Annotated in this window: 212 protein-coding genes, 5 tRNA genes, 2 other RNA genes, 4 pseudogenes and 1 riboswitch (2 of these 224 only partly in view); of the genes and pseudogenes, 118 read left to right on the top strand and 105 right to left on the bottom strand. The window is 66.5% G+C overall.

The window, feature by feature from the left end; genetic code table 11:
- A protein-coding gene (locus tag DRW48_RS12795; RefSeq protein ID WP_241963271.1) for an invasion associated locus B family protein crosses the window boundary here: on the top strand, nt 1–564 show its 3' portion. It extends 336 nt beyond the left edge of the window; only the last 564 of its 900 coding nucleotides appear in the window; its start codon lies beyond the left edge, outside the window; its stop codon occupies nt 562–564.
- A gap of 64 nt (nt 565–628) precedes the next feature.
- Here DRW48_RS12795 and DRW48_RS12790 read toward each other — a convergent pair whose 3' ends face one another.
- The 6 genes and pseudogenes from DRW48_RS12790 to DRW48_RS12765 form a co-directional block, all read right to left on the bottom strand.
- Nucleotides 629–2,551, bottom strand: coding sequence for an ABC transporter ATP-binding protein (locus tag DRW48_RS12790; RefSeq protein WP_114076757.1), 1,923 nt, complete (start codon nt 2,549–2,551; stop codon nt 629–631).
- A gap of 127 nt (nt 2,552–2,678) precedes the next feature.
- On the bottom strand, nt 2,679–3,737 hold the full coding sequence (locus DRW48_RS12785; RefSeq protein ID WP_114076756.1) for an oligopeptide/dipeptide ABC transporter ATP-binding protein: 1,059 nt from the start codon (nt 3,735–3,737) through the stop codon (nt 2,679–2,681).
- Between the two features lie 232 nt (nt 3,738–3,969).
- Nucleotides 3,970–4,935: pseudogene (locus DRW48_RS12780) on the bottom strand (oligopeptide/dipeptide ABC transporter ATP-binding protein); the annotation flags it as partial.
- Nucleotide 4,936: 1 nt separating this feature from the next.
- The gene (locus DRW48_RS12775) at nt 4,937–5,860 is read right to left on the bottom strand and encodes an ABC transporter permease subunit (RefSeq protein WP_114077564.1); all 924 of its coding nucleotides are present in this window, start codon (nt 5,858–5,860) and stop codon (nt 4,937–4,939) included.
- 9 nt (nt 5,861–5,869) lie between these two features.
- Nucleotides 5,870–6,793, bottom strand: a complete 924-nt coding sequence (gene oppB / locus DRW48_RS12770) for an oligopeptide ABC transporter permease OppB (RefSeq protein WP_114076754.1) — start codon at nt 6,791–6,793, stop codon at nt 5,870–5,872.
- 127 nt (nt 6,794–6,920) lie between these two features.
- Complete coding sequence (locus tag DRW48_RS12765; RefSeq protein ID WP_114076753.1) at nt 6,921–8,525, bottom strand: peptide ABC transporter substrate-binding protein; 1,605 nt, start codon at nt 8,523–8,525, stop codon at nt 6,921–6,923.
- 347 nt (nt 8,526–8,872) lie between these two features.
- On the opposite strand from DRW48_RS12765, the pseudogene DRW48_RS12760 reads away from it, so the two are divergent.
- A pseudogene (locus tag DRW48_RS12760) lies at nt 8,873–9,463 on the top strand (TRAP transporter small permease subunit); the annotation flags it as partial.
- 128 nt (nt 9,464–9,591) lie between these two features.
- Nucleotides 9,592–11,505 carry a TRAP transporter large permease gene (locus tag DRW48_RS12755; RefSeq protein ID WP_114076751.1) on the top strand — a complete coding sequence of 638 codons (1,914 nt, stop codon included), beginning with the start codon at nt 9,592–9,594 and terminating at the stop codon, nt 11,503–11,505.
- A gap of 142 nt (nt 11,506–11,647) precedes the next feature.
- Here the strand turns inward: DRW48_RS12755 and DRW48_RS12750 are convergent, their stop codons facing one another.
- Nucleotides 11,648–12,772, bottom strand: a complete 1,125-nt coding sequence (locus DRW48_RS12750; protein WP_114076750.1) for a TRAP transporter substrate-binding protein — start codon at nt 12,770–12,772, stop codon at nt 11,648–11,650.
- A gap of 203 nt (nt 12,773–12,975) precedes the next feature.
- On the opposite strand from DRW48_RS12750, the gene DRW48_RS12745 reads away from it, so the two are divergent.
- The 8 genes from DRW48_RS12745 to cheB all read left to right on the top strand — a co-directional run bounded on the left by DRW48_RS12745 (nt 12,976) and on the right by cheB (nt 21,595).
- Entirely contained in the window at nt 12,976–13,848 is an 873-nt protein-coding gene (locus DRW48_RS12745; protein WP_422385733.1) for an ABC transporter permease, read from the top strand.
- Nucleotides 13,845–14,675, top strand: coding sequence for an ABC transporter permease (locus tag DRW48_RS12740; RefSeq protein WP_114076749.1), 831 nt, complete (start codon nt 13,845–13,847; stop codon nt 14,673–14,675). Before DRW48_RS12745 ends, DRW48_RS12740 begins: the two co-directional genes overlap by 4 nt.
- A gap of 71 nt (nt 14,676–14,746) precedes the next feature.
- Nucleotides 14,747–15,835, top strand: a complete 1,089-nt coding sequence (locus DRW48_RS12735) for an ABC transporter ATP-binding protein (RefSeq protein WP_114077562.1) — start codon at nt 14,747–14,749, stop codon at nt 15,833–15,835.
- A 129-nt stretch (nt 15,836–15,964) separates the two neighbouring features.
- The gene (locus DRW48_RS12730; protein WP_241963270.1) at nt 15,965–16,456 is read left to right on the top strand and encodes a pore-forming ESAT-6 family protein; all 492 of its coding nucleotides are present in this window, start codon (nt 15,965–15,967) and stop codon (nt 16,454–16,456) included.
- A gap of 180 nt (nt 16,457–16,636) precedes the next feature.
- Nucleotides 16,637–18,109, top strand: a complete 1,473-nt coding sequence (gene cysS / locus DRW48_RS12725; protein ID WP_114076748.1) for a cysteine--tRNA ligase — start codon at nt 16,637–16,639, stop codon at nt 18,107–18,109.
- On the top strand, nt 18,106–19,725 hold the full coding sequence (gene cimA, locus DRW48_RS12720; RefSeq protein ID WP_114076747.1) for a citramalate synthase: 1,620 nt from the start codon (nt 18,106–18,108) through the stop codon (nt 19,723–19,725). Before cysS ends, cimA begins: the two co-directional genes overlap by 4 nt.
- Nucleotides 19,722–20,438, top strand: coding sequence for a squalene/phytoene synthase family protein (locus DRW48_RS12715; RefSeq protein WP_114076746.1), 717 nt, complete (start codon nt 19,722–19,724; stop codon nt 20,436–20,438). Before cimA ends, DRW48_RS12715 begins: the two co-directional genes overlap by 4 nt.
- A gap of 56 nt (nt 20,439–20,494) precedes the next feature.
- The gene (gene cheB / locus DRW48_RS12710) at nt 20,495–21,595 is read left to right on the top strand and encodes a chemotaxis-specific protein-glutamate methyltransferase CheB (RefSeq protein ID WP_241963269.1); all 1,101 of its coding nucleotides are present in this window, start codon (nt 20,495–20,497) and stop codon (nt 21,593–21,595) included.
- Between the two features lie 22 nt (nt 21,596–21,617).
- Here cheB and DRW48_RS12705 read toward each other — a convergent pair whose 3' ends face one another.
- Nucleotides 21,618–22,394, bottom strand: coding sequence for a hydroxypyruvate isomerase family protein (locus DRW48_RS12705; protein WP_114076745.1), 777 nt, complete (start codon nt 22,392–22,394; stop codon nt 21,618–21,620).
- 6 nt (nt 22,395–22,400) lie between these two features.
- Nucleotides 22,401–22,958, bottom strand: coding sequence for a DUF1285 domain-containing protein (locus DRW48_RS12700; RefSeq protein WP_114076744.1), 558 nt, complete (start codon nt 22,956–22,958; stop codon nt 22,401–22,403).
- A 64-nt stretch (nt 22,959–23,022) separates the two neighbouring features.
- Here DRW48_RS12700 and DRW48_RS12695 point away from each other — a divergent pair, with 64 nt between their 5' ends.
- From DRW48_RS12695 to DRW48_RS12680, 5 genes are read left to right on the top strand one after another with little or no spacing between them, the layout of a single operon-like run.
- Nucleotides 23,023–24,027, top strand: a complete 1,005-nt coding sequence (locus DRW48_RS12695) for an AAA family ATPase (RefSeq protein ID WP_114076743.1) — start codon at nt 23,023–23,025, stop codon at nt 24,025–24,027.
- Nucleotides 24,024–24,866, top strand: coding sequence for a DUF58 domain-containing protein (locus DRW48_RS12690; RefSeq protein WP_114076742.1), 843 nt, complete (start codon nt 24,024–24,026; stop codon nt 24,864–24,866). The genes DRW48_RS12695 and DRW48_RS12690 overlap by 4 nt, the downstream gene beginning before the upstream one ends.
- Before the next feature lie 10 nt (nt 24,867–24,876).
- Nucleotides 24,877–26,838, top strand: coding sequence for a BatA domain-containing protein (locus DRW48_RS12685; RefSeq protein ID WP_338418420.1), 1,962 nt, complete (start codon nt 24,877–24,879; stop codon nt 26,836–26,838).
- Complete coding sequence (locus tag DRW48_RS16525) at nt 26,835–27,764, top strand: DUF4159 domain-containing protein (protein WP_338418419.1); 930 nt, start codon at nt 26,835–26,837, stop codon at nt 27,762–27,764. The genes DRW48_RS12685 and DRW48_RS16525 overlap by 4 nt, the downstream gene beginning before the upstream one ends.
- Nucleotides 27,761–29,896, top strand: a complete 2,136-nt coding sequence (locus tag DRW48_RS12680; RefSeq protein ID WP_114076741.1) for a glutamine amidotransferase — start codon at nt 27,761–27,763, stop codon at nt 29,894–29,896. Before DRW48_RS16525 ends, DRW48_RS12680 begins: the two co-directional genes overlap by 4 nt.
- Before the next feature lie 68 nt (nt 29,897–29,964).
- Here the strand turns inward: DRW48_RS12680 and DRW48_RS12675 are convergent, their stop codons facing one another.
- The 4 genes from DRW48_RS12675 to DRW48_RS12660 form a co-directional block, all read right to left on the bottom strand.
- Nucleotides 29,965–30,564, bottom strand: a complete 600-nt coding sequence (locus tag DRW48_RS12675; protein ID WP_114076740.1) for a DedA family protein — start codon at nt 30,562–30,564, stop codon at nt 29,965–29,967.
- 57 nt (nt 30,565–30,621) lie between these two features.
- Nucleotides 30,622–32,682, bottom strand: coding sequence for a capsular polysaccharide biosynthesis protein (locus DRW48_RS12670; protein ID WP_114076739.1), 2,061 nt, complete (start codon nt 32,680–32,682; stop codon nt 30,622–30,624).
- Between the two features lie 4 nt (nt 32,683–32,686).
- The gene (locus DRW48_RS12665; RefSeq protein WP_479684910.1) at nt 32,687–33,838 is read right to left on the bottom strand and encodes a polysaccharide biosynthesis/export family protein; all 1,152 of its coding nucleotides are present in this window, start codon (nt 33,836–33,838) and stop codon (nt 32,687–32,689) included.
- A 229-nt stretch (nt 33,839–34,067) separates the two neighbouring features.
- Nucleotides 34,068–35,360 (bottom strand): capsule biosynthesis protein, encoded by a 1,293-nt coding sequence (locus DRW48_RS12660; RefSeq protein WP_241963268.1) that lies wholly within the window; start codon nt 35,358–35,360, stop codon nt 34,068–34,070.
- A 441-nt stretch (nt 35,361–35,801) separates the two neighbouring features.
- Here DRW48_RS12660 and DRW48_RS12655 point away from each other — a divergent pair, with 441 nt between their 5' ends.
- From DRW48_RS12655 to DRW48_RS12635, 5 genes are all read left to right on the top strand, one after another.
- Nucleotides 35,802–36,503, top strand: a complete 702-nt coding sequence (locus DRW48_RS12655; protein WP_114076737.1) for a response regulator — start codon at nt 35,802–35,804, stop codon at nt 36,501–36,503.
- Complete coding sequence (locus tag DRW48_RS12650) at nt 36,500–37,732, top strand: FIST N-terminal domain-containing protein (RefSeq protein WP_114076736.1); 1,233 nt, start codon at nt 36,500–36,502, stop codon at nt 37,730–37,732. Before DRW48_RS12655 ends, DRW48_RS12650 begins: the two co-directional genes overlap by 4 nt.
- Nucleotides 37,733–37,757: 25 nt before the next feature.
- Nucleotides 37,758–39,143: a hybrid sensor histidine kinase/response regulator gene (locus DRW48_RS12645; protein ID WP_114076735.1), complete on the top strand. Its 1,386-nt coding sequence runs from the start codon at nt 37,758–37,760 to the stop codon at nt 39,141–39,143.
- 96 nt (nt 39,144–39,239) lie between these two features.
- Nucleotides 39,240–39,983: a hypothetical protein gene (locus DRW48_RS12640; RefSeq protein WP_162784762.1), complete on the top strand. Its 744-nt coding sequence runs from the start codon at nt 39,240–39,242 to the stop codon at nt 39,981–39,983.
- On the top strand, nt 39,980–40,330 hold the full coding sequence (locus tag DRW48_RS12635) for a hypothetical protein (RefSeq protein WP_114076733.1): 351 nt from the start codon (nt 39,980–39,982) through the stop codon (nt 40,328–40,330). The genes DRW48_RS12640 and DRW48_RS12635 overlap by 4 nt, the downstream gene beginning before the upstream one ends.
- Here DRW48_RS12635 and gph read toward each other — a convergent pair.
- The 10 genes from gph to DRW48_RS12585 all read right to left on the bottom strand — a co-directional run bounded on the left by gph (nt 40,327) and on the right by DRW48_RS12585 (nt 50,218).
- Nucleotides 40,327–40,971 (bottom strand): phosphoglycolate phosphatase, encoded by a 645-nt coding sequence (gene gph / locus DRW48_RS12630; RefSeq protein ID WP_114076732.1) that lies wholly within the window; start codon nt 40,969–40,971, stop codon nt 40,327–40,329. The genes DRW48_RS12635 and gph overlap by 4 nt on opposite strands.
- Complete coding sequence (locus DRW48_RS12625; protein ID WP_114076731.1) at nt 40,968–41,654, bottom strand: HAD-IA family hydrolase; 687 nt, start codon at nt 41,652–41,654, stop codon at nt 40,968–40,970. Before DRW48_RS12625 ends, gph begins: the two co-directional genes overlap by 4 nt.
- Nucleotides 41,647–42,345, bottom strand: coding sequence for a ribulose-phosphate 3-epimerase (gene rpe, locus DRW48_RS12620; RefSeq protein ID WP_114076730.1), 699 nt, complete (start codon nt 42,343–42,345; stop codon nt 41,647–41,649). The genes DRW48_RS12625 and rpe overlap by 8 nt, the downstream gene beginning before the upstream one ends.
- On the bottom strand, nt 42,342–43,268 hold the full coding sequence (gene cbbX, locus DRW48_RS12615) for a CbbX protein (RefSeq protein WP_114076729.1): 927 nt from the start codon (nt 43,266–43,268) through the stop codon (nt 42,342–42,344). Before cbbX ends, rpe begins: the two co-directional genes overlap by 4 nt.
- A 71-nt stretch (nt 43,269–43,339) precedes the next feature.
- On the bottom strand, nt 43,340–43,729 hold the full coding sequence (locus DRW48_RS12610; protein WP_114076728.1) for a ribulose bisphosphate carboxylase small subunit: 390 nt from the start codon (nt 43,727–43,729) through the stop codon (nt 43,340–43,342).
- A gap of 11 nt (nt 43,730–43,740) precedes the next feature.
- On the bottom strand, nt 43,741–45,210 hold the full coding sequence (locus DRW48_RS12605) for a form I ribulose bisphosphate carboxylase large subunit (RefSeq protein WP_114077558.1): 1,470 nt from the start codon (nt 45,208–45,210) through the stop codon (nt 43,741–43,743).
- 25 nt (nt 45,211–45,235) lie between these two features.
- Complete coding sequence (gene fba / locus DRW48_RS12600) at nt 45,236–46,312, bottom strand: class II fructose-bisphosphate aldolase (protein WP_114076727.1); 1,077 nt, start codon at nt 46,310–46,312, stop codon at nt 45,236–45,238.
- Between the two features lie 5 nt (nt 46,313–46,317).
- A complete protein-coding gene (gene tkt / locus DRW48_RS12595; RefSeq protein WP_241963267.1) occupies nt 46,318–48,324 on the bottom strand; it encodes a transketolase in 2,007 nt (668 codons plus the stop codon).
- 4 nt (nt 48,325–48,328) lie between these two features.
- A complete protein-coding gene (locus DRW48_RS12590) occupies nt 48,329–49,201 on the bottom strand; it encodes a phosphoribulokinase (protein ID WP_114076726.1) in 873 nt (290 codons plus the stop codon).
- A gap of 3 nt (nt 49,202–49,204) precedes the next feature.
- Nucleotides 49,205–50,218, bottom strand: coding sequence for a class 1 fructose-bisphosphatase (locus tag DRW48_RS12585; RefSeq protein ID WP_114076725.1), 1,014 nt, complete (start codon nt 50,216–50,218; stop codon nt 49,205–49,207).
- Between the two features lie 97 nt (nt 50,219–50,315).
- On the opposite strand from DRW48_RS12585, the gene DRW48_RS12580 reads away from it, so the two are divergent.
- The 3 genes from DRW48_RS12580 to proB all read left to right on the top strand — a co-directional run bounded on the left by DRW48_RS12580 (nt 50,316) and on the right by proB (nt 53,542).
- Complete coding sequence (locus DRW48_RS12580) at nt 50,316–51,251, top strand: LysR family transcriptional regulator (protein ID WP_241963266.1); 936 nt, start codon at nt 50,316–50,318, stop codon at nt 51,249–51,251.
- 129 nt (nt 51,252–51,380) lie between these two features.
- Entirely contained in the window at nt 51,381–52,415 is a 1,035-nt protein-coding gene (gene obgE, locus DRW48_RS12575) for a GTPase ObgE (RefSeq protein ID WP_114076723.1), read from the top strand.
- On the top strand, nt 52,403–53,542 hold the full coding sequence (gene proB / locus DRW48_RS12570) for a glutamate 5-kinase (RefSeq protein ID WP_114076722.1): 1,140 nt from the start codon (nt 52,403–52,405) through the stop codon (nt 53,540–53,542). The genes obgE and proB overlap by 13 nt, the downstream gene beginning before the upstream one ends.
- A 3-nt stretch (nt 53,543–53,545) precedes the next feature.
- Here proB and DRW48_RS12565 read toward each other — a convergent pair whose 3' ends face one another.
- The gene (locus tag DRW48_RS12565; RefSeq protein ID WP_199286103.1) at nt 53,546–53,926 is read right to left on the bottom strand and encodes a hypothetical protein; all 381 of its coding nucleotides are present in this window, start codon (nt 53,924–53,926) and stop codon (nt 53,546–53,548) included.
- Between the two features lie 172 nt (nt 53,927–54,098).
- Between DRW48_RS12565 and DRW48_RS12560 the strand changes: the two genes are divergently transcribed.
- Both DRW48_RS12560 and bfr read left to right on the top strand, forming a co-directional pair.
- Complete coding sequence (locus DRW48_RS12560; protein ID WP_114076721.1) at nt 54,099–54,362, top strand: (2Fe-2S)-binding protein; 264 nt, start codon at nt 54,099–54,101, stop codon at nt 54,360–54,362.
- 11 nt (nt 54,363–54,373) lie between these two features.
- Nucleotides 54,374–54,865 (top strand): bacterioferritin, encoded by a 492-nt coding sequence (gene bfr / locus DRW48_RS12555; RefSeq protein WP_114076720.1) that lies wholly within the window; start codon nt 54,374–54,376, stop codon nt 54,863–54,865.
- Nucleotides 54,866–54,920: 55 nt separating this feature from the next.
- On the opposite strand, the gene DRW48_RS12550 is transcribed toward bfr, so the two are convergent.
- The 4 genes from DRW48_RS12550 to DRW48_RS12535 form a co-directional block, all read right to left on the bottom strand.
- Entirely contained in the window at nt 54,921–55,241 is a 321-nt protein-coding gene (locus DRW48_RS12550) for a DUF1330 domain-containing protein (RefSeq protein WP_114076719.1), read from the bottom strand.
- Entirely contained in the window at nt 55,241–56,131 is an 891-nt protein-coding gene (locus tag DRW48_RS12545; protein ID WP_241963265.1) for a lysophospholipid acyltransferase family protein, read from the bottom strand. Before DRW48_RS12545 ends, DRW48_RS12550 begins: the two co-directional genes overlap by 1 nt.
- Nucleotides 56,132–56,188: 57 nt before the next feature.
- Nucleotides 56,189–58,762, bottom strand: coding sequence for an aminopeptidase N (gene pepN, locus DRW48_RS12540; RefSeq protein WP_114076717.1), 2,574 nt, complete (start codon nt 58,760–58,762; stop codon nt 56,189–56,191).
- Between the two features lie 327 nt (nt 58,763–59,089).
- Entirely contained in the window at nt 59,090–59,779 is a 690-nt protein-coding gene (locus DRW48_RS12535) for a hypothetical protein (RefSeq protein WP_162784760.1), read from the bottom strand.
- 214 nt (nt 59,780–59,993) lie between these two features.
- Here DRW48_RS12535 and DRW48_RS12530 point away from each other — a divergent pair, with 214 nt between their 5' ends.
- The 7 genes from DRW48_RS12530 to DRW48_RS12500 all read left to right on the top strand — a co-directional run bounded on the left by DRW48_RS12530 (nt 59,994) and on the right by DRW48_RS12500 (nt 68,312).
- Nucleotides 59,994–62,135, top strand: coding sequence for a malate synthase G (locus tag DRW48_RS12530; RefSeq protein WP_114077555.1), 2,142 nt, complete (start codon nt 59,994–59,996; stop codon nt 62,133–62,135).
- A complete protein-coding gene (locus tag DRW48_RS12525) occupies nt 62,132–62,575 on the top strand; it encodes a methyltransferase family protein (protein WP_114076715.1) in 444 nt (147 codons plus the stop codon). Before DRW48_RS12530 ends, DRW48_RS12525 begins: the two co-directional genes overlap by 4 nt.
- A gap of 18 nt (nt 62,576–62,593) precedes the next feature.
- Entirely contained in the window at nt 62,594–63,283 is a 690-nt protein-coding gene (locus DRW48_RS12520) for a D-lyxose/D-mannose family sugar isomerase (protein WP_114076714.1), read from the top strand.
- Between the two features lie 87 nt (nt 63,284–63,370).
- Nucleotides 63,371–64,945 carry a Re/Si-specific NAD(P)(+) transhydrogenase subunit alpha gene (locus tag DRW48_RS12515; RefSeq protein ID WP_114076713.1) on the top strand — a complete coding sequence of 525 codons (1,575 nt, stop codon included), beginning with the start codon at nt 63,371–63,373 and terminating at the stop codon, nt 64,943–64,945.
- 10 nt (nt 64,946–64,955) lie between these two features.
- The gene (locus DRW48_RS12510; RefSeq protein ID WP_241963264.1) at nt 64,956–66,443 is read left to right on the top strand and encodes an NAD(P)(+) transhydrogenase (Re/Si-specific) subunit beta; all 1,488 of its coding nucleotides are present in this window, start codon (nt 64,956–64,958) and stop codon (nt 66,441–66,443) included.
- 60 nt (nt 66,444–66,503) lie between these two features.
- Nucleotides 66,504–67,805, top strand: coding sequence for a DUF3422 family protein (locus DRW48_RS12505; protein WP_114076712.1), 1,302 nt, complete (start codon nt 66,504–66,506; stop codon nt 67,803–67,805).
- A gap of 153 nt (nt 67,806–67,958) precedes the next feature.
- The gene (locus DRW48_RS12500; protein ID WP_241963263.1) at nt 67,959–68,312 is read left to right on the top strand and encodes an arsenate reductase family protein; all 354 of its coding nucleotides are present in this window, start codon (nt 67,959–67,961) and stop codon (nt 68,310–68,312) included.
- A gap of 21 nt (nt 68,313–68,333) precedes the next feature.
- Here DRW48_RS12500 and DRW48_RS12495 read toward each other — a convergent pair whose 3' ends face one another.
- From DRW48_RS12495 to DRW48_RS12480, 4 genes are all read right to left on the bottom strand, one after another.
- Nucleotides 68,334–70,073 (bottom strand): SulP family inorganic anion transporter, encoded by a 1,740-nt coding sequence (locus DRW48_RS12495; protein ID WP_114076711.1) that lies wholly within the window; start codon nt 70,071–70,073, stop codon nt 68,334–68,336.
- Between the two features lie 94 nt (nt 70,074–70,167).
- Nucleotides 70,168–70,608, bottom strand: a complete 441-nt coding sequence (locus DRW48_RS12490; RefSeq protein ID WP_114076710.1) for a protein tyrosine phosphatase family protein — start codon at nt 70,606–70,608, stop codon at nt 70,168–70,170.
- Nucleotides 70,608–71,489 (bottom strand): MBL fold metallo-hydrolase, encoded by an 882-nt coding sequence (locus DRW48_RS12485; RefSeq protein WP_114076709.1) that lies wholly within the window; start codon nt 71,487–71,489, stop codon nt 70,608–70,610. Before DRW48_RS12485 ends, DRW48_RS12490 begins: the two co-directional genes overlap by 1 nt.
- A 53-nt stretch (nt 71,490–71,542) precedes the next feature.
- Complete coding sequence (locus DRW48_RS12480) at nt 71,543–72,100, bottom strand: thioredoxin family protein (RefSeq protein ID WP_114076708.1); 558 nt, start codon at nt 72,098–72,100, stop codon at nt 71,543–71,545.
- 217 nt (nt 72,101–72,317) lie between these two features.
- Between DRW48_RS12480 and DRW48_RS12475 the strand changes: the two genes are divergently transcribed.
- From DRW48_RS12475 to DRW48_RS12465, 3 genes are all read left to right on the top strand, one after another.
- Nucleotides 72,318–72,560, top strand: a complete 243-nt coding sequence (locus DRW48_RS12475; protein ID WP_114077552.1) for a BolA/IbaG family iron-sulfur metabolism protein — start codon at nt 72,318–72,320, stop codon at nt 72,558–72,560.
- A gap of 45 nt (nt 72,561–72,605) precedes the next feature.
- The gene (grxD, locus tag DRW48_RS12470; RefSeq protein ID WP_422385732.1) at nt 72,606–72,965 is read left to right on the top strand and encodes a Grx4 family monothiol glutaredoxin; all 360 of its coding nucleotides are present in this window, start codon (nt 72,606–72,608) and stop codon (nt 72,963–72,965) included.
- A 111-nt stretch (nt 72,966–73,076) separates the two neighbouring features.
- Nucleotides 73,077–73,460: a hypothetical protein gene (locus DRW48_RS12465; protein WP_114076706.1), complete on the top strand. Its 384-nt coding sequence runs from the start codon at nt 73,077–73,079 to the stop codon at nt 73,458–73,460.
- Between the two features lie 36 nt (nt 73,461–73,496).
- On the opposite strand, the gene DRW48_RS12460 is transcribed toward DRW48_RS12465, so the two are convergent.
- The 7 genes from DRW48_RS12460 to DRW48_RS12435 form a co-directional block, all read right to left on the bottom strand.
- Nucleotides 73,497–74,165, bottom strand: a complete 669-nt coding sequence (locus DRW48_RS12460; RefSeq protein ID WP_114076705.1) for a phage holin family protein — start codon at nt 74,163–74,165, stop codon at nt 73,497–73,499.
- Nucleotide 74,166: 1 nt separating this feature from the next.
- Nucleotides 74,167–74,592: an ElaB/YgaM/YqjD family protein gene (locus DRW48_RS12455; RefSeq protein ID WP_114076704.1), complete on the bottom strand. Its 426-nt coding sequence runs from the start codon at nt 74,590–74,592 to the stop codon at nt 74,167–74,169.
- Between the two features lie 135 nt (nt 74,593–74,727).
- Nucleotides 74,728–77,067, bottom strand: a complete 2,340-nt coding sequence (locus DRW48_RS12450) for a glycosyltransferase family 4 protein (protein WP_199286102.1) — start codon at nt 77,065–77,067, stop codon at nt 74,728–74,730.
- Complete coding sequence (locus DRW48_RS16140) at nt 77,060–78,169, bottom strand: zinc-dependent alcohol dehydrogenase (protein ID WP_199286101.1); 1,110 nt, start codon at nt 78,167–78,169, stop codon at nt 77,060–77,062. The genes DRW48_RS12450 and DRW48_RS16140 overlap by 8 nt, the downstream gene beginning before the upstream one ends.
- Before the next feature lies 1 nt (nt 78,170).
- Nucleotides 78,171–80,210 carry a glycosyltransferase gene (locus tag DRW48_RS16485; RefSeq protein ID WP_199286100.1) on the bottom strand — a complete coding sequence of 680 codons (2,040 nt, stop codon included), beginning with the start codon at nt 80,208–80,210 and terminating at the stop codon, nt 78,171–78,173.
- A gap of 61 nt (nt 80,211–80,271) precedes the next feature.
- Complete coding sequence (gene glf / locus DRW48_RS12440; protein WP_199286099.1) at nt 80,272–82,656, bottom strand: UDP-galactopyranose mutase; 2,385 nt, start codon at nt 82,654–82,656, stop codon at nt 80,272–80,274.
- Nucleotides 82,653–83,840 carry a glycosyltransferase family 4 protein gene (locus DRW48_RS12435; RefSeq protein WP_114076703.1) on the bottom strand — a complete coding sequence of 396 codons (1,188 nt, stop codon included), beginning with the start codon at nt 83,838–83,840 and terminating at the stop codon, nt 82,653–82,655. The genes glf and DRW48_RS12435 overlap by 4 nt, the downstream gene beginning before the upstream one ends.
- 717 nt (nt 83,841–84,557) lie before the next feature.
- Here DRW48_RS12435 and DRW48_RS12430 point away from each other — a divergent pair.
- From DRW48_RS12430 to DRW48_RS12385, 11 genes are all read left to right on the top strand, one after another.
- On the top strand, nt 84,558–85,790 hold the full coding sequence (locus DRW48_RS12430) for a tyrosine-type recombinase/integrase (protein ID WP_114076702.1): 1,233 nt from the start codon (nt 84,558–84,560) through the stop codon (nt 85,788–85,790).
- A gap of 90 nt (nt 85,791–85,880) precedes the next feature.
- Nucleotides 85,881–86,105: a helix-turn-helix transcriptional regulator gene (locus DRW48_RS16000; protein ID WP_162784759.1), complete on the top strand. Its 225-nt coding sequence runs from the start codon at nt 85,881–85,883 to the stop codon at nt 86,103–86,105.
- Nucleotides 86,102–86,518 (top strand): helix-turn-helix domain-containing protein, encoded by a 417-nt coding sequence (locus DRW48_RS16130; protein ID WP_199286098.1) that lies wholly within the window; start codon nt 86,102–86,104, stop codon nt 86,516–86,518. Before DRW48_RS16000 ends, DRW48_RS16130 begins: the two co-directional genes overlap by 4 nt.
- A 125-nt stretch (nt 86,519–86,643) precedes the next feature.
- On the top strand, nt 86,644–87,336 hold the full coding sequence (locus DRW48_RS12420; protein WP_114076701.1) for a hypothetical protein: 693 nt from the start codon (nt 86,644–86,646) through the stop codon (nt 87,334–87,336).
- Between the two features lie 802 nt (nt 87,337–88,138).
- Nucleotides 88,139–89,677: a terminase TerL endonuclease subunit gene (locus DRW48_RS12415; RefSeq protein WP_162784758.1), complete on the top strand. Its 1,539-nt coding sequence runs from the start codon at nt 88,139–88,141 to the stop codon at nt 89,675–89,677.
- Nucleotides 89,677–90,072, top strand: coding sequence for an HNH endonuclease (locus DRW48_RS12410; RefSeq protein ID WP_114076699.1), 396 nt, complete (start codon nt 89,677–89,679; stop codon nt 90,070–90,072). The genes DRW48_RS12415 and DRW48_RS12410 overlap by 1 nt, the downstream gene beginning before the upstream one ends.
- A gap of 12 nt (nt 90,073–90,084) precedes the next feature.
- On the top strand, nt 90,085–91,344 hold the full coding sequence (locus DRW48_RS12405; protein WP_114076698.1) for a phage major capsid family protein: 1,260 nt from the start codon (nt 90,085–90,087) through the stop codon (nt 91,342–91,344).
- 4 nt (nt 91,345–91,348) lie between these two features.
- Nucleotides 91,349–91,942 (top strand): HK97 family phage prohead protease, encoded by a 594-nt coding sequence (locus tag DRW48_RS12400; RefSeq protein WP_114076697.1) that lies wholly within the window; start codon nt 91,349–91,351, stop codon nt 91,940–91,942.
- Between the two features lie 4 nt (nt 91,943–91,946).
- The gene (locus tag DRW48_RS12395; RefSeq protein ID WP_114076696.1) at nt 91,947–92,513 is read left to right on the top strand and encodes a hypothetical protein; all 567 of its coding nucleotides are present in this window, start codon (nt 91,947–91,949) and stop codon (nt 92,511–92,513) included.
- On the top strand, nt 92,510–93,565 hold the full coding sequence (locus tag DRW48_RS12390) for a phage portal family protein (RefSeq protein WP_114076695.1): 1,056 nt from the start codon (nt 92,510–92,512) through the stop codon (nt 93,563–93,565). Before DRW48_RS12395 ends, DRW48_RS12390 begins: the two co-directional genes overlap by 4 nt.
- Nucleotides 93,565–94,074 carry a hypothetical protein gene (locus DRW48_RS12385; protein WP_162784757.1) on the top strand — a complete coding sequence of 170 codons (510 nt, stop codon included), beginning with the start codon at nt 93,565–93,567 and terminating at the stop codon, nt 94,072–94,074. The genes DRW48_RS12390 and DRW48_RS12385 overlap by 1 nt, the downstream gene beginning before the upstream one ends.
- 6 nt (nt 94,075–94,080) lie before the next feature.
- Here the strand turns inward: DRW48_RS12385 and DRW48_RS12380 are convergent.
- A tRNA-His gene (locus DRW48_RS12380) sits at nt 94,081–94,157 on the bottom strand.
- A 107-nt stretch (nt 94,158–94,264) separates the two neighbouring features.
- Here DRW48_RS12380 and DRW48_RS12375 point away from each other — a divergent pair.
- Nucleotides 94,265–94,486, top strand: a complete 222-nt coding sequence (locus DRW48_RS12375) for a DUF6324 family protein (RefSeq protein ID WP_114076693.1) — start codon at nt 94,265–94,267, stop codon at nt 94,484–94,486.
- A 14-nt stretch (nt 94,487–94,500) separates the two neighbouring features.
- On the opposite strand, the gene DRW48_RS12370 is transcribed toward DRW48_RS12375, so the two are convergent.
- A complete protein-coding gene (locus DRW48_RS12370; protein ID WP_114076692.1) occupies nt 94,501–94,980 on the bottom strand; it encodes an MmcB family DNA repair protein in 480 nt (159 codons plus the stop codon).
- Between the two features lie 106 nt (nt 94,981–95,086).
- Here DRW48_RS12370 and ssrS point away from each other — a divergent pair.
- Nucleotides 95,087–95,241, top strand: a non-coding RNA gene (gene ssrS / locus DRW48_RS12365) — 6S RNA.
- A gap of 4 nt (nt 95,242–95,245) precedes the next feature.
- On the opposite strand, the gene DRW48_RS12360 is transcribed toward ssrS, so the two are convergent.
- The 5 genes from DRW48_RS12360 to DRW48_RS12340 all read right to left on the bottom strand — a co-directional run bounded on the left by DRW48_RS12360 (nt 95,246) and on the right by DRW48_RS12340 (nt 99,115).
- Nucleotides 95,246–96,157: an AEC family transporter gene (locus DRW48_RS12360; protein ID WP_114076691.1), complete on the bottom strand. Its 912-nt coding sequence runs from the start codon at nt 96,155–96,157 to the stop codon at nt 95,246–95,248.
- Nucleotides 96,158–96,310: 153 nt separating this feature from the next.
- Nucleotides 96,311–96,808, bottom strand: coding sequence for a transcription antitermination factor NusB (nusB, locus tag DRW48_RS12355; protein ID WP_114076690.1), 498 nt, complete (start codon nt 96,806–96,808; stop codon nt 96,311–96,313).
- Nucleotides 96,805–97,362 carry a 6,7-dimethyl-8-ribityllumazine synthase gene (locus tag DRW48_RS12350; protein ID WP_114076689.1) on the bottom strand — a complete coding sequence of 186 codons (558 nt, stop codon included), beginning with the start codon at nt 97,360–97,362 and terminating at the stop codon, nt 96,805–96,807. Before DRW48_RS12350 ends, nusB begins: the two co-directional genes overlap by 4 nt.
- Nucleotides 97,363–97,368: 6 nt before the next feature.
- Nucleotides 97,369–98,496 carry a 3,4-dihydroxy-2-butanone-4-phosphate synthase gene (gene ribB / locus DRW48_RS12345; RefSeq protein WP_114076688.1) on the bottom strand — a complete coding sequence of 376 codons (1,128 nt, stop codon included), beginning with the start codon at nt 98,494–98,496 and terminating at the stop codon, nt 97,369–97,371.
- Nucleotides 98,489–99,115 carry a hypothetical protein gene (locus tag DRW48_RS12340; protein WP_241963262.1) on the bottom strand — a complete coding sequence of 209 codons (627 nt, stop codon included), beginning with the start codon at nt 99,113–99,115 and terminating at the stop codon, nt 98,489–98,491. Before DRW48_RS12340 ends, ribB begins: the two co-directional genes overlap by 8 nt.
- Nucleotides 99,116–99,195: 80 nt before the next feature.
- Between DRW48_RS12340 and DRW48_RS12335 the strand changes: the two genes are divergently transcribed.
- Nucleotides 99,196–99,615, top strand: a complete 420-nt coding sequence (locus DRW48_RS12335) for a DUF1489 family protein (protein WP_114076687.1) — start codon at nt 99,196–99,198, stop codon at nt 99,613–99,615.
- 110 nt (nt 99,616–99,725) lie between these two features.
- Nucleotides 99,726–99,799, top strand: a tRNA-Gly gene (locus DRW48_RS12330).
- 23 nt (nt 99,800–99,822) lie between these two features.
- Here DRW48_RS12330 and DRW48_RS12325 read toward each other — a convergent pair.
- Nucleotides 99,823–100,838 (bottom strand): annotated as a pseudogene (locus DRW48_RS12325) (NAD(P)H-dependent flavin oxidoreductase).
- 209 nt (nt 100,839–101,047) lie between these two features.
- Here DRW48_RS12325 and DRW48_RS12320 point away from each other — a divergent pair.
- From DRW48_RS12320 to DRW48_RS12310, 3 genes are read left to right on the top strand one after another with little or no spacing between them, the layout of a single operon-like run.
- A complete protein-coding gene (locus DRW48_RS12320) occupies nt 101,048–101,797 on the top strand; it encodes a sulfite exporter TauE/SafE family protein (RefSeq protein WP_114076686.1) in 750 nt (249 codons plus the stop codon).
- An 11-nt stretch (nt 101,798–101,808) separates the two neighbouring features.
- On the top strand, nt 101,809–102,156 hold the full coding sequence (locus tag DRW48_RS12315) for a RidA family protein (RefSeq protein WP_114077548.1): 348 nt from the start codon (nt 101,809–101,811) through the stop codon (nt 102,154–102,156).
- Complete coding sequence (locus tag DRW48_RS12310) at nt 102,156–102,665, top strand: GNAT family N-acetyltransferase (RefSeq protein WP_241963261.1); 510 nt, start codon at nt 102,156–102,158, stop codon at nt 102,663–102,665. Before DRW48_RS12315 ends, DRW48_RS12310 begins: the two co-directional genes overlap by 1 nt.
- Here DRW48_RS12310 and nrdF read toward each other — a convergent pair.
- The 4 genes from nrdF to nrdH are packed head-to-tail and all read right to left on the bottom strand — an operon-like array spanning nt 102,662 to nt 106,406.
- Entirely contained in the window at nt 102,662–103,639 is a 978-nt protein-coding gene (nrdF, locus tag DRW48_RS12305) for a class 1b ribonucleoside-diphosphate reductase subunit beta (protein WP_114076685.1), read from the bottom strand. The two genes, DRW48_RS12310 and nrdF, sit on opposite strands and share 4 nt — an antisense overlap.
- Nucleotides 103,640–103,647: 8 nt before the next feature.
- Nucleotides 103,648–105,774, bottom strand: a complete 2,127-nt coding sequence (nrdE, locus tag DRW48_RS12300; protein WP_114076684.1) for a class 1b ribonucleoside-diphosphate reductase subunit alpha — start codon at nt 105,772–105,774, stop codon at nt 103,648–103,650.
- Nucleotides 105,756–106,163 (bottom strand): class Ib ribonucleoside-diphosphate reductase assembly flavoprotein NrdI, encoded by a 408-nt coding sequence (gene nrdI, locus DRW48_RS12295; RefSeq protein WP_114076683.1) that lies wholly within the window; start codon nt 106,161–106,163, stop codon nt 105,756–105,758. The genes nrdE and nrdI overlap by 19 nt, the downstream gene beginning before the upstream one ends.
- A gap of 15 nt (nt 106,164–106,178) precedes the next feature.
- Nucleotides 106,179–106,406, bottom strand: coding sequence for a glutaredoxin-like protein NrdH (nrdH, locus tag DRW48_RS12290; RefSeq protein ID WP_114076682.1), 228 nt, complete (start codon nt 106,404–106,406; stop codon nt 106,179–106,181).
- 132 nt (nt 106,407–106,538) lie between these two features.
- Nucleotides 106,539–106,732: riboswitch (cobalamin riboswitch) on the bottom strand.
- A 119-nt stretch (nt 106,733–106,851) separates the two neighbouring features.
- Here nrdH and DRW48_RS12285 point away from each other — a divergent pair.
- From DRW48_RS12285 to DRW48_RS12260, 6 genes are all read left to right on the top strand, one after another.
- Nucleotides 106,852–107,130, top strand: a complete 279-nt coding sequence (locus DRW48_RS12285) for a putative quinol monooxygenase (protein ID WP_114076681.1) — start codon at nt 106,852–106,854, stop codon at nt 107,128–107,130.
- Between the two features lie 7 nt (nt 107,131–107,137).
- Nucleotides 107,138–107,494, top strand: a transfer-messenger RNA (tmRNA) gene (ssrA, locus tag DRW48_RS12280).
- Nucleotides 107,495–107,678: 184 nt separating this feature from the next.
- Nucleotides 107,679–108,158, top strand: a complete 480-nt coding sequence (locus DRW48_RS12275) for an SspB family protein (protein WP_114076680.1) — start codon at nt 107,679–107,681, stop codon at nt 108,156–108,158.
- Between the two features lie 84 nt (nt 108,159–108,242).
- Complete coding sequence (gene fumC, locus DRW48_RS12270; protein WP_114077546.1) at nt 108,243–109,637, top strand: class II fumarate hydratase; 1,395 nt, start codon at nt 108,243–108,245, stop codon at nt 109,635–109,637.
- A gap of 97 nt (nt 109,638–109,734) precedes the next feature.
- Nucleotides 109,735–109,929 (top strand): DUF4169 family protein, encoded by a 195-nt coding sequence (locus tag DRW48_RS12265; protein ID WP_114076679.1) that lies wholly within the window; start codon nt 109,735–109,737, stop codon nt 109,927–109,929.
- Complete coding sequence (locus DRW48_RS12260) at nt 109,922–110,230, top strand: ribbon-helix-helix domain-containing protein (protein ID WP_114076678.1); 309 nt, start codon at nt 109,922–109,924, stop codon at nt 110,228–110,230. The genes DRW48_RS12265 and DRW48_RS12260 overlap by 8 nt, the downstream gene beginning before the upstream one ends.
- Here the strand turns inward: DRW48_RS12260 and DRW48_RS12255 are convergent.
- The 3 genes from DRW48_RS12255 to DRW48_RS12245 all read right to left on the bottom strand — a co-directional run bounded on the left by DRW48_RS12255 (nt 110,218) and on the right by DRW48_RS12245 (nt 114,223).
- Nucleotides 110,218–110,292 (bottom strand) — tRNA-Val (locus DRW48_RS12255). The genes DRW48_RS12260 and DRW48_RS12255 overlap by 13 nt on opposite strands.
- A gap of 238 nt (nt 110,293–110,530) precedes the next feature.
- A complete protein-coding gene (gene lon, locus DRW48_RS12250) occupies nt 110,531–112,972 on the bottom strand; it encodes an endopeptidase La (protein WP_114076677.1) in 2,442 nt (813 codons plus the stop codon).
- 225 nt (nt 112,973–113,197) lie between these two features.
- Nucleotides 113,198–114,223: a 5'-methylthioadenosine/S-adenosylhomocysteine nucleosidase gene (locus tag DRW48_RS12245; RefSeq protein WP_241963260.1), complete on the bottom strand. Its 1,026-nt coding sequence runs from the start codon at nt 114,221–114,223 to the stop codon at nt 113,198–113,200.
- Between the two features lie 145 nt (nt 114,224–114,368).
- Here DRW48_RS12245 and DRW48_RS12240 point away from each other — a divergent pair.
- The 7 genes from DRW48_RS12240 to DRW48_RS12210 all read left to right on the top strand — a co-directional run bounded on the left by DRW48_RS12240 (nt 114,369) and on the right by DRW48_RS12210 (nt 120,390).
- A tRNA-Val gene (locus DRW48_RS12240) sits at nt 114,369–114,444 on the top strand.
- 121 nt (nt 114,445–114,565) lie between these two features.
- On the top strand, nt 114,566–117,352 hold the full coding sequence (locus tag DRW48_RS12235) for a monovalent cation/H+ antiporter subunit A (protein ID WP_162784756.1): 2,787 nt from the start codon (nt 114,566–114,568) through the stop codon (nt 117,350–117,352).
- A gap of 3 nt (nt 117,353–117,355) precedes the next feature.
- On the top strand, nt 117,356–117,730 hold the full coding sequence (locus DRW48_RS12230; protein ID WP_114076675.1) for a Na+/H+ antiporter subunit C: 375 nt from the start codon (nt 117,356–117,358) through the stop codon (nt 117,728–117,730).
- Nucleotides 117,730–119,193, top strand: coding sequence for a monovalent cation/H+ antiporter subunit D (locus DRW48_RS12225; RefSeq protein ID WP_114077544.1), 1,464 nt, complete (start codon nt 117,730–117,732; stop codon nt 119,191–119,193). Before DRW48_RS12230 ends, DRW48_RS12225 begins: the two co-directional genes overlap by 1 nt.
- Nucleotides 119,190–119,678, top strand: coding sequence for a Na+/H+ antiporter subunit E (locus DRW48_RS12220; protein ID WP_114076674.1), 489 nt, complete (start codon nt 119,190–119,192; stop codon nt 119,676–119,678). Before DRW48_RS12225 ends, DRW48_RS12220 begins: the two co-directional genes overlap by 4 nt.
- 8 nt (nt 119,679–119,686) lie before the next feature.
- Entirely contained in the window at nt 119,687–119,956 is a 270-nt protein-coding gene (locus DRW48_RS12215) for a K+/H+ antiporter subunit F (RefSeq protein ID WP_114077543.1), read from the top strand.
- Nucleotides 119,953–120,390, top strand: a complete 438-nt coding sequence (locus DRW48_RS12210) for a Na+/H+ antiporter subunit G (RefSeq protein WP_199286097.1) — start codon at nt 119,953–119,955, stop codon at nt 120,388–120,390. Before DRW48_RS12215 ends, DRW48_RS12210 begins: the two co-directional genes overlap by 4 nt.
- On the opposite strand, the gene DRW48_RS12205 is transcribed toward DRW48_RS12210, so the two are convergent.
- Entirely contained in the window at nt 120,387–121,112 is a 726-nt protein-coding gene (locus DRW48_RS12205) for a DUF72 domain-containing protein (RefSeq protein WP_114076673.1), read from the bottom strand. The genes DRW48_RS12210 and DRW48_RS12205 overlap by 4 nt on opposite strands.
- A gap of 140 nt (nt 121,113–121,252) precedes the next feature.
- Here DRW48_RS12205 and DRW48_RS12200 point away from each other — a divergent pair, with 140 nt between their 5' ends.
- Nucleotides 121,253–121,597, top strand: a complete 345-nt coding sequence (locus tag DRW48_RS12200; RefSeq protein ID WP_114076672.1) for a hypothetical protein — start codon at nt 121,253–121,255, stop codon at nt 121,595–121,597.
- Between the two features lie 34 nt (nt 121,598–121,631).
- On the opposite strand, the gene DRW48_RS12195 is transcribed toward DRW48_RS12200, so the two are convergent.
- The 5 genes from DRW48_RS12195 to DRW48_RS12175 form a co-directional block, all read right to left on the bottom strand.
- On the bottom strand, nt 121,632–122,888 hold the full coding sequence (locus DRW48_RS12195) for a glutamate-5-semialdehyde dehydrogenase (protein WP_114077541.1): 1,257 nt from the start codon (nt 122,886–122,888) through the stop codon (nt 121,632–121,634).
- A gap of 62 nt (nt 122,889–122,950) precedes the next feature.
- Nucleotides 122,951–124,159 (bottom strand): beta-ketoacyl-[acyl-carrier-protein] synthase family protein, encoded by a 1,209-nt coding sequence (locus tag DRW48_RS12190; protein ID WP_114077540.1) that lies wholly within the window; start codon nt 124,157–124,159, stop codon nt 122,951–122,953.
- Nucleotides 124,160–124,275: 116 nt separating this feature from the next.
- Nucleotides 124,276–124,539, bottom strand: coding sequence for an acyl carrier protein (locus DRW48_RS12185; protein ID WP_114076671.1), 264 nt, complete (start codon nt 124,537–124,539; stop codon nt 124,276–124,278).
- Entirely contained in the window at nt 124,536–125,654 is a 1,119-nt protein-coding gene (locus DRW48_RS12180; protein ID WP_114076670.1) for a UDP-3-O-(3-hydroxymyristoyl)glucosamine N-acyltransferase, read from the bottom strand. Before DRW48_RS12180 ends, DRW48_RS12185 begins: the two co-directional genes overlap by 4 nt.
- Before the next feature lie 94 nt (nt 125,655–125,748).
- The gene (locus DRW48_RS12175; RefSeq protein WP_162784755.1) at nt 125,749–127,371 is read right to left on the bottom strand and encodes a L,D-transpeptidase family protein; all 1,623 of its coding nucleotides are present in this window, start codon (nt 127,369–127,371) and stop codon (nt 125,749–125,751) included.
- Nucleotides 127,372–127,743: 372 nt separating this feature from the next.
- Between DRW48_RS12175 and mepK the strand changes: the two genes are divergently transcribed.
- The 6 genes from mepK to DRW48_RS12145 all read left to right on the top strand — a co-directional run bounded on the left by mepK (nt 127,744) and on the right by DRW48_RS12145 (nt 134,610).
- Nucleotides 127,744–128,304, top strand: a complete 561-nt coding sequence (gene mepK, locus DRW48_RS12170) for a peptidoglycan L,D-endopeptidase MepK (RefSeq protein WP_114076668.1) — start codon at nt 127,744–127,746, stop codon at nt 128,302–128,304.
- A 443-nt stretch (nt 128,305–128,747) separates the two neighbouring features.
- Nucleotides 128,748–130,103: an MATE family efflux transporter gene (locus tag DRW48_RS12165; protein WP_114076667.1), complete on the top strand. Its 1,356-nt coding sequence runs from the start codon at nt 128,748–128,750 to the stop codon at nt 130,101–130,103.
- A 59-nt stretch (nt 130,104–130,162) separates the two neighbouring features.
- On the top strand, nt 130,163–131,170 hold the full coding sequence (locus DRW48_RS12160) for a TRAP transporter substrate-binding protein (RefSeq protein WP_114076666.1): 1,008 nt from the start codon (nt 130,163–130,165) through the stop codon (nt 131,168–131,170).
- A 65-nt stretch (nt 131,171–131,235) separates the two neighbouring features.
- A complete protein-coding gene (locus DRW48_RS12155) occupies nt 131,236–131,934 on the top strand; it encodes a TRAP transporter small permease (protein WP_114076665.1) in 699 nt (232 codons plus the stop codon).
- Nucleotide 131,935: 1 nt separating this feature from the next.
- Nucleotides 131,936–133,258, top strand: coding sequence for a TRAP transporter large permease (locus DRW48_RS12150; protein ID WP_114076664.1), 1,323 nt, complete (start codon nt 131,936–131,938; stop codon nt 133,256–133,258).
- Nucleotides 133,259–133,413: 155 nt separating this feature from the next.
- Complete coding sequence (locus DRW48_RS12145; protein ID WP_114076663.1) at nt 133,414–134,610, top strand: multidrug effflux MFS transporter; 1,197 nt, start codon at nt 133,414–133,416, stop codon at nt 134,608–134,610.
- 21 nt (nt 134,611–134,631) lie between these two features.
- Here the strand turns inward: DRW48_RS12145 and DRW48_RS12140 are convergent, their stop codons facing one another.
- Complete coding sequence (locus DRW48_RS12140) at nt 134,632–136,590, bottom strand: potassium transporter Kup (protein ID WP_241963257.1); 1,959 nt, start codon at nt 136,588–136,590, stop codon at nt 134,632–134,634.
- Between the two features lie 254 nt (nt 136,591–136,844).
- Between DRW48_RS12140 and aptA the strand changes: the two genes are divergently transcribed.
- The 10 genes from aptA to DRW48_RS12090 all read left to right on the top strand — a co-directional run bounded on the left by aptA (nt 136,845) and on the right by DRW48_RS12090 (nt 145,989).
- A complete protein-coding gene (gene aptA / locus DRW48_RS12135; RefSeq protein ID WP_114076662.1) occupies nt 136,845–138,170 on the top strand; it encodes an omega-aminotransferase AptA in 1,326 nt (441 codons plus the stop codon).
- On the top strand, nt 138,167–138,451 hold the full coding sequence (locus tag DRW48_RS12130) for a cupin domain-containing protein (RefSeq protein ID WP_114076661.1): 285 nt from the start codon (nt 138,167–138,169) through the stop codon (nt 138,449–138,451). The genes aptA and DRW48_RS12130 overlap by 4 nt, the downstream gene beginning before the upstream one ends.
- Nucleotides 138,452–138,472: 21 nt before the next feature.
- The gene (locus DRW48_RS12125; protein WP_114076660.1) at nt 138,473–139,726 is read left to right on the top strand and encodes a Zn-dependent hydrolase; all 1,254 of its coding nucleotides are present in this window, start codon (nt 138,473–138,475) and stop codon (nt 139,724–139,726) included.
- Between the two features lie 82 nt (nt 139,727–139,808).
- On the top strand, nt 139,809–141,260 hold the full coding sequence (gene hydA, locus DRW48_RS12120) for a dihydropyrimidinase (RefSeq protein ID WP_114076659.1): 1,452 nt from the start codon (nt 139,809–139,811) through the stop codon (nt 141,258–141,260).
- 75 nt (nt 141,261–141,335) lie between these two features.
- Nucleotides 141,336–142,025, top strand: coding sequence for an SDR family oxidoreductase (locus tag DRW48_RS12115; RefSeq protein WP_114076658.1), 690 nt, complete (start codon nt 141,336–141,338; stop codon nt 142,023–142,025).
- Nucleotides 142,022–142,819, top strand: coding sequence for an ABC transporter ATP-binding protein (locus tag DRW48_RS12110; RefSeq protein ID WP_114076657.1), 798 nt, complete (start codon nt 142,022–142,024; stop codon nt 142,817–142,819). The genes DRW48_RS12115 and DRW48_RS12110 overlap by 4 nt, the downstream gene beginning before the upstream one ends.
- A complete protein-coding gene (locus DRW48_RS12105) occupies nt 142,812–143,276 on the top strand; it encodes a GNAT family N-acetyltransferase (RefSeq protein ID WP_114076656.1) in 465 nt (154 codons plus the stop codon). Before DRW48_RS12110 ends, DRW48_RS12105 begins: the two co-directional genes overlap by 8 nt.
- The gene (locus DRW48_RS12100) at nt 143,273–144,136 is read left to right on the top strand and encodes an ABC transporter permease (RefSeq protein ID WP_114076655.1); all 864 of its coding nucleotides are present in this window, start codon (nt 143,273–143,275) and stop codon (nt 144,134–144,136) included. Before DRW48_RS12105 ends, DRW48_RS12100 begins: the two co-directional genes overlap by 4 nt.
- 38 nt (nt 144,137–144,174) lie before the next feature.
- On the top strand, nt 144,175–144,972 hold the full coding sequence (locus DRW48_RS12095) for an ABC transporter permease (RefSeq protein WP_114077538.1): 798 nt from the start codon (nt 144,175–144,177) through the stop codon (nt 144,970–144,972).
- A gap of 33 nt (nt 144,973–145,005) precedes the next feature.
- Complete coding sequence (locus tag DRW48_RS12090) at nt 145,006–145,989, top strand: ABC transporter substrate-binding protein (RefSeq protein ID WP_114076654.1); 984 nt, start codon at nt 145,006–145,008, stop codon at nt 145,987–145,989.
- Nucleotides 145,990–146,062: 73 nt separating this feature from the next.
- Here the strand turns inward: DRW48_RS12090 and DRW48_RS12085 are convergent, their stop codons facing one another.
- The gene (locus tag DRW48_RS12085) at nt 146,063–147,664 is read right to left on the bottom strand and encodes a bifunctional metallophosphatase/5'-nucleotidase (protein ID WP_114076653.1); all 1,602 of its coding nucleotides are present in this window, start codon (nt 147,662–147,664) and stop codon (nt 146,063–146,065) included.
- A gap of 142 nt (nt 147,665–147,806) precedes the next feature.
- Between DRW48_RS12085 and DRW48_RS12080 the strand changes: the two genes are divergently transcribed.
- The 5 genes from DRW48_RS12080 (at nt 147,807) to DRW48_RS15995 (ending at nt 152,667) form a co-directional block, all read left to right on the top strand.
- Entirely contained in the window at nt 147,807–148,142 is a 336-nt protein-coding gene (locus DRW48_RS12080; RefSeq protein WP_114076652.1) for a DUF952 domain-containing protein, read from the top strand.
- Nucleotides 148,139–149,206: a quinone-dependent dihydroorotate dehydrogenase gene (locus DRW48_RS12075; protein WP_114076651.1), complete on the top strand. Its 1,068-nt coding sequence runs from the start codon at nt 148,139–148,141 to the stop codon at nt 149,204–149,206. The genes DRW48_RS12080 and DRW48_RS12075 overlap by 4 nt, the downstream gene beginning before the upstream one ends.
- Before the next feature lie 84 nt (nt 149,207–149,290).
- Entirely contained in the window at nt 149,291–149,950 is a 660-nt protein-coding gene (locus DRW48_RS12070; RefSeq protein WP_114076650.1) for a glutathione S-transferase family protein, read from the top strand.
- 190 nt (nt 149,951–150,140) lie between these two features.
- Nucleotides 150,141–152,099 (top strand): DNA topoisomerase IV subunit B, encoded by a 1,959-nt coding sequence (gene parE / locus DRW48_RS12065; RefSeq protein WP_114076649.1) that lies wholly within the window; start codon nt 150,141–150,143, stop codon nt 152,097–152,099.
- Between the two features lie 103 nt (nt 152,100–152,202).
- Complete coding sequence (locus DRW48_RS15995; RefSeq protein ID WP_162784754.1) at nt 152,203–152,667, top strand: hypothetical protein; 465 nt, start codon at nt 152,203–152,205, stop codon at nt 152,665–152,667.
- Between the two features lie 31 nt (nt 152,668–152,698).
- Here the strand turns inward: DRW48_RS15995 and DRW48_RS12060 are convergent, their stop codons facing one another.
- The 4 genes from DRW48_RS12060 to DRW48_RS12045 all read right to left on the bottom strand — a co-directional run bounded on the left by DRW48_RS12060 (nt 152,699) and on the right by DRW48_RS12045 (nt 155,777).
- The gene (locus DRW48_RS12060; protein WP_114076648.1) at nt 152,699–153,358 is read right to left on the bottom strand and encodes an ABC transporter ATP-binding protein; all 660 of its coding nucleotides are present in this window, start codon (nt 153,356–153,358) and stop codon (nt 152,699–152,701) included.
- Nucleotides 153,351–154,640 (bottom strand): lipoprotein-releasing ABC transporter permease subunit, encoded by a 1,290-nt coding sequence (locus DRW48_RS12055; protein WP_114076647.1) that lies wholly within the window; start codon nt 154,638–154,640, stop codon nt 153,351–153,353. Before DRW48_RS12055 ends, DRW48_RS12060 begins: the two co-directional genes overlap by 8 nt.
- 85 nt (nt 154,641–154,725) lie before the next feature.
- Complete coding sequence (locus tag DRW48_RS12050) at nt 154,726–155,532, bottom strand: alpha/beta fold hydrolase (RefSeq protein ID WP_114076646.1); 807 nt, start codon at nt 155,530–155,532, stop codon at nt 154,726–154,728.
- A gap of 2 nt (nt 155,533–155,534) precedes the next feature.
- Nucleotides 155,535–155,777, bottom strand: a complete 243-nt coding sequence (locus DRW48_RS12045) for a zinc-finger domain-containing protein (RefSeq protein WP_114076645.1) — start codon at nt 155,775–155,777, stop codon at nt 155,535–155,537.
- Between the two features lie 49 nt (nt 155,778–155,826).
- On the opposite strand from DRW48_RS12045, the gene DRW48_RS12040 reads away from it, so the two are divergent.
- Nucleotides 155,827–156,813, top strand: a complete 987-nt coding sequence (locus DRW48_RS12040) for an ABC transporter ATP-binding protein (protein ID WP_114076644.1) — start codon at nt 155,827–155,829, stop codon at nt 156,811–156,813.
- Nucleotides 156,814–156,946: 133 nt separating this feature from the next.
- Nucleotides 156,947–158,179 (top strand): MFS transporter, encoded by a 1,233-nt coding sequence (locus DRW48_RS12035; RefSeq protein WP_338418418.1) that lies wholly within the window; start codon nt 156,947–156,949, stop codon nt 158,177–158,179.
- Nucleotides 158,180–158,182: 3 nt separating this feature from the next.
- Here DRW48_RS12035 and DRW48_RS12030 read toward each other — a convergent pair whose 3' ends face one another.
- The 3 genes from DRW48_RS12030 to DRW48_RS12020 form a co-directional block, all read right to left on the bottom strand.
- A complete protein-coding gene (locus DRW48_RS12030; RefSeq protein ID WP_114076642.1) occupies nt 158,183–159,805 on the bottom strand; it encodes a peptidoglycan -binding protein in 1,623 nt (540 codons plus the stop codon).
- 1 nt (nt 159,806) lies between these two features.
- Nucleotides 159,807–161,351, bottom strand: a complete 1,545-nt coding sequence (locus DRW48_RS12025) for a hypothetical protein (protein WP_241963255.1) — start codon at nt 161,349–161,351, stop codon at nt 159,807–159,809.
- A gap of 103 nt (nt 161,352–161,454) precedes the next feature.
- Complete coding sequence (locus DRW48_RS12020; RefSeq protein ID WP_114076641.1) at nt 161,455–162,000, bottom strand: gamma-glutamylcyclotransferase; 546 nt, start codon at nt 161,998–162,000, stop codon at nt 161,455–161,457.
- 90 nt (nt 162,001–162,090) lie between these two features.
- On the opposite strand from DRW48_RS12020, the gene DRW48_RS12015 reads away from it, so the two are divergent.
- Nucleotides 162,091–163,266 carry a DUF2125 domain-containing protein gene (locus DRW48_RS12015; RefSeq protein ID WP_162784753.1) on the top strand — a complete coding sequence of 392 codons (1,176 nt, stop codon included), beginning with the start codon at nt 162,091–162,093 and terminating at the stop codon, nt 163,264–163,266.
- Between the two features lie 6 nt (nt 163,267–163,272).
- On the opposite strand, the gene DRW48_RS12010 is transcribed toward DRW48_RS12015, so the two are convergent.
- The 3 genes from DRW48_RS12010 to rpsD all read right to left on the bottom strand — a co-directional run bounded on the left by DRW48_RS12010 (nt 163,273) and on the right by rpsD (nt 166,038).
- Nucleotides 163,273–164,202, bottom strand: coding sequence for a prephenate/arogenate dehydrogenase family protein (locus DRW48_RS12010; protein WP_114076639.1), 930 nt, complete (start codon nt 164,200–164,202; stop codon nt 163,273–163,275).
- The gene (gene hisC, locus DRW48_RS12005) at nt 164,199–165,284 is read right to left on the bottom strand and encodes a histidinol-phosphate transaminase (protein WP_114077536.1); all 1,086 of its coding nucleotides are present in this window, start codon (nt 165,282–165,284) and stop codon (nt 164,199–164,201) included. Before hisC ends, DRW48_RS12010 begins: the two co-directional genes overlap by 4 nt.
- 133 nt (nt 165,285–165,417) lie before the next feature.
- Nucleotides 165,418–166,038 carry a 30S ribosomal protein S4 gene (gene rpsD, locus DRW48_RS12000; protein WP_114076638.1) on the bottom strand — a complete coding sequence of 207 codons (621 nt, stop codon included), beginning with the start codon at nt 166,036–166,038 and terminating at the stop codon, nt 165,418–165,420.
- A 217-nt stretch (nt 166,039–166,255) separates the two neighbouring features.
- Between rpsD and DRW48_RS11995 the strand changes: the two genes are divergently transcribed.
- Entirely contained in the window at nt 166,256–167,059 is an 804-nt protein-coding gene (locus tag DRW48_RS11995) for a glycosyl transferase (RefSeq protein WP_114077535.1), read from the top strand.
- 20 nt (nt 167,060–167,079) lie between these two features.
- On the opposite strand, the gene DRW48_RS11990 is transcribed toward DRW48_RS11995, so the two are convergent.
- The 7 genes from DRW48_RS11990 to pqqA form a co-directional block, all read right to left on the bottom strand.
- The gene (locus tag DRW48_RS11990) at nt 167,080–167,679 is read right to left on the bottom strand and encodes a riboflavin synthase (RefSeq protein ID WP_114076637.1); all 600 of its coding nucleotides are present in this window, start codon (nt 167,677–167,679) and stop codon (nt 167,080–167,082) included.
- Between the two features lie 76 nt (nt 167,680–167,755).
- Nucleotides 167,756–168,532 carry a quinoprotein dehydrogenase-associated SoxYZ-like carrier gene (locus tag DRW48_RS11985; RefSeq protein ID WP_114076636.1) on the bottom strand — a complete coding sequence of 259 codons (777 nt, stop codon included), beginning with the start codon at nt 168,530–168,532 and terminating at the stop codon, nt 167,756–167,758.
- Complete coding sequence (gene pqqE, locus DRW48_RS11980) at nt 168,532–169,683, bottom strand: pyrroloquinoline quinone biosynthesis protein PqqE (protein ID WP_114076635.1); 1,152 nt, start codon at nt 169,681–169,683, stop codon at nt 168,532–168,534. Before pqqE ends, DRW48_RS11985 begins: the two co-directional genes overlap by 1 nt.
- Nucleotides 169,674–169,988: a pyrroloquinoline quinone biosynthesis peptide chaperone PqqD gene (gene pqqD, locus DRW48_RS11975; RefSeq protein ID WP_114076634.1), complete on the bottom strand. Its 315-nt coding sequence runs from the start codon at nt 169,986–169,988 to the stop codon at nt 169,674–169,676. Before pqqD ends, pqqE begins: the two co-directional genes overlap by 10 nt.
- Nucleotides 169,985–170,731, bottom strand: a complete 747-nt coding sequence (gene pqqC, locus DRW48_RS11970; RefSeq protein ID WP_114076633.1) for a pyrroloquinoline-quinone synthase PqqC — start codon at nt 170,729–170,731, stop codon at nt 169,985–169,987. The genes pqqD and pqqC overlap by 4 nt, the downstream gene beginning before the upstream one ends.
- Nucleotides 170,725–171,615 carry a pyrroloquinoline quinone biosynthesis protein PqqB gene (pqqB, locus tag DRW48_RS11965; RefSeq protein ID WP_114076632.1) on the bottom strand — a complete coding sequence of 297 codons (891 nt, stop codon included), beginning with the start codon at nt 171,613–171,615 and terminating at the stop codon, nt 170,725–170,727. The genes pqqC and pqqB overlap by 7 nt, the downstream gene beginning before the upstream one ends.
- A 55-nt stretch (nt 171,616–171,670) precedes the next feature.
- Nucleotides 171,671–171,763: a pyrroloquinoline quinone precursor peptide PqqA gene (gene pqqA, locus DRW48_RS11960; RefSeq protein ID WP_114076631.1), complete on the bottom strand. Its 93-nt coding sequence runs from the start codon at nt 171,761–171,763 to the stop codon at nt 171,671–171,673.
- A gap of 136 nt (nt 171,764–171,899) precedes the next feature.
- Between pqqA and DRW48_RS11955 the strand changes: the two genes are divergently transcribed.
- Entirely contained in the window at nt 171,900–172,949 is a 1,050-nt protein-coding gene (locus DRW48_RS11955) for a quinoprotein relay system zinc metallohydrolase 2 (RefSeq protein ID WP_114076630.1), read from the top strand.
- Here DRW48_RS11955 and DRW48_RS11950 read toward each other — a convergent pair.
- The 14 genes and pseudogenes from DRW48_RS11950 to gfa form a co-directional block, all read right to left on the bottom strand.
- Nucleotides 172,927–173,757, bottom strand: coding sequence for a hypothetical protein (locus DRW48_RS11950; protein ID WP_199286096.1), 831 nt, complete (start codon nt 173,755–173,757; stop codon nt 172,927–172,929). The two genes, DRW48_RS11955 and DRW48_RS11950, sit on opposite strands and share 23 nt — an antisense overlap.
- Nucleotides 173,757–174,647, bottom strand: a complete 891-nt coding sequence (locus DRW48_RS11945; RefSeq protein WP_114076629.1) for an ABC transporter permease — start codon at nt 174,645–174,647, stop codon at nt 173,757–173,759. The genes DRW48_RS11950 and DRW48_RS11945 overlap by 1 nt, the downstream gene beginning before the upstream one ends.
- Entirely contained in the window at nt 174,644–175,393 is a 750-nt protein-coding gene (locus tag DRW48_RS11940) for an ATP-binding cassette domain-containing protein (RefSeq protein WP_114076628.1), read from the bottom strand. Before DRW48_RS11940 ends, DRW48_RS11945 begins: the two co-directional genes overlap by 4 nt.
- Nucleotides 175,390–175,962 carry a cupredoxin domain-containing protein gene (locus DRW48_RS11935; RefSeq protein ID WP_114076627.1) on the bottom strand — a complete coding sequence of 191 codons (573 nt, stop codon included), beginning with the start codon at nt 175,960–175,962 and terminating at the stop codon, nt 175,390–175,392. Before DRW48_RS11935 ends, DRW48_RS11940 begins: the two co-directional genes overlap by 4 nt.
- Before the next feature lie 8 nt (nt 175,963–175,970).
- Nucleotides 175,971–176,951 (bottom strand): YVTN family beta-propeller repeat protein, encoded by a 981-nt coding sequence (locus tag DRW48_RS11930; protein WP_114076626.1) that lies wholly within the window; start codon nt 176,949–176,951, stop codon nt 175,971–175,973.
- Between the two features lie 8 nt (nt 176,952–176,959).
- Nucleotides 176,960–178,066 (bottom strand): ABC transporter substrate-binding protein, encoded by a 1,107-nt coding sequence (locus DRW48_RS11925; RefSeq protein ID WP_422385731.1) that lies wholly within the window; start codon nt 178,064–178,066, stop codon nt 176,960–176,962.
- Nucleotides 178,067–178,383: 317 nt separating this feature from the next.
- The gene (locus DRW48_RS11920) at nt 178,384–178,920 is read right to left on the bottom strand and encodes a rhodanese-like domain-containing protein (RefSeq protein ID WP_114076625.1); all 537 of its coding nucleotides are present in this window, start codon (nt 178,918–178,920) and stop codon (nt 178,384–178,386) included.
- Nucleotides 178,917–179,711, bottom strand: a complete 795-nt coding sequence (locus DRW48_RS11915; RefSeq protein ID WP_114077533.1) for a substrate-binding domain-containing protein — start codon at nt 179,709–179,711, stop codon at nt 178,917–178,919. The genes DRW48_RS11920 and DRW48_RS11915 overlap by 4 nt, the downstream gene beginning before the upstream one ends.
- A 158-nt stretch (nt 179,712–179,869) precedes the next feature.
- Entirely contained in the window at nt 179,870–180,694 is an 825-nt protein-coding gene (locus DRW48_RS11910) for a c-type cytochrome, methanol metabolism-related (RefSeq protein ID WP_241963254.1), read from the bottom strand.
- A 571-nt stretch (nt 180,695–181,265) separates the two neighbouring features.
- Nucleotides 181,266–183,059 (bottom strand): annotated as a pseudogene (locus DRW48_RS11900) (methanol/ethanol family PQQ-dependent dehydrogenase); the annotation flags it as partial.
- Between the two features lie 288 nt (nt 183,060–183,347).
- On the bottom strand, nt 183,348–184,184 hold the full coding sequence (gene fghA / locus DRW48_RS11895; RefSeq protein ID WP_114076624.1) for an S-formylglutathione hydrolase: 837 nt from the start codon (nt 184,182–184,184) through the stop codon (nt 183,348–183,350).
- A 9-nt stretch (nt 184,185–184,193) separates the two neighbouring features.
- The gene (locus DRW48_RS11890) at nt 184,194–184,691 is read right to left on the bottom strand and encodes a GNAT family N-acetyltransferase (protein ID WP_114076623.1); all 498 of its coding nucleotides are present in this window, start codon (nt 184,689–184,691) and stop codon (nt 184,194–184,196) included.
- Nucleotides 184,691–185,818, bottom strand: a complete 1,128-nt coding sequence (locus tag DRW48_RS11885; RefSeq protein WP_114076622.1) for an S-(hydroxymethyl)glutathione dehydrogenase/class III alcohol dehydrogenase — start codon at nt 185,816–185,818, stop codon at nt 184,691–184,693. Before DRW48_RS11885 ends, DRW48_RS11890 begins: the two co-directional genes overlap by 1 nt.
- Before the next feature lie 165 nt (nt 185,819–185,983).
- Complete coding sequence (gene gfa, locus DRW48_RS11880) at nt 185,984–186,559, bottom strand: S-(hydroxymethyl)glutathione synthase (protein ID WP_114077531.1); 576 nt, start codon at nt 186,557–186,559, stop codon at nt 185,984–185,986.
- A gap of 222 nt (nt 186,560–186,781) precedes the next feature.
- On the opposite strand from gfa, the gene DRW48_RS11875 reads away from it, so the two are divergent.
- Nucleotides 186,782–187,324, top strand: a complete 543-nt coding sequence (locus DRW48_RS11875; protein WP_114076621.1) for a YciE/YciF ferroxidase family protein — start codon at nt 186,782–186,784, stop codon at nt 187,322–187,324.
- A gap of 36 nt (nt 187,325–187,360) precedes the next feature.
- Here DRW48_RS11875 and DRW48_RS11870 read toward each other — a convergent pair whose 3' ends face one another.
- A complete protein-coding gene (locus DRW48_RS11870; protein ID WP_114076620.1) occupies nt 187,361–188,308 on the bottom strand; it encodes a hypothetical protein in 948 nt (315 codons plus the stop codon).
- Nucleotides 188,309–188,562: 254 nt separating this feature from the next.
- On the opposite strand from DRW48_RS11870, the gene gyrA reads away from it, so the two are divergent.
- A complete protein-coding gene (gene gyrA / locus DRW48_RS11865; protein WP_114077530.1) occupies nt 188,563–191,241 on the top strand; it encodes a DNA gyrase subunit A in 2,679 nt (892 codons plus the stop codon).
- A 168-nt stretch (nt 191,242–191,409) separates the two neighbouring features.
- Here the strand turns inward: gyrA and DRW48_RS11860 are convergent, their stop codons facing one another.
- Nucleotides 191,410–193,956: a DUF3772 domain-containing protein gene (locus tag DRW48_RS11860; RefSeq protein WP_241963253.1), complete on the bottom strand. Its 2,547-nt coding sequence runs from the start codon at nt 193,954–193,956 to the stop codon at nt 191,410–191,412.
- A 3-nt stretch (nt 193,957–193,959) separates the two neighbouring features.
- Nucleotides 193,960–194,991 (bottom strand): cysteine synthase A, encoded by a 1,032-nt coding sequence (locus DRW48_RS11855; RefSeq protein ID WP_114076619.1) that lies wholly within the window; start codon nt 194,989–194,991, stop codon nt 193,960–193,962.
- A 220-nt stretch (nt 194,992–195,211) separates the two neighbouring features.
- On the opposite strand from DRW48_RS11855, the gene DRW48_RS11850 reads away from it, so the two are divergent.
- Nucleotides 195,212–195,301 (top strand) — tRNA-Ser (locus DRW48_RS11850).
- A gap of 286 nt (nt 195,302–195,587) precedes the next feature.
- Here DRW48_RS11850 and DRW48_RS11845 read toward each other — a convergent pair.
- The 5 genes from DRW48_RS11845 to DRW48_RS11825 form a co-directional block, all read right to left on the bottom strand.
- The gene (locus DRW48_RS11845) at nt 195,588–197,915 is read right to left on the bottom strand and encodes a DEAD/DEAH box helicase (RefSeq protein ID WP_114076618.1); all 2,328 of its coding nucleotides are present in this window, start codon (nt 197,913–197,915) and stop codon (nt 195,588–195,590) included.
- Complete coding sequence (locus DRW48_RS11840; RefSeq protein WP_114076617.1) at nt 197,915–199,903, bottom strand: site-specific DNA-methyltransferase; 1,989 nt, start codon at nt 199,901–199,903, stop codon at nt 197,915–197,917. Before DRW48_RS11840 ends, DRW48_RS11845 begins: the two co-directional genes overlap by 1 nt.
- A 131-nt stretch (nt 199,904–200,034) precedes the next feature.
- On the bottom strand, nt 200,035–200,457 hold the full coding sequence (locus tag DRW48_RS11835) for a hypothetical protein (protein ID WP_114076616.1): 423 nt from the start codon (nt 200,455–200,457) through the stop codon (nt 200,035–200,037).
- Nucleotides 200,454–201,779, bottom strand: a complete 1,326-nt coding sequence (locus tag DRW48_RS11830; protein WP_114076615.1) for a recombinase family protein — start codon at nt 201,777–201,779, stop codon at nt 200,454–200,456. Before DRW48_RS11830 ends, DRW48_RS11835 begins: the two co-directional genes overlap by 4 nt.
- Nucleotides 201,776–202,231 carry a DUF2924 domain-containing protein gene (locus tag DRW48_RS11825; RefSeq protein ID WP_114076614.1) on the bottom strand — a complete coding sequence of 152 codons (456 nt, stop codon included), beginning with the start codon at nt 202,229–202,231 and terminating at the stop codon, nt 201,776–201,778. The genes DRW48_RS11830 and DRW48_RS11825 overlap by 4 nt, the downstream gene beginning before the upstream one ends.
- 401 nt (nt 202,232–202,632) lie before the next feature.
- Here DRW48_RS11825 and DRW48_RS11815 point away from each other — a divergent pair, with 401 nt between their 5' ends.
- Both DRW48_RS11815 and DRW48_RS11810 read left to right on the top strand, forming a co-directional pair.
- Nucleotides 202,633–203,811 carry a hypothetical protein gene (locus DRW48_RS11815; protein WP_162784752.1) on the top strand — a complete coding sequence of 393 codons (1,179 nt, stop codon included), beginning with the start codon at nt 202,633–202,635 and terminating at the stop codon, nt 203,809–203,811.
- A complete protein-coding gene (locus tag DRW48_RS11810; protein ID WP_114076611.1) occupies nt 203,771–204,721 on the top strand; it encodes a helix-turn-helix domain-containing protein in 951 nt (316 codons plus the stop codon). The genes DRW48_RS11815 and DRW48_RS11810 overlap by 41 nt, the downstream gene beginning before the upstream one ends.
- Here DRW48_RS11810 and DRW48_RS11805 read toward each other — a convergent pair.
- Nucleotides 204,676–206,337 (bottom strand): PDDEXK family nuclease, encoded by a 1,662-nt coding sequence (locus DRW48_RS11805; protein ID WP_162784751.1) that lies wholly within the window; start codon nt 206,335–206,337, stop codon nt 204,676–204,678. The two genes, DRW48_RS11810 and DRW48_RS11805, sit on opposite strands and share 46 nt — an antisense overlap.
- Nucleotides 206,338–206,602: 265 nt before the next feature.
- Here DRW48_RS11805 and DRW48_RS11800 point away from each other — a divergent pair, with 265 nt between their 5' ends.
- The 16 genes from DRW48_RS11800 (at nt 206,603) to DRW48_RS11725 (ending at nt 219,563) form a co-directional block, all read left to right on the top strand.
- Nucleotides 206,603–207,196 carry a hypothetical protein gene (locus DRW48_RS11800; protein WP_114076609.1) on the top strand — a complete coding sequence of 198 codons (594 nt, stop codon included), beginning with the start codon at nt 206,603–206,605 and terminating at the stop codon, nt 207,194–207,196.
- Nucleotides 207,197–207,218: 22 nt separating this feature from the next.
- On the top strand, nt 207,219–207,572 hold the full coding sequence (locus DRW48_RS11795) for a hypothetical protein (protein ID WP_199286094.1): 354 nt from the start codon (nt 207,219–207,221) through the stop codon (nt 207,570–207,572).
- A complete protein-coding gene (locus tag DRW48_RS11790; protein ID WP_199286093.1) occupies nt 207,572–208,105 on the top strand; it encodes a hypothetical protein in 534 nt (177 codons plus the stop codon). The genes DRW48_RS11795 and DRW48_RS11790 overlap by 1 nt, the downstream gene beginning before the upstream one ends.
- Nucleotides 208,102–208,281: an AAA family ATPase gene (locus DRW48_RS11785; RefSeq protein ID WP_114076608.1), complete on the top strand. Its 180-nt coding sequence runs from the start codon at nt 208,102–208,104 to the stop codon at nt 208,279–208,281. Before DRW48_RS11790 ends, DRW48_RS11785 begins: the two co-directional genes overlap by 4 nt.
- Nucleotides 208,278–209,153, top strand: coding sequence for an ATP-binding protein (locus tag DRW48_RS11780; RefSeq protein ID WP_114076607.1), 876 nt, complete (start codon nt 208,278–208,280; stop codon nt 209,151–209,153). Before DRW48_RS11785 ends, DRW48_RS11780 begins: the two co-directional genes overlap by 4 nt.
- A 17-nt stretch (nt 209,154–209,170) precedes the next feature.
- Complete coding sequence (locus DRW48_RS11775; protein ID WP_114076606.1) at nt 209,171–209,800, top strand: hypothetical protein; 630 nt, start codon at nt 209,171–209,173, stop codon at nt 209,798–209,800.
- A 14-nt stretch (nt 209,801–209,814) separates the two neighbouring features.
- Nucleotides 209,815–211,500: a DEAD/DEAH box helicase gene (locus DRW48_RS11770; RefSeq protein ID WP_114076605.1), complete on the top strand. Its 1,686-nt coding sequence runs from the start codon at nt 209,815–209,817 to the stop codon at nt 211,498–211,500.
- A 224-nt stretch (nt 211,501–211,724) separates the two neighbouring features.
- Nucleotides 211,725–211,925, top strand: coding sequence for a DUF6511 domain-containing protein (locus DRW48_RS11765; protein WP_036706727.1), 201 nt, complete (start codon nt 211,725–211,727; stop codon nt 211,923–211,925).
- Nucleotides 211,925–212,692: a hypothetical protein gene (locus DRW48_RS11760; RefSeq protein ID WP_114076604.1), complete on the top strand. Its 768-nt coding sequence runs from the start codon at nt 211,925–211,927 to the stop codon at nt 212,690–212,692. The genes DRW48_RS11765 and DRW48_RS11760 overlap by 1 nt, the downstream gene beginning before the upstream one ends.
- Nucleotides 212,689–215,055 (top strand): AAA family ATPase, encoded by a 2,367-nt coding sequence (locus DRW48_RS11755; protein WP_114077526.1) that lies wholly within the window; start codon nt 212,689–212,691, stop codon nt 215,053–215,055. The genes DRW48_RS11760 and DRW48_RS11755 overlap by 4 nt, the downstream gene beginning before the upstream one ends.
- A 400-nt stretch (nt 215,056–215,455) precedes the next feature.
- Nucleotides 215,456–215,992, top strand: a complete 537-nt coding sequence (locus tag DRW48_RS11750; RefSeq protein WP_199286092.1) for a crossover junction endodeoxyribonuclease RuvC — start codon at nt 215,456–215,458, stop codon at nt 215,990–215,992.
- The gene (locus DRW48_RS11745; RefSeq protein WP_114076603.1) at nt 215,989–216,192 is read left to right on the top strand and encodes a hypothetical protein; all 204 of its coding nucleotides are present in this window, start codon (nt 215,989–215,991) and stop codon (nt 216,190–216,192) included. The genes DRW48_RS11750 and DRW48_RS11745 overlap by 4 nt, the downstream gene beginning before the upstream one ends.
- Nucleotides 216,185–216,631: a DUF6362 family protein gene (locus DRW48_RS11740; protein ID WP_114076602.1), complete on the top strand. Its 447-nt coding sequence runs from the start codon at nt 216,185–216,187 to the stop codon at nt 216,629–216,631. The genes DRW48_RS11745 and DRW48_RS11740 overlap by 8 nt, the downstream gene beginning before the upstream one ends.
- 417 nt (nt 216,632–217,048) lie before the next feature.
- Nucleotides 217,049–218,368, top strand: a complete 1,320-nt coding sequence (locus DRW48_RS11735; RefSeq protein WP_114076601.1) for a site-specific DNA-methyltransferase — start codon at nt 217,049–217,051, stop codon at nt 218,366–218,368.
- Nucleotides 218,368–219,357, top strand: a complete 990-nt coding sequence (locus tag DRW48_RS11730; protein WP_114076600.1) for a DNA cytosine methyltransferase — start codon at nt 218,368–218,370, stop codon at nt 219,355–219,357. Before DRW48_RS11735 ends, DRW48_RS11730 begins: the two co-directional genes overlap by 1 nt.
- Nucleotides 219,354–219,563 (top strand): DUF7220 family protein, encoded by a 210-nt coding sequence (locus DRW48_RS11725; protein ID WP_114076599.1) that lies wholly within the window; start codon nt 219,354–219,356, stop codon nt 219,561–219,563. The genes DRW48_RS11730 and DRW48_RS11725 overlap by 4 nt, the downstream gene beginning before the upstream one ends.
- Before the next feature lie 9 nt (nt 219,564–219,572).
- Here the strand turns inward: DRW48_RS11725 and DRW48_RS11720 are convergent, their stop codons facing one another.
- The 3 genes from DRW48_RS11720 to DRW48_RS11710 all read right to left on the bottom strand — a co-directional run bounded on the left by DRW48_RS11720 (nt 219,573) and on the right by DRW48_RS11710 (nt 220,773).
- Nucleotides 219,573–219,773, bottom strand: a complete 201-nt coding sequence (locus tag DRW48_RS11720) for a hypothetical protein (RefSeq protein WP_114076598.1) — start codon at nt 219,771–219,773, stop codon at nt 219,573–219,575.
- On the bottom strand, nt 219,773–220,363 hold the full coding sequence (locus DRW48_RS11715) for a DUF3489 domain-containing protein (RefSeq protein WP_114076597.1): 591 nt from the start codon (nt 220,361–220,363) through the stop codon (nt 219,773–219,775). Before DRW48_RS11715 ends, DRW48_RS11720 begins: the two co-directional genes overlap by 1 nt.
- Nucleotides 220,364–220,500: 137 nt before the next feature.
- The gene (locus tag DRW48_RS11710) at nt 220,501–220,773 is read right to left on the bottom strand and encodes a hypothetical protein (protein WP_114076596.1); all 273 of its coding nucleotides are present in this window, start codon (nt 220,771–220,773) and stop codon (nt 220,501–220,503) included.
- Nucleotides 220,774–220,884: 111 nt separating this feature from the next.
- Here DRW48_RS11710 and DRW48_RS11705 point away from each other — a divergent pair, with 111 nt between their 5' ends.
- The 3 genes in view from DRW48_RS11705 to DRW48_RS11695 are tightly spaced (at most 3 nt apart) and all read left to right on the top strand, a layout consistent with a single transcriptional unit that may run on beyond the window.
- A complete protein-coding gene (locus DRW48_RS11705; RefSeq protein ID WP_114076595.1) occupies nt 220,885–221,469 on the top strand; it encodes a hypothetical protein in 585 nt (194 codons plus the stop codon).
- On the top strand, nt 221,417–223,411 hold the full coding sequence (locus tag DRW48_RS11700; RefSeq protein WP_199286091.1) for a phage terminase large subunit family protein: 1,995 nt from the start codon (nt 221,417–221,419) through the stop codon (nt 223,409–223,411). Before DRW48_RS11705 ends, DRW48_RS11700 begins: the two co-directional genes overlap by 53 nt.
- 3 nt (nt 223,412–223,414) lie before the next feature.
- On the top strand, nt 223,415–223,533 hold the 5' portion of the coding sequence (locus DRW48_RS11695; RefSeq protein WP_114076593.1) for a phage head-tail joining protein. The gene runs 97 nt beyond the window's last position; only the first 119 of its 216 coding nucleotides appear in the window; its start codon is at nt 223,415–223,417; its stop codon lies off the right edge, out of view.

Below are 223,533 nucleotides of genomic sequence, written 5' to 3'. Positions count from 1 at the left end.
GCCCCGGGCGCCGCGCCCGCGCCCGGCGTTGCGGCGCCCGTCGGCGCGACCCCAGCGAACCCGGCCAAGTCCGCGGCCGATGTGCAGGTCGGCGGCTTCTACCTTGGCCAGAGCCAAGGGGATTGGCAGGTGCGCTGCCAGAAGACGGCCGACGGCAAGGACCCGTGCGAGCTCTACCAGTTGATGCACGATGCCGAGAACAACCCTGTCGCCGAGGTTTCGCTGGTTCCGCTGTCTGGCAAGGCTGCTGCCGGCGCGACGCTGGTCGCGCCGCTGGAGACGGACCTGCTGCCGGGTCTCGGCTTCCGTGTCGATGCCGGCCAGCAAAAGGCCTATCCCTTCAGCTTCTGCACGCAGATTGGTTGCTTCAGCCGCGTTGCCATGAGCCAGGGCGATATCGACGCGCTGCGCAAGGGCAGCAAGGTCACCGTGTCGCTACTGCCGTTTGGTGCACCGGCCGAGTCGAAGGTCGACCTGACCCTGTCGCTGAAGGGCTTTTCGGCGGCCTGGGATGCGGTCAAGGCGACCTCGCCGGCGCCGGCAGCCGAACCCGCCAAGCCCTGATTTCGCCACGCACAAGCGTCAAAGGGCGGCCCTCGGGCCGCCCTTCTCGCATTCGCGGCGCTGCCTAGCGGTAGCCGGCGGCCTGCAACTCATACAACTCGCGATAACGGCCGGGCTGGGCCAGAAGTTCCTCATGTGTACCCTCGGCCTCGACCCGGCCGTCCGCCAGAACCAGAATACGGTCGGCCATGCGCACGCTGCTGAAGCGGTGAGAGATCAGGATCGCGGTGCGCCCCTCGGACAATTCGTTGAAACGCTGGAACACCTCGAACTCGGACCGCGCGTCGAGGGCGGCGGTTGGCTCGTCCAGGATCAGCACTTGCGCGTCGCGCATGTAGGCGCGGGCAATGGCCAGCTTTTGCCATTCGCCCCCCGACAACTCGACGCCGCTGGCAAAGCGCTTGCCGATCATCTGGTCATAGCCGTTCGGAAGCCGCTCGATCACCCGGTCGGCGAGGGCGCGGCTGGCGGCGGCCTCGATCCGGGGCATCTGATCGCGCGCGGCGATGCGCCCGACGGCGATGTTGTCGGCGGCGGTCATGCTGTAACGGGCGAAGTCCTGGAAGATCACCCCGATCGAGGCACGCAGGCTGTCGAGGTCATACTCCCGCAGGTCTACCCCATCGAGCAGGATCTCGCCCTCGTCGGGATCGTAGAGACGCGCCAGCAGCTTGACCAGCGTGGTCTTGCCGGCCCCGTTCTCGCCCACCAGGGCCAGCGTCTCGCCAGCGCGCAGGGTGAAGTCGAGGTTGCGCACCGCCCAGCGGTCCGAGTTCGGATAGCGAAAGCCGACGTTGCGAAAGGTAAAGCCGGTCCGGATCGGCATCGGCACCTGACGGGCGTTCGGCGGGCTGACGATCTGCGGGCCGACTTTGAAAAAGGCGAACAGGTCGTCCAGATAAAGCGCCTGTGCGGCCGTCGAACTGAACGAGAGCAGCAGCCCTTCCAGCAGCGATCGCAGGCGCAGGAAACTGCCAGAAAGGAACGTCAGGTCGCCGAGGCTGAGGGTGCCGGTCAGCGTGCGGCCGATGATCCAGGCGTAGGCGGTGTAATAGCCGATGGTGCCGACCGCCGCGAAAACGGCGCCCCATGCCGCGCGCTGCCGGGCAATGGCGCGGTTCGCCGCATAAAAGCTGCGTGAAAGGGACAGGTAACGGTCGCGCAGGAACAGGTGCAGGTCAAAGATCTTGACCTCCTTCGCGGTATCGGCGCTTGCCGCCAGCTGGCGGACATAGTCGATCTCGCGCCGCTCGGGGGTGCGCCGGTAGTCGAGCGTATAGCTGCGGGCGTTGAAATGCGCCTCGCCCAGGAAGGCCGGGATCAGCGCGATGATCAGCAGCATCACCAGCCAAGGGTTATAGACCACGAGGCCGCCCGCGAAGCTGGCGACCGTGACCAGGTCCTGCAGCTGGCCCATCAATTGCCCCATCAGCGGCATCCGGCCCGAGGATTGCCGCCGCGCCCGGTCGAGCTTGTCCTGGAACTCGGCATCCTCGAAGTCCTTCAGATCGAGGCGCGCGGCGTGGTCCATCAGCCGGGTGGACATCGCGATGGTCAGCTTTTCGGCCAGCAGGCTGTCCGTCAGCGTCACCAGCCGCCCGAGCAGGTCTGAGGCGATGCCGAGCACAAACTCCAGCACGACATAGGCGGCGAGCGTGTTCAGCAGGCCCGCGTGCCACCATTCAACCAGGGTGGCGGGCGTCCCATCAGTGGCTGCCAGACGCACGACCTCGTCGATGATCAGCTTGCCCACCCAAAGGGCCGTGACCGGCAGCAGCGCCCGCACCAGGCGCAGCACCAGCGTGGCCAGCGTCAGACCGGGCGATGCGCGCCACACCATGGCCAGGAACGGGGGAATGTTGCGCATCGCCGCCCAGCGCGCGGCAAAAGTCCGGGGCGGCTGCGGATCGAACCGGGCGCGGAGTTTTTTCTCGGCCCCCGCTCCCGGCGCGGGGGTAGTCGTCACGGGGTCGGCAGGGGTGGTCATACGAAAGGCGCCTTTGAATCTGTCCGTCCAGAATAGGCAGGACGCCGGCGAGCGCGAGGCCGGATTATGATGTAGCGCCTGCGGGCTGCTGCGGCCGGTGGGCCAGCGTCACCTGCAACGCGGCCGGTCAGGCCGCGGTCGCGGCCCGCGCGGCCTCGGCCCGGGCTGCGGTCCGGGCGAGTGCGCCTTCGATCTCCGCCTCGGTCAGGGGGCCGGGAAAGTGGCAGGCGGTGCGGTGATCTGCGCCGGTCAGGGGCGGGACCGCCTCGGCGCACAGGGCCCGGGCGCGCGGGCAGCGGGTGCGGAACACGCAGCCCGAGGGTGGCGCCATGGGCGAGGGCAACTCGCCCTCCAGCGGGATCACGCGCTTTGCCCGCTCCAACAGTGGGTCGGGAATGGGCACGGCCGAAAGCAGCGCTTGGGTGTAGGGGTGCTGCGGTTCGGAGAATAGCTCGGTCGTGGGCGCAGTTTCCATCACCCGGCCGAGGTAGAGGACCATGACCCGATCGCTGATATGTTTCACCACCGACAGATCATGCGCGATGAAGATCAGCGCCATGCCGAACTGCGCCTGCAACTCGATCAGCAGGTTGATCACCTGCGCCTGGATCGAGACGTCGAGCGCGCTGACCGGCTCGTCGCAGATCACCAGCTTGGGGCGCACGATCAGCGCGCGGGCGATGCCGATGCGTTGGCACTGCCCTCCCGAAAACTCGTGCGGGTAGCGGTTGATCTGGTTCGGCAGCAGGCCAACGCGGTCCATCATGTCCTTGACCCGGACCTTGACCTCCTCGCGGGTCAGCTCCGGGTGATGGGTTGTCAGCGGCTCGGCGATGATCTGGCCCACGGTCATGCGCGGGTTCAGCGATGCCAGCGGGTCCTGAAACACCATCTGGATGTCACTGCGGTAGCGTTGGAATTCGGACGGCGGCAGGGCCAGCAGGTCCTTGCCATCAGTCCAGACCGCACGCCCAGTGGCCGGGACCAGCCCGACGAGGGCCCGGGCGAGGGTGGACTTGCCGCAGCCCGACTCGCCCACGATGCCCAGCGTTTCGCCGGGGGCGAGGGTAAAGTCGACACCGCTGACAGCCTGCAGGCCGAGCGGCTTGGTCCAGGGCAGATCACCCTCGCGGCGAATCCTGAAGGTGACGCGCAGATCGCGCGCATCGAGCAGCGGCTGGTTCATGCGCGGCCTCGCGGGCTCATGCGGGCAGGACGGCCCGCGTGGGGTATGGATTTCTGAAATGAGTTGGCGGGGATCACGGGCGCGGCCCTCCGCCTTCGGGCGTAACCCCGACAACGCCGCCTGCAGCGACAGCACCGTCGGGCAGGACCTCCGCCAGTTGCGCTGCGCCGAAGTCCGCGTCAGCTTCTGCGACCTCGGGCAGGTCGGCCAGTTGGCGCAGCGGGCCGTCCGTCACCTCGGGCGCCGGGGCGTGGCACGCGCGGGTGCGGCCTGGCGCCCAGTTCAGCAGCTCGGGCGGGGTGGTCGTGCACACCTCCATCCGCCAGCCGCAGCGCGGCGCATACGCGCAACCGGGCGGCGGACTGGTCATGTTGGGCGGGCTGCCGGGGATCGCCGCAAGGGCCTCGCCTTGCTGGTCGACCCGCGGGATCGCCGCCAGCAGCCCGCGCGTGTAGGGATGGGCGGGAGAGGCGAAGAGCTGATCCACGGGCGCGCCCTCGCGGATGCGGCCGCCATACATGACGACCACCCGCTCGCAACTGCCGGCGATGACGCCGAGGTCATGGGTGATCAGGATCATCGCCATGCCGAACTCGGCCCGCAAATCGTCCAGCAGACGCATGATCTGCGCCTGCACCGTCACGTCCAGGGCGGTGGTCGGCTCGTCCGCGATCAGCAGGCGCGGGCGGCACAGCAGCGCCATGGCGATCATCACCCGCTGGCGCATGCCGCCGGAAAACTCGTGCGGGTAAAGGTTGATGCGACCCTTGGCGTCGGGAATGCGCACCGCATCCAGCATGCGGGCGGATTCCTTGACCGCATCGCGATGGCTCTTGCCCTTGTGCAGGACCAGCACCTCGGCCATCTGGTCGGCGACCCGCATATAGGGGTTCAGCGAGGTCATCGGGTCCTGAAAGATCATCGCGATCTTTTCGGCCCGGATGCGGTTCAGCACCTTGGCTGGGGCGTTCAGGATCTCGGCCCCGTCAAAGCGGACGCTGCCCTCGGCCCGGCCATTGCGGGCCAGAAGGCCCATGATGGCAAAGGCGAATTGCGACTTGCCCGAGCCGCTTTCGCCGACGATGCCCAGTGTCTCGCCCGGGGCGAGGGAAAGGTCGATGCCGTTCACGGCCTTGACCTCGCCATCGTTGGTGGCAAAGCGGACGGTAAGATCGCGCGTTTCGAGCAAGGCTGCCATTTCAGCGCTCCTTCGGATCGAGGGCGTCGCGCAGGCCGTCGCCGACGAAAAAGAACGCGAAGAGCGTCACGACAAAGAACGCCAGCGGAAAGGCCAGCTGCCACAGCGTGCCGTAGTTCATCGTTCCGGCCCCTTCGGAGATGAGCGCGCCCCACGAAGTCAGCGGCTCCTGCACGCCGAGGCCGAGAAAGCTGATGAAGCTTTCGGTCAGGATCATCAGTGGCACCAGCAGCGTGGCATAGACCGCGACGATGCCCAACAGGTTCGGCACGATATGGCGGATGATGATGCGCCATGTCGGAACGCCCGTGGCGCGCGCAGCCTCGATGAACTCGCGGTGCTTCAGCGACAGGGTCTGGCCGCGCACGATGCGCGACATGTCCAGCCACGAGATCAGGCCGATACCCAGAAACAGCATCGACATGCTGCGCCCGAACATCACCAGCAGCAGGATCAGCACGAACATGTAGGGAATCGACATCAGGATATCGACCGCGCGCATCATGACCTGATCGGCCCGCCCGCCGACATAGCCCGCGACCGCGCCGTAAAGTGTGCCGACGACGACGGCGATGGCCGCGCCCACGAGGCCGACCATCAGGCTGATCTGGGTGCCCTGCACGGTCCGGGCAAATAGGTCACGGCCCAGATCGTCAGTGCCGAAGTAATGCCCGTTCTCGATCGACGGCATGCCCATAGTGGCGGCGCTGCCCATGACATTGAAGTCGATCTCTTCGTTCGACCATGCGGCGATCCAGTTGCCGAAAAGGGCAAAGAGCCCGATCAGCAGCAAGATCACCAGTCCGGCCACCGCCGCCCGGTTGCGCAGGAACCGCGCGCGAGCGTCGGCCCACGGGCTGCGGCCCTTGACCTCTTGCGCAGCCAGCCGCTGGCCGAGGCTTTCCATCCGGCCCTTGTCGATCATCACCATCGCTCAGTACCGGATCTTGGGGTCGATCCACGCGTAGAGGATATCGACCACGAGGTTGAAAAAGATGGTCAGCGCGCCGATCAGGATCGTCACGCCCATCATCATCGCATAGTCCCGGTTTAGCGCCGCATCGACGAACGAGCGCCCGATCCCGCCGGTCGAGAAATAGACGTCGACCACGACCGAGCCGGTGATCATGGTGACAAACACCGGGCCGAGGTAACTGATGACCGGCAGCAGCGCCGGTTTCAGTGCATGCCGCAGGATGACCAGACGCTCGGGCAGGCCCTTGGCGCGGGCGGTTCGGATGTGGTTGCTGCCCAGCACTTCGAGCATCGAGCTGCGGGTGATCCGCGCAATCGATGCCATGTAGCTGGTCGAGAGCGCGATCACCGGCATGATCCAGAACCGCGGCTGCGACATCGACCACCCGCCCCCCGGCAGCCAGCCGAGCCACAGCGTGAAGATCAGCACCAGGATCGGCGCCATGACAAAGTTCGGCAGTACCTGCGCGCCGATCGACACGCCGACCGCCATCGTGTCGATCCAGCTGTTGTGCCAGATGGCCGCCGTCACCCCGAGCGCCACGCCGATAATGACAGCCAGGAGAAAGCTGACGACGCCGTAGGTCAGCGTCACCGGAAAGCCCTTGGCGATCAGCTGGTTCACCGAGATGTCGGGATAGACGAAGCTTGGCCCGAAATCGAAATGAAGCAGCAGTCCCTTGAGATAGTTCCAGAGCTGTAACCAGGCCGGATCATCAAGGCCGTATTTGGCGTTGAGATTGGCGATGACCTGGGGCGGCAACTGCCGCTCGGCCGTGAACGGACCGCCGGGCGCGAGCTGCATCAGGATGAACGAAAAGACAATCAGCAGCAGCAGCGTGGGAATCGCCACTGCGAGCCGTCGCAGGATATATCCGAACATGAAGGGGTCCGATTGACTGGATTCGGGGGCCGCGACCGATCCGCGGGCATGCCCGCGCGCCGGTCAGGATCGCCTGCGGCCGATGGGGCGAGGGCGCCCCACCGGCCTGATCAGGGCCTTCCGCGCGTTATTGCGCCACGCGGTAGAAGTCCTTCGCGTACCAGTCGTTCATCAGGTTTTCGAGCGGGACGCCGCGCATGTCCGGCTTGATCATGTCCACCTTGGCGTAGTGGTAGACCGGCACGGTGGCCATGTCGCCGATCAGGATCTGCTCGGCTTTCTTGTAGTCCTCGGCCGGGTTGGCCGAGGTCTTGCTGTCGGCGAGCAGCTTGTCATACTCGGCGTTCGACCACTTGCCGTTATTGTAGCCCTCGGTGCGGAAGTAATCGAGGAAGGTCGAGGCTTCGTTGTAATCGTCGCACCACGCATAGCGGGCGGTCTCGAAGTCCTGGTTCTGCAGGCGGTCGGTGTGGACCTTCCACTCATAGTTCGCCAGCTGCGCGTCGACGCCGATGGCTTTCCAGAACTGCTGCACGGCAACCGCCAGCTTCTTGTGGTTGTCGTCGGTGTTGTACTGGATCGTCAGCTTCAGCGGCTTGCCGCCCGGGCCATAGCCGGCCTCGGCCAGCAGGGCCTTGGCCTTTTCCACGCGCTCGGCCTGGGTCCACTTGCTGAACTCGATGTCGGGCGCCTCAAAACCCTCGACCGCCCAGTGGGTCCACCAGTAGGCCGGCTTCTGGCCGCCTTGCAGCACCTTGTCCACGATGGTGTCGCGGTCCACGGCATAGCTGAGCGCCTGGCGCACGCGCAGGTCCTTCAGGGCCTCGGGGCCCTTGTCGCTGAGGTTGAAGAGGTAGGTGTAAGAGCAGCCGTAGGGGATCGAGATCGCCTCGTTCGGGAACTGCTCTTTCAGGCGCGGATATTGCCCGGCGGGGATCTGGACGCGGTCAAGCTCGCCTGCCTGATAGCGTGTCAGGGCGACGTTGTTGTCGTTGACGGTCAGGGCGGTCAGCTTGGTCAGGATGGTGTTGGCCGCATCCCAATACTGGTCGTTCTTCGACATGACGACCGATACGCCCAGGTCGTGGCTGTCCAGCTTGTAGGCGCCGTTGCCCACGAACTTGCCGGGTTGGGTCCAGTTGTCACCCTCGGCCTCGACCACCTTTTGCGGCACCGGGAAGGTCGAGGTATGGGCCAGCGTCTTGATGAAATAGGGGGTCGGGTTCGAAAGCTTGACCTCGAAGGTCTTGTCGTCGATCGCCTTGACGCCCAGCTGGTCCGGCGGCAGTTCGCCCTTGACCACCTTGGTCGCGTTTTCGATGTTCATCAGTTCCATGAACCATGCGTATTCGCTGGCCGTCTTGGGATCTGCCACGCGGCGCCAGCCGTAGACAAAGTCGCCGGCGGTGACGGGATCGCCGTTTGACCATTTCGCATCGCGCAGATGGAATGTGTAGGTCAGCTTGTCGGGGGATTCGTCGAAGCTTTCGGCGACGCCGGGGATCATGGCGCCCTTGTTGTCCTCGATCATCAGCCCTTCGAGCAGCTGGCGCAGGACGTCGCTACCTTCGACGTCGGTGTTCTTGGCCGGATCCATCGATTTGATCGCATCCAGCAGCCAGAACGTATACTCTTGTTTGTCGGCGAGTTTTTCGCCCTCGGCCGGCTTTGCCGCGAGTGCCGGGAATGCAAAAGCGCAGGTCAGCGCGGTGGTCAGAAGAAGTTTGGTCATCGTTAAGAACCCCCCTTATTATTGTGTGTGGCAAGCCCAGCGCACGCATGGCGCGAAGGGGCCTGCCGACTGCCGTGACCTTATCCGCACAAAGGAACAGGTAAAGCGCCAATCAGACCGATCCGTCGGGCGATCTGTATGCGGTTACGTCAGGCTCATGCGCGGACCTGTCGTTCCCGCGGCAAGCTTCTTGACCGAGTGGCGACTGCCAAGGTAGGCGCGGAGGGTTGGCTGCGCGCAGATCCTGCGGCACGGCGCGACGCCAGAGGAGAAGCCTGCCTAGGGCAGAGACGGGGCGTCAGACCCCATCCACCCAAGACCGGCAAAAGGCGACGGGGGGAACTTGGATGGGCGGCCTTCTTGGGCTTGCACGCGGCATTGACCGCATCAACACATTGATCGGACGCACGGTCGGCTGGGCGATCTTGGTGGCGGTTCTCGTCAGCGCCGCGAACGCCGTCGTGCGCAAAGTGTTCAACATCTCGTCGAACGCCTGGCTCGAGTTGCAGTGGTATCTGTATGGCGCCGCCTTCCTCGGCGCGGCCGCCTATACCCTGCTGGAAAACGAGCATATCCGCATCGACATCGTCTACGGCCGCTGGCGTCGCCGGACCCAGCACTGGATCGACCTGATCGGCCATGTGCTGTTCCTGATGCCGTTCACCATGATGATGATCTGGCTGCTCTACCCCTGGGCGCTGCGCTCGTTCCGCAATGGCGAGGTCAGCAACAACGCGGGCGGCCTGCCGCTGTGGCCGGCCAAGATGATGCTGCTGGCCGCGTTCATAATGCTTTTTGCGCAGGGCCTGTCGGAGATCATCAAGAAGATCGCCGTGATGCGTGGGATCATCCCCGATCCGACGCCCTTCGTCAGCCATCACGAGGCGGCCGAGCTGGAAGGCCAGGCCATCGCGCAGGAGATGGCGCAGCTGGTCGATCCCGACCATCCGGCGCTCGACCTCGCGATCGACAGCCCGCTCGATCACAACGATCCGCGGCCGGGCCACGGCTCGACCCGGCTGCCGGATGAGGCGCCGGGCAGCAACGAAGGCCGGGGGCCGCGCACATGATGGAATTCATCGCACAGAACATGGCGCCGATCATGTTCGCCTCGCTGGTCCTGTTCCTGCTGTTCGGCTATTCGGTCGCGTTCTCGCTGGCGGCAAACGGCCTTTTGTTCTTCATTATCGGGGTCGAGCTGGCGCCCCTCTCGAACGGCTCGATCTTCCTTGACTGGAATCTGCTCGGCACCATGCCGGACCGCCTGTGGGGGGTCCTCTCGAACGAGACATTACTTGCGATCCCATTCTTTACCTTCATGGGGGTCATCCTTGAAAAATCGGGGATGGCCGAGGATCTGCTGGACACCGTGGGCCAGTTGTTCGGCCCGGTCCGGGGTGGCCTCGCTTATGCGGTGATCATCGTCGGCGCGCTGCTGGCGGCGACCACGGGGGTTGTTGCGGCCTCGGTCATCGCTATGGGCCTGATCTCGCTGCCGATCATGCTGCGCTATGGTTATGACCGGCGCGTCGCCTCGGGCGTTATCGCCGCGTCGGGCACGCTGGCGCAGATCATCCCGCCCTCGCTGGTGCTGATCGTGTTGGCTGACCAGCTCGGCCGCTCGGTCGGGGACATGTACAAGGGCGCTATGATCCCCGGTCTGATCCTGACCGGATTCTACATGACCTATGTGTTTGTCACCACTCTGGTGCGGCCGAACTGGATGCCGGCCCTGCCGAAGGAGGCACGGACACTCGGCTCTGGCGTCGCCTCGCTGCTGGTGGCGCTGCTGGCCACCGTCGCCATCTTCTACGTCAGCTTCCGCTGGCTGGAGCCGGCGCATGGCAACAACGCCGACATCCTGGCCGCGGGCCTCGCCGTGATCATCATCTACGTGATCGCGCTGCTTGACCGGGGGCTGAAGATCAATCTGCTCTCGCGCCTCGCCAGCCAGGTCATCATCGTCCTGATCCCGCCGCTGGCACTGATCTTCCTGGTGCTGGGCACGATCTTCCTGGGGATCGCGACCCCGACCGAGGGGGGCGCCATGGGCGCTGTCGGCGCGCTGGTGCTGTCGGCGGTCAAGGGCCGACTCAACTTTGGCGTCGTCAGCCAGGCGATCCTCGCCACAACCCGGCTGTCATCCTTCGTGATGTTCATCCTGATCGGCGCCCGGATGTTCAGCCTGACCTTCTATGGCGTGAACGGGCACCTGTGGGTCGAGCATCTGCTGACCTCGCTGCCGGGGGGCGAATACGGCTTCCTGATCGCGGTGTCGGTGCTGGTGTTCCTGCTGGCCTTTTTCCTCGATTTCTTCGAGCTGGCCTTCATCATCGTGCCCCTGCTGGCCCCTGCCGCCGAAAAGCTGGGAATCGACCTGATCTGGTTCGGGGTGATCCTGGGGGTGAACATGCAGACCAGCTTCATGCACCCGCCGTTCGGTTTTTCGCTGTTCTACCTGCGATCCGTGGCGCCAAAGCAGCCTTATGTCGACCGCGTCACAGGGCTGAAGACGGCGCCCGTCACCACCGGGCAGATCTACTATGGTGCCATTCCCTTCGTGCTGATCCAGCTGGTCATGATCGGGGTGGTGATCCTCTTTCCGGGCCTTGTGATGCACTACAAGGGCGCGCCCGTGAACATGGAGAACGTCAAGATCGAAATCCCCGGCGGGGGTCTGAGCGGCGGCCTCGGCGGGCTTGGTGGCCTCAGCCTTGGCGGTCCAGGAGCGGCGCCGGGCGGTGCCCCGGCAGCGGGTGCGCCATCGGGCGGGTTGCAGGGGCTTGGCGGCTTGCCGAATTTCGGCGCGCCCGCAGCCGCGCCGTCGCAACCAGCGACCGGGCAGCCGGCGACTGCCCCAGCGCCTGCGCCCGCAGGCGGTTTGCAGGGGCTGAACAGTCCGCCGAACTTCGGCACGCCCGCGCCCGCGGCATCGACGGCGGCCCCGCCGGCGACACCGGCACCCGCAGCGGCACCGTGATCCGAAGGCCCCCCTTCGGACGCCGTGGATAGGAGTTGAGAAAGGCGCCGTCCCCTGGGGACGGCGCCTTTCACGTGGCAGGCAAAAGAGAACCGCCGCACCAGACGACTGACGCGGCGGCGATGCCTGAACGACGGCTGGCTTACAGCTTGCCGTTCTTTTGCATGATCATCATGAAGGTGTCGTACTGGTACTCGGCCGTCTGCAGGTACAGATACCAGTCATTCCGGAACAGCTTCATGGCGTCCACCTGTTCCTTGAACATGGCATTGGTGGCACCGATCTCGGCATAGACCTCGTCCGCGGCGGTGAAGGCTGCAGTAAGGATTTCCTCGCTGAAGGGACGCAGCTGCGCGCCGTTGGCGACCAGTTGCTTCAGCGCGGTCGGGTTCTTGTAGTCGTATTTCGCCAACATGTTCTGGTCGCTCGCCTGCGCGGCGGTGCGCATCAGCGATTTGTAGTTCTCCGGCAGCTCCTCGAACTTGGCCTTGTTGAAGAAGAAGCTGACGGTCGGCCCGCCCTCCCAGAAGCCGGGATAGTAGTAGTAGGGCGCGACCTTCACGAAGCCCAGCTTCTCGTCGTCATAGGGACCGACCCATTCCGCCGCGTCGATGGTGCCCTTTTCCAGCGCCGGGTAGATATCGCCGCCAGCGATCTGCTGCGGGACGACGCCCAGCTTCTCCATCACCTTGCCGGCAAGGCCCGAGATGCGCATCTTCAGGCCCTTGAGGTCCGCGACGGTGTTGACCTCCTTGCGGTACCAGCCACCCATCTGCACGCCGGTGTTGCCGCCGGGCATCGAGGTCAGAGAGTACTTTTCAAGGAACTTGTTGTAGAGGTCGAGGCCGCCGCCCTGATACATGTAGGCGGCCTTGCCGCGTGCGTTCAGCATGAACGGCAGGTCGGCACCGCCGGCAAAGCCCGGATCCTTGCCCCAGCTGTAATAGCCGACCGAATGCGCCATCTCGACCGTACCGTCCGAGGCCGCGTCGATGGCCTGCAGGCCGGGCACCACTTCGCCGGCGGCAAACACCTGGATGTTGAACTTGCCGTCCGTCGCCTCTTTCATCCGCTTCGAAAGGTCCTCGGCGCCGCCGTAGATGGTGTCGAGCGACTTGGGGAAGGACGAGGCGAGGCGCCAGTTGATCGTGGGCGATTCCTGAGCGATCGCCGGGGCGGCCAGGGTCGAGACGGCCGCAGCCGCTGCCCCGCCGACGGTCGCCCGGGTCAGGAAGGCGCGCCGGTCGAAGGTGGTTTTTTCGGTCATTGAATTCCTCCGCGTTGGATGGGTGGCAGTCGTTGCCGCCATTCCCCTGATTCAGTTTTAGCGGCCTTTGGGGTCTTGTCCATCGCGCGCGCAGCGTCCCCGGATGGGCGCGATGCGGCTGCGCGCGTGCGGGCTTCACTTGGCCGCGCGGCTGTGGAACAGATTGAAACAACAAAGACGTGCCGGCATGGCCAACGGGGGACATGATGCGACGAGCGGGGATTTCGTCCGAGGCGCGGCAGGGCCTGACCATGATCGCGCCACCTTTCGGCTACGCCCTGTTGCTGCTGGCGGCGCCGCTGGCCACCATCGTGGCCTACAGCTTTTTCAAGGACGGCTATCTGACCGTCATCCGCGAATTCACGCTGGAAAATTACAGGGCGGTCTGGGCCGATCCGATCTTTCATCGCATCATGGTGCGCTCGCTGGTGGTCTCGGCGCTGGTGACCCTGGTCACGGTGGTCCTAGCCTTTCCAGTCGCCTATTTCCTCAGCTTCGTCGTCAGCCCGCAGCGCAAGTCGCTGTGGCTGTTCCTGATCACCATCCCGTTCTGGACCAGCTACCTGGTCCGGGTCTTTCTGTGGAAGGTTATCATGGCGCCAAACGGGGTCATCAACTCGGCCTTTCTGGAAACCGGGCTGATCGACAGCCCGTTCCGCATGCTGAATACCGTCTCGGCCATCGTGGCGACGCTGGCCCATGCATATGCGCCCTTTGCCATCCTGCCGATCTTCGTCGCGCTGGAGAAGATTGATCGTAGCCTGCTAGAGGCGGGGCGCGATCTGGGCGAGACGCGGCTGATGACTTTCTGGCGGGTGACGCTGCCGCTGGCGATGCCGGGGGTGATCGCTGCAGTGCTGATCGTCTTTATCCCGACAATCGGTGATTACGTGACCCCGACGCTGATCGGCGGCGGCAAGATCCCGATGATCGCCAACATGATCCAGAGCCAGATGCTCGATCAGGACAACCGGCCCATGGGCTCGGCCCTCGCCGTAACTGCCATGCTGCTGGTCGCGATCTGCGCGCTGGTGTTCCTGCTGCTGAACCGGCGCTTCTTGCGGGTGCGGCAATGAACGGCCAGACGGAGGGCCGGGCGCAGGGCAGGGGCCTGCGCGCCTATGCGATCCTTTACCTGCTGTTCCTCTATGCCCCGATCGTGCTGCTGCCGATCTTTGCCTTCAACAGCGGCACCATCATCGCTTTTCCGCTGAAGGGCTTTACCACCGAATGGTTCGCGCAGATGGCGGGCAACGCCACGCTGCGGCGGGCACTCGGAAACTCGCTGACCATCGCTGTCAGCTCTGCCGTGTTCGCCACCTGCCTTGGCATCTTTGCCGCCCGCGCCAGCACCCGATTCCGCTTTCCCGGCAAGGGCGCGGCCATGGGCCTGATCATGTTGCCGCTAGTCCTGCCCGAGATCATCATTTCCGTCAGCCTTCTGGTGGTCCTGCTCGGCATGGGCATAAAGCTGTCCATCCTGACCGTGATCCTCGGCCACACGCTGATCTGCATGCCCTATGCGATCACCGTGCTGTCGACGGCCTTCAGCAGCCTCGATCCCGCGCTCGAGGAGGCGGCCTATGACCTTGGCGAGACGAAATGGGGCGCGTTCCGGCTGGTGATCCTGCCGCTGGTGATGCCGGGCATCATCTCGGCCCTGCTGATCAGCTTCACCATCTCGCTGGACGAATTCATCATCGCCTTTTTCCTCGCCGGGAACGAGCCGACGCTGCCGACCTATATCTTTAGCCAGCTGCGCTTTCCCAAGGCGATCCCGATGATCATGGCGCTCGGTACGGTGCTGGTCGCGCTGTCGATCGTGCTGCTGGCCATCGCCGAATATTTCCGCCGCCGCGGCATTGCCCGCGCCGGCCTGAAGGACACCGGAGGCTTTCTGTGAGCGATTCGACCCGCACCGCGTCCCGCCCCTCGCGCGGGGCGCGCCCGGCCGATGGTGGCCCCCGGCGCGACATGATCGCGTTTCAGGATGTCCATAAGCACTACGGCGATTACCACGCGTTGCGCGGCATCACCGCCACCATCCGCGAGGGCGAGTTCTTCAGCCTGCTCGGGCCCTCGGGATGCGGCAAGACCACCTTGCTGCGCACTATCGCCGGGTTCGAGGGGATCAGCAGCGGCGCGGTTCTGATCGACGGCAAGGACATGGCCGATGTGCCGGCCAACGTGCGCCCGACTAACATGGTTTTCCAGTCCTATGCCATCTTTCCGCATCTGACCGTCGCCCAGAACGTCGCATTCGGCCTGCGGCGCGACCCGCGCCCGGCCGCCGAAAAAGCCCGCGCGGTGGATGAGGCACTAGGGATGGTCGGTCTGTCCGGCTATGGCAACCGGGCCGCCCACGCCCTGTCGGGCGGCCAACGCCAGCGGGTGGCGCTGGCCCGCGCCCTGATCCTGAAACCCAAGGTGCTGCTGCTGGACGAGCCGCTGTCCGCGCTCGACCGCAAGATGCGCGAACAGATGCAGATCGAACTGATCAAGTTGCAGCGCCAGGTCGGCATTACCTTCGTGCTGGTGACCCATGACCAGGAGGAGGCTTTGGTCATGTCCGACCGCATCGCCGTCATGTTCGACGGCGAGATCGCCCAGCTGGACGAGCCCGAAAGCCTCTATGCGCGCCCGGTCGACCGGCGGGTCGCGGATTTCATCGGGGTGATGAACTTCCTGCCGGCTGACATCCGGTCCGAGGATGCCGAGGGCGTCACCGTCCGCGTGGCAGGACTTGGCGAGGTGACATTGCCGCCCAGCCAGATCAGCCGCGCCATGCCGGGCGACAGCGGCCCCAGCATCGGATTTCGCCCTGAAACCATGACCTTGCTCAGCGACGCGCAGGATGCGACTGGCAAGGTGGCCCCGGGCGTCATCGACGAGGTCGTCTACTATGGTGACATGACATATTTCGACGTCCGCCTCGATGGCATGGCCGCGGGGGCCGATCCGGTGCGGATATCGATGCGCAACGTCTTTGGCCGCGACGTCCCGCTGGTCGGCACGCGGACCCGCCTGGCTTGGTCGCCCGGCGGACTGGTGCTGTTCCGCTAGGACAAACCGGCGGAACGCTGCCGCTTTTCGGCTGCACCCGCTGCGCCGGGATGCGCCCCGGGGCAGGGCGTGACAGGGTTCGGCGACGTGGCCAGAGGGCCGCAGAAGAACCTGTCACAAGGATTTAAAATGACCATGATTTTTCGCGCCTCGGTGATTGCTGGCCTGGTTGCCGGCGGATTGGTCGGAACCGGTGCCATGGCGCAGGACGCCGCCCCGGCGACGCCGCCTGCCGCTGCGCCCACCACGACAGAGGCTCACGCAGCGCCGGCGGCCACCGCCGAGGCCCCCGCACCCTCCGCCATTCCGGGCAACATCGATCCGGCGGCGGCCTATGCCTCGGCCCGCAACCAGCTGGGCGTTCTGAACTACTGCAAGGACAAGGGTTGGATCGCCGGCGACGCGCTCGCTGTGCAGGAAAAGATGATCGGCATGATGCCCCCGGGCGACACCGCCGCCGGGGACGCTGCTGAGGCCAAGGGCAAGACCGGCACCGTCTCGGCCATGGGCACCGAGATGACCCTCGCCGATGGCGCGCAAAAGCAGAGCACTACCGAGGAGGCGCTCTGCAAGCAGATGGAAACCATGCTTAAGGAACTGGGCGCGCAGCTTCCCGGCTGATCGTCCCTTGGCGCGGTCCGGACGATGTGCCGGGCCGCGCCGCCGCTTGACAGCCGGGCCCCTTTGCGCCAAGCGGGCAGCATGAACGCGAACGCCGCCATCCGCTGCTGCATTACCGCCTGAAGCATTCGCGCGGGCCGTTCACTCATGACCGATGACGCCCGCAGTCCGGGGAGAGTCATGGTCGACATCAGCCTTACGAACAGCCGCAGCCACCGCAAGGAGCGGTTCGCGCCGATCGATCCTGCTCGGGTGCGGATGTATCTTTGTGGCCCGACGGTCTATGACCGCGCGCATCTCGGCAACGCCCGGCCGGTCGTGGTGTTCGACGTTCTCTACCGCCTCCTCCGCCATGTTTATGGCGAGGGTTCCGTGACTTATGTGCGGAACTTCACCGACGTCGACGACAAGATCAACGCCCGCGCGGCCGAGGCGGGCCGGTCGATCCACGACATCACCGACGAGACCATCGCCTGGTATCACGAGGATATGGACGCCCTCGGTAACCTGCGCCCGGACTTCGAGCCGCGCGCCACCGAATATATCGCCCAGATGATCGCCATGATCGAGACCCTGATCACCCGTGGCAACGCCTATGTCGCGAGCGGTCACGTCCTGTTCGACGTTCGCAGCTATCCCGCTTACGGGGCGCTGTCGGGGCGCTCAGTCGACGACATGATCGCCGGCGCCCGCGTCGAGGTCGCGCCTTTCAAGCGCGATCCCATGGATTTTGTACTATGGAAGCCTTCGGACGCGGAGACCCCGGGCTGGGAAAGTCCCTGGGGTCGCGGGCGCCCCGGCTGGCACATCGAGTGCTCGGCGATGTCCGAAGCGCTGCTGGGCCCCGATTTCGATATCCACGCAGGCGGATTGGACCTCCTGTTCCCGCACCACGAGAACGAGGTCGCGCAAAGCTGCTGCGCCAACCCGGATCATGGATTTGCCAATTTCTGGCTGCATAACGAGATGCTTCTGGTCGATGGCAAGAAGATGTCCAAGTCATTGGGCAATTTCTTCACGGTGCGCGATCTGCTGGATGCGGGGGTCCCGGGCGAGGTGATCCGCTACGTCATGCTGATGACCCATTACCGCAAGCCGATGGACTGGACAGCAGAGAAGGCAAGGGAGGCTCTGGATACACTGCGAAGTTGGGCACAGGTTAACAGTGTGTTCGACGCATCGGACGTCGACCCACGCGTTCTGGGTGCTGTGGCAGATGATCTCAATTCCCCGCTCGCCCTGCATTACTTGCACGATCTCTTCGTTCGAGACCATTACCGCGCTCTATCAGCGTCGGCGGCATTGATCGGGATTGACCTCAAATCAATCTCAAAAGCGTCATGGGCGAGTTACTTCGAGATTCAAGGCACCAACCCAGAAACAAAGCCTGTAGTGGGGGACTTCGTTCCTCTCGTTTCGATGGGAGGCTGGGGCGTTATTGATGATAAATATAGTTCTGTGGCTACCAGTGTTGCCACCGAGTGGCTGCGATTGCGGCATGAAAAGAGATATTCCGAAGCCGACGCCTTAAAGGCAAAAGCCGCTGAACTAGGATTGCAGCTGCGGGCGCGGAAATCAGCACTAGGTTCAGGCGCATTCGTACTATTGGGCGACGCTGGGCGAGTTGCCGAACTGGAGGGGTTGATCGCATGACCACCCGCATCACCCTTTATGACACCACACTGCGGGACGGCCAACAGACCCAAGGCGTCCAGTTCTCGGCTTCCGAGAAAATAGAGATTGCACAGATGCTTGACGCGCTTGGCCTCGATTATATCGAGGGAGGATGGCCGGGCGCCAATCCGACCGACAGCGAGTTCTTTGCCGCCGCGCCGCAGACCCGCGCCACCATGACCGCCTTCGGCATGACCAAACGCAGCGGTCGCTCGGCAGGGAACGACGATGTTCTCGCCGCGGTGCTGAATGCGGGCACGCGGGCGGTCTGCCTCGTCGGCAAGACCCACCCGTTTCAGGTTCGCGAAGCGCTTGGCGTCAGTCTTGATGAAAACCGCGAGAACATCGCCGCCTCGATCGCCCATGTCGTCGCTTCGGGCCGCGAGGCGCTGTTCGACGCCGAGCATTTCTTCGACGGCTATCGCGCCGACCCGCACTATGCGCTTTCCTGCCTGACAGCGGCGCTCGACGCCGGCGCGCGCTGGGTCGTGCTCTGCGACACCAACGGCGGCACCCTGCCGTCCGAGATCGGTCGCGTGACCGCCGCCGTGATCGGGGCCGGCGTTCCTGGCGAACGGCTCGGGATCCACTGCCACGACGACACCGGCACCGCGGTCGCGGGCAGCATTGCCGCGATCGAGGCGGGGGCCTGCCAGGTCCAGGGCACGCTGGGGGGTCTTGGCGAGCGATGCGGCAACGCATCCCTGACGACGATCATCGCAAATATCGCGCTGAAAGAGGATCTTGCGGAGCGCTTTTCAACTGGAATCGAACCTGATGCATTGGCGCGACTGACCCAAATCAGTCATCGCCTGGACGAGATCCTCAACCGGGCCCCGGCGCGCAGCGCGCCTTATGTCGGAACCTCGGCCTTCGCCCACAAGGCGGGGTTGCATGCTTCTGCCATCATGAAAAATCCGACCACTTACGAGCATGTTGACCCTGAAAGGGTCGGCAATGAGCGTATCATCCCGATGTCCAACCAGGCCGGCCAGTCAAACCTGCGCGCGCGTCTGGCAGAGGCCGGGCTGACCGTCGCCGCCGGCGATCCGGCATTGGCGAGGATCCTCGATCTGGTCAAGCTGCGCGAGGATCAGGGCTATGCCTATGACGGTGCCCAAGCCAGCTTCGAGTTGCTCGCCCGGGGTGAGCTTGGCCAGCTTCCGCGCCATTTCGAGGTGGAGCGCTACCGTGTTACGGTCGAGCGTCGGCGGAACGCCAAGGGCGAGCGGATATCGGTCTCCGAGGCGGTGGTGGTGGTTGTCATGGGCCAGCAACGCACACTCTCGGTCAGCGAAAGCTATGACGAGACCGGCGCCGACCGGGGACCGGTGAACGCGCTGTGGCGCGCGCTAGGCAAGGACCTCGGGCCTTATCAGACCACGATCGACGATATGAGCCTGGTCGATTTCCGGGTGCGTATCACGGGCAGCGGCGTTGATGCCGCCACCCGCGTGACCATCGATAGCGCGGACGGTAACGGCAACCGCTGGTCCACCGTGGGCGTCTCGCCCAACATCGTCGACGCCAGCTTCGAGGCCCTGGTCGAGGCGATCCGCTGGAAGCTGATCCGCGATGGCGTCGCCCCGGCATGAGCCTGCAAAGCTGCGTCGAGGTGCTGCAACTACGCGATCCCGACCGTCTATCCGCGCTGCTGACCGCGCCGTTGAAAGCGAGACCGCGCCTGCTGTCGCTCTACGCCGTCGCGGCCGAACTGGCCCGCGCGCCCGGCGCCTCGGCCGAGCCGGCGCTGGCGGAAATCCGGCTGCAGTGGTGGATCGACGCTTTGGAGACGCTGCCAACCTCCGCCGGGCTGCACCCCGTCCTGGCGGCTTTAGCCGAGGCCTGGGGTGCTGATGGTCCGGCGCTCGCCACCTTGGGCGAGGGGCAGCGCATCGCCTGCGAGGGACATGAATTTTCCGCTGCAGCTGAGGCCCTTGCATGGATTGATTCGACGGACGGTGCGCTCGCGGTCCTGGGCGCGGAACAGTTGGGACTGCCGCCAGACGCACAGGCTGTCGTGCGCGCTCAGGGGCGGGCATTGGGGGTCGCGCGTTATCTGCATCTCGGCGGCCCGCGGGGACTGCCCGAGGCAGGTCGGGCCGAGTTGCTGCATGCGGGCCGCAAGGCCGCCCGAACGGCCGCGGATGGGCCCCCGCTGCGGCAGTTAGCCCCCGTGCTGGCAGCCGGGCCGGATCTTCAAGGCAGACTGAAAGGCTCGCGGCGTTCGGCTCAGGAAATAGCACGGCGCTGGGCGGCCTTACGCGTCGCCTTTACCGGCCAGTGGAAGATTTCGCTGCGCCGTTAAACGAATTTTCATCCCTCTGCGCCATGGTCCCTGGAACCGGTCTCAGGGGGACGTGCATGAGTATGGGTGGTTCGGTCGATTTGGACAGGGTTGGCCGGATCCTTGTGGGCGATCCGGTTCGGGTGCTTGTGATCGACGATTCATCCAGCATGCGCCGGCTGATCCGGCACGTGCTGTCGTTGGATCGCCGCGTCGCCGTGATCGGCGAGGCTGCGGATGCCGCCGAGGCCCGCGAGATGATCCGGGCGCTTTCCCCGGACGTCCTCACGCTTGATGTCGAGATGCCTGGCCTGTCCGGGCTGGATCTGCTGGCCCGGCTCATGCAGTTGCGGCCGATGCCGGTGGTCATGGTCTCGTCGGAAACCCGGCGGGGCAGCGCGGCCGCTATCGAGGCGCTGGCACTCGGGGCGGTCGATTGTATCGGCAAACCGCTGGGCCTGTTCGACGCCGAGGCCTTCTCGGGGCTGGCGGATGTCCTGGTGGCTGCATCGACAGCGAATGTCAGTGGGGCACGCTCCACGCCCGTGCGCCGGGGCGGTGAGACATTGGGCGAGGCCTATCGCTGGAGCGGTCGCCTCGTGCTGATCGGCGCCTCGACAGGCGGGGTCGATGCGGTTGAGCGCGTACTCGGGACCTTCCCGGTTAACTGCCCGCCCACAGTCATCGTCCAGCACATGCCGCCCAGTTTCCTTGCCAGTTTCGCCGCCCGTCTCGATTCAAGGATTGCGCCGGCGGTGTCTTTGGCCGTGGACGGCGCCCCGCTGCGACAGGGGCACATCTATCTGGCGCCGGGGGGGCCGCATCACCTCACCATAGCCGGATCGCAGTCGCTGACTTGTCAATTGTTGGCGGAGAGTAAGCGCAACGGGCACAGGCCCTCGGTCGATCTGACGCTGGAAAGCGCTTTGCCGGTCGCCTCGAGTGTTGTCGCCGCGGTGCTGACCGGCATGGGCCGCGACGGGGCGGGGGGCCTGCGGGCGCTGCGCGAGGCCGGGGCGCGGACCCTCGCGCAAGACGAGGCGAGCTCGGTCGTCTGGGGCATGCCCCGCGCTGCATGGGAGGCAGGGGGGGCGGAGGAACTGGTGCCGCTCGATCGCATCGGCCCGCGGCTGCTGGACCTCTGCGCCCGCTCCAGTGCCGCCCTGCCGGCGGCATGACACTGCCTTCGGGCGCAGCGTCCTAGAGTCCGACTGCGCCTTTGATCCAGCGCAGCCCGGCTTCGGTCGTGGTGCGGGGCGAGTATTCCGCACTGACCCACCCGCGATAGCCCGAGGAATCGACCGCCTGGAAAAAGCCTGCAAAGTCGATATCGCCGCCGCGCGGCTCGTGGCGGCCGGGGCAGCCGGCAATCTGGACATGGCGCACCAGCGGGTGATGCTCGTTCCATAGCAGCTCGAGCGCGCCCTGGCTGGCGCCCGCGATCATGTGGGCATGATAGGCGTCGAACAGAAGGCCCAGGTTGCTCGCACCAACCTCACGCAGAATCTCGGATGCCTGATTATAGTCGTTCAGGAAATATCCCGGCAGATCGACAGAATTCGCGGGCTCGATCACGAGGCTCGCATGCGGCGCGCGGGCCGCAGCCCATCGCAGGTTGTCGATAAACGTCGCCTCGGCCTGAGGCCCTTCGGCCTTGCCGGCCATGATATGGATGTGGCGCACCCGCAGGGCCTGGGCGAACCGCAGCGCCCGGTCGAAGTCCCGGCGAAAGCGGTCCTCGCGCCCCGGCTCGGCGGCAAAGCCGCGCGGTCCCCCCGCCCAGTTCGGGGGCGGGGTGTTCAGCATCACGAACTCCAGCCCCTCGCGCAGCGCCGCCTGGCTCAACTCCGAGACGGTGAAGTCATAGGGAAAAAGGATCTCGACCCCGTCAAAGCCCGCCGCGCGGGCCGCCGCAAAACGCTGCGGCATGGGCAGTTCGGTAAAGAGGAACGTCAGGTTTGCAGCAAATCGCGCCATGATGCGTCAGGCGGCCCCCAGCACGAAATCCATCCCGCCCGAGCGCAGCACCACATCGCCTCCCTCGACCGAGGCCGCCTCGACCAGCCGATAATATGTCTTGCGATCGATCAGCGCATCAAGGCCACGGCGGACGTGGACATAGGGGCGGGGGGTGCCGTCGGGGCCAAAGGTCAAGCGGATTTCGTGTCCCGGTCCGGCAGTAACGGTTTCTCCGACATTCGTGGTAAAGGTCACGTTGCCGCGATCCAGCTCGGCATCGACGGCGACAAACGGCGCGTCGATCACACGCAGGCCAACCTTTTCCACGGGGGTAACCAGGAAATATCGGTCGCCCTCACGCTTCAGAACGGACGCAAACAGGCGCACCATCCCCTCGCGCGCAATCGGCGTTCCAAGGTAGAACCAGCTGCCGTCGGCGCGAATTTCCATATCCAGATCGCCACAGAACGGCGGATTCCAAAGATGCACGGGGGGCGGTCCGCGGCGGGCAGCCTGGCTGGCGGCGGCGGCTATTCCTGCTGCGTCCGGCGCGGTCGCGCCATTTCCCCCTGCCTGTGCCATTCGCTGTGGAAGCCTCGTGCCGTGCCATCTAAGCTGTGGCCTAATCCAAATCGGGGCGCTTGTCATGCCGGGCAATGAAAAGGTGGTTGATGCGGTCGAGAGCCTGGGCCGAAGCCTGGCCGAGGCGCGCCGCAGCATCGAGACGCGCTTTGTCGGCCAACATGCTGTGGTCGAGCAGGTACTGGCCGCGATCCTGTCCGGCGGGCATGCGCTGCTGGTCGGACAGCCGGGCCTTGGCAAGACCATGCTGGTCGACACGCTGGGCACCGTCCTCGGCCTTGGCACCGCGCGCGTGCAGTTCACGCCCGACCTGATGCCAGCCGACATCCTCGGCAGCGAGGTGCTGGACACCGACGCGGATGGACGCCGGGCGTTCCGCTTTATCGAGGGGCCGGTCTTTACCCAGCTGCTGATGGCGGACGAGATCAACCGCGCCAGCCCGCGCACCCAATCGGCGCTGCTGCAGGCCATGGCCGAGGGCGAGGTGACCATCGGTGGCGCGCATCGCCCGCTCGGTCGGCCGTTCCATGTTCTCGCGACCCAGAACCCGATTGAACAGGAGGGCACCTATCCGCTGCCCGAGGCGCAGCTGGACCGGTTCATCATGCAGATCGACGTCGACTATCCGGACCGAGAGACCGAGCGCGCAATCCTGCTGGCGACCACTGGGGTCGAGACCGCGCATGTCCGGCCGGTGTTCGATGCTGCGGGTCTGGTCGAGGCGCAGCAGTTGATCCGGCGCATGCCGGTGGGCGAGGGGGTGATGGCGTCGATCCTCGATCTGGTACGCGCCTGCCGCCCGGGTGCTCCCGAGGCGCCGGGCTGGATCAGCGACAGCCTCAGTTGGGGTCCGGGTCCCCGGGCGGCGCAGGCTCTGATGCTGGTGACGCGCGCACGCGCCGCGCTGCAGGGCCGGTTCGCGCCGACGCTGGACGATGTCGCGGCAATGGCCGCGCCGGTTCTGCGGCACCGCATGGCGCTGGGCTATGCTGCGCGCGCCCGCGGCGAGAGTGCCGAGGGTCTGATCGCCCGCGCGCTCCACCTCAGCCTCGCCGGCCGCGCCGCATGAGTGACCTGCGCGCCCGCGCCGAGGCCGAGGCCGAGGGCTGGCCGGCGCTGGTGCTGGCTGCCGAGCGACTGGCGGCGCAGGCTTTGTCGGGCGCGCACGGGTTGCGCCGCGTGGGCCCGGGCGAGGAGTTCTGGCAGTACCGCCCCGCGACCCAGGGCGACAGCGCCAGTGCCATCGACTGGCGCCGCAGCGCACGGGGCGACGCTGATTTCGTTCGTGACCGCGAGCGGCTCAGCCCGCAAGCGGCGGCGCTGTGGGTTGCGGGCGGCGCGGACATGGACTGGCGCGGCGGCCCGGATCGCCCGACCAAGGCCGACCGCGCGCGGTTGATCGCGCTGACGATGGCGGTTCTGCTGCTGCGCGGGGGCGAGCGGGTCGGTGTTCTCGGCGCGTCGTTGCGGCCGGGGCGCACGCAATTGCCGCATATTGCGCAAGCCTTGATGACCACGGAAGGCCCGGACCCGGACCCTGCCACGCTGCGCCCCGGCTTTCGCGCGCTGCTGATCGGCGACTGGCTGGGACCGCTGCAGTTCGCGACGGATTTCCTGGGGCACGCCGCCGCCTTGGGCGTCAAGGGCGCGATCCTGCAGGTACTGGACCCGGCCGAGGAGGCGTTTCCCTTTGACGGCGCGGTCCTGTTTCGTGACCCGTCAGGTTCTGCCGCCCATGACACGCGGGACGCCGGCGGGCTGCGCGGCGCCTATCTCGCGCGCCTCGCCGCCCGGCGGGCCGAACTTGCCCGCGCTGCTGACGCCGCCGGCTGGCGCTTTGGTACCCATTCGACCGATGTCGCGCCGTCCGAGGCGCTGCTGTGGTTGAGCGGCGCGATGGCGGCGTGATGGCTGGCCGATGCTGATGCTCGGCCCCATTGGCTTTGCCGCGCCGTGGCTTCTGGCAGCGCTGGCGGCCCTGCCGGTGCTGTGGTTCATCCTGCGCGCGCTGCCGCCGACTCCAAGGCTGTTGCAGTTTCCCGGCACCGGGCTGCTGATGGGCCTCAGGGACCGCGCACCGGTGGCGCAGCGCACCCCCTGGTGGCTGCTGGTGCTGCGGATGCTCGCGCTGGCGGCGGTAATCATCGGCCTCAGCGGCCCCGTTTGGCGGCCTGCGCCTGGCACGGGCGGCACGGGACCGCTGCTGATCGTGCTCGACGCCGGTTGGGCGGCCGCCCCGGACTGGCAGCAGCGCGTGACCCGTGCCCGGGCCGCGCTGGCCGGGGCAGGGCGGCGCCCGGTCGGTCTGCTGATCGCCGATGGCCGCACCGTCGGCACCTTGCCCTTCACCGAGGCCGACAAGGCCGAGGCGGTGCTGCGCGCCGCGTCCCCCGCGCCCTGGCCGACGCAATACCCTGCGCCGAGCCCCACGCTGGAGGCGGCCGGCACCTCGGTAGAGACATTGTGGCTTACCGACGCGCTCGACCATCCGGCGCGCGCGGAGTGGTTGGCGACGCTCGCGAGTCTGGGGCCCGTCCGCATAGTCCCGCCCTCGCTACCGCCCACCAGCCTGACGCTTGCCACGACCGAGCCGCCGGTGCTGGGCGTGCAAGCCCTCACCACGCCGGGCGCGCCCGCGCTGCCGGCGCCGGTCATTCTGGCGCAGGGTCCCGATCCGCAGGGCATACCCCGGGTTCTGGCGCGGCTGACCGCCGGGCCGCCACGCGAGGCCGGTGGCCTGCGCAGCTTTCCAGTGCCGGTCGATCTGCCGCCCGAGTTGCGCAATCGCGTTGACCGGTTCGAGATCGAGGGGGTCAGTTCCGCTGGCGCAGTCTGGTTGGCGGACGAGCGCACGCGGCGGCGCAAGGTCGGTCTGGTCGGGCCGTTAGGCGCGGCCGAGGGGCAGGCGCTGCTCTCGCCGCTGCATTACCTGCGCGAGGCGCTCGCCCCGCGGGCTGATCTGGTCGAAGGCAGCACCGCCGAGGTGCTGCAGGCGGCGCCGGACGTGATCGTCCTCGCCGACACCATCGTTCCTGCGGACGACACCCGCCTGGTCGAGTGGGTGCGGCAGGGCGGCACGCTGATCCGGTTTGCCGGTCCGCGCATGGCGGGGGCGGTGACGCTGAACGATGATCCCCTATTGCCGGTGCGCCTGCGTCCCGGCGGGCGCGACATCGGCGGCGCGCTGAGCTGGGGCGCGCCCCGGGGCCTGGCGCCCTTCGCCGCCGATGGGCCGTTCGCCGGCCTTGATGCCAAGGCCGAGGTGCGGGTGCGCGCCCAGTTGATGGCAGAGCCCGACCCCGATCTGGCCGGCCGAGTGCTGGCCCAGCTCTCCGACGCGACCCCGCTTGTCACCCGCCGGACCGACGGGGAAGGTCAAGTCGTGCTGTTCCACGTGACCGCCAGTGCCGATTGGTCCGATCTGCCGCTGTCGGGCATCTTCGTGCAGATGCTGACCCGGCTGGTCGATCAGGCCCGACTTGGTACCGCCGACGACCAGCAATCCGCGCGCGAGCCCGACACCGCCGTTACCTGGACGGCCGAGGCGGTGCTCGACGGCTTCGGCCGCGCCGCGCCGGACGCCCGGCCGCAGGATCTGGCCACGGTCAGTACGGCCGAGCTGGCGACCGCGCCCAAGCCCGGCGTCCCGGCGGGCCTTTATGCCGCGGGCGAGCGGCGGCGGGCCGTCAACGCAGGCGCCGTCCCTCTGGTCGCGGCAAGTTGGGCCGGCGCAGTGGTGGAAGCCGACGGCGGACAGGCCAGCACGCCCCTGTTTGGCTGGGCATTGGCATTGGCGCTGGTTGCACTCACAATCGACGCGCTCGCGAGTGTTCGCCTGCAACGCGGGCCAGGACGGCACGCGCGGGGGGTTGCGGCATGAGCGTCACCCGCCGCACGGCTCTGGGGCTGCTCGCCGCAGCGTTGGCCGCCAGTGCCGTCGCTGCGCAGTCGCAGCCCGAGCCCGACCCGCGCCTGGTCGCTGCCGCTGACAAGGTGGCGCTTGCCCATGTGTTGACTGGCGATCCCGAGATCGACCGGACTGCGGCGGCCGGGCTCGCCGGGCTCAGCGCCGGGCTGGCGCAACGCACGACGGTCGAGCCGGGGCCGCGGGTCGCGGTCGATCTGGACAGCGACGATCTGACCTTGCTGACCTTCCTCTACTGGCCCGTCACCGAGGGTCAGGCCTCGCCCTCGCCACAAGCCTATCTGCGGCTGAACCAGTTCCTGCGCACCGGCGGGGTTATCCTGTTCGACACCCGCGACGGCGACATCGCCGGGCTGGCCGGCCCCGAATCCTCGGAGGCGCTGCGCCGCCTCGCCGCCCCGCTGGAGGTGCCGCCGCTGGCGCCGCTACCGGCCGATCACGTGCTGACCCGAAGCTATTACCTGATGCGGGATCTGCCGGGCCGCTACCAGGGCCAGCCGGTCTGGGTTGAGGCGACCAGCCCGCCCGATGCCGCCGAGGGCCCGCTGCCCAGTCGCAATGACGGCGTCTCGCCGGTCATCATCGGCGGCAATGCCTGGGCCGAGGCTTGGGCAGTGGATGCGAACGGCCTGCCGATGTTCACCGTCGGCCGCGGCTTTGACGGCGAGCGTCAGCGCGAAATGGCCCTGCGCGCTGGCATCAACATCGTCATGTATTTCCTTACGGGCAATTATAAATCCGATCAGGTTCATGTCCCGGCGCTGCTCGGCCGGCTGGGACTTGAGGCAGGCGATCTGCCGCCCGATGCCTTGCCGCCACGCGATCTTCCCGCCGACGGCTTCGGTTCCAATGGTTTTGGCGGGTCCGGGGTGGCGCCATGACCGGGCTGGCCTTCGATCCGGCGCTGCCCTTGCCGGTCATCGCCGGTTTGGCCGTGCTTTCGCTGGCCGCGGCGGCCTGGGCTTTGTCCCGGGGTCTGCGCGGCTGGCCGTGGCGCGCTGCGGCGGGGGTGGTGCTGGCCTGCGCACTGGCGGGCCCCGCTCTCGACACCGCGGTCAGGCGAGGCCTTGGTGATATCGTCCTGCTGCTCGAGGATCGCAGCGCCAGCCAGTCGCTACCCGGACGCACCGCGCAGATGGAAACCGCGGCAGACCAGCTGAGCCGCGCCATCACCGCCCTGCCGGAGACCGAATTGCGGCGCATCACCGTCGGCGATGACCCTGACGGCACGCGCCTCGGCACTGCGCTGAACCGTGCCTTGGCGGCCGAACCCGAGGGCCGGGTGGCGGGCATCATTGCCTTGACCGACGGGCGCCTGCACGACCCCGCGGCCCTGCCAGCCGACGCGCCCGCGCCGGTGCATGTGCTTCTGACCGGCCAACCGTCCGATTGGGACCGCAGGCTTGTGATTGACGAGGCGCCCGCCTTTGGCCTGATCGATACGCGCGTCACACTGCGGCTGCGCGTCGAGGATCAGGGTGCCGTTCCGCCCTCGATGCAGGGTCGGCCCGCGACGCTCCGCGTCTCGCTGGACGGCGCGGACGCGCAGACCATCGCCGTGCCACCGGGGATGCCGCTGGAGATTGCGGTCCAGCCCCGGCACGCTGGTGCCAACGTCGTCGCGCTGTCTCTGGACCCGCCGCCGCCGCCCGCGCCGGGCGAGGTGCCACAACTGACCGACCGTAACGATGCGGCCGCCGTGACCATCACCGGCGTGCGCGACCGCCTGCGGGTCCTGCTGGTTTCGGGCGAGCCGCATCCGGGCGAGCGGACCTGGCGCAACCTGCTGAAATCGGACGCGGCCGTTGACCTGATCCATTTCACAATCCTGCGTCCGCCGGAAAAAGGCGACGGCGTTCCGGTCGACGAGATGGCGCTGATCGCCTTTCCCACGCGCGAATTGTTTCTCGAACGGATCGACGATTTCGACCTGATCATCTTTGACCGCTACCGTGAGCGCGGCATCCTGCCGCCGGAATATTTCGACAGCATCCGCGACTACGTTGAGAAGGGTGGCGCGATTCTTGTCTCGGCCGGCCCAGAGCTGGCTTCGGTCGAGGGGTTGGGCATGACCAGCCTCGGCGACATCCTGCCGGCGGACGCCACCGGACGGGTGATCGAGCAGCCTTTCACGCCGGAACTGACCGACATCGGCCGCCGGCATCCCGTGACCGCAGGGCTGCCGGGCGCGCCGCAGTCGGGAAGCGACGCGCATTGGGGCCGCTGGCTGCGCATGATCGAAACCGTGCCCCGGCCGGGAGCCGAAGTGGTCATGACCGCCGGCGGCACGCCCGGGCCACAGCCGCTGCTGATCCTGCAGCGCGCCGGCGAGGGGCGGGTCGCGCTGCTAGCCTCGGACCAGCCCTGGCTCTGGGCGCGCGGCTTCGAGGGGGGCGGCCCGCAACTGGAACTGCTGCGCCGCATCGCCCACTGGTCCATGCAAGAGCCGGAGCTGGAGGAGGAGGCGCTTGAGGCCGACATCGCCGGCGGCGATAGCGCGGGCGCTGGCCTGTTGATGCGGCTGACCCGCCGCACCCTGCAGGAAGACGTCCCGCCGGTTATCATCACCGCGCCCGACGGCACCCGGTCCGAGGTTACCCTCAGCCCCGCCGGTCCCGGCCGCTTTTCCGCCGACTGGCCGGCGCCGGCACCGGGCCTCTATCGCCTGGCGCAAGGCGACTTGCGGCGCGTGATCGCCGTGGGTCCGGCGGCCCCGCGTGAGTTCGAGCAGACCGTGGCGGATGCGGGTGCCCTCGGGGCGCTCGCCAAGGCCAGCGGCGGGGCGGTGATGCAGCTGTCCAACGGAGTCCCCGGCCTGCGCCTTGCCCGGCCGGGACGGCCTGCCTATGGGCGTGGGGTCGGCGCAGACTGGATCGCCCTGACTCCGCGCGGGGCGGAAACCGTCGGCGGCCGCACCCAGCGCCCGCTGCTGCCGCCTTGGGGCTGGCTGCTGTTGATCGCGGCGCTGATGCTGGCCGGATGGCTGCGCGAGGGGCGCACTGCGCGCGCCTGATTGCTCTTTGGTGTCCCGAAGATTGGAACGGCGCGATCACACGTCTGCCTGCTTTCGCAGGCCGCCAGTTAGCGGCGGCGGCCCCAGGTGACGACGCGCCAGATATAGATGGCGACAAGGGCGATCACGACCGCGGTCGAGATCGGGTTGACCCAACCCTCGACGCGCGTATACGCCCCCTCCAACATCCAGCCGGCGACCGCCAGAAGCGTGGTCCAGCCGAGGCTGCCGAGGGTCGACCACAGCAGAAACGGACCCAGCGGCATCCGTGCGAGGCCCGCCGGGATCGAGATCAGCGTCCGGACCGCAGGCACCAGGCGCCCGAAAAGGACGGCCAATGCGCCGTGACGGTCAAACCAGACCTGAGCGCGGTCGACTTCGGCCGGGGTAATGGTCAGCCAGCGACCGTGTCGCTCGGCCAGACGCCGCACTCGTTCCGGGCCGACGGCGCGGCCGAGGGCGTACCACAGCGTCGCGCCGGCAACGCTGCCTATGGTGCCGGCGATGATGACGCTGACCAACCCCATCCGGCCCTGCGCAGCGTTGAATCCGGCCAGCGGCATGATCAGTTCGGACGGAATAGGTGGAAAGACGTTCTCGGCGAACATCAGCAGCGCGACCCCGAGGGGACCTACGCGGTCTATCAGCGCAGCGATCCAGTCGAACACGGCTCAGCCTCCGTTGGCGGTGTGTTTTCGGTGCGCCGCGCTAGCACGCCGGACGGGTTAGCGCCACAGCCAGGCCTGCGAGGCGAGCGCGCCCTGCGCCTTGGCCAGCAGCCGCAGCATCGGGCCGCCCGCGGGACGGCTGGGGTCAGCCAACCGGTCCAGCGCCACCTCGACCGGGCAGGGCAGATGCGAGCGTGGGTCCATATATCGGGGGTAGGCAATGAGGGCCGCGTGGACCAGGCGGCGCAGGTCCGGCCGGCCAGCCGGCCCATCGTGCTGCGACTGGCGGCGCTCCGGCACCGTGTCCAGATCACGCGTTAGGCCCCAGCCGGCGTAGAAAGGTGCGCCCAGGGTGACGACCGGAACGCCGCGGATCAGCGCCTCGAACCCGAGAGTCGAGGTCATGGTCCAGACCTCGTCAATCTGGGCAAGGAGGGCTGCCGGATTGGCCCCTGGGGCGGTGACATCCGCAAGCCCGGCGAGGGCGTGCGCGGGGACAGCACCGGGACGCAGGCCGGCCTCGACATCGGGATGGGGCTTCCAGACGATGAAGGCGTGCGGATTTTCCGCCCGCGTCGCCGCGAGGAGGCCGAGGTTGGTCCGCACCCGGCCCGCGCCGAGGCGGATCGAGGCGTCGTCCTCGACCTGCCCGGGCACGAGGATCACCCGTCGTCCCGCCGCCACGATTTCGGGCGCGCTGCCGGAGAGGTTGTATTTGCTGGTTCCCTCGGCTCGCAGGCGAGCTATCAGCGCCTCGCTTCGCGCCGCACCGCCGGGGGGTAGTGGGGCACGGATCAGGGCTTCGAGACGGCTTGGGCCGGTGGGGTCGTAGTAGATGCCAAGGTCGTCGGCGACCAGCGACAGGGCCGGCGTCAGTGCCGCGCCAAGGCCTCGCGAGCGCAGGAAGCCGTCCTCCACCTGCAATAAATGCGATGCCGCACCATCTTTTGCCCCAGCAGGGGCAGGACGCGGCGGCAGGGCGGCGGCGCGATTGGCCCAGACGAGCGTGACTTTCCCCGACGGCCGGTCGGTGAACCGGACCCGCCCGCCCTGACCGAAAGCGCGGGCAATTCCCCCGCGTTTCCACAACCGCATGCCGTAGGCGAGATGACCGTGGCGGTCCTGCCGGAAGGCCTCCACCTCGACCTCGAGTTGTCGGACGGCACCCTCGCAATCGGTCAGCCGGTCGCGGCAGGGATCATACCAGACCGGCGCCATAAGGTGGCTGGCGGCGAACAGTTCGGCTCGGCTAGCGCTGCCGCGGCGCGACAGGTCAGCCTCGCCGGGCTCGTCATCGCTGAGGTCCCAGCCGGCATAAAACGGCTGGCCGAAAAGGCGCGGGCGATGGCCCGACAGCATGGCCTCGTACCCGAGTTGCGAGGAGACCGCATAAACCCGGGCCGCGTCGCGTACCAACCGCCAAGGCGACACCGGACGATCACACAGCGCATCGCCCGGGCGCAGATCGGCGGTGGTCAGGTGGCCGGGGCGCAGGCCGGCCGCGGTTTCCGGGTGGGTGCGGATCAGGATCGGCTGCCCAGGATTCTCGGTCCGCGCAGCGGCCAGCATGGTGCGAAACAGTGCGGCATCCGCCCCGCGCAGCGCGGCGTCGCCCCGGGTCTGGTCGATCACCAGCACATAGCCGGGCGGCAGGGCTGGCGCGGCGGCGGGGTCATGGGCATTGTATTTGGACAGATCGGCCGCCTGCAGCCGGGCGATCATAGCCTCAGCCTCGGCGACTTTGCCGGCGGCAGCGCCGTCGGTCACCAGCGTCTCGATCAGCGAGGGGGCGCTGGGATCGAAATGTAGCCCTACCGGGTCAATCAGCAGCCCCAGCGGCCCTCGCCGCGCGAGTGTGCCACGCGCGCGTCCCGGCAGGACCGAGCGCAGGAAGGCATCCTCGATTCGTACCAGCGGGACATTGCGACGCCGTGCCACCGCCGCGCCGCGCCAGGCGCGGGGGCTGGCCCCCCAACCGCCGACGGCGTCGCCCTCGCGCGGCAGACCCAGAGCTACGTGCCAGCCTGCGAGTTGCAGAATCCGCGCCAGCCGCGGCCCGCGCCAGAAGCCGGCCGTGTAGACGCACAGGCGGCGCGTGGTTTCGCCGCCCTGCGCCATCGGGTCAGTTGGTGCCGACCGCCTCGATCGAGCGGGCCGAGTTGGCAGCGCCGGTGATCGCCGCGATGACCTTGCTGAACTGCGTGAACGGCGCCTCGGTGACATAGACGGTGTCGCCGTCGCGAATCAGGAAGTCGCGGGCGAGGAACAGCCCGTTCGGGCGCGTCAGGTCCAGCACATAGGCAAAGCGCTGGGTGCCGTAGAGAGACGGATTGCCCATTACGCGGCGCGCAACGGATTCCGGCTCGTCGCGCAGGATGAACACGCCCGTCGGGTCGGCGATGCTGGAGTTGAGGCCGCCGACCAAGGCGATACCCTCGATCGCGCTGACCTCCTCCGAGCCGAGCGGGACCTTGGTCTGGCCGCCCAGCGCGCCGAGCGCGGTAAAGCTGCGCTGATCCTCGTCGACGAGGATCACGTCGCCGCCGCGCAGGGCGATGTCGTTGCGGCTGTTAGCATAGAGGTCCTTAAGCCATACCTTGCCGGTGGCATTGCCGCGTTTGACGGTGACAACCGCGATCTCGGGGTCGATGGCGACGCCGCCGGCCTTGGCCAGCATCGCCGACAGGGTGCGGGTCGGCCGCTCCAGCGGGTAGACCCCCTGGCCGGTGACCTTGCCGCCCACCGAAACTGTAGCGCCGTCCCCGGCAACGCGGGTAACCAGCACCTGCGGGTCGGGGGTCTGGCTGGCGAGGCGGTCGGTGATGATGCGGCGCAGCGAGTCGGGCGAGTTGCCCGACGCCTTCACCCGGCCGGCATAGGGCACGAAGATATAGCCCTGGCTGTCCACCTGCAGCGTCTGCAACTGGGTCGAGGACTGGCCCAGCGAGGCGAGCAGGCCATCGTCGACGTTCTCCCAGATCTGCAGGCCGAGCGTGTCGCCGGGGCGGATGTCGTCGGCCTGCACGGGCGCCGCATTCAGGAAGTCTGCGCCAAAGCCGTAGCTCGGCTGATAATTCGCTGCGCGGGCAACGTGATCGTTGACGTAAATGATATTGGTATTTCCGCCACGCTCGACCGCACCGGCGTAAATCTCGTTCTTGTTCGGGCCCGAGCGCGGCAGGGCGCAGCCCGAAAGAATGAGCGATGCAATTACCAGCGAGCCGGTGAGGGCAGCGCGCCTGCTAAGACCGCCGTAGGCAGTCGAATGGCCAATCTGGGTCACTGAAGGCTCCTGTCCCGTATTCGGCGCCGGTTATGGCGGCCGGGCCACCAGTCTGGCGTGTCTATTACATAGCAATCTAGCGAGGAGTTCTTGAACATTCCACAGGATTTCTCGGCATTGGCGCCGGCTCGCCAGAGAACCATTTGCGGTTGAACTCCGGGCCCGCGCTTCGCGTGATTTGACGCTGGCGCAAACCCCTCCGGTCGGGGCGGCCAGCACCTCATCCCTCGTCCGATCCGGGCCGCTGGCGATAGGTTCCACCCGACAGCAGCAAGGCGTCATAGGGATCCTCGGGCGCGAGCATCATGTCCACGACCAGCCGCAGCGCGGCTGCGCGCGAGTGCCGCGCGTAGAAGCCGCCCGGCACCTGGGAGGTTTCGAGCAGATAGTCGCGATATGCCCGGTAGGCGCGGCCGTCCGGACGCTCGGGGTTGACCATGAAATCATCGAGGCTCTGCGTGCTGACGAGGCCGGGCTTGTCGAAGACCGCGCGGCCCAGCGCCAGCACGGGCACGCCGCGCCACAGCGCCTGCTGGGCGGCGGTCGAATTGACGGTTATCGCCGCGCGCGCCTGCGCGACCAGCGGGGCCAGCTTGCCGCCATGGATGAAATGGACCCGGTGGCCGACCCCATGCGCCTCGGCCTGGGCCGCGATGGTGGCCCGGATGCTGCCGCGATCATCCTCCAGCGGGTGGGCCTTGAAGACGATATGGTGATGGCGCGGGGCGCTGCGAGCGAAGGCCTCGATCACCAGCCCGGTGAATTCGGCGGCGGTCGTGAATGGTGAATGCGCCTGGAAGCTGGCGTCGTGCTCGAGTTGCATCAGCACCAGGTCATAGGGAAAGCCGCCCCGACGGACTCGCGCCTCTGCGAGGGCGCGGGCGGCTGCGACATAGGGGGTGCTGAGAAAGCGGCGCAGGTGCAGCCGGAACTCGCGCAGCACCGGGATGCTGCGATGGCTGCGAAACGCCGGATACTCGCGATTCGCGACCAGGATCAGCGCATGGTAGAGGGCGCCATAAAACTTGTGCTGGCGCATATCGCCCCAATGCGCGGGCGGGCGCCCCATGTCGCCGCGGCGTCCACGCATTGCGCGGCGCATTTCCGTCAGGTCCAGCTCCATCAGCCGCGAATGCCCATTCGAGCCGCCGCGCTCGTAAGTGATCCAGAAGGGCCGTAGATAACCCTCCTCAAAGACATGCAACGTCAGGCCGTGCTCCGCGGCGGCGCTGCGGGCGGCGGCGTGGACCGGGCGGACGTCGCCATAGAGGACAAGGTCCGTGACGCCCTTTTCGACGATAAGCCTTTCGAGATGCGCAGGCCAATTCTCGACCGGCTCCGTGTGGGGAATGTAATGGCCGGGATCGGTCCAGAAGAAAGCATCCCCGGCGTTGAAGCCTACGCGCCAGACCTGCGCATCCGCGGCCCGCAGCAGGCGTCCGAGGCGGTCGAAGAATGGTCCGTGCGGGCCTTGCAGCAACAGGAAGACGCGCGCCCGGACGGGGGACGGCACTCGTCGTTTTTGGGGCGCCAGGGGGGCGGCTGGGTGCGTAGTCGTCGTCATTGATCGGATCATGTGCCGCAATCGGTTGACGGTGTCACGGCCCGCGCGGCGGGGCATGGGGCGCGGCCGGCGGCAGGGGGGGGGGCCCGAGGCCCCTTGCGTTGACGTGAAAAGCCTTCGCGGCGAGCCATTGCTGGGTTTCAGCAGTCTGATCGCATCGACTTTCACCCCTGCGGGTTTTCGCCGATGGCCTGAACCCTTCTTCGTAACGCGAGGAAAGCGCGCGCCATTCGGCCACCGCAGATGGCCTTGGACTATGCGTGTTGCTCTGCGCACCGGGCCTTGCCTGATAATACGACTATTGTCGTAAGTGCCCGGCTAAGTCGGGGATTTTGCTTGATCGGCTGCCTCCTTGGCCTAGCCTCACAAGACACAACGAAGGGGGTGGGGATGTCCGAGGCCGAATTGGCAAGCCGGACGCGAGCGGGCGCGGTCCCGGCGCGGGTCGAGACGCTGCTGATCGTCGACGACCACCCGCTGATGTGCGATGCGCTGTCCCTGACGCTGAAGATGGCCTTTGGCTTGCGCCGCACGCGCACGGCGAGGAACCTCGCCACGGCGGTCGAGGCGGTGCGTGAAGGGACGCCGGATGCCGTCATCCTCGATCTCAACCTGCCCGATGCGTCGGGCACCGAAGGCATCGTGACCCTGCGCCGCCTGCTGCCCGAGGTGCCGATCACCGTTATCTCGGCCACACCTGACACGGAATGGATCGGCGCCGTGCTGGATGCGGGTGCGCGCGGCTTCATCTCGAAAGCGCTGTCGCGCGAGGCGATGCTGGAGGCGTTTCGCCGGATGTGGGCCGGCGAGGTGGTCGTCCCCGAGGATTATGATCCCGCCGCCCGGCCCGCCGCGGATGCCCAGGCCGAACTGATGCGCCGCTTTGCGACGCTGACCCCCCAACAGATGCGCATCCTGCGCCTGATCTGCGCCGGCAAAGCAAACAAGGAAATCAGCTACGAGCTGTCGATCGCCGAGGCGACGGTCAAGACCCACATCACCGCCATCATGGCCAAGATCAACGCTCGCCGCCGGACACAGGCGGTGCTGCTCGCCAATACCGCGAAACTGTTCGAGACTGCCGCGCAATGAGCCGGTCCGTGCCCCTCGGGGGCGAGCCGCCGGCAACGCCGGTGGGCGACGGGCTGCCACGGGCGCTGAGCCTGGAAGGGGGACTTGCGCCGGACGAGGCCGCAGAACGGATCGCCGGCTTTGCGGCGCCGCTGGGGCCTTCCCTGGTGTTGCTGTTCGCCTCGCCCGCGTCCCAACTGGCGCCTGTCGCCGAGGCCCTGCGGGCCTTGCTGCCCGGCAGTTGCCATCTGGCGGGCTGTTCCAGCGCGGGGGAGATCACGCAAAGCGGGTATGGCCAAGGCGGGCTCGTCGCCATCGCCTTTCCCGCCACGGGCTTCGCCGTCGAGACGGTCGCCCTCGCACAGCTGTCGATGTCGGGCGTCGCGCGCTGGATGGCCGATCTGCGCGCGGCCTCGGCCCGGCTGTCGCAGCGCGGCCGCGCCACGATGCTGGGCCTCGTTCTGGCGGACGGGCAATCGCGGCACGAAAACGTGCTTGCGGCGGCGCTGGACGCCTCGCTGCCGGGGCTGCCGGTGATCGGCGGCTTTGGCGGTAACGGGCTGACCTTTGCCGACGTACTGGTCATGCACGAGGGCCAAGTCACCTCGGACGCGGCCATCGTGTGCATGATGGCGACCGACCTGCCGGTCGAGGAGCTGGCTTACGCGCCCTTTTCCCCGACCGAGGGGCGCTGTGTCGTCACGGGTGCCGATCCCGCCACCCATACCATCATGGAGCTGAACGCAGAGCCCGCCGCGCAGGAGTATGCCCGCCTCGCCGGCCTGGACCCGACCCGCCTGACGCCGGTCGATTTCGCGCGCCATCCGTTGCTGCTGCGCATGGGCCGGCGCAACCATGTGCGTGCCATCAGCGGCGCGCGGCCCGATGGCGGGCTGCAGATGCTGGCTGCGATCGACATCGGCACCGTCCTCAGCCTTGGGCGGGCCGAGGACCTGCTGCGCGGCTTTGCCGATGCGCTCGACCGGCTGGCACGGCCGCCGGCGCTGATCCTCGGGTTCGACTGCATCCTGCGCCGCCTTGCACTGGAGGAGGCCGGCCTGCAGGATGAGGTGGCCAGGCTGCACTCTCGCTATAACATCGCCGGCTTCAACACCTATGGCGAGTTGCATGACGGCATGCATGTGAACCAGACTTTCGTTGGCATGGCCTTCCTTCCGCCCGATGATCCCCCGCAGAGCGGCGAGGGCGGCGACAGTATTCCAGGCGCGCATCCGGTGGCGGCGGCCTGAATGGTCCCGCGACCAGAGGCGAGGCATGGAGCCCGACCAGAAGCGCATCACAGTTGAGGCAGCGCCTGCCGACCCGAACGACCGGGCCGGCAAGCTCAATCGCATCAACGAGGTGCTGATGGACCGGGTCGAGCGGCTCGAGGCCTCCAAGGGCACGGGCTGGTCGATGTTCCAGGCCGCCGTGGCACTGGAGCAGGAGGTCAACGCCCGGACCCGCGATCTGGAACGCGCGCTGCTCGATCTGTCGAACCGCAACCGCGAACTGGCGCTTGCTCGCGAGGCGGCCGAGGAGGCGAACCGGTCCAAAACCCGGTTCCTGCGCGCCGCAGGGCACGATTTGCTGCAACCGATTGCCGCCGCGCGGCTGTTTCTGGGTGCTATCCGCGACTCATCGCTGCAACCCGCACAGGCCGAACTGGTCGAGCAACTCGGCAGCGCTGTGCAGTCGGTCGAGGAACTTATGCAGGCGGTGCTGGAGATCAGCCGCCTCGATTCCCAGCGGATCGAGTTCAGCCGCCAGCCGGTCGCGCTGGGCGATCTGTTCACCCGGCTGGCGCGCGAATACGCGCCCCAAGCCGAAGCGCGCGGCTTGCGGCTGGTATTCGCCCCGACCCGGGCCGTGGTCGACAGCGACCCGGCCTATCTGCGGCGCATCACCCAGAACCTCGTGTCGAACGCAATCAAGTATACGCCCGAGGGCGGCGTTCTGGTTGGCGCACGGCGGCGTGGGGCGCGGGTCTGGCTGGAGGTGCGTGACAGCGGCATCGGCATCGCGGCTGACGACCGGGCGCGGATCTTTGACGAGTTCCAGCGCGGCCCGGGCGAGGGGGCGGCGCCGGGCATGGGCCTCGGCCTTGCCATCGTGCGGCGAGCTTGCGCGAAGCTGGGCCATCCCATCCATCTGGACAGCCTGCCCGGACGAGGCACGCTGTTCCGCGTCGGCCTGCCGCTGGTGCAGAACGCCGCCGATCCGCCGCCGGTAGGCGGTTGGGCGACGGCGCCACAGCCGAGTGCGCAAACGCCTGTCCTGACCGGCCTCAGCGCGATCCTGATCGAGAATGACCCCAGCCTGCAGCGCGCCTATGCGATCCAGCTGCGTGACCGGGCGGGCATGACGGTTCATGTCGCGGCCTCAAGCGCCGAGGCCGAGGCGGTGCTGGACGCCAACCCCGGCCTGCGGCCCGATATCGTGATTGCCGATTACCAGCTCGATCACGGCGACACCGGCCTTTTTGCCATCGCCGCGCTACGCGAGCGGCTGGGGCCCGTCCCGGCGCTGATGGTCACGGCCCATGATTCAGCCGAGGTAGCGCGCGCCTGCGGTCGCCTCGACGTGCCGCTGCTGCTGAAGCCGGTGACGGCAGAGGCGCTGCGCCACGCCATCGCCGGCGCGATCATGGCCCAACGCTGATCCCGCGCGTCTGCGACCAAGGGGGGAGGGGGGATGCCCTTCCCGGAGCCGTCCCGGCGTGGCAGGCTGGAGGTACAAGTCAGGGGGGAGGCGTTCATGATGCGCAAGGCCGTGATGGCAGCCGCGATGGCGGCGGCCGTGCTGGCAACCGGCGGGGCCAGCCTGCCCGACAAGGCGTCGCAGAGCGACCGGCTGATCTTTGCGGACCGCGACCTCGCCGGGGCAGCGGCAAAGGCCCCGCTGGCCTGGCGGCTGGTGCGCGAGGGCAAGGCGGCCGCAGGCTTTGCGCCGCTGGCGGACGGGCTGCTTTCGGTCGTTCCGGTGACCGATCCGGACGGCGGCGATCCGATGCTGGAGATGCGCGAGACCGCGAGCGGGACCGAGCGAGTCGTCGGGCGCTACCCGGCCAATGGCATGGACCCGGTGCTGGTCTATTTCCTGGAATCCGCGACTCGGAATGTTTCGGCACTGGCCGGCGGCAATCCGGATTACATCCGCAACCGGTTCAAGGACGCGATGCGTAAGGGTGGCGAAGTGGGCGCCGCGCCAGCGGTTGGTGCGACTGAGGCGAGCGGTGCAACCGGCGCTGCGCCGGCGGATGGTGGCACAAAGGGCGACTCAAGCGCCACCGGTAGCGCGCCGGAAGGCTCGGCCACGCAAGGGAGCGCGCAGCGTGTCACGCTTCGGCCGCTCGCAGGCGATCCCAACGCGGCGAGGATGCGCGGCTTTGACGCGCTCAGCCTGACCATCGACCTCGCGCCCGATCCCTCCCTGCCCATCGCCGCCCTTGCCGCAACGGCCCCGGGCTACGCCCTGCGTTTGACCCGGGTGGCGCCATGATCGCGCTCGCCCTGATGACAGCGCTCGGCGCGGACCCCGCGGCTGCGCTGAACGATTACCCGACCGAGGCGCGGGCGGACTATGTCTTTACCTGCATGGCCGCCAACGGGCAGACCCGGCAGGCGCTGTCGGAATGTTCCTGCGCGATCGACCACATCGCCTCGGTGCTGCCCTACAAGCGATATGTGGCGGCCGAGACCGTCCTCGCCATGCGTCAGACCAGTGGCGAGCGCGCCGAGGTTTTCCGCTCGGCCGAGTTCAACAATGCTTTCGCGCGCGACCTGCAAAGCGCGGCGGCCGAGGCCGAAGTGCTGTGCTTTACCCCGGTCCTGCGCGCCCCGGATTAAAGCCGGGCAGCGATCAGGGCGGGCAGTTCCGACCAGTGGTCGAAGGCCGCGTCCGGGGCAATCGCCTCGACGCTCAGGTCGCGGTAGCCGCCGGTATAAAGCAGGATCGGCATCCCGGCCGACCGCGCGGCACCCGCGTCGGCCGGGCTGTCGCCGACCATGATCATCGGGCCGCCGCCCAGCCGCCGCGCGACCTCGATCAGTCCTTGCGGGTCGGGCTTGCGGCCGAAAGTGGTATCGCCGCCCAGAACGGCGTCGAACCGGCCTGCCAGACCAAGCGCGGCCAGCAACGCGTCGGACAACGCCTGGGGTTTGTTGGTGCAGACCCCGAGGCGATGGCCGGCAGCAGACAGATCGTCGAGCGCGGCGATCATGCCGTCATAGGTGACGGTCGTCTCGCAGATCCCCTCGGCATAGGCCGCCATGTAGTCGTCGTGCCAGCGGTCATAGCAATCCTCGGCCGCACCCGCCGAGGCGATGGTGCGGCGCACCAGCGTCGGAACACCGTTCCCGATAAAGCCGCGCACCTGTTCGAGCGGCATCTGTGCATGGCCCTGCGCCGCGAGGACGCGGTTCATCGCGGCGTGCATGTCGGGCGCGCTGTCGACCAGCGTGCCATCGAGGTCAAAGATGACGCTCATGCCTGCACCCGGATCAGCGTGGCGATGTCGGCAATGCGCAGATCGCCCAGATCCTCCAGCAACAGGTCAGCCCCGGACAGGTCCTGATACGTGGTATAGCGGCCCGGCGCGACCACGCAGGCGAGGCCCGCGGCGCGAGCGGCACAAAGGCCGGCGAAGGAATCCTCGACCGCCGCGGCATCCTGCGTTGCCACCCCGAGGCGCTGCAGCGCCAGTTGATAAACATCGGGCGCGGGCTTTTTCGCGGGCACCTCGTCACCGGCGGCGATGGCATCGAAGACTTCGTCGGCCGGCCGCTGGAACAGCGCCAGGGAAAGCGCGTCGATATTGGGGCGACTCGTCGTCGTGGCAATGCCCAGACGCCAGCCGGCGCGCCGCGCCTCGGCCACGAGGCGGGTGATGCCGGGCCGCGGCGCGATGTGGCCCGCGGCGATCATCATCGCGTAGCGGTGGGTCTTGTCGCGGTGCAGGGCAGCGATGTCCGGGGCGGGCAGCCCCTCCTCGGCGACATAGCGGGCGATACGCTCCTTGCCGCCCGCCGTCTCGAGCAGCGACTGGTACCGGGCAACGTCCCAATGCCAGTCGAGGCCGGCCGCCGCAAAAGCCTCGTTGAAGGCGGCGCGGTGGGTTTCCTCGGTCTCGGCAAGGGTGCCGTCGACATCAAAGATAAGGGCCTCAGGCATAAAGTCCCACCGCCTCCTCGGCCGCGCGGCGGATGGCACGGATGTTGTCGCCATAGGGTGCGCTGTTGCTGACCGAGCCGCCGCGGAACACCGCGCTGCCGGCGACCAGCACGTCAGCGCCGGCCTTGGCGAGCAGCGGGGCAGTCGTCGGATCGACGCCGCCGTCGATTTCGATATGGACAGGCCGGTCGCCGATCATCTCGCGCAGGCGGCGGACCTTGCCGGTCATGTCGATGAACTTCTGCCCGCCGAAGCCGGGGTTCACCGTCATCACGCAAACCAGATCGGCGATGTCCAGCACCTCGGCCACCGACTCGGCCGGGGTGCCGGGGTTCAGCGCGACGCCGGCCTTGCAGCCCGCGGCGCGGATCGCCTGCAAGGTGCGGTGGATGTGCGGGCCAGCCTCGACATGGGCGGTGATGATGTCGGCGCCCGCCTTGGCGAAGGCGTCGATATAGGGATCGACGGGCGCGATCATCAGATGCACGTCCATGACGGTGCCGACATGCTTGCGAAACGCGGCGACCGCGGGCGGGCCAAACGTGATGTTGGGCACGAAGTGTCCGTCCATGACGTCGACATGCACCCAGTCGGCGCCCTGCGCCTCGACCGCGCGGATCTCGGCCCCGAAGTCGGCGAAGTCTGCGCTGAGGATCGACGGGGCGATCTTGATGGAACGGTCAAAGCTCATTGGTCCCTCGCGCGGTTGCCATCCGGGTCGAGCCCGCCCGAGAATACCCGGCTGGCCCGCAGATCGGCCTCGGTTATGGTCGACAGGGCGGCGGCGTCAACCGGGGCGCGCCCTTCGAACAATCGGTTCGCCTGGCGCAGCCGCGCCCGGTCAAGCGCGTTGCGTATCGAGCGGGCATTGGCGAAATGCGGCTGCTGGCGGCGCAGGGCGACATATTCGTCCATTGCGCGGCGGGCGGCGGCGTCAAAGACATAACCCTGCGATTCCAGCATCTTTTCGGAAATCTCGCCCAACTCGCCGTCGCTGTAGTCGGGAAAGTCGATGTGATGGGCGATCCGCGAGCGAAAACCGGGATTGGCGGAAAAGAACCGGTCCATCCGGTCGGCATATCCCGCCATGATGACCACCAGATCGTCGCGGTTGTTTTCCATCACCTGCAGCAGGATCTCGATCGCTTCCTGGCCGTAATCGCGCTCGTTGTCGGGGCGATAGAGGTAATAGGCCTCGTCGATGAACAAAACGCCCCCCATGGCGCGCTTCATCACCTCCTTGGTCTTGGGCGCGGTGTGGCCGATGTACTGGCCGACCAGATCGTCGCGGGTGACGCTGACCAGGTGACCCCTGCGCACATAGCCGAGGCGATGCAGCAGCCCGGCCATCTTTTGCGCGACGGTGGTCTTGCCGGTGCCGGGATTGCCGGTGAAGGACATGTGCAGCGTCGGCGTGTCATGGGCGAGCCCCAGCGCCTTGCGCGCGCGGTCGACAAGCAGCAGGGCCGCCGTCTCGCGGATGCGCTGCTTGACCGGCTCGAGGCCGATCAGCTCGGCGTCCAGTTCCTCCAGCACCTCGCGCACGCCCGAGGTTTCGAATTCGGCCCGCAGGTCGATGGCGGTGGGTTTCGGCTCGCTGGCGACATCGTCCATCACGGCGCTCCTTCTTCGTGGCCGGGCAGGTCTTGGGCGGCCGGGGGTGGGGGTTCCCCCGGCCACAGGGGTCAGCGCACGACCTCATGGGTGTAGCGGATCGAGCGGCCGTCGACCTCGGTGCGGACCATGCGAATGGTCGGCTCGACCTGGGGGCGGTGGACGATAAAGCTCATCACCACCGACTCGAAGCCGCGGGTGCTGTCGAAGGCATTCAGCCGGATATAGTCGTCCGGATGCGCTTTGCGGCACGCATCCAGTTCTATCATCACGCCCTTGGGGTCCTTCAGGTCGAACATGGGATGACCCCACATCTCCCAGAAGGTGTTGCGGGGGTGCGGCTCGTCGGTGAACTCGACCCCCACGGACCAGCCTTTGGACAGGCAGTATTCGACCTGGGCGCTGATTTCCTCGTCGGTCAGGTCGGGCAGAAAGCTGAAGCAGCCTTGGGTGATACGCATCTTGTCCTCCCTCACGAGACGCTGGCGGTCGGAACGAAGTCCGAGGTGTCGGTCGAGGTGTAGTTGAAGGTGATGTTGCCCCAGACGTCCAAGGCGGCTTCCAGCGGCTTGCACCACTTGGCGGCCTTGCGTAGCACCTCGGGGCCCTCGGTCTTCAGATCGACACCCTCGTTGCGAGCCTTGACCATCGCCTCCAGCGCGACGCGGTTGGCGGTGGCGCCGGCCTGAATGCCCATCGGGTGACCGATGGTGCCGCCGCCGAACTGCAGCACCACATCATCGCCGAAAAGGTCCAGCAGCTGGTGCATCTGCCCCGCATGGATGCCGCCGGATGCGACCGGCATGACCTTCTTGATGTCGGCCCAGTCCTGCTCAAAGAACAACCCGCGCTGCAGATCGACCTCGTTATGCGTCTCGCGGCAGACATTGTAGAAGCCCTGGACGGTCATGGGATCGCCCTCCAGCTTGCCGACCGCGGTGCCGGCATGGATGTGGTCGACCCCGGCAAGGCGCATCCACTTGGCGATCACGCGGAAGCTGATGCCGTGGTTTTTCTGGCGGGTGTAGGTGCCATGCCCCGCGCGGTGCAGGTGCAGGATCATGTCGTTCTGCCGGCACCATTCGCTGATCGACTGGATCGCGGTGTAGCCGATGATGAGGTCGATCATGACGATCACCGACCCCAGTTCCTTCGCGAACTGGGCGCGGCGATACATCTCCTCCATCGTGCCGGCTGTGATGTTCAGATAGTGGCCCTTGACCTCGCCGGTGCGGGCCTGCGCCTTGTTCACCGCCTCCATCACGTAGAGGAACCGGTCGCGCCAGTGCATGAAGGGCTGGCTGTTGATGTTCTCGTCGTCCTTCATGAAGTCGAGGCCGCCGACCAGACCCTCATAGACCACGCGGCCATAGTTCTTGCCCGACAGGCCCAACTTGGGCTTCGTCGTTGCGCCCAGCAGCGGGCGGCCGAACTTGTCGAGGCGCTCCCGCTCGACCACGATGCCGGTGGGCGGACCCTTGAAAGTCTTGCAGTAGGCGATCGGCAGCCGCATGTCCTCGAGCCGCGCCGCCAGCAGCGGCTTGAAGCTGAAGACGTTGCCGATGATCGAGGCGGTGAGGTTGGCGATGCTGCCTTCCTCGAACAGGATCACGTCATAGGCGACATAGCAGAAGTACTGGCCCGGCTGGCCGGGGACAGGTTCGACCTTGTAGGCCTTGGCGCGGTACTGGTTGCAGGCCGTCAGCCGGTCGGTCCAGACCACGGTCCAGGTGGCGGTGCTGCTTTCGCCGGCGACGGCGGCGGCGGCCTCGATCGGGTCGACCCCCGGCTGCGGCGTGATGCGGAACAGCGCCAGCAGGTCGGTGTCCTTGGGCTGGTAGTCGCCGTCCCAGTAACCCATCTGCGCGTATTTCAGCACCCCTGCGGCGTAGCGCTTTTTCTTGTCGGTGATCTCGGTCTTGGATTCACCAGCGGCGGTCATGTCGTCCATGGTCCCCTCCTTCATTTCACGCGGCGCGGGCCGCAGTCACAGCCGGGCCCATCGCCCCCGACGCATAGCGTTTGGCCATCTCGTCCATCGGTATGACCTTGATCTTGCTGGCGTTGCCGGCGGTGCCGAAGGCCTCCAGCCGTTCGCGGCACATGTCGCGCATGGCGTCCATCGCGGGCTTGAGGAACTTGCGGGGGTCGAACTCGCGCGGGTGCTCGGCCGCGATGCGGCGGAACTGGCCGGCCATGGCCATGCGCGCATCTGTGTCGATATTGACCTTGCGCACGCCGTGGCGGATGCCGCGCACGATCTCGTCCACCGGCACGCCAAAGGTCTGGGGCATCTCGCCGCCATGGGAATTGATGATGTCCTGCAACTCCTGCGGCACGCTGCTGCTGCCATGCATCACCAGATGCGTGTTCGGCAGCTTGCGGTGGATCTCCTCGATCACCTTCATGGCAAGGATTTCGCCGTCCGGCTTGCGGCTGAACTTGTAGGCGCCGTGGCTGGTGCCGCAGGCGATGGCCAAGGCGTCAACGCCGGTGCGGGCGACGAAATCGACCGCCTGGTCGGGGTCCGTCAGCAGCATGGAATGGTCCAGCTTGCCCTCCGCGCCGTGGCCGTCCTCGGCCTCGCTTTCGCCCTCGAGGCTGCCGAGTACGCCCAACTCGCCCTCGACCGAAGCGCCGACCCAATGGGCCATGCGCGAGACCCGCTCGGTGATCGCGACGTTGTAGTCGTAGCTGGTCGGGGTCTTGCCGTCGGCTTCGAGGCTGCCGTCCATCATCACGCTGGTGAAACCGTGGCGGATGGCGGTCATGCAGGTCGCCTCGTCGTTGCCGTGGTCCTGGTGCATGCAGAGCGGGATCCCCGGATAGATCGCGGCAAGCGCCTCGATCATCTTGGCCAGCATGATGTCGTTGGCGTAGGACCGCGCGCCGCGCGATGCTTGGATGATGACCGGCGCGTCGGTGGCCTTGGCGGCCTCCATGATGGCGAGGCCCTGCTCCATGTTGTTGATGTTGAAGGCGGGCACGCCGTAGCCGTGCTCTGCCGCGTGATCCAGCAATTGGCGCAGGGTGATGAGGGCCATGGGGCTTACTCCTTGATCAGTTTGCGGGCGATGTCGGCGACTGCCTCGGCGGTGATACCGAAATGGCGGTAGAGGTCCGGGGCAGGGGCCGAGGCGCCGAATCCGGTCATGCCGACAAAACCGTCTCCGGTGCGCAGGATGGGACCGTCCCAGCCCTGCCGGATCGCGGCCTCGACGCCGACGCGCGGCGCCTCGCCCAGCACCTCGGCGCGGTAGGCCTCGGGCTGGGCCGCGAACAACTCGAAGCTGGGGGCGCTGACGACCGCGGCGCGGATTCCCCCGGCCTCCAGCAGGTCGGCGGCGGCGAGCGCGATCTCGACCTCCGAACCGGTGGCGATCAGGGTCACCTGACGGCGCGCTGGGCCGCGCAGAGGATAGGCCCCCCGCGCCGTCAGGTTCGCCTGCTCATGCGTGTCACGCACCGTCGGGAGGTTCTGTCGCGACAGCACCAGCAGGGTCGGTGTCGCCGTTGCGGTCATGGCGATCTGCCATGCCTCGGCGGTCTCGACCGCATCCGCCGGGCGGATCACGGTCAGGTTGGGAATGGCGCGCAGGCTGGCCAGATGCTCGACCGGCTGATGGGTCGGGCCGTCCTCGCCGAGGCCGATGGAATCATGGGTCATGACATAGGTGACCGGCACGCCCATCAGCGCCGACAGCCGGATGGCCGGCCGCAAATAGTCGGCAAAGGCCAGGAAGGTGCCGCCGTAGGGGCGAAAGCCGCCGTGCAGGGCGATACCGTTCATGGCCGCCGCCATGCCATGTTCGCGGATGCCAAAGTGGATGTAGCGTCCGCCATAGTCGGCGCGCGTGACGGGGCGCATACCCTTGGTGCGCGTCAGGTTCGATCCGGTCAGATCGGCGCTGCCGCCGATCGTCTCGGGCAGGGCGGTGTTGACCACGGCCAGCGCCATCTCGGAAGCCTTGCGGGTGGCGAACTTGGGCATGTCGGCCGAGAGTTGGGCCTTGTAGGAGTCCATGGCCTTAGCCAGCGCCTCCTCGCCGACGCGCGCCTGGGCTGCCTCGAACGCCGCGCGACGGGGCGAGGCCGCGAGCCGCGCCTGCCATGCCGCGCGGGCCTCTGCCCCCCGCCGGGCGATGGCGTGCCATTTCTCATAGATCTCGGGGGCGATGACAAAGGGCTCGTGCGGCCATTCCAGATAGCCGCGCGCGGCGGCGATCTCGTCCGCGCCCAGCGGCGCGCCGTGCACGTCGTGGCCGCCCTGCTTTGAGGGCGCGCCCCAGCCGATGATCGAGTTGCAGGCGATCAGCGAGGGGCGAGGATCGGCCCGCGCGGCCTCGATCGCGGCGGCGATCTCTTCGGGCTCATGGGCGTCGCAGGCGACGGTGTGCCAGCCAGCGGCGGCAAAGCGCGCGCGCTGATCGGTCGAGGTCGACAACTCCGTGCCGCCGTCGATTGTGATCTTGTTGTCATCCCACAGCACGATCAGCCGCCCGAGACCCAGATGACCGGCGAGGTCGATCGCCTCGTGGCTGATCCCCTCCATCAGGCAGCCGTCGCCGGCGATGACATAGGTCCAATGATCGACCAGTTCGCTGCCCCAGCGCGCCTCGGCCATGCGTTCGGCCAGCGCCATGCCGACCGCGGTAGCGATGCCCTGGCCCAGCGGCCCGGTGGTCACCTCGATCCCGCCCGCATGGCCGTATTCGGGATGGCCCGCCGTCAGCGCCCCCAGTTGCCGGAAACGCTTCAGTTCTTCCACCGGCATGTCGGCGTAGCCCAGCAGGTGATTGATGGCATAGAGCAGCATCGAGCCGTGGCCGGCCGACAGCACTAAGCGGTCGCGGTCGGGCCAGCGCGGATCGGCCGGGTCAATGCGCATGAAGCGGTCGAACAGCACCGTCGCCACGTCCGCCATCCCCATCGGCATCCCCGGATGGCCGCTGTTCGCCGCTTGCACCGCGTCCATTGTCAGGGCGCGGATGGCGTTGGCCATGGCGCGCTCGGCCATGGTCACGCGATAGGTTTTCGGCGTCACATGGGTATTCATCGGATCACGCCTTTCTTGCCGTATCGATCATCCGCAGGATCAGCGGCGTCAGGATAAGTTGCATCGCGAGGTCCAGCTTGTTGCCGGGGATGACGATGCTGTTCGCCCGGCTCATCCACGAGCCGTTGATCATCTGGGTCAGGTAGGGAAAATCGATGCCGCGTGGGGACTTGAACCGGATGACGACCAAGCTTTCATCTGCGGTCGGGATCCAGCGCGCGATGAACGGGTCGGAGGTATCGACGACAGGCACCCGCTGGAAGTTGATGTCCGTTTCGGTGAATTGCGGGCAGATACAGTGCACATAGGCGTGCATCCGGCGCAGGATCACGTCGGTGACCGCCTCGGTCGAATAGCCGCGCTGGGCCCGGTCGCGGTGGATTTTCTGGATCCATTCCAGATTGATGACTGGCACGACGCCGATGGTCAGGTCCGAAAGCGCCGGCAGATCGACCGTGCCGTTGATGACCGCGCCGTGCAGCCCCTCGTAGAACAGCAGGTCCGAGCCTTCCTCCAGCGGGCGCCAGGGGGTGAAATGGCCCGGCGGCGTTCCAAGGCGCTCGGCCTCCGCTTCATCATGGACGTAGTTGCGGGTCTGGCCGGTGCCGGTCTCGCCATAGGTGCGGAACACCTCCTGCAGCTTTTCCAACTCGTTCGCGTCAAAGCTGAAGTGGCTGAAGCTGTGCTCGCCAGCCTCGGTGCGCCGCTCCAGCTCGGCCTTCATTTCGGCGCGGTTGTAACGGTGGAAGGCGTCGCCCTCGATGCTGACGGCCTTGATGCCCTCCCGCCGAAAGATCTGGTCGAAGGTGTGCTTGACCGTCGAGGTGCCCGCGCCTGAGCTGCCGGTGACGCTGATGACGGGATGCTTGCGGCTCATCAATCAGCTCCTGAACAGGCCGCGCCGGGTGAACAGCGCCGAAGTTTCGGTGTCGTCGAGGTCGTGATAGGTGGCGACGCGGGCGACCTTGTCGCGGGCGCCGAACACCAGCGGCGTGCGGGCGTGCAGGCTGCCGGGCACCTGATCGAGGATACGCTCGCAACCGTCGGTGGCGGCCCCTCCGGCGGCCTCAACCAGAAACGCGACGGGCGCGGCCTCGTAGACCATGCGCAGGCGGCCCTGCGCATAGCTGGGCCGGTCGTCGCCGGGATAGAGGAAAACCCCGCCGCGGATCAGGATGCGATGCAGCTCTGCCACCAGCGAGGCGATCCAGCGCATGTTGAAATTGCGCCCGCGCGGCCCGTCGCTGCCGGCGACCATGTCATCGACGTAGGCGCGGATCGGCGCCGGCCAGTGGCGGTAGTTGCTGGCGTTGATCGCGTATTCGCACGATCCCTCGGGGATGTCCCGGAGTAAGGGGGCGGGGGCAAAGCCGCCGCTGTCGGGATCGAGGATGGCGCAGCGCACGCCGCCGGGGGTCGCGATAATCATCGCGCATTGCGGACCGTAGATGATGTAACCCGCCGCGATCAGCTCATGGCCCGGGCGCAGAAAGCTGGCCTCGGCCGTCGCCTCGGCCGGATAGATGCCGAAGATGGTGCCGATCGAGACATTCGTCTCGATGTTCGAGCTGCCGTCGAGCGGGTCGATCGCCAGGGCCAGGCTGCCAGCGGGGTTGATGGGGCTTGCTTCCTCGCGCTCCTCAGAGGCGACCCAGCGAACCGCCGAGCCTTCGAGCGCGGCGTGAAAGGCCTCGTCGGCGATCAGGTCGAGCGCTTTCTGACCATCGCCGCCGGCGTTGGTGCCGACCGCGCCCGCCAGGTGTTCTTCAAGGCCGCCGCGGGCGATGCGGCGGCTGATTCTGGCCCCGACCGCGGCCAGCCGGGCCAGCGTATCCCCGAGTTCCGACGGCAGCCCGTCGAACATCCGTACGCTGCCAGGTTGTTGTGCCGTCATGATCGAACCTCCCCGATAGAGGGCAGGTTGACGACGGGGAATATTCAAGGAAATATAATTATAGGAAATCGCTTTTCAGGAAATCTGAATGATACGCATGGACGCGGTGACCCTGAAACAGCTGCGCGCCCTGCTCGCCGTCAGCGATAACGGCTCGCTGACGCTTGCCGCGGGCCGGATCGGCCTGACTGTGCCGGCGATTCACGCCCAGTTGGCGGGCTTGGAAAGTGCGATCGAGGGGCCGCTGTTCGACCGCAGCGCGGGATTCGTCCCGACTTGGGAGGGGCAGGCGATGATCGACGCGGCGCGGCGTATTGACGCGGCCATGGACCGCGCTGGGGCCGAGATTGACGCCCTGCGGCGCGGCGAAGTGGGCCGGCTGGTCCTCGGCGTCGTCTCCACCGCCAAGTATTTCGCCCCGCGGCTGGTGCGCAACCTGATGGATGCCATGCCGGGGGCCGAGATTGCTCTCAGCGTCGGCAACCGCGAGGCGACCATCGAGGGCCTGGCCTCGGGCGCCATCGACCTGGCGCTGATGGGTCGCCCCCCGCGCGAGCCGGTGGTCGTCGCGAGCGATCTCGGCCCGCACCCGCACGGCATCGTGCTGCCGGCTGGCCACCGCCTCGACGGGCGGCGTGGCGTCACCGGCGCCGATCTCGCTGACGAGGTGTTCCTTGCGCGCGAGCCGGGCTCGGGCACGCGTACGCTGATGACCCGCTATCTGGACCGAATCGGCGAGGGCCGCGACTACCGGCTTGTCGAGATGGACAGCAACGAGACGATCAAGCAGGCGGTCCTCGCCGGTCTCGGCATCGCGTTTCTGTCACTGCACACAGTCACGGATGAGTTGCGGGCCGGACGCCTGGTCCTGCTGGACGCCGCCGGCCTGCCGATCGACCGGACCTGGTATCTGGTCTACCGCGGCGATCGCGCGCTGCCGCCCCTCCCGGCCCGCATGGCAAGCGAAATCACCACGCGGGCGAGGGCGCTGCTGACAGAGATCGATGCCGAATGGCACGCGGCGCAGGCCTAGCCCGCCACTCCGAGCGCGCCGCAGAGGCCAAGCCATCGCGAAGAGGCCATCCCCCGTGCCGACGGCCTTGCGCGGCTTGCGCCGCAGCGCCTCGCCGCGTAACCCGGTCGTCAATCCCGGAGGCCGGCCATGAAATTCCTCGACACCGCTAAGGTCTATATCCGCTCTGGCGGCGGCGGCGGCGGCTGCGTCAGCTTTCGGCGCGAGAAATTCGTCGAATTCGGCGGCCCGGACGGCGGCGACGGCGGTCGAGGCGGCGATGTCTGGGCCGAGGCGGTCGAGGGGCTGAACACACTGATCGACTTCCGCTTTCAGCAGCATTTCTTCGCCAAGTCCGGCCAAGCCGGCATGGGTAGCCAGCGCACCGGCGCTTCAGCTGACGATGTGGTGCTGAGGGTACCGGTCGGGACCGAAATTTTGGACGAGGATGGCGAGACGATCATTGCCGATCTGACCGAGCCGGGCCAGCGCGTGCGCCTGGCGGAGGGCGGCAACGGCGGCTGGGGCAATCTGCGCTTCAAATCCTCGACCAATCGCGCACCGCGCCACGCCAATCCTGGCCAGCCCGGCGTCGAGCGGACGCTGTGGTTGCGGCTGAAACTCATTGCCGATGCCGGTCTCGTCGGGCTGCCGAATGCTGGCAAATCCACGTTTCTGGCCGCCGTCAGCAATGCCCGGCCCAAGATCGCCGATTATCCCTTCACGACGCTCGTGCCGAACCTCGGCGTTGTGGGTGTTGACGGGCACGAATTCGTCATGGCCGACATTCCCGGCTTGATCGAGGGCGCCAGCGAGGGCAGGGGCCTTGGCGATCAGTTCCTGGGCCATGTCGAGCGCTCGCGCGTGCTGCTGCACCTGGTCGATGGCACCTCCGAGGACGTGGCGACCGACGCCCGCACGATTCTGACCGAGCTTGAGGCCTATTCGCCGCTGCTGGCTGAAAAGCCGCGGATCACTGCGCTGAACAAGATCGACGCGCTGGACGAGGACACCATCGCTGAGCGCAGGGCCGCGCTGGAGGCCGAGATCGGCGCCCCGGTGATGGCCATATCCGGCGTCGCCGGCACCGGCGTGCAGGAGGTTCTGCGCGCCCTCTGGGTCGAGATCGCGCCCTCGCGCGCGCCGACGCCCGATCCCGAGGCAGAGGCCGCATGGCGACCCTGAGCGACGAGGCTGCATTGGCCGTGCCGGATCTCGCCAGCGCGCGGCGGCTGGTGGTCAAGATCGGCTCGGCCCTGCTGGTCGGCGGGGATGGCCTGCGCGAGGACTGGCTGACTGCGCTTGCCGATGACGTTGCGGCCTGGCGGTCGCGGGGCGCGGACGTGGTGCTGGTTTCCTCCGGTTCCATCGCACTCGGCCGGCGGGTGCTCGGCCTGCCTTCCGGGGCGCTGACGCTGGAGCAAAGCCAGGCTGCCGCGGCGGTCGGCCAGATCCGCCTCGCCCGCGCCTATGAGACCGCCCTGGCCCCGCATGGCGTGACCACGGCGCAGGTACTGGTCACGCTGGAGGATACAACCGACCGGCGCCGCTACCTCAACAGCCGCGCCACGCTGGAAGTGCTTCTGTCGCTCGGCGTCGTGCCAATCGTGAACGAGAACGACACCGTCGCGACGGACGAAATCCGCTACGGCGACAATGACCGGCTGGCCGCGCAGGTCGCGGTCACTGTCGGGGCGGACCAGCTATTGCTGCTGTCGGATGTCGACGGCCTCTACACCGCCAATCCCAAGGTCGATCCCGGCGCCCGCCACCTGCCGGTGATCGCCCGGCTGACGGCGCAGATCGAGGCCATGGCCTCTGGCCCGGTCGGCAGCCTCAGCAAGGGCGGGATGACGACCAAGCTCATGGCCGCGCGCACCGCTGTCGCCGGCGGGTGCGCCATGGCCATCGCCGAGGGCTCGGTCCTGCGCCCGCTGAGCGCCGTTGCCAATGGTGCCCGGACGACCTGGTTCCTGCCCGAGGGCGACCCGCATCTCGCCCGCAAGCGCTGGATCGCGGCAATGAAGCCCAAGGGCGAGGTCACAGTCGATGCAGGAGCCGCCGCCGCACTTGGGCAAGGCAAGTCCCTGCTGCCGGCGGGGGTCACCGCGGTCACCGGCCGCTTTGGCCGGGGTGATCCGGTGCTGGTGCGCGACGCCATGGGCGCCGAGTTGGCGCGCGGCCTCATCCGCTATTCCGCGGACGAGGCGCGCGCTATCTCCGGCCACCGCAGCGCCGAGATCGAGGCAATCCTCGGCCATCCCGGCCGCGCGGCGCTGATCCACCGCGACGACATGGTGGTCGGGCGCTAGTCGTCAGCTGTTAAAGCGAATATTGCAGCGCTTTTGAGCGCTTGCCTGCTCGATCGCATGCATCTCGCCTTTCAACCTGGCGACCTCAGCCGCCGAAGCCTTGTCGCCTTTGATGAGGAAAGCGGCCGGCCAGAACAGCACCAGGCTGACCGCGGTGGCGGCAGCATCGTTCGACGCTTTCCGGTCCTGCGCCGACACGGCCGCCGTGGCGCGAGCCGACAGGCGCTGCGCCTCCTCACCCAGTTGTCCGCAGCTTTGCTGCTGGAACATGTTGGGCGAAACGTAGCTGGCGGAAATATCCTCGCTCTTGGTAGCGCAGCCCGCCAGAATCGAGGTGGCAGTCAACGAGGCAATGGCAAGCGTTACGGTTTTTGAAAGTGTCACGGTAAGTCCCTCCCTGAATTGGTTCGCAGGACTTATCTCGAAGTCTCTAATAAATTATTGATACTATTGAGTTTACTTAAAAGTCAGTGGAATCGCCTCACCTAAGGGGTTTTCTTGACAAATCCGACTAGTTCTCTAAGGTTTGCGCCGACTCCGCCCCGAGGCTCGCGCCATGATCATCTGCCACTGCCAGTCGATTACCGACCACGACGTGCGCGCCGCAGTAGGCTGGATGCGCGCATCCGACTGCGATACCATCATCACCGCCGGCAAGGTCTTCCGCGCACTCGGTAAACGTGCCGATTGCGGAGGCTGCGCGGCGCTGTTCGTGGCCACAATGCGCGACGCGCCCGGTTTTGCCGTGCCGACCGCAAACGGGGTGCAGGCCAGCGACGTGCCGGCGGAACTCACCGGCCTGCGCCGGTCCACAGCTTAGGAGAGCGGTGAATGAAGGGCGACGAGAAGGTTATCGAATACCTGAACGCAGCATTGCGGTCCGAACTGACGGCGGTCAGCCAGTACTGGCTCCATTACCGCCTTCAGGAAGACTGGGGCTACGGCAAGATCGCCGAGAAATCGCGCACCGAATCGATCGAAGAAATGCGGCATGCCGACCGGTTGATCGCCCGCATCATCTTCCTCGAAGGCCATCCGAACCTGCAGCGCCTCGATCCGTTGCGGATCGGCCAGAACCTCAAGGAAACGCTGGATGCCGACCTCGCCGGCGAGCATGATGCGCGCAACCTCTATCTTGAGGCGCGCCAGTATTGCGCGAGCGTCAATGACCAGGTGTCCAAGTCGCTGTTCGACGATCTGATCCAGGACGAGGAAGGCCATATCGACTTCCTCGAGACGCAACTGGACCTCTATGGCGATCTGGGCGGGCAGCTGTATGGCCATCTGAACGCCACCAGCGCGGATCAGGCCGAGGAACACTGAGCTGCGTCAGGGCAGGGCGGCCGCCATTGGCGCGCGCGCCCGGCCCGAGCGGACGTCAGAGGTCGGGATCGGGGGCGGTGCTGTCCGGAACGCCTTCCTGCAACAGGAACAGCCCGTTTTCGGACCCCTCTCGGCGATAGATCGCCGCTTCCTGATACAGCGGATCGCCGTAAAAGGCCCGGGCGGCCTCGGCATCGGGAAACTCGATCAGCACCATGCGTTGCGGCGCGCCAGCCCCCTCCAGCACCTCAATGGCGCCGCCACGGGTCAGGAAGCGGCCGCCGTGACGGGCGATCACCTCGGGCGTGACGCTGGCGTAGCGGCGGTAAGGCTCGGGGTTGGTGACGTTCAGCGTGGCGACCACATAGGCGGGCATCAGCTTTTCTCCTTCGCGGCGATGCGGGCGTGACGCCGCCGGCGCTTGAGGCCGTCGATCTGCTCCAGCCGGCGGGCATCAGGGCCGGGCTCGCGCAATTCCAGCACCGCGCGGCGCAGGACGGCAATCCCTTCCTCGCTGCTCTTTGGAAGGCTGGCGGCGGAAATCGGCCGACCGACCGTGATCTTGTAGGTGTGGCCGGCCTTGTTCAGCACCTCATGGAACAAAGTGACGTCGCGCAGCGTCGGGTGCACCTTGTCCAGCGCATAGAAGAAGGCCGAGTTTCGGGCGAAAATCCGCAGCGGGATCACGGGCGCGTCGAACTTCTTGGCGATCATCGCCGCCGAGGACATCCACGGCCGCTCGTTAAGCGTCAGGCCGACGCGCTTGGCCAGCCTTCCCGATGGGAAGATCAGCCCGATGCGGCCCTGCGCCAGTGCGGCGCGGGTGTAGTCCATCGTCGCCTTGGTCTTGGCATGACTGCGCTTTTCGACGCGCCATTCGACTGGGGCGATGATGTCGGACAGTTGCGGCAGCACGCGAATGATGTCGTGGTTGGCATAGATGAATAGATCGTCGCGCACGGCCGAGACGACCGCGTCCAGCACCAACCCGTCAGCGATCCCGGTCGGGTGGTTCGCAACGATCAGTGCCGGGCCGGTGGCGGGGATATTCTCCAGCCCCTCGACGCGCAGGTCGCGCACGATCAGGGCCTGCATGCGACGAAAGATCTCGGCCGAGGGCAGATCGCGAAACTCGGCCGCCAGGTCCAGCGTGCGCGGATAGTGCAGCAAGGCCATCAAGGCGCTGCGGAACACCGCATGATGCGCGCGTCCTGAAAAGAACCACGGCGCCCGCTCGGCGATGAGCGGGTCGAGGCGGCTCTGCATTTCCTTCCGGGCGTCCATACCGCGATTATGTCCTAGCGGCGGGCGGGCGCAAGCGGACTAACGCCCGCCCGCGCCCAGCAGACGAGAGATCATTTCCTTAGTGTTGCGCGATAGGCCCGGACGCGCGGCGATCGCCTGCATCGCGGCCTGTGCATGGGCACGACGGCTGGCGTCGTAGCGGGCCCATGTCTCGAATACCGAGCATTGGCGTGCGGCGATCTGCGGGTTCAACTCGTCCATGCGGCTGATCCAGCCGGCTGCAAAGCGGTAGCCGCCGCCATCCGCGGCGTGGAAGGCGGCATGGTTCGCGGCAAAGCCGCCGATCAGCGCGCGATAGCGGTTCGGGTTCTTCCAGTCGAAATCGGGCCGCTGCGAGAGGCTTTCGGCGGTCGCCAGCGCATCCTTTGGCGGGGCGGCGCTGACCTGCACGCCGAACCACTTGTCCATCACCAACCGGTTGCCGCGGCCCTGCGCTTCGAACTGCCTCAGCGCTGCCTCGGCCCGGCCAGCGGCGACGAGCGACGCCAGCGCGCCGAGTCGCTCGGTCATGTTGCCGGCGCTATCCCATAGAGCCTGCGCTCGCGCACCACCGTCGATCCGGGTCAGCAACGCAAGGATCGCGAGGCGCAGATCGCGTTTGCCGGCATCCGCGGCATCCGGGCGATATTCGCCGGGCACGGCCATTGCGTCATAGAGCGCTCCCAAGGGGGTCTGATGCGCCTCGGCCAGTGCCCGCGCCAGTCCCTCGCGAGCGGCATGGATCGCGTCCGGGTCGGGCACGTTGCCACGGCTGGCTGTCTCTGCAGCGATCTCGTCCTCGCCGGGCAGGCGCAGGACCAGGGCTCGGAAAGCGGGGTCGAGCGTGTTGTCGGCGATGACGGCGCCCATGGCGGCCACGAAACCCGGGTCGGGGGCGGCGCCCGCCGCCATGCCGATCAGGGCCTCCAGCGCGAGACCGCGGCCCGCCTCCCACCGGGCAAATGGGTCGGTGTCATGCGCCAGCAGAAAGGCGCGGGTCGGGCCATCCATTTGGCGCTGCAGTGTGACCGGCGCGGAAAAGCCGCGCAGGGCCGAGACGACCGGTCGCGCGCCAAGGCTGTCAAAGGTCCATGACTGCGCCGCCTCGGTCATTTCCAGGATCCTGGTCGGCATGACTTCGTCGCCATTGGGGCCGATCAGGCCGACCGCGATCGGAATGACGCGCGGCGCCTTGTTCGGCTGCCCTGGGGTGGGCGCCGTGGCCTGCGTAAAGCCCAGCGTCAGGCTGCCGCCCCCAGCGGCGTCAGGCCGCCAGTGCTCGGTCATGGTCAGTTGCGGCGTGCCGGCATCGGTGTACCAGCGCGCGAACTGGGCCAGATCGCGGCCGGTCGCGTCCTCGAATACCCTCAGCCAGTCCTCGATGGTGCAGGCCTGCCCGTCATGGCGCTCGAAATAGAGGTCCAGCGCCTTGCGATAGCCCTCATCGCCGACCAGCCGCTTGAGCATGCCAATGACTTCGGCGCCCTTCTCGTAGACGGTCGCGGTGTAGAAGTTGTTGATTTCCTGGTAATGATCCGGACGCGGCGGATGGGCCAGGGGGCCCTGATCCTCGCGGAATTGTCGGGCACGCAGGGTTTTGACGTCCTCGATGCGCTTGACCGCTGCGCTGCGCATGTCCGAGGTGAACTGCTGGTCGCGGAAGACCGTCAGCCCCTCTTTCAGGCACAGCTGGAACCAGTCGCGGCAGGTGATGCGGTTGCCGGTCCAGTTGTGGAAATATTCATGTGCAATGACCGCCTCGATCCGCTCGTAATCGGTGTCGGTCGCGGTCTCGGGCGAGGCGAGGACAAGACGCGAGTTGAAGATATTGAGGCCCTTGTTCTCCATCGCGCCCATGTTGAAGTCGTCGACGGCCACGATATTGAACACGTCAAGGTCATATTCGCGGCCATAGACCTGCTCGTCCCAGCGCATCGAGGCGATCAGCGCCTCCATGGCAAATCCTGCCCGGTCCTGATCGCCCGGGCGGACCCAGACATTCAGCGCGACCGGCCGGCCCGAAGCCGTCGTAAACTTGCCGGGCACCGCGACCAGATCGCCGGCGACCAGCGCGAAGAGATAGGCGGGTTTGGGCCAGGGGTCGTGCCATTCCGCCCAGCCCGGCCCCGAGGCGACCGGATTGCCGTTCGAGAGCAGGACCGGCAGGTCCGAATTCAGGCGCACCGTGAACGGGGCCATCACGTCGGGACGGTCGGGATACCAGGTGATATGGCGAAACCCCTGGGCCTCACATTGCGTGCAGAACATGCCATTAGACAGGTAAAGACCCTCGAGGGCAGTGTTCGCCTCAGGATCGATGGTGACCTCCGCCTCGAAGGTGAACGGGCCGTGCGGCAATTCGGCCGCGGCGATCACCAGCGGGCCCCCGGCGGGCGCTGCCAGGTCGAGCCGGCGGCCGTCGATGGCCAGGCTTTGGGTGGCAAGCCCTTCACCATCCAGCACAAGGTCTGCACCCGCCTGCAAGGGCTCGAACCGCAGGGCCGAGCGGACCGTGGTCGCGCGCGGGGACAGCGTCACGTCCAGCCGCGTCTCCAGGAGGCGGAACGGGTAGGGGCGCCATTCCGCCAGGTACTGTGTCACGGGTTCATTCATTCGTCTGGTCCTGCGGAAAAATATGGCGGTGCGGGAACTTGTGCTTCAAGGTGCAGTTTACCGGGTCAGGGAGAGGCCGCAAGCTGACGCCGCTGATGGCGCGTGGCAAACTGCCAATCCGTCGGGGGGAAGCCCGAGCAACGTTGCGAACCGGCCAAGGAGAAGCTGAATGAGCTACGATCCCAATGATCCCACGCGGACCGATCCGCATCGCCCGGTAGACCCGAGCGAGCGTACCGTCGTCAGCGAAACCTATGTCGAGCCGGTCGAGACGCGTTCGTCGCCGCTGCCGCTGATCATCGGCATCCTGCTGGCATTGGCGCTGGCCTATTTCGTGCTGTCCCGTTTCATGGGCCGCGACGAGGTTGTGGTCGATACGCCCGCCACAACGTCGACCACCTCGACCACAACGACGACCGAGCCGGCGACGTCCAGCACGACCACGACCGCACCGGCCGCGTCGACCACGACGACCGAGCCTGCGACCTCGACTACCAGCTCGACCACGACGACCGAGCCGGCATCGACCAGCAGCACGACGACCACGCCCGCTGCGACCGACACGACGGCTCCGGCCAGCACCTCGTCGTCGACCACCACGACCGAAACCCCGTCTGGCAGCACCTCATCGACCACGACGACCGAGACCCCGGCGAGCGGCTCGACCTCGACCGACACGGCTCCGGCCGCTTCGTCGTCCTCGACCAGCACCACCGCGCCGTCGACCTCGTCCAGCACGACGACGGACACCGCCCCCGCGGCGGGCTCGTCCTCGAGCACGTCGACCGACACCGCGCCCGCCGCCAGTTCGTCATCGACCACGACGACAGAGACGGCACCCGCGGCTGGCTCGTCCTCCACGACGAGCACTGACACCGCGCCGGCTGCCAGCACCTCGTCCACCACGACCACGACCACGGACACGGCGCCTGCAGCAAGCTCGTCCTCAACCACCACGACGAGGCCTGCTACCGGCACTACCCCGGCCCCGAGCAACTGATCACGGCCTGACGACACTTGGCCGCCGCGCAGCCCCTGCGCGGCGGCCTTTCATTTGCCATCCGTGGGGATATGCTGCCTATCAGCAAAGCCGGCTAATCGCGACAGATCGCCGCAATTCCAAGGCTTGGCCGACGTTCTGCATAGGGCCGCCGCCAATTGCGCAGGGTCGTGCGCTTGTAACGCCCTGCCGGCTCGCCTAGCGTCGCGCCCAGCTTCACGGGAGGAACGGATAGTGCGGGTAGAACGGGCAGGTTTGCAGGTCGAGGCGGGACTTGCGCAGTTTCTCGAGGACCAGACGCTGCCCGCCGTCGGGATCGAGCGCGCGGGGTTCTGGTCCGCGCTGTCGGACTTGCTGCACCGTTTCGGCCCGGCCAATCGCGCGCTGCTGGATCGGCGCGAGGAGTTGCAGTCGCGGATCGACGCTTGGCATCTTGAGCGTCGCGGTCAGCCGCATGACGCTGCCGCCTATACCGCCTTCCTGCGCGAGATTGGCTATCTTGTCCCCGATGGCGGTCCTTTTGTGATCGAGACCGAGGGCACCGACCCGGAAATTGCAAGCATCGCCGGCCCGCAACTCGTCGTCCCCGTGATGAACGCGCGTTACGCGCTCAACGCCGCAAACGCACGCTGGGGCAGCCTGTACGATGCGCTTTATGGCACGGACGCCATGGGCAGCCTCGCCACGGGCAAGGGCTATGACGCCGAGCGCGGCGCGCAGGTCATAGCCTGGGGCCGAGGTTTTCTCGACCGGGCGGCGCCGCTGGCGGACGGGTCGTGGTCGGACATCAACAAGCTGTCGGCCGAGGGCGGCGCCCTCGTGCCGGCGCTTCGCGAGCCGGCGAAATTCGCCGGATATACCGGCGATCCTGCCGCGCCGTCGGAAATCTGGCTGCGGAACAATGGGCTGATGATCCGCGTCATCATCGATCCGGCGACCCAGGTTGGTGGGCAGGACAAAGCCGGCATCAGCGATATCATCCTTGAAGCCGCGCTGTCGGCGATCATGGATTGCGAGGATTCCGTCGCCGCCGTGGACGGCCCGGACAAGACGCTGGCCTATTCCAACTGGCTGGGCCTGATGAATGGCACCCTGACCGAGGTGCTGGAAAAGGGCGGCCGCAGCATGACGCGCCGGCTCAACCCGGATCTCAATTACACCGCCCCGGACGGTAGCCCCGCCAGCCACAAGGGCCGGGCCCTGATGCTGGTGCGCAATGTCGGCCACCTGATGACCACGCCCGCGGTCCTCGACCGGGACGGCGCCGAGGTCTACGAGGGGCTGCTCGACGCGATGGTCACGACGCTTTGCGCCATGGCCGACCTGCAAAAGCAGGACGGCCCGCGCAACAGCACCTGCAGGTCGGTCTATGTGGTCAAGCCCAAGATGCACGGTCCCGAAGAGGTTGCGTTTGCCAGCCAGGTGTTCGACGTGGTCGAGGATGCACTCGGCCTGCCGCGCTACACGGTCAAGCTGGGCATCATGGACGAGGAGCGCCGCACCTCGGCAAACCTTGCCGAATGCATTCGCGCGGCAAAGAACCGGGTCGCCTTCATCAACACAGGCTTCCTCGACCGGACCGGGGACGAACTGCACACCTCGATGGAGGCCGGCCCGATGGTCGCCAAAGGCGAGATGAAATCGCAGCCCTGGATCGCCGCCTACGAGGATCGCAACGTCGATATCGGCCTGGCCGCCGGCCTGCGCGGCAAGGCGCAGATCGGCAAGGGCATGTGGGCCATGCCTGACCGGATGGCCGACATGCTGGCGCAGAAATCGGCCCATCCCAAGGCCGGGGCGAATACGGCGTGGGTGCCCAGCCCGACCGCCGCCGTGCTGCACGCGACCCATTACCATGACGTCGATGTCGCCGCGCGCCAGGCCGAACTCGCTGCCAATCCGCGCCCGGCGCGGCTGGACGACCTGTTGACCCTGCCGCTGGCCACCGGCCGCAACTATTCCGATGCCGAGATCACGGCCGAGATCGAAAACAATGCGCAGGGCATCCTCGGGTATGTCGTGCGCTGGGTGGACCAGGGCGTCGGCTGCTCGAAGGTGCCGGACATCCACGACGTTGGGCTGATGGAGGACCGGGCCACGCTGCGCATCAGCAGCCAGAGCCTGGCCAACTGGCTGCACCACGGTATCATCACCGAGGCGCAGGTGATGGACGGGCTGCGCAAGATGGCGGCGGTGGTGGACCGCCAGAACGCGGACGATCCCGCCTACAAGCCCATGGCCCCCGGCTTTGACGGCGTGGCATTCCAGGCCGCCTGCGATCTGGTCTTCCAGGGCCGCATCCAGCCCTCGGGCTATACCGAGCCGGTGCTGCACCGCCGCCGTCTGGAGGCCAAGGAGGCCGCGTCTGGATGAGGCAACTGGCCGCACTGCCACCGTTCTGGGTCGCGCTGGCCCTGATCGCCGGGTGGTTGGTGGGCGGCCTGTGGCCGGTCCCCGGCGCCGGGTGGATGCATGCCATCGGCCTGCTGATCGCCGGTGTGGGGGCGCTGCTGATCGTGGCGGCGGCCCTGGTCATGATCCGGGCGCGAACGACAGTGATGCCCGGTCGGGTGCCGGACGCTATCGTGACTGACGGGGTCTTCCGCCTGTCCCGCAACCCGATCTATCTGGGCGATCTGCTGCTGGCGGGCGGCCTTTTGCTGCTGCTTGGGCGGCCGCTGGGACTGATCGTACTGCCAGCCTTGGCGGCGCTGATCCAGCAACGCTTTATCCTCGCCGAGGAGGCAGGCTTGCGGTGTCATTTCGGCCCGGCGTTCCAAGCCTATGCCTCGCGCGTGCGACGGTGGATTTGATTTGATGGGGGACGCTCGCTGAAACGCTCGCGCATCAACCGGATCATGGACGATGCCGCGCGCATGATCGCACACGGCGGCTTTCACCTGCCGCCCTTTGCCGCTTGGACGCCAGAGGAGTTTCGCGCCCGCGCGACCCCCGCCATCCGCGACGCCCGCCTGGGATGGGACATCACCGACTATGGGCAGGGCGAGTTCGACCAGCTGGGCCTTTTCCTCTTTACCCTGCGCAATGGCAGCCAGGCCGATCTGGCCGCCGGGCAGGGCATGGTCTACGCGGAAAAGCTGCTGATCTCGCAAGAAAACCAGATCAGCCCGATGCATACCCATCTGCGCAAGACCGAGGACATCATCAACCGCTCGGGCGCGACGCTAGCCGTGCAGTTATGCGGCAGCGACGAGCTGGGGCGGCTCGACCGGATGGCCGGCTGCCGCGTGGATTGCGACGGCATTGCCCGCGAGATCGAGGCGGGCGGCTTGCTTCACCTCGCCCCTGGCGAAAGTGTGACACTTCGGCCCGGCGACTGGCACGCCTTCTGGGGCGAAGGCGGGTCGGTCCTGATCGGCGAGGTGTCCACCGTCAATGACGACCTGACTGACAACATCTTTGCCGAGCCGATCGGCCGGTTTTCCAGCATCGACGAGGACGAGGCGCCCTTGCATTTTCTGGTCAGCGACTACGATTCCCAGCTCGCGCGGGAAGGGTGATTTTCATATCTGACTTTGGTTGGCAATCTTGCGAAAGATTGTTGCGCAAGCTAGAGACGGCACAATGACAGGACGGGGGACAGGCGGATGAAGGTCGGCGCTCTGCGAGAGGTGGCGGAAGGCGAGGCACGGGTAGCCGTGACTCCGTCCTCGGCCGCGCATCTGAAAAAACTCGGGCACGAGGTTCTGGTCGAGCAGGGGGCGGGTTCGCGGGCCGGCTTTTCCGACGACGAGTACCGCGCGGCTGGGGTCGAGGTGCTGCCGACCGCCGCTGCATTGACCGAAGCGGTGGACGTTCTGGCCAAGGTCCGCGCCCCCACGGATGCCGAACTGAACCGCATGCACGAGGGCCAGACCCTTATCAGCTACATCACCCCGGCCTCGAACCCCGAACTGCTGGAGGCCGCGCGGGCCAGGGGCGTGACCACCATCGCCATGGACATGGTGCCGCGCATCAGTCGTGCGCAAAAAATGGACGCGCTGTCCTCGATGGCCAATATCGCCGGCTATCGCGCGGTGATCGAGGCGGCAGCCAATTTTGGGCGCTTTTTCACCGGGCAGGTGACGGCCGCGGGCAAGGTACCGCCCGCCAAGGTGCTGGTCGTCGGCGCAGGTGTCGCGGGTCTTGCAGCCATCGGCACGGCGACCAGCCTCGGCGCGCAGGTCTATGCCTTTGATGTGCGTCCCGAAGTGGCCGAGCAGATCGAAAGCATGGGCGCCTCGTTCGTGTATCTCGACTTCGCGGGCGCCGCGCAGGACGGCGCAGCGACCGGCGGCTACGCCGCGCCGTCGAGCCCGGAGTTTCAGGCCAAGCAGCTGGAGAAGTTCCGCGAGCTTGCCCCGCAGATGGACATCGTCATCACCACGGCGCTGATCCCCGGCCGCCCCGCGCCCAAGCTGTGGACGGCGGACATGGTCGCAGCGATGAAGCCGGGCAGCGTGATCGTCGATCTGGCGGCCGAGCGTGGCGGCAACTGCGAGTTGACCGTCGCCGACGAGAAGATCGTGACCGAGAACGGCGTCACGATCATTGGCTATACCGATTTCCCCAGCCGCATGGGCGCCCAGGCGTCCGAGCTTTATGCCAACAATATCCGGCACTTCCTGTCTGACCTGACACCGGCCAAGGATGGCGTCATCAACCAGAACATGGATGACGACGTGATCCGCGGCGCGACGGTGACCCATGCCGGCGACGTTACCTTCCCGCCGCCGCCGCCCAAGGTACAGGCGATTGCCGTCCAGAAACCCAAGGACAAACCGAAGGAGCTGACCGCTGCCGAAAAGCGCGCGGCCGAGATCACGGCCTTCAAGGCGCAGACCCGCAGTCAGGTGACGCTGATCGCCATCGGCGCGGTGCTGATGCTGCTGGTCGGCCTGACCGCCCCGGCCAGCTTTCTCTCGCATTTCATTGTCTTCGTGCTGGCCGTGTTCATCGGCTTCCAGGTGATCTGGAACGTCAGCCACAGCCTGCACACGCCGCTGATGGCCATCACCAACGCCATTTCCAGCATCATCATCTTGGGCGCGCTGATGCAGATCGGCTCGGGCAGTGCCCTGGTCGTGATCCTCGCCGCGCTGTCGGTGCTGATGGCGGGGATCAACATCTTCGGCGGTTTCCTCGTCACCCGGCGGATGCTCGCCATGTTCCAGAAGTCCTGAGGAGGCGCGCGTGGAAACCACCATCGTCACCACCACCGCACCCGGCGTCCTGCAGGCTCTGCCGGTTTACGGCGTAACCACCGCGGCCTATGTCGTCGCCGCGATCCTGTTCATTCTCTCGCTGGGCGGGCTTTCCGGCCAGGAAAGCGCCAAGCGCGCGGTCTGGTTCGGCATCGTCGGCATGGCCCTCGCGATCGTCGCAACGCTTTTCGGGCCGGGCGCGGGCAACTGGTTCATCTCGCTCATCATGATTGCCATCGGCGGCGGCATCGGCTGGGTCGTCGCGACCCGCGTGCAGATGACCGAGATGCCGCAGCTGGTCGCCGCGATGCATAGCCTGGTCGGCCTTGCGGCCGTATTCGTCGGCCTTAACGCGCAGATCGAGTTGGGGCGCCTGATACGTCTGCGCGCCAGCGACGCGGCTGAGGTCTTCCACGGCTTTGCTGGAGTTCTCGCCCACAAGACGCCGGCGGAAATCGCCATGCTTAAGGTCGAGGTCGCTCTGGGCGTCTTCATCGGCGCCGTGACCTTTACCGGCTCGATCGTGGCCTTCGGGAAGCTGGCCGGCAAGATCGACGGCAAACCGCGGCAATTGCCGGGCGGCCATATGCTGAACCTCGGCGCCGCCATCCTATCGCTGCTGCTGCTGGTCGCCTACATGATGGGCGCCGGGATCTGGTCGCTGCTGCTGATCGCGATCCTCGCTGGCTTTGTCGGCTATCATCTGATCATGGGCATCGGCGGCGCCGACATGCCGGTGGTCGTGTCGATGCTGAACAGCTACTCGGGCTGGGCCGCGGCGATGATCGGCTTTACCCTCAGCAATGACCTGCTGATCGTGGTCGGTGCCCTCGTCGGCTCGTCCGGTGCGATCCTCAGCTACATCATGTGCAAGGCGATGAATCGCAGCTTCGTCTCGGTAATTCTCGGCGGTTTCGGTGGCACCACCGGCCCGGCGATGGAGATCGAGGGCGAGCAGGTCGCCATCGACGCCCAAGGCGTTGCTGCGGCGCTGAACGATGCCGACAGCGTGGTTATCGTCCCTGGCTACGGCATGGCCGTCGCGCAAGCGCAGCAGTCGGTCAGCGAGTTGACGCGCAAGCTGCGCGCCGCAGGCAAGAACGTGCGCTTTGCCATTCACCCGGTCGCCGGTCGCCTGCCCGGGCACATGAACGTGCTGCTGGCCGAGGCTAAGGTGCCTTATGACATCGTCCTGGAAATGGACGAGATCAACGAGGACTTCCCCTCGACCGACGTGGTGATCGTCATTGGCAGCAATGACATCGTCAACCCGGCCGCCCAGGAAGACCCGAACAGCCCGATCGCCGGGATGCCGGTGCTCGAGGTGTGGAAGGCCAAGCAGGTGTTCGTCAGCAAGCGCGGTCAGGGCACCGGCTATTCGGGGATCGAGAACCCGCTGTTCTTCAAGGAGAACACCCGGATGTTTTATGGCGATGCGAAGAAATCGGTCGACGCGCTGTTGCCGCTGATCGACTGATCACAGGGGCCGGGGGAGACCCCGGCCGCATCACTCTCCGCGAAAGGAAGGGCAGGGGCCATGACCGGCGACGGGCTGGACCATCCGCTGCGATACGAACTGGTCAACGAGCTTCATGCGCGGCCCTCGCCGCGCCTGACGGCGCCGCTGACGGTCGTGTTCATGGCTTTCAAGGAGTTGCGCAACGCCGCCTCGCGCGACCGTTCCGCCGACATCACCCACCTCGCGACGCTCGCCCATCGTCACGGCGCACCCGCGCCCCAGCCCGGCGCGCAGCATTACGCCGCCCAACTCGGCCGCTATGAGCTGGCATGGGAGAGTCATACCGAGTTCGTCACCTATGCCGCCTTCCTGCCCGGCCTCGCGCCGCGCCCGTTCGATGCGCGCGTCGCGGAGATCTTTCCCGCCGAGTGGCAGCAGGACGCGCCCGGCGCCCGGCTGGCGGCACTGATTGTCCATGTCGAGCATGTCCCGGAGGACCCGGCCGAGATCGACACCAAGCTGGAGGCCTGGTTCGCGCGCGACGGGCTGGCGGCGGCGCAGGTCATGGACGGGCTGGCGGTGGTCGCTTCGGACTTCCGGATCGATGCCAATGGCTTCATGCGGTTTGCCATCTTTGTGCAGCCCGGGAGCGGCGCCGGACGCACCGGGCGCGTCATCCAGCGACTGATCGACCTGGAGATCTATCGCAGCATGTCGATGCTGGGGCTGGGCCGGGGCAGGGCGCTCTCGGCACTGCTGAACCGGCTGGATCCACGCATTTCGACGCTGATGGGCGGCCTCGCCGGCGAGACGGCGGACCCGGAGGCGGTTTTGCACGACCTGCTCGGTGTCTCGGCCGAGCTGGAGGTCGCGGCGACCGACAGCAGTTTCCGCTTTGGCGCGACGCGGGCCTATGCAGCGATCGTCGCGGAACGCCTCGCCTCGCTGCGCGAGAGCCGTTTTTTCAGCCGCCAGACGCTGTCCGAATTCATGGACCGCCGTTTCGCGCCCGCGATGCGGACCGTCGCCTCGACCGAGGCGCGGCTGAATACGATGCTGGACCGGACCGAGCGCGCTTCGGAACTCCTGCGCACCCGGGTCGATGTCGAGCGCAGCGGCGCCAGCCGCGATCTGCTGGCACGCATGGACCGGCGGGCCGACCTGCAACTACGGTTGCAGAATACCGTCGAGGGCTTGTCGGTGGTCGCGATAAGCTATTACGCGGTCGGGCTGCTGTCGTATTTCCTGACCCCGCTGGCGCATCGGATCGCGGTGGACAAGGCGGTGTTAACGGCCGGCCTGGTGCCGGTCGTGGTGCTGGCCGTCTGGTACGCCATGCGTCGCATTCGCCGCTCGCTGCATGATGGCGCGCCAGAGTAGCACCGCGCCATTGTGATTTGCCGCTGGGCGCGGAGCGGGCCACAAACGGGCCTGCCTCGAAATGAAAGTGTCCCCGATGCGCCTTGCCGTGCTGATCGCCGCCACCGCCTTGCTGGCCGCCTGCAACGTCGTCCCGCTGGTACCGTTCATCTGATGGCGGCCCTGACAATTCTGGGCCTGCAGAAGTGCTCGACCTGCCAGAAGGCTCTGGCGGACCTGCAGGCCGCCGGACATCAGATCACGTTCCGCGATGTCACCGAGACGCCGTTGAACGAAGCCGAGCGCGAGGAGTTGTTGACGACGTTCGGCGAGAAATTGGTAAATCGCGCAAGCCTGACCTGGCGCGCGATGACCGAGGATGAGCGCGGGGCCGACCCAATCACCCAGCTTGGCGCGAAACCGGCCCTGATGAAGCGTCCGGCGATCCTTGCCGGGGATGCAGGCAAGGACGGCCATTGGCTGGGCTGGACTGCGAACGTCAAGCGCGCGTTGGGTGTCCCGGCCTGAGACCACCCCGCCAGCGTCAGCTTAGCTGCTTGCCCGGGCCTCTTCGCGCGAAGTTTCGCGCCGGGGCTGTCGGCGCATCCGTTCCGTCAGATCGGGGGCCAGCTTCGCCATGGCGTCGGCCTGGCTGAGAAAGACCTCGCCGCTGAGCTGTTCGAGGAAGTCGCTGCGACGCAGACGGTCCATGACCGGGCCCTTTACTTCGCTGAGGTGCAGGGTGACGCCGCTGTCCCTGAGTTGCGCGTTCACCGCCTCAAGGGCTTCGAGTGCACTCGAGTCGATTGCATTCACCGCAGGGCACATCAGCACCACATGACGAATCTCAGGGTCGGCGGCGACGCGGTCGTAGATCGAATCCTCGAGGAAACGGGCATTCGGGAAATAGAGGCTTTCGTCGATCCGCAATGACAGCACTGCGGACGAGGTGCCGACCCGGTGGCGGTCGATGTTGCGGAAATGCTCGGTACCGGGCACTTGACCCACGACCGCGACATGCGGGCGCGAGCTGCGGTAGAGGTGAATCACGATCGACAGGATGACGCCGAGGGCGATGCCGGTCTCGACCCCCTCCAGCAGCGTCGCTGCGATGGTGACGATCATCGCCGCGCCGTCGCCTGGCGAATAGCGCCAGACGCGGGGCAGGGCGCGCAGATCAACCAGCGACAGCACGGCGACGATGATCGTGGCGGAAAGGGTTGCTTGCGGCAGGTGGTAAAGGGCTCCGGTCAGCGTCAGCGTGCCGATGGACATCAGCACCGCGGTGAACGCGCCCGCGGCCGGTGTCCGCGCGCCCGCGTCGAAATTGACCACCGAGCGGGCGAAGCCGCCCGTCACCGCATAGCCGCCAGATATGGCCGAGGCGATGTTCGCCCCGCCGAGTGCCACAAGCTCCTGATCGGGGTCGATGCGTTGGCGGCGGCGGGCGGCAAGGGTTTGCGCGACCGAGATGGTTTCAACATAGCCGACGATGGAAATCATCAGTGCCGGCAGGGCGATCTGCGCCCAGAGGCTGGGGTCCAGGGGCGGCAGCGCCGGGCGCGGCAGACCGGATGGAATCGTGCCGACGATCGAGGTTCCATGCGCGCCGAGGTTGAAGGCCCAGGAGATCACTGTTGTCACGACCACCGCTGCAACGGGCGCCGCGCGCGTCACGATCTGGCGCTGGGTCTCGCCCCAGCCCCGTGCCTTCAGCAGCGGGCCGAGCCGCGTTCGTGCCCAGATCAGCATGCCGAGCGCGAGCAGGCCCAGCGCGAGGGTCGCTGGCTGGATCTGGCCGAAGCGCGTGACGAGCCCGGTCAGGATTGCCGGCAGCGTGCTGCCGCTGGCCTTGATGCCGAGGATATTGCCCAGCTGTGACGCGGCGATCAGCAGCCCCGATGCGGTGATGAACCCCGAGATGACCGGATGCGACAAGAACGAGGCCAGAAACCCCAACCGCAGCACGCCCATCACCAGCAGGATGAGCCCGGAAAGCATCGCCAGTACGATGGCGGCGCCCAGAAACTCTGGCGTGCCCTGCGCTGCCAGCTTTCCCACGGCCGCCGCGCTCATCAGGCTGACGACCGCGACCGGGCCGACCGCGAGGGTGCGCGAGGTGCCGAGCACCGCATAGACCAGCAGCGGCGCGATGGAGGCATAGAGCCCGACCTCGGGTGGCAGTCCGGCCAGCAGCGCGTAGGCCAGCGACTGGGGGACCAGCATGATGGTGACGATCACCGCCGCCAGCATGTCCGCAGACAGCGTAGTGCGGTCGTAGCCGCGCATCCAGCCGAGAAAGGGCAGGGCGCGCTCTGGCCGCGCACGTACGGCAGCGGCGCGGGCCGCGATGGCGTCGGTGAAACGATCTAGCAACGGCGCGTCAGCCCTGGGCGGCGCCGCGCGAGCGCGCGAGGCTGTCGATCATCCCGGCAATCGGCGACAGATCATACCCGGCTGCCGCTGCTGCCGAGATGATGGCATCGGTCGGCATCGCGCCCGCCTGCGACAGTCCCCAGAGATTGGTCGAGCGGGTTCCGCTGCGACAATAGGCATGCGCCTTTCCGGGCCGGGCGAGGGCGGCGCCGAAATCCTCGACCATGCGTGGCTCGAGTTGGCCGGGGCAGAAGGGGATGTAGCGCGCCTCCATGCCGGCGTCCTGCGCCGCGCGGCTGATGGCCTCGCTGCCCTCGGCGGGACCGACTTCGCTGTCGGGACGGTTGATGATCAGCGTGGCAACGCCAGCCTGTTTCAGGGCAGGGATGTCCTCGACAGTGATCTGGTCAGAGACCGTCACGTCATCCGACAGGCGGCGGAGCATCATCAGCTGTCCTTTCCTAGGCGGTTCAGCGGCACTTTCAGATAACGGGTGCCGTCCGTCTCGGGCGGGGGCATCTGGCCGGCGCGCATGTTGATCTGAAGGGACGGAATGATCAGTCGCGGCATCGCTAGCGTCCCGTCCCGGGCGTCGCGCATGGCGACGAACTCGTCCCTGGGGCGGCCGCCGCCGACATGGACGTTGGCCGCGCGCTGGTCGGCGACCGTCGTCTGCCAGCGGAACTCGCTGCGTCCCTCGGGCAGATAGTCGTGCCCGACAAAGATGCGGGTTTCGTCCGGCAGCGCAAAGATCTTCTGGATCGAGGCGAACAGCACCTCGGCCGAGCCGCCGGGAAAATCGCAGCGCGCGGTGCCGTAGTCGGGCATGAACAGCGTATCGCCGACAAAGGCCGCGTCGCCGATCAGGTAGGTCAGGCAGGCCGGCGTGTGGCCCGGCGTGTGAAGCACGGTTCCGGTCATGCCGCCAATCGAGAACGCGTCGCCCTCATAGAACAGCTGGTCGAATTGACTACCATCGCGTTGAAATTCAGTCCCTTCGTTGAATATCTTGCCGAAGGTGTCCTGGACGACCGTGATCCGCTCGCCGATGCCGATGCGGCCACCCAGCCGCTGTTGCAGATAAGGCGCTGCCGACAGGTGGTCGGCGTGGACATGCGTTTCCAGGATCCAGTCGATGACCAAGTCGTCGGCTTCGACAGCGGAGATCAGGCGGTCGGCGCTGCTGAAATCGGTGCTGCCCGAGGCGTAGTCAAAATCGAGGACGGAATCGACAATGGCCGCGTGATTGCTGGCCGGGTCGCGCACGATGTAGCTGACCGTATTGGTGGCCGGGTCGAAAAAGCCTGTAACGTCGGGCGCGGGGGTCATGATGTTCTCGGCAGGCAAAGTAGATTTTGGTATCGGCCATCAGTGCCGAGTTTTCAAGCGGCGCGCCACTTGATCGAGCAGCCGATGGATGCGGTTTGTTGGCGCGGGCCCTGGCCAGTGTCGGCAATCTGGCGCATCGCCTCGAACAACTCCCTTGGGGCATCGGCCGGCACGGGCTGGCGTCCGGAGGCATCGAGTCGTCCGCGGTACTGCAACTCTAAACCCTTGTTATAACCAAAAAAATCTGGCGTACAAGCGGCATCGTAGGCCCGCGCCACAGTTTGATCGGCGTCGTGCAAATAAGGAAACGGAAAGCCCCGCGACCGGGCAAGCGCGGCCATCGCCTCAGGCCCATCCTCGGGATACGCGGTCGCATCATTGGCGCTGATGGCCACAACGCCGATGCCCAGCGCCTCGAGCTCGCGCGCGTCGCGAATGATCTTGTCGAGGATCGCCTGCACATACGGACAGTGATTGCAGATGAACATGACCAGCGTTCCGCGCGGACCAACTACATCGGCAAGCGTCACGCGCGCGCCTGTCACGACATCCGGAAGCGTGAAGTCCGGTGCAGCGGCGCCAAAATCGCAGACCGGGGCCGTGGCAGCCATGGGCAATCTCCTTTACAGGTTTGCGCCAGGGTAGCGGCGCACGGGCGGGAATGCCAATCGTTAGCCTCGCTGCGCCAGCACACATCGGTTATTTGCATAATACCAATTATCACGCTTTTGCCCCCCTGGTCCGGCCACGTCCTGCGGCCGCGCAGACTTGCGCCCCTGCATCGCCCCCCCTACATCTCGATCGACCTGTGACGAAATGGAGAGCGCCATGGCGATGGAAGCCCAGGACATCGAAAACCTGATCCGGGCGGCCTTTCCGCAAGCCAAGGTGACGATCACCGATCTGGCCGGCGACGGTAACCATTTCGCAGCCGAGGTGGTCGACGAGAGCTTTCGCACCCTGAACCGCGTTCAGCAGCAGCGCGCGGTCTATGCGGCGCTCAAGGGCAGCATGGACGGGCCGAACGGCGCGCTGCATGCCTTGGCGCTGACCACCAAGGCGCCTGCTTGAACTGAAATATCAGGGTCCTGTGGCCCGATCGCGAGGAATGATCTGATGGACGTCAAGGACCGTATCAAGGAAATCATCGACGACAGCGATGTCGTGCTGTTCATGAAGGGCACGCGCGAAATGCCGCAATGCGGCTTTTCCAGCCGTGTCGCGGGCGTTCTGAACTACATGGGCATCGCCTATCGCGACGTGAACGTTCTGTCGGACGAGCAGGTTCGACAAGGTATCAAGGATTTCTCGGACTGGCCGACAATTCCTCAGCTTTTCATCAAGGGGGAGTTCGTCGGGGGCTGCGATATCGTTACCGAAATGGTCCTGTCGGGCGAGTTGGACCAGTTGCTCGAAAAGGACGGTATTGCCTTTGACAAGGCCGCGGCCAACAAGATCCGGGAGGCGAATGCCTGACGGGTATCGCCCTTCGGTTGCATTTGTTAATAAGGTCCTGCTGTTCAGGAAGTGATCCGGCAGTCATGGTAAATACTTGAAGCGGATGAAAAGTGGCTGGGAGGTCTTATCATGCCGATGTCCAGTCTGCACTTCGTCATCATCGAAAAGGACAGCTTTATCGCGGCTGATATGGCTGAGGGATTGCGTGGCGCTTGCCCCAATTGCACCGTTACCAACCTGACAGAGATGTGCGACGCAGCCGCCCTGCCCCCCGATCCGCTTCACCGCCGGATATTCATCACGGGCGAGCGCATTACCGCGATAGATCAGTCCGGCCTGTCCGGCATGGCGGCGGCCGAGGGCGCTGAGATCGTCGTTCGCGCCGGTTGGGATTCCGATGAGGCCGTCCGCGCGCGCGGTTTCCTGACGCTTGCAGCGCCGTTTACCGATGCCGATCTCTACGACATCGCGACGCGTGCCCTTGGCCAGCGGCAAATGATGGCCGGAAGCTGATTTGAAAGGCCGCCCCAAGGGGCGGCCTTTTGCGGTTCAGTACCGGTCTTCGTCCCAGTCATCACCGTCCCAATCATCCCAGGCGTCGTCCCGCCGGCGCCCCGCCAGCTTTGACGCGAGGGTCAGACCCACGGCAAAGGCACCGATCACTCCTGCGGCAGGCATCGCGCGTGAGTGAACGACGCGGTCGGTCATCTCCTGCGCCTCGCTGAAGAACTGCGGCGTAAGGCCGACCTTTTCCGCAGCGTTCTGCGCGGCGTTCCGCGTAAACTGCTGAACCTTCGCCTCGGTGCCATCGACGAAACTGTTCGCTTTCAGCGCCGCCTGGTCCATCAGCTCGTTGGCCTTGTTGCCAGCAAGATCGGCAACCTCACGAGCCTTGGCCTTGGCTTTGTCCAAGGCGACATCGGTGGCCAGCGATACCCGGGCCTCGATCTCTCGCTTCAACTCATCAGTGCTGGGGACGGTATGCTTGGGGGTCGAACTGGTCGCCCACAGCACGCCGGCGATCACACAGAACAGAATGCCGATAGCCAGCGAGGCGCCGAGCGGACCCCACCCGAGGTTACGGGCGAGGAACGTCCAGAGTGCAGCCAGCAGAAACCCCAAGGCGAGCAGGGCAACGACCCCTGCCCCGGCCTTGAGGCCGGCCCGCCGTCCCATATCCTGGACGGCAAGCTGCATTTTGCGCGCGTAATCGAACATCTCAGCGGCGGGCGAGGATCAGGCCGACCAGGAAGCCGAAACCGGCGGCCATGCCGAGCGCAGCGGCCGGGTTGCGGCGCACGTAGTCCGACATCTCGTCGTAATAGTCTTCGGCATGCTCAGCCAGCTCACCAGCCTTTTGCTCGCCGGCGCGATAGAGGCGCTGGGCCTCGCCCCGGGCCTGCTCGTAGACCTCTGCGCCCTTTTCCTTGGCAACGCCGAGCTTGTCCTTGGCTATGTCGACGGCTTCGGCGCCCTTGGCCTTGGCCTGGTCAAGCATGTCGGCGCCCTTGTCCTTGGCGTCGTCCATCGCGCGCTTGGCATCATGGGCGAGGTCTTTGGTGCCCTGCTCGACCGTGCGGGCGGTATCGCGAGCCGCGTCCTTGATGTCGTTGCGGGCGTCGTTGGACGAATAGTTCGTGGCCATGGCGTTCGTTCCTTTCATCGGGCAGTGCTTTTTGCCTTCGGGGTGAGAACGGTGCCTGCCGGGCATTTGTTCCCGATTCCCACGGGAATTGTTGTTGGTCGGAGGAAGTCCGGCGGCCTCCTGTGCTGAATGCGGTCAGCGGCGGGCGGCGGCGAGCACGCGCCGGGCCAAATCCGCCTCCAGCGACCTGGCGCCGGGTGACGGATCATGCCCCAGCAAGCCGTTCGGACACAGGCGGTCATCGTCCCAGCCGTGATGCTCGGCGATGGGATAGAGGCAGATCCCCTCGACCGGGACGCCGCGCGCGCGCGCGCGCGGGACTTCCGCGGTCACGTAGTCGAACCATGCCGCGCGGCGCGGCCCTTCGATGCCGGTTTCGGCCAGCAGCAGCGGCCGATCATAGCGGGCGCCGACCTCGAACAGCAGGTCTGACAGCGGGCGATACAGCACGTCGTCCACATCGATCGGCTTGCCGCCGTGGATCCACTGGTTGTTGAAGTAATAATTCACACCGACCAGATCGAGAAACTCGGGCGCGCCCCCGATCTGCGGCCAGATTCGCCCAGCTATCAGATCAAACGCCTGGAATTGGGCGTCGTGATGGCCATGCGCCTCATAAAGTGGCCGGCCCGTCCAATGGACGTGGTGAATGCCCAACATCGGCTCGGCCAGCATCAAACGCGCACGCGGGTCGACGGCCCGCGCTTCGGCGGCGGCGGCCAGCCATGCGCGGGCAAGCTGGACCTTTAGCTCGTAGCCGCGGCCTGCGGCAAAGGGGTTGAGGTAGCGCGCGTCGCCCCCTGCCCAGGAAAAGAAGCTGATCTCGTTGATCGGGCACCAGAACGGCACAGCGTCGGTGAGCGCGCGGTGATGCAGTGCCAAGGCACGGGCAAATGCGGCGAAACGGGTGACGAAACCCGGCTGCCAGATGTCCAGATCGTCCGGCCAGCCGTAATGCATCATGTCCCAGATGACCTGGGTGCCGCTGTCACGCGCCGCCTCGATCATCGGCGTCAGGCTAGAGAAATCATAGCGACCGGGGGATTTCTCGATCAGGTGCCAGCGCGCAGAATCGCGACAGGCGCGGATTCCGAGGCCGGCCAGTTGGCGATAGTCCTGCACCGCATGGCTGTCGTGACCGGTCGAGGCGATCAGGTCCAACCTCCTCCCGTCGCGCAGTCGGTGGGTTGAGCCCTCCCAACCGCCTAGGATGAAACTGGCAAAGGTGCTGAGGGGGGGCGCGGGTGCGCGCGCGGCCAGGACTTCGTCGATCAGGCTCTGCCATTTTGGGACCACGACCTCGGCCGAATAGCTGGCTTCGACATGGGACCGCAGTCCCTGCCCCAGTCGCTTGCGCAAAGGCGCGTCACCAATCAGCCGCAGCATGGCGGTTGCGACGGCGGTGGGGTCCTCGTGCGCAACAAAGAGGCCCGTCTGCCCGTCGCGGATCTGCTGGCAGGCGCCGTTATCAGGGGTCGCAATGACCGGCAGCGCGGCGGCCCCCGCCTCGGCAATGACATGCGGCATCCCCTCGCCGCGCGATAGCCAGCAAAAGACGTCCATCGCGGCCAGCAGGTCTGGCACGTCGGGCCGGTCGCCGGTCCAGATCACGCGATCCTCGAGGCCAAGATCGCGCGCAAGCTGGCGTAGTTCGGCCGCATATTCCGGCATGAAGGCGTCGGGACCGCCCACGACGACGAACCGCGCCTGCGGCGCTTGTGCAGCGGCGATTGCCGCGGCACGGATGAAATCCTCGACCCGCTTCTTGCGGTCGAGCCGTCCAACCCAGCCGATCAGCAGTTGGTCATCGCCGATCCCGAGCGCAGCGCGCACGGAGCCGCGAGACGCCGGGTCGAACTCGGCCAGGTCGATCATCGATGGGATTTCCAGCGCATGGGCCGGGTTCATTCGGCCCGCCGCCGCGGCGCGGATGCTGTCGCACACTCCTACATAGCGGGTTGTGAAATGCTTTGGGCCCGCCAATGCCTCGCTGACGAGGCCGCCATGTTCGATCAGTGGCGGGCGGATCGCCAGCCGTTCGAGCGCGGGATAGATGTCGGCCACGTTTTGCGAGCTGATGACGACATCCGCACCGGCAAGCTTGCGGCGCAGGTAATCGACGGTCTCCTCGAACCCGAGGCTGTAGGCGGTCGTGTCCACATGGACACCCAGGGCGCGGAGTTGTTCGGCGCTCTGGTCAGGCATCCCCTCCTTGCGAAAGCAGGGCAAAACCTCGATCCGGTAGCGATCGCGCGGCAAGTTGCGGGCAAGCAGGCGTACCTCGGTCTCCTCGCCGCCCACAACCAGCCAGGCAAAGACCCAAAGGATGCGGATCTTGCCAGCGTCGGGATGCGGCTCGGGAATGTGCCCCGAGGCAAGCACCTCGGCGGCGCGCATCTCCTCGAGTTCGCGCACGGTCAATTCGCGCGGGGCGGCGTCGGCGAACTGTGCCTCGACGGCACCGGCGTCACTCATGTGCGAACACCACCTGCAGGAACTCCGGCCGGTCGGCGACCAGATGGCGCAGGAGGGCCGGCGCCTCGTCGTAGGGCACCACATGGGTAATCATTTCGCGCCGGATCAGATCACCCTCGGCCTCCAGAAGGCGCAGGGTTTCCTGCGCCAGCCGCCGCTGGTCCCAGACATCGGCCACCGCCCGCGGCATGCGGTTGATCTGCGCGCAGCGGATCGCGAGGCCGTTGTGGTGGAACTCCTCGCCCAGACGCGTGCCGTCGAGTCCGCCCTGGTAGAAGGCCAGGTCGATCACCACGCCCTGCGGCCGCAACGCGCGCAGCGCGAGGTTCAGGCTCTCGGACCGGGCACGGGTCTGGAAGACCATCTCGGCCCCCCTGCCCCCAGATTTGGAATGCCAGCGTCCCTTGGCATGGCGCCAGCCCTCGTCTTCGCCCATCGCATCAAAGCCCATGCGGCGGGCGAGGTCCTGGCGCCAAGGCGACGGATCGACAATGACGATTTCGGAAGCGCCGCCCACGCGCGCAAAAAGCGCACAGAAGAGGCCCACCGTGCCCCCGCCCCAAACCAAAACGGGGCGACCCTGCACCCCTGCCCCGAGGAACGGAACGGCGCGCCCAAACTCTTCGACATCGCCGTGCAGGATGCCGTTGGCGGCGATCGGTCCCATCTGGGCAGCAAAGATGCCCAGCATCGGGTCCATGCCCGGCGGCAGTTTCAGCAGCAGGTCGTGGTCGGGGTTAGCCGTGTGACCAGTCTTGTGGCCAAAGGTCGTCGCCAGCACATCGCCGTTGGCGAAACCCCCTGCGCGGCTGTCGATGACGCGCCCGACCTCCATGTAGCCAAGGAAGTTGACCGGGAAACGGGCCGAAGGCTCGCCGGGCACGAACACCCCTGCCCCTTCGTCCCAGCGGCTGTGCAGATAGGGGTTGGTCCCCTTCATGAAGGTCAGCTCGGTCCCCGCCGAAAGACCGGTATACATCAGATCGAGGCGAACCTGCCCCTCGCCTGCCGGACCCTCCTGATAGTCAAAGAAATAGGGCTCGCCCGGGCGTTCTATCCCCAGCGAGCGAATGCGGCGATCTTGGTGCGGCAGGGCCGCCATCCTACGCAGTGGCTTGACGAAAAAACGGCTGCGGGTTGGACCGCAGCACCTCCATGGTCACGAGGGCGCCGGTTTGGGCGGATTTGCCGATGGCGAGCGCGACGCGATGCGTCTCCAGCGCCTCGGCATAGGGGCATCTGATACGGTTCTCTTTCCCTTGGACGGCATCGACGAAATCGCGGTCCTCACGCCAGACGGGATCACCCTCGGCGTGACGAACCGGACGGCCGTGGCCGGTATCGATCATGATGTCATGATCGGTGATTTCCATGGCGAGCGCGTCGGCGAACACATGCAGCCCGACCCGGTGGTTCCAACGCAGAAGGCAGGTCGCGGCGAGGTTGGCGATGGTCCCCGAGGCAAAGCGCAGCGTCGCGGTGGTCGCGGTGGGCACCGTCAGACCAGCGAAATCGGCGCGATCGCGATGGCTGGAAAGGCCGAAGACGTCGGTCACGTCGCCAGCCAGAAACCGAGCGAGGTCGATGATATGCGTCGCCTGCTCGACTACCTGGCCGCCGCTTTCATCTTCGCGCCACCACCACTGCGGCGGGGGCGTCTGGTCCAGCCAGAAACCGGTCATCAGCTGGGCCGGGTTGACGGCCAGCTGCGCCCGCGCCTCATCCACCGTATCCAGGTAGCGCCAGTGATAGCCGACCGCGGTGATTAGTCCGGCGTCCTCGACCTCCGCGGCGATGTCCTCGGCTACCTTCAGGTCGAGGGACAGGGGCTTTTCCACGAAGAAGGGCTGCCCGCGCGCGATGCAGGCCCGCTCGGCTGCGCCATGGGCAAAGGGGGGCACGCAGATATAGACGGCGTCCAGATCACTTGCCTCGAGCATCGCCTGATGGTCGGCGAAGGCTTCGGCGCCAAAGCGGGCGGCGGCCTCGGCGGCCCGTGCGGCGTCCGGGTCGGCGATGGCGACAATGCGCACGTCCGGCATTGTCTCGAGAACTCCGAAGTGGCGGTGGGCGATGCCGCCCGCGCCGATAAAGCCGAGACGTGTCATGGTGGTATTGTCCTTCGTGTGGCCGTCCAGCAGGTCGGCATAGAGCCGGGCGGTATCCTCGCCCATGCGGGTTGCGGTGAAGTATTCGTGGAACCGCGCCTGTTGATGAACGGCGTTGCGTGCGGTTGCGTCAGGCGCGGCGAGGGCATCGGCAATGGCCTGCGCCAGTCCCGCGGCATCGCCCGGAGGGGCGAGCCCGGGGTGATCGTCGCCCAATGCCTCGATGATGCCACCAATGCGGCTAGCGACCACCGGCAGGCCGGCGGCCATAGCCTCGAGCACGACCAGCGGCAGGCCCTCAAATGCCGATGGCAGGACCAGCAGGTCCGCCGCCGCCATGAGCGCGGGCACATCGTTGCGGGTGCCAAGAAAGTCGATGTCGTCGAGAAGGCCCAGCGCCTCTGCATGTTTGCGCGCGGCCGCCTCGGTCTCGCCAGTGCCGACCAGTTGCAGGCGCAGGCCTGGGTGGTTGGCACGGAGGAGCGAAAAGGCGTCGATCAGGACGTCATGGCTCTTTTGCGGGCTGAATCGCGCGACGCAGAGCAGCTTGGCTGACGCGCCTGCCGCCCGCGGCTGGCGCGGTGCCAGATCGCCGGGCGGCAGTTCGCAGCCATTCGGAATTGAGTTCAGCGACATTTCCGGTGCGAGTTCGGCGAGGATCGGACGCCAACTCTCGGCCGCCGATTTGCTGACCGCGACAACGGCGTCCACGTCACGCAGCATGGCGGCGTAATCCGCTCGTTGCTGCGGATCGGTGATCAACCAGGGCAGGTGTTCGGTGCGCAGCACGGCCGCACCGTTGGCGCGGGCGGCGTGCACAAGGCCATGCCCCTCCCAGCCGATACCGGCATGGACATGGACCAGATCGGCCTGCGCCAGTGCATGCACCGCATTTCCCGGCCCATCGGCCGATAACACGCGCGCCCGCAGTCCCCGCGCCCTTGCCTCGTCGGCCAGGGCGCGGCCCTCGGCATGGTCGGGAAACAGCAGCGAGACGTGCCACTCCTCGCCCAGCGCGGCAGCCAGCGTCAGCATGTGACTGCCTACGCCCGATGGCGCCGGGCTGTCCGTCGCCAGAATGACGCGACGCGCCACCTCAGTCCCCGATGCCGACGCTCTCGACCGCGCGGGTCATCTGGGCGTCCAGTTGCGGGGCCAGCCGGCGATAGATCGACAGCGCCTGCCCCACCACCTGGTCCATGTTGTAATAGCGATAGCTGCCCAGTCGGCCGGCAAAGATGACGTCGGGCCGAGTCAGCGCCAATTCCTCATAGCGCTTGAACAGCGCCTGGTTTTCCGGGCGCGGGACCGGGTAGTATGGGTCGCCCTCGTCCGACGGGATTTCGTAGGTGATCGCCGTGCGGGGGTGAACCTGCCCGGTCAGGTGTTTGTATTCCGTGATCCGGGTGTAGGGCACGTCCTCGGAGGGGAAGTTGACGACCCCCACCGGCAGCAACCGCCGCTGATCCAGCGTCTCGTGCCGGAAGGTCAGGCTGCGGTAAGGCAGCTTGCCGAAGCGATGGCCGAAAAAGGCGTCGATCGGGCCGGTATAGATCGTCAGTGGCGCCAGATCGCGCGGCGGAAGGTCGTGGAAATCGGTTCCCAGCGCCAAGTCGATCAGCGGATGGTCAAGCATCGCCTCGAACATGCGGGTGTAGCCATGGGCCGGCATCGCCTGGAAACGGTCGGTGAAATAGCGATCGTCGGTGGTGGTCCGGGTCGGCACGCGGGCGGTCACCAACTTGTCCAGTTCGGACGGGTCGAGGCCCCATTGCTTGCGGGTATAGCCGCGAAAGAACGTCTCGTAGAGGCGCTCGCCGACGGCATTGACCACCACGTCGCGCGCGGTGCGGATTTCGGCCACCGGCTCTGCCTGCGCGGCGAGGAACGCCTCCACCTCGGCGTCAGTGGTCAGATCGAGGCCGTAGACGGCGTTTACCGTCGTCCGGTTGATCGGCATCGGCACGCGCATGTTGCCGAGGTCGGCCAGGACGCGGTGCTCATACGGTCGCCAGTGGGTGAACTGGCTGAGGTAGGCCACGACATCGTCGCTGTTGGTGTGAAAGATATGCGGACCATAGCGATGAACCAGCAACCCGGCCTCGTTCAGGTGATCGTAAGCATTGCCCCCGATATGCTCGCGCCGGTCCACAACAAGCACCCGCTTGCCTGAACCTTCGGCAAGGCGTTGCGCGAGCACCGAGCCGGCAAAGCCTGCCCCGGCGATCACAACATCATAGGCAGGGCTCTTGCCGCGGCGAATTCCAGGCGCGGGAAAGCGCGGCGGCCGCCTGCCCTGCGGCCCAAGGGCGGCGGCGGTGCGATGCCCTGCTGCCTCGCCCAGCAAGCGGTTCATGTGCCGGAAGGTGGCATCCCAGCTGAGCGTCGCCAGAACCCGGTCAGCCTCATTGCGCCATTCCCTGCTTTCTTTGCCCTGCAGCGCCGTCTCGATGGCGCCCGCGAAACCGGCGGCATCGTCCGCAATTCGCACCGCGGCGAGATCGCCGTAATGGCGCCGCACGTCCCGCACCGGGGTCGAGACGACCTGCAGGCCGGCCGCCAGATATTCAGGCGTCTTGGTCGGGCTGATGAACCGCGTCGCTTCATTCATCGCGAAGGGCATCAGGGCCACGTCCCAACCGCTCATATAGGCGGGCAGGTCGGCGTAATCGCGCGAACCGAGCCAGTGGATATTTGCCGCGCGCGGCAGTTCCGCCTCGGAGAGTTTGACGACCGGGCCGATCATGACGATCTGCCAATCGGGACGCGCGGTGGCCAGATCGCGGATAATACCGAGGTCCAGCCGCTCGTCGATCACCCCCGCATACCCGAGGCGTGGACCCGGGATGGCGGCTTGATCAGCGGGCTGGAGGGCCCCGCGGCGGGCCGTGGCGAAATGGGCCGCATCGACGCTCGACGGGAATGGATGAATATTGTCGTGCCGGTCGCGCTTTGCCTCCCAGATGGAATAGCCCCCCGTAAAGACGACGTCGGCCGCAGCCAGCAGATCTGCCTCGTTGCGGCGCAGATCGGGCGGGGCAAAGCGAAAGTTCGACAACTCGTCCATGCAGTCATAGACGACGGCTGTGGCCGGGACATGGCGGGCGATGGGCCACATCTGCGGGGTGTAGAACCACAGAACCGGCGGCCGCGCCGCACCGATCAGCCCCAGCATCTGGTCCAGAAGTCGAGCCAAGGTCCGCTCGGCCTCTGCCGCGCACTGTGTCCGCGGCACCCGCGGACGAATGGCCTGCACGGTCGTCCCATCGAAGGAATGAAATTCGAGATATGCCAGATGATGATCCGTCGGGATCATCTCTTCCCAGAAATATACGCGGCGATCAGCGGCGAAGCGGCGCATCAGGTGCTGGGGTCGTTGCAATACGAAATCCCAGCGTAGATGCGAAAAACAGATCAGCGGCGCATCGGACAGCGTGCCCTGGCTGCCCGCCAGTGCCTGCGCGGATAAAGCCTCGTTCATGCAATGTCCTTTCGGGTCTTTTCTGCACGCTTGTTCAGGGCATCGTTGATCAACGCCTCGAGACGCAAAATGGATCGTGGCCAGGTCCAGTTTTCCTGCACCACCCTGCGCGGGTCGAAGGTGTCGGCGCGCGACAGCAACACCTCGAGCGCCTGGGCAAAGTCGTCTTCTTGGGCGATCAGCCCGGTCTGCGGCGTGATGTACTGCCGCCCACAGACAAGACCGGCATTGGCGAGAACCGGCAATCCACCCAGCATGTACTCGGTCAGGATCGCCGGCGCGCCATCGTGGACCCCGCAGACGAGACCGACGCGCGCCCGGTTGATCAGGGCATTCACCTGGTCATGATCGACCGGTCCGACCCAGGTGATGTCCAGTCCGCGAGCTTCGGCCTCGGCCCTGAGGGTATCGGTCAATTCGCCATAGCCGACCACGCACAGGGCACGCGTGCCCGGACGGCGTGCGAGCGTGTCGAGCAGCAGGTCGTGGCGCTTGTAGCTTTGCGTTGCCGCGACATAGACGACATCAAATTCCTTGGGGGCGCCCGTCGGGTGAAAGGTTTCGTCCGACGCGAACTCCGGTCCTATGGGCAGGACCGCGCATAACGCCCCTGGGTGGCGGGCGCGGATCTCGTCGGATTGCCACTCGGCCCCCGTCAGGAAGAGGTCGACGTGGCGGCTGACCTCGGGCGGTATACGGATCGCCGGCGCGTCGATGGAATTGTAGATCACGACGCTGCCTGGGCAGGCATCCAGCAGCGCCTCGTTCACCCCCAAGCCCCAGATACAAAGAATGTCAGGCGCCCCATGGCGACGGACGTGGGCAATCGCATCCGCCGACCCATAGGGGGCGCCGTGGGCATCAGCGCGAAAACGGCGCCGTGTCAGGCCGCGCGGGGCCGGGAGTGAGATGACCGTCCGGCCGAGCGCAGTCGCGCTCTCGAACGGCCCTTTATCGCTACCGACAAAGCTCCAGACCTCGGCCGCGTCGGCGAGTCCATGTGCGACCGCCGCCAAGGGCAGCCGTTCAAGGTATCCGCCGACGACGCGCACGGCGCCGTTATCCGGCGTGATCGCTCGCGGCCGACTGTTCCAGAAAGCGGCGAAATCCGCCTCCGTCAGGGCGCCCGGCAGAGGAGGAACCTCGTCGCAGAAGTCCGAGATAGCTACGACGCGACGGGTCATCCTAGCCTCCCCGGACCAACAGACGTTCTGCTTTTGTTTGTATCGGCGTGGCTATGCACCATCACCCACCCGCGCAACTTGATGTTTGTAAAGTCGTTTGCTGGGAACTGCTTACCTTGCCCATCTGAGCGCGGTAAAAATTGTCCACCACCGCCAAAGAACGAGGTTCAAGCCGTTCGGTTCCCGAGCGCGACGCGCGCGAATGACGCATATGCGGGGCGTTGAGGCAGGAAAAATTCGACGGGCAGCGTGCGGGCTTCAGCGGCTCGCGGTGCTGTTATCGGGACAAGACGGCAGCACCACAGATGCCGGATACGCCCACCCTTCCCGCCGCCCTCGGTCCCGGCTGCAGTTCCGCAAAAGGTTGGTCTGAACCCAGCCTATGCGCAGATTGCGGCTTGCGGAAGGAACAAGCGCGATGGTGGAATTTTGAACCGCGAATAGTCGGGGACTGACGGCAACCGCCACTCGACCAAGCCGCGTCAGCACCGGCGAGACGCGAAACCCCGCATCATCTCACTTGGGAAAATGGTACCGCCTCCCCGGCTTGAACGGGGGACCTCTAGATCCACAATCTAGAAAATAGTCGGTTTGCTAGGGTTGGCGTTGGTTGGTGCTAATTGAAAACCCGTGCAAATGCTGACTTTTAGCTTGCGTTGCGATTGGCCGTGATTCAGGAGGATTGGTTACTATCTGCTTACACGCGGGAAACATCTAATGGCCGTCAAACTGAATCAATCTATTGTTCTGGCTCTGCCGGTGCCCGCTACAGGGCAGACGTTCACTTGGGACGCCTCCGTGAGCGGATTTGGCGTGAGAACGTCCTGCGGCGGCTCACAAGCATACATCGTCCAGAGCCGCCTAAACGGCAGGTCGCGGCGGGTTACCATCGGCCCTGTCAGCACAATGACGGTCGAGCAGGCGCGCAAACTGGCGAAGGTCGAGTTGGCGGCGATGGTACAAGGCCGTGACCGCAACGCGGAGAGGGCCGAGGCGAAGTCGCGGACCATCACGCTGAGCGGTGCGCTGGACCTGTACGTCACCGGACGGCAACTCAAGGACAGCACAATCAAGCAAGCGCGATACCATATCGCCAAGTATTTCGGAGACTGGCTCGGTCGGGAACTTGGACTTGTCAGCCCGGCCATGCTGGTGGCCCGCTTCGACAAGATCACGTGCGAGAACGGCCCTACCGTTGCGGCGGGGGCCTGCCGGTACTTCCGCGTGATCTATGCCCATGCTGCCGCACATACCGCGCGACCTGACGGCACCCCTACCCTGCGGATGAATCCGGCCGCACGACTCTCTGCCCTCAAGCGTTGGCACCGGCCCAGCCGCAAGCAAGGCGTCGTCCGACCCGGAGAGTTTCCCGCCTTCATGGCGACGGTGCTGGAAATGCAGGCAAGCGGTCTGGTCGATCACAGGGTGTTCGGCAGATACGTGGAGATGCTTGTCCGGACCGGCCTACGCCGGGGGGAGGCGGTCGGCCTAACGTGGAAAGACATCGACTTCGACGCTGGAACCCTGCGAGTGCCCGAGCCAAAAAATTACAAGCCGCACACCCTGCCGCTGACCGCCCGGATCGTGGAGTTACTTGTGGCGCAACGAGCGGACAGCAAAGGCCAGCACGTGTTCTGGCAGCCGGGTCCAAAAGGATCGGTCCCCGATCCGCGCAAGTCGTGGGCGCACCTGCGGGCCGAGGCCGGGCTAGATATCGGCGCGCACGATCTGCGGAGAACCTTCGCGTCGCTGGCGGACGCACTGGACCTAAGCGGGTTCACTCTCGCGAAACTGCTGAACCATTCCACGGCCTCTGGGGCGGGTTCGGTTACGGCCGGTTATGTGATCTCGGATCACGAGCGTTTACGAGGGCCAATGGCGAGGATTGGTGCCGAGATAGACCGCCTATCGCGCCCCCCTTGCATTCCCACCAATCGCGATCCAAGTTAACCAAAGCCGCACGACATGGAGGTCGGTAGGTCCTCCCCTTTCCGGGATAGCCGGGCGGGGGTTCGAGTCCTCCATTTGAAGGCATCCGTGATGGAAACCGTGTCGTCGTCGAACCTAATTAATGCAAAATCCGCAGCGGCAAGATTGGGCGTAACCGCTTGGTGGCTGGCCAATGACCGCATGATCGCAGGTCAGAGCGGAACACAGCCGAAAGTGCCCTTCGTTCGGTTGGGCGAGAGAATGATTCGTTATCGCGCCGCCGACATTGACGCGTATATAGTGAACAATCTGATTGGTCCGGAGGTGCAGAAATGAACCCCCGCCGCGATCCGAATGACCTGTTGAATACGAAAACGGCTGCTGCCTATCTAGGTATTTCGCCCAGATGGCTGTCGGTTGACCGACTTCATGCCGCCGAGGGTGGCGAGAGCCAGAAAGTTCCGCATGTTCAAATCGGGCCTACGGTTCGATATAAGGTGAGCGACCTCGACGCGTATCGGGCCACGGGCGCACTGAACTTCCGGCGCGGGAGAAAGCCCAAATGGCTCCAGAACGCGGAAACGTATTCCGAGGCCGAAGCGGGCGAAATTCTTGGGGTCGATCCGGTGGCGTTTCCGGACTTGAGGGCCTTCGTACGAGTGAAGGGCGGCAAGTCAGAGCGGTTCTACGTCAAAGAACAGGTCGATGCATTCAAGGCTCGCCGAGACTCCGATTCTCACGAAAGCTGAATGAAAAAGAGGGGGCCGCGCCGCAAACGCCGACCCCCTCCGATACCATCCAACTGGCAGGCTCAAAATTAGCTGACCGATACGGCAACTGCAAGGGCCTGCCCCCGATTAAAGGGGCAAAATCCATGTCCATTATGTCTGTAATTCCGCTGGGCCGGCCAGTGGACATTCCCGACACGGCACAGCCATCCAAGCGGTTACAAGCTTTCTGCGATTTGATCGCGGCTGAAGTTGCCGCGCACCCCTTCGAACTTGATGGTCGAATATGGGCCATGCTTCCCCGGAAAGAATGGGCCGTTCGGTTGCAGGTCGAGGTTAAGACAGTTTCGCGATTATCGCAGCAGGCTCCAATCGAACGGCTGGACACCGGACGAAAGGGCGCGAACGGCACTCCGGTGAGGATGCTGGCCCTGCGGGTCATGCTTCCCGGCGAGAAGCCGGTGGGTATGAGCCACCGACACATGGCGAACATCATGCGGAAGATGTTCGAAAGTAAGACCGGCCGGACGCTGGGCAACGCCAAGTGGGGAATGCTCAAGGGCCTAGCCGAGACGTGGCCGGAAGGGCATCAACTGACGATCTTCGCGGATGCGTTGGGCGAGTGGCCGTTCTACGCCGCCGGGGTGAAGGCCAGGATTGAGTTTGAGCGTGACGCATACGGTACCCCCGGCACGGTGCGCTTCTATCGCTATCCCTCCGTCAGCGTCATGCGACGGTGGCCCAATGCTGTGGCGGACGCTTACCTCACCCGATGGCAGAGCAAGAACTCGGGGAAAGGTCTGCGGCAGCCTTTCGACTATCACCACCGAAATGAATGACAGGCATTGCGAGGGCTGGCAGGCCGTCAGCCGAAATGTCCCTACCTATCCGTATCCAATGTTATAGTAGATACAGGGTTACTACTCTTCTTGTCAGGGGACAGGGAGGTTGGGACATTAGAGTAGTCACCCCTGCGGCCTGCGGCCTTGGGCTTTCGGGCAGAGAGGATTTCAGCTTAAGGAATTTCAGGAAAGTGAGACGTGGGTTCGAATACGAATATGTATCAGGCTATAGGGGAAGTACCCCCCAAAACCCCCCGCCCACGCTTCATTGCATGATCCCGACAATCCGTCTGTATTCGTGCAAGCGGCTGAGTTGGCTGAGCAGGAACGCAGGGCGAGTCCAGAGACCCCCGAATTTGCCCCGCTGACGGCCATTCCGGTATCTGGCCGAGGGTTGGATGCGGAAAACGAAAGCCCCCGCTCCACGGCCCGCATATTGCCTCTACGATAGTGGTGCTGGAAGTGACCCATTTGCGGCTGCATGACTTGTGTCACGACCTCCGAAATGCTGTGAGTAAGACTCTCCTTGTTCGGGATCAAAGGTGGGGGCGGGAACTGGACGACCCGCCCTCACCACCCCAAGGGTGAATGCACTTGTGCAACATGTTTGCGCTACCAGCCGAACTGGACTTCGTCACGCATTACGGAACGACCTAGGGGACTAGGGGACCCCTGCCCGGAAGAAGAAGGGGGTTTGCGTTCATCCGGGGTTGTTGTTGGCTTCCCCTATCTACAGCGCACTAGGACGACCTGAACGAAACTCACAGCCATGGAGGGCTTAACATGAATGAGGGCTCCCATGGCTGGCAAAATCCGGCTGCTGAGAAAACCGAAGCCCGCCACCGATCCGGTTGACGGGTTTTGCGCGTGGCTGGAATCCTCATTCGTATTTCCAGCGGGGCCACGGCGGGGTGAACCCGTAACGCTGTTGCCGTTCCAGAGAGCATTTGTCCGCGACGTGCTTGCCCGTGATGGTGCTGATCCGCTTTACCGGATGGCACTGTTTTCGACGCCAAGGAAAAACGGCAAGTCTTTCGTGCTGGCCTGTCTGCTTCTGGGCTTCATGTTGGAAGATAGCCCGATTGCCATTCCTTGCTGCAAGGTCGGACTGGCCGCCCCGACTTCCCGCCATGCCATGTTCATTTTCACCAGTGCGATGGACCTGCTGATTTCGGTTGGTCGGGAAGGTGAAGCGAGAATTGTCACGCATCCCCAGCCGGGCAGCCTGCGAATTGGTAGGGCAGTCTGCGACGTATATTCCGGTTCGAAACTGTCGGGGCATGGGGCCAGCCTCAATGTGGCAATCGTCGATGAACTTGGCCTTTTGCCTGACCGAAACGCGGGGCTGCTCGATAACTTCATGGACGCCCTCGCCATCGAGAACGGCCGTCTTTTGGCGACCGGGACCCGAGGCGCAAGCCGACTGTTCAACGAATTGCTGGACGAGCCGCCGCGTGGGGTTGTGGCCCACTGCTACGGACTTGAGCGCGACCAAGACCCCGGCGACCCTGCGGTCTGGGCGAAGTGCAACCCCGGCATGGGGGCGATCAAAAGCCAACGCTTCATGCGTGACGCGTGGGACAAGGCAAAGGCTTCGGGGGCAACGCGCGAGTTTCTGGCATGGAACCTCAATGCCCGGCTTACCCCGGCCCGCGAACTGCTGATCCCGTACGACCAGCTAACCGCCGCCTACGATCCGGAGGTTAAGCCGGTTGAGGGTGAACGGTGCTGGGTCGGCCTCGATTTGGGCGGGTCTGCGGCGCAGTCGGCGGCGGTAATCGCGTACGAGTCCGGCGTGGTCCGGCTGCTGGCAGCCTTCCCCGACCAGCCGATTGATCTGGCCGAGCGTGGGCGACGGGACGGCTGCGGCGACTTGTACCTGCGCGGACTGCGGGACGGCGACTTGATACTGACCTCCGGCAGCGTCACCGACATTCCCGAGTTTCTGGCGGAACTGGTCAAGCGCGTCGGGCCGCATGAAGTCGTATCGGTGAGTTCTGACCGATACCGCTCAAGCGAGTTATGGACCGCGCTGCGCCGTGCCGGGCTTAGCTGGAAAACTCGTTTCCGGGGCAGTGGCCCGCGCGACGGCAACGCCGACATTCTGGCGACGCGAAAGCTGTTCTTGGCGGGCAGCCTCAAGCTGCAACGGTCGCAACTTTTGGAAGGCGCATTGGCCGAAAGCGACGTGAAGGTTGCCACAACTGGCGCGGCGCAACTGGACAAGGCCAGCCGCATGAGCCGCATCGACCTCGCCCAAGCACTCGTGCTGGCCTGTAGCGCGCTGCTGGAAGCCCGCGAGGCCGTCGCTCCGACCTATTCGGTGGAGGTGATCTGATGGCCCGCCGCGATCCTCTGCCCCGCACACAACGCATCCTGCAACTGAGCGCATGGCGTCGGGACGTACGCGCGCTCGTCGCCTTGCGGGCGGCCTTCCGCTGCGAGCATTGCCACGGCTTCACCGGCATGGATGGCGAGTGCGACCACATCGTTAGCCGCCGGAAGCTTGCCGAGACCGGCGGCAGCCCGTGGGACACAGCGAATCTGCAATGGCTCTGCCCCGGCTGCCACAGCCGCAAGACGGCTGCCGAGCGCCGGGCAGCACGACCCCAGCGGCCCCGTTCAACCCTACACGCCCGCGCCCCCATAGCCGGCCGCGAAGCCTTTTTGGCGGCGGCGGGCTTTCCCGCACCCGACCAGCCCCCCAGCCCCGCCCCTGTCATCGTCATCTAAGGAATTACGACCATGCTGAAGTCCCAGAGCATCCAACTTGCCCAAAGCCACCGCCGCGAAAAAATGGCGGCGATTCAGAAAGCCGAAGGCGATCCGTCTGACGACCAGATTGCCGAGCTTCGTACCCTCGCCGACGCGTACGAGCGGGGCGAAGTCGAATATCGCGCGGCCGTTCTCACGGAAGAAAGCGACCGGGCCACGATCCGGGCCGAGGACAAAAGCGAGGACGCTTTCCAACGTGAGTGCCGGGCGTTCAGCCTCGCCCGCGTGGTCGAACGTGCCGAGTCCGGCCGGATGCTAGACGGCCGAGAAGCCGAGGTATCGCAGGAACTCGAAAAGCGGCAGGGTGCTGCCAAGCAAGGTGGCGTCATCGTTCCGTGGGCTGCGCTGGAAACCCGCGCCGACGCCGTGGTGACGACTGCCACCGACGACAACCTGACTTCGCGTCCGGTGATCGGGCCGCTGGAACGCATCTTTGCTGATAGCGCCGCCAAACGTTTTGGCTTCGATATTCGCAATGTCACTGGCCGTCCGACCTATCCCGAGATTACCGCTGGCGCGACCCCGACTTGGGTTGCCGAGGGTGCCGGGACCGATGCCCAGAATATCGCCACCCTGACCCAAGCTGCCGTCATGCGGACGGTGACGGCGCGCTACCTCATCACGCGGCAGGCGACGAAAGAGAACCCGGCGTTGGAGGACACGCTGCGGCGCGATCTGGCGGGGCTGATCTCGGCGGAACTGGACCGGGTGGCCTTCCAAGGACAGGGCGGCCTTGAGCCGGTCGGGATTCTGAAGCGTCTGACAGACGCGGGCCGGGTGCAGAATGTCGGTGCCAAGGCATCGTTCGGTACGCTGCTGGCGGCGGCTGTGAGCCTGTGGGAGACTGCCGGGCTGGCGGGACCGGACAAGGTAAAGATCGCTGGCGCGCCTGTGCTGTTGCAGACCACCGCCGACGATCTGGTGAGCGGTACGGCCGTATCGTCCTTCGACCGCCTGAAGGCCGCGTTTGGAAGCCCGATCTTCTCGCCCCAAGTCAGCCCGACCGCAGCGCGGGATGCCACTGGAAAGGGTCGCAGCACGGTTGTCGTAGGTGCCCCCGAGGGGCTGGCGCACATCCTGCTCTGGGGCGCGCCTGAGATTCTGGTTGATCCTTACAGCGAGTCCAAGACGGGCAAGATCGCGATCACAACTTTCGCCTTCGCGGACGTGATCGTGCAGCGGGTTGCGACCCACTTCCTCGCGCTGACCAACGTTCAGGATCGGGCCTGATCCGATGACCGGGGCGATATCTCACGTCTATCCGGTTGAGGGGCTGGAAGTGCGGCAGCAAGGGGGGCGTCCGACGATCTTCGGGCGCTTCCCCTATAACTCGCTCGCGACCATGAGTGACCGGGGTACCGTCCGCAAAGAGACGATCAAGCCGGGGGCCTTCGGCTTTGCCATTGGCGATCTCACACGCGACATTCACCTGCTGCTCGGACACGACTTCAACCGGCCTCTCGCCAGTCGCAAGGCAGGTTCCCTGACGCTTCAGGACACAGATGACTTCCTTGAATTTGTCGCCTCGATCCCCGAGGGCGCAGACCGCGCATCCCACGTCACCGACGCCTTGGCGATGCTGGGGGCGGGCCTGATTGCGGGGGTGTCACCCGGATTCCGCGTGCCCCCTTCGGACGTGGTGCCGGATGCGGAAAAGCTGGTGCCCGAACCCGGCAACCCCCGCGTGATGATCCGGCAGCTATTCAAGCTTGTGCTGTTCGAACTCTCCCTCGTAACCCGCCCCGCCTACGAACAATCGCGGGCCGAGTTGCGGGCGCTGGACACGAACCCGACACGCCCGCCCGCGTGGCGGAATTACATCTGGTGACCCCATGCACGGCATTACGTTTCTGCAAGTCGATTTCTCGCCCGGCCCGGTTCCGGCGGTTCCTGCCGCCAGCGACATTGCCCTAGAGGCTGGGGCATCTCTGGACCTTGCCACAGCGTTCCTGGGGGCGTCGTGGGAGATGATCGAGAACTTCACGGGACGCTGCTACAGGGCTACCGCCGCTGGCACAGTACTGGTCGAAGCCAGCGAGCCGATGACGTACGTGTGGCCGAGGTTTCCCTATCCGGCGATTGTTACGGCCGAGAGGTGGGACGAGGGGTCACAGACGTTCCAGCCCGACACCTGCCGCTACATGCACGGGCGCTGCACCTTTGGCGGCGGCACTCTCTACAGGCTGACGCAAGCCCCTACCCCTGCCCCGGTGAGCATCCCGGAGTGTGTCCGGCGGGCGGCGGCGAACCTGACGCTTTATCAACTGATCCACCAGCCCCAGAGGCGCGAGTTTCGCAGTCAGACCATGGCTGACGTGACCCTGACGCGCGAGGCGGTTCAGGGGCTGTTTTACGGGTCCGGGGCGGGGGCGCTTCTGGCTAGCGAGGTGCGGCGATGAGGTGGCCTTGGCAGACCCCAGAGGTCGAGACGCGATCCACGCCCGTGGTGACGGCGCAGTACATCGACGCGCGGCGAGGCATTGCCGTGGCTGGCGACACGACCAGCCTGTCCGCGACCGTGGGCACCTGCGCTGGTATCTGGTCGCGGTCCTTCGCCATGCTGGTGCCCGACCCGGTTGACGACCTCACACCCGACATTCTCGCGGCTGTAGGGCTGGACCTGTTTTTCCGGGGCGAAAGCCTCTGGCACATCGGGCTGGACCAGTCCCGCCTCACCCTGCGGAGGGCGGCTAGCTGGTCGGAGTATGCCGGGGGCCGTTACAGCCTCGCCCTCTCGACGCCGGGCGGTAGCAAGACGGTGCGCGCCCTTGAGGATGAAGTGGTCAAGCTGACGATCAACGCCGCCCCGGAAAGCCCGTGGCGGGGAAGGTCCCCCCTCGCGCTGATGGGCTTGTCAGCCTCCCTGCTGGCTGACCTTGAGCAAACCGTGTCATCCGCGCTGCCCTATACGGGCAAGGGCTTGCTGCCCATTCCAAGCACGGTGCCTGAGGACCAAAAGACCACGGCGCTACAGGGGCTAAGGCACGGCTCGCTGGCGGTCGTGGGGTCGAAAGAGGACTTTGGGCATCACACGGGCGGCAGCCGGTCAGAGTTTAAGCGGGTCGAACTCACGCCCGATCTGTCCGGGGTCCCTCTGGTCGAGACGACCCGCGACCTTCACGAGCGTGTCCTTGCGGCTGCGGGGGTTCCGCCAAGCCTGTTCACGGCGTCGGGCAACGCTGGCGCATCCCGAGAAGCCCTGCGCTTGTTCACGACCCTGACGCTAGACCCGCTGGCGAGGGCAATCACGCCCGAACTGGCCCGCAAGATCGGGGTGACCCGGCTTGGCCTGCAAGACCTCGCCACGGCTGACACGGCGGGCCGGGCGCGGTCGGTGAGTAGCCTCGTGCAGTCAGGGGTGCCCCTCGCCACGGCCATGTCGCTGGTCGGCTGGGACAACGTTGACCTGCCCGAAGGCGCGTCGAAGCCGATCAACTCCGGGGGCGAGTGATGCAATCACGTCTGTTCATGGCCGCGTGGCGGGCTGCCCGACAAAATCCCGCATGTCAGCCTGCGGCGCTGTTCCATGTCATGCGGGACGCTCAAGGAGCTGCCACAGTCGAGGCGGACGGCAACTTTAGCTTTGAGTACCTCTGCGGGTGCTATGCCGTCTTCGATAGCGCCAGCGACGGAAGCAGCTTTCAGGGTGTCACCGGCATCTATACGTCAGACCTCAAGGTCATCGTGATCCCGGACGCCGTGAAGGTGCAGCCGCTCACCCTGCCCGACCTTGGCGGCACCTTACTCCTGCGGCTGAGCAAGCCTCGCCAGCCCTTCCCGATGCTCACGCTGCTGCGGTCGAGGATCGGAACCGATGGGCTAGGGGTGACGCACAAATTCCTCGGCGTGCCTGCGGCATCCGATGGATTCGGCGGCATCAGTGCCGAGACCCCCGCATCTGCTTACGCATCGCTTACACAAGCTTTGGCGCAGGTGGACAAAGATGGTCTAACTTACTGATTTTGTTGGTACCGCCTCCCCGGTTTGAACGGGGGACCTCTAGATCCACAATCTAGCGCTCTAACCAACTGAGCTAAGGCGGCACGGGACCGGGCATTACCGCCTCTGCGCAGGCGATGCAAGGGGCGCGCTTGCCCCGGCTTAAACGTCCCGTTACCAGAATATCGACAGCACCGGGAAAGAAATCCAGATGGGTATCAACCGCGAAAGCGATATCTCTGCCAGCCTGCAGATCGGTCCGACCGACCAGGGCATGGTCCGAATCTATGTGGAGGGCGAGGGGATCGAACTGCCGCTCGACTTCGAACCCGAGGAGGCGGCCGAGATCGTCGAGGAACTGCAGGCCGCGATCGAGGCGGCACAAGCGCTGAGCGCGGGGCCGAAGGGCGGTCCAAAGGGCCGAAAGGGCTGAACTGGCCCCCTGCCCTAGCTTCCCGACCAACCCGTAGGATCCAGCATCGCCTGCACGCGCCAAGCGGCGACCCGGGCAAAGTCGCGCGTCAGACGCGTGCGCCGCGCCGCCGCCAGCCGCGTGAGGGGCGCCGGGCGAACCAGTTCGGCGGCATAGGCATCGGCCACGATCAGGCCGCTTTCCTCAGGCAGCAGAGCGGTCGGGAAATGGCAGTCGGTGGCCCAGAAAAAGCGGTCGCACCACTCAAGGTAACCCTGCCACTTTCGGTCAGCCAGAAAATCGGCGCGGCAGCTCTTGCACTCGATGATCCAGACCTCGCCCGCTGGGGTCAGGGCCATGACATCGACCCGCAGGCCCGGGATCGGGACGAATTCGGTCAGCGCGGCGTGATGCATCTCGCGCATCAACCGGGTGACGCCGCGGGCAAGGCGCTGACCGGCCTCGCGCGGCAGCGCCGGGTCGTCGGGGACGGGGTTTGCTGCGGTCACTGGCATGGCGCCAAATTGAACGAAACGTAAACATCGTGCAAGCCCGCGGACGGCCCGTATCGCGGCTACCCCTTGATCGACAGGGCGTGCCGTCCTATTTCTGGTCGCAGGCGGGTTTCTGCTCTTCTCGTGTTCGGCCTTTTCCCAGTGGCCTATAAATATTCCGAGGGTGCTGGCTCTGGCGAGGTCCTGGCCTCGTTACCCGGCGCCCACCTGGTACGCCAGGCTCTCGGGATTTCGCGCCGACACGGTTGCATCGGTTCCCGCCGCCTCATCCCTGAAAATGCAGTGCCAGCACCATCCAGACGGGCAGCGTCAGTGCGGCCGCGATGGTGCCCTGCGCGATCAGAGTGGCAACAGGGCGCGGGTTGGCGCCAAAGACCCCGGCAAGGACATGCGCCGAAGGCGCGGTCGGCAACGCCGCGATCAGCAACAGGACCGCGCGCTGATCGGCCGGCAGGCCGAGTACCAATCCCAGAACCAAGGCCGCAAGCGGCAGAGCCAGCAGCTTGATCGCGACGAAAGCTGCCTCGCGGGGGCGCGGGCGATGCAGCGCCTGCCAATCGAGGGTCGCGCCCATTGACAGCAGCGCCATCGGGATCGCCGCATCGGCAAGGCGTTGCGCCATGGCCATCAACGGCCCCGGTGGATGCAGGTCCAGCAGGCCGACCGCGAGGCCGGCAAGACTGGCCAGCAGGAACGGGTTCAACGCCACCCGCAGCAACGTCGCCCCGAAACCAAGGCCGCCGCCACGCGACAGCACTGTCACCGCCAGCAGATTCGAGATCGGCACCCCTGCCCCGACCGCGACCCCCATCAAGCCCTGGACCCGGTCCGGGAACGCGGCGACGGCAACAAAGGCCAGCGGCGTGCTGAAGCGCCAGCAGGTTTGCCACTGTCCGGCAAAATCCAGCCGTGCCTGCGGGCCGGCGTTCGGCATCAGCAGCATGCCCGCCAGCAGCCCGATCCCCGCGAGCGCCCAGATCGACAAACCTATCGTGCCGAGATCCGCGAGCGAGGCAGGCCGCCGTGCCGCCGCCAGAAACAGCAACGCCGGCAGCAGCAGGTCGAAATTGATCCGGTCGATTCCGCGCCACACCTCGGCGCCAGTGCGCCGCACCAGCCAGCCTCCCAGCGCGATCAGCGCAAGATCCGGCAGCAATGTCGCGAGAACGATCAGCATTGCGGCGGCTTAGCCCGCGGCGGGATGACGCGCCAGTGGCCAGAGAAGAGGCGAGCAGCACACGTCGGAATGGACTTGATTGGTGACCAGGGGACGCCACACGTCAGAAACGCAGTCGAGCGGGGGAATGGGCAGATCAAGGCGGCGGGCCGATCAGGCCCCGAATGCCTCGGGCCTGGCGGCGCGCGCGACCTGGTCGAGGACTGCGTTCACCAGCTTGACTTCGGGGCCCTCGGCAAAGAATGCCTCGGCCACCCGCATGTATTCCGAAATGACCACGCGTGACGGCGCCTTGGCCGCCATCAACTCGGCGCCAGCTGCACGGAACACCGCGCGCAGGACCGGGTCGATCCGGTCGAGCGGCCAGCGGTCGACGAGCGCACGGTCGGTCATCTGGTCGATCCGCGCCTGCCAGGTAACAGCATCGTCGAGGATGCGGCCGAACAGCTCTTCGTCCGCCTCGGGCGATTCAATGCCCGGCCCATCGGCGTCGGGCGCGGCGATGCGCCAGTGGCGAAACTCGGTCTCGACACGCTCGGCCGACTGGCCGGCGGCCTCCATCTGGAACAGGGCCTGCACGGCGTAGATGCGCGCGGCGCTGCTGCGCCGCTGGATGCGGGCTCGGCGCTCTGACTGGTCGGGTTGGCTCATGAACGGCTGCTTCCGTCCAGATCGACCGCCAAGCGGAACGGGTCGCGGTGCGCCGCCGGGCGTCGGTCGGGACGCCCGGACTGGCCCTGCCAGCGGCGGCCGAGCGCCACCAGATGCAGCGCCGCCGCGGCCGCGCCGCCACCCTTGTTCTGGCCGTCCGGTGCCGCGCGCACAGCGGCCTGGTCCATGTTCTCGACCGTCAGGATGCCGTTGCCGATGGCAAATCCGGCCAGCCCCAGTTCCGTCAGCCCGCGCGAGCTGTCATTGCAGACAGTGTCGTAATGCGTCGTCTCGCCGCGGATGACGCAGCCAAGCGCGACATAGCCATCATAGCGCTCAGACCGCGCTGCGATCGCGATTGCGGGCGGGATTTCCAGCGCCCCCGGCACCTCGATCAGGTCAACCGAGGCGCCCCCATCGGCCGCCATGGCACGCGCGCCGGCAATCAGATCGTCCGCGATGCGGCGGTAGTAGGGCGCGCAGACGATTAGCAGCCGCACCGGTCCGTCGATCCGGGGCAAGGGCAGGCTGGTATGCTCGGCAGTCTCGGCCATGCGGCGTCAATCCTTGGGGTCGGTCTGAGGTATAGGGCGGGTGGAATGGATGGAAAGCCCGTAGGCGTCAAGCCCGACCACGCGGCTGCGATCGGTATTGCTGAGGACGATCAGCTCGGACAGGCCGAGCGCCGACAGGATCTGCGCCCCGACGCCATATTGCCGCAGCACCTGGGGCGAGACCTCGCCCGGCCGGGTGACGCGCGGCTCGACATCACGCAGCAGGACCACCACGCCACGGCCCTCCTCAGCGATCATGCGCATGGCTTGCGGCAGATCCCCGGCCGAGGGGCGCGCGATCCCGAGCACGTCGTGCATCGGATCGAGGGCATGCATCCGCACCATGACCGGGCCGGGCGCAGTCAGATCGCCGCGGGTCAGGACCAGATGCTCGGCGCCATGCGTCTCGTCGGCAAAGATACGCATCATCCAGTCGCCGCCATGGGCCGAGGTGACGCGCGCCTGCCCGCGCTCGGCAATCAGGTTGTCATGGCGGCGACGGTAGGCGATCAGGTCGCTGATCGTGCCGATCTTCAGGCCGTGCCGCTGGGCAAAGGCGATCAGGTCGGGCAACCGGGCCATGCTGCCGTCGTCCTTCATGATCTCGCAGATCACGCCCGAAGGGTTCAGCCCGGCGAGCCGGGCGATATCGACCGCAGCCTCGGTATGCCCGGCGCGCACCAGCACGCCACCGTCACGGGCGCGCAGCGGAAAGACGTGGCCAGGGGTGGCGATGTCTGCCGCGCCATGCGCCTGGTCGATAGCCACGGCGACGGTCCGGGCGCGGTCATGGGCGCTGATGCCGGTCGTGACCCCCTCACGTGCTTCGATGGACAGGGTAAAAGCTGTCTCGTGCCGGCTGGAGTTGCGCGGCGACATGAGCGGCAGGCCGAGGGCGTCGATGCGCGCCCCCGGCAGGGCAAGGCAGATCAGCCCGCGGCCATAGGTCGCCATGAAGTTGATCGCATCCGGCGTCGCCATCTGCGCCGGTATGACCAGATCACCCTCGTTCTCGCGGTCCTCGTGATCGACAAGGATGAACATCCGGCCGTTGCGGGCGTCCTCGATGATGGACTCGATGTTCGAGATGGCATCGGACCAGTCCCGCTCCACCGGGCCGGGCTGTTCAAACATGGCAAGCCTCCGCAAAATATGTCTCGCCCGGCAGGAAGGCGGCAAGGCCCCCTGCCCCGGCCATTTCAGCCTCGTGATCGGTCGCGCCGATCAACAGCACGGCATCACCCGGCAGCCCTTCGCGAGCCAGCCAGTTTTTCATTTCGGTGCGCATCGCGCCCCAGCTGGCGCCGAACGGCGGCAGCGCCCGGGCGCTGGCAAAGGTCGTGCCGTCTAGCGCAAGTCTGTCCGCAAGGCTGTTGGGGCTGAGGCCCGGCGCGCACCCCAGATCACGGCGGACGGCGAGGCGCGCGAGCGTACCAGCCCGGCCGGCCGCCAATCGGTCGGTCTGGCGGAACAGTCCCAAACCGTTGGACGAGAACAGGAAGGCCACCAGATCGCACCCGGTGCTCGCTCGAACCCCGGCATAGGTCTTGTAGGGCAGGCCCAGCGCCTTGGCGCGGCGGACCTGCAGCCGCACCACCTCGATCGGCAGATTCGGCAACAATTCGGCCCGCGCGTGCCGCCAGCAGGTGGCGCGCCACGAGGCCCCGGCGGTCGCGGGACCGCGGTTGTGACCGGCGGCGGGGGGCGGAAAATCGCTCATGGCGAAGGGATAGCGGATGAGGCCGCCCGGCACCAGTGGATGCCGGAAGGCTCGCAGCGTCCGGCAGGCCCTGCGCCCTTGTCCGCCCTCGCCCCGGTCCATAACTTGCGACCATGACCCAGCACCTCAACCTGATGAAACTTTGCGTCGGCTGCGGCTCGCCCGGCGAGCTGGAACAGTGGCAGCGCCGCTTTGGCGAGGGGCCGGCAGAACATGTCACCCGCATGTGGCCGACACGCGAGGCGGAACTGCTGGCCGGGGGGTCGATCTTCTGGGTGTTCAAAGGGGTGATGCTGGCCCGCCAGCGGCTGCTGAGGCTGGACGAGCGCACAGGCACCGACGGCATTCGCCGCTGCGCGCTGATCCTTGACCGGCGGGTGGTGCGCACCTCGGCCATGCCGCGCCGCCCGTTCCAGGGCTGGCGCTACCTCAGGCAGGCCGATTCCCCGCAGGACGTGTCCGAGGAGCGCGCGGCCGAGCCGGTGCTGCCGCCGCATCTGTTGCGCGAGTTGGCCGAGATGGGCCTGCGCTGACGCGTCGCAGGTGCGCGGCGTATTTCGTCGGGAAACGCGCTGGTGCGATTTGCGGATCAGATTGCCCGTGCGCTTGACCGGCGCGGCGCGGGACCTTAGTCAGGGCGCGCGCGGGTGTAGCTCAATGGTAGAGCAGAAGCTTCCCAAGCTTACGACGAGGGTTCGATTCCCTTCACCCGCTCCATCCTGAAATCAAGCGGCGCAACTTTAGCCGTTCAACGCTGACTGGGCCTGCCGCAATTCGGCGGCCAGTGTCGCCACCATGTCGGCCGCTGGCATGGCCCGCGCCCCCGGCGCGCCGGTGCCCGCCCAGTGCGCGCCGTAGCCGAACTCGCCCTTGGCGCGGGCGACGGCATTGAGGCTTTTCCCAGCGTCATACGTGTAGGGATAACCGGCGCGCGGGACGTCCCGCAGGGTCTCGCCGAGGGCGGTAAAGCGGTTTGCAAGGCACCGCGCCGGTCGACCGGAAATGGCGTCGGTCAGCCGCGTGCCACCGGGCACTGCCGCCGCCAGGGCGGCGCGGTAGCTGGCGTCCGCCGCCGATTCCGGGCAGCCGACAAAGGCCGTGCCGAGTTGCGCCGCCACCGCCCCGCGGGCCAAAGCGGCCGCGATGTCGGCGCCGGTCATGATCCCGCCCGCGGCGATTACGGGCAGCGGGCTTGCAGTCAGGACTGCGTCCAGCAGGTCCATCATCGCCCGGGTTTCATCGGGCGCCTCGGGGTCGAAAATCCCGCGATGCCCGCCTGCCTCAATCCCTTGGGCGACCACGGCATCAAAGCCCGCGGCCGCGGCCGCCTGTGCCTCGGCCGGGCTGGTAACGGTGGCAAGCAGGCCGATCCCGGCGCCCTTCAGCGCGGAGATCTTCTCCGCGGGCGGCAGGCCGAAATGATGACGACGGCCGGGCGCGCCTGCAGCAGCAGGCGGAGCATGTCGTCATCTTCGACAAAGCTGCGATAGATGTTGCGCAGCGTCGGTGCCGGCTTGGCGCCGAAGCTGCGGAAGGCGGGGGCGAGGGCGGCACGCCATCCATCGGCGCGAGCCGGGTCCATGGGCAGGGGCTGGTGACAAAAGACGTTCACGTTGAACGCCCGATCTGTGCGTTCGCGAGTCTCGGCGATCATCGCCGCCGCGGCGGTGGCATCGACCGCACCTACGGCGATCGAGCCGAGGGCACCTGCCCCCGATACAACCGCGGCCAATGCCGGGGTCGAGGTGCCGGCCATCGGCGCCTGGATGATAGGCAGCGACAGACCGAGGCGCTGCATCAGCCCGGTCGTCGCTGCGGTATCGCTCGCCATGACCATCCCTCCGTCCCGGCGCATGCCTACTGGACTGTGCCCCCCGGACCACGCCGCCGCAAGGTGTGGGGGCCGAGGCTTGTTATCCCAGCGGCCCGCGGCTCATATCCGTCGGCGCTACGGGGGGCGGGGATATGACAGAATTCATCTTGCTGTTCGTTGCAGGTTTCGTCGGCGGGATGATGAACACGGTCGCCGGTGGCGGCACCTTCGTCACTTTCCCGGCCCTGGTGCTTTACGGCATCCCCGAGGTTTCGGCCAATGCCACGGCGACCCTGTCGGCCCTGCCCGGCTACCTGGCCGGCGCCCTCGGCTTTCGCCGCGAGGTGCAGAGGTTTGACCGCCGTCTGCTGGTGCGGCTGACCCTGTGGACCCTGCTTGGCAGCGCCATCGGATCTGGTCTGCTGTTGGTTTCGTCCAATGCCGCGTTCCGGATTCTCGTGCCGTTCCTGCTGCTGGTCGCGACGCTGGTGTTCATGTTCGGCGAGCAGGTGCGCGATTACGCAGCCCGCCACAGCCGCGGCGTCACCGCCTTTGGCGCGGGCACGCTGTTGCCGGTCGCCATCTACGGCGGCTATTTCAACGGTGGCCTTGGCATCGTGCTGCTGGCGCTGTTCGCGCTGTGGGGCATGCGCGACCTGCACGAGATGAACGGGCTGAAAACCTGGCTCAGCTTTGCGCTGTCGGTGATTTCGGCGGTCATCTTTACGGTGGGCGGCAAGATCGTCTGGGTGCCGGCGCTGGTCATGATGGCCGGCAACACCGCGGGCGGCTATCTGGGGGCACCTGTCGCGCGCCGCCTGCCGCGTTCGGTACTGCGCGGGTTGATTGCCGTGATCGGCTTCGGCATGACGACCCTGTTCTTTAGAAGACTGTTTCTGTGAAGGAAAACAAGATGAGCGATATCAAACGATTCGAGACGAGCGCCCGGATGAGCATGGCGGTCGTGCATAACGGCGTTGCCTATCTGGCCGGCCAGGTCGGCGAGCCGACCAAGGACATCTCGGGCCAGACGCAGGATTGCCTCGACCGGGTCGAGGCGCTGCTGGCGCAGGTCGGCACCGACAAGAGCCGCATCCTCAGCGCGCAGATCTGGCTGGCCGACATGGCCGATTTCGCCGCCATGAACGCAGTCTGGGATGCGTGGGTCCCGCGCGGCAGCGCCCCTGCCCGCGCCACCGGCGAGGCCAAGCTGGCGACCCCCGACTACAAGGTCGAGGTCATCGTCACCGCCGCCGTCTGATGATCATTTTGCGAGAGGCGGGGGCGGCTGACGCCCCCGCCATCGCCGCGATTTATGCAGCCCTGATCGCGGACACGACGATCACCTTTCGCAGCGCCCCGACCTCGACCGAGGACCGGGCAGCCTGGATCGCGGAACGGCAGGCTTCGGGGTTCCCCGTTATGGTGTCAGAGCGGGACGGAGACGTTCTCGGCTACGCCAGCTACGGTCCCTTTCGCGGGCTCGACGGCTATCGCCTCACGGTCGAGCATACCATCGCCCTTTCCCCAGCCGCACGCGGGCAGGGACTGGGACGAGAATTGATGCAGGCGCTAATTGCGCGGGCGCGCTCGGACGGGCTGCACGTCATGGTCGGTGCGCTGTCGTCCGACAACGCGGCATCGCGCCGTATGCACGCGGCGCTCGGCTTCACCCTCGCGGGCACCCTGCCCCAGACCGGCCAGAAATTCGGCCGCTGGCTGAACCTGGAGCTTTGGCAGTTGCTGCTGGACGGGCGCGAACGCCCCTAGAAATCCCAGTCGGTATCCTCGGTCGCCACCGCCTTGCCGATGACATAGCTGGACCCGGAGCCCGAGAAGAAGTCGTGGTTCTCGCTGCCCGGCGACAGTGCGGCCATGATCGCCGGATCGACCTCGCAGGCGGCCGGCGGAAACAGCGCCTCGAACCCGAGGTTCTGCAGCGCCTTGTTGGCGTTGTAGTGCAGGAACGCTTTGACGTCGGCGGTCAGGCCCAGGTCGTCATAAAGCTCGGCCGTGTATTTCGCCTCGATCTCGTAAAGATCGAAGATCAGCGAGAAAGCAAAGTCCTTGATCGCGGCGCGCTCGGCCTCGGGCAGGCGCTCCAGCGCGCGCTGGAACTTGTAGCCGATGTAATAGCCGTGGATCGCCTCGTCGCGGATGATGAGGCGGATCAGGTCGGCGGTATTGGTCAGTTTGGCCCGGCTGGACCAGTACATCGGCAGATAGAAGCCTGAATAGAACAGGAAGCTTTCCAGGAACACGCTGGCGATCTTGCGCCGCAGCGGGTCGGCGGGGGCGTCATACTCATCAAGGATCAGCCGCGCCTTGGCCTGCAGATGTGGGTTCTCCTCGGACCAGCGGAAGGCGGCGTCAACCTCGGGCGTAAGGCACAAGGTCGAGAAAATCGAGGAATAGCTGCGCGCATGCACCGCCTCCATGAAGGCGATGTTGGCCAGAACGGCCTCCTCATGTGGGGTCTGCGCATCGCCCATCAGCACCGGCGCGCCGACCGCCGACTGGATGGTGTCGAGCAGGGTCAGGCCGGTGAAGACGCGAATGGTCAACTGCCGCTCATTCGGCGTCAGCGTCGCCCAACTGGGAATGTCGTTCGACAGCGGCACCTTTTCGGGCAGCCAGAAATTGACCGTCAGGCGCGACCAGACCTCCAGGTCCTTGTCGTCCTGAAGGCGGTTCCAGTTGATCGCGCGAGGCACCGCGCGGGCATGGGTCGGCAAGTCTTTCATCGCGGGCCTCACAGGGTGCAGGAAACGCAGCCCTGCACCTCGGTCCCCTCGAGGGCCGTCTGGCGCAGGCGCACGTAATAGAGCGTCTTGATGCCGCGTTTCCAAGCATAGATCTGGGCGCGGTTGATGTCTCGGGTGGTCGCTTCGGCCGGAAAGAACAGCGTCAGCGACAGGCCCTGATCGACATGCTCGGTCGCCGCGGCATAGGTGTCGATGATCGCGTCGGGCCCGATCTCGTAGGCGTCGCGATAAAGGTCGAGGTTGTCGTTGGTCATGAACGGCGCCGGGTAATAGACGCGACCGATCTTGCCTTCCTTGCGAATCTCGATTTTGGCGACGATCGGGTGGATCGAGCTCGTCGAGTTGTTGATATAGCTGATCGAGCCCGTCGGGGGCACCGCCTGCAGGTTACGGTTCCAGAGGCCGCTAGCCATCACCCGCTCGCGCAGCGCGGCCCAGTCATCGCGGGTCGGAAGGGCGACATGCGCGAACAGGGCCGCCACGGCCGGATGCTCTGGCAGCCAGTCGCGGCTGGTGTAGCGGTCGAAATAGCTGCCATCGGCGTATTTTGACTTTTCGAATCCGACGAAGCTGCGCCCCTTTTCCTGCGCCAGCCGGTTCGAGGCGGACAGCGCATGAAACGCGATCGCCGCGAAATAGACCGAGGTGAATTCGATTGCCTCGGGGCTGCCGTAATAAAGCCCCTCGCGCGCTAGGTAGCCATGCAGGTTCATCTGGCCAAGGCCGATGGCGTGGCTGTCGTCATTTCCCTTGCGGATCGACGGGACCGCATCGATGGCCGACATTTCCGACACAGCACTCAGCGCACGAATGGCGGAATCGACGGTCGCACCGAAATCCGGGCTGTCCATCGCCGCGGCAATGTTCAGCGAGCCGAGGTTGCACGAAATATCCGTGCCCATGTGATCGTAGCTCAGATCCTCGTGAAAGGTCGAAGCCTCACTGACCTGCAGGATCTCGGAGCACAGATTGGACATGGCGATGCGCCCGGCAATCGGATTGGCGCGATTCACCGTGTCCTCGAACATGATGTAGGGATAGCCGGATTCGAACTGGATCTCGGCCAGGGTCTGGAAGAAGGCACGGGCCTTGATCTTGGTCTTGCGGATGCGCTTGTCGTCCAGCATCTCGGCATATTTCTCGCTGACCGAGATTTCCGAGAACGGCACGCCATAGACCCTCTCTACGTCGTGGGGCGAGAACAGGTGCATGTCCTCGTTGTCACGCGCCAGCTGGAAGGTAATGTCAGGGAGGACCACGCCCAGCGACAGGGTCTTGATGCGGGTCTTTTCGTCCGCATTTTCCCGCTTGGTGTCCAGGAAACGCATGATGTCGGGATGGTGCGCGTTCAGATAGACCGCGCCCGCGCCCTGCCGCGCGCCCAGCTGGTTGGCATAGCTGAAGCTGTCCTCAAGCAGTTTCATCACCGGCACGACGCCCGACGACTGGTTCTCGATCCCCTTGATCGGGGCCCCCGCCTCGCGCAGGTTGGTCAGCATCAGGGCGACGCCGCCGCCGCGCTTGGACAATTGCAGGGCCGAATTGATGCTGCGGCCAATCGATTCCATGTTGTCTTCCAGCCGCAGCAGGAAGCAGGACACCAGTTCCCCGCGCTGGGCCTTGCCCGCGTTCAGGAAGGTCGGCGTCGCTGGCTGAAAGCGGCCGGAAATGATCTCGTCCATCAGGCGCATGGCGAAATCCTGATCGCCGCGCGCGAGGGCGAGCGCGACCATGACCACCCGGTCCTCGTAACGCTCCAGATAGCGGGCGCCGTCGCGGGTTTTCAGAGTATAGGAGGTGTAATACTTGAACGCGCCGAGGAAGGTCGGGAAACGGAATTTCCGCGCGAATGCGGCATACCAGATGTCGTGCAGGAAAGCCTTGGGATATTGCGCCAGGACCTCGCGCTCGTAATAACCCTCATCGACCAGATAACCCAGCTTTTCATCCAGCGAGTGAAAGAAGACCGTGTTCTGATTGACATGCTGCAAAAAGAACTGACGCGCGGCCATGCGGTCGGCAGCGAAATTGATCCGCCCGTCCGCGTCATACAGGTTCAGCATCGCATTCAGCGCATGGTAATCGCGCGTCGCCGTCAGGCCGTGGTCAAGCATTCATTCCCCCAAAGGCGCTTCAGTCCCGCATCAACGCGGGCAAGGTCGGTTTCGGTGCCAGCCAGCTCGAACTTGTAGAGCAGCGGCACCTTGCATTTTTCGGCGATCACATCGGCGGCCTGCGCGAAGCTGCTGCCAAAACTGCGGTTGCCCGCGCCGATTACGCCGGCAAGCCGGATGCGGTTCTGCGGATCGTTCAGGAACTGGATCACGGGCTTAGGCACCGCGCCCCTCCCCTCGCCATCGCCATAGGTCGGGCAGATCAGCACATACGGGCCATCCGGGGTGTCGGCGCCCTCGCGGCCAATCCGGTGCGCTGGCATGCCCAGTGCCTCGACGAAGCGCCGGGTGTTGCCACTGCGCGACGAGAAATACCAGACCCCGGCCATGCGCCCCTCCCGGACCTAGCCGAGCGCGCCGATCAGGTCGGGGCGAAAGCCCGACCAATGCGATTCGCCCGCGACCACAACAGGTGCCTGACGATACCCCAAACCGGCGACCATCGACATCGCCTCGCCGTCGGCCGTCAGATCGACGATCTGGTAGTCCAACCCCCGGGCGCTGAGCGCCTTGGTCGTCGCGGTGCACTGAACGCAGGCGGGGGTGGAATAAACGGTGATGGCGCTGGTCATGGTCGATCCTCTTTTTATGCGTCGCGGTGATGGCGCGCTGTCTGCCTCGGCAGGTCGGGGGCGGGGGGTAGGCGCGCGATCACGGATGCCAACGGCCCCGTTCCACGCAGCCCGGACCCGCCGTCCGGCCTGTCGTCTTTCTGTGCTCTGGCAGGTCTCCTGGCTCGCGGCTCAAACGTTGCGGGTCCCCTTCCCGGCTTGCGCCAGTGGCTTGGACCTGCGACTCGCCGCTTACAGTTGCGGGGGCAGCGCCGGTATCGAACCGGCTTCCCTCTTAACCCCGTTAGGAAATTTTCCCTTCGGGAACCAAAGCACCTGCATCTTGGGTCACGCTCCTGACAGTCGTCAATATATAGTTATCGCTTGACACCGCTTCAACCCGCACCGCCCGAGTCGGCTGGCAAAAATACACCAAGAGCACCGACCGTATCGCCAAGGAAAACCCATGCCGAATGTCCATCTGAACGGGCTGATCAGCTGCAAAACCGAGGCCGAGGCTGCCGTCCTGCGCGAGCACCTGCCCGCCCACCTGTCGCTGACGCTCGCCGAGCCGGGATGCGTCGCCTTTTCCGTCACGCCCGAAGGGCCGCGCGGCTGGCGCGTGGCGGAAACCTTTGTCGACGAGGCCGCCTTCGCCGCCCACCAACGCCGTGCCGCCGCCAGCGACTGGGGGCGCGTCACCGCGGGCTTTGTCCGCGACTATCTCATCACCCGCGACGACTAGCCCTGTGGCACTTGCGGCGCCGCACGCGGCCGCCTATCTTCGATCTGTTCGGGGCAACCCGGGCTATGGACATAAACGCGCACGTAATAGGCGGTTCGGACCCGGGGGCGGTACCCGGCGACTCCACCAAAATCACCCGCATTGGGGGTGCATGGGGTCGAAATAGGATCGACGGACGTTCAAAGGTGTTTGCTTTGTCCCGGTGAGGTACCACCGTTATCGGTCCGAAAAGTACAGTTGCCAATGACAACCGTGCTCCGGTCGCCCTTGCTGCGTAAGCAGTTCGAGTGATCGAAAACTAAGCCCTTGCGCCTAGCAGCGTAAGGCGGGGCCCCCAGGCGCCTGGCAACAGAAGCCTGGGACTTTTCCCATCCCCTTCGACCTCCCGCACGCCCGCGCCTTTGTGCGCAGCCACTCGTAGCGGCAGGCCTTTCCCGCCCCGGCGCCCGCCCCTATGGTGTGCGCGAGTCGGGCGTCCCCAAGGGCGTTCATCGAACGCGCGGCCGTGCCGGCCGCGACGGATCGCAACGGGACGCAGCGGGGGCGGCATGGCAGGCGGAATCGATTACGGCAGCATGATGCACCGCGCCATGCAGGGACTCATTTCCGACGTCCTCACCGGCGTTGCAGAGCATGGCTTGCCCGGTGACCACCACTTCTTCATCACCTTCGACACCCGCGAGGACGGGGTCGAGATGGCGGATTGGCTGCGCGCGCGATATCCGGCCGAGATGACCATCGTCATCCAACACTGGTTCGAAGGCCTCGAAATCACGCCCGACGCCTTCGCCGTCACGCTCAATTTCGGCAACGCGGCGGAGCGGCTGCGAATTCCGTTCGACGCCCTGCGTACCTTCGTCGACCCCTCGGTCGAATTCGGCCTGCGGTTCGAGACGCAGGAAGAGGACGAGGATGACGACGCCGAAATGACCCCGGAGGAGGTCCCGGACGCCCCGACCCAGGTCGACGCCCCAGAGGCAGAGCGCGGCTCGGCCGAGGTCGTCAGCCTCGACAAGTGGCGCAAGTAGCGGACGCCCACAGCGGGCGGCGTCGATTGCGCGGCGGCCACCTTCCTCCTAGAACCCCGGCGACACCGGATGGAGGCCCCGCGCATGACCACGACCCGCACCGAGACTGACAGCTTTGGCCCCCTCGAGGTGCCCTCCGATCGCTACTGGGGCGCGCAGACGCAGCGCTCGCTTGGCAACTTCAAGATCGGCTGGGAACGTCAGCCGGCCTCGGTGATCCGTGCGCTTGGCGCAATCAAGCTGGCGGCCGCGCGGGTCAATATGGCCGAGGGCCGCCTTGATCCCGCCATTGGAAAGGCGATGGAGCAGGCCGCGCAGGAGGTGTTCGACGGCAAGCTGGACGCCGAGTTTCCGCTCGTCGTCTGGCAGACCGGTTCCGGCACGCAATCGAACATGAATGCCAACGAGGTCGTCAGCAACCGCGCCATCGAAATCCTCGGCGGCCAGATGGGCAGCAAGGAGCCGGTCCATCCGAACGATCACTGCAACATGGGCCAGTCGTCGAACGACACCTTTCCGACCGCGATGCATATCGCCATCGGCATGGTCGCGCGCGATCTGCTGATCCCGGGCCTGTCGCATCTGGCCGAGGCGCTGGAGGCCAAGGCCAATGCCTTCAAGGACATCATCAAGATTGGCCGCACCCATACCCAGGACGCGACACCCCTGACCCTGGGACAAGAGTTTGGCGGCTATGCCCATCAGGTCCGTATGGGTATCAAGCGGATCGAGATGTGCCTGCCGCAGATCTACGAGCTCGCGCAAGGGGGCACCGCCGTTGGCACCGGGCTGAACACCAAGAAGGGCTGGGACAAGGCGATTGCGGCCGAGATCGCCCGGATCACCGGCCTGCCCTTCGTCACCGCGCCCAACAAGTTCGAGGCGCTGGCCGCGCATGACGCGATGGTGTTCTTCTCCGGCGCGCTGAAAACCGTGGCGGCGAGCCTTTTCAAGATCGCCAACGACCTGCGTCTGCTCGGCAGCGGTCCGCGCAGCGGGCTGGGCGAACTGATCCTGCCGGAAAACGAGCCCGGTAGCAGCATCATGCCCGGAAAGGTGAACCCGACGCAGGCCGAGGCACTGACCATGGTCTGCGCCCATGTCATGGGCAACGACGCCGCCGTGACCTTTGCCGGCAGCCAGGGACATTTCGAGCTTAACGTCTATAACCCGATGATGTCATACAATGTTCTGCAGTCCATGCAGCTCCTCGGTGACGCGGCGGTCAGCTTCACCGACAACATGGTCGTCGGGACCGAGGCGAATGTCGCGCGCATCGACAAGCTGATGAAGGAGAGCCTGATGCTGGTGACGGCACTCGCCCCGACCATTGGCTATGACAATGCGACCAAGGTCGCCAAGACCGCGCACAAGAATGGCACCACCCTGCGCGAGGAGGCTATCAGCCTGGGCCTCGTCGATGGTGAGACTTTCGACCGGGTGGTCCGTCCTGAGCTGATGATCGGCCCGGAGGATTGAGGCACCTCGGCAAGCGAACCGCCCGGTGCGCTTGCCGATCATCGCGTCGCACACGGGGACCGCTGACTTTCGCGCAAGCTGGGGATATTCTGCGCCCATGAGTGAAGTCACCAACCTCAACCGCTATCGCAAACAGCAGGCTCGCGACGCCAAGCGGCGCGCGGGCGCACAGAACGCAGCGCAGCACGGCCGCACCAAGGCCGAGAAATCGGCCGAGGCGGACGCGGCTGCCCGTGCAGGGCGTCACCTTGACGGCCATTTGCGGGGCAAGTTGCCGGACGCCGATGATTGATCTCCCCCCCATGGACCGTCCGCGCAAGCGGTCGGTCATGGTCGAGGGGCATCCGACCTCGGTCAGCCTGGAGGATGCGTTCTGGTCCGGCCTGCGCCGAATGGCGCAATCCGAGGGCTTGGGGCTGAGTCAGTTGGTGGCGGAAATCGACCGCCGCCGGCCGGTCGAGGTCGGGCTGGCGACCGCCATCCGTCTGGCGGTCCTCGCCCGGCGCGAGCAACCACCGGCCGAAATGGCAGATGCCAGACATCAAGTCGGGGCCGCCCGGCAGGACGACCCCGTGAATGATGGTGGGCGATAACGGATTTGAACCGCTGACATCTTCGATGTGAACGAAGCGCTCTACCGCTGAGCTAATCGCCCGGTGGCGGGTAGATAGCCGCAGGTTTCAGGTGGTGCAAGAGGGTCCAGGATAATCCGGACACGGTCAGGATCTATGTCTCGCAGTGGCCTGCGCGAGGGAGGCGCAAGCGCCGCGACCTTCCCTGGGAGGGTCGGTGGCCGTGGACCGCTCCTAGACGCAGCCAACCCCAACGCAAAAGAAAAGGCGCGCGGATCAACCGCGCGCCTCCTTTTTTAGCGGCGGCTCGCGCCACTGACCTCAGTGCGCGACCGAGGAACGACCCTGATCGCTCTCTGTTCCGCGCTGGGCGGACTGGCGGGCGGCCTCGGCGGCCTCATGGGCAGCTTCGTCCCATTCCACCGGTTCGGGGGCCCGGACCAGGGCTTCGGCGATCACCTCGCGGACGTTGCTGACGGGGATGATCTTCAGCCCCTCCTTCACGTTCGCCGGGATGTCGGCCAGGTCCTTCTCGTTCTCCTGCGGGATCAGCACCGTGGTGATGCCGCCACGCAGGGCCGCGAGCAGTTTTTCCTTCAGCCCGCCGATGGCCAGCACGTTGCCGCGCAGCGTGACTTCGCCGGTCATCGCGATGTCCTTGCGCACCGGGATGCCGGTCATCACCGAGACGACCGAAGTCACCATCGCAACGCCCGCCGACGGACCGTCCTTCGGGGTCGCCCCTTCGGGAACGTGGACGTGGATGTCGCGCTTTTCGAACTCCGGCGGTTTGACCCCCAGGGTCGGCGCGATCGAGCGGACAAAGCTGGCCGCGGCGTCGATGGACTCTTTCATCACCTCGCCCAGCTTGCCGGTAGTCTTCATGCGGCCCTTGCCCGGCAGCTTCAGCGCCTCGATCTGCAACAGATCGCCGCCCGTCTGCGTCCAGGCGAGGCCTGTGACCACGCCAACCTGGTCGTCCTTTTCCGCCAGCCCATAGCGATGCCGGCGAACGCCCAGGTATTCCTCGGCCTTCTCTGGCGTCACTTCGACCGACTTGACCTTGCCCTTCATGATCTCGGTCACCGCCTTGCGGGCGAGTTTCGCGATCTCACGCTCGAGGCTGCGGACCCCGGCTTCCCGCGTGTAGTAGCGGATGACATGGGTCAGCGCGGCATCGGTGATGCCGAACTCGCCCTTGCGCAGGCCGTTGGCCTTGATCTGCTTGGCCAGCAGGTGGCCACGCGCGATCTCGCGCTTTTCGTCCTCGGTGTAGCCGGACAGAGGGATGATCTCCATCCGGTCCATCAGCGGGCCGGGCATGTTGTAGCTGTTGGCCGTGGTGATGAACATCACGTTGGACAGGTCGTATTCCACCTCGAGATAGTGGTCGACAAAGGTCGAGTTCTGTTCCGGGTCCAGCACCTCCAGCAGGGCCGAGGCCGGGTCGCCCCGGAAATCCATCCCCATCTTGTCTATTTCATCGAGCAGGATCAGCGGGTTGGTGGTCTTGGCCTTTTTCAGCGCCTGGATGATCTTGCCGGGCATCGAGCCGATATAGGTCCGGCGGTGGCCGCGGATCTCGCTCTCGTCGCGCACGCCGCCAAGACTGATGCGGATGAACTCGCGCCCCGTGGCCTTGGCCACCGACCGCCCCAGCGAGGTCTTACCCACGCCCGGAGGGCCGACGAGGCACAGGATCGGCCCCTTCAGCTTGGCCGAACGGTTCTGGACCGCGAGGTATTCGACGATCCGTTCCTTGACCTTTTCCAGTCCATAGTGATCGGCATCGAGCGTGCGCTCGGCCGCGCCCAGGTCACGCTTGGTGCGCGACTTGATGCCCCACGGCAGCGACAGCAGCCAGTCGAGGTAGTTCCGGCTGACGGTCGCCTCAGCCGACATCGGGGACATCGACTTCAGCTTTTTCAGTTCGGCCTGCGCTTTTTCGCGGGCTTCCTTGCTGAAGCGGGTCTTGGCGACACGCTCTTCCAGCTCGGCAACCTCGCCCGCGCCTTCGTCGCCGTCGCCCAGCTCGCGCTGGATCGCCTTCATCTGTTCGTTCAGATAGTACTCGCGCTGCGTCTTCTCCATCTGGTTCTTGACGCGCGACTTGATCTTTTTCTCGACCTGCAGGACCGACATCTCGCCCTGCATCAGGCCATAAACCTTCTCGAGCCGCGCCGCGACGTCGAGGGTTTCCAGCAAGTCCTGCTTCTTGGCCAGGTCGATCCCCAGATGCCCCGAGACCAGATCGGCGAGGCGGTTGGCCTCGTCGGCATCGATTACCGCGCTGACGACTTCCTCGGGAATGTTCTTGCGCACTTTCACATAGCGCTCGAACTCCTCGGCCACGGCCTTGACCAACGCGCGGCTGGAATCGGCATCGCCCGGCTCTTCGACCAGTGGGGTCGCGGTCGCCTCAAAGAAGGGTTCGGTCTGGGTAAAGCTGTCGATCTGGACACGCTCGCGCCCCTCGACCAGCACCTTGACGGTGCCATCCGGCAGCTTGAGCAGTTGCAGGACATTGGCCAGAACCCCGACAGTAAAGACACCATCGCTGGTCGGCTCGTCCACGGTCGCGTCCTTTTGCGCGGCCAGCAGGATCGGCTGGTCACGCTCCATCACCGCCTCAAGCGCGCTGACGGATTTTTCGCGTCCCACGAACAAAGGGACGATCATATGCGGAAAGACCACGATATCGCGCAGCGGCAGGACCGGGTGCGCGGTGGCGCCGGTGGTGGGCGCGCGGGTGGTTTCGTCCATTGCCTGTATCCTTTCTCGCCCGAGTGACGCTGCCCCAAGTGTTCGGCGGCCGTCGCGTCCTCTGCTTGGCGATGAAATAAGTGTCGCCGCTCGGCGGTTCAATGGCCCGGTGTTCCGGGATCGTTCCGGGCCATTTACCGGCCCGGCTTGGCGTCACGCTAGCACCGGCCAAAACCTGCGGCAATCATGCGCCGGTGTGCGCCTCGCACCGCATGGGTTGCAGGCTCAGGGCGTCAGAGCGGGCAATTCGGCGACAAAGGCCTCGACTACCGCGGCCGAGTTGGCGGCGGCGAGTGCCATGAAGGTTTTCATCTCGTTCTCGCCCTCGCCGCCGCCCGCCAGGTCGCTGAGCGAGCGGAAAGCGATGAACGGCACCTCGTTGGCATAGGCCACATGGGCGACGGCCGCGCTCTCCATGTCGAGGACCCGGGCAGTAAAGGTGGCGAACACCCATTCGCGGAAGGCCTTGTTGTCGACGAAAGCCGCGCCCGAGACGCCGCTGCCGCCGACCACCACCTGCGGCGGATGACTGAGGCATTGCTTTTCCGCGTCGCAAGCAGCGAGCAACCCCTTGTCCGAGACCTTGCGCGCGACCTCCAGCAAGGCGGGGTCGGCGGCGAACCAGAATTGGCGCTGCGGCTCGGCCGTGCGATTCGATGCCACCTCGACCGCGTTCGGGAAGATCATGCCGTAGTTGCCGAACTCGGCCGGGGGCATCCATCCGGGGATGGCGAACTTGCCCTCCGTCTCGCGCGCGAAGACCGCCTCGAGATACTGGCCCCAGCGGTCGGCCACGACCACGTCGCCGATGTGCAGCGCGGGATCGACGCCGCCTGCGATGCCGGAAAAGGCGATTGCACGGATGGCGAACTGGTCGAGCGCCAGTTGCATCGTCATCGCCGCGTTGACCATCGACACGCCAGACAGAAACAGGACCACCGGCTTGCCGCCTAGTGTGCCCGTCACGAAGGTCGTGCCGTTGATGCGCACCTCCGCCGGATCGGTGATCGCCGACTTCAGCAGCGGCCATTCCGGCGCAAAGGCCGAGACGATCGCGATGCGCGGCGTCGGATCGGGTGCCGGACGGGCCGGTACCTGGGCGGGTGCGCCGGCGGAAGTCGGTTCTGCGGCGGTCGGCGCCGGAGCGCCAGCCTCCGGGGCGACCGGCTGCTGGGACCCCGCGGGCGCCACGGAGACGGCGAGCGACAACGCCGCAATTCGCACAAGGGTCGGGAAGTTGTTGCGAGTCACTGGTGCCTCCGGCCAATTGGTCGGCGAGGGTCGTCCGCCCTGCCCCACCTGTCAACCGGCGTGCGCAGCGCATCACCCGGGCTGTATGACGCGACGTCGTTCCCCCGCTTGCCCTGCGGCTCGCCGCACCGCATAAGGCCCCGGCGGGCGGTTAGCTCAGTTGGTAGAGCGCCTCGTTTACACCGAGGATGTCGGGGGTTCGAGTCCCTCACCGCCCACCATCCCGCACCCACGTTTCCCGTTGATCCCGCTGACTCATCGCGCCGGTTTGGGGTTCACAAACGGGCGCGCGCCCTTCAGATAGGGCCGCCGGGTCAAATGCCGTGGGGGGCGAACCGACACATGCAGCCGTTGCTGATCGCGCTTCTTCCGTTCCTCGGGGCCCTTTTTCCGGGACTGATGGTGCGGTCAGGGCGTGATGCCGCGACTTGGGCCACGGCCCTGCCGACCGGCCTCGCCATGCTCGGCGTCATGCTGCATCTGCCCGCCCTGATGCGCGGCGAGGTGATTCTGCAACATGTTGCGTGGCTGCCGCAGATCGGGCTGGAGGCGAGCTTTCGCCTCGACGGGCTGTCGGCGTTCTTCGCGATCATGATCCTCGGGATCGGGCTGCTAATCACCCTTTACGCCCGGTTCTACCTGTCGCGCGAGGACGGGGCGGGACGGTTCTTTACCTTCCTGCTGCTTTTTCAGGGCGCGATGACGGGCCTCGTCCTGTCGGACAACATACTGCTTTTGTTGATTTTCTGGGAACTGACGTCACTCTCGTCCTTCCTGCTGATCGGCTACTGGGGGCACGACCAGCAGGCGCGGCGCGGGGCACGGATGGCGCTGGCGGTCACCGCCGCGGGGGGCCTTGCGATGATCGCGGGCATGCTGATCCTCGGGCGCATCGCCGGCAGCTACCAGATCACCGGCATCCTCGCCGCGCGCGATCTGGTCATGGCCTCGTCCCTGCGGCTCCCGGCCATGCTGCTGATCCTGACCGGCGCCTTTGCCAAGTCGGCGCAGGTGCCGTTCCATTTCTGGCTGCCGCGCGCGATGGCCGCCCCTACCCCGGTCAGCGCCTATCTGCACAGCGCCACAATGGTCAAAGCCGGGCTGTTCCTGATGGCGCGCCTGTGGCCGGTGTTCGCGCCCATGCCTGAATGGCAAGCCATCGTGCCGGTCGTCGGGCTGATCACCATGGTGGCCGGCGCCGCATTCGCGCTGGGCGAGACCGACCTCAAGGGTCTGCTCGCCTGGTCCACGGTCAGCCACCTCGGCCTCATCACCATGCTGCTGGGCCTTGGCACCCAGCCGGCGGCCGAGGCGGCAATGCTGCATATCCTAAACCACGCCCTGTTCAAGGCGCCGCTGTTCATGATCGCCGGCATCGTCGATCACGCCGCCCACACCCGCGATTTGCGCCGGCTGGGCGGCCTTTGGCGGATCATGCCGCTGACCTTCGTGCTGGCCTTGCTTGCCTCCCTGTCCATGGCGGGTGTGCCGCTGCTGGGCGGGTTCCTGTCGAAAGAGTTGATGCTCGAGGCCGTGATGGCGCGCGGGCCTGTCTTTACGGTGCTGGCGCTGGTCGCGGCGCTGCTGTCGGCGGCCTACAGCTTCCGCTTTGTCTGGGGCACCTTCCTCGGTCGGCCCCGCTCGGACGGGGCGGCGCACGCCCATGCGCCGGGGGTCGGTCTTTGGTTGGCGCCGGCGCTGCTGGTCATCGGCGCGGTCGCGGTCGGCCTGCAGCCGATGCTGGCCGCGCCCGCGGTCGATCTGGCGGCCGGCGCAGTCACCGACAGCCCGGTGCACGTGCATCTGGCCGTCTGGCACGGACTGACCCCGGCGCTGGCCCTCTCGGCGATTGCCCTGCTGGGGGCCTTCGCGCTGCTGGCGGTGATCGGCGGCCCGGTCCCGCGCGGCCCGTTGCCGGTCCCCGATGCCGAGCGCCTGTTCTGGCGTGTCATCCCTGCGGCCGAGGGCGCGGCAGCCCGCTTCGGCGAGGCGCTGCAGAATGGCAGCATGGCCCGCGCACTGGCAGTGCTCGTCGGGCTGGCTCTGGCGCTGACGCTGGCGGCGGCGCTCGCCGGCTCGGGCCTCGGCCCACAGGTGCGTGCGCTGACCCCGGTGGCACCGGCGGCGCTGATCGGCTGGGGCCTCGCGATGCTGGCAACCGCCGCCTTGGCTGCCCTGCACCGCGATCGCCTGTTGGCGCTGGTCATGATCGGCATCGTCGGGCTGATGGTCTCGCTGGGTTTTGCCTGGCTGTCTGCGCCCGACCTCGCCCTGACCCAAATCTCGGTCGAGGTCGTGACGATCGTTCTGATGCTGCTGGCGTTGAACTTCTTGCCCAACACCGACCCCGTCGAGGACAGCGGGCCGCGGCGGCGTGCCGACATGGTGCTGGCCGGGGCTGCGGGCCTTGGCATGACCGCACTCATCTACGCGCTGATGCGGCGCGATTTCGCCTTTCCCACGATCTCGGAGTTTCACGCGCAGAACAGCTATCTGGGCGGCGGCGGGCACAACATCGTCAACGTGATCCTGGTCGATTTCCGCGGCTATGACACCTTTGGCGAGATCACCGTCCTCGGCATCGCCGCCCTCGTGATCTATGCGCTGGCGCAATCGCTGCTGGGACGCGCCCATATCCGCCAGGTGATTGCCGCAAGCGCCGACCAGTTGCGCGCCGGGGATCGCCACCCGCTGATGATGATCGTCGGATCGCGCCTGATGCTGCCGCTGGCGCTGGTCGTCGCGATGTTCATCTTCCTGCGCGGCCACAACGCGCCGGGCGGCGGCTTTGTCGCGGGCCTCGTCGTCTCCATCGGCCTCGTCATGCAATACATGGCTTCGGGCTTTGGCTGGGCGCAGGAGCGCGTGCGGATTCCCTATCACACGCTGATCGGCGCCGGCGTGGCGATTGCCGCCGCGACCGGCATCGGCGCCTGGGCGAACGGCAAGCCCTTCATGACCTCGGCCTTCGGCTACGTCACCTTGCCGGGGTTCGAGCCTATCGAACTGGCGACGGCCGCCCTGTTCGATCTGGGTGTCTTCGTGACCGTTCTGGGCGCGGTCATGCTGGCCCTCGCCTCGCTGTCGCGCCTGGGCGTTGCCGCCCGCAGTGACGAGCCGGAGGTTTAGGCCATGGAAATCCTGCTCGCCACCGCCATTGGCTGGTTCACTGCAGTCGCCGTCTACTTGGTCCTGCGCCGCCGGGTGTTTCCGGTGATCCTTGGCATGACCATGCTCAGCTATGCAGTGAACGTGTTTCTGTTCGCGACGGGCGGGCTGGTCGTCGGTGCGCCGCCCCTGCTCGAAGGCAAGGTGGCCGGCCCCGGCCCGATGACCGACCCGCTGCCGCAGGCGCTGGTGCTGACGGCCATCGTCATCAGCTTTGGCATGACCGCAGTGGTCGTGATGATGTCGCTTGGCGCTTGGTTCCAATCGGGCAGCGATCGCGTCGATCTGGACGAGGCGGAACCCGCCGCAGAAGCCCCCCAGCCCGAGGGGCGCGCATGATCCAGCACCTGCCTGTCGTCCCGATCGTGCTGCCGGCCGTCTCCGGTGCCCTGATGCTGCTGGCGATGCGTGCCGATCTGCCGGGCAAGCGCACATTCTCCATCGCGACGATGATCCTACTCGGCACGGTCGCCGTGCTGCTGTTGATGCAGCCACCGCCGCTGGTCTATCGCCTGGGTGACTGGCCCGCCCCGTTCGGCATCGTGCTGCAGATCGACCGGCTGGCCGCGATGTTGCTGGCGCTGAACGCGCTGCTGGGGCTGGCCGTCGCGCTTTATGCTGTCGGCACCGGCTGGGACAAGCGCGGGGCGCATTTCCACTCGCTGCTGATGTTCCAGATGATGGGACTGAACGGCGCCTTCGTTACGGGCGACGCCTTCAACCTGTTCGTCTTCTTCGAGGTGATGCTGATCGCATCCTACGGCCTGATGGTCCATGGCGGCGGCGCTGCGCGGGTCAAGGCGGGCGTGCAGTATGTGGTCGTGAACCTCGCCGGCTCTGCCCTGTTCCTGTTCGCGCTCGGCACGGTCTACGCTGTGACCGGGACGCTCAACATGGCCGACATCGGGTTGAAGGCGGCGGAGGTTCCCCATGACGGGCTGATCCGCGCGGGCGCGGTGATGCTGATGTTGGTCTTTGCCGTCAAGGCGGCGGTCGTGCCGCTGCATTTCTGGCTGCCCGCCACTTACGAGAATGCACCGGGCCCAGTGGCAGCCCTGTTTGCCATCATGACCAAGGTCGGCGTCTACGCCATGCTGCGCAGCCTGACGCTGATGTTTCCGTTCGACAGCGCCATCGGTGCGATGCTGGCCGAGGGGCTGCGGATCGCCGCCGGGCTGACTCTGATCACCGGCATGGTCGGGCTGTTCGGGGCGCGCGATTTCGGCCGTGTGGTGACCTGGTCGGTGATCGGTTCCATCGGCACTTTGCTTCTGGCCGTCAGCGCCGGCCGCCCCGAGGCAACCGCCGCCAGCCTCTATTATCTGGTCCATTCGACCCTCGCGGGCGCAGTGCTGTTCCTGCTGGGCGACATGATCGTGGCGCGCCGCGGGACGCTACGGCTGGTCCCGGCGGGGCGGCTGGCGCAGGGCGGCCTTCTGGCAGCGATGACCATGGCCGCGGCCGTCGCCATGGCCGGTATGCCGCCCTTGTCGGGCTTCATCGGCAAGCTACTGATCCTGCAGGCCCTGCCCGACCAGTGGGGCCTGTGGCTGCTGATTCTCGCGACCTCGCTGCTGGCGATCATGGGCTTTGCTCGCGCCGGTAGCACCATTTTCTGGGCCACTGACTCGTCCGAGGCGCCCGCACATCCCGCGCAACCGCTGGGCTTTGTCGCCATCGGCCTGCTGATCGCGGCACTGACGGTTTGGACGCTGGCCGCCGGCGTGATCCAGCCCTGGCTGGACGGAGCAGCGGCGGCGCTGCACGCCCCGGCCGCCCTGACCCGTGCGGTGCTGTCATGAGGCGCTGGCTGCCCAACCCGGGCCTCAGCCTGCTGGTCCTCGCAACCTGGTGCGCGCTCGCCGGCAGCCTGTCGGTCAACTCGCTCGTTTTTGGCGCCATCCTCGGCGCTATCATCCCCCTCGCCGTGGCCCCGTTCTGGCCCGAGAGCCTCAGCATCCGCAGCCTGCCCCGCGCTGCGAGCTATGCCATGCTGGTGCTCTGGGACATCTGCGTCGCCAACGTTGTGGTCGCGCGAATCGTGCTGTTCATGCCGGTGCGCGATCTGCGCCCCGCTTGGGTAACCGTGCCGTTGCGCCTGACCAACCCCGAAGCGATCATCATCCTGTCGGGGACGATCACGATGACCCCCGGCACTCTGACCGCCGACCTGGCGGCCGACGGACGCAGCCTGCTGGTCCACTGCCTGCACGCGCCGGACCCCGATGCCGTGCGGGACGACATCATCAACCGCTACGAAGCCCGCCTGCTGGAGTTTATGCAATGACCCAAGGCCTGCTCAATGCCGCGCTGTATTTCGCCACTGCCAGCTTCAGCCTCGGCCTCGTGTTCAACGCCTGGCGTATCATGCGTGCCGAGGGCGTCCCCGACAGGGTACTGGCGCTCGACACCATGACCGTCAACGCCATCGCGCTGATCGTCCTTGCCGGCATCGCCTCCGGCCGCGGCGTGCTGTTCGAGATCGCGCTGCTGTTCGCCATGACCGGCTTTGTCGGCACGGTCGCCTATTCGCGCTTCATGCTGCGCGGGGATCTGATCGAATGATCGCCGGGCTGACCGACCTGCTGATTGCCGCGCTGCTGGTGATCGGCGGCATCTTCGGGCTGGTCGGCAGCTGGGGGCTGATCCGGCTGCCGAGCACGATGACCCGCCTGCACGCCCCCACAAAGGCGACCACGCTAGGGGTCGGCGGCGTGCTGATCGCCTCGATGATCTACTTCGGCCGCATGGGCGATGCCTGGGGGCACGAACTGCTGATCACCCTCTTCCTGCTGCTGACCGCGCCGATCAGTTGCCAGTTCATCGCCAAGAGCGTCATTCACCGCGCGACCCCGCGGAGCGAGTTGCCGCCAACCGCCACCGGCGCCGACTGGGCGACCGTCGCCCTCGGCACGGACACCGGCGCCGGCGCCGGCGAGTGGTCGGCAGCGGCCGGAGAAGTCGACGACCGGAAAGCCGTGGACGCACCCCGCGCCTAAATTCTTGCGCTAAGCGCCTCGGCCGCACGCGGGTTCAGCCGCTTTTCGCCGGCGATGACGAACATCCAGACATCCCCTTGCAGCCCGCGCGCGTATTGGGCCCAGCGGTCGAGCGCTGCTTCGGAATAGCCCAGCGCCTCGCCCGCGGTCGTGCCCATGATCCGCAGGTAGGCGAAATCCGCGGTCGGGCTGTCAATCGACGGATAGGTGCTATCCCCGTCGAGGATGATGGCCACCCCCCGCTCGGTGCAGAGCGGCGCGAAAGCGGGGTCGAGGAAGCTCTCGTGCCGGACCTCGACCGCGTGGCGCAGCGGCAGCCCGCCACCAGTCTGCGGCAGCAGGTCGAGAAACCGCGCGAAATCGTCACGCTCGAACTTCTTGGTCGGGGCGAGCTGCCAGTTGATCGGACCCAGCTTGTCCCCCAGCTCAGCCAGGCCCCCCTCGGTGAAGCGCGTGACGCTTTCCCCGGCCTCGGCCAGCACCTTGCGATTGGTGGCATAGCGCGGGGCCTTGAGCGCGAAGCTGAAATCCTTTGGCGTGGCATCCGCCCAGGCGCGATAGGTTTGGGGCGACTGGCTGCGGTAGAAGGTCCCGTTCACCTCGACCGCGTTCAGCCGGCTGGCCATATGGGCCAACTCGTCCGCCTGGCGCAGGCCGTCCGGGTAAAAGGCGCCACCGCGCCATTCGGGAAAATTCCAGCCGCCGACGCCAATGCGGATCATCTTGCGCGCTCCCCCTACGGATTGCGGCCAGCCTGTGGCGGCGGGCCGCGCGGGTCAAGCGAGGGCCGCACGGGCGTCGGCGGAACCGCGCCCCGCCCCGCCCGTTCCTATGCGAACCATCCATCTGACGGGAGTTTCCGATGTATCGTCTTGTCCTGATCCCTGCCGTTGCCGCCGTAATGCTCGCGGGTCCCGCCTTTGCCCAGACCGCGCCAGCGACTGATGCACCCGCAGCACCGCCCGCCGCGAGCACCGAGGCCGCGCCGAGCGCGAGCACGGACAAGCCGACAACCGAGGCACCCGCCGAAGGCAAGAAGCTGACCGAGATTCTGTCGGGGATTGAGGGCGAGCCTGGTTTCCTGCGGTTTGACGACATCGAATGGGATAGCGGCGACGGAACCTGGAACATCGAATATCTCGGAACCGGCGGCCGCAAGACGACCGTCGAGATCAACGGCACCACCGGCGAGCCGGTCATCGAGTGATTTGATGACGCCCGGCGCTTAAGGGCGTCGGGCGTTACCTCACCGTGCCATCGCCAATGACCAGATACTTGAAGCTCGTCAGTTGCTCGGCACCGACCGGACCGCGGGCGTGCAGCTTGCCTGTGGCGATGCCGATCTCTGCCCCCATGCCGAACTCGCCGCCATCGGCGAACTGGGTCGAGGCGTTGTGCATCAGGATGGCACTGTCGAGGCCATCAAAAAACGCCTGGGCCGTGCCCGCATCCTCGGTCAGGATCGCCTCGGTGTGGCCCGAGCCGTGGCGGCGGATATGCTCAATCGCCTCCCCGACGCCATCGACCAGCTTGGTCGCGATGATCATGTCGAGGAACTCGCGGCCGAAATCATCGGCTCGGGCGCGCGTGGTGCCGGGCACCTTGGCCAGTTCGCCCTCGGCCCGGACCTCTACCCCCGCCGCAAGCAATGCTTCGATCAGCGCCGGGCCGTACTTGGTGTAATAGCGCCAATCGATCAGCAGGCATTCCGCCGCCCCACATACGCCCGTGCGGCGGGTCTTGGCATTCATGACCACGCGGCCAGCCTTGTCCGGGTCGGCGGCGCCATCGACATAGATGTGACAGATTCCCTCGAGGTGGGCGAAGACCGGCACCCGCGCCTCGGCCTGCACCCGCGCGACCAGGTTCTTGCCGCCGCGCGGGATGATGACGTCGATCAGCCCCTGCGCCGCCAGCATCGCCCCGACCGCCGCGCGGTCCGTGGTCGGCACCAGCTGGATCGCCGCCGCCGGCAGGTTCGCCGCGCGCAGGCCTTGCACCATGCAGGCATGGATCGCCGCGCTGGAATTGCTGCTCTCCGAGCCGCCGCGCAGGATGACGGCATTACCCGACTTCAGCGCGAGGGCGCCGGCGTCGGCGGTGACGTTCGGGCGGCTCTCGTAGATCACGCCCAGAGCCCCGATCGGGGTCGCGACGCGGCGGATGTGCAGCCCATTCGGCCGATCCCATTCGGCCAGCACGCGCCCGACAGGATCGGGCTGTTCGGCGATGGCGCGCAGTCCCTCCGACATGGCGGCGATCCGGCCCGAATCCAGCGTCAGCCGGTCCAGCATCGCCGGCGACAGGCCCTTGGCCTCGGCGGCGACCAGATCCTCGGCATTGGCTATCAGGATCGCATCCTCGCCCGCGCGCATGGCGTCGGCAGCCGAGATCAGGGCCGCGTGCTTGCGCTCGGCCGAGGTATTCGCCAGCAGCAGGGCGGCCTCGCGGGCGGCGCGGGCCATGTCATGGATCAGTTCGGCGGCGTCTTGCGGCATGTCGGCACCTTTCACGTCTGGCGCCTCATGCCACAGCGTGGCGGCATTGGGAACGCCGCGCTTCAAGCCCGGCGCAAGGCCAGGACCGCGTTCAGGCCGCCAAAGGCAAAGGCGTTCGACAGCACCACGTCCACCCGCGCGTCGCGGGCGGTATTGGGCACCACGTCCAGCGCACATTCCGGGTCCGGCTCTTCATAGCCGATGGTCGGGGCGACGATTCCATCGCGCAGCGCCATGATGCACGCCAACAGCTCGATCGCGCCGGTCCCGCCGATGACATGGCCATGCATCGCCTTGGTCGAGCTGATCATCAGCTTGTCGGCATGATGACCGAAGGCGTGCGAGACCGCCGCGCATTCCGTCTTGTCATTGGCCGCCGTGCCCGTGCCATGGGCGTTGATATAGCCGACCGCCTCGGGGTTGATGCGGGCATCCTCCATCGCTCCGGCAATGGCGCGCTCGGCACCCTGGGCCGAAGGCATGACGATGTCCTGCGCATCGGCGGTCATGGCAAAGCCCACCACCTCGGCCAGGATGTTCGCGCCGCGGGCGCGGGCGTGATCCCAGTCCTCGAACACAAAGACCCCGGCGCCCTCGCCCTGGACCATGCCGTTGCGGTTACCGCTGAACGGGCGGCAGGCGTCGCGGGACATCACGCGCAGCCCCTCCCACGCCTTGACACCGCCGAAGCAGAGCATCGCCTCCGACCCACCGGTGAGCATGACCGTCGCCGCGCCCGAGCGGATCATCTGGAAGGCCAATCCCATGGCATGGTTGCTGGAGGCGCAGGCGGTCGCGACCGTGAAGGCGGGGCCACGAAGGCCAAACTCCATGCTGACATGGCTGGCGGCGGCGTTGTTCATCAGCTTGGGCACGACAAAGGGGTGAACGCGGTTCTTACCCTCCTCGTAGACCACCCGGTAGTTTTCATCCCAGGTGTTCAGGCCGCCGCCTGCAGTCCCCAGGATCACGCCCGAGGTGAGCCCGATCCGCCCCTCGAAGGTCAGGCCGGCCTCGGCCACCGCCTGCTTGGCTGCAAGCAGCGTGAACTGGGTGAACTTGTCGTAGAGGGTGATCTGCTGGCGGTTGAAATAGGCTTCGGGAGTCCAGTCGTGGATCTGCGCGCCGATCTGGATCGCCAGCCGGTCGACGTCGCGGAAGTTCAGCTGGCTGATGCCGCAGCGCCCCTCGCGAAAGGCGGCGAGGGTGGCTGGCACGTCGTGGCCCAGCGCATTGATGGTGCCCGTCCCGGTGATCGCGACGCGGCGCAGCCCGGCGGGACACTCCTCATGGTGCGCGACCGTGGGCGCGGCGAGGCTGATGGTGGCCTTCGGCGCGCCTGCCGCAGCGCCCTCCGCGTCGGCCACCGCGACGTCCGCGCCCTCGCTCATGCGCCCTTGGCGGCGACGAGCCGCTCGACCGCACCTACGATCGCTCCGACCGACGAGATGTCAAAATCCGACTTGTCCGGCTCGTTGGCGTTGAAGGGCACGGTGATGTCGAACGCCTCCTCGAGCGCGAAGATCGCCTCTACCAGTCCCAGACTGTCGATCCCAAGGTCGGACGGCGTCATAGCCATGTCGACCTCACCGGGATCGAGCATCGCCTGCTCGGCGATGATCTGAATGATGCGGTCCCTGGTCTGGCTCATCGGTCGCCTCCGGTCTGGGGGTCTTGCTCGTCGGTTGATACCTGCGCGCCGCCGCCTTCCAGCCGCGCGACGCGCTGGAACAGGCGCGGCAGCCGGCGCAGGGCCTTGCGGATCTCGATCTCTGATTCGATGCGCATCGCCGGGTGGCCAAGGATGACCCTCCCGGCGGGCACGTTGCTATAGATTTTGGTGGCGCCGCCAGCGACCACGTCGCTGCCGACAAAGATATTGTCACTGACGCCGCACTGCCCGCCGAGGATCACCCGGTCGCCGATCCGCGCGCTGCCGGCGACGCCAACCTGCCCGCACAGCAGGCAGTCGCGTCCGACCTCGACGTTATGGCCGACCTGAACGAGGTTATCGAGCTTGGTGCCATCGCCGATGCGGGTCGCGCGGATGGTGCCGCGGTCGATGGTGCTGTTGGCGCCGACCTCGACCCGGTCGCCGAGGACGACGCTGCCGAGCGAATGAATCCGGTGCCACCGCGCTGCCTCCGGGCTGCGGACAGCGCCCTGCCCGAGCGCCGCGCGCGCATCCTCGGCCGCCGAGGGCACCTCGGTGACAAAGGAAAAGCCGTCGGCGCCGATCACCGCGCCGGGCTGGACGATCAACTCGGCCCCCGCGGTGACCCGCGCACCGATGCGCGCGCCGGCGAGGATCAGGGCGCCGTCGCCAATATTGGTTTGCCGCCCGATGCTGACATGCGCGGCAATGCGCGCGCCGCGGCCAATGGTGACGTCGGGACCGATGACCGCGAACGGGCCGATGGCGGCGTCCGCGGGGACCTGCGCGGAAGGGTCGATGATGGCGCTGGGGTGAATCCCCGGCGCGATGTCGGGCCCGGGATCAAACGCCTGCGTCAGCCCGGCCATCGCCAACCGTGGGCGTGCCGCAAAGATCGCGGCAGAGAGGCCAAGCGCCTGAGGGTCCATCCCCTCGCTGATGATCGCCGCCGCGCCGGGCTGCAAGGCCGCGGCATATTTTGGGTTCAGTGCCAATGCGATACGCCCGGGGCCCGCCTCGGCCGGCTCGGCCGCGCCGGTCACGATCAGGCTGCCGTCGCCCCAGAATCGGGCGCCGAGCGCATGGGCCAGTTCAGAGATGGTGATCGACATTGTCGGGCGATCCTTTCGGGCATCGCCTTATCCTGAACCCATCGGCAAATCCAGATGCCGACCGCGCGACGCCCGCCGCGCGGGATCCCCCGCGTCAGTCGTTCGAAGCCATTGCCTCGGGCGCCGTCGGCGGGGTCAACGCCCGCGACAGACCCGCCCACACAGCCGCATCGCGGCCATAGATGTCCGGATAGCGCCGCATCATGCCATTCGCGTCCGGCAGGACCGTAAAATAGACGAGGTGGATGGGCACCGAAGGTTTCAGCGTCAGATACCGCTCGTTTCCGCCGCGCAGGGCCGCGGAAAATGTCTTGGCGGGGTCCGCCGACTGCTCGGAGAGCAGCGCACGGGCAAGGTCCACCGGATCGCCGATCCGCACGCAACCATGCGAGAACGCCCGGCGCCCGGCGCTGAACAGGCCCTTGGACGGGGTGTCGTGCAGGTAAATGTTCCAGGGATTGGGGAACAGGAACTTCACGATGCCCAACGCATTGTCCTCGCTGGGTTTTTGGCGCATCCGATAGGGAAAGTTTGCCGCCGTGTAGCGGCCGAAATCGATCTGGCTGCGCGGGATCACCTTGCCCGCGCCGTTGACGATATCCAGATGACTGGCCGCACTCGGGTTCTGCTTCAGCTTTGGCAGGTATTCCTTGACGGTGATCGAGCGCGGGACGTTCCAGCGTGGGTTGGCGACGACAAATTCCATGCGGTCGCTGAACTCAGGCGTCTGCATGTCGCCGTCAGTCTTGCCGATCACGACCCGCGTCTGGAAGGTGACCTTGTCCGCTTGGTCGACAATGGCAGCGGTAAAGGTCGGCAGATTGACCCAGATGTGGCGCGACTGGCCCTCGTTCAGATCGTCGGGCAGCCAACGCCAACGCTCCATCGCCACCAGCAAGTCCCGCGGCCCGGCACTGGGCGGGGCATTCAGGCGGGCGATCGTTCGCGCCCCGGCGATGCCGTCGTCCGGCAGGCCAACGGCCTTCTGGTATGCGGCGACGGCCTGGGCGAGGCCTTCGTCATAGACGGTCGGATCGGCTGCCGTGCCCGCGTCAAAGCCGGTCGCGGCAAGGCGGGCGCGCAAGGCAGGCAGCGAGGGGTCGCGATCGCCCGCGCGCCAGGCGGCGCCACCCGGCGCCGCTGGGGCCTCGGGCGTGCCCTCGGGCGCGCTTACGCCGCGGGCCCGGGCGAGTGCCTCGCGCAGCGCCATGTATTGCGGTGCAGAGGGCTCAACTGCCGCCAGCACGCTCACTGGATCGGGCGCCGCGGCGAACTCGGCCAAGACGGGGGCAAGGTTGGCACCCTCGCCCGCGCGCTTGATGGCCGGGGACAGCTTGCGCGGATCGAGAATGCCGGCAGACACGTCCTGCACCCAAAGGGCAAAGATCCCCGCCAGCTGCGCCTCGAGCGCCGGGTCGGTACGGTCGTCGTCGAGGTGTTGGCGCAGGACCTCGGGATGATAGCGCCAGGCCGGCAGTCCGTGCTGCGGCGCGGTCTCGACCGCAGCCAGCAGAGCCGCGCGGCGCGCCCGCGCCTCGGGTCCGGTGAACACCGGACGCAGACCGTTCGCACCATAGAATGCCGCGAGACCCGGCGAGCGCACGACGCCTTGGGCCAAGGCCAACTCCTCCGGGGAAAAGGTCAGCCGCGGCGCGACGGCGAGTGCCGACGCCCAACCGGTGCCGCCGAGCAGCGCCAGCCCGATCCAAACCGGCATTAGCGCGTGCCTGCAGCGGTGGGCGATTCGGGTGGCGAGTCGCTGCAAGGGGGAAATCCGGGAGGTGATCTGCGCTGTCTGGGCCATGGCAGAATAGTCGCAGCGGCCCCGCGGCCCGTCCAGTGAGTGCGGCATAATTGCAAAGATCGCGCCTCATGTGCGGATTGGCGGCAACAGGCCGTGCGATGTTAATACTCGCTTAACGGTTGATGCGCGAAATGACGCGCATAGGAGCGGTGGCCTCCGGCGGACGGGCACTAAAAGGTTCCACCGCTCGCGTCTTGGTGACATAGTGTCAGCAAGCCCCGGTCAGGACGGGGCGGGCCATCCACAAGGTTGGCAAAAACAAATGCAGTGGACAGGCGATCTAACATGACTCTGGACAGCATCTCCCGGCGCGGGATCCTTGGTATCTTTGCGGCGACGACCGTGGCTGCGGCCCCGGTAATGGCGAACGCCTTCGGAATCTCGCGTGGTGCCGGCAACTACCGGCGCATCAGCATGTATTCCGGCCGCACGGGCGAGAGCATCGACACCGTGTACTGGGTGGATGGCAAGTACATCCGCGACGCCCTGAACGAGATCAACATCTTCATGCGCGACTGGCGGACCGGCACGATGGTCGGCATCGACCCGCGCACGATCGACATCGCAACCGCCTCGCACCGGCTTTTGCAGACCAATGAGCCCTACATGATGCTGTCGGGCTACCGCTCGCCGCAGACCAACGCGATGCTGCGCTCGCAGTCGTCGGGCGTCGCACGCAACTCGCTGCATATGGTCGGCAAGGCCGCGGACCTGCGGCTGAAATCGCGGTCGGTCGGGCAGATGTACCAGGCCGCGGCGGCCTGCCGGGGTGGCGGGGTCGGGAAATATTCACGCTCGAACTTTGTGCACATGGACTGCGGCCCGATGCGCCACTGGGGCGGCTGAGGCTAACCATCTTCCTGAGAGACCACTGCACAGCCTCGCCTCGCCGGCGGGGCTTTCGGTTTTTTGGGCGGGATCACAGGATCGCGAGCCTACGTGAGGATTAGCTCTCGGACGTGAACATTCGAGGTGCGGAATCGCCCTGTCCCGCGACTTGGTTTCTCTTGAGGCGGCGTGCGTCAGTTCATTTGGCCGATGCCCCGAATATTTCGCGGCGGTGCTGCGTGACGATCACCTGCCCCAACCAAAAGCCTCTGGGAGCTTGGTCAAAGCTTCGGTTGCACCGAGGAGTCGGCGCCTCGAATCCACTGGCCCGCTGACACGCTGCCTCTTCCCTCGGCCCGCCACACCCCGCCAATTGCAAAAGCCGCCCCCTCTTGCGCCGCCCTGCGCTTAGGTGGCAAGCCCGCCCCCGAGCCGTGCCTCCCCCCGTATCGAGTCCCGCCATGTCCCGCGCACCGACCCTTGATGAGAGCCGCCCGCTGTGGCGCGCCTTCCTGGTTTTCCTGTTGCCGCTGATGGCGCAGAACATCCTGCAGTCGCTGTCGGCGACCATCAGCAGCATCATCGTCGGCCGCACGCTGGGCACGCGGGAGCTGGCGGCCGCGGCCACCTTCATGCCAGTCGTGTTCTTCTTCATCGCCTTCCTGATCGGCATCACCGCTGGCGCCAGCGTGTTGATCGGCCAGGCCTATGGCGCCGGAAAGCTGAGCGTGGTGCGCCGCATCGCCGGGACCGCACTGACGGTCTCGACCCTCGGCGGGCTGGTCATTGCCGTCCTCGGCGTCGCGTTGACGCCGCGCATCCTGCACCTGCTCGGCACGCCGCCCGACATTCTCGCGAATGCGACCGCTTACGCGCGCGCTTCGTTCATCACCATGCCGGCGCTGTTCCTGTTCATCCTGGGCGGGGCATTGCTGCGCGGGATGGGCGACACAGTGCGCCCGCTGCTGATCCAGATCGTAGCGACTGCGGTGTCGGCGGCGCTGACCTACCTGCTGGTGACGCGGACCAGCCTCGGGATCCGGGGCGCGGCCTTTGGCCAAGGCGCGGCCCAACTCGCCGCCTTCGTCGCACTTGCGCTGTGGCTGCGCGCGCTTGACCACCCCCTCGCGCCCTCTGCCAGGATGCTTCGCCGGCTGCGGCCGGATCCGAAGCTCCTGATGACCATACTGCGGGTCGGCCTGCCGACCGGGGTGCAGATCGTCGTCGGCTCGCTATCAGGGTTGGTGATCGTCGGGCTGGTCAACGCCTTTGGCTCCGACGCCACGGCGGCCTATGGCGCGGTCGGCCAGGTGCAGGCCTATGTCCAGTTCCCGGCGCTGTCGATCGCCATCGCGGCCTCGATCTTTGGCGCGCAGATGATCGGCGCGGGTCAGGCACAGCGCCTCGATTCCGTGGTGCGCACTGCGATGCTGATGAACCTTGTGCTGACCGGCGGGCTGGTGGTGCTGGTAACGCTGTTCTCGCGCAGCGTCGTGTCGCTCTTCATCACCGAGCCGGAGGTCGTGGACCTCGCCCAGCGCCTGCTGCACATCGTCACCTGGTCGGCCCTGATGTTCGGCGCAGGGACCATCTTCTCGGGCGTCATGCGCGCCTCGGGCACGGTCCTTGTCCCCATGCTGATCGGCGTCGGCTGCGTGCTGCTGATCGAGCTGCCGACCGCTATCACCCTGTCGGGCGTGATGGGCCTGCACGGCATCTGGTGGGGCTATGTCGCCGGATTTGCTGGACTTATGATCCTGCAGGGCGCCTATTATATGCTCGTCTGGCGGCGCAAGACAGTGGCCGCGCTCGTGTAAGCCTCTTTGCAAGAGGGAGTCGCGCCGATAACGTCGCAGCACCACACCGGGAGAGTACCATGAACCAGTTTTTCCAGGCCGGGCTTCGCTCTGGCCTCGCTGCCGTTGTCGCTATCGGCTTGGCCGTGCCTGCCTTTGCGCAGGACATCACGATCAAGTTCAGCCACGTCGTCGCGCCCGACACGCCCAAGGGCAAGGGCGCCGAAAAGTTCAAGGAACTTGCCGAGAAATACACCGAGGGCAAGGTCAAGATCGAGATCTACCCCAACAGCCAGCTCTACAAGGACAAGGAGGAGATGGAGGCGCTGCAGTTGGGCGCCGTCCAGATGCTCGCCCCGTCGCTGGCCAAGTTCGGCCCGCTCGGCGTGCCCGATTTCGAGGCCTTCGACCTGCCCTACATCTTTGACGGCTACGACCAGCTGCGCAAGGTGACCGAGGGTGACGTCGGCGCCGCGATGTTGGCCAAGCTCGAGCCCAAGGGCATCAAGGGCCTCGCCTACTGGGACAACGGCTTCAAGATCATGTCGGCCAACAGCCCGCTGCTGATGCCGGATGATTTCCTGGGCCTGAAGATGCGCATCCAGTCCAGCAAGGTGCTGGAAGCGCAGATGAAGGCGCTGGGCGCCGTGCCGCAGGTGATGGCCTTCAGCGAGGTCTATCAGGCGCTGCAGACCGGCGTGGTGGACGGCACCGAGAACCCGCCTTCGAACATGTACACCCAGAAGATGAACGAGGTTCAAAAGAACGCCACGATCAGCAACCACGGGTATCTGGGCTACGCGGTGATCGTGAACAAGAAGTTCTGGGACGGTCTGCCCGACGACGTGCGCGGTAACTTGGAGAAGGCCATGGCCGAGGCGACGACCTACGCCAACGGCATCGCCAAGGACGAGAACGACAAGGCCATGCAGGCGATGCGTGACGCCGGCACCACCGACTTCCATGAGATGACGGATGAGGAGAAGACCGCGTGGAAAGAGGCCTTGGCCCCCGTCCGCGAGGAGATGGCCGGCCGCATCGGTGCCGATCTGATCAAGCAGATCGAGGCGGCGACCGCCGCGCAATAAGCGCATTTGACCAATCGGCCGGGCGGCGCCAAGACCGCCCGGCCCTTACAGGGGGATGATCACAGATGCGCTGGCTCGACCGCCTCGAAGAGGTGCTGATCGCAACACTCATGGCGGCAGCGACGACGCTGATCTTTGTCGCCGTCGTCCAACGCTATGCGCTGGGATTGACCGCCGACGTCGTGAAATTCGCCCGCGGCCACGAGATGGAGGCGCTCAGCGCCGCCGCTCGCAGCTTCTACACATCTCTGCGCCATGTGAACCTCGTCTGGGCGCAGGAGCTTTGCATCATCATGTTCGTGTGGATGGCCAAGTTCGGCGCCGCCTACGGCGTACGCACCGGCATCCACGTTGGCATTGACGTGCTGATCAACCGCCTCGCCCCGCCGCGGCGCAAGGTCATGATCCTGTTCGGCCTGCTCGCCGGCGCCTTCTTCACCGGCACCATCGCGATCATGGGCGCCAATTTCGTGCGTGACATGTATCACGCCAGCTCGGTCTCTCCCGACCTCGAACTGCCGCAGTGGATGGTCTACCTTGCGATCCCGCTGGGCAGCTCGCTCATGTGCTTCCGCTTCCTGCAGGTCGCCTGGAATTTCTACCGCACCGGCGAGTTGCCGCATCACGATCACGGCCATGTCGAGGGCATCGAGCCCGAGCCGGATGCGGGTGACCTGGCAGACGGCGTCGATGCGACCGGCGAGGCGATGATCGACAGCCCGCTGACACCCCGCGACATGACCGAAGACCGGAAGGACCGCTGAGATGAGCGCACTAATCATCTTTGGTCTGCTGACCATGCTGATGCTGACCGGCATGCCGATCAGTATCGCGCTGGGCCTCACGGTTCTGACGTTCCTGTTCACCATGACCACGGTGCCGATCGATACGGTGGCGCTGAAGCTGTTCACCGGCATCGAGAAGTTCGAGATCATGGCGATCCCGTTCTTCATCCTTGCCGGCAACTTCCTGACCCATGGCGGCGTCGCGAGGCGCATGATCAACTTTGCCACCGCGATGGTCGGGCACTGGCACGGCGGCCTCGGCCTTGCCGGCGTCATCGCCTGCGCCCTGTTCGCGGCAGTATCCGGCAGTTCGCCCGCGACGGTGGTGGCCATCGGCAGCGTGATCCTGCCGGCGATGGTCGCGCAGGGCTTTCCCAAAAGCTTTGGCGCCGGCGTCATCACCACGTCCGGCGCGCTCGGCATCCTGATCCCGCCGTCAATCGTGATGGTCATGTATGCCGTCGCGACCTCGGGGATGCAGGTCACTGGACCGGATGGGAAGATCGTCGCCAGCGCGTCGGTGGGCGAGTTGTTCATCGCCGGCGTCATTCCGGGGATGATGCTGGCCGGCTTTCTGGCCTTCACCACCTGGTACCGTGCCCGCAAGTTCAACTATCCGCGCCTTGCACGCGCCACCTTCGCGCAACGCTGGCGGGCTTTCCGCGACGCCATGTGGGGTCTGCTGCTGATCGTGATCGTGATCGGCGGCATCTATGCCGGCATCTTCACGCCGACCGAAGCAGCGGCCATGTCGGCGGTCTACGCCTTTGTCATCGCAGTGTTCGTCTACAAGGACATGCGCCTTGCCGACGTGCCCAAGGTGTTGCTCTCCAGCGCGAACATGTCGGCGATGCTGCTCTACATCATCACCAACGCGGTGCTGTTCAGCTTCCTGATGACCTCCGAGGGAATCCCGCAGGCGCTGGGCAACTGGATGGTCGATGCCGGCCTGACCTGGTGGGCCTTCCTGATCGTGGTCAACATCCTATTGCTGATGGCCGGCAACTTCATGGAGCCTTCGTCCATCGTCCTGATCATGGCGCCGATCCTGTTCCCGGTCGCCGTGCGGCTGGGGATCGATCCGGTCCACTTCGGCATCATGATCGTCGTCAACATGGAGGTCGGGATGTGTCACCCTCCCGTCGGCCTCAACCTCTATGTCGCCAGCGGCATCACCAAGATGGGAATCACCGAATTGACAGTTGCGGTCTGGCCGTGGCTGCTGACGATGCTGATCTTCCTCGTCCTGGTGACTTATGTGCCGGCCATCAGCCTGTGGCTGCCGCATATGCTGGGGATGTAGGACCCTGCCCCGGCGCGCCCGATCCGGGCCGCGCCGGGGTTGCAATTTGCTGGAAAGACTGACAAAGGGTGCGCGGCGCTGGCGGTCCTGAACCCCCTCGCGTGCGACACGCACGCGGCGCATCCCATAACATCATCAGTCACGGCAGGTTTTCCATGCCCTCGCATCTGTTCCGCCTGGCCCTGATTCTGGGGCTTCTCTCGGCTGTTGGCCCGTTTGCCATCGACATGTACCTGCCCGCCCTGCCCAAGGTCGCCTCGGACCTCGGCGTCAGCGAGACGGCGGCGCAGGCGACCCTCAGCGTCTATTTCCTGGTCTTCGGCATCGCCCAACTGATTTACGGTCCGATGGCAGACGCAATTGGCCGTCGGCGGCCGATGCTCATCGGGGTCGCGATCTTTACCGCGGCATCGGTCGCGGCCAGCTTTGCGCCGGACCTGCCGACCCTGGTTTTTGCCCGCGCCGTTCAGGCGCTGGGCGCGGCGACGCTGATGGTGGTGCCCCGCGCGGTGATCCGCGATCTGTCCACGGGCCCGGACGCGGCACGGATGATGGCCGCGATCATGATCGTGATCTCGGTCTCGCCGATGCTGGCACCGTTGGCCGGCTCGGCCGTCATGGCGGTGGCGGACTGGCGCTGGATTTTCGGCGTGCTGGCGCTCGCTTCGCTCATCAGCCTCGCGCTCATCACCTTTGCCCTGCCCGAGACGCTGCGGCCCGAAAACCGCCGCCCCGTGCGGGTGGCCGAGATGCGGGCTGGCGCCGTCCGCCTGCTGACCGACCGCCGCTTCATGGGGCTGACGTTCATCGGCGGCTTTGCCATGTCCAGCTTCTTCGTCTTTTTGGCGATGGCGACCTTTGTCTACACCAAGACCTTCGGCCTTGGGCCGACCGGGTTCTCGCTGGCCTTTGCAGTGAATGCGATCGGCTTTTTCACGGCCTCGCAGTTCGCCGGCCCGCTCGCGGCGCGGCTGGGGATGGAGCGCGCGATCGCCATCGCGATCACCGGCTTCGCTGGCTCGATGCTGCTGCTGCTCGCGGTTGTCGCAGCGGGTTTCGGCAGCCTTCCGATCATCATCGCGGGGCTGTTCATCGCCAACGCGTTCCTGGGCTTGGTGATGCCGACGACCATGGTCATGGCGCTGGACCCGCATCCGGACATCGCCGGCCTCGCCTCCTCGCTCGGCGGAACGTTGCAGATGTTGACAGGCGCCGGGATGATCACGCTGATCGGGGCGGTGCTGGACAGCACACCGCTTTCGATGATCGCCGGGATCGCGTTCTGCGGCGCCCTCGCCTGGCTGGTCGCAGCGGCGACCCTTCCGCGGCTGCGGCTTGGCCTGAGCTTCTGAGGCCGCAACTGCGCTGGGCCGTCAGATGTTGATCTGCTGGCCCAGCTCGACCACCCGGTTGGAGGGCAGGCGGTAAAAGTTCGTCGGTTCTGACGACGAGCGGTAGAGGCCGGCGAACAGCCGCGCGGCCCAGATCGGCATCATCCGTGACTTCCCAATCTTCAGCGTGCGGCGGTTCAGGAAATAGCTGGTCGACATGATGTCGAATTTTAGCCCCAGCGCGCGGGCATCGGCCAGGGCGCGCGGCACGTTCGGCTGTTCCATGTAACCAAAGCGGCAGCCCACGCGCCAGAAATGTGGGCTCAGTTGCTCGACCCGCAAGCGCGCGTGGTCCGGCACACGCGGCGTCGTCGCGACTTCGACCCGGGTGATGACATTACGGTCGTGCAGCACGCGGTTATGCTTGAGGTTATGCATCAGCGCGGCCGGCGCGATGTTCGGATCGGCGGTCAGGAACACCGCCGTGCCGGGCACTATTGTGGGCGGCGAGGCCTCCAGCTTGCGTACCAGGAAGTCCAGCTTGACGCTGTCCGCGCCGAGCTTCGCCTGCAGCAGCTGCGTGCCTTTCAGCCAGACCACCATCGAGGTGATGGCCATGGCGGCAAAGACCAGGGGGATCCAGCCGCCGTCCACCACTTTCAGAACGTTGGCATAGAAGAACACCACCTCGATGGCGAGGATCGGCAGCATGATCCCCAGGACCACCACCCATGGCCATTTCCAGGCCCAGCGAAAGACGATGATTGCCAGCATCGAGGTGATGACCATGTCCCCGGTGACCGCGATCCCATAGGCCGAGGCCAGTCGCGCCGAGCTGCCAAAGGCGAGGATCAGCCCCACCACGCCGCACAGCAGGATGAAGTTTACCTTGGGCAGGAACACCTGCCCAAGCTGCGTATCCGAGGTGTGCTGGATCTCGAGTCGCGGCAGCAGCCCCAGTTGCACGGCCTGCTGCGCAACCGAGAACGCGCCGGAAATGACCGCTTGACTGGCGATCACCGTCGCGGCCGTCGCCAGGATCACCAGCGGCAGCAGGCCCCATTCAGGGGCCATGTTGAAGAACGGGTTATTCGACTTGGACGGATCAGCCAGCACCATTGCGCCCTGCCCGAGATAGGCGAGCCCGAGGGCAGGCCAGACGATACCGGTCCAGGCCACGCGCACCGGTCGTTTACCGAAATGGCCCATGTCCGCGTAAAGCGCCTCGGCCCCGGTCACGGCCAGAAAGACCGAACCCATGACCGGCAGCGCGCCCGCACCGTTCTGCCAGATGAAACTGATGGCCCGCAGCGGGTTCAGCGCCTGCAGGATGCGGCCGTCGTCCATGATGTGGCTGGCGCCCAGCACCGCCATGGTCGTGAACCAGATGAACATGACCGGCCCGAACAGGCGCGAGACTGCCTCGGTCCCGTGGCGCTGCGCCCAAAAGAGGATGAACACGATCCCCAGCGTGACCGGCACGATATAGCGGTCGAGCCCGGGCGCGACCAGGTTCACCCCCTCGACCGCTGACAGGACGGAGATCGCCGGCGTAATCATGGAATCGCCGAAAAACAGCGAAACGCCGACGATACCGGTCAGATACAGCCACCAGGCGCGGCGCCCACCGAGGGCCTGCTGGGCCTTGGCCACCAGCGAAAGCGTGCCGCCCTCGCCGTTGTTGTCCGCGCGTAGGATCAGGACGACATATTTGACCGTGACGATCAGAAAGACTGTCCAGAACAGCATCGACACGATGCCGATGACCGCCGTCTCTTTCATCTGATGTTCATGGGCGTGGACAAGGGATTCTCGCAGCGCATAAAGGGGCGAGGTACCGATGTCGCCGTAGACGACCCCGAGGCAGCTGAGGACAAGTCCGGCCCGCAATTTTTCATGCGAGGCATGGTGATGCTCTGGCGGGGTGCGCAAATCTGGCGGCGGTGGCAGCCCGCCGGGCGCGTTGTCGCCGGGGCTGCGCAGGGCATCGGTCATCGCCATGCTCGGTCTGTTTCGGTCGCGAGGATGTGAGGCATTCCGCCCTGCTTGGCAAGGGCCCTGTACGGCGCCGGCAATCCCCCGCGCGTCGCTGACCCTGTAGCCCGTAACGCACAGTCGCCTCGGGCGGATCCCCGGCGCGGAGGCGGCCGACACAGCTCGTAGTCCCACCGTCGCGCCGAGGGTCCTTGACTGGCCCTTGGCCGCTGCTAGCGTCGGGTCAACCCATCCCGCCCCTAGTCTGAAGGAACGCCGCCATGGCTCTAGACCGCAAGCCTGCGCCCAATGATCTCAGCGCCTTCTGGATGCCATTCACGGCCAATCGCCAGTTCAAGGCGCAGCCGCGGATGCTGGTCGGGGCCAAGGACATGCACTACACCGCGGCGGACGGCCGGCAGGTGCTGGACGGCACGGCGGGCCTATGGTGCTGCAATGCCGGCCATTGCCGACCGAAGATCACTCAGGCGATCACCGAGACGGCCAGCACGCTCGATTACGCACCCGCGTTCCAGATCGGCCACCCCGGTGCGTTCGAACTGGCCAACCGGCTCGTCGACATCGCGCCGGAGGGGATCGAGCATGTATTTTATACGAACTCCGGCTCGGAGGCTGTTGATACGGCACTGAAAATCGCTCTCGCCTATCACCGGGCGCGGGGCGAGGCCTCGCGCACCCGGCTGATCGGCCGCGAGCGGGGCTATCACGGCGTCGGCTTTGGCGGAATCTCCGTGGGCGGTATCGTCAATAACCGCCGCTTCTTTGGCACCGCCCTCAACGGTGTCGATCATCTGCCCCATACCCATCTGAAAGAAAACGCCTTTACCAAGGGACAGCCGGAACACGGCGCCTATCTGGCCGAGGAGTTGGAGCGGCTGGTAGCCCTGCACGGGGCTGAGACCATCGCCGCGGTGATTGTCGAGCCGATGGCCGGCTCGACCGGGGTGCTGCTGCCGCCCAAAGGCTATCTGGAAAAGCTACGCGAGCTGACCACGAAGCATGGCATCCTGCTGATTTTTGACGAGGTCATCACCGGCTTCGGCCGTCTCGGCAGCCCGTTCGCGGCGCAGCATTTCGGCGTCATTCCGGACATGATGACCTGCGCCAAGGGCCTGACCAACGGCGTCATTCCGATGGGCGCCGTGCTGACCTCGGGCGCGATTCACGATGCCTTCATGCAAGGCCCCGACCATGTGATCGAGCTGTTCCACGGCTACACCTACTCCGGCAACCCGATCGCCTCGGCGGCTGGTATCGCCACGCTTGAGACCTATGCCGATGGCAACCTGCTGACCCGCGCTGCCAAGCTGGAAAAGCACTGGGAAAAAGCGCTGCACGGCCTCGCCGATCATCCTAACGTCATCGACATTCGCAACATGGGCCTGATCGGCGCGGTCGAGCTGGCCTCGATCCCCGATGCGCCGGGCAAGCGCGCCTTCGATGCCTTCGTGAAGGCGTTCGAGGCGGGGATCATGATCCGCATCACCGGCGATACCATAGCGCTCTCGCCGCCGTTGATCATTTCCGAGGAGCAGATCGACGAGCTGATCTCGACCCTCGGCAGCGTCATCAAGGCCACGGCATGAAGGACTGCACCGGAAAGGTCCTGCTGGACGATGCCCAGGTCCGGGTCACGCGCTATGACTTTGCCCCCGGCGGCGAGACCGGCTGGCACCAGCACGAGATGGATTACGTCATCGTCACGCTGACCGAGTGCCGCCTGGCCGTCGATCTGCCCGGCGGCGAGACCGTCGAGAGCACGATCCCGCCGGGCGCGTCGTATCGCCGGCCAATCGGCACCGAGCATAACGTCAGGAACAACGGCGCTGCGCCGATGGCCTTTGTCGAGGTTGAACTGAAGCGCTGAACGATCACGGAGCCTACTACAATGACCGACGCCCCCTCCGGCAACATGCGGGTGAATCCCGACCGTCTCTGGGATAGCCTGATGGAGATGGCGAAGATTGGCCCTGGCATCGCCGGCGGCAACAATCGCCAGACCCTGACCGATGCCGATGCCGAGGGACGCCGCCTGTTCCAGAGATGGGCCGAGGATGCCGGCATGACCATGCAGGTTGACCGCCTCGGCTCGATGTTTCTCCGCCACGAGGGGACCGATCCCGAGGCTGACCCGGTCTATATCGGCAGCCACCTCGACACCCAGCCAACGGGTGGCAAATATGACGGCGTACTGGGCGTTCTGGCGGGGCTGGAGGTCGTGCGCACCATCCGGGACATGGGCGTGCAGACGCGCCGTCCCATTGTGGTGGTGAACTGGACCAATGAGGAAGGCTCGCGCTTTGCCCCGGCGATGCTCGCCTCGGGTGTCTTTGCGGGCGTGATCGACGAGGAATTCGCCAATGATCGCAGGGACCTCAAGGGCCTGCGCTTTGGCGACGAGTTGGACCGGATCGGTTGGCGGGGCGATCAGCCGGTCGGCGGGCGCCCGATTCACGCGATGTTCGAGTATCACATCGAACAGGGCCCGATCCTCGAGGCCGAAGGCAAGCAGATCGGCGTCGTGACCCACGGCCAGGGCCTGCGCTGGATCGAGGTGACGGTGACCGGCAAAGGCCAGCACACCGGCTCGACCCCCATGGCGATGCGCCGGAACGCCGGACGCGGCATGGCCCGGCTGATCGAGTTGGTCCACGAGATCGCGATGAAGCACCAGCCCAACGCCGTGGGCGCGGTGGGCCATATCGAGGTGTTCCCGAACAGCCGCAACGTGATCCCGGAAAAGGTTGTCATGACAGTCGATTTCCGCAGCCACCTGTTGCCGACGCTGCTGGCGATGGTTGAGGAGTTTGACGCCCGCGCCCCGGCCCTCTGCGAGGAGATCGGCGTCAGCATGACCAGCCAGATCGTCGGCCAGTTCGACCCGCCAGCCTTTGACGAGGGCCTAGTGAAACGCGTGCGCGGCGCGGCCGAGCGGCTGGGTTATTCTCACATGGACGTGGTCAGTGGCGCCGGTCACGACGCCTGCTGGATCAACAAGATCGCGCCGACCGTTATGATCATGTGCCCCTGCGTCGACGGCGTCTCGCACAACGAGGCTGAGGAGATCAGCCCGGAATGGGCCTCGGCAGGGGCGGATGTGTTGCTGAACGCGGTGCTCGAGACGGCGGAGGTCGTCGCGTGAACTAGCCCTCCCACCCCGGGGGCTCTGCCCCCGGACCCCCCGGGATATTTGGACAACGCTAAGACCGGAAAGGAAGTGCCGCATGACGACCCTCATCAGGAACGGGACCATCGTCACGGCCGATCTGACCCAGAAGGCGGACATCCTGATCGAAGGCGGCCGGATCGCCGCCATCGGCCAAGGACTGGTCGGCGACGAGGTCATCGACGCGACCGGCTGCTATGTCATGCCGGGCGGGATCGATCCGCATACCCACTTGGAAATGCCGTTCATGGGCACGTATTCGGCCGATGATTTCGAATCCGGCACGCGCGCGGCGCTCGCCGGTGGGACGACCATGGTGATCGATTTCGCGCTGCCCGCGCCGGACCAGTCGCTGCTGGATGCGCTGAAGATCTGGGATAACAAGACCGCCCGGGCGCATTGCGATTACAGTTTTCACATGGCCGTCACCGGCTGGCGGCAGCAGGTATTCGATGAAATGGCTGAGGTGGTGGATCGCGGGATCACCAGCTTCAAGCATTTCATGGCCTACAAGGGCGCCCTGATGGTCAATGACGACGAGATGTTCGCGTCGTTCCGCCGGGTAGGCGATCTGGGCGGCATCGCCATGGTCCACGCCGAAAACGGCGATGTGGTGGCCGAACTCTCGGCCCGGTTGCTGGCCGAGGGAAATACCGGCCCCGAGGCACATGCTTATTCGCGCCCGGCACAGGTCGAGGGCGAGGCGACCAACCGTGCCATCATGATCGCTGACATGGCTGGGGTGCCGCTCTATGTGGTGCACGTCAGTTGCGAGGACAGCCACGAGGCGATCCGCCGCGCGCGCCAGGCGGGCAAGCGGGTCTGGGGCGAGCCGCTGATCCAGCACCTGACGTTGGACGAAAGCGAGTACCAGAACCCCGACTGGGACCACGCCGCGCGCCGAGTGATGTCGCCGCCGTTCCGCGACAAGCGCCATCAGGACAGCCTGTGGTCGGGCCTGATGTCAGGCAGCCTGTCTTGCGTGGCAACCGATCACTGCGCCTTTACCACGACGCAGAAGCGCACCGGCATCGGCGATTTCACGAAGATCCCGAACGGCACTGGCGGCCTGGAGGATCGTCTGCCGCTGCTTTGGACCCAGGGTGTCGGCACCGGGCGGCTGACCCCGAACGAGTTTGTCGCCGTCGCCTCGACCAATATCGCCAAGATCATGGGCCTCTATCCCAAGAAGGGTGCAGTGCTTGTGGGTAGTGACGCCGACCTGTTGATCTGGGATCCTGAGGCAACCAAGACGATCAGCGCCGGCACCCAGCAGAGCGCAATCGATTATAACGTGTTCGAGGGGCTTTCTGTCAAAGGCCTGCCGCGTGTCGTGCTGTCACGCGGCAGTGTCGCCTGGCGCGAGGGCGCGGTCGAAACGCCCGAGGGCCACGGCGAGTTTGTGGCTAGGGCGCCCGGCCAGCCTGTCAACCGCGCGCTTTCGGAATGGAAGGCGCTGACCGCCCCGCGCCCCGTCGCGCGCAGCGGCATCCCCCAGACCGGAGTGTGATGGCCGCGCGAAATCATTTGCGGCGGGCCCTGATCGCCGGGCAAGTTTCCCCAGAACCGTTTTCCGGAGGCCGACATGAAAACCGCTCTTCTCACTGCCGCCGGCTCGGGCATGGGCGCGGCCTGTGCGCGCCGGCTGGCCGCTGACGGCTGGAACGTCGCGCTGCTGTCCTCCTCAGGCAAGGCCGAGGCCCTGGCGGAGGAACTGGGCGGCGTCGGCGTCACCGGCTCGAACGACAAGGACGTGGATATCCAGCGACTGGTCGATGCGGCGATGGGGCGATGGGGACGGATCGACGGGCTGGTGAACAGCGCGGGGCACGGGCCGCGGGGAGATGTGTTCTCGCTCACGCCGGAGGAGTGGCACAAGGCGCTGGACGTTTATTTCCTTTCCGCCGTCCGCCCGATCCGCGCTGTCCTGCCGCAACTGGCGGACGGGGCGGCGATTGTGAACATCACCAGTTTCGTCGCCGAGGATCCTTCGGCCGCCTTTCCGACCTCCTCGGCGATGCGGGCGGGTCTGCATGCCTGGGTCAAGCTGGCAGCGCAAAACCTTGGTCCCAAGGGCGTGCGCATCAACAGCGTTGCGCCGGGCTTTATCGATTCCATCCCCGCCCCGGCCGAGCGTCTTGCCGGCGCTGCCATCCCCCGTCAGGGCCGGGTGGACGAGATCGCGGCGACGGTTGCGTTCTTGCTGTCCGATCAATCCAGTTACATCACCGGGCAGACACTGCGTGTTGACGGCGGCATCGGGCGGGGATTGTGACGGCAGGCAGCGTCACCACCGGCCCCGTGGTCGCCGCACGCGGCGTCGATCTGACCTTTCCGACCTCAGACGGCCCGGTCCATGCGCTGAAAGGGGTTGATCTGACGATCGCACGTGGCGAATTCGTCAGCTTCATCGGCCCGTCCGGCTGCGGCAAAACGACGTTGCTTCGTTGCATTGCGGCGCTCGAGGCGCCGACCTCGGGCAGTCTGCTGGTCAACGGCATGCCGGCCGATGACGCGCGACGGGCGCGGGCCTACGGTTATGTTTTTCAGGCGCCGGGCCTTTACCCTTGGCGGACTATCGCGGCGAACATCGCCCTGCCGCTTGAGATCATGGGGTTTTCGCGCGCCGAGCGGCAGGCACGCACGGCGCGGGTCCTCGACCTGGTGGACCTTGCCGGCTTTGGCGGCAAGTACCCCTGGCAGTTGTCGGGCGGCATGCAGCAACGCGCCTCGATTGCCCGCGCGCTGTCGTTCGATGCCGACCTTTTGTTGATGGACGAGCCCTTCGGCGCCCTGGACGAGATCGTCCGCGACCGCCTGAATGAGGCGTTGCGTGCGCTTTGGGCGCAGACCGGCAAGACCATGCTGTTCGTCACCCATTCGATCCCCGAGGCGGTGTACCTGTCGACCCGGATCGTCGTTATGTCGCCCCGCCCAGGCCGGATCATCGACATCATCGACAGCCCCTTGCCCGCCGAGCGGCCGCTGGAAATTCGCGATTCGGCCGACTTCATCGCCGTGGCGCACCGTGTCCGCGAGGGGCTGCGCGCCGGGCACAGCTATGACTGACGCGGTCCCCCTCCTGCGGCCATTCACGCTGCGCCCAGGCCGCGCGTTTGACGCCCGCGACTGCGCGCGGATCGTCAACGACTGGATCGACCGCGAGCCGTGGCTGCCTCGCGCCCGCAGCGAAGCCGAGGTCGTCCGCCACTATCGTGAGGATGTCTTCCCGTCTCAGGAGGTCACGGTCGCGGAGGCCGCCGGTGAGGTCGCCGGGTTCATGGCCTTTCTGCCGGCGGAGCGCGAGGTCACGTCGCTTTTCGTTGACAGGCGCGGCGGCGGGATCGGCGCGGCGCTGCTGAACGTCGCCAAGGCCCGGCACCATCACCTCACGCTCTGGGCATTCGAGGCGAACAAGGCCGCGCGCCGGTTCTATCTGCGCGAGGGTTTTCGCCTGACCGACCGCACGGCGGGCGACAACGACGAATGCATGCCGGACGTCCAGTACCGGTGGGACGCCCCATGAGGCGTGCGCTGCCGGTCCTCACGGTGCTGCTGGCGATCGTCGCGATCTGGTATCTCGCGGCCGCCATGATGAACGCCGCTTGGGTGCGCGATCAAGCGGCGCGCGCGAATCAGACGGTAACTACCGGGCAGCTTCTGCGCGAGACCATGAGCCTTGAGCGTCCGGTCCTGCCCGCCCCGCATCAGGTTGCCGCGGGGTTGTGGGACGGGATCGCGAAACAAAAGATCACCTCGAAACGCAGCCTCGTCTGGCATGGCTGGGTCACGCTGTCGGCGACGCTGGCAGGGTTCGCCATCGGCAGCCTTGCCGGCGTGTTGCTGGCGGTGGGGATCGTGCATAGCCGGGTCATGGACCAGTCGGTCATGCCTTGGGCGGTGGCCAGCCAGACCGTCCCCATCCTCGCCATCGCGCCGATGGTGATCGTGGTAATGGCCAGCATCGGCGTGACCGGGCTGGTGCCCAAGGCGATCATTTCCGCCTGGCTCTCGTTCTTTCCGGTGTTGGTCGGCATGGTCAAAGGCCTGCGTGCGCCCGAGGCGATGCAGCTGGACCAGATGCGATCCTGGAGCGCGAGCCGCGCCCAGACCTTCTGGCACCTGCGGCTGCCGGCCTCGCTGCCCTACCTGTTCGCGTCGCTCAAGGTTGCCATCGCGGCCGCTCTAGTGGGGGCGATCGTGGGCGAGCTGCCGGCGGGCGCCTCGCAGGGCCTTGGCGCAAGGCTGCTGTCGGGTTCGTACTACGGCCAGACCATCCAGATCTGGGCGGCGCTGCTGACCGCGGCCGCACTGGCCGCGCTGCTGGTCATGGCGCTGGGCCTGATCGAGCGGCTGGTGCTGCGCGGCATGGGGCTGGCACGGTGAGCGCGGCACTGCCCCTCGTTGCGGTCTGGGCCGTCGGCATGGCGATCAACCTGTGGCTGGCCCGGATCGGCAGCCGCGCCAGCCGCCTCTCCGTCGCGGCAGTGTTCGGGCTGACAATCCTTCTGCTATGGGAACTTGCCTGCCGGTATTTCGCCATTCCGGCGGTGATCCTGCCTGCTCCTTCGGCCATCTGGGCTAGCTTCACAGGAAATCTGCCTCTGCTCTGGGGTGATTTCGTCCAGACGATCCTGAAGGGCGCGCTGTCGGGCTGGATCATCGGCGCACTTGCGGCCGTCGTCACGGCCATCGCCATCGACCGCTCGGACTTTCTGCAGCGCGGGCTGCTGCCGGTAGGGAACTTTGTCGCCGCTCTGCCAATCGTTGGCATCGCCCCGATCCTGGTCATGTGGTTCGGCTTTGACTGGCAGTCAAAGGCCGCCGTCGTCGTGGTCATGGTGTTCTTTCCGATCCTTGTGAACATGGTCGCCGGCCTGGCCGCGACCGACGCGCTGCAGCGCGACCTGATGGCGACCTGGGGCGCGGGCTACTGGCGCGGGCTGTGGAGCATGCGCCTGCCCGCCGCGCTGCCGTTTTTGTTCAACGGCCTCAAAATCACCACCACGCTCGCGCTGATCGGTGCCATCGTTGCGGAATTCTTTGGCAGTCCGACTCGCGGCATGGGCTTTCGCATCTCGACCGCCGTGGGAAAGCTGGATCTGGGCCTCGTCTGGGCGGAAATCCTTGTCGCGGCCCTCGCCGGCTCGGCCTTCTACGGTATCGTCGCGTGGATCGAGGGACGCGCGACGTTCTGGCATCCCTCGCAACGACGGCGCTGAAATCAAGCCATGACCTCAGGGGGAGGAACGATCATGAAACGACTGATGCTGGGTACCGCGATGGCGTTGCTGGGGACGGCGACCCATGCCGCCGACCCGCTGACGCTGCAGCTGAAATGGGTCACGCAGGCCCAGTTCGCCGGCTATTACGTGGCCAAGGACAAGGGCTTTTACGACGAAGAGAATCTTGACGTGACGATCAAGCCGGGCGGCCCCGACATCGCCCCCGTGCAGGTCATGGCCGGCGGCGGCGCGGATGTGACGGTGGAATGGATGCCGGCGGCCCTCGCGGCCCGCGAAAAGGGCCTCGATATCGTCAACATCGCTCAGCCGTTCAAGAAATCGGGCATGATGCTGACCTGCCTCAAGGAAAGCGGGATCACCGACCCCAAGACCGACTTCAAGGGCAAGACACTGGGGGTCTGGTTCTCGGGCAACGAGTACCCGTTCCTGTCGTGGATGAGCCATCTGGGACTGAAGACGGATGGCGGCCCGGATGGGGTCACGGTCCTCAAGCAGGGCTTCAACGTCGATCCGCTGCTGCAAAAGCAGGCGGCCTGCATCAGCACCATGACCTATAACGAATATGGCCAGGTGCTGGATGCCGGGATCAAGCCCGAGGATCTGGTGACCTTCAAATACGAGGACCAGGGCGTCGCCACGCTGGAAGACGGGCTTTACACCACCGCCGCCAACCTCGCCGACCCGGCGATGGAGGACAAGCTTGTCCGCTTCGTGCGCGCCAGCATGAAGGGTTGGAAATACGCCGAGGAGCATCCGGACGAGGCCGCCGACATCGTCATGGAAAACGACGAGACCGGCGCCCAGACGCTGGCGCACCAGAAGTTTATGATGGGTGAGGTTGCGAAGCTGACGGCCGGCAGCAACGGCGCGCTGGACGATGCCGACGCCAAGCGCACGGTGGACACGCTGATGGCGGGCGGCTCTGATCCCGTGATCTCGAAGGTGCCCGAGGGCGCCTGGAGCCATGCGATCACGGACAAGGCGCTGAAGTAGGCCAGTGCGGAAAGCAACGGTAGGAAAAGCAACAGGGGGCGATTACGCCCCCTGTTGCACCGGTGCGTCCGTCTTACTTGACGGTGATGCGCCCATCCAGCTTGGGCGCGTAGTCCGGCCCCAGCTTCGAGACGTAATCCGCCAGCACTTCGGCCAGGTCGGGGCCGTAGTCATAGGCGTTCTTGCCGTCGGTGGCGAACATCTTGTAGCCGTCGCCGCCGCCGCGCATGTAGTTGTTGGTGACGATCTTGTAGTCCGCCGAGGGTGAGATCGGCCCCCAGCTGCCATCCGCCGCCTGCACCTGCACATCGCTGATCCGCTTGCCGACCTCGGCCTTGGGATCAACGGTGTATTTCAGGCCGGCCACCTGCGCGAACCGGCCCGCGGCCTCCTCGTACTGGCTGGCGCCGTTCTCCAGCGCCGCGAGGACGGACGAGCCGGGCGCCTCGAATGTCGACAGCGTGTTCTGGAACGGCAGGACGGAATACACCTCGCCCATGGTCATCGGCCCGGCGTCGATCGAGGCGCGCAGGCCGCCCCCGTTCTGGATGGCGATGGTCACGCCCTGCCCCTTGACCCGATCCAGCATGGCGTCGGCCACCAGATCGCCCATCTCGCACTCCTTCGCCCGGCAGGTCTCGCGACCGCCGTCGATCGGCGCCGCGGTCTCGGCCACCTGCTTGTTGCGCAGCGCCTCGATCGGGGCCGCCATCTCCTTGACGCGGGCGGCGATGGCCTCATCCGGCTTGACCGAGGCGTCCAGCAGCGCCGGCGCGCCCTCGGCCTTCAGCAGCTTACCGGAATCATCAAAGGTCAGAATAAGATGGCCGAGGTATTTCGAATAGGAATAGGCGGTGACCACTGGCACCTCGGTGCCGTCCGGTCCCTTGACCATGGTCGGATAGGGACCCGCCGCGCCCTCCATGCCGCCAAGCAGCGTATGGCTGTGACCGCCGACCACGGCATCGAGACCCGGCACCTGCGCGGCGATGTCCTGATCGCGCAGATAGCCGACATGGGTCAGCGCGATGATCTTGTTGACACCCTCGTCAGTCAGCGCCTGAACGTCACCCTTGAGGCTGTCGAGGTCGTCCTGAAAGATCACAGAGGCGCCGGGTGAGCTGGTCTCTGGCGTATCCATGGCGAGCGCAGAAACGAGGCCGATCTTTTGGCCGCCGACATCCAGCACCACCGTGTCCTTCAACTTGTCCTTGAGGATGTTGGACTGCGAGACATCCAGGTTGCCCGACAGGACCGGGAACTTGGCGCCGTTCAACAGCACCGCCAGCCCCTCGGGGCCGTCGTCGAACTCGTGGTTGCCGACCGCCATGGCGTCGTAGCCGATGGCGTTCATGAACTCTACCGTGTCGGCGCCCTTGTAGGTCGTGTAGAACAGGCTGCCTTGGTACTGGTCCCCGGCGTCGATCAGGATCGCGTTGCCGCCCTCGGCCTTGATCTGGTCACGCAGCTCGCGGGCCTTTGCCGCCACGCGGGCGACGCCACCAAAGCACTCGCCCTTGGCATCGGATTCGGCGTCACAGGTGCTGTCCTTGTCGTTGATTTGCTCGATGCGGCTGTGCAGGTCGTTGGTGTGCAACACATGCAGCACGTAATCGGCCTGCGCGGCGCTACCCAGCAGCGCGAATACGGCGGTCGAGGCGAGGAGTCGGATCATCGGTCGGCACCTTTCGTCACGGTCATGCGGCTGATCAGGCGCCAGTCTGTCCCGGCGGTCAAGCCGCCGAAGGGCTAGCCTTGGGCGATGACACAGGTGTGACGCCTTGACCGCCCGGCCGCCAGACCGCAGAACCGGGCCCATGCTGATCTTCAAAATCCTGCGCCCGGATGAATGGGACGCTTACGAGAATACCGGCCGCTTTACAGGCGCGCCGATCGATGTAAGCGATGGCTACATCCATTTCTCGACCGCCGAGCAACTGGCGGCCACCGCCGCCAAGCATTTCACGCGCGAGGACGGGTTGATCCTCGCGGCGTTCGATGCGGACGCCCTCGGCCAGGCCCTGCAGTGGGAGCCGGCGCGTGGCGGCGATCTGTTCCCGCATCTCTACCGCGCCCTGACGATGGAGGATCTGGTCTGGTCGCGCCGCCTGCCGCTAGGTCCCGAGGGGCATGTCCTGGGCGATCTGACGTGACCCATCTGCGCGAACGCCTTGGGCTTGCCGCTTTGCATCGGCTACCGCCGGAAACGGCCCATCAACTCGCGATTTCAGCCCTCGCGCGGGGGCTGGCGCCCCTGCACGGCGGGCCGGTGACCTCAGACCGGCTGGTCACGCAACTGGCGGGCATGACGCTGCCGAACCCGGTCGGGCTGGCGGCAGGCTTCGACAAGAATGCAGTTGTCGCGGAAGAGCTGTCGCGCGCGGGCTTCGGCTTTGTCGAGGTGGGCGCCGCGACCCCGCGGGCGCAGCCCGGCAACCCGCGCCCGCGGCTGTTCCGCCTGTCCGCCGAAGGCGCGATCATCAACCGCTTCGGCTTCAACAATGACGGCGCGGCAATGATCGCCGCCCGGCTTGCCGCCGGCAGGCCCTTCGCGGTGCCGGTCGGGCTGAACATCGGCGCCAACAAGGACAGCCCCGACCGCGCGGCCGACTTTTCTGCGGTAGTGGCCGAGGCTGGCCACGCGGTCGATTTCCTGACCGTCAACGTCAGTTCGCCTAACACCGAGCGGCTGCGCGATCTGCAGGGCCCGGCGGCGCTGGAGGCGCTGCTGGCCGGCGTTTTGGCGACCCGCGACCGCCTCGCCCCGGGCGTGCCGGTGCTGCTGAAGATCGCGCCGGACCTGAGCGAGGCCGAGCTGGCGGACCTCGCCGGGGTCGCCCTCAACTCCGGCGTCAGCGCCATCATCGCCACCAACACCACCTTGTCGCGCGATGGCGTCAGCGGACCCCATGCTGCCGAGGCCGGCGGCCTGTCCGGCGCGCCTCTGCTCGGTCGCTCGACCGCCATTCTCGCCCGCCTAGCCCGGTTGACGGCGGGGCGCATCCCGCTGATCGGCGTCGGCGGCGTCACCTCGGCCGAGGACGCCTGGGACAAGCTGCGCGCCGGTGCGTCCGCGGTGCAGCTCTATTCCGCCCTCGTCTATCAGGGCCTGTCGCTGGCGCCCCGCATCGCCGAGGCGCTGGACGAGCGGCTGGCGCGCGAGGGGTTTGCCAATGTCGCCGAGGTGAGCGGCAGCGGCATCGACGACTACCTCTAGCCGCCTCGCGCCGTCCCCAAGCCGGCGCTTCCCCCGCCCGCGGCAACCGCATAGCGTGGCGCGATCACGGCAACGGAGGCCTCAATGCTTACCCTCTACGGCGTCGCCCGCTCGCGCGCCTCGCGCATCATCTGGCTCTGCCATGAGCTGGACCTACCCTTCCGCCATGTGCCGGTGATCCAGGCGTACCGCCTGGCGGATCCGACCGCGGATGACGCGCCGCTGAACACCCTCTCGCCCGAGTTTCTGCGCCTCTCGCCGGCCGGCGCGGTGCCGGTGATGGATGACGACGGCCTGGTGCTGTCGGAAAGCCTCGCCTGCACGCTGTATCTGGCCGGCCGCGCCGGCGCGCCGATCGGTCCGGCGGACGAGGCCGAGGCCGCCTTGATGACCCAGTGGGCCTTCTACGGTGCCACCGCCATTGAGGAGGACGCGCTGACCCTGCTCAAGCTGCATCGCCCCGGTCAGGCGCAGGACGGCGCCGACGCCGGCATCGTGGCCGAGGCTGCCGAGCGCTTGGTGCGGCCGATGACCGTGGTGGAAAACCATCTGGCCGCCCGCGGGCATCTGGTGGGCGAGCGCTTTACCGTGGCGGATCTGAACATGGCCGAGATCATCCGCTATGCGAAAGGCTATGGCCCCCTGATGGCCCAGTTCCCCGCGATCACTGCGTGGCTGGCCAATTGCCAGGCCCGCCCCGCATTCGAGAAAATGTGGCAGATGCGCCTCGCCGAGCCAGAGTGAGGCGGCGCATCGCCCTGCTGGCCGCGCTCTTCGCACTGGGCGCGGCCACGCTCGCGGCGCTTGTCCTGCGCGAGGGCTGGTTGCAGACCGAACCCTTCTTCTAGACCGCCGCCCGGCCAGCCCGGTTGCCGCGCCGGCCGGATCGTCCCATAACCCCCTACCCGCCGCGACCTGACCGAAGGCCTTGCCAATGCCCGCCGACCTGCTCTCGACCCTGTCCGCCGACAACTACTCTGCCGCCTCGATCGAGGTGCTCGAGGGGCTGGAGCCGGTGCGCAAGCGGCCAGGCATGTATATCGGCGGCACGGACGAGCGCGCGCTGCACCACCTGGTCGCCGAAATCCTCGACAACAGCATGGACGAGGCCGTCGCCGGCCACGCAAGCCGGATCGAGGTCACCCTGATGGCCGACGGCAGCGCCTCGGTCCGCGACGATGGCCGGGGCATCCCGGTCGACCCACACCCGAAGTTTCCCGGAAAATCCGCGCTGGAGGTGATCCTGTGCACCCTGCATGCCGGTGGCAAGTTCTCGGGGGACGCCTACCAGACCTCGGGGGGGCTCCACGGCGTCGGTGCCTCGGTTGTCAACGCGCTGTCTGACCGGATGGTGGTCGAGGTCGCCCGCAACCGCGAGCTATGGCGGCAATCCTTCAGCCGCGGCATCCCGCAGGGGCCGGTGGAAATGGTCGGCCCGACCCGGCAGCGGGGCGGCACCACGGTCACCTTCCACCCCGACGAGGAGATCTTTGGGCACCACCGGCTGAAGCCCGCGCGCATGATGCGCATGGTCAAGTCCAAGGCCTATCTGTTCAGTGGCGTCGAGATCCGCTGGCGCAGCGAAATCGATGATGGCGAGACCCCCGCCGAGGCCGTGTTTCATTTTCCCGGCGGCCTCGCCGACTACCTGGCCGAACAACTGAGCACCGTCAGTATCTATGCCGACCGCCCCTTCGCCGGCAGCGTCGATTTTGCCGAAAAGTTTAGCGTGCCGGGCAAGGTCGACTGGGCGATCAACTGGACCCCCGCGCGCGATGGCTTCATCCAGTCCTACTGCAACACCGTGCCGACCCCCGAGGGCGGCACCCATGAGGCCGGCTTCTGGTCTGCGATCCTCAAGGGCGTGCGCGCCTATGGCGAGCGCATCAAGAACCGCAAGGCCGAGGCGATCACCCGCGAGGACCTGCTGACCGGCGGTTGCGCCCTGGTGTCCTGCTTTATTCGCGATCCCGAATTCGTCGGCCAGACCAAGGACCGCCTCGCCACCACGGACGCCGCCCGGCTGGTCGAAGGCGCTGTGCGCGATCACTTTGACAACTGGTTGGTGTCCGATCCCAAGTCAGCTGGCGCGATCCTGGATTTCCTGGTCCTGCGCGCCGAGGAACGTCTGCGCCGCCGCCAGGAAAAGGAAACCGCTCGCAAGTCCGCGACCAAGAAGCTGCGCCTGCCCGGCAAGCTGGTCGATTGCAGCGCTACCAACCGCGAGGGGACCGAACTGTTCATCGTCGAAGGCGACAGCGCCGGTGGCAGCGCCAAAATGGCGCGCGATCGCACCAAGCAGGCGCTGCTGCCGCTGAAGGGCAAGATCCTGAACGTGCTGGGCGCCGCTTCCTCGAAAATGGGCGCCAACCAGGAGCTGTCGGATCTCTGCCAGGCCCTCGGCACCGGGATGGGCAGCCGCTTCGTCCTCGACGATCTGCGCTATGACAAGATCATCATCATGACCGACGCCGATGTGGACGGCGCCCATATCGCCAGCCTGCTGATGACGTTTTTCTTTACCCAGATGCGCGGCATGATCGACAAGGGGCACCTCTACCTCGCCTGCCCGCCGCTTTACCGCCTGACTCAGGGCGCGGCGCGCATCTATGTCGCCGATGATGCCGAGAAAGAGCTCTGGCTGGCCAAGGGCCTCGGCGGCAAGGGCAAGATCGACGTGCAGCGGTTCAAGGGCTTGGGCGAAATGGACGCCAAGGACCTGAAGGACACCACCATGAACCCCAAGACCCGCAAGTTGATCCGGGTCAGCATCGACGACGAGGATGGCGGCGAGACCGGCGATCTGGTCGAGCGCCTGATGGGCAAGAAGCCGGAGCTACGCTTCCAGTATATCAGCGAGAACGCCAAGTTCGTCGAGGAGCTGGATGTTTAGGCAGGATTGACTAGATCGATAAGGCGGGCATCAGATTATAGGCACGACAATAGTTATGGTGAAGAAGATTGGTGGTTAGCACTATTGGAAGAAATCCCCGAATATGCCTTATCTCATCCCTGGAATCGGCCACCTTAATCTCGTGAAAATTTCCTATAATTATTTGAATGAAAATAATATCCCGCGCGAAGATTCAAGTTGGATAGCGCTACATTTCTCGCCGGGACTAGCTCTCGAGGTGTCATTGAAAGCGTGTCTATCGCAACTGGGATTCTCTACCGACCAGCTGAAGACAGGGAAGTTCGGCCATCGCTTGGATGCACTGACCAATGCCGTAGAGGAATCCCTCGATGGAAATCCACAAGCCTTCAACAAATTCTTAATTCTTCGTCCCGTACTCGGGGAATTGATAGATTGTATTGGCGCGGACTATTTAAACATGAATTACAGATACCTGGAGGGCGACGAGGTATTTTCTATTCGCCCTGGAGATTCTTTTCTGAACGCAATAAGTTTGGTGGAGTCAGTCTGCAATATAACGGAATTCTTGCAGTCACAGAAGACTTAGTTAGATTGTCACTAAGCGTGATTCTTCCCCCTCACCCCAACCGCACCACGCGGTCCATCCGCCCGGCCAACTCCATATTATGCGTCGCGATTAGCGCCGATAGCCCGGTTTCCCGAACCACATTCATCAGCAGGTCGAATACCTGATCGGCGGTGCCGGGATCGAGGTTGCCAGTAGGCTCGTCCGCCAGCATCAGCGCCGGGGCATTGGCGAGGGCGCGGCAGAAGGCGACGCGCTGCTGCTCGCCGCCGGACATGGCGGCGGGACGATGCGCCTCGCGTTCGGTCAGGCCGACGCGCGCCAGCAGGCTGCGCGCGCGGGTCCGGGCAGCGCCAGCGGGCGTGCCATTCGCCAGTTGCGGCAGGACCACGTTTTCCAGCGCCGAGAACTCTGGCAGGAGGTGGTGGAACTGATAGACAAAGCCCAGTTCGCGCCGGCGCGCCTGAGTGCGCAGGCGGTCCGACGCCCCGGTCAGATCGCGGCCCTGCAGGACGACCTGTCCCTCGTCCGGCGTGTCCAGCAGCCCGGCGATGTGCAACAGGGTCGATTTGCCTGCGCCCGACGGCGCGACTAGGGCCACGACCTCGCCCCGGCCGATGGAGAGATCGAGATCGGACAGCACCGGGACGGCGGCCGGTGTGCCGGGATTGTAGGTCTTGCCTATCCCCTGAAGGCGCAACACGTCATTCATAGCGCAGGGCCTCCACCGGGTTCATGCGAGCGGCCCGGCGGGCCGGGAACCAGGTAACGACCAGGCTCAGCACCAACGACAGGCTGACCGCCTTGAGCAGGTCGATCCCGCGCAGCTTTGCGGGAAGCTCATAAATCCCCCGGATCGCGGGGTCCCATGCCCCGCCCCCCGTCAGCCAGTTCACTGCCGCCATAATGCTGCTGATGTTCAGTGACAGCGCCACACCCAGCACCACGCCGATCAGCGTTCCGATGATTCCGGTGAAGGCACCGCACAGAAAGAACACCCGCAGGATCGAGCCCTGGGTCAGCCCCATGGTGCGCAGGATGCCGATGTCACGGCCCTTGTTCTTGACCAGCATGATCAGCCCCGAGGTGATGTTCATCGAGGCGATCAGCACCAGGATCGACAGGATCACGAACATAACGTCATCCTCGATATCGAGCGCCTTGAGAAACTGGCCCGAGCTGTCGCGCCAGGTCCAGACCTGCGCCCCCTCGCCGCCCGCGGCCAGCAGCGCCGGCGTCAGGCGGTCGACCCGCTCGGGGTCGGTGGTCATGATCTGGATCTCGTCGGCGGCGTCCTCGCGGTTAAAGAAGGACTGCGCTTCGGCCAGCGGCATGTAGACGCGGGTCTGGTCGATGTCATAGCGCCCAGCGGTGAAGATATAGGCCACCTTGTAGGCGTTGACACGCGGCGTCGTGCCAAAGGCGGTCTGCGCGCCATCGGGCGAGATCAGGCGCACGCTGCTGCCGACGCCGACACCAAGCTCGCGCGCGATGCCGCTGCCGATGGCGATGCCGCTGTCGAAATCATCTATGTTGCCGATCCCGGTCTCGGCGTCCGCGACGCGCGGGATCGCCTTCAGATCGGCCAGCGTCAGGCCATAGACCTGCCCGATGTTTGAGCGATCTCCGGCCTGGACCAGCACTTGCCCTTTGACCACCGCGGTCGCGCGCGTGACCCCGGGCAAGGCTGCAACGGCCTGCGTCAGGGCGTCGTAATCACTGATGATCCCCGGCACTGCCGTCTCGTCGTCGATCTGGCGCGGCGCCATGTAAAGGGTCGTGTGCGGGTTGGCGCCGAGGATCGTGTCCACGAACTCGGCCCGAAAGCCCGAGCGCACCGCCATGGTCGCGATCAGTGCCATGACGCCAAGGGCGATGCCGATCAGGCTGATCCAGGTCATGACGCTGACCCCGCCCTCGGCCCGGCGCGCGCGCAGATAGCGCCAGGCGATCATGAACTCGAACGGGGCAAAGGGTCGGCTGCTGCGCTGCATCAGGGGCCTTGGGGGTCGCGGTCAATGGCGCGGACCCTGCGGCGGGGGGCCGGGAATGTCCAGCAACGGGTGCGCGAGGCAGCCGTCAGTGACGCAGGAATTCCAGCGCCGCGCCGACGATCGCTTCGGGCGCATCCTCTTGCATCAGATGCCCGGCGCCTGCGACCTCGGTCAGCGGGCAATCCGGCAGCATCGCCGCCAGACGGCGGCCATCGGCAAGGGGGATCCAGTCATCCCGGACGCCCCAGAGCAGCCGCACCGGACAGCGGACGGTGCCCAGGAGCGGCTCGATCTCATCGGTGTGAACCGGGTCCATCTGCGCGATCTGGCGATAGAAGGCCTCCTGACCCTTGGCGCCGGTCCAGGGATCGAGGTAGGGCGTGAGGCCCGTGTCCGTCAGGCCGCGATGCGAGGCGCCGCGAAGGTAGGCGGCAAGAATTGCCGCGTGGATATAGGGCGGCAGGCCGGCAAAGGCGGCCTCGTGCCGGCGCACATGGGCAACAAAGGGGCTGCCCCAGGGACGGATCGCCACCGGGTCAATCAACAGCAGGCGCGCGTAGTCTCGCCCGTCCCGCAGATGCGCGCGCAGCGCGGTCGCGCCGCCGAAGTCATGCGCGATCACGGATGGCCGGTTGAGGCCAAAGTGATCCATCACCGCGCCCAGAACGCCGTTCTGCACGCCCAGCGAGACATCGGCGTCCGGCATGTCGGACTGCCCATAGCCCAGCAGATCGAAGCTGTGGACGGTGAAATGCGGCGCAAGATGCGGCGTGATGCGATGCCAGACATGCGCTGAAAACGGCGTGCCATGCACAAGCAGCAGGCCGGGCCCCTGACCCATGCTCCATGCGGCAATGCGGTGCGGGCCGAACCTGACGGTCGAGGCCCGCATGCTCAGTGGTCCGCGCCTGCGGCCGGATCGATCACGAACCGCTTGTCGCAATAGCCGCAATCGACGAACCCGGTCTGGGGCGAGATCGCCAGCCAGACACGCGGATGTCCCATCTCCAGCGCCTCGCTGCCGTCGCAGGCGACTTTCCACTGGCTGACCACCTCGGTTCGGGGGGCCGGAATGACGGCATCGCCGGGCTGCTGGTTGGTGGACAGCGGAATGTTCGAGGCGCGGATGATGTCCATGTTCTCTCTCGGTCTTGCCCCGGCGCAGCGGTGCGGCTTTAACGCTGGCATGATAGACGATCCGCGCCTCGCAGCAAGCCAGCCCCGCAACCTGACGTCGGGCCAGACGGCCCCGCCCGCCACCCCGGCAATCGAAATCACCGGCCTGCGCAAGACCTATGCGCCGGCCGGCCGCGGTGCCCCGCGCGAGGCATTGCGCGGGATTGATCTGACCATTCCGGCGGGCTCGATCTTCGGACTTCTGGGGCCGAATGGCGCGGGCAAGTCGACCACGATCAACATCCTCGCCGGGCTTGTCCGCAAGACCGAGGGGCGCGTCACGATCTGGGGATTCGACCAGGACGTGAACCCCCGCCAGTCCCGCGCGGCCATCGGTGTCATGCCGCAAGAACTGAACATCGACCCCTTCCTGTCGCCCCGCGTCAGCCTGGAGATGCAGGCCGGGCTTTACGGCGTGCCCCCGCGCGAGCGCTGGACGGACGAGCTGCTGGCCCTTGTCGGCCTCAGCGATCAGGCTGAAGCCTATAGCCGCAACCTGTCAGGCGGGATGAAGCGGCGGTTGCTGCTGGCCAAGGCACTCGTCCACCGTCCGCAGGTGCTGGTGCTGGACGAGCCGACTGCCGGCGTCGACATCGGCCTGCGCGAAATGCTGTGGACCAATGTCCGGCGCCTGAACGCGCAAGGGATGACCATTATCCTGACGACCCATTACCTCGAGGAGGCGCAGTCGATGTGCGACGAGATCGCGATCATCGACCGCGGCCAGCTCGTGACCCGCGCCAGCACCAGCGACCTGCTGGCGGCCGCCGACCGCAAGGTGTTGGTGATCGACAGCGGCGGCGCGAGTGCCCCGCCCATGCCTGAGGGCGTGGCGGTCAGTGTGCGCGACCGGGGTCGCCTCGCCTTTACCTATGCGCCGTCGCAGGTCTCCGCCGACGCGATCCTCGAGGCGCTGCGCCTCGGCGGGGTGCGCGTGCGCGATCTGTCGACCGAAGAGGCGGATCTGGAGGACGTGTTCCGAAGCTTCGTCGGCTGACCGCGCCAGCGGTTCGCAAATTCAGAACCTGGGCTTCGCCGGACCGGAAAAATGTCTGCGCCTGGAATGGCGGTTCGCGCCTTGCCAAGCCCGGCGCGCGGGCCTACCGACCGGCGGTCCAGCGAGGTGTCCGATGTCCATGCCCTCACCCTCTATCCTGTCCCGGCCGCGCCGCGCCCTCTCGATGCCCGAGTTCGTGGCGGTGCTGGCGTTCACCTTTGCGGTTGTCGCCTTTTCCATCGACGCGATGCTGCCGGCGCTGCCACAGATCGCCGCCGAGATGGTGCCGGGCGATGTGAACCGCGCGCAGCTGGTGTTGACGGCGTTCATGATCGGCCTCGGCGGGGGCACGCTCTTTACCGGGCCGATTTCCGACGCCATCGGGCGCAAGCCGACGATCATCGGCGGCTTCGTAATCTACCTGATCGGCGCCGTCGCCGCCATGCTTGCCAACTCGATCGAGGCACTGCTGATCGCGCGGGTCATCCAGGGCATCGGCGCCTCGGGCCCGCGGATCGCCGTGCTCGCCCTGGTGCGGGATCTGCTGCAAGGGCGCGAAATGGCGCGCGTGATGTCGCTGGTCAACATGCTCTTCATCCTCGTGCCGGCCATCGCCCCCTCGATCGGGCAGGCGATCATCGCCATCGCGGGCTGGCGCGGCGTGTTCGGCGCCTTCATCGTCTTTGCCCTCCTCGCCAGCAGCTGGATCGGCCTGCGCCAACCCGAGACACTGCCGGCCGAGCGGCGGCGGCCGCTGCACCTGCGCACCCTCGCAGCCGCGGTGCGCGAGGCGCTGTCGGACCGCGACGTCGTGATCTGCACCGCGACCATCGCACTCGGCTTTGGCCAGATGTTTGCGCTGCTGTCCTCGGCCCAGCAACTGTTCGGCGAGGCTTATGCCCGCGGCGATCAGTTCCCGCTGTGGTTTGCCGCGATGGCGCTCCTGTCAGCCTGCGGGACGATCCTCAACGCGCGGCTGGTAGTGCGGCTGGGCATGCGGCGCATCGCCTCGACCGCCTATGCCGCGCAGGCGATCTTTGCCTGCATCATGCTGATCCTTGTCACCACCGGCGCGATCCCCGAGCCGTGGCGCTTTGCCGCCTTCTTTGTATGGGCGGTGAGCCTCTTCACAATGGCCGGGGTCACCTTCGGCAACCTGAACGCCATCGCGCTGCACCGAATGGGCCATATCGCCGGCATGGTCGCTTCGCTGGTCGCGGCGCTGTCGACCGTGGGCGCGATGCTGATCGCGGCGCCCGTCGGGCAGCTCTACAACGGAACGCCGGTGCCGGTGATCGCGGCCGCAGCCGTCTGTTCGGCGGTTGCGTGGCTGCTCATGCGACGACTGACGCCCGGCTCGACCTGAAGGCTAGCGTTCGGTCAGCTTCAGCTCGATGCGGCGATTGGCGGCGCGCGCCTCGGGCGTGTCGCCGGGCTCGGCCGGACGGAACTCGCCAAAGCCCGCGGCGGCGAGGCGGTCCGGCGGAAAGCCCAGATCGTCCACCATGTAGCGCACCACGGCGAGGGCCCGTGCCTGGCTCAGCGCCCAGTTGTCGGCGAACTGCCCCTGGCCCGACAGGGGCGTGTTGTCGGTGTGGCCATCGACGCGCAGGATCCAGTCGACCTCGGGCGGGATCTCGGCCGCAATCTCCTTCAACTGGGCTGTGACCTGGGCGATCTGCGCCCTGCCCTCGGCTGACAGGGTCGCCTCGGCCGCGGGGAACACCACGTCCGAGGAAAAGACGAAGCGGTCGCCCACGACCTTGACGCCTTGCCGCCCGGCCAGAATGGCGCTGAGGCGACCAAAGAACTCCGACCGGTAGCGCGTCAGATCCTGGGCCTTGGCCTCGGCGGTTGCGGCGCGCTCGGCAGCCAGCTTGGCCTCGGCATCCGCCTTGGCGGCGCGCTCGGCCTGCAGGGCAGCCTTGGCCTTTTCGCCCTCGGCCGCGTTCAGCAGCGCGGCGTTCAGCTGACGGCCGAGGTCGGCGACCTTCAGTTCGGCAGCGGCCTGTGCCTCGCCGCCCGATTGCAACACCCCCTGCAGTTGCGCCAGCTGCCGGTTCAGCGCCGCGACCTGCGCGTTCAGGGCGGCAACCTTGCGCGCGCCCTCGGCCGACAGCGCTTCCTGACCCGCCAGCTTGTCATTGGCGATCTTCAGCAGCGCCGCCTGACGCTGGGCCTCGCTGAGGCCCTCGGCGCGCGCATCCTCCTTGGCGGCGTCGGCCGCGGCCAGCAGCGTTAGGGTGTCCTCGGCCCGCTTGCGACTTTCCTCTAGGGCGAGGCTCATGGCCGACATCTCGGCCTGCGACTGGCCCAGCTTGGCACGCAGCGCTTCGGCGGCGGCGGCATCGGTCAGGCGCGCGGCCTCGGCCTCGCTCAGTTTCGTGCGGGCCTCGTCGAGGGCCGTGGTGCTGGCGTTCCCCTTGGCGCGCAGGTCGGCGATGAGCGCCTCCAGCGCCTCGGCGCGGGCAGCGTCCAGCCGGGCGGCGGCGGTCTTGTCGTCGATCTCGGCGCGCGCGCTCGCAACCGCGAGCTCGGCGGCCGAGGCCCTGCCTTCGGCGGCCGTGCTGCGGGCGGTCAGCTGCTGCTCGCGCGCCTCGGCCGCCGCCTTGTCGGCGGCACGGGCGGCGATCAGCGTCGCGATCTGTGCCTCGGCATCGGTCACGCGGGCGCGCGCGCCGGCCAGGTCCTCGCTGCGCAGCGCCAGGTCGCGCGACAGCGCCAGGGCCTCGCCCGCGGCCTGCGCGCGCGCCGCCTCTGCCGCGTCACGCTCGCCCTGCGCGGTACCGAGCGCCTGCCCCAGCTGGGCCACCTGATCGCCCAACTCGCCGAGGCGACGGTCCTGCGTGCTCAGCTGATCGCGCATCACCCCCTGGACCACCATCACGATGGTCAGCACGAACATGATGACCAGCACGAGGCCGGTCATCGCATCGACGAATCCGGGCCAGATGTTGGTCTCGAACCGCCCGCCGCGCCGCCCGAGTGCCATCTCAGGCCCCGTGATCGCTGGGCGGCAGCGGCTCGCCCAAGGCGCGCACGGTGCGGGTCAGGACGGCCAGGTCGGCGCGCAGGTCGACCAACATATCGGCCATGTTGGCCGACTGCTCCTCGGCCATGCGCTGCAGCGCACTGTCGATCGAGCGCAGGTGCAGCCGCGCCTCGGGGTTGTCTTCGCTGCGGGCGCGGCTTTCGGCCGCCGCCTCGGTCAGCAGGATCAGCCGCTCCTGTCCATCCGCAAGGCGGTGCAGCGCGCCCTCGACCGCGCGCAGGCCGACGCGGGCGGCGGGATCCCCCTCGGGCCGCTGCCCGGCGGCGGTGGTCGCCGCGAGCAACCGTTCCTGCCCGTCGGCGATCCGGCCGAGGGTGTGAGCCAGATGCGCAGCCCGCTCGATCGCGGTCTCGCCATCCGACAGCACATGCTCGGCTAGCCGCTCGACGCTGCGCGCCATGCCGCGTGCGCGCTCGTCGGCGGCGATCTGGTCCTGCTCGTGCAGCGCGTCCCGCTGGGCGTAGAATTCGCTTAATGCAACGGTCTGCTGGGCGAGTTGGTCGAGGAAATGGGCCATCGCTGCGTGGTCCAGCGATGCGCCGTCGTCGTCCGGGCCGGCGAGGCCGACGCGGGTAAAGCCAGTCATCCACTCTTCCAGTTCGCGGTAAAAGCGGTTCTGGCCGTGGCCTGCGAACAGGTCCAGCAGTCCCACGACCAGCGATCCGGCAAGCCCCAGGAGCGAGGACGAAAAGGCGGTCGCCATGCCGCCGAGCTGGCTTTCGAGGCCCGTCATCAGCTCGCCGAACATCTGCACGCCGGTCTCGCCCTCACGCGGCGCAAGCGCGCGGATCGTCTCGACGACGCCGGGGATGGTCGTGGCGAGGCCGTAGAAGGTGCCAAGCAGCCCAAGGAAGATCAGCAGCTGCGAGAGATAGCGGGTGACGTCCCGCGCCTCATTGATGCGGGCGGCGACGCTCTCCTGGATCGAGCGCGCGGCGGTGGTCGAGATCAGCCCGGCGGTCGGACCGGTGCTGCCGAGCAGGGTTGCGAGCGGCGCCAGCAGCGAGGGCGGGGCATCGCCATCCCCCTCGGTCCGCGGGGCCACGCGGTTTTTCAGCGCGGTGACGCGCCGGCTAGCGAAACGCTCGATCCAACTGACCGAGGCGACCAGTTGCACGACCTGCCAGAAACAGGTCAGCACGCCCAGCGCGAACACCGCCGCGATGGTGCCGTTCAGCCAGGGGTTGGATTCGAAGATCGGCCAGATGCGCCGGTAGGCAAGCGTTCCCCCGACGCCCACCAGTCCCAGGACGATCAGCATCAGCAGGATCTGCCGCACCGGCTGCGAAAAATGGGCCGCGCTCGCGGCGTCGGCCCGGCGCAGGGCCGACAGCCCGCGCCGGCGACCGCCGCCGGGACGGGCGCTGTGGGGGCGCCCCTCGGGACCGGGCTGGGGCGCTGCGGGCCGTTCGCGGCCCCGCTCGGGCCACTGCGCGGGGTCGGTGCTCTCGGTCGGCTGGGACGGGTCGATCGGCGTATCGCTCACGCGCGGGCCTCGCGTTGGGACGGCTGGACGGAAAGGCAGGCTCGGTGCGCCCGACTGTAGGCGGGCGGCAGGATTCTGCCAAGCGCGGGAGGTGCAGGGTTTTTCAACCCGCGCGCTGCAACGACCGGACCCGTTCGGACAGCGCCGAGAATTCGGGATCGTTCAGCCCCAGCAGGGCCAGATGCTCGACAAAACTGGCAAGGTACGCGGCATTCGGTCCACGCCCGCCGCTGGCGAGCGCGATGATCGCCGCCTGGCGGTCCAGATCGAGGCCGCCGGCGTATTGCGGATGCTCGGGTCGCACGACGTAGGTCAGCGCATCCACGTGCCGCCCGTCGGTCAGATCGAGGTTGACGGCAGCCTCGCGATAGGCACTCGTCACCAGTTCGCGCGCGCGGATGGTCGCGATCGCATCGGGCCAGTCTGGCGCGGCAATCCGCAGCGCCAGCCCGCGACATTCCGCCCCAGGCGCGGCGTCGAGACCGAGAACGAGGCCGGGGCAGTCCGGCCGGCCGCGATGCTCGATCGAGCGCAGGCAAAAGCTGCGGTGCCAGCCCGGCAAGCGCGCCGGCAGCGCCTCGGCCACCGGCACCCCGGGGTCCCACATCAGCGAGCCATAGGCAAAAATCCAGCCGCCGTCGTTCGTCATCGCAATCGCGCGTCCTTCCGCTTTGGCACAGCTTAGGCCAGTGTGCGCGCGCGGGGAAAGCCTCGCCTTGAGATGTTTTCGGAGGCGGCGATGCGCTCTCTACTTGTGTTGCTGGTGATGCTGGGGGCGCTGCTCGCCGGTGGCTGGATCGGCGGCGAGACGTTGCTGGCGCGCGGCGTGCGCAACGCCATCGCCTCGGACCAGCGCCTGACAGCCGGCCGCATCCATGAGTTGCGCGAGCCCGACCGGATCGGCGTGCGCGTGGCCGAGCCGAAGTTCGACGATCCTGCCGCCGACCTGAAAACCGCGGGGGACTGGGTGGACATCTGGGTCGCACCCACTGCGCCGAACGAGCTGCACCTGTCGGCCGCCCCCGGCACCAGCCTGACGGCGCAGGGCCAGAGCATCGCCCTTGGCGCCGGCGGCCTGGAGGCCGAGATGCGCTTTTCGCCCACCCACAACCTTGCCGTCAGCGATGCGGCCCTGCACAGCGACGGCGCTACCCTAGCGGGCGCTCCGCTGATCGGGCCAATCGCGCTGAATGCTGAACTCGCAGGTTTTGGCGCCGATTCGCCGCCCGGCACCGGCGCTGCCTATGATGTGCGAGGCAGCATCTCGGACCTCTCGCTGGGTCCGGTGACCGCTGGCAGGCTTCCTGACGCGGCAACCGTCAAGGGCACGGGCCGGGTCTGGCTCAGCGGCGTTCCGATGACCGCCGGCGCGGTGGCCGAAGGCCGACGGCGCGAAAGCCAGCCGCATCTCGTCGGCCTGCGCGGCGATGGGATCGACTTGACCCTGGGCGATCTGTCGGCGCGGCTCTATGCGCGGCTGGTCGCGGACGAGGCCGGCCTCGCCAAGGGCGAAATCGTAATCGACACCGCCGATTCCGAACGGTTTGTCGCGCGTGCCGTCGATCTGGGGCTGATCCCCCGCAACGCCGCGCTGCTGGCGAATGCGGCCCTGAAATCGTTGGGGACGCCCGCCCCCGCTGCAGCCCCTGTTGCGGCCCCTGCCCCTTCAGGTGCTGTTGTAGATGCGCCCCGCGCCGGCGTTTCCGAAATCGAGCGCGCGGCCAACAGCCAGCAACGGCTAATCCCTGATGCCGGCTGGCCCGCGCCGCGGAACGGTGAGACGCGGATCACGATTGCGGCGCGTGACGGCAAGCTGTGGCTGGGACCGTTGCCGCTGGGCCCCGCCCCACGGCTGTCGGCCCCCACGGCGACCAAGGCTGCCCCGACAGCGCCCGGAGCAAAGCCGGCGGGCTGAGCCGCGTTACCCGTCCTGCTTGGCGGCCCGGCCAAAATCGGGCGCGGCGGTGTCCTGCCCGGCCTCGATGATACCGCGCCTGATAGCGCGGGTGCGGGTGAAATAGTCGTGCAGATGCTTGCCATCGCCCATGCGGATGGCACGCTGCAACACAAACAACTCCTCGGTGAAGCGGCCGAGAATATCCAGCGTCGCCTCGCGGTTGGTCAGGAACACATCGCGCCACATGGTGGGATCGCTGGCCGCGATGCGGGTAAAGTCGCGAAATCCGGCGGCGGAATACTGGATCACTTCGCTTTCCGTCACCCGGCTGAGATGATCGGCGACGCCGACCATCGTGTAGGCGATCAGGTGCGGGGCGTGGCTGGTCACCGCGAGGACGAGGTCATGGTGCCCGGCCTCCATCTGGTCGGTCTTGGCGCCCATGCCAGCGATGAGCGCCTGCAAGCGCTCGATGGCAGCGGGGTCGACCCCCTCCTCGGGCGTTAGCAGCCACCAGCGGTTCTGGAACAGGCTGGCAAAGCCGGCACGTGGGCCGCTGTGTTCGGTGCCGGCAAGCGGGTGGCCGGGGACGAAGTGAACGTGCGTCGGGACATGCGGTCCGACCGCGTCGATCACCGCCTGCTTGACCGAGCCGACATCGGTCAACACCGCGTCGGGCGCAAGGTGCGGGGCGATTTCGGCCGCAAGCTCGCCCATCGCGCCGATAGGTACCGCCAGGACGACCAGATCGGCGCCGGCGACTGCCTCGGCGGCGCTGTCCATCACGGCGTCGCAAAAGCCGATCTCTCGCGTCTGGTTCCGGGTCGCCTCGGACCGGGCATAGCCGGTGATGCGGACTTCGGGCCAGCGGGCGCGGATGGCATGGGCCATGGACGAGGCAATTAGCCCAAGGCCGATCAATGCCACATGGCGAAATGGGGCCTCGCCGCTCATCCGCGGCGTCCCGCCATGAAGCGCGCGACGGCCTCGCCGAGGGCGCGGCATTCGGCTTCGCTGCCGATGGTCATGCGCAGGCAATGCGGCAGGCCGTAGCCGGCCACCTGACGCACGATCAGCCCCTCGGCCTGCAAGGCGGCGTCGCATGCCTCAGCCGTGGCCCGGTCGGCGAACCGCGCGAGGATGAAGTTGGCGCAACTGCTGTCCGACGGCACGCCGACCGCGGCCAGAGCCTCGGCGAGGCTGGCGCGAAGGCGCGCGGTCTCGTCCCGGCAGCGCGCAACCCAGTCGCGGTCGCGGACCGCGGCCTCGGCCGCCGCGAGACCCAGGCTGCTGACGTTGAACGGACCGCGCAACCGGTTCAGCACGTCGATGATGTCGCGCGGTCCGTAGGCCCAGCCCACGCGCAAGCCGCCGAGGCCGTAGATCTTGGAAAAGGTGCGGGTCATGACGACGTTCGGCAGCCGCCCGGCCAGTTCCGCGCCGCCGTCGTAGCCCTCGACATATTCGCTGTAGGCGGCATCGATCACCAAAATCGCCTGCGGCACGGCCCGGGCCAGACGCTCGAGTTGCGGCAGGCCGATCATCGTGCCGGTCGGATTGTTGGGATTGGCAATAAAGATCAGTCGCGTGGCGGGCGTCGCCGCGGCGATCAGCGCGTCGATGTCCGTCACGCGGTCATGTTCGGGCACGCAGACGGGCTTTGCCCCGGCCGCCTGGGCGGCGATGCGATACATCAAAAATCCATGCTCGGTGAAGAGCACCTCGGTGCCCGGCCCGGCGTAAGCCTGGGTCAGGAAGCTGATGATCTCGTCGCTGCCGGCGCCGCAGATGATGCGGTCGGGATCAAGGCCGTGAACCTCGCCCACCGCGCGGCGAAGGTCGGCATGGTCTGACGAGGGATAGCGGTTCACCTCGCCCGCCGCGCGCAGGATCGCCTCGACCGCCGCGGGGGGCGGCCCGAGGGGGTTCTCGTTCGCCGACAGCTTGACCGCATTTGCGAGGCCGTGTCCTGCCCCCGCCTGATAAAGGGCGATGTCCATGATGCCGGGCTGCGGGGCGATGCTGGTTTCGATCATCATTGGCGCCTCATGTGTCGGGGCGCGGTGTAGCGGCGCACGCGGCGCTTGGAAAGCCGCGCGATGCGAGACAGGCGAAAAGCAAAAGGGCCGCGCCTTTCGGCGCGGCCCCATTCCTGCTAATCCGGTAAGATCAGTTCTTGGCGTAGAATTCGACGACCAGGTTCGGTTCCATCTGGACTGCGTACGGCACGTCGCCGAGGGCGGGCGTGCGCACGAAGGTCGCAGTCAGCTTGTTGCCGTCGACTTCCAGGTAGTCGGGAGTGTCCCGCTCGGACGAGCCCTGGGCTTCGATGACCAGGTTCATCTGGCGCGATTTCTCGCGCACGGCGACGACGTCGCCCTCCTTGACGCGGTAGCTGGCGATGTTCACGCGCTGACCGTTCACGGTGACATGGCCGTGGTTGACGAACTGGCGGGCGGCAAAGATCGTCGGCACGAACTTGGCGCGATACACGACCGCGTCGAGGCGACGCTCGAGCAGGCCGATCAGCATCTCGCCCGTGTCGCCGCGCAGGCGCTCGGCCTCGGTGTAGATGCGGCGGAACTGCTTTTCGGTCAGATCGCCGTAGTAGCCCTTGAGCTTCTGCTTGGCGCGCAGCTGGGTGCCGAAGTCCGACAGCTTGTTCTTGCGACGCTGGCCGTGCTGGCCGGGGCCATATTCGCGCTTGTTGATGGGCGATTTCGCCCGGCCCCAGATGTTCTCGCCCATCCGGCGGTCAATCTTGTACTTGGCAGCGGTGCGTTTGGTCACGCGCTGATCTCCTTCTTAGCGTTTCAGAAGGGCGTTGTCCTTTTCCCGCGAACGGGCGACAGGTTTCCCCTTGCGGGGTCCACCAACACCAATGAAGGGCGGGCTTATAAAGGGGTGCGCCGCGGTGTCAAGCGCCAGAGGTCGCGCGTTGGCGCGCCCTGGACCGCCCGCCTCCATTCCTCTTGTCGCGGCCGGCATGGCAGGCGACAATCGCGCGATGAAACAGATCATCTGCATCAAATGGGGCGACAAATATGGCCCCGAGCATGTCAATCGCCTGTATGGCGGCATCGCGCGCAACATCACCCCGCCATTCCGGCTGATCTGCTTTACCGACAGCGACGCGGGCCTGCGCCCGGAGGCCGAGGTCCGCCCCCTGCCCGATTTCGCCTATGAAGCGCCCAGGAACACACGCGGCAAATGGCCAAAATCGCGGCTCTGGGGGGATTTGGGGGACATCACTGGCGTGGTCCTGTTCATGGACCTCGACATCATCGTCACGGGCAATCTCGACGGGTTCTTCGACTACGGCCGGCCCGAGGACTTCATCCTCGCCCGCAACCCGAACACGCCGTTCGAGCGGTTGGGCCAGACCTCGCTCTATCGCATGACCGTCGGCGCGCTGCAGCCGTTGCAGGGCATCTTTGCGGCCGATCCGCAGGGCATCGCCGACAAATATCGCTACGAGCAGCGTTTCGTGACGCGCAATGCCCCCGGTGGGGTGCGGTTCTGGCCTCGCGGCTGGGTGGCGCATTTCCGGTGGCACTGCGTGCCGGGCTTTCCGCTGAACTACATGCTGGCGCCGCAGCCGCCGCGCGGTACGAAAGTGGTGATCTTTCCCGGCGGGACCGACCCCAAGGACGCGCTGCAGGGCCGCTGGTCGGGGCGCCATCCGCTGCGTACGGGCGCGGCCGACCACCTGCGCGCCACCTTTGACGGCCGGCGGCAGGAAAAGCTGCTCTCGCACCTGCGTCATTTCCACCGCAAGGCCGACTGGATCGCCGAGAACTGGCGCGAGTGACCGTCAGTCGGCGCGGGGGCTCAGCCCTGCGCCGCCTCGGCCAGCCGGGCGACATAGCGCGCCATGGTGTCGACCTCGAGGTTGACGGCATCGCCGACGCGCGCCTCGCCCCAAGTGGTGACCTGCCGCGTATGCGGGATCAGGTTGACGCCGAACGTCGCGCCCTCGACCTCATTCACCGTCAGCGAGGTGCCGTTCAGCGCGACCGAGCCCTTGGTGGCGATGAACCGCGCCAGATCGGGCGGCGCGCGGAAGCTCAGGCGCAGGCTGTCGCCCTCCGGCACCATCGCCTCGATCACCGCGACGCCGTCGACATGGCCGCTTACGATATGGCCCCCCAACTCGTCACCGAGCCGCAGCGCCCGTTCAAGGTTCAGGTGCTGCCCGACCGCCCAGCCATTCGCGCCGATATTGGTGCGCGCCAGCGTCTCGGCAGAGATGTCGACGTCGAACCAGTCCTCGCCCTTGCCCACGACAGTCAGGCAGACACCGTCGCAGGCGATCGAAGCGCCGAGGGCTACGCCCTCCATGTCATAGCCGCATCCGATCCGCGCGCGCATGTCGCCGCGCAACTCGACGGCGCGAACGGTGCCGATGGCGGTGACGATCCCGGTGAACATGCGCGCCCCTCGCTGCTGGTGCCTTTGGCGCCATGACGTAGCCATTAGGGGCGCCCGCCGCAACGGCGTGTCCGGCTCAGTTCAGGGTGAGCGCCTGGTCGAACTGATGGCCGTCGGTATCCTCGGCATGGACAGTGACCGGGCCCGTGCCGGGCGTCACCGCAAATCGGAACACCGGGTCCTCGGCGACCGAGATCCCCGCGCTCATCGTCAGCCAGGGGGCGTCACCCTGCCGGACTTCCATCCGGTCGATGAACATGGCGGGAATATCGAGCAGCGTGACCTGATCGCGCTGCAAGCCGCTGCTCATCGGATGGCGAATCATCAGCGTCGCCATGGTGCGCCCGTCGTCGGCTGGCGCTGCCTTCAGCCGCATCTGCCCCATCTCGGCCGCAGCCGCCTTCGGGTCCTTCGACGCCGGGGCCGCACACCCGCCCGAGGCCTTGACGAACCGCCCCGCCATGACCTGCCGTCCATCCTTCAGCCATGCGACGGCCCGGACATCGGAATAGGCGTTGACGCGGACCCGGACTTCCATGTCCAGCGGCATCAGCGCGGTGCCGAAGGTAAAGTCGGCGGCAACCGGTGCCGGGTTGTTGTCTATCACCAGCACCAGCCGCTCGATCGGGGCAGCGCCCGGCGGCTGGGTCAGGTGGATCGGCACCACCGCCGGATCATCCGCACGGGCCGGGGCGTCCAGCAACAACTGGCCCGGATCAATCGGTGGGTCAGGCGCGTCCGCGATCAGGGTGTCGCGAATATCCGGCCATGCTTCAGAGGGTTGCAAGGGATTCTGCACATCCGCCACCGCGGGCTGGGCAAGCAGCAGGCAAAGGCTCAGGGCAAGGCGCATCAGGCATCCTCCCGAACGGGGCGCGGCATCCGCCGCCACGTGAATCCCGATACCTCTGGCGCCGCGACCTCGGCGGCGACCCTCGCCGCGAGTTCGGCGTGGAGGGGCGATAGGATGCACACCGGGTCGGTCGCCCGCGCATCCCCGGCAAGCCGCATCGCCTGGCAGCGGCAGCCGCCAAAATCGACTTCCTTGCGCGGGCAGGAGGCGCAGGGCTCGGCCATCCAGCCGGTGCCGCGATAGGCGTTGAAGGCAGGCGATTGCTCCCAGATCTCGGCCAGCGAGGCCTCGCGAACATTGGGAAAACTCAGGTGCGGGATGGTCTGCGCGGCATGGCACGGCAGGACGGTGCCGTCGGGCGTCACGTTCAGCCCGGTCGAGCCCCAGCCGCCCATGCAGGCCTTGGGATAGCGCGCGTGGTGATCGGCCGGGACGTAATCGACCACCATTCGGCCGCGCAGCCTTACGCGCGCGGCATCGACCACTTCCCGAGCGGTGCGGGCCTGCGCCTCGGTCGGCATCAGCATGGGCCGGTTCAGCTCGGCCCAGCCGTGGAACTGGACGGTCGCAACCTCGATCCGTCGCGCGCCCAGCGCCTCTGCCATGGCGATGGCCTGCGGCAGGTCGTCGATGTTCTGGCGATGCACCACGGCATTCAGCGTCAGCGGCAGCCCGGCCGCGACGATCCATTCGGCCGCCTGCATCTTGCGCGCAAAGCCGCCGCGATAGCCGCCGATCCAGTCCGACATGGCGGCGTTCACACCCTGCACAGACAGTTGGACATGATCTACCCCGGCCGCATCCAGCGCCCGCACCCGCGCCTCGGTCAGGCCGACGCCCGAGGTGATGAGGTTCACGTAGAGGCCAGCTTCGCGCGCGCCGGCGCAAATCTCCTCCAGGTCGCGGCGCGAGGCTGGCTCGCCGCCAGAGATATGCACCTGCAGAACGCCAATCGCCGCCGCTTCGCGAAATACGCGCATCCAGGTATTCGCGTTGATTTCGGTACTTGCTGCCGATAGTTGCAACGGATTCGAGCAATAGGGGCAGGCCAGCGGGCAGCGGTGCGTGATCTCGGCCAGCATCGCCATGGGCGGCCGGACGGCAACCCGGTTGCCGTCGATGTCGCACGGCTGGGTTGAGATCACGTCCATGGTTTGTCCGGGGTTGTGAACACCAACCGGCGCTCGATCAGGCCGGACAGAAACTCGGACACGTCGGGCAGAACCTCGGCCGGCGGCGCGCCAAAGCGGGCGCCCAGATCGCCGGCGATCTGGGCCACGCTGCGCCGTCCGTCGAGCGAGGTCAGGATCGCGTCCCCCACCTCATCCAGTTGCATCGCCCGCTCAGGACCGAGCAGAACGCGCATGCCCCGCACCTTGTCCTCGGCAAGGCGCACACCGCGCGGCAGCCAGGGCACGGCATGTGGGTCGAGCTTGAGGGTTTGCGCGTCCGTCATCGCAATCCCTCGCCCGGTTGCCAGGCGCCCGGCGGGATGCGGCCGGGCTCGACATAGCCCGACCAAAGGGCGTCCAGTTGCGCCCACAGCACGTCGGTCTTGAAGGTCAGCGCATCGGCCGCCGCGTCCTGCTTTTCCGCCGTATCGGCGTGATCGAGGACATGGCGCAGCCCGAAGGCAACGTCGCGCGGTGCCTCGGCAAGCCGGGTGCGAAAATAGCTGAGCGCCGTTTCATCCGCGAAATCATAATGTTGCAGAAGCCCTTCGATACGTTCGGCATGAATTTTCGGGGCGAACATCTCGGTCAGAGACGAGGCAACGGCGTCCAGCAAGGGCATGTCGCGCACGAAGCGGACATAGGCATCGACTGCGAAACGCGTCGCCGGCATCACGCCCGCACCGCTGGCGACGTAGCCCGGGTCGAGGCCCACCGCCTCGGCCAATCGCAGCCAACGGCGCAGGCCGCCGCCCTCGTCCAGACCACCGTCATGATCCTCGATCCGCGAGCGCCAGGCGCGGCGCAAGGCCGGGTCGGTCACGCGCGACATGAAAGCCGCGTCCTTCATCGGGATGCGCGATTGGTAATACCAGCGGTTGATCACCCAGGCGCGGACCTGGTCGGCACTCGCCTGCCCGCCGTGGAGCAGCGCATGGAACGGGTGTCGGTCGTGGTAGCGTGCCGCGCCGATGGCCCGTAGCCGTGCCTCGAAACTCTCGCGGTCGAGGGGTGGGCGGCTCAGCATGTGACCTCCATTCCGTCATGCGCAACGCGCCAGCCGGCGGCCGCGGCGGTCGCGCGGGCGGAACTGTCGGGATCGACCAGCGGATTCGAATTATTGATATGGATCAGGATCTTGTCGCCAATTTCTGTTCCGTCCAGCGCAGCCATGCTGCCGTCCGCGCCGGAGACAGCCATATGCCCCATGCGCCGACCCGTCTTGGTCGAGAGGCCGGCGCGCGGCATCTCGTCATCGGTCCAGACCGTCCCGTCGAGCAGCAGCAGATCGGCGCCTGCAAGCCGCGCGCGCAGCATCGGCGGCATGGCCGCGCAAGCCGGGGCATAGACCGCCCGCTTGCCGCCCGAGGTCAGCTCGACCGCCACGGTCTCCTCGCCCATGGCGTCGGTCACCACCTGTCCCGCTTCGAGATACAGCGGCACCTTGCCCGGCACCGGCATCAGCCGCGCGGTCAGGCCGGGCAGCAGGTCGAACGGCGTTTCCACGGCGATCACCTCGCGCAGGACGATGCTCGGATCAAGGGCGTTCAGCATCGGGTTTCCAGCCAGCACATCATGAATCGCCGCGGTGGCCAGCAAACGGAATGGCTGGCCCTCGCGCAGGGTCAGCAGGCCGGCCACGTGATCCAGATCGCCATTGGTCAGCAGCACGGCGGCAATCGAGCTGCCGCGCAACGTTTTAGGATGCAGCGCCGGCGTTGCGGCGATCTGCGCGCGGATGTCCGGCGAGGCGTTGATCACCGCCCACGTGGCGCCGTCCGCGCTGACAGCAATCGAGGACTGCGTCATCGGCGCGATCCGCCCCGACCGCGCCCCCTCGCAATTACGGCAACCGCAGTTCCACTGCGGCAGGCCGCCGCCCGCGCCGGCCCCCAGAACGATCAGGCGCATGTTGAGCCATCCTGATTCCGGCCGCGGGACTTGGCGCGCCGCGACCGGGACTGCATCAGAAAAGGACGGGCTCGTCCTCGGCCGGGGCGTACATGTTGATCTCCATGCCGCAGGCGATTTCCTTCAAAACGGGTTTTTTCCAGGCCATCGGTCATCTTCCCCTTGCACTCGCCACTGTTGGCGCCCGTCCAGCTTAGGCCACGGCGCGGGCCTGTCCATCCGTCGAAGGTCGCACTTGAGCCGTGAGAGGCGGCAGCGCCGGCGCGCCCGTGATATGAGGGGGCATGTTTCATCTGCTCGTCATGGCCTGCACCGTGGGCGGCACCTGCGCCGAACGCTGGCTGCCGCAGGGTGATAATGCGCAAATCGCCGCCTGCGAAGCTGGCGCGACCGCTGTTGCCTCTCCGTGGCTGGCGGCACATTCGATGCGCGGTGAGGGGCAGCGGTGCGCTCCCACCGACACGTTGCCCACGCTGACGCTGGCGCCGGTCGCGTCAGGCGTGTGGGTCCATTTGGGCGCGCCGGGCACTGCCAGTGCCGACAATCATGGGGAAATTGCCAACAGCGGCGTCGTGACGGGACCGCGCGGCGTTGCCGTCATCGACCCCGGCGGCACGCGGGCCGAGGCCGAGGCGCTGCTGGCCGCCATTCGCCGCCTGACGCCCCTGCCCGTCACCACGGTCGTCCTGACCCATGCCCATCCCGACCACAGCCTGGGGGCCGAGTTGTTCCACGAGGCCGGCGCGCAGGTCATCGCGAATGCCGCCCTGCCAGCCTCGCTCGCGGCGCGGCGCGCGACGTGGGAAAGCGGTTACCGCGAGACCCTGGGCGAGGCAGCCTGGCATGGCAGCGCCTTCATCGCACCGGACAAACTGCTAGCTGAGGGCGAGGCAGTGGGTTTCGGCGGCGACAGCTTGGATCTGACCCCCCAGCCGCCGGGGCACAGCGATGCGGATCTGACGGCGTGGCACGGCGCCAGCCGCACGCTGTTTACCGGCGATCTGCTGTTTCGCGGCACGACACCGGTTCTGGACGGCTCGATCATCGGCTGGCTGGCGTGGCTCGGAAAGGCCCCAGAACCACCGCCCGACCATGTCGTACCTGGCCACGGTCCGGTTGCTGCCGGTTGGGTCGAAGGCAGTGCCGAGACGCGCAGCTACCTTGAAGCACTGGCGCAGACCGTCCGCGCGGCGATTGCGGAGGGACGATCGCTGAGCGAGGCGATCCCGCAGGTGGTCGAGGCCATGCGTCCCTTGGCGGCCGACCTTGGAGATTTCGACGCCACCACCGCGCGCGATGCGGCAAGCGCCTTCAAGGAGCTTGAGTGGGAGTAATTCCCGGCCCGGTCGCACCAGCCCCCGAGGCGTCCACGCCTGGCGTTTCCGTCCCGTCCGCCGTCGTCCCTGGCGGGCTTGGCGCCGCGTCGGCCCCCGCCGGTTTCGCTTCGCCCGCAACAGGCGTGTCGTTTCCCGCCGCGTTTACCTTGTCGGGTTTTGCGCCCGTCTCTTCGGTCCCCGCCACGTCTGACCCACCCGCACCTTCCGGCGCGGCGGCGATGAGGCGTGCGATCTCGAACAAGCGCTGCTCCATCAGCACCGGGCTTTCGCAGACCGCGCTCAGCATCTGGCGCCGCTCTTCAAAGATGCGCTGATCCCAGTCGAGCTTTTCTTCCTCGGCATCGATCTTGTCGAAATCGGGCTTGGCTTCCTGCGCCATCGCGTCAAGGGTCGCGCGACGCTCTGCGACGTGGCGTGCAAGGTCGGCCTGCCCCTCGCCATAGCGCGTGATGCCATCAAGGATCGCGGTCCGCTGTCGGTCAACCCGCGCCAGGGTCGCGAGCATCAGTGCAGTGCGCTGCTCCGGGGTCGCCTCCACAGCGAAGGCGTCGATCAGCTCGCGCGCGGAATCGATCGGCACGCGCCGCAGGGCGAGAGTCTCGGCCAGCGTGTCGATCGTCTGGTCATTCTTGGCGAGCGCCTCGGCCTGCGGTGTCGGAGCCGGGCCGGTCCACATCTGGCCGATCGACAGATGCGGCTGGCGCGGCTGTACGCAGGGCCATTCGGCGGTCGCCTCGGCCGCCATAGCCGGGGCCGCAAGCATTAGGCCCAAGGCCGCGCCCGAAGCTGTCACAAGAAATCGCATCACCCCTCCTTTCGGCGCGGGCCGCCCCGCGCGGGATCGTACAGCCTGACGGCGAGGCCAAAGAACAGCACCAGGCAGCCCATGACGACGCCCAGCGACAGCCAGTCCACCTGAAGGTAGAGGGCAAAGCGGATCAGTTCGACCGCGTAGGTAAAGGGGTTCAGCGCACAGATGTCGCGCAGCAGCGGGCTGCCCTCGTTCATGCGCCAGAGCGGATAGAGCGCGCTGGAGGCGAAGAACATCGGGAAGATCACGAAGTTCATGACCCCGGCAAAATTCTCGAGCTGGCGGATGGCCGAGCTGAGCAGCAGCCCAAGCGCGCCCAGCATCAGGCCTGACAGCACCAGTGCGGGCACGACCGCGAGATAGCCGAGCAGCGGCGGGCGGATATCCCAGAGCCAGGCAATCGCCAGAAAGACGGCCGCTTGGATGATCGAAACGAACACCCCGGCGACGAGCTTGGAAAGCAGCAGGAACCAGCGAGGCAGCGGGCTGACCAGCAAGGTGCGCATCGCCCCCGTCTCGCGGTCATAGACCATCGAGAGCGAGGATTGCATGCCGTTGAATAGTTGGATCATCGCAACGAGGCCGGGCGTCACATAGACTTCGTAAAGGACATAGGTGTTGTAGGGGGGCGTGATGGACAGCCCGAGCACTGCGCGGAATCCTGCGGCAAAGATGAACAACCAGACGAGCGGCCGCACGAGTGCGGCCAGGAAGCGGCCCCGCTGGTTGACAAAGCGCAGTGCCTCGCGCCGGGCGATGCCGGCGAAGGCAATGGCGTAGGCGCGGGGTGGCAGCCGGGGGGGCGCGGAGGCATTGCCGGGACCCACCGCCGCGTCGGCCGGGGCTGGTACGGACTGCGCCTCCGCGTTCGAAATCGCGTTCATGCCGCCGCCTGCGCGCCGGTCAGGCTGAGGAAGGCGGCGGTCAGATCGCCCTCCCGCGCCAAATCCTGTGGCGGCCCGGACCACAGTACGCGCCCCTGATGCAGGACGATGATGGCGTCAGCCTCGGTCACCTCGGCCAGCAGGTGGGTGGCCCACAAGACGCCGACCGCGCCGGTCCGCGTCAGGCGCTGGGTGAGGGCGAGAACCTCGGCCCGAGAGCGGACATCGAGGCCGGTGGTCGGCTCGTCGAGGATCATGACCTCGGGCCGGTGGATCAGGGCGCGGGCGATCTCGGCGCGGCGGACCTGCCCGCCCGACAAGGTGGCGACGCGGGCGCGGGCTTTGTCCTGCAGATCTACCAGGGCCAGGACCTCGGCGATCCGCCCCCGCGCCTCCGCCCGGCCGATCCCATGCAGCGCCGCGTGGTAGTGCAGGTTCTGCGCCACGGTCAGGTCCGCATCGAGGGCGCGGCTCTGGAACACCACGCCCAGACGCGCGAGCGCGGCAGAGGGAGCGCGGCGCAGGTCATGGCCGGCAATCGCGACCCGTCCTGCGCCGCTGTCGTAGAGGCGGGTTGCGACATTGATCAGCGTCGATTTGCCGGCCCCGTTGATGCCCAGCAGGGCCACGAACTGCCCCGCCATCACCTGAAGCGACACCCCGTCCAGGGCTCGGGTCAGACCAAAGGCGTGGCTGACACCCTCGACCAGCAGCGCCGGTGGACGAAGGGCGACGTCTTGGGTCATTCGATCACGAACGTAGCTTTCTGGCCCTCGCCGCTGGATCCGGGGACGGACAGGGCGTAGCTGCCGGGCCGGATTGCGACGAAGCTGATGGTGGCCGTGCCGGCGTCGTCGAACTCCAGGCTGTGCAGACCCATGGGCCTGATCTCGATATCGTTGATGACCACCTCGTTGACCCAGATGGCACGGAAGAAATCGCCGCCGGAAAGGGCCAGTTCGGCCGAGCCATCGGCGGAGACCTCGATCCGGTAGTAGCCCCCCGACTTCAACCTGTACGGGGCGCCGGCGACGGGCTTGCCGGAGGCGAGCGTTAGGGGCGCCAGATCTTCGCGGTTGGCGCGGCTCATGATGCCGGAGGGCCCGTAGTCGTGATGCCCGGGACCGGCAACGCTGGCGGCGGCGGCAGGCGCTTCGCCGCTGTCGGCGTCAGTGTCATCGGCGTCAGGCGCCTCCGCTTGGGCCACCGCGCCATTCGGAGCGGTATCAACGGGTGCCTTGGCTGCGTCCTGCGCCGCCACGGCCCAGCCGCTCGCTAACAGCGCTAGCAGCGCCAGACCGAATTGAATCTGCATGCTCGTCCTCATGGTTTGTCAGGTCCGACAACAACGCCCCAAGGCTGCTGACCGACCTGCACCGATTGGATCACCTTGCGCGCCGGGACATCGATGATCGAAACGTCGTTGCTGTTGCCATTGGTGGTGAACAGCCGGCTCTGATCGGCATTGAAGGCCAGTTGCCAGACCCGCTGCCCGGTCAAAAGGTAATCCTCGACCTCCAGCGTGTCGGCATTGACCACCGCAACCCGGTTCGCCGGCCCGAGGGCGACGAAGATCGTCTTGCCGTCATGCGTGACCTTGACCCCGACCGGCTGGATCGCCTCGGGCAGCACGCCCTGGATCTCGAACTTTATGGTGCCGGTGACGGTCTGGGTCGCCGGATCGATGACGCTGACCGTGCCGCCGATCTCGGACGAGACGTAAAGCCGGCTGCCGTCATCGCTGAACTGGGCAAAGCGCGGGCGTTGGTCCACCAGAACGTTGGCGGTGATCTCGTGGGTCGTCGTGTCGATGAAATGGGCCATGTTGGTCGTCTCGGAGGTGTTGACCACCACCTTGCCATCGGGCGAGATCCCCATCCCCTCCGGCTCGACCCCGACCGGGATCTCGGCCAGGACCTGATGGGTCTTGGTGTCGACCACGGTGACCAGATTGTCATCCTCGTTGGCGATGTAGAGCGGGTTGCCCGAGGGGTGCAGCACGAACAGTTCGGGGTCCGGGCCGGACGGCAGGCGGTGCAACTCGGCCATCGTTTTCGGGTCGTAGACCTTGACCGTATCCTCGTCCGAGACGCAGACATACAGCTCGCTCCCGTCCGGGGCGATGGTGATGCCACGCGGCCGCGCACCGACCGGATGGGTGCCGACGACTTCCAGCGTGGTGGCGTCCAGCACGGTGACGCTGTTGCCCTTTTCGTTGGTGACATAGACCTTGGCCGCCAGTGCGGGCACGGGGACTAACAGCAGCGCGCTGAGCACCAGGGGGCGGACGGCGGGATGTCGCATCGGGACCCTCACTTCAGCTTGCAGGTGGATTCGGGGCGGTCGATCCCGAGCGTGTCGAGCGCACTGGTCTGGTGCAGATACTGGTCCTGCGGCGAGACCGAGGCAACGATGGCGGGCGTCGCCAACAGGATCGGCTGGCGCAGTTGATGGTCCCAGTCACGGATCGTCAGCTTTTGACCCTTGAAGGCGCCGACCTCGAACTGCGGGCCCAACAGGCGATCGCGCAGCGCCGCGAAATCCGTGCTGGGCGCGCGGCTTGCGGCCTCGCCCAGCAGGCGCAGCGCCAGCCACACCTGGTAATCCGCCTCGCGCATCGGCCGGTGGGCCAGCGCCTCGAACCGGGTTTGCAGTTGCGTCCCGCCCCAAGCCTCTGCCGCGGGGTGCCAGGTGACCGGCGTCAGCCCGGCCGAACCGACGACCGGGCGCGCGTCCCACGTCTGGTAGGGCAGATAGGGCGCGAAGGTGCCCGCCTCGTCCGCCGCGACCAGTACGTCATGGCCGGGTGCGCGCTGCGTAAAAACCGGCATCTGCTGCTGGATCTGGACATAGCCGGTATCGGTCCGGCGGCCCCCGCCGGTGTCGGTAAATTCGCGCGTTTCGACCAGCTTGGCGCCGAACTTGGTCGCGGCGCGGGCATAGGCGGCGGCGAGGGCTTTGTCCCGCGGGTGGCTGCCTTCCACCAGGTACCACTTGCCCCATCGCTTCCACATCAGGAACTGCGCCAGCGCATCGGATTTCATCGCGCGCGAGGCGGCGACATGGATGACGTTCGCGCGGCAGTCGTCCCCGCGCAGGTCGTCCCCCTCGGCCAGCGCGTTCAGGATCAACACCTTGTCCCCAGCCTTGGCGCGCGCCGCATCGGCGAGCGCCAGCGTCTGTGCGTCGTCCGCCATGACCACGATGAACGCGCTGCCGCCGTCGATCAGGCGTTCCAACTTCGCGACCGCATCCTGCGGGGTCGCGGTCGCGGTTTCGGTTGTGAAGGTCTGACCCAGGAAACCGCCCGTGGTCGCGTTGTCGCGGGTGGCAAGCTCTGCCCCAACCAGTCCGAGGTCGGGTGGAGGCAGATCGAGCCGCGATGCCGGCGGCAGCGTTGGCGTGTCGACCCTAAGCACCCCGGCGCGTATTTCGCCCGCAGTGGGCAGCTTCGCGTTTGACGAAGCTGCGGCTGCGGGCGCCCCGGCAGGGTTGGCGGGCTGAGAGGCTGCCGCAGGAGCCACAGGAGCGGCCAGAGGGCTCGCGGGTTGGGCAGTCGAGGGCGGGCTGACGGGCGCACTGGCGGGGATCGCGGCACCGGTCAACGTCATGGCATGGATTGCCAAAAGTGCTGCGCCGGTCCCCTTTCCCATCGTCACCCCTCCCCGTCCTTGATGTTAGACCGATGGCCGGCAAGCTTGCCAGCTTTGTGAGCTAAGACCTTGGTCCTAAGCGATCACTCCGATGGGGCGACCGGCTCGAGCGTGCCGCCCGCGGCCTCCCATGCGGCAGTGCCACCGGGAAACCAGTTGACCGCGCTATAGCCAAGCGCGACCGCCCGTCGCGCGGCGTTCCAGCTGAGCCAGCAGTCCGGGCGGCAGAAAATGACCAGCGGCTTGTCCCGATCACCACCTGTAGCGCGCTGAAGGCCGGCACTCAGTGCCGCCTCCTCGGTCGGCGTCAGCCGCTCGAACCCCGCGTCGGGCAGCCACAGTGCACCGGGGATGCTGTCATGGGGCGGTACGCGCCAGAAAGTCCCGGCCGGCAAGCCTTCGGGACGGCGGGTCTGCGGCAGCACGTCGATGAAGGCCGCCCCGGCCTCGCGCAGGCGCATCGCGCCGGCGGCGTCGACGACGTTTGCCCGTCTCAGCGTCTCCGGTACGGGCGCTTCATAGGGCGCAGCATGATAGCTGTCCGGCTCTGGCACCGTCTCGGCTGCTGCGGGGATCGCGAGGGCAAGCGCGGCCAGCGCCGTTGCAAGGAGGCGTCTCATGCCGGAGGCTTGAGCGCGGTGCCTTCGTCATCAATCAGTGGCACGCCAGAATCGCGCAGGATTGCGTCGATCTCGGCCTGGTTACGGCGGATGAGGCTGTTCAACTGGCGTTTCCACGCCTGGTCCGCCGGCCGGACGCCCATGGTGATGCGATAGACCAACTTGGGCTGGCCCACCTCATGCAGCAGCGGCGCCATCGTCAGGCTGGGATCGGCCTTGACGGCCGGCCCGCCAATCGGCCCCCAGAGGATGGCGGCATCGATCTTGCCTGCGTGCAGATCGCGCAGCATGTCGCCGGCCGGGTCCTGCACGCGCCGATCGACGAACAGTGGATAATAGGCTGCAGTCTTCAGCAACCCGGCGTGCAACATGTGATTGACCGGGGGCGAGGACTCGGTCACCCCGATGCGGTGTCCCAGCAGGCGCGGATCGCTGATGCGGTCGACCCCGTCGAGCGGTCCCCCGGCCAGCGTCACGATCACATAGGCCGAGCTGTAGTAATGGTTGGTGTTCTGCACCAGCTGGTCGCCCTGGGCATAGCCGATGACGACATCGCAGGCGAAAGCGCGCAGGGTCTTGCGGATGAAGCCGGTCGTCTGCGGGAACCAGGTGTATTCCAGCGGCCGGTCGAGCTTGGCCGCGAACAGTTCCGCAATGCGGTTCTCGAAGCCGCTGCCGTCCTTGACCGACATCGGCGCATTGGCCGGATCGGCACAAACCCGGAAGGATGTTTGCGAAGCGAGTTCCGCCGCCGGCGCCGTCGCAGCGCCCGGGAACGGCGCGCCGGGCATGGGTGCGCCGCCCGGCTGCTGTGCCTCCGGGGGTGCCCCGTCAGCCGCTGGGCCCGGCACCACGACTGGGGCGTTGCCGGGCGCGGTTTGCGCCCATCCGGAGCCAGCCAGAATGACCGCCAATGTAAGGCCGGCCGCAATGGTCCGGGCGATGTGCATCACCCCATGCACTCGTCTTCGGCTGCCTTGAAGGCATCCGATTTCGGTTCTTTCTTCGGCGGGCGACCGCGGTCGACCTTGCCCTCACCGCGTGCAAGCAGATAGGCGTAGATGCCGTCCAGGTAGCACATCACGTTGTTATTGTTGCCGAACGACGGCATCACCAAGGTTTGCGCAGCGCTGACATCCTGCATGCCACCAGCGACGATGCCGGTGAAGTCGGAATAGGTGATCCGCATGACCACGTCCTTCAGCGGCGGGGCATAGGACGAGCCCATTCCATCCGGGCCGTGGCAGGTCATGCACTCGGCAGTGTAGCGGATGTAGCCGGCGAAGGTGCCGTAATCGAGCGTGCCGTCATCGGCGATCTTGTAGGTGGGATTGCCTTCGGCGGTGTACCAGATGCCGTTGTTCTGCTCGGTGGGGCCGGTGGTATCGGGGCCGGAGCCAGCCGCGGTCGGTGCTGCCTCAGGCACCGGCTCGGCAGGTGCCGCTGCGGTTGCTGCCGGGGCGGCGGCCGCAGGTGCGGCCGCGGCGGCGGGTGCGGCAGCTTGGCCGGCCGGAGATGCGGCAGGGGCCGGAGCAGCTGGGGCTGCCGGAGTGGGCGCAGCAGCAGGCGCCGGCATCGCGTCAGACGAAGCGGCGGGAGCAGGCGCCGGCGTCGCTTCAGCGGGCGCGGCGGGCGTAACGGGTGCGGTCTGCGCCGCAGCCGGGAATGGCGAGGCCGCGAGGGCCAAGGCCGCTGCCAGCGACAGGCCAAGACCGGCGGGCCGGCTGAAGTTGTTCTGGGTCGCGTGGCAGGCGTGCATGTCGCGCAGGGTCATGGATGATCTCTTTCTTCGCGGCTGGCTTCGCGGTGGAGGCTGCGCGCCCCGAGGTTACCCTCGGGACGCGCGCGTCATGTTGGTCAGATCAGTTGGAGGGCGCGGGTGCGGGCGCAGGTGCCGGCGCCGCGCCCGCAGCCGGAGCGGCGGCATCCGCCGGAGCGGCAGCCGGCGCCTCGTTCGGCGAGACGGTGCCGGTCTCCTGCGCGCTGCTCGAGGCCGTGCCGGGCTGAGCGGTTGCGGCTCCCGCCTCGGCATTGGCGTCGGTGGCAGGCGCTGCCTCCGTGCCAGCCGCGGGCGCTGCCGCCGCGGGCGCTGCAGCGTCCGCGGCAGGGGTCGCAGGGGCCGCCGGCGCCGCCGCGTCCGCCGCTGGCGCTGCGGGTGGCGCAGCACCTGCTGCTGGCGCAGCCGGTGCGGCATCAGCGGCGGGAGCTGCCCCGTCCGCTGCCGGGGCGGCAGGTGCCGCGGCCGGGGCTGGCGCCGGGGCCATGGTCCCGCTGTTGTCCATCGGAACGGGACCCGGGATCGGCTTGGTGCCCTGGGCTACCTTGGCCTCGCCCGTGCCGGTGCCCGGCACTTCAAACACGGTCAGCTGACCGCCGAGATTGGTGTATTGCGACAGCGACGCATAGCCGCCAACCGCGCCAAGACCTGCAGTCGGGTCGGTCAGACCCGCCGCAAGACCGATGCCCGCCCAGCCCCCGACGCCCGTCAGGACGGCGACATACTGCTGGCCGCCGGACTCGTAGGTCATCACGTTGCCGATGATCCCGGACGGGGTCTTGAAGCTGTAAAGCTCCTCGCCCGTTTCGGCGTCGATCGCCTTCAGATAGCCCTCGAGCGTGCCGTAAAACACCACGCCGCCGGCGGTCGCCAAGGCGCCGGACCAGACCGAGAAGGTCTCGGGGATGGTCCACTTGATCTCGCCCTTGATGTTGTCCCAGGCGATGAAGTTACCCATCCCGCCATGGCTGCCGGGCGCGGGATACATCGACAGCGTGGCCCCAATGTAGGGCTGGCCGGCGGTGTAGCTGACGCGGAACGGCTCGTAGTCCATGCAGACGTGGTTGGTCGGCACGTAGAACAGCTGCGTCTCGGGCGAGTAGGCCGCCGGCTGCTGGTCCTTGCTGCCGAGGGCGGTCGGGCAGATACCCTGAGAGTTGGTATCCTCGCCGTTCTGCTCGGTCGAGTATTTGGACACGACCTGCGGGCGGCCATACTGGTCGCTCGACGGGTCCATGACGACTTCCGTCGCCCAGTTGACGGCCGGGTCGTACTTCTTAGCGACCAACAGCTCACCCGTTTCGCGGTCGAGCGTGTAGCCAAAGCCGTTCCGGTCAAAGTGCGTGAGCAGCTTGCGATCCTTGCCGTCGAACTGCTGGTCGGTCAGGATCATCTCGTTGATGCCGTCATAGTCCCACTCGTCGTGGGGCGTCATCTGGTAGAACCACTTCGCCATGCCGGTGTCGGCATCGCGGGCCATGATCGTCATCGACCACTTGTTGTCACCCGGACGCTGCGACGGGTTCCAGGTCGAGGGGTTGCCGGTTCCGTAATAGACCAGGTTCAGATCCGGGTCATACGAGGTCCAGCCCCAGGTGGTGCCGCCGCCAATCTTCCACTGATCGCCTTCCCAGCTCTTCAGCGAACTGTCGGCGCCAATCGGCTTGCCCAGCACCATGGTCTTTTCGGGATCGACCAGCATATCGGCATCGGGTCCGGTGGACCAAGCCTGCCACGCGACGCTGCCGTCGCTGATGTTGTAGGCGGTCATGCGACCGCGCACGCCATATTCGCCGCCCGAGATCCCCACCAGGAGCTTGTCCTTGACCGGGGTCACGGTTGCGGTGCTGGTCTCGCCAATCGCCGGATCACCGGTCTTGACCGACCATTTTACCGCGCCCGACTTTGCGTCCAGCGCGACCAGCGTCGTGTCGGCCTGCGCCAGGAATACCGTGCCGTCGGCATAGGCGAGGCCGCGATAGATGGTATCGCAGCACATGACCGCGATCGTCTCGGGGTTTTGCTGCGGCTTGTAGGACCACAGGATCTTTCCGTTGTCGTTCAGATCAAGCGCAAAGATGTTGTTCGGAAACGGCGTGTGGACATACATGATGCCGTCCACGACCAGCGGTCCACCTTCGTGGCCGCGCAGCACGCCCGTCGAAAAGCTCCATGCCACGCGCATGTCACCGACGTTTTCCTTGGTGATCTGCTTCAGCGTCGAATAGCGCGTGTTGGCGTAGTCCTTGGTCTGCAACGCCCACTGGGTGTCGTCCTTGGTCAGGGCCATTACGCTTTCATTGGCCAGCGCCCCGGTTGCGAAAATGGCCAGCCCGGCGGCTGATGTCAGCAACTTCAGCATCGTTTCCCTCCCCTGTCATCCTGTCCGGACCCAGCTGCGGGGGAAGTCCCGGCGCGCCGTCCGTCAAACTGCGGCGGCCCCCTTTTCCCCCGGGACCAGATCGCAAGCACGAGTATCACAGCCCGCGGATTACAATGCGTCAACGCAGGCGGGGCTTTGCTGCGGCTAAAGTCTTATGGCTAGACTCGGCGGGTCAGCGGCGGAGCGGCGTCCCGCACCGATGGGCGAAAATGCAAACACCGCGGAGATGCCCGCGGTGTCGTTAACATCCGAAAATGTCGGCTATCTTCAGGTCCAGAGGCGCTCTGCATGCCAGTCGACGTGATCGGGCATGAAGCTGGAGACGAAGAAATAGCTGTGATCGTACCCTGGCTGCATGCGCATCATGCCCGGCTGCCGACGCTTCATCATCGCATGCGCCAGCGCCTCGGGCATCAGCTTGTCGAGGAACTGGTCTTCGCCGCCCTGGTCGATCAGCACCTCGCCGGGAAAGCCGCGCTCGGCCATCAGCAGGCTGGCGTCATGGCTCGCCCATTTCGCCTCGTCCGGCCCGAGGTAGGCCGCGAACTGCTTGCGGCCCCAGTCCGAGGCCACTGGGTTCGCGATGGGCGCGAAGGCCGAGACGCTGCGGAAACGCTCCGGCAGGGTCATCGCGAGCGTGAGCGCGCCATGGCCACCCATCGAATGGCCAGTGATCCCCTGCGCGGTCAAGTCCAGGGGGAAATGATCGCCCACAAGGGCCAGCAACTCGTCGACAACATAGTCCCACATCCGGTAATGGGGCGCCCACGGCGCCTCGGTCGCGTTGACGTAAAAGCCAGCCCCCTGCCCCAGATCGAAAGCCGCATCGTCCGCCACCCCCTCGCCCCGCGGCGAGGTATCGGGGAAGATCAGCGCGATTCCGGCTTCGGACGCGGGGCCCTGCGCCGCGGCCTTGTTCATCGCATTCTCATGCGTGCAGGTCAGGCCGGACAGGTACCACAGGACGGGGACCGGCCCTGCCTCGGCCGCCGGGGGCAGATAGACGGCAAAGGTCATATCGGTGCCGGTGGCTGCGCTCTTGTGGCGATAGACGCCCTGCGTTCCGCCAAAGGCGCGGTTTTCGGAAACGGTTTCCAGGTCCATGGGATCCTCTCAGAGCGGGCGAAACATGACGAGAGCGTCGACGAAGCCCTCGGCCGGGTGGCGAAAGGCGCCGGGCAGGCGGCACAGGGTCTGAAAGCCATGGGCAGTCCACAGCCGTATGGCACCGGTATTGGTTGCGACGACAAAGTTGAACTGCATGGCGCGAAACCCCTGCCCTGCCGCCCAGTCGAGCGCATGGGCGCAAAGCGCAGAGGCGACTCCCTGCCCGCGCGCCTCGGGGGCGGTCGCGAACGAGGCGTTGGCGACATGATCGCCCCCGCCGGGACGGTTTGCGCCAACATGCGAAGTGCCGAGGATGCGACTTTGCGCATCCTCGGCCACGAACACCGAGAAGGGCGGCGCATGCCAGTCGGCCAGCGCTGCCTCGCGAGTGATGTCGCGCGGCACGCAATACGTCTGCCCCGCGCGAAACACCGGCTGCAGCACTGACCAGATCGCGTCGGCATCGTCCGCCGCGGCCGGGCGGACGGTGATGCCTGACGCCATCAGTAGACGACGACGCTGCGGATCGACTCGCCAGCGTGCATCAGGTCGAACCCCTTGTTGATTTCGTCCAGCGTCAGCAGGTGGGTGATCAGCGGGTCGATCTGGATCTTTCCGTCCATGTACCAGTCGACGATCATCGGCACATCCGTGCGGCCGCGCGCGCCGCCAAATGCGCTGCCCTTCCAGACGCGGCCGGTGACCAGCTGGAACGGACGGGTCTGGATTTCGGCCCCCGCGGGCGCCACGCCGATCACGATCGACTGGCCCCAGCCGCGATGGCATGCCTCCAGCGCCTGGCGCATGACATTGACGTTGCCGGTGCAATCGAAGGTGTAGTCGCAACCGCCGATCTGATCGAACGGCGTCTTGGTCATGTTGACCAGCGTCTCGACCACATTGCCGACGTCCTTCGGGTTGACGAAATGGGTCATGCCGAAGCGGCGACCCCATTCCTCGCGGTCGTTGTTGATGTCGACGCCGATGATCATGTCAGCGCCAGCCATCTTGAGGCCCTGGATGACGTTGAGGCCGATACCCCCGAGGCCGAAGACCGCGCATTTCGCGCCCTGCTCGACCTTGGCGGTATAGATCACCGCGCCGACCCCGGTCGTCACGCCACAGCCGACATAGCAGATCTTGTCGAACGGCGCGTCCTCGGCAACCTTGGCGACCGCGATCTCGGGCAGGACGGTATAGTTCGAGAAGGTCGAGCAGCCCATGTAGTGAAACAAGGGCGTGCCATCCAGCATTTGAAAGCGGGTGGTCCCGTCGGGCATCAGGCCCTGGCCCTGCGTGCTGCGGATCGCGGTGCAAAGATTCGTCTTGCGCGACAGGCAGGACGGGCAGTTGCGGCATTCCGGAGTATAGAGCGGAATGACGTGGTCGCCCACCTTGACCGAGGTAACGCCCGGGCCGACTTCGACCACGATGCCAGCGCCCTCGTGACCCAGGATGGCGGGAAACAGCCCCTCGGGGTCGGCGCCGGACAGCGTGAATTCATCGGTATGGCAGATGCCGGTGGCTTTGATCTCCACCATGACCTCGCCAGCCTTCGGCCCGTCGAGTTCGACTTCCATCACCTCGAGCGGACGCCCGGCCTCGAGCGCGACTGCGGCGCGGGTTTTCATCTGGAACTCTCCTTCGGCTGGACGCGAGATGCGTGATCGCTCGCGGTTGGGTATGGGTGCTGGCTCAGTAGCCCGGAACGGGTGTGGGGGCAGCCCCGAAAGGATGCCCCCGATCTTCGGTGCGTGTGAGCGCCTTGCCTCTGCGCGGACGTTTCAAGGCTGACTTTATGCCGCCAATTTTCCCGTGGCCTTGGCGATATGCGTCGCAATGGCGTCCATCAGCGGTGGGGACAGCGCGTCATAGGGAGGCAGGCCAAGTTCGCGCAGGCGGGCGCGGATAGCGTCCATATTGCCGGGCGGCGTGCCGCTTTCGATCACGCTGCTGACGAAGGCCGCGAACTCGGGTGCCGACCAGCCGTCCTGGTCCGAAAGCTCGGTATGGACGAAATCGAGGCCGTAGAACGGATGATCCTTGTTCTCGATCCGGCCATACATGTGGACGCCGCAGTCCCGGCAGCGGTGGCGCTGGATCGCCGCGTTGCTGTCCACCACCTCAAGCTTGTCCTCGCCCGAGACCACGCTGACCGCGTCCCGGCCGACCACGGCGACCTGGCTGAAGGTCGCGCCTTCGGGCTTCCAGCACTTGGTGCAGCCGCAAACATGGTTGTGGGCAGTGTTCGCGCCGACCTTCACGCGCACCGGGTTGCTGGCGCAATGGCAGTGCAACTCGCCGCCGGCGAAGTTCAGCTGCCCCGGCCGCACGCCGTTGTCGACGGCCGGATGGATAGACACGTTCGCCATCATCTCCTCCCTGGAGTTACCTGGACGAAGGCTGTCATTCCGCCCGCCGTCCCGCCAGTAAGCAATAGGTTTGAGGCGGGCGTTTGCAGAGGGGCGGACGCGGCCGCCGCGAGGCCGTGAAAAGAATGCCGCGAGAGCCCGGAACGCCTGCCGCGGCAATGGGTTGAACCGCGACCCGGCGAGGGCGCTGATGCCTCCGGGAAGTCTGGAAGGGTATATACGATGGCCGACAAGAAAAGCACTGCTTCTGAGGATAAAACCCTGATCGACCTGCTCGAGCATGGTCTGAAGGACATTTATTACGCCGAGAACCGCATTTACAAAGCGCTGCCCAAGATGATCGACGCGGCAAAGGATGAGGCCCTGATCGAAGGGCTGACCAACCACCGCGAAGAGACCGCGGGTCACATCAAGCGCCTCGAGGAGGCGTTTGCGGCGATGGACAAAAAGGCCGTTGCCCAGACTTGCGACGCCATGGACGGCATCCTGAAAGAGGGCGAATCGCTGCTGAAGGATTTCGGCGGCACCGAAGCCGGTGATGCCGCGATCATCTTCTCGTGCCAGGCGGTCGAGCATTACGAGATCACGCGCTATGGCAGCCTTGTTGCCTATGCTGACCTGCTGGGCCTCGACGAGGTCGCCGACCTGCTGCAGGCCAACCTCGACGAGGAAGAAGCCGCAGACGAAGCCCTGACCGACGTGGCGGAAAGCTCGGCCAATCCGGCCGCCGCCGGCGAGAAGGCCAAGGCTGGAAAGAAGAAGTAAGGCCGCAAGCAGGGCCCGATTGCTGCGCAATCCTCCCTACGGGACTGCCGCGTCCCGCAGGGGTTCGCCCGACCATCGGGTCCAAGCCGCCGCGCCCAGGCGTTCGATCACCTGGGCGCGGCGTTCTGCGTGTCGCGTCGGCTGACGCTGGAACAGCATACCAAGTTTGCGGGGCGCGGCATCGGCATCCAGAACGGGGTGCAATATCCGGTTACGCAGCGCGGGCAGCCGAATCTCGGCGGGGTGGAGCGGCGCATCCCAGGTAAATCCGTCGGGCAGAAAAGCGTCGGGCGCACGCGCCGACAGATCGCCGCAGACAAACCCGTCCCGCGTCAGCACGGTCGCGACGAAAGCCTCGTCATTAGGCACCGGAAAGGGCGCGACATCATGCCAGCCGCTAGTGGTCGGGCGCCGCGCAGTCACCGTGAAGGACGCGGCACGGCTGTGCAGCAGGTGCAGCATCGCCGTGCGCGTCATTCGGGTGAGGGGAAAGAGGCACCCATGCACAGCCACCTTTGGCCCGAGCACCCGCCGCGCGGTATAGGACCAGAACCACGCCCCGCCCCGCGGCGAGTAAAGCGGCGCCAGGAAATCGGCGGGGTCTGCCTCCAGCGGCGCGAAGAACGCGCCGGGATCATCGAAGCTGGGCCACACATCCGCCTCGATAAGCCAAGCCCGGTCCATCTCGGGGATCATGTCCACGGCCGCATAATAGCAGTAGTCGCCGCAGCGCCAGCCAGAGGTCTCAAACGAGATCAGGCGGCGATGCGCCAGCCACTCCGGCGTGATCTGGATGGAGGCGGCGCGCGCCGCGGGGTCAATCTCCGCCGGTCCGGCCGAGGCATCGACCAGATAACGGATGCGGGGCCCGAACCACGCAGCAAGGTGCCGCGCCAGCCGCATCTCGCGGGAACCGACCGCGCCGCAGCGGATCAGCAGGTAGTCGCGCGTTCGGCTGTCGCCGCCGTCGGCAAGGCAAGGCATCGGACCCTCTGGGCGGCGTCGAGCGAAGAATAGGCGGCCGGGACGGCGCTCGCAATGGCGGGCGGGCTTTCCCCCTGCTTTTCCAGGCCAGCCTTGGCCAGCCCACTCCAGCCATTCGTTGCACCCACCCGCAGGGGCGGCTATACCCCGGCACAACAATATCTTGAGGCGCAACCCCCGTGTCCGACACCCCCGACGATCCCGACACCCCCGAGGCTGATGACGGCGCCATCATCGGCGTCGAGCGCTTGCCGATGGCCCACGACGGCCCGGTGATCGACATTGCGACCGAGATGCGCTCGGCCTACCTCGACTACGCCATGTCGGTGATCGTCAGCCGGGCAATCCCGGACCTGCGCGACGGGCTGAAGCCGGTCCACCGCCGCATCCTCTACGCCATGAGCGAGACCGGAAACACCTTCGACAAGCCCTATCGCAAGTCGGCCCGTCCGGTGGGCGATGTGATGGGCAAATACCATCCGCATGGCGACAGCGCGATCTATGACGCCCTGGCGCGGATGGCGCAGGGCTTTTCCATGTCCCTACCGCTGCTTGACGGCCAGGGCAACTTTGGCAGCATGGACGGCGATGCGCCGGCGGCCATGCGCTACACCGAGGTGCGGATGGCCAAGGCGGCCAACTGGCTGCTGGCGGACATCGACAAGGACACGGTCGATTTCCAGGACAACTACGACGGCAAGGACCGCGAGCCGACAGTCCTGCCGGCGCGCTTTCCCAACATGCTGGTCAATGGCGCGGGCGGCATCGCCGTCGGCATGGCGACCAACATCCCGCCGCACAACCTGGGCGAGGTCGTGGACGCCACGCTGGCCCTGATTGACGATCCTGACCTTGCTACCGAGCGCCTGCTGGAGATCGTGCCCGGACCGGACTTTCCGACCGGCGGCGTGATCCTGGGCCGGTCCGGGGCGCGCAAGGCCTATCTGGAGGGGCGCGGCTCGATCCTGCTGCGCTCGCGCGTCCATATCGAGCAGGGCCGCAGCGGGCGCGAGGTGATCGTCGTCGACGAGATCCCGTTCCAGGTCAACAAGGCCACCATGATCGAGCGCATCGCCGAACTGGCCAAGGACAAGCGCATCGAGGGCATCGCCCATGTTCAGGACGAGAGCGACCGCAACGGCGTGCGCGTGGTGGTCGAGCTGCGGCGCGACGCAACCGCTGACGTGGTACTGAACCAGCTTTACCGCTTTACCCCGATGCAGACCAGTTTCGCGGCCAACATGCTCGCCCTGAACGGCGGCCGTCCGGAGCAGCTGACGCTGCGTGACTTCCTGACCAACTTCCTCGCTTTCCGCGAGGAGGTCGTGGCCCGCCGCACGGCTTTCGAGTTAACCCGCGCGCGCGAGCGCAGCCACATCCTGTGCGGCCTCGCCGTCGCGGTGAGCAATGTCGATGAGGTCGTCGCCACGATCCGCGCCAGTGCCGACCCGGCCGAGGCGCGCGAAAAGCTGATGACCCGCCGTTGGCCGGCCGGCAGCATCCTGCCCTACCTGCGTCTGATCGACGATCCGCTGCATCCCGTGAACGAGGATGGCACCTACAACCTGTCCGAGGCGCAGGCCCGAGCGATCCTCGAGCTGCGCCTGCAGCGTCTGACCGCGCTGGGCGTCGCCGAGGTCACGGACGAATTGCAGGCCCTGGCCGATTCCATCCGCGAGTTCCTGGCGATCCTCGCCTCGCGCGAGCGCATCATGTCGATCATCGCGGACGAGTTGCGCGAGGCGCGCGAGTTGTTCGCCGTGCCGCGCCGGACCGAGATCACCGACTGGGCCGGCGATCTGGACGACGAGGACCTGATCGAGCGCGAGGACATGGTCGTGACCATCACCTCGGGCGGCTATATCAAGCGCACCCCTTTGGCCGAGTTCCGCGCCCAGCGCCGGGGCGGCAAGGGACTGTCGTCGATGGCCACCAAGGAAGACGACGTCGTCACGTCGCTCTTCGTCGCCAATACCCATACAGAGCTGCTGTTCTTCACCACCGACGGCATGGCCTACCGGATGAAGACTTGGCGCCTGCCGCTGGGCGGCCGCACGACGCGCGGCAAGGCAATGGTCAACATTCTGCCGATCGGCGCGGGCATCTCGATCGCCGCGTTGATGCCGGTGGATGTGCCGCAAGAGGAATGGGACGGGCTGCAGGTCGTGTTCGCGACGTCGGCCGGGGATGTGCGGCGCAACGCGCTGTCGGATTTCACGGCCATCAACCGCTCTGGCAAGATCGCAATGAAGCTGCCTGACGGCGTCAGCCTGGTCGATGCGCGCATCGCGGACGAGGATGACGATGTCATGCTGGTGACCGCGATGGGCCGCGCCATCCGCTTTCGCGCGACCGACGTGCGCGTCTTCAAGGGCCGCGATTCGACTGGCGTGCGCGGCATCCGGCTGGCCAAGGGCGACAGCGTCGTCAGCATGTCGATCATCCGCCATTTCGAGGCTGCCCCGGAGGAGCGTGCGGCCTACCTCAAGATGCGGCGCGCGATCGCTGGTGCGCTCGACGATGGTGCCGAGGCGGACGAGGACGACGCGGAGGCCGAGGTCGAGGACATCGCCCTGCCCCAGCAACGTTATGCCGAGATGTCAGCGCATGAGGACCTGATCCTGACCGTCACCGCCCGAGGCGCCGGCAAGATCAGCTCTAGCCACGACTACCCGGTGCGCGGGCGCGGCGGCCAGGGCGTCATGGCGATGGACAAGGCCATGCGCGGGGGCAAGCTGGTCGCCAGCTTCCCGGTGGCACCGGACGATCAGGTGATGCTCGCGACATCGACCGGGCAATCGATCCGGGTGCCGGTGGACGGCATCAGCTTCCGCTCGCGCAGTGCCGGTGGTGTCCGGGTACTGAACGCGGCCGAGGGCGAGGTTGTCGTCTCGGTCGCGCGTGTCGCCGAAGGCGGCGAGGCCAGCGATTAAGCTGCGCCGCGCCGGCTAATGCTCGCGCGGTTCGCCTGCCTCAAGCGGGACGGATCGCGGGGATATGCTTAGCACGGCTTCTAAGGGCTGCCGGCGGAATCCTTTGACTGGGGCGCCGGCAGAATTCTTTGCAGTGTCGGCGTGAACTGCAACCTCGCTCGGCGTGACCTATCTCCCGCCTTCGCTCCCGCCGTCCGCCGGGCCGCCCGCAACGCTCGCCGCAATGCGTGGATCCAGCTCGTCCTGTTTTCCGGCATCCGCTGATGCGCCGCTGGTCGGTCGCCGCGTGTCGACTTGCGCCGCGCGCGGCAGAGCGGTTTTGGTGTCCGGGACCGGCGCCCCGGCGCCAGCGGACCCAAGCGGATTCGGACCTGACGGCGCCAGGCTCTCCGGGTTCCGCAGCCAGATGTCGCGCTGGGCAAAGGGCATCTCGATCCCCTCGGCCTTCATGCGCTCGACGATCTGCTGGCGCATTTCGCTGGCGACCGTGGTCCCTTGGTTGATGTCCGAGACAATGGCCCGCAGTTCGAAGTTGATGCCGTCGGGGCCAAAGCCGGTCAGGATCGCCAGGGGCGCCGGCTCGATCAGGACTGTCGGCTGGTTCTCGGCGATCTCGATCAGCATGTCCGTGACTTTGCGCGTGTCGCTGGAATAGGCGACGGAAATTGCGACGATCACCCGCCCGCTGAGGCTGCCCCGCGTCCAGTTGGTGACGTGCTGGGTGATCAGGTCGCTGTTCGGCACCACGACCGAACTCCGGTCAAAGGTTTGGATGGTGGTCGAACGGACCGAGATCCGGCGCACTACGCCCTGCGCCGTGCCGACCTGCACCCAGTCGCCGACCGTCACCGGCCGCTCGATGAGCAAAATGATGCCGGAGACAAAGTTCGACACGATGTTCTGCAGACCGAAACCGATACCGACCGACAGAGCGCCCGCGACGATGGCGAGGCTGGAAAGGTCGATGCCGGCCGAGACGATGGCCAGCATTGCGGCGATGAAGATGCCGACATAGCCAAGGCCCGAGACGATGGCGTTCTGTCCGCCCGCGTCGATGCGGGTGCGCGGCAGGACGGTCTTGCGCAGCGTGCTTTGCACGCCGCGGGTCACTGTGTAGCCGAGGGCGAAGACCACGAAGAAGGTGATGACCGCGCCCGGCGACAACCGGACCGAGCCGATGCGAAAGCCGTTCGCGAGCCGCGTCCAGACCTCGGCCAGATCCGAGACCCTGGCACCCCAGGTCAGTGCCAGGATCGGCAGCGCGACCAGCAACAGGGCGAGGCCGATGATGACCGGGGCCAGCGAGTCGCGGGCGCCCTCCGGGGTGCGTCTGACGATTTGCCACAGATCGACAAAAAACTGCTGCAGCAGCACGATCAGCCCGGCGAGCGCCAGCGTCACGGCCGCGGGCCACAGGGTTGCATTGGCTGCGGTGACATAGCCCGTCACTGCTGCCAATGGCGCGACTACGGCGATGACCCGGACGATCGCCGCCAGGGTAGCGAGGACCTTGTCGGAGGTGGTGATAACGGTCGCCGGCGCAGGCCGCAGCAATTTACCCAGCCGGAAAAGTGGCAGCGCGCCCAGCAGGATCAGCGGCAGATGCACGACCCCCGCGCCGGCATCGCTGAACGGCACCGGCACGCTGGCCGCAAAATCCGATTCCCGGTTGAACCCGGAGAGAGGTAGCAGCGGCCGGGCGATGAATTGCTCGAGGGCCATGGCCGCCGCCAGCAACGTCGCCTGATGCCGCGCGGCGTCGCGCGCCGGCGAGACCAACCCCAGCAAGGAGGCCTGCGCCGGATCGACCGGAAACAGCTGCCGGGCAATCCATGCGCCGATAAAGAAGGTCACGCCCGCCGCGGCGGCCGACAGCACGAAGGGCGTGCCCCATTGGCCCAGCAACCCCGTCGCTTCGATCGCGACCAGTACCAGGAAAACGCCGACTACCGGCAGGCCGATCTGCGTCAGCGAGGCAATAAAACTGACCGCTCCCTGAGCCCGCGTCGGCAGGCGACGGGCCAGGCGTCCCGGCAGGCCATTCACCCAGCGCCGCCCCACGGTCAGCAGCAGCAGCGCAATCGCCAGCGGCACAGCCACCCCTGGCAATTTTTGCGCCGCGCCCGTCGCGCCAAACCGCTGGAGGCGCGCACCCACCTCGTCACGTAGGCCCGCCGCAAGGCGGTTCCCGTCGCTCGCCGCCGCCGCCCAACTGGACGGTAGCAACGGCGAGGGCGTCAGTTGCAAAACCGCCGCGGCCTGGCGGCTGCGCAGGGTCTTGTCGATGGCCGTCACCATGCCTTCGGCGCGGCCGTACGCCTCGCTGGCCCGCAATACGGGCGCCTGCTCGGCTGACAGTTCGGCATTCAGCTCCTTGCGGCGGGCGGCCACGTCCTCGGGCTCGGTTGCGTCCGCCGCCGGCGCAGGCCCCAAGGCCGCGATCTGGTCCTGCAGGGTGCCGACGCGGGTTGACTTGCTTCCCTGCGCGGCGAGAAAGCGCGCGCGCCAGTCCACGACCCGGCTGCGCATCTGCTGCAAGGCGGCATCGTCGACGTCATTGCGATCGAGGCTCTGCTCGACCTGGGTCGCGAACTTGTCCCATGTTGCATAGTCCGGCTCCGCGGTGTCGGTTTGCGCGGACAGCGGCGCGCACAGCAACATCAGCCAAATCAGGGCGGCCGCCAGGGCAGCGGCGGGATGGCGCAGTCTGGTCATCACTCAGCCCTCGCGGACGTCCGGCATGGGCGCGGGCGTGCCATCCATCCATGGCGGCACCGGCAGTCCCTTCTCGCGCAGGAAATCCGGGTTCCAGAGCCGGCCCATGTAGCGGCTGCCGCTGTCGCAGAGCACGGTCACGATGGTCCGCCCCGGCCCCATCTCGCGGGCCATGCGCACCGCGCCCGCCACGTTGATGGCCGAACTGCCGCCGAGCAGCAGCCCCTCGTCCTGCGCCAGCTGATGGATGTAAGGCAGTGCCTCGGCGTCCGGGATGCGCCAGGCCATGTCCGGGGTGAACCCTTCGAGGTTGGCCGTGATGCGGCCCTGCCCGATCCCCTCGGTGATCGAATTTCCCGGCGATTCAAACCGCCGCTCGGTGTACCAGGCAAACAGCGCCGCGCCCTCCGGGTCGGCAAGGCCGATCTTGACGCCATGCGGCTGCAATGCATCGGCGACCCCGGCAAGCGTGCCGCCCGAGCCCACGGCGCAGACAAAGCCGTCGACCCGACCCTGCAACTGCTCCCATATCTCTGGACCGGTCGTCTCGGCATGGGCGCGGCGGTTGGCTGTGTTGTCGAACTGGTTGGCCCAGATCGCGCCCTGCGGCTCGGTCTTGGCCAGGGCTTCGGCGAGGCGGCCGGAGTAGCGCACGTAGTTGTTTGGATCCTTGTAGGGCTTGGCCGGGACCTCGACCAGCCGCGCCCCGGCAAGGCGCAGGGCATCCTTTTTCTCTTGGCTCTGCGTCTCCGGAATGACGATCACCGTGCGATAGCCCATCGAGGCGCCCAAGGTCGCAAGACCGATCCCCGTGTTGCCCGCCGTGCCCTCGACGATCGTGCCACCCGGCTGCAGCGCCCCACGTGCAACGGCATCGCGGATGATATAGAGCGCCGCCCGGTCCTTGACCGAGCCGCCCGGGTTCATGAACTCGGCCTTGCCCCAGATCTCGCAACCCGTTGCCTCGGAGGCCCGGTTAAGGCGGATCAGCGGCGTGCGGCCGACGGCGGCAGCAAGATCGGGGCAGATCATCATCGGGAAGCCCTCCGTGGTTGGGCCAAGGGTTAAAGGCGCAGGACACGGCCGACAACCCCGCGCCAGCGGCGTCACCCTGCGACGCGCGTCGGTCGCGGGGGAGGACAGCGGATACCCTGCCGACTGCCGCAGCCCCTTCCGCCCCGGCAACGATCCGCCCTCCAGAAACCGCTTGCGCTTCCAGCGCCCCCCCACTAAATCCCCGCCACCACCCAAGCGCGGAGAGGTGCCGGAGTGGTCGATCGGGGCGGTCTCGAAAACCGTTGAGCCTGCAAGGGTTCCGTGGGTTCGAATCCCACCCTCTCCGCCACTTGCCCTCGCGAAAGGTGTCTCCCGATCCGGCGCCGGCCGGATTTTTCCGTTGTTTTCGAGGGTTATGCGGGATGGGCTGAGCACCGGCGGCGGCGCCAGGCGGCCCGGAAGCGGTCTCTCGGGGCCGATATTCTCTGGACCTGTTAACTGCGCGGTTTTGGTGAATAGCTCTTAAGTCATTGTTTAAGAATCATTTTCTTGAAGCCCCGCAAAGACTCCGATCCCGGTGCCACTTGTATAAAATGCCACTGACGTCCAACCGAAATCGTTGGTGCGCCGAAGTCTCAGTCGAGCCGGATGGAGATCTCCGCCGCCTCTTTCTCGGTGTCGCAGAAGATGGGCTGCGGACGGCCATGCCGCCACACCCAGACAGTGAAGCCCGCTGTCTTGCGGGTGTGGATGGTGCCGTTAGAAATTTCGACATGCCCCTCCGACACGAGACGAAGAACGATCCGTCGCCCTCCCTCTGATCCGCCGATCTCGAACAATTTTGATGCCGATGCCTCAAGCAGAAGGTGCGTGCCCTTTGTATCGATAGCCACGATGTCCTTATCTATCCAGACGAGGAAGTCGGGGAAGTACGCCTTCCCGGCATGCAATAGTGGGATCGAATATCCGCTGCCGGACGGGTTCCGCGTCCAGACCCGTTGGGTCTTGTCGATCGCCCTCGCAAACCTCAGTTCAAAGCCGTTCAGGCCAGAATAGCGTTCGTGCAGCGACTTTTTGAAAGTCTCGCCTCCGTTGCTGTCAACCGCTATCGGTCCAACTGAATAGGGGTGGCCCGCATCATCCTGGAAAACCAAGGAGTGCTGAATATAGGCCTCTACCACTTTGCGAGCCGTCTCCCTTATATGCTCTGCAGCCGGGCTGCTGGCCTCGATCAACGCATCAAACTTCGGGTCCTCGATATCCACCAAGTTGATCGGGCCGCCCGCTCTTCGCAGCCCACCCGGATAGCACCTTTGAATCTCACGGCGGAATACATGGCGTGTCATAATCCGGTTGCTGTGATCTACTTCGACCCAGTCATAATGTGGATCCGTCTCCGATCCAATGAGCTGCAGTACCTGCATGCGGCTCCCTTGACCGATCGTGTTCTGTCCGCCGTCTCGGAAGTCCATCATTCCTTTGACGATCTTCCCTATAGGCTCTAGCGCATCGCTACTTTCAATCGCGACAGTGGGTATGGTCCGAGCCGGCCGTGGGTCTAGGCTGTCCTTCTTCCCTCGGGTTTTCTCATCCTTCACCACCAACGCTATGGACGGATGCTCGGAAACCAGGTCCGCGCGGATCTGCGTCAAGATGTCGTCGAAGACCCGCTTCTCATCGGTCCGGATGTGGAAGTGCGCCGTGTTCATGACCGGATCGCTGTAGTGCTGTGCCCCGGGTTGCCGAAGGACTCGCCCGACGACCTGAGTGATTTGTCGCGCTGACGCCATTTCTTTGTCTATGTATGCGAAAGACGCCGCTGGATCGTCCCAGCCTTCCTGAAGGCCAAGATTGAAAATGATGTGCTCGTAGTCGCCGGCGATGAATCGGGAGTAGTCTTTTTCCGCCCCATCGAAGAGGTGCATTTCTGGCGGCTTCTGCGATTCCTTCGAGAATTTAAGCTGACAGTAGACGGCGATCTTGGCTGGGTCTACCTTTGCGACCTCGACGAGGTGTCGCCATATTAGGATGGGCCGGGCCTGTCGTTCCTGAAAGGGCCTTTTGAGGTCTTCTGAGACTGGCACGCCATCCACAGTATTGGTGGAGCAGACATATATGGCCTTTGGTCGGAAAGGCAGCTTCAGATTTTGAGCTGCTTGCTGCGCCCTCCGCATGTCGGTCAGCAAGTTATCTAGCGCGGGTTCTAGCGGGGTGATGTATCCGTCAATTGATATCCGCTGCTTCACCAATTGGGCCTCCACGACCTCTGGGCTCGAGACGGTCGTCGAGAAATCCGGATCGGTCCATCCTTGGTCGCTACGAAGGCGAGAGATGACATTATTCAGACGCGGCGGCAGCGACATGGTGGCGCTAGCAACGATCAGCGCATCAGGTGCGAGTTCTAGGAGCCGATCGGTCTGAAGATCGGACAGGTTGTGTCCTTCGTCATAGACGACGATCAGGGGACGCCTCTGTCCCTTCGCAGTACGGCGCTTCTTAAGTAGCTCCCACAGGGACTCCTCTGCCAAGTCGAGCTGAGCCCTATAAACCTTGCGCTCCTCGCTCGACGCGTCGTCGATCGCGAACTTGCCAACGGTTGCAACGAGGAGCAACGGCTCATGTTCGCTGCTCAAGTGTTCGGGCGCGGCTTCCAGCAACGGCATAACTCGAAAACCGGGGAGGTTATCCGCATACTTGCCAGACGAAAGGTTCTCGAAGGTCTGCGAGACCACCACACGTCCCTTCGATATCCACAGAACCACCGGCGGAAGAGGAAGCTCTTCGCCAATCCGCGCAACAGCCTCAGCTAGCATCAACGTTTTGCCGCTGCCGGTGATCGCCACGAGCGTCTGCAGAAACGGAACAGGCGTGGTGCGATTCACCATTAGCGGGTCTGCAGCGTAATCGGTGAAGCGCCGAGCAACTTGCGCTGCGGCGCGGGCTTGAAATTCGATGGGTTCCATTATTCGTTATCGTCAGAATTGTTGAACTGATCATTGTCCGTCAAACCAAGATCCGCAAGGATCTTGTCCGGAATCTTCCAGAAACGAACGTTCGACGACTGGAAAAGCTCGTATCGGGCGTAGACATGGAAAGGTGGTTCAAGGCCAGCCTTTTTAGCCTCGGACACGACTTGCTTGTATGTGTCGCGGTTAAGGGATCCGACAGGGCCACCATTGTCCCAAATCAAGAAGTATCCCTCACCATTCTGATCCTTCCCGACAAGATACTGATAGTCAACGCCATCAACTCGGGTGAGGCTCGGGGCAGAACGCTTATGCGTCTCCCAGTGGGAAGTCAGCACCACATCTATCAGCTCGTCCCGCTGCATGGTGAGAACCGTCTTCGCGTCGATGGTCTTCGTGAGGAGCCGATACTCGAAGCCGCCGCCTAGGGCTGTAGCTGGTTTACCCGTGGGCCGCTCCCCAGTCACAGCGTTCTTGAGGCGTTGCCAAGTCAGTGTACGAGCATATTTGTCACCGTTCTCAGGCGCGCCTTGCTCGATGAGTATAAAACGCCTGGAGGAGCCGAGGTCATGATTGAGTTCAAGAACTGCGTGACCTGTCGATCCAGAACCAGCATAAGGATCGAGAACCAGACCTTCTGGTGGACACCAGATTTGGATGATCTTCTTTAGGAGACGCAAAGGCTTAACCGTATCGAACGCATGTCCTTTTCCAACGATCGCGTCCAGCTCTTTGCGAGCCATATCTGAATGGCCAGATTGTGCATGTGGCCACGTGACGGACCCGATCTCGATCGGGAATTCATACAAATCTTCATCCCAGAAGGTTGTCGGAATCATGCCAGCCCGAACTGCATCGATCGGCGTCTTGAGCCGCGGGCGGCCCGCGCCAGGTCTCCTACTCTTATCGTCGCGAAAGAAGAGCTTTGGCCAATTGCCCTTTTGTCGACGCTCAGTCGCCAGCTGTGCAGCTCGCTGAACCGCCATGTCCCGGTCTGGCCGATACCCCTCCAAGGCAACATCAGAGTCAGCGATGACTAGAGCGTTGCCCCGGCCATCGCCTAGGTCGCGTTCAACGTACTTCACACCCCACTCAGCGAGATACTTGATGACCTCCTCTTTTGTGAAGTTTACCCAGTGCGATCTGGGCTCCGGAAGCTGTCCATCGAAGACGTATTCCCCGTTTGGATAATGCAAATGGCCCGTAAACGGCGACTGGATTGCATAGGCTGTGGCTCCACGGTGTTGCCTGGCTGTCGGGTCTGTTGGAATCCAGTCCCCCCCATCATCGCCGTCAATGTTCTTCGTGCCAGACCGGTCAATCGGGAGCAGCTGCATCCTCGAGAGATCTTTGTCCTTCGCGTAGACCAATACGTAATCAGTGGTCTTCGATATCGAATTTCCGCCTTTCGGAGAGTATGCTTTCTGCCAATTGATGATAGCTACCCGGTTATTCTCCCCGAAAACTTCGTCCATCATCATACCGAGATGAAAAAGCTCGTTATCATCGATACAGATTGCTACCACGCCGGATGGTTTAAGCATCGCCTTCATTATCTGAAGGCGGGGCATCATTGCCTTGATCCATTTCGTGTGCTTGGAGCCGTCCTCGTTGGACACGATGGTTCCGAGGTCCGGGTCGTTCGGGTCGTTGTCCCACCGGTCGTTGTAGCGAAAATACTGCCCGGTGTTGTAAGGGGGATCCGTGACGATCAGATCGACTTGGCCCCGATACTTGTACAGCGTCACCATTGCTTGGAGGTTTTCGCCTTCGATCAGCATATTCCTCGCTTGAGCCTCCGGCGTGCCAACATTGAGGCGAGGCTCCCGGCGAGTCTGGCGAGGACGGACACGCTTGGCGATCTGCATGGCGGAACGTCGGCCGTGGAAGCTGAGCGCCACCCCGCTGGTCATCATGCTCTTCGCAAGGCGCTCGAGCTCGTCTCGGGTGAGCTTCGACAGCTCGGCATCAACATCAAATTCCATCGTCAGACTTTCGTGCGCGTCGCGCAGTGTTCCGCCATTGTTCTTGCGGCTCCTTAAGGGATGCGTATAGCCGGTGCAAACCACTTTGCGTACCCCCTCAGGCGGTTGCGTGGGAATAATCTGGGATCCTCTTAGACATCGGCGCATGCGCGCGTTCCCCCTTTGGTGGCTTTCGTGAAGTGGGCGGAATGGTCTGCCCACTCGAACGGAAGCGGCTCAGACAGCCGCGTCAGCTCCACCTCCGGGTCGTGCCGCCCGTCGAGGATCGCCTCGACGATGTGGGGGGCGAGCAGCGTGAGTCGGAGGACACGCGTCATGTATGATTGCGCAATCCCCTCTCGCTCAGCCAGTTCAGCGATGGTGGCAAATTCAGCCGACTCGAGCATTCGCTTCCAGCGGAACGCGCGGGCCAGAGCCTTGATAAGTGTGCTGTTTGCCTTGCGCTGTTGCGCGGCGCCGGCAGGCAACTGCATCTCCTTGCGCCCACCGCGCTTCACGACGCGGAACGGGACGTGGAGCGTCACGGTCTGAGGAACCGGCGTGCCGCGGGTCATGCGGCCGCTCCCATGTCTCCGGCCAGTATCTCGCGCGCAAGGGCGCCAAGACCATCCATGCGGAGCCGGACGTTCAATCCGTCCATGCCGATGTCCACGCGCCCGACCAGCAGCGCCACGATTCGCGCCTGCTCGGCGGGGAAGAGTTCGTTCCACAGCGGATCGAGTTGCTGCAGCGCCGCGCGGGCGTCGGATTCGGTGATGTCGCCGATCTCCGCACGCGCCGCCTTCCACGTCCCTGCAACGATCTCAGGCTGGCGGAACACGGTGCGCAGCTGGTCAATGACGGCCGCCTCGATCTCCCCCGCTTGCACGCGGCCGACTGGACACGATCCGGCGCCATGCTTCAGCACCGTCTGGCTGACATAGTAGCGGTACAGCCGTCCGCCCTTGCGGGTATGCGTCGGCGAGAAGGCAGCGCCGTCCGGGCCGTAGAGCAGCCCCTTCAGCAACGCAGGTGTGTCGGCGCGAGTCCGGGCGGCGCGCTTGCGCGGGCTTTCCAGCAGGATGGCGTGGACGCGGTCCCACGTCGCGCTGTCGATGATCGCGTCGTGTTCGCCGGGATAGCTGTCGCCCTTGTGGACCGCTTCGCCGATGTAGGCGCGGTTGCTGAGCATCCGATAGATGTATTTCTTGTCGATCCGGTTGCCGCGGGGAGTGCGGATGCCGCGCGTGCCGACCTCCCGCGCCAGTTCCGTGCAGGACCCGATCTCGAGGAAGCGGGCGAAGATCCAGCGCACATGTGGGGCGCTTTCCTCGTCGACCAGCAACTTCCTGTTCTCGACGCGGTAGCCGTAGGGCGGCACGCCGCCCATCCACATCCCCTTCTTCCGGCTGGCGGCGACCTTGTCGCGGATCCGCTCGGCCGTCACCTCGCGCTCGAACTGGGCGAAGCTGAGCAGGATGTTCAGCGTCAGCCGCCCCATCGACGTCGTGGTGTTGAAGCTCTGCGTCACCGAGACGAAGGTGACGCCGTTCCGGTCGAATACCTCGACCAGCTTGGCGAAATCGGCCAGCGAGCGGCTGAGGCGGTCGATCTTGTAGACCACCACCACGTCGACCAGCCCGTCCTCGATGTCCTCCAGCAGCCGCTTCAAGCCGGGGCGCTCGAGCGTGCCGCCGGATATGCCGCCATCGTCATACTGATCGCGGACCAGCACCCAACCCTCGGAGCGCTGGCTGGCGATGTACGCTTCGCAAGCCTCACGCTGGGCATGGAGCGAGTTGAACTCCTGCTCCAGTCCCTCCTCGGAGGATTTCCGGGTGTAGACCGCGCAGCGCAGCTTGCGGACGACCTTCGCTTTTTCGGGCGGCTTCGTCATTTCCGACCCCTGTGGTTCTTGAGCCCGAAGAAGGTCCAGCCATTCCAGCGGGTGCCGGTGATGGCGCGGGCGATGGCGGACAGCGACTTGTAGGGCCGCCCCTGCCATTCGAAGCCATCGGCGGTGACGGTGACGACCTGCTCGACACCCTGCCACTCGCGCAGCAACCGCGTCCCGGTGATCGGGCGGTCACGGTCGGCGCGCATGCCACGCTTCTTCCTGTCGCCGCCGTCCAGTTCCTCGCCGAGCCGTTCGAGGCGCCGGATCGTCTCCGGCTTCAGCCCGCCATAGGCGAGTTCCTGGATGCGGTAGGCCAGCCGGCTTTCGAGGTAGCGGCGGTTGAACGGCGGCGGCTCGCTGTCGAACATCTCCCGCCACTGCTTCTTCAGGTCCGGCGTCGTCGCGGTGTTCAGCGCGGCCAGGCGCGCGGGGATCGGATCGTGGGTCGTCATGCGGTTCTCCGGTGAGTTGGAGTTGCATGACGGCATTGGTCGGTCGGAGAGTGTAGGCAAATTTCTCCAGTATCGTCAGGGTGTTCGCCTCGCTCTCGCATCCGCAACCGAACCAGCCCGAGCGCCAGCAGGTTGCACAGCTCCGTGCGGCGCTCAGCGGCGGTCATCCGATCGGGGGGGAGTGGGTTCGGGCGTTTCATGCGGGCCTCGGGTCGGTCGTCTCCTCGGGCCTCTACTCACCTCTCTCGAGGTTCGTCCCACGCGATCACGCACAGGTTGCATGCTCACGCGCCGGAAACATAAGATGAACAAACAACCTGCAGCGGAGAGGATTCGGGATGGCCGGCAATCTGAAGAAGTTCGTGAACCCCCGGTTCATCAAGACCATCGACCTCGCCCTGATGAAGCCGCTGCTGGCTCGGCACGAGGGCAAGTACAAGAGCTTCTCCGTCGATCTGCTGGACCAGGAGGAGGATGCCGCCCGCGAGGCGCTGGAGAAGCTGCTGACCGGCGCCGAGGACAGCTATCCTGAAGGGCTGCGCGGCGATCTGCACCGCATCGCGGAACTGGGCGATGCCCGCGGCCTGGAGATCATCCAGGCGCAGGCCGATCGTCAGGGCATCGATCTGTTCCCGGACATGAAGACCGGCGACGAGGACGCGCCGAACAAGGCGCATGACCCCAAACACATCGCCGTCCGGGTCTTTCTGGAGCATCCCGAGCTGTTCGATGCCGCCGCCGACCACATGGCGATGCTCACCGCTGATCGCCTCCATGAGTACGCCGGGCGGGAACGCGGCGTCGCAATCGACCTGACCGAGGAGAAGGTAGAGGCATTCCGGACGGCCGTCGCGGAGCTGTTCCGCGATGCGTTCCTCGGCGATTACTGCCGGGTGGGCGATTACGACGACGATGACGAGATCAATCTCGTGGTCAGCCATGGCTCCATGGTCTCGACCATGCCGGTCGTCGAGGGCCAGCAGGAGCGGGTCATCAGCGTGCGGCAAATTTCGCACGCGGTGCTGCGATACTCTGAAAACACCGGCATGCTGCGGCTGGCCCGCATCCGGAAGGCGCATCAGCCTGAGATCGCGGAACTTTTCGCCTCGATCATTCTGGACAGGCCCGGTTTCTTTGACGGCGACGATGCGCAGGACCTCTATACCCTGCGCCCGGTCGAACTGGCCGGACCGGGCTTCGCCTTCGATGCCGCCTACGATCCGCTGATCGACAAGGTGCTGATCATCGAGGCGGCGGCCGACCTGATGGCGCCCGGCAAGAAGGGGTATCCCCGCGTGGTGCGCACGCTGCGTTCGCGGGATCTCGGCGGTGACGCGCTCCAGCATTTCGGTAGCACACCGGTCTCGTTCGCCGGCGCCTGGCGGCTGGGCGAGCTCGTGTTCCGGATCCTGTTCAAGGGCGACGGCAAGCGCCAGTCGCAGGTGACGGTCAAGCTGCGGCCTCCGGGCGTCGTGCAGTTTCGCCGCACCCAACATGAAGCGCGGGTGATGAAGCTGATCGAACGGAACGGGCTGATGAATGACCGAGACGATTTTGAGCTTGTTGACGCGGCTGAGTGAGGCAGGCGACGACGCGATCCTGCCCGGCGAGCTTGCCGCACCCTTCTTTGGTCCGCTCTTCGATCGGCTGCTGGCAAGGCGCGTCCTCGTCGAACAGGCGCCGCTCACCGAATGGGAGGTCTGCGATGCATGCGAGTGCGGCCTCCCCTGTCGGCCGATCCGGAAAGCGGGTGATGCATTTCGGGCCGAGTGTCCGCTCGATCGCCGACAGGACATCGATCTCACCGAGGACGATCTGCGGGCGTTCCGCATCGGCAGTGAAGCGCTGGCATCCGTGATCGGCGCGGCAGCAGGGTTCGGCGCGGCCCCGAAACTCGCGAGGGAGAAGGTCTGGCGGCTCGGCGATACGCCATTGGGAGGGGCGGTGTTTCTTGCGCTTGAGCCTGCAGCCCTCACCGGCGACGGCATCATCGCATCGTTGCGCCAGGCCGCGCAGGGCTCGGACATCACGATACTCGCACCGGAGTTACCCCCGGAGGCTGCCCGGCGACATCACGATGCTGGCTTTCATCTGGTCGAAACCCTCGCGCTGCTGACGCCCGCCTCGGATGGTCTCGGCGCCGCAATCGACGTCGCTGCCTTGGCGCCGGTCCCGGTGACGCCCGTGCTTCGCGTTCGGCGAGCCACGGCCGAGGTTAACTGGAACGGTCGCTCCGTCATTCTGTCGCGTCAGATCTTCCCCGTGTTCGAGCGCCTGCTGGAAAAGGCGCTGTCGCGCGATCAGGTCGCCTCCGGATCCCATGTCGAAGGCACGACGGCGCGCGAGGCCAAGGATCTGATCCGCGAGCTGCGCGACGCGTTCAAGGCTGCGGGCTTCACCGATCTCGAGAGCAAGACCCTGATCATGACCGTGCGCAACCGGGGCTATCGGCTTGGCGTCCCCGCTTCGGATATCGTGGTTGACGGCTGAGACGCCAGCTCACTCCAATCTTCGAGTGGCAAAGATATCCCAATGTCAGCCAGCTTTAGCATCAGCGCTTTTCTCGATATCGGTGCATCATATCGCCACTCAAGGAGGCGGACGCTGTTCGCCTTCAGTAGCAGTCGCTTTCGCTCATCCCGAACCTGTGCGTTCTTGAAGCCTTCCTCGCCGCCAAACAGTGCGACCGGCTCGTAATGCTGCTGGCCTTGATACTCTACTGCCAAGTTTATCTCGGGAATGTATATGTCGATCGACTGACGGCCAAGAAACCAGGGGCGCCATTGGTGCTTGGCGTTGGGCCAAATCGCACAGAAAAGGTCAAGAAGTGCAAGCTCGGAAATCCCCCCGCTCGCACCGATCTCCGGTATAGATCGATCGCGGCGAAACGCGTCCTCTGCCAGCGCCATATGCCCCGCGAGCAGGCTCTCGACATTGGCGAAGCCAACATCGATGTTTACTGAGAAGATGCGGCCACGAGGCGCCGTAGAGTTGATGAACTGAGCCTGATATGCACGGTATGCTGGCCAGTCCGACGCGGGAGGCGGCACAGGGATCATCCCTTGGCCAAAGTCAGGGTCAAATCGAATCAGTTTGGAAAGCACGGGCGGATCGTCCTGCAACTCCTGATCCAAGTAGGCCACAAATGCCTCGAACTCGTCATGCAGGCGACCCGCGATGAGCGACGTCGCTGCATACTTACGAGCGATCAGCCTCACGTCATCAGCTCGGATTTCGCGATCTGTCAGGAATTTCAGATATATCACCTCGTCCAAAAGCGCCTCACGATCACGCCCTGGGATGGCTTCCACCAAATCCATCGCATCAAGGAGTCGGTTCGCTTCCGTCAAGTTCAGAATATTTTGCCACTTTGGGTCCGGATCCCAAGGGGGCGCGTCCTTCACGTCCGGAAGGTCTTGTGGAAGCCCCTTGCCGTCAACGCCCCGGAACTGATCGCCCAAAGCACGCGCCTGCCAGCTATATCCGCGCGCCTGGTTGTTGTCCTGCCAGACCCTGTCCAGAGGGGTTACCGCATCGCTGGCGCACTGGGGGTTTTGGCGCGCCGCATCAAAACCGGACTTCGCCGGATCACCAAACAGACCCGCTCCAATTGCCTCGACCAGCCGCTCGAACAGTCTGGTATCATCTTGCCGGGTTCCAACCGAGACGAGAACGCGACCGGTACTGGAGGTTTGTCGAAAAACGAAGGCGGCGTGCGACACGAGGTCATTGGCGCGCTGGCGTCGCGCCCCAGGCCCTTCCAGAAAATGGAGCCTGTGAGTTACTTCATCCGGGAAATCGGGATACACCAGTCGGGTCGACGTAGTCGTCTTTGGTGCTCGCTTCTTTGGCGGTGACTCGGGCCCATATTGATCCAACAGATCGCCGCAAAGCGATGACAGCGAAGCGAAGTGGATCGCAGCGTTGCTTCCCGGCTCGCGTTTTGCAGCCAAGGTCGCGTAGAGCTTTTGCCACTTCGTTAGATCCGCCCGATAGAACTCTCGGCTCATCCGGTTTGTAAGCGATAGTTCGTATAGTTTCGCATTCCTGCGAAATTCATCGAGGCCGGCTCGTCCCTTGTCGACCGGCGGAGGCTTCAAGTTCATGCGTTCGATTTCCAGCTCAGTATATGCCGATGTTGCATCACCTGCGTGGCACTGTCGACGGGTAGGCCCCGAAGGCACATGCGCTACAATAGTGCTGCCCTTTGGCTGATGGCCAAGGGCTTTGATGGAGACCTGCACGAGAAACTGACGCTCAGGTCTGGACGCCCCACCAACCCCCCACCTTATTCCCACCCCGTTCCCACCTGCGCGCCGACAGCATCCGGCACCTTGGGCTCATCAGAAACGATGACCGAGGCGCACAGCGATGCAGATCGAACTTTCCCCCGACGACATTGAAACCATCATCCGCGAGGCGGATGCGGCGGCACAACGGCTGCGGCGCAAGCTGTGCCTGCCGGTCTGCGAGCGCGAGGATCTGGGCCAAGACCTCCTGATCGATCTCCTGCGCCGCTCGCCGGCCTACGACCCCTCGCGCGGCGGGATCGGCGCTTTCGCCAACATCGTCCTGCGCAACCAGTCCTCGCGGATCGCGATGCGCCATCACCGCCGGCGCCGTGCGCAGGGCGGGACGATGCTCTCGCTTGAGGTGCCGCTGGCCGGAACCCGCGAGCCGGTCGGCAATACCCTGACCGCGGAGGACGGGCTTGCCGCCTGGCATGGCCAGACCTGCTCCGCGACGGCCGTCACTGAACTTCACCACGCCCTGCAGGTCGCCCTCGCGCGGCTCCCGGTTGAGGATCGCCGGTTCTGCGCAGCGCTGGCGCATCGCCCCGTCACCGCGCTGGCGGCTGAGGGTTTCGGCAGCCGGTCCGCGCTCTACCGCCGCCTCGCCGATCTCCGCCTCGTCCTCACCGCCCACGGTCTCGGTCCCGCCTGGGACGATCTCGCGACGGCCTGAGTAGAGGCGAAAGGAGGAGATCATGTTCATGGGCACCACCCCCTTCATCACGGTCCGCGCGCGCCGACCGCTCACCGAGACCGAGTTCTGCGCCTGGGTGGCGCAGGCCGTGCCGGGCGACCGGCTGGAATACCATCGCGGCTTTCTGGCCCTCGACATCTTCCCGATGTTCGCCCGGCTGCCGGACCAGCAGCGCGCGGAACTGGCCCGGCTCGGGTCGCGCGCCTTCTGGGCCGCCGAACAGGGCCTCGTGCACCTGGTGCAGGAGCGCTCGGGCCCAGACCAGTTCGCCTACATCGCCATCGCCCGGCCCAAGCCGAAGGCCGCAGCCGTCTCGCTCTCCGCGCTTCTGCTCGCCGAGCAGGAGGTCGCCTGATGGTCGCCTTCCAGTCCTTCCTTCCCGATCATGGAGACCCCTACATGCCGTTCCCTGCGAACACCCCCACCGTCGACGACCTGCCGGGCCTCGGCCTGCAGGACATCGCCCAGCTGCCCGTCGAACTGCTGGCCATCCTGCAGCACGAGGTCGACGCGCGCATGGGGCGGATCAAGGCTGCGAAGGCTCGCCTCGATGGCGCCCTGACGGCCCGCTACGCCACTCGCGCGGCCGAAATCCGGCAGGCTGCGGGCAAGGACACCGGCACGATCCGCTTCGACGATGGCGACTTCACCATCGTTGCCGACCTGCCGAAGCGGGTGGATTGGGATCAGGACCGCCTCGCGGCCATGGTCGAGCGCATCCGCGCCGCCGGGGACGATCCGGCCCAGTATGTCGACGTCGGCTTCAAGGTGCCCGAGCGCAAATACGCTGCCTGGCCGGATGCAATCCGGGCCGGTTTCGAGCCCGCGCGCACCGTCCGGCCCGGCACGCTGAAGATCGAGATCGTCCCGCAGGAGGGCGATCAGTGAGCCTTCCCATCATCAGCCCCGACCAGCGGCACGCGGAGCCCCGCGGCGTCAGGCTCTGCATCTGCGGCAAGTCGGGCGTCGGAAAGACCTCGCTGCTCCGGACGCTGAAGGCGCCCACGATGCTGTTCATGGATCTCGAGGCGGGCGATTTCGTCCCGCAGGGGGGCGATCGATGAGCATCCCCATCATCAGCGCCGACCAGCGGCTGGCCGAGCCCCGCGGCGTCAAGGGCTGCATCTTCGGCAAGTCGGGCATCGGGAAAACATCGCTGCTCTGGACGCTGAACGCCTCGACGACCCTCTTCATGGATCTTGAAGCGGGCGATCTCGCCATCGAGGGCTGGGCGGGTGACAGCATCCGGCCGCGGACCTGGACGGAATGCCGGGATTTCGCAGTGTTCATCGGCGGCCCCAACCCGGCGCTGCGCGACGACCAGCCCTACAGCCCGGCGCATTACAGGGCAGTCTGCGACCGCTTCGGCGATCCGGCGGCGCTGGACCGCTACGACACGATCTTCGTGGACTCGATCACCGTGGCGGGGCGGCTGTGCTTCGGCTGGTGCAAGGGCCAGCCCGAGGCGCTGTCGGAGAAGACCGGCAAGCCCGACATCCGTGGCGCTTACGGGCTGCATGGCCGCGAGATGATCGGCTGGCTCACGCATCTGCAGCACACGCGGGCCAAGAACGTCTGGTTCGTCGGAATCCTCGACGAGAAGCTCGACGACTTCAATCGCAAGGTGTTCCAGCCGCAGATCGACGGCTCGAAGACTGGGCTCGAACTGCCGGGGATCGTCGACGAGGTGATCACCATGGCGGAGCTGAAGGCCGACGGGGGCGATCCTTATCGCGCCTTCGTCTGCCAGACGATCAATCCCTGGGGCTTCCCGGCCAAGGACCGTTCCGGCCGTCTGGATCAGGTCGAGGAGCCACATCTCGGCCGCCTGATGACCAAGATCCGCGCTCCCGTCGCGCCTGCGCCCAAGCGCCTGACCTACACCCCGCCACCCGCCGATCCGGCGGCTGACGCCCAATCCCAACCGCAATCCTGATCAAAAGGAGGTTCCCCGTGGGTTCCTGGAACGATTTCAACGACGCGCAGAGCAACACCAACCTGATCCCCAAGGGCACGCTGGCCAAGGTGCGGCTGACCATTCGCCCGGGCGGCTTCGACGATCCGTCGCAGGGCTGGACGGGCGGCTATGCCACGCGCGGCTCGACCGGCGCGGTCTATCTCAACGGCGAGTTCACGGTGACCGAAGGCCAGTACGCCCGGCGCAAGATCTTCACCCTGATCGGGCTCTACAGCCCCAAGGGGCCGGACTGGGCCAACATGGGCCGCAGCCTCGTGCGCGGCATGCTGAACTCGGCCCGCGGGATTTCCGACAAGGACATGTCGGCCGAGGCGCAGGCGGCGCGGCGCATCGGCGGCTTCGCCGATCTCGACGGGATCGAGTTCATCGCCCGCATCGACATCGGCACCGACGCCAGCGGCGACGACAAGAACGAGATCCGCAGCGCGGTCACGCCCGACCATCGCGACTACGCGCAGGTCATGGGTGCGGCGGGTCTGCAGTTCGGCGCCGCTGCTGCGCAGGGTCAGGCATCGCAGCATGCCGCCCCCGCAGCGCCCCGGACGAACCAGCCAGCGACCAACGCCGGTGCGGGGTTCGCCGGTCGGCCGAGCTGGGCTCAGTAAGGGGGATCCCGGCCATGCGCCTGCGCCCCCGCCAGAAGACCTTCGTCGAGCGCAGCGTGGCTGCGCTCGCCTCCCGCGGCAACACGCTGGGCGTGGCACCCACCGGCGCGGGCAAGACCATCATGCTCTCGGCGGTCACCGGCGAGATGATCGGCAACGGTGCCAAGGCCTGCGTGCTGGCGCACCGCGACGAACTGACGGAGCAGAACCGCGCCAAGTTCCAGCGCGTGGTGCCGGGCGTCGCCACCTCGGTGATCGACGCCACGGAGAAGTCCTGGGGCGGCCAGGTCGCCTTTGCCATGGTGCCGACGCTGGCGCGGGCGTCGAACCTCGCCGACATGCCGCGCCTCGACCTGCTGGTTATCGACGAGGCGCACCATGCCGTCGCCGACAGCTATCGTCGCATCATCGACCGGGTGCGCGACGCCAATCCCGACGCCCGCATCTTCGGGGTCACGGCGACGCCGAACCGCGGCGACAGGAAGGGACTGCGCGAGGTCTTCGACAATGTCGCCGACCAGGTGCGGCTGGGCGAGTTGATCGCATCGGGCCACCTGGTGCCGCCGCGCACCTTCGTCATCGATGTCGGCGTGCAGGACGAGCTGCGCGCGGTCCGGAAGACCATGTCGGATTTCGACATGGCGGAGGTCGCGGGGATCATGGACCGCGCCCCCGTCACCGACGAGGTGATCCGCCACTGGAAGGAAAAGGCGGGGTCCGAAGAACGGCAGACCGTGGTGTTCTGCTCCACCGTCGCCCACGCCGAACACGTCACCGAGGCGTTCAGTGCGGCGGGCGTTTCCGCCGCGCTGATCCATGGCGATCTCGCGGCCGAGACCCGCAAGGCGATCCTCGCCAGCTATGCGGCCAGCGACATCCGCGTCGTCGTCAATGTCGCGGTGCTGACCGAGGGCTGGGACCATCCGCCCACTTCCTGCGTCGTGCTGCTGCGGCCCAGTTCCTACAAGTCCACCATGATCCAGATGGTGGGGCGCGGCCTGCGCACCGTCGATCCCGAGGAACATCCCGGCATCGTCAAGACCGACTGCGTCGTGCTGGATTTTGGCACCTCGAGCCTGATCCACGGTACGCTGGAACAGGATGTCGATCTCGACGGCAAGACCGAGACCGGAGAGGCGCCGACGAAGACCTGCCCGGCCTGCGAGGCGGAGATCCCGCTCGCCGCCAGCGAATGCCCGCTCTGCGGCGAAGCGTTCCCGCCCGAGGACGCGGGAACGGACGGGGGCACGGCGCCGCTCTCCGGCTTCATCATGACCGAGATCGACCTGCTGAAGCGGTCGAGCTTCGCGTGGGTCGACCTCTTCGGCACGGACGACGCGCTGATGGCCACGGGCTTCACCGCCTGGGGCGGCATCTTCTGGCTGGACGGGGTCTGGTACGCGATCGGCGGGGCGAAGGGCGAACGTCCGCACCTGTTGGGCGTCGGCGAAAGGACCGTCTGCCTCGCGCAGGCGGACGACTGGCTGAACACCCACGAGACCGACGAGAGCGCCTTCAAGACCCGATCCTGGCTGCGCCAGCCGCCGACCGAGAAGCAGCTGCAGTATCTGCCGCCCGAGTGCCGGCACGACTTCGGCCTGACGCGCTATCGCGCCTCGGCGCTGATCTCGTTCCAGTTCAACAAGCGCGACATCCGGCGCCTCGTCACGGCAGCCGAGCCCGAGCGGAGGGCGGCGTGAGCCATGTCGCGCAAGTGCCATCCCCGTCCGCAGAGGCTGCGGATCGACCGGGCTTTGATCGCCTCTGGCATCCGCGCCCGGCGCTCTGCGCCGTCTGCGCATCCCGGACCCGCGGCTTCGGCTGGTCCGAACCCCACCGGCCGCGCCGGCACCGCACCCGCCGCTGGTTCTGCTCGATGGGCTGCCAGGCGGCCTTCACCCGCAAAGCTAAAAGAGGATTGAGCATGGTCGATTTCACAGAAGAGGAAACACAGGCGCTGCCCGCGGTGATGCGTGCGCTCGCACCCGAGATGGAGCGGATCGGCTGGGACCGGCCGCTGGCCCAGCTGACGCAGAACGACATGCACCGGCTGATCGTGACCACCGTGGAGGCGTTCCGCGCCGAGATGGCCGAGATCGCCAGCCAATCGGAGATCCCGTTCTGATGCTGGATTTCAACCATCGGCCCTCCGTGGCCGAGCGGATCAACGCGCTGGTCGACGCGGCGCTCGTCGCCGAGCGGGAAGCCACGCCGCCGCGGGCCTATCTCGGCGCGTCCCGCCTCGGGCACTCCTGCGAACGCGCGCTGCAGTTCGAGTTTGCTGGCGCGCCCAAGGATGAGGGCTCGGACTTCGGCGGGCAGACGCTGAGGATCTTCGAGATCGGCCATCAGCTTGAGGATCTGGCGATCCGCTGGCTGCGGGCGGCGGGGCTCGACCTCTATACCCGCAAGGGCAATCGCCCCGATGGCGAGCAGTTCGGCTTTTCCGTCGCCGGTGGCCGTATCCGTGGCCATGTCGACGGGATCGTGGCCGCAGCCCCGGCCGCGCTCGGTCTGCGCACCCCCGCGCTCTGGGAATGCAAGACCATGAACGCGAAGAACTGGCGTGCCTGCGTCAAGGACGGGGTCACCGTCTCCAAGCCGGTCTATGCCGCCCAGATCGCGATCTACCAAGCCTACATGGAGCCATCGGTGCCCGGGATCTCGGCGGCGCCCGCGCTCTTCACGGCCATCAACAAGGACACGGCCGAGCTGCACCATGAGCTGGTGCCGTTCGATGCCGATCTGGCGCAGCGCATGTCCGACCGCGCGGTGCGGATCCTGCAGGCCACCGACGCGGGCGAGCTGCTGCCCCGCATCGCCACCAATCGCGACTTCTTCGAATGCCGGTTCTGCGCTCACGCCGAGCGGTGCTGGAGCCTGGCGGCATGACCAACGAGCCCACCGATCCATCCGATCCCGACCAGGAGCCAGCCATGCGCGACGACACGACGCCCGATGAGCCCAAGGAAAACATCGTTCATTTCAACCCGTGGCGCGACTTCAACGACGCCGCGCCGCAGATCGACGTTTTCGGCGACGAGCCCGACCCTGCGCAGATCGCGCAATTCATGCAGGTCGTCTTCGGATACTGCGACGGCCTGATCCCGGTCCGCAGCTTCATCGACAAGGGTCAGGGCATCGATGGCCGTCCGCACAACATCTGGATCGAGGCGGATCGGGCTGCCCCGGAGAAGATGGCCACCTTCGCGACATGGGCCTCGCGCGAGGGGGCGGCGGTCTATGTGATCCCCGGCACCGTCGCCGCGCCCGGTCAGGCCAGGGCCGCCGAGATCCTGCAGATGCAGACCGTGGTGGTCGATCTCGACACCGGTGACATCGCGGCCAGGCGCGCGCATCTGGAGCGCCACCTCGGCCCGCCCAGCATGGTGGTGGAGAGCGGCGGCGTCACGGCCGAGGGGCAGCGCAAGTGCCACGTCTGGTGGGCGCTGACGGAACCCGCCGAGGGCGACGACATAGCCCGCGTGACGCGTCTGCGCGGCGACATTGCCGCCAAGGTCGGCGGTGACATGCACTTCCGCTCGGCGCATCAGCCGATCCGGGTGGCCGGCAGCGTCTATTACAAGAACAACCTCAAGACGCAGGTGCGGATCGTCGAGCTGAACCCCGACCGCGAACGCGATCTGGCCGAGTTCATCGAGGCCGTGACCGACATGCCGCCCGCACCGGGCGTGTCCCTGCAGCCCGCCTTCACCCATCCCGACAAGCCCGCCATGGACGAGGTGCTGGTCACGCCGGTGCGCGAGGGCGGCGCGGACGACTGGTCCCGTTTCGAGGGTGCCTCGGCCGCGATCGGGCATTTCATCCGAATGGTCCACGAGGGCCGGATCACAAGGGACGAGGGCTGGGAAGGCATCTGCGGCTACAACGCCGCGATGCTGCGGCCCCAGTGGCCGGTCGAGCGGCTGAAGCGCGAATCCGAGCGGCTCTGGGAGCGGCATGTCGAGAGATACGGACCGCCGCTGATCCGGCTGGATTCCGGCGCACCGGGGCCGGTCGAGATGCCCGCCTTCACCTTGGGCGCGCTGCTGGACGACCAGAGCCCGATGCCGGAGGACATCATCGCGCCTCGCGTGCTGACGCCGGGCGGGCTTATGGTGCTGGGCGGCGCGCCCAAGGTCGGCAAGAGCGACCTGCTGATCTCCTGGCTCGTCCACATGGCCGCAGGTCAGCCCTTCCTCGGCTTCACCCCGCCACGCCCGCTGCGGATCTTCTACCTGCAGGCCGAGATCCAGTATCACTATCTGCGCGAGCGGCTGAAGCAGATCGCGCTGCCGCCCGATGTGCTGGCCGCCGCCCGCGATACATTCGTCGCCACGCCCAAACTGAAGATGCTGCTCGACAACGAGGGCAGCGTGCGGGTCGCCCGCGCGATTCAGTCGGCATTCCCGGATGCGCCGCCCGACATCCTCTGCGTCGACCCGATCCGGAACCTCTTCGACGGCGGGCCAGATGGCGGCGGCGAGAACGACAACACCGCCATGATGTTCTTCCTGAAGGAACGGGTGGAGGTGCTGCGCGACCACATCGATCCCGACTGCGGGGTCATCCTGGTCCACCACACCAAGAAGCTCAGCAAGCACCAGGTGAAGGAGGATCCGTTCCTCGCGCTTTCCGGCGCCAGCGCCCTGCGCGGGTTCTACACCTCCGGCCTGATCCTGCACCGCCCCGACGAGGACTGCTCGCAACGAAAGCTGGAGATCGAGCTGCGCAATGGTCCCGCGTTGCCCGCGAAGCTGATCGACAAGGTGAGCGGCCAATGGGTCGAGATCAATCCGATGAACGAGAGGATCGTCGGCCAGGAGACCGGCGCGAAGCACGATGCCGAACGCGACCGCAAGCGCAATGTCATCCTGTCAATCCTGCTCGAGGAGGCGAGCAATGGCAGGCTCTATACCTCGACGCAGTTCCGGGAGGCCTTCGAGAACAAGCGCGGTCTCGGCAGCCAGTTCACGATCCGTGACCGGCTGAACGTCGCCGCCACAAAGGGCTGGATCCGCTTCGTGCGCGACGGCCGCCCCTACGGCCATCCGGTCGTGCGGTCGCGCTTTGGATACCTCTGCGTCGAAGGCATGGTGTTCGGCTGCGAGGAGCAGGTCGACGCCGAGACCGGAGAGGTCTTCGCGGGCGGCAAACCGGTCGTGCCGACCCACTACAAGTCGCCCTCGAACGGTGACTGCCTCGAGGTCGAGCACCCCTCCGACTGGCCGATTCCGGAGGACGAAGATGCCTGAAATCGTGCTCGATCGCCCTTGTTCGTCCTCCGGAAAGCCCTGTTCGACCTCAGGACAAACATGTTCGTCCTCCGCCATTGTTCGTCCTCTTGTCAATGAAATCAATCGCTTGATGGCCAATGAGGTCGAATATGTTCGTCCTCTTGCGCGCCCTCTGTTCGACCTCGAAAGACTAATGATTTCAGTGTCTTACGATGAACGGAGGACGAACAATGAAGGCCCCCATACTACGTATGGGGAGGCCAACCTGCAGGTTTGGCCTCTCCTCCCATACGTCGAGGGGTTTCCGAGCGCGGGCTCTGACGCTCCCTGCCAATCCCGATCCGACGACGGCGGCCGGTACCGCCAAGCGTCAACCACCGTCGTCTTCCACCCAAGCAGCCCAACGAGGAGATCACCTATGGCTGACCTGACTCTCGCCACCTCCCGCCACGAGGCAATCTCCCATCTGCCGCTCGCCTTCCGCGGCGATCGCACGCTCCTCTCGCTTGATCTCGGCACGACCACGGGCTGGGCCCTGCACGGCGCCGACGGGATGATCACCAGCGGCACCGTGTCTTTCCGCCAGGGTCGCTTCGACGGCGGCGGCATGCGCTACCTGCGGTTCACCAACTGGCTGACCGAGCTGGACCGGCTGTCCGGTCCGATTTCCGCCATTTGGTTCGAGGAGGTTCGCCGGCATGCTGGAACGGATGCAGCCCACGTCTATGGCGGGCTCATGGCCACGCTCACCGCGTGGGCCGAGCTGCGCGGCGTTCCTTACGATGGCGTGCCGGTCGGCACCATCAAACGCCACGCCACGGGCAAGGGCAACGCGAACAAGGACGCCATGCTGGCGGCCGCCCGGGCGCGTGGCTTCAGCCCCGCCGACGACAACGAGGCTGATGCCATCGCGATCCTGCTCTGGGCGCTGGAGACCCGCGGAGGTGTGCGATGAGCGGCATGCGGTTCACGCCCAAGGGCTACGGCGGCCAGCGCCGCAACCCCGACGAGGTCAAGCGCGACGGCTGGAAGGAACAGGGGCTTCTGGCCGTGGCTGTCGACGACCACCGCCTCACCTGGCCCGAGCGCGAACTGGTCCGGCAACTCGGCGAGCGGCTCTACGGCAAACGCGAACGGGAGGCGCGCCATGGGTGAGTGGAGCACAGCACAGGTGCAGGACCGGCTGGAGCTCGCGGCGGGCGTCATGCGCCAGATGCCGGGCGTGATGCCGCAGGGCTTCTTCAACGCGTGGCCCGAGTACTTCCACAGCTTCGCCGACAAGGTCGGTCAGGAGCCGCAGATGCGTCGCCCGAGACCCAGCCCGCGTCAGATCACGCAGGCCGAGGAAGCGATGCTCTGGCTGCGCTGGCTGGAGCCCGAGGATGGGCGCCTGGTCTGGGCCCGCGCCGACGGCATGGCGTGGAAGCCGATCTGCTGGCAGTTCGGTCTGTCGCGCACGGCCGCGACCAAGCGCTGGCAGTACGGCCTTGCCGTGATCACCTGGCGGCTGAACGGTCGCGTGCCGTCGCCCCGTCGGTCGCAGCAGTTCGTCATCGAAAACGCCAATCGCCTGTCAAGAAAAATCGTCCTCTGAGGAAATTTTCGGGTGTACATCGCGGGGCCTTACACATTTCGACGAGGCCGTTAGAAAACCAATATGCTCGGGAGAGGAGCGCGCAGGCAAAGGCCGCGCCGCTGGCTTCCGGGGTCCAGCGAAGGGTCCAGCCGGGGTCCAATGGGCTAACCCATTGAGTTCTTGGTTCCTTTCTGGCGATATTCGTATGCTGGCGGGCTTGGCTCGGCATTTCGCTAGCGACAGGGCCGGATTTTTGGGAAGCCACCGGAGTCCAGCGTCCAGCAGCGACGCCTCGAAACCCTCGTGAATTCAAACATCTGACCGGCCGCCCAGGGTGGATACCCCGCGGATGCCGGAGTCCGGCCGGAAGCCGGTGGACCCCTCCGTGCCGGAGTCCACCCGGCGGATGCCGATCGACCATCGACAGGAACCTGCATGACCCTCGCCTTCGCCCCCGAGCGGATCGAGACCTGGCCGCTGTCGCGCCTCCAGCCCTACGCCAGGAACGCGAAGGCGCATGGCGCCGACCAGGTCGCGAAGATCGCCGCCAGCATGGCCGAGTTCGGCTGGACCGTGCCCTGCCTCGTGGGCGAAGACGGAGAGCTAATCGCGGGCCACGGGCGCGTGCTGGCCGCCACGCAGCTGGGGCTGACCGAAGCGCCGGTGATCGTGCTCGGTCATCTGACCGAGGCGCAGCGGCGGGCGTACCGGATCGCGGACAACAAGTTGACGGAACTCGGCACTTGGGACGAGGCGCTGCTGTCGGCGGAACTGAACGACCTGCTGGCCGAGGATTTCGACCTGTCGCTGGTCGGCTTCCCCGACAGCGAACTCGACAAGCTGCTGGCGTTTTTGCCGGAGGGGGACGGTGAAGAAGGTGGCGCCGGAGGCTCCGTGCCGCCGGTGACCATCCCCGAACCGCCGCGCAATCCGGCGTCGCGCACCGGCGACCTGTGGATCCTCGGCGATCACCGCCTGCTGTGCGGCGACAGCACCAGCGCGGCGGACGTGCGCCGCCTGATGAACGGCGAGCGGGCCGTGCTGTTCGCGACCGACCCGCCGTACCTCGTCGACTACGACGGCTCGAACCACCCGACCCGCAACAAGGACTGGTCGCACTCCTACGGCGTGACCTGGGACGACAGCAGCCAGGGGGCGGAACTCTATGACAGCTTCATCGGCGCCGCCGTGGCGGAAGCCATCACCGAGGACGCGGCTTGGTACTGCTGGCACGCCTCGCGCCGCCAGGCGATGCTGGAAGCCTGCTGGGAGAAGGCGGGCGCCTTCGTGCACCAGCAGATCATCTGGGTGAAGGACCGGGGGGTTCTCACCCGCTCGCATTACCTCTGGAAGCACGAGCCCTGCTTCATGGGTTGGCGCCGCCCGAACCGCCCGCCGAAGGTGGCCGAGCAGACGCTCCCCTCGACCTGGGAAATGCCGTCCTTCACGAAGGACGAGCGCCCCGACCACCCGACGCCGAAACCGCTCGACGCCTTCGGCATCCCGATGCGCCAGCACGTCGCCCGCGGCGGCCTCTGTTACGAGCCGTTCTCGGGCTCCGGCTCGCAGATCATGGCGGGCGAAGCGAATGGCCGCCGCGTCTTCGCGATGGAGATCAGCCCGGCTTACGTCGATGTCGCCGTCGAACGCTGGCAGGCCGACACCGGGCGCGAGGCGATCCTCGACGGCGACGGCCGGATTTTCGCCGAGGTGAAGGCCGAGCGGCTGGGCGACAAGGCCGATGCAGCCGCCTGATGGCCGTCTACTACAACGATGCCGATCCCGCGATCTGCGCCTGGCTGCGGGAACTGATCGCGGCCGGGCTTCTGCCCGCGGGCCAAGTGGACGAAAGGTCCATCCTCGAGGTGGAGCCCACCGAGCTGCGCGGCTTCGCGCAATGTCATTTCTTCGCCGGCATCGGCGGCTGGCCATATGCGCTGCGACTCGCGGGCGTAGCGGACGATCTGTCCGTCTGGACCGGTTCGCCGCCCTGCCAGCCCTTCAGTCAGGCCGGGCAGCGCAAGGGACAGGACGATGACCGCCATCTCGCCCCGGCATTCCTGCGGCTCGTCGCAGCCTGCCGCCCGGAGCTCGTCTTCGGCGAGCAGGTCGCGAGCGCGGCAGTGCTCGGACCGGTTGGCAGAAAGTCTCGCGCGGCAGTTGAGGGCCCGACTGGCTGGGCGTGGTTCGACGCTCTGGCGGCTGACCTGGAAGCGGCATCTTACGCCGTCGCGGCGGCCGATCTGCCGGCTGCGGGCATCGGCGCGCCGCACATCCGCCAACGCCTGTTCTTCGGCGCCGTCGCCTTGGACGCAGTCACTCGCGGGTTGGGCGACGGCCTCGGCGAGGGATCACAAGGACGGATCGGAATGCCGGTCGGTGCCGATCAATGCGCTGCTCGGCCGACAGGTCTGGCTGGCGGGTTGGCCGACGGCGATGGCGGGCTCGCCCGCCACGAAGCGATACAACGCGGCCGGCAACACCGATGCGAGCCGCAGGACGGTGAAGCTGGTGGACTGGTCGATGGCGCCGACCCTGCCGGGGCCAATGCGACGGACGGCGTCTGGCGAGATCCGGACTGGCTCCTCTGCCGCGATGACCGCTGGCGGCCCGTTGAGCCCGGAACATTCCCGCTGGCTGATGGGCTACCCGGTCGCATGGGGCTGCTGCGGGGCTACGGCAATGCAATCGTTCCGTCGCTCGCGGCGGAGTTCGTGACGGCGTTTCTGGAGAGCCTGCGATGAAGCAGAGCCGGATCATGTCGATGGTCGAGGCCGCGGCAAACGTTGTCGTCGGCTACGTTTTGGCCATCGCAACGCAGATCGTGGTGTTCCCGTGGTTCGGGATCGAGACTGGAATCGCGGAGCATCTGAGCATCGGCCTCGCCTTCGTCGGCGTGTCGTTGGCGCGGGGTTACCTGCTGCGACGACTGTTCGAGCGTTGGCGATAGCGCCGGGCATCACACATCGGCAGGCTCGACTGCCGTGATGTAGGCGGGGCCTGCATTCCACGAACCCTCATCAAGGTTCCAGAAGGCGTCCTCCATGTCGGCCAGCGCCACGAAGGCGACGGCTTGCGCCGCCTCCGGGGACAGTGCCTCGACGGTCACGCGGGTGCTTTCGGTGACGGCACGGGTGATCTTGACCCTGTACCGCGGCATCAGACGGCGTCCTCGATGCGGTAGCAGCGCCCTCTTCCTTCGACTTTCTCCGAGGTGACGGTCAGACCGAGCTTTTTCTTTAGCGCGCCGGCAAGCGCACCCCTCACCGTGTGCGGTCTCCAGTCCAAGGCCGCGACCATCTCGTCGATGGTCGCGCCGCCCTCGGTGCGGAGCATCTCGATCAGCTTCGCCTGCTTGGTGCCCGTGCGCGGTGTGCGCGCCTTGGGCGCGGGGCCGGCCGCGGCGGGAGCGTCCTGAGGGGTCTCCGCGCTCGGCGCCTCTTCGGCGCCCGTGGGCGCGCTGTCGCCGCTCTCCGGCTCGACGCCGATGGCGGCAAGGCCCGCGTCCGTGATGTGCAGGAGGATGGCGTTGCCGTCCTCGTCGTTGCGCCAGATTCGGTTGAGCGCGGCGTCGGCCTTGGCCCGGCTGTCGGACGTGGTCTCGGCGATCAGCCCGCGCTTCAGCAGCGCGCCGACCACCTTGGCGGCGGCGCCGCCGCGGAGGGAGCCGGGGAGCGGCAGGACGTTGCGGTCCTCGCGCTGCGCGGCGGCGCTGAGGATCACGAGCTGGGTGTCGGAAAGCTTGGTCATGGGGTCGTCTCCGTATTCGGGCCCGCGTGATGCGGCGCCTTCTACGACCCGTTCGCCCGACTTACGCGGCCCCACTGGGGCCACGGTTCGGGCTCACCGCGCAGGGCGCGCGGCGGGAGTTCCTGCAGTGCCGGAGATCAGCGGGCGTGCTCGCCCTCGCCGAAGGCGCTGTCGGTAATGCGCTTCAGGAGGCTGGCGTAGTGTTCGAGGGTGCCGACCATGGCCCAGCCCGCCTCGTCGGGGGCGCAGTTGAAATGGTCGTCGCTGAGCGCCTGCAGGCGCGCGAGCATCGCGTCGATCTCGGCTTTCTTGCCGATGAAGGCGGCCAATGCCGCCTCCTTGTTCCGGCGCGCCTTCTCGGCGCGGGCCTCAAAGCGCGGGGTGGTGATCGGGTTCAGGCGGGTGGTCATCGTGGTGGCTCCGGGTGAGTTGCATCGTCCTTGTGGGATGGACGTTCGCTCTGTCCGCGAGGCTTATCAACTCGATAAGCACATGATCCTAAATGATAATCGGAGCCGTCGATGCAGGGCATGAGCGAGCGCCAGTACGCCGCGCATGTCGGGCTGTCGCGGGGCGCGATCCAGAAGGCGAAGACGGCCGAGCGGCTGGTGCTCTATCCCGACGGCAGCATCAACGCGGCGGCCAGCGATGCTAGACGGGCCGAGACAACGGACCCGTCGAAGACGAGAAAGCCGCCCGCGCCGAAGCTGAAGCCCGTCCCCGAGGCTGCCGTAGCCGCCGTCGGCGACACGCTGCGCGAACAGGGGCTGGCTGTTCCGGCGGTGGGCGGCGGCACAACCTTCCTGCAGGCCAAGACCGCGAACGAGGTGCTGAAGGCGCAGGAGCGGCGCATCCGGCTGCAGAAGCTGAAGGGGGAACTGGTCGACCGCGCCCGGGCGGAGACGCTGATGTTCCGGCTCGCGCGCGACGAACGCGATGCGTGGGTGACCTGGCCGGCGCGCGTCGCGGCGCTGATGGCCTCGGAGCTCACCGCGGCGCTGGGGGACGCGTGCGAGGTGGAGGCGGCGCTGATGCAGAAGGTTCTGGAGGCCCATGTCCGCGCCCAGCTCGACAGCCTCGCGGAGATCCGACCCGGGCTTGGATGACGATGTTTTCGGGTTCGACGGCGCCGCTGCGCTGATCCGCGCCTGGTCGCGGGGCCTGCGGCCCGACCCGAACCTGACCGTCTCGAGCTGGGCGGACCTTCACCGGAAACTCGCGTCGCGGGCCTCGGCCGAGCCGGGGCAGTACCGGACCGCGCGCACGCCCTACATGCGCGAGATCATGGACCGGCTCTCGCCCGGCGACCCGACACAGCGGATCGTGTTCATGAAGGCCGCGCAGGTCGGCGCGACCGAGGCCGGCAACAACTGGATCGGCTTCGTCATCCACCAGGCGCCGGGCCCGATGCTGGCGGTCCAGCCGACGGTGGAACTGGCCAAGCGCAACTCGCGCCAGCGGATCGACCCGCTGATCGACGAGAGCCCCGAGCTGCGGGAGCGGGTCAAGCCGGCCCGGTCCCGCGACGCGGGCAACACGATGCTGTCGAAAGAGTTCGCGGGCGGCATCCTGATCATGACGGGCGCGAACTCGGCGGTCGGACTGCGGTCCACTCCGGCGCGGTACATCTTCCTCGACGAGGTCGACGCCTATCCGGCCTCGGCCGACGAAGAAGGCGATCCGGTCACGCTGGCGGAAGCCCGGTCTCTGACCTTCGCCCATCGGCGCAAGGTGTTCCTGGTCTCGACCCCGACGATCCGCGGGCTCTCCCGGATCGAGCGGGAGTTCGAGGCTTCCGACCAGCGGCGGTACTTCGTGCCGTGCCCGCATTGCGACGCGATGCAGTGGCTGAAGTTCGAGCGGCTGCGCTGGGAGAAGTGGCGGCCGGATACGGCGGAATATCACTGCGAGGGCTGCGAGCGGCCCATCGCCGAGCACCACAAGACGAGGATGCTCGATCGCGGCGAATGGCGGGCGACCGCCACGACCGCCGATCCAACCACGGTCGGCTACCACCTCTCGGCGCTCTATTCGCCGGTAGGCTGGCTCAGCTGGCAGCGGATCGCGCGGGCGCATGAGGCGGCACGGGGCAGCGACGAGGCGATGCGGGCGTTCCGGAACACCATCCTCGGCGAGACCTGGATGGAGACCGGCGAAGCGCCCGACTGGCAGCGCCTGGCGGACCGGCGCGAGGCATGGGCCCCGGCCACGGTGCCCGAGCGCGGGCTGTTCCTGACCGCGGGCGCCGACGTGCAGAAGGACCGGATCGAGGTCGATGTCTGGGCCTGGGGCCGCGGGCTGGAAAGCTGGCTCGTCGATCATCTCGTGCTCGAGGGCGGGCCCGGCGATCCGGCCTGCTGGCAGCAGCTGACCGACCTGCTCGGCCGGACATGGACGCACGCCTCAGGCCAGACGATGACGCTCGCCCGGCTCGCGATCGACACGGGCTACGAGACCAGCGCGGTCTATGCCTGGTCCCGGCAGGTGGGCTTTGCGCAGGTTGCGCCGGTGAAGGGCGTCGAGGGGTTCACCCGGACGAGCCCGGTGACCGGGCCGACCTATGTCGATGCCACCATCGCCGGCAAGCGGCTGCGGCGCGGGGCCCGGCTCTGGACCGTGGCCACATCGACCTTCAAGGCCGAGACCTATCGCTTTCTGCGGCAGGACCGGCCGACGAGGGAAGAACAGGCGGCGGGCGCGTTGTGCCCGCCCGGCACGATCCACCTGCCGGACTGGGCGGACGGCGAATGGCTGAAGCAGTTGACCGCCGAGCAGCTGGTGACGGTGAAGGGCAAGCGTGGTTTCACGCGGCTCGAATGGCAGAAGCTCCGCGAGCGCAACGAGGCGCTGGACACCCGGGTCTATGCCCGCGCGGCCGCGTGGATCCTCGGGGCGGATCGCTGGCCCGAGGCGCGGTGGGCTGATCTGGAAGCGCAGCTCGGGGTGGCGAAGCAGGACGGGCCAACGGACGGCGCGGCGATGGCGCCGTCCGTCCCGACACGACCGATGCAGCGCCGGCGCACGGTGCGCTCGAGCTACATGAGGTGATCCATGGCCACGGCCGCAGAGCTCCGCGCCCGCCGCGACGCGCTCACCGCGCAGCGGTCCTCGGGCGTGGCGCGGGTCAGCTATGACGGCAAGACCGTGGACTATCGCAGCGTGGCCGAGAT

It is taken from the genome of Paracoccus suum (assembly GCF_003324675.1).
Lineage (GTDB): Bacteria > Pseudomonadota > Alphaproteobacteria > Rhodobacterales > Rhodobacteraceae > Paracoccus > Paracoccus suum.
The sequence above is the reverse complement of the archived record's forward strand: the minus strand, read 5'-3'. Positions and strand labels throughout refer to the sequence as shown.

Excerpts from the sequence above, each read along its gene's own strand:
- DRW48_RS12790 (WP_114076757.1), bottom strand. The coding sequence starts at position 2,551 with ATGACCACCCCTGCCGACCCCGTGACGACTACCCCCGCGCCGGGAGCG.
- DRW48_RS12785 (WP_114076756.1), bottom strand. The coding sequence starts at position 3,737 with ATGAACCAGCCGCTGCTCGATGCGCGCGATCTGCGCGTCACCTTCAGG.
- DRW48_RS12775 (WP_114077564.1), bottom strand. The coding sequence starts at position 5,860 with ATGATCGACAAGGGCCGGATGGAAAGCCTCGGCCAGCGGCTGGCTGCG.
- oppB (WP_114076754.1), bottom strand. The coding sequence starts at position 6,793 with ATGTTCGGATATATCCTGCGACGGCTCGCAGTGGCGATTCCCACGCTG.
- DRW48_RS12765 (WP_114076753.1), bottom strand. The coding sequence starts at position 8,525 with ATGACCAAACTTCTTCTGACCACCGCGCTGACCTGCGCTTTTGCATTC.
- DRW48_RS12755 (WP_114076751.1), top strand. The coding sequence starts at position 9,592 with ATGATGGAATTCATCGCACAGAACATGGCGCCGATCATGTTCGCCTCG.
- DRW48_RS12750 (WP_114076750.1), bottom strand. The coding sequence starts at position 12,772 with ATGACCGAAAAAACCACCTTCGACCGGCGCGCCTTCCTGACCCGGGCG.
- DRW48_RS12745 (WP_422385733.1), top strand. The coding sequence starts at position 12,976 with ATGATGCGACGAGCGGGGATTTCGTCCGAGGCGCGGCAGGGCCTGACC.
- DRW48_RS12740 (WP_114076749.1), top strand. The coding sequence starts at position 13,845 with ATGAACGGCCAGACGGAGGGCCGGGCGCAGGGCAGGGGCCTGCGCGCC.
- DRW48_RS12735 (WP_114077562.1), top strand. The coding sequence starts at position 14,747 with ATGATCGCGTTTCAGGATGTCCATAAGCACTACGGCGATTACCACGCG.
- DRW48_RS12730 (WP_241963270.1), top strand. The coding sequence starts at position 15,965 with ATGACCATGATTTTTCGCGCCTCGGTGATTGCTGGCCTGGTTGCCGGC.
- cysS (WP_114076748.1), top strand. The coding sequence starts at position 16,637 with ATGGTCGACATCAGCCTTACGAACAGCCGCAGCCACCGCAAGGAGCGG.
- cimA (WP_114076747.1), top strand. The coding sequence starts at position 18,106 with ATGACCACCCGCATCACCCTTTATGACACCACACTGCGGGACGGCCAA.
- DRW48_RS12715 (WP_114076746.1), top strand. The coding sequence starts at position 19,722 with ATGAGCCTGCAAAGCTGCGTCGAGGTGCTGCAACTACGCGATCCCGAC.
- cheB (WP_241963269.1), top strand. The coding sequence starts at position 20,495 with ATGAGTATGGGTGGTTCGGTCGATTTGGACAGGGTTGGCCGGATCCTT.
- DRW48_RS12705 (WP_114076745.1), bottom strand. The coding sequence starts at position 22,394 with ATGGCGCGATTTGCTGCAAACCTGACGTTCCTCTTTACCGAACTGCCC.
- DRW48_RS12700 (WP_114076744.1), bottom strand. The coding sequence starts at position 22,958 with ATGGCACAGGCAGGGGGAAATGGCGCGACCGCGCCGGACGCAGCAGGA.
- DRW48_RS12695 (WP_114076743.1), top strand. The coding sequence starts at position 23,023 with ATGCCGGGCAATGAAAAGGTGGTTGATGCGGTCGAGAGCCTGGGCCGA.
- DRW48_RS12690 (WP_114076742.1), top strand. The coding sequence starts at position 24,024 with ATGAGTGACCTGCGCGCCCGCGCCGAGGCCGAGGCCGAGGGCTGGCCG.
- DRW48_RS12685 (WP_338418420.1), top strand. The coding sequence starts at position 24,877 with ATGCTGATGCTCGGCCCCATTGGCTTTGCCGCGCCGTGGCTTCTGGCA.
- DRW48_RS16525 (WP_338418419.1), top strand. The coding sequence starts at position 26,835 with ATGAGCGTCACCCGCCGCACGGCTCTGGGGCTGCTCGCCGCAGCGTTG.
- DRW48_RS12680 (WP_114076741.1), top strand. The coding sequence starts at position 27,761 with ATGACCGGGCTGGCCTTCGATCCGGCGCTGCCCTTGCCGGTCATCGCC.
- DRW48_RS12670 (WP_114076739.1), bottom strand. The coding sequence starts at position 32,682 with ATGGCGCAGGGCGGCGAAACCACGCGCCGCCTGTGCGTCTACACGGCC.
- DRW48_RS12655 (WP_114076737.1), top strand. The coding sequence starts at position 35,802 with ATGTCCGAGGCCGAATTGGCAAGCCGGACGCGAGCGGGCGCGGTCCCG.
- DRW48_RS12650 (WP_114076736.1), top strand. The coding sequence starts at position 36,500 with ATGAGCCGGTCCGTGCCCCTCGGGGGCGAGCCGCCGGCAACGCCGGTG.
- DRW48_RS12645 (WP_114076735.1), top strand. The coding sequence starts at position 37,758 with ATGGAGCCCGACCAGAAGCGCATCACAGTTGAGGCAGCGCCTGCCGAC.
- DRW48_RS12640 (WP_162784762.1), top strand. The coding sequence starts at position 39,240 with ATGATGCGCAAGGCCGTGATGGCAGCCGCGATGGCGGCGGCCGTGCTG.
- DRW48_RS12635 (WP_114076733.1), top strand. The coding sequence starts at position 39,980 with ATGATCGCGCTCGCCCTGATGACAGCGCTCGGCGCGGACCCCGCGGCT.
- gph (WP_114076732.1), bottom strand. The coding sequence starts at position 40,971 with ATGAGCGTCATCTTTGACCTCGATGGCACGCTGGTCGACAGCGCGCCC.
- DRW48_RS12625 (WP_114076731.1), bottom strand. The coding sequence starts at position 41,654 with ATGCCTGAGGCCCTTATCTTTGATGTCGACGGCACCCTTGCCGAGACC.
- rpe (WP_114076730.1), bottom strand. The coding sequence starts at position 42,345 with ATGAGCTTTGACCGTTCCATCAAGATCGCCCCGTCGATCCTCAGCGCA.
- cbbX (WP_114076729.1), bottom strand. The coding sequence starts at position 43,268 with ATGGACGATGTCGCCAGCGAGCCGAAACCCACCGCCATCGACCTGCGG.
- DRW48_RS12610 (WP_114076728.1), bottom strand. The coding sequence starts at position 43,729 with ATGCGTATCACCCAAGGCTGCTTCAGCTTTCTGCCCGACCTGACCGAC.
- DRW48_RS12605 (WP_114077558.1), bottom strand. The coding sequence starts at position 45,210 with ATGACCGCCGCTGGTGAATCCAAGACCGAGATCACCGACAAGAAAAAG.
- fba (WP_114076727.1), bottom strand. The coding sequence starts at position 46,312 with ATGGCCCTCATCACCCTGCGCCAATTGCTGGATCACGCGGCAGAGCAC.
- tkt (WP_241963267.1), bottom strand. The coding sequence starts at position 48,324 with ATGAATACCCATGTGACGCCGAAAACCTATCGCGTGACCATGGCCGAG.
- DRW48_RS12590 (WP_114076726.1), bottom strand. The coding sequence starts at position 49,201 with ATGAGCCGCAAGCATCCCGTCATCAGCGTCACCGGCAGCTCAGGCGCG.
- DRW48_RS12585 (WP_114076725.1), bottom strand. The coding sequence starts at position 50,218 with ATGACGGCACAACAACCTGGCAGCGTACGGATGTTCGACGGGCTGCCG.
- DRW48_RS12580 (WP_241963266.1), top strand. The coding sequence starts at position 50,316 with ATGGACGCGGTGACCCTGAAACAGCTGCGCGCCCTGCTCGCCGTCAGC.
- obgE (WP_114076723.1), top strand. The coding sequence starts at position 51,381 with ATGAAATTCCTCGACACCGCTAAGGTCTATATCCGCTCTGGCGGCGGC.
- proB (WP_114076722.1), top strand. The coding sequence starts at position 52,403 with ATGGCGACCCTGAGCGACGAGGCTGCATTGGCCGTGCCGGATCTCGCC.
- DRW48_RS12560 (WP_114076721.1), top strand. The coding sequence starts at position 54,099 with ATGATCATCTGCCACTGCCAGTCGATTACCGACCACGACGTGCGCGCC.
- bfr (WP_114076720.1), top strand. The coding sequence starts at position 54,374 with ATGAAGGGCGACGAGAAGGTTATCGAATACCTGAACGCAGCATTGCGG.
- DRW48_RS12550 (WP_114076719.1), bottom strand. The coding sequence starts at position 55,241 with ATGCCCGCCTATGTGGTCGCCACGCTGAACGTCACCAACCCCGAGCCT.
- DRW48_RS12545 (WP_241963265.1), bottom strand. The coding sequence starts at position 56,131 with ATGCAGAGCCGCCTCGACCCGCTCATCGCCGAGCGGGCGCCGTGGTTC.
- pepN (WP_114076717.1), bottom strand. The coding sequence starts at position 58,762 with ATGAATGAACCCGTGACACAGTACCTGGCGGAATGGCGCCCCTACCCG.
- DRW48_RS12525 (WP_114076715.1), top strand. The coding sequence starts at position 62,132 with ATGAGGCAACTGGCCGCACTGCCACCGTTCTGGGTCGCGCTGGCCCTG.
- DRW48_RS12515 (WP_114076713.1), top strand. The coding sequence starts at position 63,371 with ATGAAGGTCGGCGCTCTGCGAGAGGTGGCGGAAGGCGAGGCACGGGTA.
- DRW48_RS12505 (WP_114076712.1), top strand. The coding sequence starts at position 66,504 with ATGACCGGCGACGGGCTGGACCATCCGCTGCGATACGAACTGGTCAAC.
- DRW48_RS12500 (WP_241963263.1), top strand. The coding sequence starts at position 67,959 with ATGGCGGCCCTGACAATTCTGGGCCTGCAGAAGTGCTCGACCTGCCAG.
- DRW48_RS12495 (WP_114076711.1), bottom strand. The coding sequence starts at position 70,073 with ATGCGCGGCTACGACCGCACTACGCTGTCTGCGGACATGCTGGCGGCG.
- DRW48_RS12490 (WP_114076710.1), bottom strand. The coding sequence starts at position 70,608 with ATGATGCTCCGCCGCCTGTCGGATGACGTGACGGTCTCTGACCAGATC.
- DRW48_RS12485 (WP_114076709.1), bottom strand. The coding sequence starts at position 71,489 with ATGACCCCCGCGCCCGACGTTACAGGCTTTTTCGACCCGGCCACCAAT.
- DRW48_RS12480 (WP_114076708.1), bottom strand. The coding sequence starts at position 72,100 with ATGGCTGCCACGGCCCCGGTCTGCGATTTTGGCGCCGCTGCACCGGAC.
- DRW48_RS12475 (WP_114077552.1), top strand. The coding sequence starts at position 72,318 with ATGGCGATGGAAGCCCAGGACATCGAAAACCTGATCCGGGCGGCCTTT.
- grxD (WP_422385732.1), top strand. The coding sequence starts at position 72,606 with ATGGACGTCAAGGACCGTATCAAGGAAATCATCGACGACAGCGATGTC.
- DRW48_RS12465 (WP_114076706.1), top strand. The coding sequence starts at position 73,077 with ATGCCGATGTCCAGTCTGCACTTCGTCATCATCGAAAAGGACAGCTTT.
- DRW48_RS12460 (WP_114076705.1), bottom strand. The coding sequence starts at position 74,165 with ATGTTCGATTACGCGCGCAAAATGCAGCTTGCCGTCCAGGATATGGGA.
- DRW48_RS12455 (WP_114076704.1), bottom strand. The coding sequence starts at position 74,592 with ATGGCCACGAACTATTCGTCCAACGACGCCCGCAACGACATCAAGGAC.
- DRW48_RS12450 (WP_199286102.1), bottom strand. The coding sequence starts at position 77,067 with ATGAGTGACGCCGGTGCCGTCGAGGCACAGTTCGCCGACGCCGCCCCG.
- DRW48_RS16140 (WP_199286101.1), bottom strand. The coding sequence starts at position 78,169 with ATGGCGGCCCTGCCGCACCAAGATCGCCGCATTCGCTCGCTGGGGATA.
- DRW48_RS16485 (WP_199286100.1), bottom strand. The coding sequence starts at position 80,210 with ATGCTGACGCTGGCTGCCGCGCTGGGCGAGGAGTGGCACGTCTCGCTG.
- glf (WP_199286099.1), bottom strand. The coding sequence starts at position 82,656 with ATGAACGAGGCTTTATCCGCGCAGGCACTGGCGGGCAGCCAGGGCACG.
- DRW48_RS12435 (WP_114076703.1), bottom strand. The coding sequence starts at position 83,840 with ATGACCCGTCGCGTCGTAGCTATCTCGGACTTCTGCGACGAGGTTCCT.
- DRW48_RS12430 (WP_114076702.1), top strand. The coding sequence starts at position 84,558 with ATGGCCGTCAAACTGAATCAATCTATTGTTCTGGCTCTGCCGGTGCCC.
- DRW48_RS16000 (WP_162784759.1), top strand. The coding sequence starts at position 85,881 with ATGGAAACCGTGTCGTCGTCGAACCTAATTAATGCAAAATCCGCAGCG.
- DRW48_RS16130 (WP_199286098.1), top strand. The coding sequence starts at position 86,102 with ATGAACCCCCGCCGCGATCCGAATGACCTGTTGAATACGAAAACGGCT.
- DRW48_RS12420 (WP_114076701.1), top strand. The coding sequence starts at position 86,644 with ATGTCCATTATGTCTGTAATTCCGCTGGGCCGGCCAGTGGACATTCCC.
- DRW48_RS12415 (WP_162784758.1), top strand. The coding sequence starts at position 88,139 with ATGGCTGGCAAAATCCGGCTGCTGAGAAAACCGAAGCCCGCCACCGAT.
- DRW48_RS12410 (WP_114076699.1), top strand. The coding sequence starts at position 89,677 with ATGGCCCGCCGCGATCCTCTGCCCCGCACACAACGCATCCTGCAACTG.
- DRW48_RS12405 (WP_114076698.1), top strand. The coding sequence starts at position 90,085 with ATGCTGAAGTCCCAGAGCATCCAACTTGCCCAAAGCCACCGCCGCGAA.
- DRW48_RS12400 (WP_114076697.1), top strand. The coding sequence starts at position 91,349 with ATGACCGGGGCGATATCTCACGTCTATCCGGTTGAGGGGCTGGAAGTG.
- DRW48_RS12395 (WP_114076696.1), top strand. The coding sequence starts at position 91,947 with ATGCACGGCATTACGTTTCTGCAAGTCGATTTCTCGCCCGGCCCGGTT.
- DRW48_RS12390 (WP_114076695.1), top strand. The coding sequence starts at position 92,510 with ATGAGGTGGCCTTGGCAGACCCCAGAGGTCGAGACGCGATCCACGCCC.
- DRW48_RS12385 (WP_162784757.1), top strand. The coding sequence starts at position 93,565 with ATGCAATCACGTCTGTTCATGGCCGCGTGGCGGGCTGCCCGACAAAAT.
- DRW48_RS12375 (WP_114076693.1), top strand. The coding sequence starts at position 94,265 with ATGGGTATCAACCGCGAAAGCGATATCTCTGCCAGCCTGCAGATCGGT.
- DRW48_RS12370 (WP_114076692.1), bottom strand. The coding sequence starts at position 94,980 with ATGCCAGTGACCGCAGCAAACCCCGTCCCCGACGACCCGGCGCTGCCG.
- DRW48_RS12360 (WP_114076691.1), bottom strand. The coding sequence starts at position 96,157 with ATGCTGATCGTTCTCGCGACATTGCTGCCGGATCTTGCGCTGATCGCG.
- nusB (WP_114076690.1), bottom strand. The coding sequence starts at position 96,808 with ATGAGCCAACCCGACCAGTCAGAGCGCCGAGCCCGCATCCAGCGGCGC.
- DRW48_RS12350 (WP_114076689.1), bottom strand. The coding sequence starts at position 97,362 with ATGGCCGAGACTGCCGAGCATACCAGCCTGCCCTTGCCCCGGATCGAC.
- ribB (WP_114076688.1), bottom strand. The coding sequence starts at position 98,496 with ATGTTTGAACAGCCCGGCCCGGTGGAGCGGGACTGGTCCGATGCCATC.
- DRW48_RS12335 (WP_114076687.1), top strand. The coding sequence starts at position 99,196 with ATGACCCAGCACCTCAACCTGATGAAACTTTGCGTCGGCTGCGGCTCG.
- DRW48_RS12320 (WP_114076686.1), top strand. The coding sequence starts at position 101,048 with ATGACAGAATTCATCTTGCTGTTCGTTGCAGGTTTCGTCGGCGGGATG.
- DRW48_RS12315 (WP_114077548.1), top strand. The coding sequence starts at position 101,809 with ATGAGCGATATCAAACGATTCGAGACGAGCGCCCGGATGAGCATGGCG.
- DRW48_RS12310 (WP_241963261.1), top strand. The coding sequence starts at position 102,156 with ATGATCATTTTGCGAGAGGCGGGGGCGGCTGACGCCCCCGCCATCGCC.
- nrdF (WP_114076685.1), bottom strand. The coding sequence starts at position 103,639 with ATGAAAGACTTGCCGACCCATGCCCGCGCGGTGCCTCGCGCGATCAAC.
- nrdE (WP_114076684.1), bottom strand. The coding sequence starts at position 105,774 with ATGCTTGACCACGGCCTGACGGCGACGCGCGATTACCATGCGCTGAAT.
- nrdI (WP_114076683.1), bottom strand. The coding sequence starts at position 106,163 with ATGGCCGGGGTCTGGTATTTCTCGTCGCGCAGTGGCAACACCCGGCGC.
- nrdH (WP_114076682.1), bottom strand. The coding sequence starts at position 106,406 with ATGACCAGCGCCATCACCGTTTATTCCACCCCCGCCTGCGTTCAGTGC.
- DRW48_RS12285 (WP_114076681.1), top strand. The coding sequence starts at position 106,852 with ATGCCGAATGTCCATCTGAACGGGCTGATCAGCTGCAAAACCGAGGCC.
- DRW48_RS12275 (WP_114076680.1), top strand. The coding sequence starts at position 107,679 with ATGGCAGGCGGAATCGATTACGGCAGCATGATGCACCGCGCCATGCAG.
- fumC (WP_114077546.1), top strand. The coding sequence starts at position 108,243 with ATGACCACGACCCGCACCGAGACTGACAGCTTTGGCCCCCTCGAGGTG.
- DRW48_RS12265 (WP_114076679.1), top strand. The coding sequence starts at position 109,735 with ATGAGTGAAGTCACCAACCTCAACCGCTATCGCAAACAGCAGGCTCGC.
- DRW48_RS12260 (WP_114076678.1), top strand. The coding sequence starts at position 109,922 with ATGATTGATCTCCCCCCCATGGACCGTCCGCGCAAGCGGTCGGTCATG.
- lon (WP_114076677.1), bottom strand. The coding sequence starts at position 112,972 with ATGGACGAAACCACCCGCGCGCCCACCACCGGCGCCACCGCGCACCCG.
- DRW48_RS12235 (WP_162784756.1), top strand. The coding sequence starts at position 114,566 with ATGCAGCCGTTGCTGATCGCGCTTCTTCCGTTCCTCGGGGCCCTTTTT.
- DRW48_RS12230 (WP_114076675.1), top strand. The coding sequence starts at position 117,356 with ATGGAAATCCTGCTCGCCACCGCCATTGGCTGGTTCACTGCAGTCGCC.
- DRW48_RS12220 (WP_114076674.1), top strand. The coding sequence starts at position 119,190 with ATGAGGCGCTGGCTGCCCAACCCGGGCCTCAGCCTGCTGGTCCTCGCA.
- DRW48_RS12210 (WP_199286097.1), top strand. The coding sequence starts at position 119,953 with ATGATCGCCGGGCTGACCGACCTGCTGATTGCCGCGCTGCTGGTGATC.
- DRW48_RS12205 (WP_114076673.1), bottom strand. The coding sequence starts at position 121,112 with ATGATCCGCATTGGCGTCGGCGGCTGGAATTTTCCCGAATGGCGCGGT.
- DRW48_RS12200 (WP_114076672.1), top strand. The coding sequence starts at position 121,253 with ATGTATCGTCTTGTCCTGATCCCTGCCGTTGCCGCCGTAATGCTCGCG.
- DRW48_RS12195 (WP_114077541.1), bottom strand. The coding sequence starts at position 122,888 with ATGCCGCAAGACGCCGCCGAACTGATCCATGACATGGCCCGCGCCGCC.
- DRW48_RS12185 (WP_114076671.1), bottom strand. The coding sequence starts at position 124,539 with ATGAGCCAGACCAGGGACCGCATCATTCAGATCATCGCCGAGCAGGCG.
- DRW48_RS12180 (WP_114076670.1), bottom strand. The coding sequence starts at position 125,654 with ATGTCGATCACCATCTCTGAACTGGCCCATGCGCTCGGCGCCCGATTC.
- DRW48_RS12175 (WP_162784755.1), bottom strand. The coding sequence starts at position 127,371 with ATGCCGGTTTGGATCGGGCTGGCGCTGCTCGGCGGCACCGGTTGGGCG.
- mepK (WP_114076668.1), top strand. The coding sequence starts at position 127,744 with ATGACTCTGGACAGCATCTCCCGGCGCGGGATCCTTGGTATCTTTGCG.
- DRW48_RS12165 (WP_114076667.1), top strand. The coding sequence starts at position 128,748 with ATGTCCCGCGCACCGACCCTTGATGAGAGCCGCCCGCTGTGGCGCGCC.
- DRW48_RS12160 (WP_114076666.1), top strand. The coding sequence starts at position 130,163 with ATGAACCAGTTTTTCCAGGCCGGGCTTCGCTCTGGCCTCGCTGCCGTT.
- DRW48_RS12155 (WP_114076665.1), top strand. The coding sequence starts at position 131,236 with ATGCGCTGGCTCGACCGCCTCGAAGAGGTGCTGATCGCAACACTCATG.
- DRW48_RS12150 (WP_114076664.1), top strand. The coding sequence starts at position 131,936 with ATGAGCGCACTAATCATCTTTGGTCTGCTGACCATGCTGATGCTGACC.
- DRW48_RS12145 (WP_114076663.1), top strand. The coding sequence starts at position 133,414 with ATGCCCTCGCATCTGTTCCGCCTGGCCCTGATTCTGGGGCTTCTCTCG.
- DRW48_RS12140 (WP_241963257.1), bottom strand. The coding sequence starts at position 136,590 with ATGGCGATGACCGATGCCCTGCGCAGCCCCGGCGACAACGCGCCCGGC.
- aptA (WP_114076662.1), top strand. The coding sequence starts at position 136,845 with ATGGCTCTAGACCGCAAGCCTGCGCCCAATGATCTCAGCGCCTTCTGG.
- DRW48_RS12130 (WP_114076661.1), top strand. The coding sequence starts at position 138,167 with ATGAAGGACTGCACCGGAAAGGTCCTGCTGGACGATGCCCAGGTCCGG.
- DRW48_RS12125 (WP_114076660.1), top strand. The coding sequence starts at position 138,473 with ATGACCGACGCCCCCTCCGGCAACATGCGGGTGAATCCCGACCGTCTC.
- hydA (WP_114076659.1), top strand. The coding sequence starts at position 139,809 with ATGACGACCCTCATCAGGAACGGGACCATCGTCACGGCCGATCTGACC.
- DRW48_RS12115 (WP_114076658.1), top strand. The coding sequence starts at position 141,336 with ATGAAAACCGCTCTTCTCACTGCCGCCGGCTCGGGCATGGGCGCGGCC.
- DRW48_RS12105 (WP_114076656.1), top strand. The coding sequence starts at position 142,812 with ATGACTGACGCGGTCCCCCTCCTGCGGCCATTCACGCTGCGCCCAGGC.
- DRW48_RS12100 (WP_114076655.1), top strand. The coding sequence starts at position 143,273 with ATGAGGCGTGCGCTGCCGGTCCTCACGGTGCTGCTGGCGATCGTCGCG.
- DRW48_RS12095 (WP_114077538.1), top strand. The coding sequence starts at position 144,175 with ATGGCGATCAACCTGTGGCTGGCCCGGATCGGCAGCCGCGCCAGCCGC.
- DRW48_RS12090 (WP_114076654.1), top strand. The coding sequence starts at position 145,006 with ATGAAACGACTGATGCTGGGTACCGCGATGGCGTTGCTGGGGACGGCG.
- DRW48_RS12085 (WP_114076653.1), bottom strand. The coding sequence starts at position 147,664 with ATGATCCGACTCCTCGCCTCGACCGCCGTATTCGCGCTGCTGGGTAGC.
- DRW48_RS12080 (WP_114076652.1), top strand. The coding sequence starts at position 147,807 with ATGCTGATCTTCAAAATCCTGCGCCCGGATGAATGGGACGCTTACGAG.
- DRW48_RS12070 (WP_114076650.1), top strand. The coding sequence starts at position 149,291 with ATGCTTACCCTCTACGGCGTCGCCCGCTCGCGCGCCTCGCGCATCATC.
- parE (WP_114076649.1), top strand. The coding sequence starts at position 150,141 with ATGCCCGCCGACCTGCTCTCGACCCTGTCCGCCGACAACTACTCTGCC.
- DRW48_RS15995 (WP_162784754.1), top strand. The coding sequence starts at position 152,203 with ATGCCTTATCTCATCCCTGGAATCGGCCACCTTAATCTCGTGAAAATT.
- DRW48_RS12060 (WP_114076648.1), bottom strand. The coding sequence starts at position 153,358 with ATGAATGACGTGTTGCGCCTTCAGGGGATAGGCAAGACCTACAATCCC.
- DRW48_RS12055 (WP_114076647.1), bottom strand. The coding sequence starts at position 154,640 with ATGCAGCGCAGCAGCCGACCCTTTGCCCCGTTCGAGTTCATGATCGCC.
- DRW48_RS12050 (WP_114076646.1), bottom strand. The coding sequence starts at position 155,532 with ATGCGGGCCTCGACCGTCAGGTTCGGCCCGCACCGCATTGCCGCATGG.
- DRW48_RS12045 (WP_114076645.1), bottom strand. The coding sequence starts at position 155,777 with ATGGACATCATCCGCGCCTCGAACATTCCGCTGTCCACCAACCAGCAG.
- DRW48_RS12040 (WP_114076644.1), top strand. The coding sequence starts at position 155,827 with ATGATAGACGATCCGCGCCTCGCAGCAAGCCAGCCCCGCAACCTGACG.
- DRW48_RS12035 (WP_338418418.1), top strand. The coding sequence starts at position 156,947 with ATGTCCATGCCCTCACCCTCTATCCTGTCCCGGCCGCGCCGCGCCCTC.
- DRW48_RS12030 (WP_114076642.1), bottom strand. The coding sequence starts at position 159,805 with ATGGCACTCGGGCGGCGCGGCGGGCGGTTCGAGACCAACATCTGGCCC.
- DRW48_RS12020 (WP_114076641.1), bottom strand. The coding sequence starts at position 162,000 with ATGACGAACGACGGCGGCTGGATTTTTGCCTATGGCTCGCTGATGTGG.
- DRW48_RS12015 (WP_162784753.1), top strand. The coding sequence starts at position 162,091 with ATGCGCTCTCTACTTGTGTTGCTGGTGATGCTGGGGGCGCTGCTCGCC.
- DRW48_RS12010 (WP_114076639.1), bottom strand. The coding sequence starts at position 164,202 with ATGAGCGGCGAGGCCCCATTTCGCCATGTGGCATTGATCGGCCTTGGG.
- hisC (WP_114077536.1), bottom strand. The coding sequence starts at position 165,284 with ATGATCGAAACCAGCATCGCCCCGCAGCCCGGCATCATGGACATCGCC.
- DRW48_RS11995 (WP_114077535.1), top strand. The coding sequence starts at position 166,256 with ATGAAACAGATCATCTGCATCAAATGGGGCGACAAATATGGCCCCGAG.
- DRW48_RS11990 (WP_114076637.1), bottom strand. The coding sequence starts at position 167,679 with ATGTTCACCGGGATCGTCACCGCCATCGGCACCGTTCGCGCCGTCGAG.
- DRW48_RS11985 (WP_114076636.1), bottom strand. The coding sequence starts at position 168,532 with ATGCGCCTTGCCCTGAGCCTTTGCCTGCTGCTTGCCCAGCCCGCGGTG.
- pqqE (WP_114076635.1), bottom strand. The coding sequence starts at position 169,683 with ATGGACGTGATCTCAACCCAGCCGTGCGACATCGACGGCAACCGGGTT.
- pqqD (WP_114076634.1), bottom strand. The coding sequence starts at position 169,988 with ATGACGGACGCGCAAACCCTCAAGCTCGACCCACATGCCGTGCCCTGG.
- pqqC (WP_114076633.1), bottom strand. The coding sequence starts at position 170,731 with ATGCTGAGCCGCCCACCCCTCGACCGCGAGAGTTTCGAGGCACGGCTA.
- pqqB (WP_114076632.1), bottom strand. The coding sequence starts at position 171,615 with ATGCGCCTGATCGTTCTGGGGGCCGGCGCGGGCGGCGGCCTGCCGCAG.
- pqqA (WP_114076631.1), bottom strand. The coding sequence starts at position 171,763 with ATGGCCTGGAAAAAACCCGTTTTGAAGGAAATCGCCTGCGGCATGGAG.
- DRW48_RS11955 (WP_114076630.1), top strand. The coding sequence starts at position 171,900 with ATGTTTCATCTGCTCGTCATGGCCTGCACCGTGGGCGGCACCTGCGCC.
- DRW48_RS11950 (WP_199286096.1), bottom strand. The coding sequence starts at position 173,757 with ATGCGATTTCTTGTGACAGCTTCGGGCGCGGCCTTGGGCCTAATGCTT.
- DRW48_RS11945 (WP_114076629.1), bottom strand. The coding sequence starts at position 174,647 with ATGAACGCGATTTCGAACGCGGAGGCGCAGTCCGTACCAGCCCCGGCC.
- DRW48_RS11940 (WP_114076628.1), bottom strand. The coding sequence starts at position 175,393 with ATGACCCAAGACGTCGCCCTTCGTCCACCGGCGCTGCTGGTCGAGGGT.
- DRW48_RS11935 (WP_114076627.1), bottom strand. The coding sequence starts at position 175,962 with ATGCAGATTCAATTCGGTCTGGCGCTGCTAGCGCTGTTAGCGAGCGGC.
- DRW48_RS11930 (WP_114076626.1), bottom strand. The coding sequence starts at position 176,951 with ATGCGACATCCCGCCGTCCGCCCCCTGGTGCTCAGCGCGCTGCTGTTA.
- DRW48_RS11920 (WP_114076625.1), bottom strand. The coding sequence starts at position 178,920 with ATGAGACGCCTCCTTGCAACGGCGCTGGCCGCGCTTGCCCTCGCGATC.
- DRW48_RS11915 (WP_114077533.1), bottom strand. The coding sequence starts at position 179,711 with ATGCCCGGCGCGCCGTTCCCGGGCGCTGCGACGGCGCCGGCGGCGGAA.
- DRW48_RS11910 (WP_241963254.1), bottom strand. The coding sequence starts at position 180,694 with ATGACCCTGCGCGACATGCACGCCTGCCACGCGACCCAGAACAACTTC.
- fghA (WP_114076624.1), bottom strand. The coding sequence starts at position 184,184 with ATGGACCTGGAAACCGTTTCCGAAAACCGCGCCTTTGGCGGAACGCAG.
- DRW48_RS11890 (WP_114076623.1), bottom strand. The coding sequence starts at position 184,691 with ATGGCGTCAGGCATCACCGTCCGCCCGGCCGCGGCGGACGATGCCGAC.
- DRW48_RS11885 (WP_114076622.1), bottom strand. The coding sequence starts at position 185,818 with ATGAAAACCCGCGCCGCAGTCGCGCTCGAGGCCGGGCGTCCGCTCGAG.
- gfa (WP_114077531.1), bottom strand. The coding sequence starts at position 186,559 with ATGGCGAACGTGTCTATCCATCCGGCCGTCGACAACGGCGTGCGGCCG.
- DRW48_RS11875 (WP_114076621.1), top strand. The coding sequence starts at position 186,782 with ATGGCCGACAAGAAAAGCACTGCTTCTGAGGATAAAACCCTGATCGAC.
- DRW48_RS11870 (WP_114076620.1), bottom strand. The coding sequence starts at position 188,308 with ATGCCTTGCCTTGCCGACGGCGGCGACAGCCGAACGCGCGACTACCTG.
- gyrA (WP_114077530.1), top strand. The coding sequence starts at position 188,563 with ATGGCCCACGACGGCCCGGTGATCGACATTGCGACCGAGATGCGCTCG.
- DRW48_RS11860 (WP_241963253.1), bottom strand. The coding sequence starts at position 193,956 with ATGACCAGACTGCGCCATCCCGCCGCTGCCCTGGCGGCCGCCCTGATT.
- DRW48_RS11855 (WP_114076619.1), bottom strand. The coding sequence starts at position 194,991 with ATGATGATCTGCCCCGATCTTGCTGCCGCCGTCGGCCGCACGCCGCTG.
- DRW48_RS11845 (WP_114076618.1), bottom strand. The coding sequence starts at position 197,915 with ATGGAACCCATCGAATTTCAAGCCCGCGCCGCAGCGCAAGTTGCTCGG.
- DRW48_RS11840 (WP_114076617.1), bottom strand. The coding sequence starts at position 199,903 with ATGGAATTTGATGTTGATGCCGAGCTGTCGAAGCTCACCCGAGACGAG.
- DRW48_RS11835 (WP_114076616.1), bottom strand. The coding sequence starts at position 200,457 with ATGACCCGCGGCACGCCGGTTCCTCAGACCGTGACGCTCCACGTCCCG.
- DRW48_RS11830 (WP_114076615.1), bottom strand. The coding sequence starts at position 201,779 with ATGACGAAGCCGCCCGAAAAAGCGAAGGTCGTCCGCAAGCTGCGCTGC.
- DRW48_RS11825 (WP_114076614.1), bottom strand. The coding sequence starts at position 202,231 with ATGACGACCCACGATCCGATCCCCGCGCGCCTGGCCGCGCTGAACACC.
- DRW48_RS11815 (WP_162784752.1), top strand. The coding sequence starts at position 202,633 with ATGAAGCCGCTGCTGGCTCGGCACGAGGGCAAGTACAAGAGCTTCTCC.
- DRW48_RS11810 (WP_114076611.1), top strand. The coding sequence starts at position 203,771 with ATGACCGAGACGATTTTGAGCTTGTTGACGCGGCTGAGTGAGGCAGGC.
- DRW48_RS11805 (WP_162784751.1), bottom strand. The coding sequence starts at position 206,337 with ATGAACTTGAAGCCTCCGCCGGTCGACAAGGGACGAGCCGGCCTCGAT.
- DRW48_RS11800 (WP_114076609.1), top strand. The coding sequence starts at position 206,603 with ATGCAGATCGAACTTTCCCCCGACGACATTGAAACCATCATCCGCGAG.
- DRW48_RS11795 (WP_199286094.1), top strand. The coding sequence starts at position 207,219 with ATGTTCATGGGCACCACCCCCTTCATCACGGTCCGCGCGCGCCGACCG.
- DRW48_RS11790 (WP_199286093.1), top strand. The coding sequence starts at position 207,572 with ATGGTCGCCTTCCAGTCCTTCCTTCCCGATCATGGAGACCCCTACATG.
- DRW48_RS11780 (WP_114076607.1), top strand. The coding sequence starts at position 208,278 with ATGAGCATCCCCATCATCAGCGCCGACCAGCGGCTGGCCGAGCCCCGC.
- DRW48_RS11770 (WP_114076605.1), top strand. The coding sequence starts at position 209,815 with ATGCGCCTGCGCCCCCGCCAGAAGACCTTCGTCGAGCGCAGCGTGGCT.
- DRW48_RS11765 (WP_036706727.1), top strand. The coding sequence starts at position 211,725 with ATGGTCGATTTCACAGAAGAGGAAACACAGGCGCTGCCCGCGGTGATG.
- DRW48_RS11760 (WP_114076604.1), top strand. The coding sequence starts at position 211,925 with ATGCTGGATTTCAACCATCGGCCCTCCGTGGCCGAGCGGATCAACGCG.
- DRW48_RS11755 (WP_114077526.1), top strand. The coding sequence starts at position 212,689 with ATGACCAACGAGCCCACCGATCCATCCGATCCCGACCAGGAGCCAGCC.
- DRW48_RS11750 (WP_199286092.1), top strand. The coding sequence starts at position 215,456 with ATGGCTGACCTGACTCTCGCCACCTCCCGCCACGAGGCAATCTCCCAT.
- DRW48_RS11745 (WP_114076603.1), top strand. The coding sequence starts at position 215,989 with ATGAGCGGCATGCGGTTCACGCCCAAGGGCTACGGCGGCCAGCGCCGC.
- DRW48_RS11740 (WP_114076602.1), top strand. The coding sequence starts at position 216,185 with ATGGGTGAGTGGAGCACAGCACAGGTGCAGGACCGGCTGGAGCTCGCG.
- DRW48_RS11735 (WP_114076601.1), top strand. The coding sequence starts at position 217,049 with ATGACCCTCGCCTTCGCCCCCGAGCGGATCGAGACCTGGCCGCTGTCG.
- DRW48_RS11730 (WP_114076600.1), top strand. The coding sequence starts at position 218,368 with ATGGCCGTCTACTACAACGATGCCGATCCCGCGATCTGCGCCTGGCTG.
- DRW48_RS11725 (WP_114076599.1), top strand. The coding sequence starts at position 219,354 with ATGAAGCAGAGCCGGATCATGTCGATGGTCGAGGCCGCGGCAAACGTT.
- DRW48_RS11720 (WP_114076598.1), bottom strand. The coding sequence starts at position 219,773 with ATGCCGCGGTACAGGGTCAAGATCACCCGTGCCGTCACCGAAAGCACC.
- DRW48_RS11715 (WP_114076597.1), bottom strand. The coding sequence starts at position 220,363 with ATGACCAAGCTTTCCGACACCCAGCTCGTGATCCTCAGCGCCGCCGCG.
- DRW48_RS11710 (WP_114076596.1), bottom strand. The coding sequence starts at position 220,773 with ATGACCACCCGCCTGAACCCGATCACCACCCCGCGCTTTGAGGCCCGC.
- DRW48_RS11705 (WP_114076595.1), top strand. The coding sequence starts at position 220,885 with ATGCAGGGCATGAGCGAGCGCCAGTACGCCGCGCATGTCGGGCTGTCG.
- DRW48_RS11700 (WP_199286091.1), top strand. The coding sequence starts at position 221,417 with ATGTCCGCGCCCAGCTCGACAGCCTCGCGGAGATCCGACCCGGGCTTG.